General features: G+C 56.6%; 215 protein-coding genes, 5 tRNA genes and 1 pseudogene (2 of these 221 running past the window's edge). 90 read left to right on the top strand and 131 right to left on the bottom strand.

What is annotated here, in order from left to right:
• On the top strand, positions 1-768 hold the 3' portion of the coding sequence (locus H0484_RS04705) for a YicC/YloC family endoribonuclease (RefSeq protein WP_226953294.1). Its footprint begins 159 nt before the window's first position; only the last 768 of its 927 coding nucleotides appear in the window; the start codon falls outside the window, past its left edge; it ends in the stop codon at positions 766-768.
• A gap of 43 nt (positions 769-811) precedes the next feature.
• Here H0484_RS04705 and H0484_RS04700 read toward each other — a convergent pair whose 3' ends face one another.
• The 4 genes from H0484_RS04700 to H0484_RS04685 all read right to left on the bottom strand — a co-directional run bounded on the left by H0484_RS04700 (position 812) and on the right by H0484_RS04685 (position 5,488).
• On the bottom strand, positions 812-1,459 hold the full coding sequence (locus H0484_RS04700) for an RES family NAD+ phosphorylase (RefSeq protein ID WP_226953293.1): 648 nt from the start codon (positions 1,457-1,459) through the stop codon (positions 812-814).
• Positions 1,456-2,130 carry a hypothetical protein gene (locus H0484_RS04695; RefSeq protein ID WP_226953292.1) on the bottom strand — a complete coding sequence of 225 codons (675 nt, stop codon included), beginning with the start codon at positions 2,128-2,130 and terminating at the stop codon, positions 1,456-1,458. The genes H0484_RS04700 and H0484_RS04695 overlap by 4 nt, the downstream gene beginning before the upstream one ends.
• Before the next feature lie 127 nt (positions 2,131-2,257).
• The gene (locus H0484_RS04690) at positions 2,258-4,255 is read right to left on the bottom strand and encodes a BCCT family transporter (protein WP_226953291.1); all 1,998 of its coding nucleotides are present in this window, start codon (positions 4,253-4,255) and stop codon (positions 2,258-2,260) included.
• 24 nt (positions 4,256-4,279) lie between these two features.
• On the bottom strand, positions 4,280-5,488 hold the full coding sequence (locus H0484_RS04685; protein WP_226953290.1) for a thiolase family protein: 1,209 nt from the start codon (positions 5,486-5,488) through the stop codon (positions 4,280-4,282).
• A 227-nt stretch (positions 5,489-5,715) separates the two neighbouring features.
• On the opposite strand from H0484_RS04685, the gene H0484_RS04680 reads away from it, so the two are divergent.
• Genes H0484_RS04680 through H0484_RS04670 form a run of 3 tightly spaced genes read left to right on the top strand, consistent with a single transcriptional unit; the run spans position 5,716 to position 7,539 of the window.
• A complete protein-coding gene (locus H0484_RS04680) occupies positions 5,716-6,606 on the top strand; it encodes a serine hydrolase (RefSeq protein ID WP_226953289.1) in 891 nt (296 codons plus the stop codon).
• A 25-nt stretch (positions 6,607-6,631) separates the two neighbouring features.
• Positions 6,632-7,093, top strand: coding sequence for a GatB/YqeY domain-containing protein (locus H0484_RS04675; RefSeq protein ID WP_226953288.1), 462 nt, complete (start codon positions 6,632-6,634; stop codon positions 7,091-7,093).
• Positions 7,090-7,539, top strand: a complete 450-nt coding sequence (locus tag H0484_RS04670; protein WP_226953287.1) for a PaaI family thioesterase — start codon at positions 7,090-7,092, stop codon at positions 7,537-7,539. The genes H0484_RS04675 and H0484_RS04670 overlap by 4 nt, the downstream gene beginning before the upstream one ends.
• 24 nt (positions 7,540-7,563) lie before the next feature.
• Here H0484_RS04670 and H0484_RS04665 read toward each other — a convergent pair whose 3' ends face one another.
• Complete coding sequence (locus H0484_RS04665; RefSeq protein ID WP_226953286.1) at positions 7,564-8,010, bottom strand: BPTD_2524 family lipoprotein; 447 nt, start codon at positions 8,008-8,010, stop codon at positions 7,564-7,566.
• A 59-nt stretch (positions 8,011-8,069) separates the two neighbouring features.
• Positions 8,070-9,134, bottom strand: coding sequence for an alkene reductase (locus tag H0484_RS04660; RefSeq protein WP_226953285.1), 1,065 nt, complete (start codon positions 9,132-9,134; stop codon positions 8,070-8,072).
• 157 nt (positions 9,135-9,291) lie between these two features.
• Between H0484_RS04660 and H0484_RS04655 the strand changes: the two genes are divergently transcribed.
• From H0484_RS04655 to H0484_RS04630, 6 genes are all read left to right on the top strand, one after another.
• Positions 9,292-9,945, top strand: coding sequence for a potassium channel family protein (locus H0484_RS04655; protein WP_226953284.1), 654 nt, complete (start codon positions 9,292-9,294; stop codon positions 9,943-9,945).
• 10 nt (positions 9,946-9,955) lie between these two features.
• Positions 9,956-11,326: a TrkH family potassium uptake protein gene (locus H0484_RS04650; protein WP_226953283.1), complete on the top strand. Its 1,371-nt coding sequence runs from the start codon at positions 9,956-9,958 to the stop codon at positions 11,324-11,326.
• Positions 11,327-11,844: 518 nt separating this feature from the next.
• The gene (locus H0484_RS04645; RefSeq protein ID WP_226953282.1) at positions 11,845-19,446 is read left to right on the top strand and encodes a type I polyketide synthase; all 7,602 of its coding nucleotides are present in this window, start codon (positions 11,845-11,847) and stop codon (positions 19,444-19,446) included.
• 9 nt (positions 19,447-19,455) lie between these two features.
• Positions 19,456-20,784 (top strand): aminotransferase class I/II-fold pyridoxal phosphate-dependent enzyme, encoded by a 1,329-nt coding sequence (locus tag H0484_RS04640; RefSeq protein WP_226953281.1) that lies wholly within the window; start codon positions 19,456-19,458, stop codon positions 20,782-20,784.
• 94 nt (positions 20,785-20,878) lie between these two features.
• A complete protein-coding gene (locus H0484_RS04635) occupies positions 20,879-22,879 on the top strand; it encodes a capsular polysaccharide biosynthesis protein (RefSeq protein WP_226953280.1) in 2,001 nt (666 codons plus the stop codon).
• Positions 22,876-24,084: a capsule biosynthesis protein gene (locus tag H0484_RS04630; protein ID WP_226953279.1), complete on the top strand. Its 1,209-nt coding sequence runs from the start codon at positions 22,876-22,878 to the stop codon at positions 24,082-24,084. The genes H0484_RS04635 and H0484_RS04630 overlap by 4 nt, the downstream gene beginning before the upstream one ends.
• Positions 24,085-24,416: 332 nt before the next feature.
• On the opposite strand, the gene H0484_RS04625 is transcribed toward H0484_RS04630, so the two are convergent.
• The 14 genes from H0484_RS04625 to H0484_RS04560 all read right to left on the bottom strand — a co-directional run bounded on the left by H0484_RS04625 (position 24,417) and on the right by H0484_RS04560 (position 40,113).
• Positions 24,417-25,130, bottom strand: a complete 714-nt coding sequence (locus tag H0484_RS04625) for a glycosyltransferase family protein (protein ID WP_226953278.1) — start codon at positions 25,128-25,130, stop codon at positions 24,417-24,419.
• Positions 25,130-25,786 carry a glycosyltransferase family 2 protein gene (locus H0484_RS04620; RefSeq protein ID WP_226953277.1) on the bottom strand — a complete coding sequence of 219 codons (657 nt, stop codon included), beginning with the start codon at positions 25,784-25,786 and terminating at the stop codon, positions 25,130-25,132. The genes H0484_RS04625 and H0484_RS04620 overlap by 1 nt, the downstream gene beginning before the upstream one ends.
• The gene (locus tag H0484_RS04615; RefSeq protein WP_226953276.1) at positions 25,768-26,844 is read right to left on the bottom strand and encodes an N-acetylneuraminate synthase family protein; all 1,077 of its coding nucleotides are present in this window, start codon (positions 26,842-26,844) and stop codon (positions 25,768-25,770) included. The genes H0484_RS04620 and H0484_RS04615 overlap by 19 nt, the downstream gene beginning before the upstream one ends.
• 1 nt (position 26,845) lies before the next feature.
• A complete protein-coding gene (locus H0484_RS04610; protein WP_226953275.1) occupies positions 26,846-27,721 on the bottom strand; it encodes an SDR family oxidoreductase in 876 nt (291 codons plus the stop codon).
• Positions 27,721-28,731, bottom strand: coding sequence for a UDP-N-acetylglucosamine 4,6-dehydratase (inverting) (gene pseB, locus H0484_RS04605; RefSeq protein ID WP_226953274.1), 1,011 nt, complete (start codon positions 28,729-28,731; stop codon positions 27,721-27,723). The genes H0484_RS04610 and pseB overlap by 1 nt, the downstream gene beginning before the upstream one ends.
• Positions 28,732-28,740: 9 nt before the next feature.
• Positions 28,741-32,220 (bottom strand): capsular polysaccharide export protein, LipB/KpsS family, encoded by a 3,480-nt coding sequence (locus tag H0484_RS04600; RefSeq protein ID WP_226953273.1) that lies wholly within the window; start codon positions 32,218-32,220, stop codon positions 28,741-28,743.
• A gap of 71 nt (positions 32,221-32,291) precedes the next feature.
• On the bottom strand, positions 32,292-32,948 hold the full coding sequence (locus H0484_RS04595) for an ABC transporter ATP-binding protein (protein WP_226953272.1): 657 nt from the start codon (positions 32,946-32,948) through the stop codon (positions 32,292-32,294).
• The gene (locus tag H0484_RS04590) at positions 32,945-33,730 is read right to left on the bottom strand and encodes an ABC transporter permease (protein WP_226953271.1); all 786 of its coding nucleotides are present in this window, start codon (positions 33,728-33,730) and stop codon (positions 32,945-32,947) included. The genes H0484_RS04595 and H0484_RS04590 overlap by 4 nt, the downstream gene beginning before the upstream one ends.
• Before the next feature lie 17 nt (positions 33,731-33,747).
• The gene (locus H0484_RS04585; protein WP_226953270.1) at positions 33,748-34,857 is read right to left on the bottom strand and encodes a polysaccharide biosynthesis/export family protein; all 1,110 of its coding nucleotides are present in this window, start codon (positions 34,855-34,857) and stop codon (positions 33,748-33,750) included.
• 27 nt (positions 34,858-34,884) lie between these two features.
• The gene (locus H0484_RS04580) at positions 34,885-35,991 is read right to left on the bottom strand and encodes an ABC transporter permease (RefSeq protein WP_226953269.1); all 1,107 of its coding nucleotides are present in this window, start codon (positions 35,989-35,991) and stop codon (positions 34,885-34,887) included.
• Positions 35,992-36,231: 240 nt separating this feature from the next.
• Positions 36,232-37,656 (bottom strand): LTA synthase family protein, encoded by a 1,425-nt coding sequence (locus H0484_RS04575; RefSeq protein WP_226953268.1) that lies wholly within the window; start codon positions 37,654-37,656, stop codon positions 36,232-36,234.
• A 112-nt stretch (positions 37,657-37,768) separates the two neighbouring features.
• Positions 37,769-38,563, bottom strand: a complete 795-nt coding sequence (locus tag H0484_RS04570; RefSeq protein ID WP_226953267.1) for an SDR family NAD(P)-dependent oxidoreductase — start codon at positions 38,561-38,563, stop codon at positions 37,769-37,771.
• Between the two features lie 115 nt (positions 38,564-38,678).
• Positions 38,679-39,845, bottom strand: a complete 1,167-nt coding sequence (locus H0484_RS04565) for a nucleotide sugar dehydrogenase (RefSeq protein ID WP_226953266.1) — start codon at positions 39,843-39,845, stop codon at positions 38,679-38,681.
• A gap of 191 nt (positions 39,846-40,036) precedes the next feature.
• A tRNA-Pro gene (locus H0484_RS04560) sits at positions 40,037-40,113 on the bottom strand.
• A gap of 181 nt (positions 40,114-40,294) precedes the next feature.
• Between H0484_RS04560 and H0484_RS04555 the strand changes: the two genes are divergently transcribed.
• Genes H0484_RS04555 through lon form a run of 3 tightly spaced genes read left to right on the top strand, consistent with a single transcriptional unit; the run spans position 40,295 to position 44,886 of the window.
• The gene (locus H0484_RS04555; protein ID WP_226953265.1) at positions 40,295-41,971 is read left to right on the top strand and encodes an anti-sigma factor domain-containing protein; all 1,677 of its coding nucleotides are present in this window, start codon (positions 40,295-40,297) and stop codon (positions 41,969-41,971) included.
• A 51-nt stretch (positions 41,972-42,022) separates the two neighbouring features.
• Positions 42,023-42,424 carry an Hsp20/alpha crystallin family protein gene (locus H0484_RS04550; protein WP_226953264.1) on the top strand — a complete coding sequence of 134 codons (402 nt, stop codon included), beginning with the start codon at positions 42,023-42,025 and terminating at the stop codon, positions 42,422-42,424.
• Between the two features lie 44 nt (positions 42,425-42,468).
• Positions 42,469-44,886, top strand: a complete 2,418-nt coding sequence (gene lon / locus H0484_RS04545; RefSeq protein ID WP_226953263.1) for an endopeptidase La — start codon at positions 42,469-42,471, stop codon at positions 44,884-44,886.
• A 233-nt stretch (positions 44,887-45,119) separates the two neighbouring features.
• Here the strand turns inward: lon and H0484_RS04540 are convergent, their stop codons facing one another.
• The 10 genes from H0484_RS04540 to H0484_RS04495 all read right to left on the bottom strand — a co-directional run bounded on the left by H0484_RS04540 (position 45,120) and on the right by H0484_RS04495 (position 56,133).
• Positions 45,120-45,887, bottom strand: coding sequence for a ferritin-like domain-containing protein (locus H0484_RS04540; protein WP_226953262.1), 768 nt, complete (start codon positions 45,885-45,887; stop codon positions 45,120-45,122).
• Positions 45,887-46,288 (bottom strand): MerR family transcriptional regulator, encoded by a 402-nt coding sequence (locus H0484_RS04535; protein ID WP_226953261.1) that lies wholly within the window; start codon positions 46,286-46,288, stop codon positions 45,887-45,889. The genes H0484_RS04540 and H0484_RS04535 overlap by 1 nt, the downstream gene beginning before the upstream one ends.
• Positions 46,289-46,312: 24 nt before the next feature.
• Entirely contained in the window at positions 46,313-46,639 is a 327-nt protein-coding gene (locus tag H0484_RS04530; protein ID WP_226953260.1) for an integration host factor subunit alpha, read from the bottom strand.
• A gap of 19 nt (positions 46,640-46,658) precedes the next feature.
• Complete coding sequence (gene pheT, locus H0484_RS04525; protein ID WP_226953259.1) at positions 46,659-49,067, bottom strand: phenylalanine--tRNA ligase subunit beta; 2,409 nt, start codon at positions 49,065-49,067, stop codon at positions 46,659-46,661.
• A gap of 61 nt (positions 49,068-49,128) precedes the next feature.
• Entirely contained in the window at positions 49,129-50,151 is a 1,023-nt protein-coding gene (pheS, locus tag H0484_RS04520) for a phenylalanine--tRNA ligase subunit alpha (RefSeq protein ID WP_226953258.1), read from the bottom strand.
• A gap of 84 nt (positions 50,152-50,235) precedes the next feature.
• The gene (rplT, locus tag H0484_RS04515) at positions 50,236-50,595 is read right to left on the bottom strand and encodes a 50S ribosomal protein L20 (protein WP_226953257.1); all 360 of its coding nucleotides are present in this window, start codon (positions 50,593-50,595) and stop codon (positions 50,236-50,238) included.
• 19 nt (positions 50,596-50,614) lie between these two features.
• Entirely contained in the window at positions 50,615-50,812 is a 198-nt protein-coding gene (rpmI, locus tag H0484_RS04510) for a 50S ribosomal protein L35 (RefSeq protein ID WP_226953256.1), read from the bottom strand.
• Between the two features lie 213 nt (positions 50,813-51,025).
• Complete coding sequence (gene xdhB, locus H0484_RS04505) at positions 51,026-53,371, bottom strand: xanthine dehydrogenase molybdopterin binding subunit (protein WP_226953255.1); 2,346 nt, start codon at positions 53,369-53,371, stop codon at positions 51,026-51,028.
• 15 nt (positions 53,372-53,386) lie between these two features.
• The gene (xdhA, locus tag H0484_RS04500; protein WP_226953254.1) at positions 53,387-54,832 is read right to left on the bottom strand and encodes a xanthine dehydrogenase small subunit; all 1,446 of its coding nucleotides are present in this window, start codon (positions 54,830-54,832) and stop codon (positions 53,387-53,389) included.
• 20 nt (positions 54,833-54,852) lie between these two features.
• Complete coding sequence (locus H0484_RS04495) at positions 54,853-56,133, bottom strand: MFS transporter (protein ID WP_226953253.1); 1,281 nt, start codon at positions 56,131-56,133, stop codon at positions 54,853-54,855.
• 349 nt (positions 56,134-56,482) lie between these two features.
• Here H0484_RS04495 and H0484_RS04490 point away from each other — a divergent pair, with 349 nt between their 5' ends.
• The 5 genes from H0484_RS04490 to H0484_RS04470 all read left to right on the top strand — a co-directional run bounded on the left by H0484_RS04490 (position 56,483) and on the right by H0484_RS04470 (position 61,202).
• Positions 56,483-57,652 (top strand): M20 family metallopeptidase, encoded by a 1,170-nt coding sequence (locus H0484_RS04490; RefSeq protein WP_226953252.1) that lies wholly within the window; start codon positions 56,483-56,485, stop codon positions 57,650-57,652.
• Positions 57,649-58,359, top strand: a complete 711-nt coding sequence (locus H0484_RS04485) for a GntR family transcriptional regulator (RefSeq protein ID WP_226953251.1) — start codon at positions 57,649-57,651, stop codon at positions 58,357-58,359. The genes H0484_RS04490 and H0484_RS04485 overlap by 4 nt, the downstream gene beginning before the upstream one ends.
• Positions 58,356-59,384: an asparaginase gene (locus tag H0484_RS04480; protein ID WP_226953250.1), complete on the top strand. Its 1,029-nt coding sequence runs from the start codon at positions 58,356-58,358 to the stop codon at positions 59,382-59,384. Before H0484_RS04485 ends, H0484_RS04480 begins: the two co-directional genes overlap by 4 nt.
• Positions 59,385-59,449: 65 nt before the next feature.
• Positions 59,450-60,241 carry a dihydroorotate dehydrogenase electron transfer subunit gene (locus H0484_RS04475; protein ID WP_226953249.1) on the top strand — a complete coding sequence of 264 codons (792 nt, stop codon included), beginning with the start codon at positions 59,450-59,452 and terminating at the stop codon, positions 60,239-60,241.
• Positions 60,234-61,202: a dihydroorotate dehydrogenase gene (locus H0484_RS04470; RefSeq protein ID WP_226953248.1), complete on the top strand. Its 969-nt coding sequence runs from the start codon at positions 60,234-60,236 to the stop codon at positions 61,200-61,202. The genes H0484_RS04475 and H0484_RS04470 overlap by 8 nt, the downstream gene beginning before the upstream one ends.
• Before the next feature lie 21 nt (positions 61,203-61,223).
• On the opposite strand, the gene H0484_RS04465 is transcribed toward H0484_RS04470, so the two are convergent.
• From H0484_RS04465 to H0484_RS04415, 11 genes are all read right to left on the bottom strand, one after another.
• Entirely contained in the window at positions 61,224-61,883 is a 660-nt protein-coding gene (locus H0484_RS04465) for a phosphoribosylanthranilate isomerase (protein WP_226953247.1), read from the bottom strand.
• 39 nt (positions 61,884-61,922) lie between these two features.
• Complete coding sequence (gene truA, locus H0484_RS04460) at positions 61,923-62,726, bottom strand: tRNA pseudouridine(38-40) synthase TruA (RefSeq protein ID WP_226953246.1); 804 nt, start codon at positions 62,724-62,726, stop codon at positions 61,923-61,925.
• Positions 62,727-62,731: 5 nt separating this feature from the next.
• On the bottom strand, positions 62,732-64,309 hold the full coding sequence (locus H0484_RS04455) for a type IV pilus assembly protein FimV (RefSeq protein ID WP_226953245.1): 1,578 nt from the start codon (positions 64,307-64,309) through the stop codon (positions 62,732-62,734).
• A gap of 18 nt (positions 64,310-64,327) precedes the next feature.
• Positions 64,328-65,458 carry an aspartate-semialdehyde dehydrogenase gene (gene asd, locus H0484_RS04450; RefSeq protein WP_226953244.1) on the bottom strand — a complete coding sequence of 377 codons (1,131 nt, stop codon included), beginning with the start codon at positions 65,456-65,458 and terminating at the stop codon, positions 64,328-64,330.
• A 40-nt stretch (positions 65,459-65,498) separates the two neighbouring features.
• Entirely contained in the window at positions 65,499-66,572 is a 1,074-nt protein-coding gene (gene leuB / locus H0484_RS04445; protein ID WP_226953243.1) for a 3-isopropylmalate dehydrogenase, read from the bottom strand.
• A 462-nt stretch (positions 66,573-67,034) separates the two neighbouring features.
• Positions 67,035-67,682 (bottom strand): 3-isopropylmalate dehydratase small subunit, encoded by a 648-nt coding sequence (leuD, locus tag H0484_RS04440; protein ID WP_226953242.1) that lies wholly within the window; start codon positions 67,680-67,682, stop codon positions 67,035-67,037.
• A gap of 9 nt (positions 67,683-67,691) precedes the next feature.
• Positions 67,692-69,092 (bottom strand): 3-isopropylmalate dehydratase large subunit, encoded by a 1,401-nt coding sequence (gene leuC, locus H0484_RS04435; protein ID WP_226953241.1) that lies wholly within the window; start codon positions 69,090-69,092, stop codon positions 67,692-67,694.
• A 165-nt stretch (positions 69,093-69,257) separates the two neighbouring features.
• The gene (locus H0484_RS04430) at positions 69,258-70,124 is read right to left on the bottom strand and encodes a M48 family metallopeptidase (protein WP_226953240.1); all 867 of its coding nucleotides are present in this window, start codon (positions 70,122-70,124) and stop codon (positions 69,258-69,260) included.
• A gap of 19 nt (positions 70,125-70,143) precedes the next feature.
• Positions 70,144-71,205, bottom strand: a complete 1,062-nt coding sequence (aroC, locus tag H0484_RS04425; protein ID WP_226953239.1) for a chorismate synthase — start codon at positions 71,203-71,205, stop codon at positions 70,144-70,146.
• Positions 71,206-71,274: 69 nt separating this feature from the next.
• A complete protein-coding gene (locus H0484_RS04420; protein WP_226953238.1) occupies positions 71,275-72,753 on the bottom strand; it encodes a protein adenylyltransferase SelO in 1,479 nt (492 codons plus the stop codon).
• The gene (locus tag H0484_RS04415) at positions 72,750-73,139 is read right to left on the bottom strand and encodes a DUF2069 domain-containing protein (protein WP_226953237.1); all 390 of its coding nucleotides are present in this window, start codon (positions 73,137-73,139) and stop codon (positions 72,750-72,752) included. Before H0484_RS04415 ends, H0484_RS04420 begins: the two co-directional genes overlap by 4 nt.
• 94 nt (positions 73,140-73,233) lie before the next feature.
• Between H0484_RS04415 and dapF the strand changes: the two genes are divergently transcribed.
• The 4 genes from dapF to H0484_RS04395 all read left to right on the top strand — a co-directional run bounded on the left by dapF (position 73,234) and on the right by H0484_RS04395 (position 77,377).
• A complete protein-coding gene (dapF, locus tag H0484_RS04410; protein WP_226953236.1) occupies positions 73,234-74,148 on the top strand; it encodes a diaminopimelate epimerase in 915 nt (304 codons plus the stop codon).
• A 30-nt stretch (positions 74,149-74,178) separates the two neighbouring features.
• Positions 74,179-75,405, top strand: coding sequence for an LL-diaminopimelate aminotransferase (locus H0484_RS04405; protein ID WP_226953235.1), 1,227 nt, complete (start codon positions 74,179-74,181; stop codon positions 75,403-75,405).
• A gap of 138 nt (positions 75,406-75,543) precedes the next feature.
• Positions 75,544-76,860, top strand: a complete 1,317-nt coding sequence (locus tag H0484_RS04400; RefSeq protein ID WP_226953234.1) for a YihY family inner membrane protein — start codon at positions 75,544-75,546, stop codon at positions 76,858-76,860.
• A 34-nt stretch (positions 76,861-76,894) separates the two neighbouring features.
• Complete coding sequence (locus H0484_RS04395; RefSeq protein ID WP_226953233.1) at positions 76,895-77,377, top strand: CBS domain-containing protein; 483 nt, start codon at positions 76,895-76,897, stop codon at positions 77,375-77,377.
• Here the strand turns inward: H0484_RS04395 and dusA are convergent.
• Positions 77,301-78,275 carry a tRNA dihydrouridine(20/20a) synthase DusA gene (gene dusA, locus H0484_RS04390; protein ID WP_255644558.1) on the bottom strand — a complete coding sequence of 325 codons (975 nt, stop codon included), beginning with the start codon at positions 78,273-78,275 and terminating at the stop codon, positions 77,301-77,303. The genes H0484_RS04395 and dusA overlap by 77 nt on opposite strands.
• 150 nt (positions 78,276-78,425) lie before the next feature.
• On the opposite strand from dusA, the gene H0484_RS04385 reads away from it, so the two are divergent.
• Positions 78,426-79,394: a homoserine kinase gene (locus tag H0484_RS04385; RefSeq protein WP_226953231.1), complete on the top strand. Its 969-nt coding sequence runs from the start codon at positions 78,426-78,428 to the stop codon at positions 79,392-79,394.
• A 34-nt stretch (positions 79,395-79,428) separates the two neighbouring features.
• Here the strand turns inward: H0484_RS04385 and H0484_RS04380 are convergent, their stop codons facing one another.
• The 7 genes from H0484_RS04380 to H0484_RS04350 all read right to left on the bottom strand — a co-directional run bounded on the left by H0484_RS04380 (position 79,429) and on the right by H0484_RS04350 (position 87,369).
• Positions 79,429-80,259 carry a PHP domain-containing protein gene (locus H0484_RS04380; protein ID WP_226953709.1) on the bottom strand — a complete coding sequence of 277 codons (831 nt, stop codon included), beginning with the start codon at positions 80,257-80,259 and terminating at the stop codon, positions 79,429-79,431.
• Between the two features lie 23 nt (positions 80,260-80,282).
• A complete protein-coding gene (locus H0484_RS04375; protein WP_226953230.1) occupies positions 80,283-81,218 on the bottom strand; it encodes an alpha/beta fold hydrolase in 936 nt (311 codons plus the stop codon).
• Between the two features lie 114 nt (positions 81,219-81,332).
• Positions 81,333-83,837 (bottom strand): DNA internalization-related competence protein ComEC/Rec2, encoded by a 2,505-nt coding sequence (locus tag H0484_RS04370; RefSeq protein WP_226953229.1) that lies wholly within the window; start codon positions 83,835-83,837, stop codon positions 81,333-81,335.
• Positions 83,838-83,982: 145 nt separating this feature from the next.
• Positions 83,983-84,285 (bottom strand): helix-turn-helix domain-containing protein, encoded by a 303-nt coding sequence (locus H0484_RS04365; RefSeq protein ID WP_226953228.1) that lies wholly within the window; start codon positions 84,283-84,285, stop codon positions 83,983-83,985.
• Between the two features lie 300 nt (positions 84,286-84,585).
• Entirely contained in the window at positions 84,586-85,392 is an 807-nt protein-coding gene (locus tag H0484_RS04360) for a TatD family hydrolase (RefSeq protein WP_226953227.1), read from the bottom strand.
• A gap of 8 nt (positions 85,393-85,400) precedes the next feature.
• On the bottom strand, positions 85,401-86,105 hold the full coding sequence (locus H0484_RS04355) for an ABC transporter ATP-binding protein (RefSeq protein ID WP_226953226.1): 705 nt from the start codon (positions 86,103-86,105) through the stop codon (positions 85,401-85,403).
• Positions 86,095-87,369 (bottom strand): lipoprotein-releasing ABC transporter permease subunit, encoded by a 1,275-nt coding sequence (locus H0484_RS04350; RefSeq protein ID WP_226953225.1) that lies wholly within the window; start codon positions 87,367-87,369, stop codon positions 86,095-86,097. The genes H0484_RS04355 and H0484_RS04350 overlap by 11 nt, the downstream gene beginning before the upstream one ends.
• A gap of 102 nt (positions 87,370-87,471) precedes the next feature.
• Between H0484_RS04350 and H0484_RS04345 the strand changes: the two genes are divergently transcribed.
• On the top strand, positions 87,472-88,461 hold the full coding sequence (locus H0484_RS04345; RefSeq protein WP_226953224.1) for a hypothetical protein: 990 nt from the start codon (positions 87,472-87,474) through the stop codon (positions 88,459-88,461).
• Complete coding sequence (recJ, locus tag H0484_RS04340) at positions 88,443-90,149, top strand: single-stranded-DNA-specific exonuclease RecJ (protein ID WP_390624817.1); 1,707 nt, start codon at positions 88,443-88,445, stop codon at positions 90,147-90,149. Before H0484_RS04345 ends, recJ begins: the two co-directional genes overlap by 19 nt.
• Here the strand turns inward: recJ and H0484_RS04335 are convergent.
• The 3 genes from H0484_RS04335 to H0484_RS04325 form a co-directional block, all read right to left on the bottom strand.
• Positions 90,146-91,069 (bottom strand): shikimate kinase, encoded by a 924-nt coding sequence (locus tag H0484_RS04335; RefSeq protein WP_226953223.1) that lies wholly within the window; start codon positions 91,067-91,069, stop codon positions 90,146-90,148. The two genes, recJ and H0484_RS04335, sit on opposite strands and share 4 nt — an antisense overlap.
• 21 nt (positions 91,070-91,090) lie before the next feature.
• The gene (locus tag H0484_RS04330; protein ID WP_226953222.1) at positions 91,091-92,938 is read right to left on the bottom strand and encodes a feruloyl-CoA synthase; all 1,848 of its coding nucleotides are present in this window, start codon (positions 92,936-92,938) and stop codon (positions 91,091-91,093) included.
• Positions 92,939-93,111: 173 nt separating this feature from the next.
• The gene (locus H0484_RS04325; protein WP_226953221.1) at positions 93,112-93,930 is read right to left on the bottom strand and encodes a ferritin-like domain-containing protein; all 819 of its coding nucleotides are present in this window, start codon (positions 93,928-93,930) and stop codon (positions 93,112-93,114) included.
• Positions 93,931-94,129: 199 nt separating this feature from the next.
• Here H0484_RS04325 and H0484_RS04320 point away from each other — a divergent pair, with 199 nt between their 5' ends.
• The gene (locus H0484_RS04320; protein ID WP_226953220.1) at positions 94,130-94,666 is read left to right on the top strand and encodes a cytochrome b; all 537 of its coding nucleotides are present in this window, start codon (positions 94,130-94,132) and stop codon (positions 94,664-94,666) included.
• Positions 94,667-94,677: 11 nt separating this feature from the next.
• Here H0484_RS04320 and H0484_RS04315 read toward each other — a convergent pair whose 3' ends face one another.
• The 9 genes from H0484_RS04315 to H0484_RS04275 all read right to left on the bottom strand — a co-directional run bounded on the left by H0484_RS04315 (position 94,678) and on the right by H0484_RS04275 (position 103,132).
• Positions 94,678-95,193, bottom strand: coding sequence for a SixA phosphatase family protein (locus H0484_RS04315; protein ID WP_226953219.1), 516 nt, complete (start codon positions 95,191-95,193; stop codon positions 94,678-94,680).
• A gap of 18 nt (positions 95,194-95,211) precedes the next feature.
• A complete protein-coding gene (locus H0484_RS04310; RefSeq protein WP_226953218.1) occupies positions 95,212-96,399 on the bottom strand; it encodes a benzoate/H(+) symporter BenE family transporter in 1,188 nt (395 codons plus the stop codon).
• A 73-nt stretch (positions 96,400-96,472) separates the two neighbouring features.
• Positions 96,473-97,210 carry an ABC transporter ATP-binding protein gene (locus H0484_RS04305; RefSeq protein WP_226953217.1) on the bottom strand — a complete coding sequence of 246 codons (738 nt, stop codon included), beginning with the start codon at positions 97,208-97,210 and terminating at the stop codon, positions 96,473-96,475.
• The gene (locus H0484_RS04300) at positions 97,194-97,934 is read right to left on the bottom strand and encodes an ABC transporter ATP-binding protein (protein WP_226953216.1); all 741 of its coding nucleotides are present in this window, start codon (positions 97,932-97,934) and stop codon (positions 97,194-97,196) included. The genes H0484_RS04305 and H0484_RS04300 overlap by 17 nt, the downstream gene beginning before the upstream one ends.
• The gene (locus tag H0484_RS04295) at positions 97,934-98,857 is read right to left on the bottom strand and encodes a branched-chain amino acid ABC transporter permease (protein ID WP_226953215.1); all 924 of its coding nucleotides are present in this window, start codon (positions 98,855-98,857) and stop codon (positions 97,934-97,936) included. The genes H0484_RS04300 and H0484_RS04295 overlap by 1 nt, the downstream gene beginning before the upstream one ends.
• Positions 98,854-99,738 (bottom strand): branched-chain amino acid ABC transporter permease, encoded by an 885-nt coding sequence (locus H0484_RS04290; RefSeq protein WP_226953214.1) that lies wholly within the window; start codon positions 99,736-99,738, stop codon positions 98,854-98,856. The genes H0484_RS04295 and H0484_RS04290 overlap by 4 nt, the downstream gene beginning before the upstream one ends.
• Positions 99,739-99,744: 6 nt before the next feature.
• Positions 99,745-100,932: an amino acid ABC transporter substrate-binding protein gene (locus tag H0484_RS04285; protein ID WP_226953213.1), complete on the bottom strand. Its 1,188-nt coding sequence runs from the start codon at positions 100,930-100,932 to the stop codon at positions 99,745-99,747.
• Between the two features lie 53 nt (positions 100,933-100,985).
• Positions 100,986-102,128 carry an FAD-dependent oxidoreductase gene (locus H0484_RS04280; RefSeq protein WP_226953212.1) on the bottom strand — a complete coding sequence of 381 codons (1,143 nt, stop codon included), beginning with the start codon at positions 102,126-102,128 and terminating at the stop codon, positions 100,986-100,988.
• A gap of 11 nt (positions 102,129-102,139) precedes the next feature.
• Positions 102,140-103,132: a VOC family protein gene (locus tag H0484_RS04275; protein WP_226953211.1), complete on the bottom strand. Its 993-nt coding sequence runs from the start codon at positions 103,130-103,132 to the stop codon at positions 102,140-102,142.
• 190 nt (positions 103,133-103,322) lie between these two features.
• On the opposite strand from H0484_RS04275, the gene H0484_RS04270 reads away from it, so the two are divergent.
• Complete coding sequence (locus H0484_RS04270) at positions 103,323-103,823, top strand: MarR family winged helix-turn-helix transcriptional regulator (protein WP_226953210.1); 501 nt, start codon at positions 103,323-103,325, stop codon at positions 103,821-103,823.
• 82 nt (positions 103,824-103,905) lie between these two features.
• On the opposite strand, the gene H0484_RS04265 is transcribed toward H0484_RS04270, so the two are convergent.
• Positions 103,906-105,930 carry a choice-of-anchor I family protein gene (locus H0484_RS04265; RefSeq protein ID WP_226953209.1) on the bottom strand — a complete coding sequence of 675 codons (2,025 nt, stop codon included), beginning with the start codon at positions 105,928-105,930 and terminating at the stop codon, positions 103,906-103,908.
• Between the two features lie 91 nt (positions 105,931-106,021).
• Positions 106,022-106,597 carry a TMEM165/GDT1 family protein gene (locus H0484_RS04260; RefSeq protein ID WP_226953208.1) on the bottom strand — a complete coding sequence of 192 codons (576 nt, stop codon included), beginning with the start codon at positions 106,595-106,597 and terminating at the stop codon, positions 106,022-106,024.
• 234 nt (positions 106,598-106,831) lie between these two features.
• On the opposite strand from H0484_RS04260, the gene H0484_RS04255 reads away from it, so the two are divergent.
• Positions 106,832-108,358, top strand: coding sequence for a phospholipase D-like domain-containing protein (locus tag H0484_RS04255; protein WP_226953207.1), 1,527 nt, complete (start codon positions 106,832-106,834; stop codon positions 108,356-108,358).
• Positions 108,359-108,385: 27 nt separating this feature from the next.
• Here the strand turns inward: H0484_RS04255 and H0484_RS04250 are convergent, their stop codons facing one another.
• Complete coding sequence (locus tag H0484_RS04250; RefSeq protein ID WP_226953206.1) at positions 108,386-108,574, bottom strand: hypothetical protein; 189 nt, start codon at positions 108,572-108,574, stop codon at positions 108,386-108,388.
• On the bottom strand, positions 108,571-109,416 hold the full coding sequence (locus H0484_RS04245) for an META and DUF4377 domain-containing protein (protein WP_226953205.1): 846 nt from the start codon (positions 109,414-109,416) through the stop codon (positions 108,571-108,573). Before H0484_RS04245 ends, H0484_RS04250 begins: the two co-directional genes overlap by 4 nt.
• Positions 109,417-109,544: 128 nt before the next feature.
• On the opposite strand from H0484_RS04245, the gene H0484_RS04240 reads away from it, so the two are divergent.
• The 5 genes and pseudogenes from H0484_RS04240 (at position 109,545) to H0484_RS04220 (ending at position 111,995) form a co-directional block, all read left to right on the top strand.
• Positions 109,545-109,623, top strand: a tRNA-Ile gene (locus tag H0484_RS04240).
• A gap of 283 nt (positions 109,624-109,906) precedes the next feature.
• A pseudogene (locus tag H0484_RS04235) lies at positions 109,907-110,008 on the top strand (type II toxin-antitoxin system HigB family toxin); the annotation flags it as partial.
• Between the two features lie 96 nt (positions 110,009-110,104).
• Positions 110,105-110,181 (top strand) — tRNA-Met (locus H0484_RS04230).
• A gap of 126 nt (positions 110,182-110,307) precedes the next feature.
• On the top strand, positions 110,308-110,616 hold the full coding sequence (locus H0484_RS04225) for a helix-turn-helix domain-containing protein (RefSeq protein WP_226953204.1): 309 nt from the start codon (positions 110,308-110,310) through the stop codon (positions 110,614-110,616).
• Positions 110,613-111,995, top strand: coding sequence for a type II toxin-antitoxin system HipA family toxin (locus H0484_RS04220; RefSeq protein WP_226953203.1), 1,383 nt, complete (start codon positions 110,613-110,615; stop codon positions 111,993-111,995). Before H0484_RS04225 ends, H0484_RS04220 begins: the two co-directional genes overlap by 4 nt.
• A 123-nt stretch (positions 111,996-112,118) precedes the next feature.
• On the opposite strand, the gene H0484_RS04215 is transcribed toward H0484_RS04220, so the two are convergent.
• On the bottom strand, positions 112,119-113,372 hold the full coding sequence (locus H0484_RS04215) for an ArsB/NhaD family transporter (RefSeq protein WP_226953202.1): 1,254 nt from the start codon (positions 113,370-113,372) through the stop codon (positions 112,119-112,121).
• Positions 113,373-113,740: 368 nt separating this feature from the next.
• Between H0484_RS04215 and H0484_RS04210 the strand changes: the two genes are divergently transcribed.
• On the top strand, positions 113,741-115,453 hold the full coding sequence (locus H0484_RS04210; RefSeq protein WP_226953707.1) for a lipocalin family protein: 1,713 nt from the start codon (positions 113,741-113,743) through the stop codon (positions 115,451-115,453).
• A 684-nt stretch (positions 115,454-116,137) separates the two neighbouring features.
• On the opposite strand, the gene H0484_RS04205 is transcribed toward H0484_RS04210, so the two are convergent.
• Entirely contained in the window at positions 116,138-116,407 is a 270-nt protein-coding gene (locus tag H0484_RS04205; protein ID WP_226953201.1) for an I78 family peptidase inhibitor, read from the bottom strand.
• A gap of 107 nt (positions 116,408-116,514) precedes the next feature.
• Here H0484_RS04205 and H0484_RS04200 point away from each other — a divergent pair, with 107 nt between their 5' ends.
• Positions 116,515-116,931, top strand: coding sequence for a hypothetical protein (locus tag H0484_RS04200; protein WP_226953200.1), 417 nt, complete (start codon positions 116,515-116,517; stop codon positions 116,929-116,931).
• Positions 116,932-116,960: 29 nt separating this feature from the next.
• On the opposite strand, the gene H0484_RS04195 is transcribed toward H0484_RS04200, so the two are convergent.
• The 20 genes from H0484_RS04195 to ndk all read right to left on the bottom strand — a co-directional run bounded on the left by H0484_RS04195 (position 116,961) and on the right by ndk (position 138,387).
• Positions 116,961-117,161 carry a hypothetical protein gene (locus tag H0484_RS04195; protein ID WP_226953199.1) on the bottom strand — a complete coding sequence of 67 codons (201 nt, stop codon included), beginning with the start codon at positions 117,159-117,161 and terminating at the stop codon, positions 116,961-116,963.
• Positions 117,162-117,507: 346 nt separating this feature from the next.
• Complete coding sequence (gene rpoD, locus H0484_RS04190) at positions 117,508-119,742, bottom strand: RNA polymerase sigma factor RpoD (protein WP_226953198.1); 2,235 nt, start codon at positions 119,740-119,742, stop codon at positions 117,508-117,510.
• Between the two features lie 109 nt (positions 119,743-119,851).
• Positions 119,852-121,804, bottom strand: a complete 1,953-nt coding sequence (gene dnaG / locus H0484_RS04185; RefSeq protein ID WP_226953197.1) for a DNA primase — start codon at positions 121,802-121,804, stop codon at positions 119,852-119,854.
• Positions 121,805-121,807: 3 nt separating this feature from the next.
• The gene (gene rpsU, locus H0484_RS04180) at positions 121,808-122,020 is read right to left on the bottom strand and encodes a 30S ribosomal protein S21 (RefSeq protein WP_226953196.1); all 213 of its coding nucleotides are present in this window, start codon (positions 122,018-122,020) and stop codon (positions 121,808-121,810) included.
• Positions 122,021-122,194: 174 nt separating this feature from the next.
• Complete coding sequence (locus H0484_RS04175) at positions 122,195-122,737, bottom strand: phosphoribosyltransferase (protein WP_226953195.1); 543 nt, start codon at positions 122,735-122,737, stop codon at positions 122,195-122,197.
• Positions 122,738-122,793: 56 nt separating this feature from the next.
• A complete protein-coding gene (locus H0484_RS04170; protein WP_226953194.1) occupies positions 122,794-124,089 on the bottom strand; it encodes an adenylosuccinate synthase in 1,296 nt (431 codons plus the stop codon).
• Positions 124,090-124,186: 97 nt separating this feature from the next.
• Complete coding sequence (locus H0484_RS04165) at positions 124,187-125,353, bottom strand: ATP phosphoribosyltransferase regulatory subunit (protein WP_226953193.1); 1,167 nt, start codon at positions 125,351-125,353, stop codon at positions 124,187-124,189.
• Positions 125,354-125,497: 144 nt separating this feature from the next.
• Positions 125,498-126,376 carry a protease modulator HflC gene (gene hflC / locus H0484_RS04160; protein ID WP_226953192.1) on the bottom strand — a complete coding sequence of 293 codons (879 nt, stop codon included), beginning with the start codon at positions 126,374-126,376 and terminating at the stop codon, positions 125,498-125,500.
• 14 nt (positions 126,377-126,390) lie between these two features.
• A complete protein-coding gene (gene hflK / locus H0484_RS04155) occupies positions 126,391-127,704 on the bottom strand; it encodes an FtsH protease activity modulator HflK (RefSeq protein WP_226953191.1) in 1,314 nt (437 codons plus the stop codon).
• Positions 127,670-128,776 (bottom strand): GTPase HflX, encoded by a 1,107-nt coding sequence (gene hflX / locus H0484_RS04150; protein ID WP_226953190.1) that lies wholly within the window; start codon positions 128,774-128,776, stop codon positions 127,670-127,672. The genes hflK and hflX overlap by 35 nt, the downstream gene beginning before the upstream one ends.
• Before the next feature lie 120 nt (positions 128,777-128,896).
• Positions 128,897-129,130 (bottom strand): RNA chaperone Hfq, encoded by a 234-nt coding sequence (gene hfq / locus H0484_RS04145; protein ID WP_226953189.1) that lies wholly within the window; start codon positions 129,128-129,130, stop codon positions 128,897-128,899.
• A 217-nt stretch (positions 129,131-129,347) separates the two neighbouring features.
• The gene (hisC, locus tag H0484_RS04140) at positions 129,348-130,424 is read right to left on the bottom strand and encodes a histidinol-phosphate transaminase (RefSeq protein WP_226953188.1); all 1,077 of its coding nucleotides are present in this window, start codon (positions 130,422-130,424) and stop codon (positions 129,348-129,350) included.
• Complete coding sequence (gene der / locus H0484_RS04135; RefSeq protein ID WP_226953187.1) at positions 130,425-131,858, bottom strand: ribosome biogenesis GTPase Der; 1,434 nt, start codon at positions 131,856-131,858, stop codon at positions 130,425-130,427.
• Positions 131,855-133,018, bottom strand: coding sequence for an outer membrane protein assembly factor BamB (gene bamB, locus H0484_RS04130; RefSeq protein ID WP_226953186.1), 1,164 nt, complete (start codon positions 133,016-133,018; stop codon positions 131,855-131,857). Before bamB ends, der begins: the two co-directional genes overlap by 4 nt.
• 4 nt (positions 133,019-133,022) lie before the next feature.
• On the bottom strand, positions 133,023-133,658 hold the full coding sequence (locus tag H0484_RS04125) for a tetratricopeptide repeat protein (RefSeq protein WP_226953185.1): 636 nt from the start codon (positions 133,656-133,658) through the stop codon (positions 133,023-133,025).
• Between the two features lie 8 nt (positions 133,659-133,666).
• Complete coding sequence (gene hisS / locus H0484_RS04120; RefSeq protein ID WP_226953184.1) at positions 133,667-134,974, bottom strand: histidine--tRNA ligase; 1,308 nt, start codon at positions 134,972-134,974, stop codon at positions 133,667-133,669.
• On the bottom strand, positions 134,971-136,284 hold the full coding sequence (gene ispG / locus H0484_RS04115; RefSeq protein ID WP_226953183.1) for a flavodoxin-dependent (E)-4-hydroxy-3-methylbut-2-enyl-diphosphate synthase: 1,314 nt from the start codon (positions 136,282-136,284) through the stop codon (positions 134,971-134,973). Before ispG ends, hisS begins: the two co-directional genes overlap by 4 nt.
• A complete protein-coding gene (locus H0484_RS04110) occupies positions 136,281-136,769 on the bottom strand; it encodes a helix-turn-helix domain-containing protein (RefSeq protein ID WP_226953182.1) in 489 nt (162 codons plus the stop codon). The genes ispG and H0484_RS04110 overlap by 4 nt, the downstream gene beginning before the upstream one ends.
• Positions 136,766-137,920, bottom strand: a complete 1,155-nt coding sequence (gene rlmN, locus H0484_RS04105) for a 23S rRNA (adenine(2503)-C(2))-methyltransferase RlmN (protein WP_226953181.1) — start codon at positions 137,918-137,920, stop codon at positions 136,766-136,768. The genes H0484_RS04110 and rlmN overlap by 4 nt, the downstream gene beginning before the upstream one ends.
• A 41-nt stretch (positions 137,921-137,961) precedes the next feature.
• On the bottom strand, positions 137,962-138,387 hold the full coding sequence (ndk, locus tag H0484_RS04100; protein ID WP_226953180.1) for a nucleoside-diphosphate kinase: 426 nt from the start codon (positions 138,385-138,387) through the stop codon (positions 137,962-137,964).
• A 287-nt stretch (positions 138,388-138,674) separates the two neighbouring features.
• Between ndk and H0484_RS04095 the strand changes: the two genes are divergently transcribed.
• Positions 138,675-141,533 carry a valine--tRNA ligase gene (locus H0484_RS04095; RefSeq protein ID WP_226953179.1) on the top strand — a complete coding sequence of 953 codons (2,859 nt, stop codon included), beginning with the start codon at positions 138,675-138,677 and terminating at the stop codon, positions 141,531-141,533.
• A 52-nt stretch (positions 141,534-141,585) separates the two neighbouring features.
• Here the strand turns inward: H0484_RS04095 and trmD are convergent, their stop codons facing one another.
• The 5 genes from trmD to alaS form a co-directional block, all read right to left on the bottom strand.
• Positions 141,586-142,344 carry a tRNA (guanosine(37)-N1)-methyltransferase TrmD gene (gene trmD, locus H0484_RS04090; RefSeq protein WP_226953178.1) on the bottom strand — a complete coding sequence of 253 codons (759 nt, stop codon included), beginning with the start codon at positions 142,342-142,344 and terminating at the stop codon, positions 141,586-141,588.
• 69 nt (positions 142,345-142,413) lie between these two features.
• Entirely contained in the window at positions 142,414-143,013 is a 600-nt protein-coding gene (rimM, locus tag H0484_RS04085) for a ribosome maturation factor RimM (protein WP_226953177.1), read from the bottom strand.
• A 24-nt stretch (positions 143,014-143,037) separates the two neighbouring features.
• Positions 143,038-143,292 carry a 30S ribosomal protein S16 gene (gene rpsP / locus H0484_RS04080; RefSeq protein WP_226953176.1) on the bottom strand — a complete coding sequence of 85 codons (255 nt, stop codon included), beginning with the start codon at positions 143,290-143,292 and terminating at the stop codon, positions 143,038-143,040.
• Between the two features lie 133 nt (positions 143,293-143,425).
• Positions 143,426-143,683 (bottom strand): sulfurtransferase TusA family protein, encoded by a 258-nt coding sequence (locus H0484_RS04075; RefSeq protein ID WP_226953175.1) that lies wholly within the window; start codon positions 143,681-143,683, stop codon positions 143,426-143,428.
• Positions 143,684-143,689: 6 nt separating this feature from the next.
• Positions 143,690-146,314, bottom strand: a complete 2,625-nt coding sequence (gene alaS / locus H0484_RS04070) for an alanine--tRNA ligase (RefSeq protein ID WP_226953174.1) — start codon at positions 146,312-146,314, stop codon at positions 143,690-143,692.
• A gap of 172 nt (positions 146,315-146,486) precedes the next feature.
• On the opposite strand from alaS, the gene H0484_RS04065 reads away from it, so the two are divergent.
• From H0484_RS04065 to H0484_RS04030, 8 genes are read left to right on the top strand one after another with little or no spacing between them, the layout of a single operon-like run.
• The gene (locus tag H0484_RS04065) at positions 146,487-147,449 is read left to right on the top strand and encodes a CAP domain-containing protein (RefSeq protein WP_226953173.1); all 963 of its coding nucleotides are present in this window, start codon (positions 146,487-146,489) and stop codon (positions 147,447-147,449) included.
• Between the two features lie 38 nt (positions 147,450-147,487).
• The gene (locus H0484_RS04060; RefSeq protein ID WP_226953172.1) at positions 147,488-148,231 is read left to right on the top strand and encodes a hypothetical protein; all 744 of its coding nucleotides are present in this window, start codon (positions 147,488-147,490) and stop codon (positions 148,229-148,231) included.
• A gap of 14 nt (positions 148,232-148,245) precedes the next feature.
• On the top strand, positions 148,246-149,571 hold the full coding sequence (locus H0484_RS04055; protein WP_226953171.1) for a hypothetical protein: 1,326 nt from the start codon (positions 148,246-148,248) through the stop codon (positions 149,569-149,571).
• Positions 149,561-150,037 carry a hypothetical protein gene (locus H0484_RS04050; RefSeq protein WP_226953170.1) on the top strand — a complete coding sequence of 159 codons (477 nt, stop codon included), beginning with the start codon at positions 149,561-149,563 and terminating at the stop codon, positions 150,035-150,037. Before H0484_RS04055 ends, H0484_RS04050 begins: the two co-directional genes overlap by 11 nt.
• Positions 150,034-151,758 (top strand): ATPase, T2SS/T4P/T4SS family, encoded by a 1,725-nt coding sequence (locus H0484_RS04045; protein ID WP_226953169.1) that lies wholly within the window; start codon positions 150,034-150,036, stop codon positions 151,756-151,758. The genes H0484_RS04050 and H0484_RS04045 overlap by 4 nt, the downstream gene beginning before the upstream one ends.
• Positions 151,755-152,858 carry a general secretion pathway protein gene (locus H0484_RS04040; protein WP_226953168.1) on the top strand — a complete coding sequence of 368 codons (1,104 nt, stop codon included), beginning with the start codon at positions 151,755-151,757 and terminating at the stop codon, positions 152,856-152,858. Before H0484_RS04045 ends, H0484_RS04040 begins: the two co-directional genes overlap by 4 nt.
• A 24-nt stretch (positions 152,859-152,882) precedes the next feature.
• The gene (locus tag H0484_RS04035) at positions 152,883-153,518 is read left to right on the top strand and encodes a type 4 pilus major pilin (protein WP_226953167.1); all 636 of its coding nucleotides are present in this window, start codon (positions 152,883-152,885) and stop codon (positions 153,516-153,518) included.
• Between the two features lie 14 nt (positions 153,519-153,532).
• Positions 153,533-154,807 carry a hypothetical protein gene (locus H0484_RS04030; RefSeq protein ID WP_226953166.1) on the top strand — a complete coding sequence of 425 codons (1,275 nt, stop codon included), beginning with the start codon at positions 153,533-153,535 and terminating at the stop codon, positions 154,805-154,807.
• A gap of 32 nt (positions 154,808-154,839) precedes the next feature.
• Here H0484_RS04030 and xdhC read toward each other — a convergent pair whose 3' ends face one another.
• From xdhC to H0484_RS03990, 8 genes are all read right to left on the bottom strand, one after another.
• On the bottom strand, positions 154,840-155,838 hold the full coding sequence (xdhC, locus tag H0484_RS04025; RefSeq protein WP_226953165.1) for a xanthine dehydrogenase accessory protein XdhC: 999 nt from the start codon (positions 155,836-155,838) through the stop codon (positions 154,840-154,842).
• A gap of 6 nt (positions 155,839-155,844) precedes the next feature.
• Positions 155,845-158,211 carry a xanthine dehydrogenase molybdopterin binding subunit gene (gene xdhB, locus H0484_RS04020; RefSeq protein ID WP_226953164.1) on the bottom strand — a complete coding sequence of 789 codons (2,367 nt, stop codon included), beginning with the start codon at positions 158,209-158,211 and terminating at the stop codon, positions 155,845-155,847.
• Between the two features lie 10 nt (positions 158,212-158,221).
• On the bottom strand, positions 158,222-159,667 hold the full coding sequence (gene xdhA, locus H0484_RS04015) for a xanthine dehydrogenase small subunit (RefSeq protein ID WP_226953163.1): 1,446 nt from the start codon (positions 159,665-159,667) through the stop codon (positions 158,222-158,224).
• On the bottom strand, positions 159,664-160,212 hold the full coding sequence (locus H0484_RS04010; protein WP_226953162.1) for an ureidoglycolate lyase: 549 nt from the start codon (positions 160,210-160,212) through the stop codon (positions 159,664-159,666). The genes xdhA (H0484_RS04015) and H0484_RS04010 overlap by 4 nt, the downstream gene beginning before the upstream one ends.
• 89 nt (positions 160,213-160,301) lie before the next feature.
• On the bottom strand, positions 160,302-161,345 hold the full coding sequence (gene alc, locus H0484_RS04005) for an allantoicase (RefSeq protein ID WP_226953161.1): 1,044 nt from the start codon (positions 161,343-161,345) through the stop codon (positions 160,302-160,304).
• A gap of 78 nt (positions 161,346-161,423) precedes the next feature.
• Positions 161,424-161,942, bottom strand: a complete 519-nt coding sequence (gene uraD / locus H0484_RS04000; RefSeq protein ID WP_226953160.1) for a 2-oxo-4-hydroxy-4-carboxy-5-ureidoimidazoline decarboxylase — start codon at positions 161,940-161,942, stop codon at positions 161,424-161,426.
• A gap of 20 nt (positions 161,943-161,962) precedes the next feature.
• The gene (puuE, locus tag H0484_RS03995) at positions 161,963-162,925 is read right to left on the bottom strand and encodes an allantoinase PuuE (RefSeq protein ID WP_226953159.1); all 963 of its coding nucleotides are present in this window, start codon (positions 162,923-162,925) and stop codon (positions 161,963-161,965) included.
• Positions 162,915-163,691 (bottom strand): GntR family transcriptional regulator, encoded by a 777-nt coding sequence (locus H0484_RS03990; protein WP_226953158.1) that lies wholly within the window; start codon positions 163,689-163,691, stop codon positions 162,915-162,917. Before H0484_RS03990 ends, puuE begins: the two co-directional genes overlap by 11 nt.
• 154 nt (positions 163,692-163,845) lie before the next feature.
• On the opposite strand from H0484_RS03990, the gene uraH reads away from it, so the two are divergent.
• Both uraH and H0484_RS03980 read left to right on the top strand, forming a co-directional pair.
• Positions 163,846-164,199 carry a hydroxyisourate hydrolase gene (gene uraH, locus H0484_RS03985; protein ID WP_226953157.1) on the top strand — a complete coding sequence of 118 codons (354 nt, stop codon included), beginning with the start codon at positions 163,846-163,848 and terminating at the stop codon, positions 164,197-164,199.
• The gene (locus tag H0484_RS03980; RefSeq protein ID WP_226953706.1) at positions 164,199-165,446 is read left to right on the top strand and encodes a urate hydroxylase PuuD; all 1,248 of its coding nucleotides are present in this window, start codon (positions 164,199-164,201) and stop codon (positions 165,444-165,446) included. Before uraH ends, H0484_RS03980 begins: the two co-directional genes overlap by 1 nt.
• 12 nt (positions 165,447-165,458) lie before the next feature.
• On the opposite strand, the gene H0484_RS03975 is transcribed toward H0484_RS03980, so the two are convergent.
• Both H0484_RS03975 and H0484_RS03970 read right to left on the bottom strand, forming a co-directional pair.
• Positions 165,459-167,048 (bottom strand): hypothetical protein, encoded by a 1,590-nt coding sequence (locus tag H0484_RS03975; RefSeq protein ID WP_226953156.1) that lies wholly within the window; start codon positions 167,046-167,048, stop codon positions 165,459-165,461.
• Positions 167,045-167,839 (bottom strand): TcpQ domain-containing protein, encoded by a 795-nt coding sequence (locus H0484_RS03970; RefSeq protein ID WP_226953155.1) that lies wholly within the window; start codon positions 167,837-167,839, stop codon positions 167,045-167,047. The genes H0484_RS03975 and H0484_RS03970 overlap by 4 nt, the downstream gene beginning before the upstream one ends.
• Positions 167,840-168,108: 269 nt before the next feature.
• Here H0484_RS03970 and H0484_RS03965 point away from each other — a divergent pair, with 269 nt between their 5' ends.
• Positions 168,109-168,717, top strand: coding sequence for a hypothetical protein (locus tag H0484_RS03965; RefSeq protein WP_226953154.1), 609 nt, complete (start codon positions 168,109-168,111; stop codon positions 168,715-168,717).
• Positions 168,718-168,725: 8 nt separating this feature from the next.
• On the opposite strand, the gene H0484_RS03960 is transcribed toward H0484_RS03965, so the two are convergent.
• Complete coding sequence (locus H0484_RS03960; protein WP_226953153.1) at positions 168,726-169,205, bottom strand: anti-virulence regulator CigR family protein; 480 nt, start codon at positions 169,203-169,205, stop codon at positions 168,726-168,728.
• Between the two features lie 176 nt (positions 169,206-169,381).
• Here H0484_RS03960 and H0484_RS03955 point away from each other — a divergent pair, with 176 nt between their 5' ends.
• Both H0484_RS03955 and H0484_RS03950 read left to right on the top strand, forming a co-directional pair.
• A complete protein-coding gene (locus H0484_RS03955) occupies positions 169,382-169,813 on the top strand; it encodes an Ivy family c-type lysozyme inhibitor (protein WP_226953152.1) in 432 nt (143 codons plus the stop codon).
• Positions 169,814-169,923: 110 nt separating this feature from the next.
• A complete protein-coding gene (locus tag H0484_RS03950) occupies positions 169,924-170,133 on the top strand; it encodes a hypothetical protein (RefSeq protein ID WP_226953151.1) in 210 nt (69 codons plus the stop codon).
• Between the two features lie 605 nt (positions 170,134-170,738).
• Here the strand turns inward: H0484_RS03950 and H0484_RS03945 are convergent.
• A complete protein-coding gene (locus H0484_RS03945; RefSeq protein ID WP_226953150.1) occupies positions 170,739-170,951 on the bottom strand; it encodes a hypothetical protein in 213 nt (70 codons plus the stop codon).
• A 67-nt stretch (positions 170,952-171,018) separates the two neighbouring features.
• Here H0484_RS03945 and H0484_RS03940 point away from each other — a divergent pair, with 67 nt between their 5' ends.
• From H0484_RS03940 to H0484_RS03925, 4 genes are all read left to right on the top strand, one after another.
• Positions 171,019-171,177, top strand: coding sequence for a hypothetical protein (locus H0484_RS03940; RefSeq protein ID WP_226953149.1), 159 nt, complete (start codon positions 171,019-171,021; stop codon positions 171,175-171,177).
• A 113-nt stretch (positions 171,178-171,290) separates the two neighbouring features.
• Positions 171,291-171,545: a type II toxin-antitoxin system RelE family toxin gene (locus tag H0484_RS03935; RefSeq protein WP_226953148.1), complete on the top strand. Its 255-nt coding sequence runs from the start codon at positions 171,291-171,293 to the stop codon at positions 171,543-171,545.
• A 13-nt stretch (positions 171,546-171,558) separates the two neighbouring features.
• Positions 171,559-171,906, top strand: coding sequence for a helix-turn-helix domain-containing protein (locus tag H0484_RS03930; protein ID WP_226953147.1), 348 nt, complete (start codon positions 171,559-171,561; stop codon positions 171,904-171,906).
• A gap of 4 nt (positions 171,907-171,910) precedes the next feature.
• On the top strand, positions 171,911-172,162 hold the full coding sequence (locus tag H0484_RS03925; RefSeq protein ID WP_226953146.1) for a hypothetical protein: 252 nt from the start codon (positions 171,911-171,913) through the stop codon (positions 172,160-172,162).
• 470 nt (positions 172,163-172,632) lie between these two features.
• On the opposite strand, the gene H0484_RS03920 is transcribed toward H0484_RS03925, so the two are convergent.
• A tRNA-Lys gene (locus H0484_RS03920) sits at positions 172,633-172,708 on the bottom strand.
• A 72-nt stretch (positions 172,709-172,780) separates the two neighbouring features.
• Positions 172,781-174,157, bottom strand: coding sequence for an adenylosuccinate lyase (gene purB / locus H0484_RS03915; RefSeq protein ID WP_226953145.1), 1,377 nt, complete (start codon positions 174,155-174,157; stop codon positions 172,781-172,783).
• 114 nt (positions 174,158-174,271) lie between these two features.
• Here purB and H0484_RS03910 point away from each other — a divergent pair, with 114 nt between their 5' ends.
• Both H0484_RS03910 and H0484_RS03905 read left to right on the top strand, forming a co-directional pair.
• Positions 174,272-174,880 (top strand): glutathione S-transferase N-terminal domain-containing protein, encoded by a 609-nt coding sequence (locus H0484_RS03910; RefSeq protein ID WP_226953144.1) that lies wholly within the window; start codon positions 174,272-174,274, stop codon positions 174,878-174,880.
• Positions 174,881-174,961: 81 nt separating this feature from the next.
• On the top strand, positions 174,962-175,408 hold the full coding sequence (locus H0484_RS03905) for a YkgJ family cysteine cluster protein (protein WP_226953143.1): 447 nt from the start codon (positions 174,962-174,964) through the stop codon (positions 175,406-175,408).
• An 11-nt stretch (positions 175,409-175,419) separates the two neighbouring features.
• Here the strand turns inward: H0484_RS03905 and mnmA are convergent, their stop codons facing one another.
• The 4 genes from mnmA to H0484_RS03885 form a co-directional block, all read right to left on the bottom strand.
• Complete coding sequence (mnmA, locus tag H0484_RS03900) at positions 175,420-176,529, bottom strand: tRNA 2-thiouridine(34) synthase MnmA (protein WP_226953142.1); 1,110 nt, start codon at positions 176,527-176,529, stop codon at positions 175,420-175,422.
• A 26-nt stretch (positions 176,530-176,555) separates the two neighbouring features.
• On the bottom strand, positions 176,556-177,962 hold the full coding sequence (locus H0484_RS03895) for an FAD-binding oxidoreductase (protein ID WP_226953705.1): 1,407 nt from the start codon (positions 177,960-177,962) through the stop codon (positions 176,556-176,558).
• Between the two features lie 37 nt (positions 177,963-177,999).
• The gene (gene aroG, locus H0484_RS03890; protein WP_226953141.1) at positions 178,000-179,076 is read right to left on the bottom strand and encodes a 3-deoxy-7-phosphoheptulonate synthase AroG; all 1,077 of its coding nucleotides are present in this window, start codon (positions 179,074-179,076) and stop codon (positions 178,000-178,002) included.
• Positions 179,077-179,406: 330 nt separating this feature from the next.
• Positions 179,407-179,991 (bottom strand): DUF3617 family protein, encoded by a 585-nt coding sequence (locus H0484_RS03885; RefSeq protein ID WP_226953140.1) that lies wholly within the window; start codon positions 179,989-179,991, stop codon positions 179,407-179,409.
• A gap of 273 nt (positions 179,992-180,264) precedes the next feature.
• On the opposite strand from H0484_RS03885, the gene H0484_RS03880 reads away from it, so the two are divergent.
• Together H0484_RS03880 and H0484_RS03875 are read left to right on the top strand one after the other, a co-directional pair.
• Positions 180,265-182,178: a S8 family serine peptidase gene (locus tag H0484_RS03880; protein ID WP_226953139.1), complete on the top strand. Its 1,914-nt coding sequence runs from the start codon at positions 180,265-180,267 to the stop codon at positions 182,176-182,178.
• A gap of 17 nt (positions 182,179-182,195) precedes the next feature.
• Positions 182,196-182,804: a hypothetical protein gene (locus H0484_RS03875; RefSeq protein WP_226953138.1), complete on the top strand. Its 609-nt coding sequence runs from the start codon at positions 182,196-182,198 to the stop codon at positions 182,802-182,804.
• Positions 182,805-182,907: 103 nt separating this feature from the next.
• Here H0484_RS03875 and clpA read toward each other — a convergent pair whose 3' ends face one another.
• Positions 182,908-185,226 (bottom strand): ATP-dependent Clp protease ATP-binding subunit ClpA, encoded by a 2,319-nt coding sequence (gene clpA, locus H0484_RS03870; RefSeq protein WP_226953137.1) that lies wholly within the window; start codon positions 185,224-185,226, stop codon positions 182,908-182,910.
• Positions 185,227-185,412: 186 nt separating this feature from the next.
• Entirely contained in the window at positions 185,413-185,736 is a 324-nt protein-coding gene (gene clpS, locus H0484_RS03865) for an ATP-dependent Clp protease adapter ClpS (RefSeq protein ID WP_226953136.1), read from the bottom strand.
• A gap of 187 nt (positions 185,737-185,923) precedes the next feature.
• On the opposite strand from clpS, the gene H0484_RS03860 reads away from it, so the two are divergent.
• Together H0484_RS03860 and H0484_RS03855 are read left to right on the top strand one after the other, a co-directional pair.
• Positions 185,924-186,169 carry a cold-shock protein gene (locus H0484_RS03860; RefSeq protein ID WP_226953135.1) on the top strand — a complete coding sequence of 82 codons (246 nt, stop codon included), beginning with the start codon at positions 185,924-185,926 and terminating at the stop codon, positions 186,167-186,169.
• A 190-nt stretch (positions 186,170-186,359) separates the two neighbouring features.
• Positions 186,360-186,743, top strand: coding sequence for a DUF192 domain-containing protein (locus tag H0484_RS03855; protein ID WP_226953134.1), 384 nt, complete (start codon positions 186,360-186,362; stop codon positions 186,741-186,743).
• A 28-nt stretch (positions 186,744-186,771) separates the two neighbouring features.
• Here the strand turns inward: H0484_RS03855 and pcaF are convergent, their stop codons facing one another.
• The 3 genes from pcaF to xseA form a co-directional block, all read right to left on the bottom strand.
• Positions 186,772-187,980 carry a 3-oxoadipyl-CoA thiolase gene (pcaF, locus tag H0484_RS03850; protein WP_226953133.1) on the bottom strand — a complete coding sequence of 403 codons (1,209 nt, stop codon included), beginning with the start codon at positions 187,978-187,980 and terminating at the stop codon, positions 186,772-186,774.
• A 167-nt stretch (positions 187,981-188,147) separates the two neighbouring features.
• Positions 188,148-188,726 (bottom strand): superoxide dismutase, encoded by a 579-nt coding sequence (sodB, locus tag H0484_RS03845; protein ID WP_226953132.1) that lies wholly within the window; start codon positions 188,724-188,726, stop codon positions 188,148-188,150.
• A gap of 115 nt (positions 188,727-188,841) precedes the next feature.
• A complete protein-coding gene (gene xseA, locus H0484_RS03840) occupies positions 188,842-190,194 on the bottom strand; it encodes an exodeoxyribonuclease VII large subunit (protein ID WP_226953131.1) in 1,353 nt (450 codons plus the stop codon).
• Positions 190,195-190,660: 466 nt separating this feature from the next.
• On the opposite strand from xseA, the gene H0484_RS03835 reads away from it, so the two are divergent.
• From H0484_RS03835 to H0484_RS03790, 10 genes are all read left to right on the top strand, one after another.
• Positions 190,661-191,299: a MotA/TolQ/ExbB proton channel family protein gene (locus H0484_RS03835; protein ID WP_226953130.1), complete on the top strand. Its 639-nt coding sequence runs from the start codon at positions 190,661-190,663 to the stop codon at positions 191,297-191,299.
• Positions 191,296-191,703 (top strand): ExbD/TolR family protein, encoded by a 408-nt coding sequence (locus tag H0484_RS03830; protein ID WP_226953129.1) that lies wholly within the window; start codon positions 191,296-191,298, stop codon positions 191,701-191,703. Before H0484_RS03835 ends, H0484_RS03830 begins: the two co-directional genes overlap by 4 nt.
• A complete protein-coding gene (gene lpxK, locus H0484_RS03825) occupies positions 191,700-192,794 on the top strand; it encodes a tetraacyldisaccharide 4'-kinase (protein WP_226953128.1) in 1,095 nt (364 codons plus the stop codon). The genes H0484_RS03830 and lpxK overlap by 4 nt, the downstream gene beginning before the upstream one ends.
• A 21-nt stretch (positions 192,795-192,815) precedes the next feature.
• Positions 192,816-192,998 (top strand): Trm112 family protein, encoded by a 183-nt coding sequence (locus H0484_RS03820; RefSeq protein ID WP_226953127.1) that lies wholly within the window; start codon positions 192,816-192,818, stop codon positions 192,996-192,998.
• Positions 192,995-193,762: a 3-deoxy-manno-octulosonate cytidylyltransferase gene (kdsB, locus tag H0484_RS03815; RefSeq protein WP_226953126.1), complete on the top strand. Its 768-nt coding sequence runs from the start codon at positions 192,995-192,997 to the stop codon at positions 193,760-193,762. The genes H0484_RS03820 and kdsB overlap by 4 nt, the downstream gene beginning before the upstream one ends.
• A 71-nt stretch (positions 193,763-193,833) precedes the next feature.
• Entirely contained in the window at positions 193,834-194,487 is a 654-nt protein-coding gene (gene adk / locus H0484_RS03810) for an adenylate kinase (protein WP_226953125.1), read from the top strand.
• A 100-nt stretch (positions 194,488-194,587) separates the two neighbouring features.
• Entirely contained in the window at positions 194,588-195,346 is a 759-nt protein-coding gene (locus H0484_RS03805; protein WP_226953124.1) for a 3-hydroxyacyl-CoA dehydrogenase, read from the top strand.
• Positions 195,347-195,370: 24 nt separating this feature from the next.
• Positions 195,371-196,930, top strand: coding sequence for a murein biosynthesis integral membrane protein MurJ (murJ, locus tag H0484_RS03800; protein WP_226953123.1), 1,560 nt, complete (start codon positions 195,371-195,373; stop codon positions 196,928-196,930).
• An 18-nt stretch (positions 196,931-196,948) separates the two neighbouring features.
• Positions 196,949-197,314 carry a YgiW/YdeI family stress tolerance OB fold protein gene (locus tag H0484_RS03795; protein ID WP_226953122.1) on the top strand — a complete coding sequence of 122 codons (366 nt, stop codon included), beginning with the start codon at positions 196,949-196,951 and terminating at the stop codon, positions 197,312-197,314.
• A 27-nt stretch (positions 197,315-197,341) separates the two neighbouring features.
• Complete coding sequence (locus H0484_RS03790) at positions 197,342-197,896, top strand: DNA-3-methyladenine glycosylase (protein ID WP_226953121.1); 555 nt, start codon at positions 197,342-197,344, stop codon at positions 197,894-197,896.
• Positions 197,897-197,959: 63 nt separating this feature from the next.
• On the opposite strand, the gene H0484_RS03785 is transcribed toward H0484_RS03790, so the two are convergent.
• Both H0484_RS03785 and H0484_RS03780 read right to left on the bottom strand, forming a co-directional pair.
• Entirely contained in the window at positions 197,960-199,558 is a 1,599-nt protein-coding gene (locus tag H0484_RS03785; RefSeq protein WP_226953120.1) for a VWA domain-containing protein, read from the bottom strand.
• Between the two features lie 586 nt (positions 199,559-200,144).
• Positions 200,145-200,221: transfer RNA gene (locus H0484_RS03780), tRNA-Arg, on the bottom strand.
• Positions 200,222-200,339: 118 nt separating this feature from the next.
• Between H0484_RS03780 and H0484_RS03775 the strand changes: the two genes are divergently transcribed.
• The 4 genes from H0484_RS03775 (at position 200,340) to ehuD (ending at position 203,805) form a co-directional block, all read left to right on the top strand.
• Complete coding sequence (locus tag H0484_RS03775; RefSeq protein ID WP_226953119.1) at positions 200,340-201,305, top strand: hypothetical protein; 966 nt, start codon at positions 200,340-200,342, stop codon at positions 201,303-201,305.
• 279 nt (positions 201,306-201,584) lie between these two features.
• Positions 201,585-202,391 carry an ectoine/hydroxyectoine ABC transporter substrate-binding protein EhuB gene (ehuB, locus tag H0484_RS03770; protein WP_226953118.1) on the top strand — a complete coding sequence of 269 codons (807 nt, stop codon included), beginning with the start codon at positions 201,585-201,587 and terminating at the stop codon, positions 202,389-202,391.
• Positions 202,392-202,399: 8 nt separating this feature from the next.
• A complete protein-coding gene (gene ehuC, locus H0484_RS03765) occupies positions 202,400-203,074 on the top strand; it encodes an ectoine/hydroxyectoine ABC transporter permease subunit EhuC (protein ID WP_226953117.1) in 675 nt (224 codons plus the stop codon).
• Between the two features lie 44 nt (positions 203,075-203,118).
• Positions 203,119-203,805, top strand: a complete 687-nt coding sequence (ehuD, locus tag H0484_RS03760) for an ectoine/hydroxyectoine ABC transporter permease subunit EhuD (protein WP_226953116.1) — start codon at positions 203,119-203,121, stop codon at positions 203,803-203,805.
• A 9-nt stretch (positions 203,806-203,814) separates the two neighbouring features.
• On the opposite strand, the gene thpD is transcribed toward ehuD, so the two are convergent.
• The 8 genes from thpD to H0484_RS03720 form a co-directional block, all read right to left on the bottom strand.
• Complete coding sequence (gene thpD, locus H0484_RS03755; RefSeq protein ID WP_226953115.1) at positions 203,815-204,729, bottom strand: ectoine hydroxylase; 915 nt, start codon at positions 204,727-204,729, stop codon at positions 203,815-203,817.
• Between the two features lie 9 nt (positions 204,730-204,738).
• Entirely contained in the window at positions 204,739-205,134 is a 396-nt protein-coding gene (locus tag H0484_RS03750) for an ectoine synthase (RefSeq protein ID WP_226953114.1), read from the bottom strand.
• The gene (ectB, locus tag H0484_RS03745) at positions 205,131-206,444 is read right to left on the bottom strand and encodes a diaminobutyrate--2-oxoglutarate transaminase (protein WP_226953113.1); all 1,314 of its coding nucleotides are present in this window, start codon (positions 206,442-206,444) and stop codon (positions 205,131-205,133) included. The genes H0484_RS03750 and ectB overlap by 4 nt, the downstream gene beginning before the upstream one ends.
• Before the next feature lie 197 nt (positions 206,445-206,641).
• Positions 206,642-207,244: a diaminobutyrate acetyltransferase gene (gene ectA / locus H0484_RS03740; RefSeq protein ID WP_226953112.1), complete on the bottom strand. Its 603-nt coding sequence runs from the start codon at positions 207,242-207,244 to the stop codon at positions 206,642-206,644.
• Positions 207,241-207,780, bottom strand: coding sequence for a MarR family winged helix-turn-helix transcriptional regulator (locus tag H0484_RS03735; RefSeq protein ID WP_226953111.1), 540 nt, complete (start codon positions 207,778-207,780; stop codon positions 207,241-207,243). The genes ectA and H0484_RS03735 overlap by 4 nt, the downstream gene beginning before the upstream one ends.
• 186 nt (positions 207,781-207,966) lie before the next feature.
• On the bottom strand, positions 207,967-209,421 hold the full coding sequence (gene tldD / locus H0484_RS03730) for a metalloprotease TldD (RefSeq protein ID WP_226953110.1): 1,455 nt from the start codon (positions 209,419-209,421) through the stop codon (positions 207,967-207,969).
• A 74-nt stretch (positions 209,422-209,495) separates the two neighbouring features.
• Positions 209,496-210,320 carry a carbon-nitrogen hydrolase family protein gene (locus tag H0484_RS03725; protein WP_226953704.1) on the bottom strand — a complete coding sequence of 275 codons (825 nt, stop codon included), beginning with the start codon at positions 210,318-210,320 and terminating at the stop codon, positions 209,496-209,498.
• Positions 210,321-210,340: 20 nt separating this feature from the next.
• Positions 210,341-210,982 carry a DUF4136 domain-containing protein gene (locus tag H0484_RS03720; protein ID WP_226953109.1) on the bottom strand — a complete coding sequence of 214 codons (642 nt, stop codon included), beginning with the start codon at positions 210,980-210,982 and terminating at the stop codon, positions 210,341-210,343.
• A gap of 156 nt (positions 210,983-211,138) precedes the next feature.
• Here H0484_RS03720 and pepN point away from each other — a divergent pair, with 156 nt between their 5' ends.
• Both pepN and H0484_RS03710 read left to right on the top strand, forming a co-directional pair.
• Positions 211,139-213,832, top strand: a complete 2,694-nt coding sequence (pepN, locus tag H0484_RS03715) for an aminopeptidase N (RefSeq protein ID WP_226953108.1) — start codon at positions 211,139-211,141, stop codon at positions 213,830-213,832.
• A gap of 13 nt (positions 213,833-213,845) precedes the next feature.
• Positions 213,846-214,835 carry a class 1 fructose-bisphosphatase gene (locus H0484_RS03710; RefSeq protein WP_226953107.1) on the top strand — a complete coding sequence of 330 codons (990 nt, stop codon included), beginning with the start codon at positions 213,846-213,848 and terminating at the stop codon, positions 214,833-214,835.
• Between the two features lie 31 nt (positions 214,836-214,866).
• On the opposite strand, the gene H0484_RS03705 is transcribed toward H0484_RS03710, so the two are convergent.
• A complete protein-coding gene (locus tag H0484_RS03705) occupies positions 214,867-216,405 on the bottom strand; it encodes a helicase HerA-like C-terminal domain-containing protein (RefSeq protein WP_226953106.1) in 1,539 nt (512 codons plus the stop codon).
• Between the two features lie 214 nt (positions 216,406-216,619).
• Here H0484_RS03705 and H0484_RS03700 point away from each other — a divergent pair, with 214 nt between their 5' ends.
• The 7 genes from H0484_RS03700 (at position 216,620) to H0484_RS03670 (ending at position 221,849) form a co-directional block, all read left to right on the top strand.
• Entirely contained in the window at positions 216,620-217,351 is a 732-nt protein-coding gene (locus H0484_RS03700; protein ID WP_226953105.1) for a YebC/PmpR family DNA-binding transcriptional regulator, read from the top strand.
• Between the two features lie 113 nt (positions 217,352-217,464).
• Positions 217,465-218,754, top strand: coding sequence for a phosphoribosylamine--glycine ligase (gene purD / locus H0484_RS03695; RefSeq protein ID WP_226953104.1), 1,290 nt, complete (start codon positions 217,465-217,467; stop codon positions 218,752-218,754).
• 28 nt (positions 218,755-218,782) lie between these two features.
• Positions 218,783-219,691, top strand: a complete 909-nt coding sequence (gene hemF / locus H0484_RS03690) for an oxygen-dependent coproporphyrinogen oxidase (protein ID WP_226953103.1) — start codon at positions 218,783-218,785, stop codon at positions 219,689-219,691.
• A complete protein-coding gene (gene nadD / locus H0484_RS03685) occupies positions 219,682-220,296 on the top strand; it encodes a nicotinate (nicotinamide) nucleotide adenylyltransferase (RefSeq protein WP_226953102.1) in 615 nt (204 codons plus the stop codon). Before hemF ends, nadD begins: the two co-directional genes overlap by 10 nt.
• Positions 220,297-220,324: 28 nt before the next feature.
• The gene (gene rsfS, locus H0484_RS03680; RefSeq protein WP_226953101.1) at positions 220,325-220,738 is read left to right on the top strand and encodes a ribosome silencing factor; all 414 of its coding nucleotides are present in this window, start codon (positions 220,325-220,327) and stop codon (positions 220,736-220,738) included.
• Positions 220,738-221,208, top strand: coding sequence for a 23S rRNA (pseudouridine(1915)-N(3))-methyltransferase RlmH (gene rlmH / locus H0484_RS03675; protein WP_226953100.1), 471 nt, complete (start codon positions 220,738-220,740; stop codon positions 221,206-221,208). The genes rsfS and rlmH overlap by 1 nt, the downstream gene beginning before the upstream one ends.
• Positions 221,208-221,849 (top strand): Maf family protein, encoded by a 642-nt coding sequence (locus H0484_RS03670; protein ID WP_226953099.1) that lies wholly within the window; start codon positions 221,208-221,210, stop codon positions 221,847-221,849. The genes rlmH and H0484_RS03670 overlap by 1 nt, the downstream gene beginning before the upstream one ends.
• Positions 221,850-221,854: 5 nt before the next feature.
• Here the strand turns inward: H0484_RS03670 and H0484_RS03665 are convergent, their stop codons facing one another.
• The 4 genes from H0484_RS03665 to H0484_RS03650 all read right to left on the bottom strand — a co-directional run bounded on the left by H0484_RS03665 (position 221,855) and on the right by H0484_RS03650 (position 224,158).
• Positions 221,855-222,256: an EAL domain-containing protein gene (locus H0484_RS03665; protein ID WP_226953098.1), complete on the bottom strand. Its 402-nt coding sequence runs from the start codon at positions 222,254-222,256 to the stop codon at positions 221,855-221,857.
• Positions 222,232-222,411: a hypothetical protein gene (locus H0484_RS03660; RefSeq protein WP_226953097.1), complete on the bottom strand. Its 180-nt coding sequence runs from the start codon at positions 222,409-222,411 to the stop codon at positions 222,232-222,234. Before H0484_RS03660 ends, H0484_RS03665 begins: the two co-directional genes overlap by 25 nt.
• A gap of 88 nt (positions 222,412-222,499) precedes the next feature.
• Positions 222,500-223,348, bottom strand: coding sequence for a KPN_02809 family neutral zinc metallopeptidase (ypfJ, locus tag H0484_RS03655; protein ID WP_226953096.1), 849 nt, complete (start codon positions 223,346-223,348; stop codon positions 222,500-222,502).
• Positions 223,349-223,417: 69 nt separating this feature from the next.
• Positions 223,418-224,158, bottom strand: coding sequence for an RNA polymerase sigma factor FliA (locus tag H0484_RS03650; protein ID WP_226953095.1), 741 nt, complete (start codon positions 224,156-224,158; stop codon positions 223,418-223,420).
• Positions 224,159-224,400: 242 nt separating this feature from the next.
• Between H0484_RS03650 and H0484_RS03645 the strand changes: the two genes are divergently transcribed.
• From H0484_RS03645 to H0484_RS03620, 6 genes are read left to right on the top strand one after another with little or no spacing between them, the layout of a single operon-like run.
• Positions 224,401-224,784 (top strand): flagellar protein FlaG, encoded by a 384-nt coding sequence (locus H0484_RS03645; RefSeq protein WP_226953094.1) that lies wholly within the window; start codon positions 224,401-224,403, stop codon positions 224,782-224,784.
• A gap of 23 nt (positions 224,785-224,807) precedes the next feature.
• The gene (gene fliD, locus H0484_RS03640; RefSeq protein WP_226953093.1) at positions 224,808-226,208 is read left to right on the top strand and encodes a flagellar filament capping protein FliD; all 1,401 of its coding nucleotides are present in this window, start codon (positions 224,808-224,810) and stop codon (positions 226,206-226,208) included.
• 4 nt (positions 226,209-226,212) lie between these two features.
• Positions 226,213-226,638: a flagellar export chaperone FliS gene (gene fliS, locus H0484_RS03635; protein WP_226953092.1), complete on the top strand. Its 426-nt coding sequence runs from the start codon at positions 226,213-226,215 to the stop codon at positions 226,636-226,638.
• A 27-nt stretch (positions 226,639-226,665) separates the two neighbouring features.
• The gene (locus H0484_RS03630) at positions 226,666-227,010 is read left to right on the top strand and encodes a flagellar protein FliT (RefSeq protein ID WP_226953091.1); all 345 of its coding nucleotides are present in this window, start codon (positions 226,666-226,668) and stop codon (positions 227,008-227,010) included.
• Positions 227,007-228,134 (top strand): flagellar hook-length control protein FliK, encoded by a 1,128-nt coding sequence (locus H0484_RS03625; protein ID WP_226953090.1) that lies wholly within the window; start codon positions 227,007-227,009, stop codon positions 228,132-228,134. Before H0484_RS03630 ends, H0484_RS03625 begins: the two co-directional genes overlap by 4 nt.
• Positions 228,127-228,432: an EscU/YscU/HrcU family type III secretion system export apparatus switch protein gene (locus H0484_RS03620; protein ID WP_226953089.1), complete on the top strand. Its 306-nt coding sequence runs from the start codon at positions 228,127-228,129 to the stop codon at positions 228,430-228,432. Before H0484_RS03625 ends, H0484_RS03620 begins: the two co-directional genes overlap by 8 nt.
• 21 nt (positions 228,433-228,453) lie before the next feature.
• Here the strand turns inward: H0484_RS03620 and fliE are convergent, their stop codons facing one another.
• A complete protein-coding gene (gene fliE, locus H0484_RS03615) occupies positions 228,454-228,783 on the bottom strand; it encodes a flagellar hook-basal body complex protein FliE (protein ID WP_226953088.1) in 330 nt (109 codons plus the stop codon).
• A 264-nt stretch (positions 228,784-229,047) separates the two neighbouring features.
• Here fliE and fliF point away from each other — a divergent pair, with 264 nt between their 5' ends.
• Together fliF and fliG are read left to right on the top strand one after the other, a co-directional pair.
• The gene (gene fliF, locus H0484_RS03610; protein ID WP_226953086.1) at positions 229,048-230,679 is read left to right on the top strand and encodes a flagellar basal-body MS-ring/collar protein FliF; all 1,632 of its coding nucleotides are present in this window, start codon (positions 229,048-229,050) and stop codon (positions 230,677-230,679) included.
• A protein-coding gene (gene fliG / locus H0484_RS03605) for a flagellar motor switch protein FliG (protein WP_226953084.1) crosses the window boundary here: on the top strand, positions 230,666-230,686 show its 5' portion. 990 nt of this gene lie beyond the right edge of the window; 21 of the gene's 1,011 nt are visible here — the first part of the coding sequence; it begins with the start codon at positions 230,666-230,668; its stop codon lies beyond the right edge, outside the window. Before fliF ends, fliG begins: the two co-directional genes overlap by 14 nt.

Genomic DNA, 230,686 nt, shown 5'->3' with positions numbered 1-230,686 from the left:
GCCAAGGCGGTGAAACGCGGCAAGGTCGAAGTGCGCGTCAGTTATCAGCGTGCTGTACAGGCTTCCAGTTCAACACTGAATGCGGTCTATTTGCAAACCTTGGCAGAGCAGTTAGAAACCGCAAGGCAGGTTTTGCCCGATTTGCGTGCGCCCACTTTGCTGGAAGTGATGCGTGCCAGCGATAACAATGCCAGTGAAGACGACAGCGCAGCTTGGCAAACCGTGTGCTTACAAGCCATAGACGCCGCCCTGGAAGACTTTCAAACCCAGCGCATGCGCGAGGGTGAGCAGTTGGCCCAGGCCATGTTGGGCTATACCCGCGACATTCTCGCCATTGTCGAGCAAACCGAAACCGCCTTGCCGCAAATTCAGGCCGCCTACCGCGAGCGCCTGGCCAACAAATTGCGCGATGCCTTGGAAGCCGTCAGCCCCGGCGGCTTCGATCAAATCAGCGGCGCTGAACTTTCGGCTCGTATCAGCCAAGAAAGCATGTTGTTCTCGCTGCGCGTAGACGTGGCAGAAGAACTCACCCGCCTGCGCGCCCATTTATCAGAGCTGCAGCGTCTGCTCAGCCCGCAGGCCGCCAGCGATAAGCCCTCGGGCAAAGTCGGCAGCACCGGCAAACGGCTGGACTTCCTCTTTCAAGAAATGAACCGCGAAGCCAACACCTTGGGTTCAAAAGCGGCTTCCATAGAGTTCACCAACGCCGCCATAGACTTGAAACTACTCATAGAACAGTTGCGCGAACAGGCGCAGAATATTGAATAGCGCTTCAGGGCGGTTCATGCAATTTGGCTAACGCAGCGCTATATCAATCGGCATCAATGCCGGCGCGAAGCGCTGCCCTCACCACGGCTTCACGCAACGTCGGGTTCCTCTCCAGTGGGCCGCCCACGCACGTGCCGCCCAGCACGCCGGCAAGCCGGTCGCCGAAAAGCACCAGCGCCTGGTCACGATCACGCTGACGCGACATCCACAGCAAGCCATCGGCATCCTCGCATTGGCGATGCAGCGCCTCGGCCCAACGAGCAGTGAGCGGATAGTCCCGGGCGGTACTGGCAATCAGCTCCTCTTTTAGCACCTTAAGACGGTGCAGGCCTTCGCTGGTCAGATCGACCAGTTTCAGATCGCGGTTGGGTATGACCTGGCCATAGCCGTGCTGTGCGAAACTGTCCAAATCCACGAACTTGTCAGCCGCATCGATGGGCACTTCGTGAAATACTGTTTCGAAGATGGCGCAATCGAGGGCCGAGCCACCGTATAAATAAGGTACGACCTTGCCCTTGGCATCCCGAATCGGGGCGAAACGAGTCGGTTTGCGCAGCTTTCCTGCCTGATCGACGCCGGGATTGAAGCTCTCGGGTGGAAAGGCTGTGTCGTGGATAACGTGAATCACCTGCCCGGCCGGCCACGTATCAAAAAGCGGATCCAGCGGCGGCACTGGGGCACGGCAGCTCATGCCGCACTGCCCTCAGCCTCACGGTGCGCAGCCTCAATGACGGCCTGCGGATTCTGTGTCAACAGATCAACGGGACGCGCACTGCCCGGCAACCAGCCGTTATTCGAAGTAAACCACAGTGCCAGCTTCCACGGCGTCTTGCGCCCACCGAACGCTTCAAGCACGGCGTGGACAGCCTTGATCGGTTTACCGTCCTCGAACTGAAAAGCGGGAAACACATCCTGCTCGTGCAGCATCTTGTTCGGATGCGGCACGGCAAAGACCTGATTGCGTTTACGCCAGTTATCCGTGAGGGCCGAACGGTTGTGAGCCCGGGAATGGTTCATATCCGCAAGGCGCTCGGCTGTGAAATAGCCAAACTCATTGAGTACGCGTGCATGCCGGCTCGCCAGGCGCTGCGCCATCTCCGTTTCCGATTGGGTAGGTGCCACCATGTGCGCCGCCAAGAAGTCGACCATCTCCTCCATGCGCTGCTTTCGAACAGAAGTGATTTTTTCGGATAACAATCGATCCAGTATCGGCAGTGAGGCCAGCAAAGTGTTTGACGCCGCCTCGGACGCCACTTCGAGCACGAACGTTCGAACACCGGGAGGCCTGCACTCGCCGTCGTCACGACCGGGCTGCAGGGTGAGGACATCGCCCTGCAGCGTTGGGGTTGCTGTCTTGCCCATGATGCGAACTCCTTCCGCCTATATTGATTAGAATTTACATCAACAGGTCAAACAGATCAAATCCGCCAGAAAACCCCAACTAAAAAAAAAGGGCTCAGTTCAACTGAGCCCCTGTTTACTTCTACGCCTAGCGCAGCAAATGCAAGAAATGCAGGTGGCGTTCGTATTGGTCGAGAATATCGTTGATCACATCTTGGCGACGCCAGCCCATGATGTCGTAGTTTTGGCCACCTTCTTTCAGGTAGACCTCGGCACGAAAATACTTACGGGCTTCATTGTCTTCGCTATCTTCAGCCGTGTTGGTGGGCGAACCTATGAAGGAAGGCTGCAAGTAAGCGCGCGGGTGCACTTCGTAAATAAAGTCTACCTCTTTGTCGTGCATGACCTGAAAGCCCACCATGCCGTCTTTGCCTGAACGGAACTCGGCCTGCACACCCTGCTTGGCCAACTCTTCCACCACCTCTTGGCAAGCAGGTTGAACGACTTCTTCGATAAAACGCTGTACATGGGCGCGGCGCGGGAAGCTCATCATGCCGCGCAGGCGTGCATGCCAATCGCCGCCATCGCCCGACGAAGGCCGCGACAAAGGCACGACATCGTTGGTAGTGTACTTGGTTACGTCGGCCTGCAGGGCTTTAAGCAAGCCCCACACCGCCGCCACCAGCACCAAGCTAAAAGGTAAGGCACTGGCTAAGGTGGCAGTTTGCAAGGCTTGCAAGCCGTCGGCCAATAGCAGTGCAATGGCCATGGCCCCAATACCAATAGACCAGAACAGGCGCTGCCAAGCAAAGGTGTTTTCGCGGCCACCCGAGGCCAGCATGTCGACCACCAGTGCACCGGAGTCAGCCGAGGTAACAAAAAAGACCAGCACCATGGTAATGGCCAGCCCCGACATCACTTCTGAAAATGGAAACTGCTGCAAGAATACGAACAAGGCCAGCGAGCTGTCTTTCTGGGTAATCTCGGCCAGTTCGGTGACGCCCTCACCCAAGACCAGGTCGATGGCGCTATCGCCAAATACGGTCATCCACAAGAAGGTAAAGCCTACCGGCACGAACAGCATGCCCCCCAGGAACTCACGGATAGAGCGACCGCGCGAAATGCGCGCAATGAACATTCCGACAAATGGCGACCACGACAGCCACCAGCCCCAATAAAAGAGCGTCCAGCCGCCCAGCCAGTCGCTGTGGTTGTAGGCATAAAGGTTGAAGGTTTTTTGCACCAACTGCGACAAATAGGCGCCGGTATTTTGCACATAGGCCTGCAGCAAAAACACCGTGGGGCCCATGACCAGCACGAACAGCAAAAGCAGCACGGCCAGAATCATGTTGAATTCGGACAAGCGCCGTATGCCTTTATCCAAGCCCACCATCACTGACATGGTGGCCAATGCCGTAGCGATGATGATCAGAATGACCTGTACACCTATGGAGATTTCGATGCCGAACAAAAACTGAAGGCCGGCGTTCATCTGCAACACGCCGAAACCCAGCGAGGTAGCCACCCCTAGCACGGTGCTGACCACGGCAAACACATCTACCATGTGGCCAATGGGCCCATAGATGCGCTCGCCGATAAGCGGGTATAAGGCCGAGCGCAAGGTAAGCGGCAGGCCATGTCGATAGGCGAACAAAGCCAGTATCAACGCCACAATGGCGTAGATGGCCCAGGCGTGCAGGCCCCAATGGAAAAAGGTAATTTTGATGGCTTCGCGGGCCGCCGCCGCGGTGCCACCCTCGCCCACGGGCGGTGACAGCATGTGCATCAGCGGCTCGGCCACCCCGAAGAACATCAGGCCTATGCCCATGCCCGCACAAAACAGCATGGCAAACCAAGTACTGTTGGTGTAATCGGGCTTACTGTGGTCGGGCCCCAGCTTGATGTTACCTATGCGGCTGACCATACAGTAAATGGTGACCAGCAAAATAAGGGCCACCACCAAGATATAGACCCAGCCTACATTGGTAACGATCCAGCCCTGTACTGCGGCAAAGACAGTCTGCGCCTCGTCGCGAAACACAGAGGCTAAAAGGGCCAGGGCAAGCAGAATTCCGGTTGCCGGATAAAACACCGGCGGATGAACCCGGCTAAGAAAATGAGGACGTTTACTTGAGTCTTCAGTCATGCTGCCCAGGCTCCTTCTTTAAAATTATTTAGCTTCCTTGACGTTGATGACCAGTGCCATGGCTGTGTCACCCGCGGCGCAGCCAGTATACAGCCCGTTACCACCACCACGCATCACCAGGATCTCGATAAGTTCGATGACCGAGCGCAAGCCCGTAGGCCCTTGCGGATGCCCCCAGACCAGCGAGCAACCAAAGTTATTGAATTGCTGTGCGGTAAGGCCCATTTCGCGGCCCATGACGATATCGTTGACGATAAAGGGGTTGTGCGTTTTGATGGCGTCGATCTGGGCTATTTCCAGGCCGGCGGCCTTAAGCGCCTTTTGAGCGGCGGGCACCGGGGCCTTGGGCATGAAGCCGGGCTCTACACGCGATTGTGCAATGGCCGTTACCGTGATCAGCAGTTCGGGACGGCTGGTGAATTCGGCCAGGCGCTCGCGCGAAGTAAAGATCATGCCGGCATTGCCGTCGGCAGGATGGGTTTGGCCGCCAAACGTGACCGTGCCATCGGGTAATACGGGCTTTAAACGAGCCAAACCTTCTTGTGTAGTGGCGGTAATGCCTTCATCACCCGTCAGGGTGGTAACCGTTTTACGCAGGCGGGCATCGGGCACCTCGAAGGGCAAGCTCATGAAGCGCTTCAAGAATGCCGAATCGTTAGCCAGCGCGTCTTGATATTGCTCGTAGCGGCACAGCACCCAGTCGTGCTGTTCTTGCGTGGCTATGCCGTATTCCTTGGCGACGTTCTCGGCGGTTTGCACCATGGCCAAGCCGGTAAGCGGGTCGCAGTTGAAGCTGTCGAGTACCCAGTTTTCGCTGTCGCCGGTGCCGCCCGGTTGCGAGGGAGCGGGGTAAAACACATGAGGGCCGTTGGAAATGCGGTCGGCCATCAAGGCCAGCACCACATCGGACTGCCCGGTTTGCACTTCGGATTGGGCCACTTGCATGCCGCGCACGCTGGTGGCGCAGGCCTGGTTAACGATGGTGCCCGGAATATGCGTGGCGCCCATGCGCCCCGTTACCCATGGCACGCCGTAAAACGCGCCTTTTTGCGGCACAGTAGTGCCTAATATGCCGCTGTCTATGGCTTTGAGGTCTATACCGCGGCGCCCGAGCTCGGCCTGGGCCACATGCGCAGCCAGGTGCAAGCTATGCAAGTGTGACAGGCTGCCCTGCCAACGCACGAAGGGCGTAGACCAATAGGCGCCGTAGGGAATAACCACTTCTTTGTTCATGACTGCTCCTCTGTTTTCGTATCCGGTCTGGCCCAATAGGTTGCCAGGCAACCTATTACACCACATAGCGGCCCTAAGAGCCTTGATTTTGTGCGTAACTTCGGGTTTCCGCTTAAGTCAGTATTTCTACTTAAAAATACCTTACAACTCAATATCTTATGTTGTTTACTTGACGTGCTTTCGATATAATTGCGCAACTCTCGAACCCTCCTGCGCAAAAACCGGTCATGACGCCCTCTTCCTGCCCGTCTCAAAAGTCTCTTACCCCCCTGCGCCAGGCATTTGGCCTTCTTAAAGCCGCTTGGCGCAAAAGCGCAGCCGCGCTGGGTATGGCACTGCTTATCAGCGGCACGGCCCAAGCCGCGCCGGCATTGCGTTCCGAAGCCGTTTTGGTGCTCGACCTGCAAAGCGCCCAGGTGCTGTACGAAAAAGGCGGCAACCAGGCCCGCCCTATTGCCTCTATTACCAAACTCATGACAGCCCTGGTGGTGGTTGAATCCGGCCTACCTATGGACGGCCAGATCAAAATCGCCGATCACGACATAGACCGCCTGCGCCATTCGCGCTCGCGGCTTAGCGTAGGCACGCAGTTGTCGCGCAACGACATGCTGCACCTAGCTCTCATGTCTTCTGAAAACCGCGCCGCCCATGCTTTGGGCCGCTACCACCCGGGCGGCATGCAGGCTTTTGTACGCGCCATGAACGACAAAGCGCGGGCGTTAGGCATGCGCGACACCCATTTTGTCGACCCAACCGGTCTTTCCGAAGACAACGTTTCCACACCTAAAGATTTGGTCAAACTGCTGCGGGCCGTCTCTCAGCAGGCGCCGCTGCGCAGCCTCAGCGTCAGCGACACCTACAAGGTTTCTTTGCCCAATGGGCGGCAACTCAACTACAACAACACCAACCGCCTTATCAAAAGCGACAGCTGGCGCATCAAGGTTTCTAAAACCGGGTTCATCAACGAAGCCGGCCAATGTTTGGTCATGGTGGCCAATATCGATGGCCGTGATTTAGCCTTCGTACTGCTTAATGCCGACGGCTACGCATCACGCTTTGGCGACGCCTCTCGTCTGCGTCAATTCTTCGAAAAATCCGACCTCATCGCCAGCTTGTAAAATAAAGGTTTTGAGGAATCCAGCCATGAGCACTCAGCTCGCCGCCCAAATCAGCGACGCCGTTAAATCCGCCATGCGCGCCAAAGACAGCGCGCGCCTGGGTACTTTGCGTTTGGTGCAAGCCGCCATCAAGCAAAAAGAAATCGACGAACGCACCACGCTGGACGACGCCCAGATCCTTGCCATTGTTGAAAAGCAAGTCAAGCAACGCCGCGAATCCATTGCCGCGTTTCAGCAAGCCGGGCGTACCGAATCGGCCCAGCAAGAACAAGCCGAACTCGATATTTTGCAAGAGTTCCTGCCTGCGCAAGCCTCCGAAGCTGAAGTCGACGCCGCCGTTCAAGCCGCACTAGACGAAGTCAGTGCTCAAGGGGTTAGCGGCCCTGCGGCCATGGGCAAGGTCATGGGTCTGGTTAAGCAGGCTTTGGCCGGTAAGGCCGATATGTCTTTGGTGTCGGCACGCGTCAAAGCCAAACTTAGCGCATGAGCCCGCAGCAAAAACAGCAAACCCAGCAGGCGCAACAAGAACAGGCCATTGATTACTTTGGCCTGCATATTCCCTTTATGCAGTTTCTGGGTTTGGTGCCCGACACCTTTACCCCCGAAGTCGTGCGCACCCGCCTGACGGCCCGGCCAGAGCTGCTGAACAGCCGTGGCGCCGTGCATGGTGGCGCCTTGATGAGTGCGCTGGACTTTACCCTTAGCGCTGCGGCACGTGCCCATGCGCCCGATTGCGGCATGGCCACCATAGACATGAGCACGCATTTTTTGTCGCCAGCCATGGGCGACGTCATCATCGAAGCACGCTGTTTGCGTTTGGGTGGCTCTTTGTCGTTCTGCGATGGCCAGGCCCTGGACGAACAAGGCAATGTCTTGGCCACCGCTACGGCCACCTTCAAAATCGTGCGGCCGCGCCCAGGGCGGCCCTGCTAAAAGCAGCAGCCGTCAGGCCCAGCTTTATTCAGCAATCTTGTACACGGTGCAAACCGAGGCATCCATCAAGATGGATTGCTCCATGGCGTGCAAGGTTTTGCCGTCCCACGTGCCCCTACCCCACACCGCCTGAGTGACTGCGGTGCGGTCGGGGCCCAGGGCGCGCCATTGCGTGCGTGCCACCACTACGCCGGTCAGCGGGTCGCTAACCAAGACTTCGCCTTGCCTGGCGTCGGCACTGACGTTTTCGCTGATGCGAAACTCGCTGCGGCGCGGCTCGCGAATATTCGAAAGCCGGTCTTCGAAGTTGCGCACGCCCTGCATGCATTCTTCAGCCTGGTGAACTGCGCGATCGTGCACAACCTGATATGGCCGATCGACTTCGTAGTTAAGATGCGGTGAGCTATCGGTGATACCCATTGCACACCCCGCCAAGGCGGCAAGCGCCATTGCCGCTGCTATTTTTTTCATGCTGATCTCCTGTGGATCTGCGATTTTATGGCAAAGCCTTAAGCAAGCGGCAAACCCGCCTAGATATTGCTTTCGGGCAAGGCGGGGTAGTCGGTATAACCCTGAGGGCCATCGCCATAAAAGGTGCTGGAGTCACCTTTGTTCAACTCGGCCCCTGTGCGCAAGCGCTCAACCAGGTCGGGGTTGGAAATAAACGCACGACCAAACGAAATGGCGTCGGCCACGCCTTGCTGCAGCAATTGCTCGCCGGTGCCGGCGTCGATATCTTGGTTGGCGATGACGGGCCCGCCAAACAGACGCTTGATTTCAGGCAGCAGGCTTTCGGGGCCAAAAGCTTCGCGCACAAACAAGAAAGCCAGCTGACGGCGGCCAAGTTCGCTGGCCACATACGAGAACAGCTCGGCTGGGTTGCTGTCGGACATGCTATGTACCGTGCCACGAGGCGACAAATGCACCGCCACCCTATCCGCACCCCACACCGCCACGCAGCCGTCTACCACTTCCATCAGCAAGCGGGCGCGATTGGCAACAGAGCCGCCATAGGCATCGGTACGCTGATTCGAGCCATCGTGCAGGAACTGGTCGATAAGATAGCCATTGGCAGCGTGGATTTCCACACCATCAAAACCGGCTTCGCGGGCATTACGCGCAGCCTGCACATAGTCGTTGACGATGCCGGGCAGTTCTTCGGTGCGCAAGGCGCGTGGCACCACGTAGTTGCGCATGGGGCGCATTTGGCTGACGTGGCCTTCACAAGCAATCGCGCTGGGCGCCACGGGAATTTCACCGTTCAGGTGCTCGGGGTCGGAAACCCGGCCCACGTGCCAAAGCTGCAAAAAGATTTTGCCGCCACGCTCGTGTACGGCGTCGGTGATTTGGCGCCACCCCAGCACTTGGTTATGGCACCAAATGCCCGGAGTGTTGTAGTAACCCACACCTTGCGGCGTAATAGACGTGGCTTCGGTAAGAATCAGGCCTGCCGAGGCGCGCTGGCTGTAATACTGGCGCATCAGCTGATTCGGCACACGCCCAGGCGCCGCGCGCGTGCGTGTTAACGGAGCCATGACGATGCGATTTTGCAACTCTATGGCCCCAAGCTGGACCGGATCAAACAATGTAACCATGAAAAATGCGGTACCCCGAAAAGAGTAGGAAAAACCAAGGTAAACCCTAGGTTAACGAAATTAACATAAATTGCGCACGCTAGGTTCCCATTTACCAAGTCTGCCGCGCCTTCTATACTCGCGTGCTCTAGCATCGCTACTCTACGAGGGTCGACACATGGGGCAATTTGCGGTTTTGGGCCTGGGTCGTTTCGGTGCGGCTGCCGCCCACGAACTCATTCGGCTGGGGCATTCTGTTTTAGGGGTAGATTCCGACTCCAAACTGGTCAACCATTACGCCGACGACCTCACCCGTGCGGTGATTGCCGACGCCACCGACAAACAGGCGCTGGAAGAACTGGGCCTGCAAAACATGGACGCGGTGCTGGTGGCCATGGGAAGCGACCTGCAAGCCAATCTGCTGTCGGTTGTACACCTGAAAAGCCTGGGCATTGCCCCCTTGTGGGTGAAAGCCTCGTCGCATGCTCACCACCTGATTCTGCACAAGCTGGGGGTCGAACGCATTATCCACCCCGAAGAGGAAATGGGTCTGCGCGTGGCTCAGGCGCTTAGCTACCCCATGGTCGAAGACTATATCTCGCTGGGTAACGGTGACTTCATCGTCGAAGTTCATGTGGCAGAAAGGTTGGAAGGTGAGTCGCTGGAAAAACTCTTGCAGAGCAGCCCGACTCCGGTTCACGTGGTGGCGCTCAAGCGGCGTGCCGAGCTTATGGTGGCCCCTAGCCCAGACCTGGCCTTACAAAAAAAAGACGTGCTGGTGCTGCTTAGCCAGCTCAGTACGCTAAAAGCCATAGCGCCTAAATTGGTGTGAAGCCACCGTCATGAGACTGCGCCATGTTGCACGCCCCTACCACAGCTACCAACGGCTGCGCCGCACCGGCCGCTTCAGCGCCGGCCCGCCCACGGTCTTGGCAGGCGGTTTTGCCCTTCTGATTCTGGCCGGTACCCTGTCGCTATGGCTGCCCTGGTCCAATCAGCAGCCCATTACCCTGTTCCAGGCCCTGTTCACGGCCACCGCTGCCGTCACTGTTACGGGTATGAGCATCGTAGACATCAGCACGCAATTTACCCCCTTGGGTCAGGGCATCATTGCCCTGCTGGTGCAACTGGGGGGGCTGGGCTTTGTCACCTTTGCCCTGGTGGCGGTAGCCAAGCTAGGCAAGAAAATCAGCCTGCAGCATCAAACCGTGGCCATGGAGGCCTTCAATCAAACCAGCGTCACGCGCCTGAACGATACGGCGCTGTTCGTGTTCAAAATGGCCTTGGCCATAGAACTGCTGGCCTTTGCTGTGCTGACCGCCTACTGGGCGATAGACCTTGGCCCCCTGGAGGCCATGGGCCATGCGGCTTTTCATACCATCATGGCGTTCAACAACGCCGGGATGAGCCTGACAGGCACCCATCTTGATCATCACCTAGACGCAACCCTGGTCATCTTGCTGACCACCGGATTGATCATTTTGGGCGGGCTGGGGTTTTCCGTGCTGGACGACTGTTGGCGCAAGCGCAGTTGGCGTAAGTTAAGCGCCTATTCAAAGCTTATTATTTTTGCGACTGTGCTGCTTAATTTATTGGCCTTTGCCGCGCTGTGGCTGCTAGAGCACCGCAACCCGCTTACCCTGGCCAATTTATCGGTGCATGATCAAGCCATGGCAGCCTGGCTGCAAACCATTGCTGCCCGTACCGCGGGTTTTCAGGCCATAGAGCCGGCCCACCTTACCCATGGCAGCACCATGATACTGATGGGCCTGATGTTTATAGGCGGGGGCTCGCTTAGCACCGCCAGCGGCATCAAAATCGGCACCTTCATCATTTTGCTGGCCGCCGCCTACAGCTACTTGCGTGGGCGGTCCGACGTTGTGCTGCTCAAACGCACCGTACCCAGCGAACTGGTCTACAAAGCGCTGGCCCTGCTGCTGTTAACCACCGCGCTGGCCTTTGGGGCAACACTGCTCATGACGCTGCTTGAGCCCAAGGGCGATTTTCTGAATCTGGCCTTCGAAGTGGTGTCGGCGCTTAGCACCACGGGCCTAAGCCGCACCCACACCGGCGAGCTGAATGCTTTCAGTCAAACCCTGGTGATGGCCCTGATGTTCATAGGGCGTATTGGGCCGCTAACCTTGGTATATAGCTTAAGCATGCGTGCACGCAACCGCGTCAGCTACCCAGAGGCGCAATTCCAAGTGGGCTAAAACCCACAAAACCTGTATTTAATAAGGTCGTAATAAGATTTGATTATTGGCAACGTTAATTTTGTTTACCCGGCAATCAATTAGATGCAATCTCCCATTTAAGATAATTCAATTTGTATCTTTTGTGTTTTGATATTTCTAAAGTTTTATTCGCTCACCAATTTGTCAAGCATCTGTCCCCCTATTTCTGGGGAGTTGTAACCTTGTAATCTTGGATTCGATATAATCCATCAGCCCTGAGCCGGCGGTTCCGAATGTCAAGGAATGTCGGGTCCACCAAAAGGCGTATTTTTCTATACGGCAAAGCGCGTATTATGGTGATATCACAGGTTAATCCACCTAGTGGCCTCTGTTGCTGGTAAGCCCATTCGGTAAGCCAAGATATCAATTGTTCTATTTGATGGTTCTTATAAAAACTTATTCGCGTCCCGAGGGCGGGCGGGCATTAGCTGCTATTGCACCAATACAAAAACGTTGCAATCAAGTTCGCTCAATGGGCAGTAAAAAAAGGGGTTTGCATGGCTAAGCGAGTTGCCGTTATTGGGCTGGCTTTCCGGTTTCCCAGCACCACCACTGAACAATACTGGCCCGACCTTCTGGGCGGCCGTAACCTGATTACTCAGGTTGATCCAAACCGCTGGTCGGTGGATGCCTACGTGCACCCGGCCAAAGATCACCCCGGCACCACCTATACCAAAGCCGCTGGCACGCTGGGCGACATCTCCGGTTTTGATGCCGATTTTTTTGGCATTTCCCCCCGCGAAGCCGGCCTGATGGACCCTCAACAGCGCGTCCTGATGGAATTGTGCTGGGAAGCCATAGAAAACGCCGGTATCAAGCCTTCGTCGCTGCGTGGCAGTTCCTGTGGCGTATACGTGGGTTTTGCCAGTACCGACTATGCCTACCGCATTGCCGAAGACCTGGCTTCCGTGGATTCCTCCATGGCCACCGGCAATACGGCCAGCATTGCGGCTAACCGCCTCTCGTATTTCTACGACTTGCGCGGCCCCAGCATTGCGCTGGATACCGCTTGCTCGTCTTCCATGGTGGCTTTTCATCAGGCCTGCCGCGCCATAGAAACCGGGGAATGCGACCAAGCCATTGCCGGCGGCATCAGCTTGCACCTGCACCCCTATGGTTTCATTGGTTTTTCCAAAGCGACCATGCTGTCGCGGCGCGGCCAGTGCAGCGTTTTCGACGCCGATGCCGATGGCTATGTGCGCTCGGAAGGCGGCGGCCTGTTCATGCTTAAAGACTACGATCAGGCCGTTGCCGATGGCAACCCCATACTGGCCGTCGTAGCAGGCACCGTCGTCAATACCGATGGCCGTAAATCCGGCCTGACCGTACCCTCGATAGACGCCCAAGTGGCGCTTATGCGCCAGGCCTACGAGCGCGCTGGGCTGACACCTGCCGATATCGATTACCTGGAAGCACACGGCACCGGTACGCCCGTAGGCGACCCCATCGAAACCCACGCCATTGGTAGGGCCCTGGGCCAAGCACGCGGCAAGGGCGAGCCCTTGCCCATAGGCTCGGTCAAGACCAATATGGGTCACCTGGAAACCGCCTCCGGCGTGGCCGGCCTGGTCAAGGCCATTTACGCCCTGCGCTATCGCACGGTGCCGGCCACCATAGGCGTCAAACAGCTTAACCCCCGTATCAAGCTCGATGACTGGAACATCGAGATCGTTACCGAGAACCGTCCGCTGCGCCCCACCGGCAAGCTGATCATAGGCGTGAACTCTTTTGGTTTCGGTGGCGCCAACGCCCACGTCATACTGGAAAGCGCGCCCGAACAAAGCGCAGCACCCGTACCAGCCCCCACGCAAGCGCCCTTGCCTGTTTTTGTATCAGGCAAAACAGAAGCCGCCATGCGTGCCATGGCAGGCCGCCTTAGCGAAGCCTTGCGTGGTGAAACCGCCCAAGGCTTGTACGATGCCGCTTACCATTTGGCCATGCGCCGCGAATGGCATGCCCAACGGGCGGTATTGTTTGCCGACAGCGCCGAGCAAGCCAGCGAACAATTGCGGCAATTAGCCGACGGCGTGGAATCCAAGCTGCACGTAGCCACAGGCACCGCCGTAGCCGGCAGCGCCGGCCCGGTCTTTGTGTATTCAGGCAACGGTTCCCAATGGGCCGGCATGGGCAAGCGCCTGCTGGAAGACCCCGTGTTTGCTGAAGCGATAGCCGAAGTTGACGATATTTTCCATCAATATGCCAACTTCTCTTTGGCTGAAGAGTTTGCCAGCGCCGCCGACCGCTACGAATTTACCGAGATCGCCCAGCCCACTTTGTTTGCCATTCAGGTAGGTATTACGCGCATGCTGGCTCACCACGGTGTCAAACCAGCCGCCACCATGGGCCATAGCGTAGGCGAAGTAGCGGCTGCTTGGGCCTGCGGGGCACTGACGCTGCCCGATGCTGTAAAAGTGATTTTTCACCGTAGCCGCCTGCAAGGCTTAACCAAGGGTAGCGGCCGCATGAGCGCCGTGGGCCTAAGCGGTACGGAAACCCAAACGCTTATAGACGAACTGGGCCTTAGCGCACAGTTAACGGTTGCCGGTATGAACAGTGCCCGTGGCGCGACCGTGGCGGGTAGCGTCGAAGGCCTGGACGCGCTGGAAGCCGAGTTGGCTGCCCGCAGCGTTTTTCACCGCCGCCTAGACCTGGACTATGCCTTCCATAGTTCATCAATGGACCCGGTCGAAAAAGACATACAAACCGCACTGGCCGACATTGCACCGCGTACTGGCCTGATCCCCTTTTATTCCACCGTAACCGGCGCCATTTTGGCCGGTACAGAACTGAATGCCAATTACTGGTGGCGTAATGTTCGCGCCCCAGTGCAGTTCGAAGACGCCGGCCTGGCCAGCATCAAAGACGGTTATTTTGTCTTTGTGGAAGTCGGGCCTCATGCCGTGCTGCGCTCGTATTTGGCCGACATTCTTAAAACCGCCGATGAAGTTGGCCGCGTGATTGTCACCGCCAGCCGCAACGGCGACGAGCCCGAGCGCATAAGCGTAGCCGCCGGCCAAGTGATCCTGAGCGGCGCGCAGGTGCAATGGGATACTCTCTTCCCCCACGTCGGCGCCCACGTAGAGCTTCCCACCTATACTTGGCAGCGCGAACGCTACTGGCATCAGGTTTCTCCCGAAACCCAGGGCATGTTGATGCGCGAACTGACGCACCCGCTACTGGGTTATGCCCTGCGCCAACACGAAAACACCTGGGAAAGTCATCTAGACACACTGAGCCACCCGGTTTTGGCCGACCACGTGGTCGGTGAAGCCACAGTGTTTCCCGGCACGGGGTATGCCGAACTGGCCATCGCCGCCGCCCTGCGATGGCAGACCGGCAACTACGCCGAAGTCGAAGAGCTAGAGATTCGCGCACCCTTGCTGTTGGCGCCCACGCCGGCAAAAATCGTACGCTTGGTGCTAGATGCCAGCGACGGGCGTTTTCGTATCAATGCCAAAGAACAAGGCAGCGACACCCCCTGGAACCTGCAGGCGACCGGGCGCCTGGTGCAAGAAGCCGGCCCGGCCCTGCTGAATCAGCCCAAGCTGTCGCTTCCCGCCACGCAACCCGATTTCACCGAAGCCGACCACAACGCCCTGACGCGCATGGTGGGCCTAGACTACGGCCCGGCGTTTCGTGCCATTGAGCATGGCTGGCAAGAAACACCCGAAAGTGTATTGGCCGCCTTCCGGCCCGATGAATGCCTGACTGAAGAACTTGCCACCACGCATTTACACCCTGCGTTGCTGGATTGCGCCTTTCAGCTGATTATTCACCTGCTGAAAGACGACCCCGCCATGGGATTAGGCATGGCTTTTGTGCCCGCCAAAATGGGCCGCCTGGTGCTGCATGCCGGCCAAGGCCAGCCCCGCTATGCCCGAGCCCGTCTGCGCCGGCGCGCGCCGCATTCCTTAACCGCCGATTTCGAGCTGTATGACGAACATGGCGTGCAAATCGCCGCCGTACAAGAAGCGCGTTTCCGCAGCATACGGCTGCGCAAGATGGCCGACGATCACCTGAGTTTCCTGGATTTTGTCGCCCAGCCCCAACCTTTAGGCCACCTTGCTCAGCCTAGCGCGCTAGACGCGCCAGCCCTGCTAAAAGACCTGCAAGCGCTGGTGAAGGACGCTGCCAACTGCGCAGACCAAGCCCGCTTCAGCCACGAGGTTGACCCCTTGCTGGAAAGCCTGTGCGACCGCTTTGCCTTTGAAGCCCTGAGCGCAATGGCTGATGAAGACGGCCTGGTCAGCGCCCAAGCGCTGCACCCTGACGAAGCCGAATCCCAGGGTATCAGCGCCTTACAGCAGCAAATTGTGGCACGCGCTGTAGCGGCGGGTTATGCCGAATCCGTAGAGCAAGGCTGGAAGCTGAACCCCGCCGATGCCTCAGAGCCCTCGGCAACCGACATCTGGAACAGCCTGCTGCGCGAATACCCCGATTACTTCCCTGCGGTACACGCCGCCGGGCGCATAGGCATGCATTTGCCTGCCATACTGGCGGGCCAGCTATCGGGCGAAGAAATACGCCCGGCTGCCGTGACACCTGCCGTCATCAACCGCTTGATGCGCGGCGCGGCCATCAGCCAGCGCCTAAGCAAAACATTGGCAGACGTATTGGCTGCCAATCAAAACAGTCTGCCCCCAGGCCGACGCCTGGCCGTACTGGAAGTGGGCAACGAGTTACCGCTGTTTGGCGCTGACTGCCTAGACACGCTGGATTTCAATCTGGCCGACTATCGCTATGCCTCTTGCTCGACAGCCATTACCGAACAAGTGCAAAAGCAGTTTGCCGAAAATAAATCGCCCGCCGACGCCCAATTGATTGAGGGGGCGACGCCCACCGACGCGCAACGCTTTGACCTCGCCCTCTTCCATTGCGAGTTCGACACACTGCAAAACGCCCAGCAGGCTCTGGCTTATACCCTGGCCAGCCTGAAGCCCGGCGGCGTCTTACTGCTGTTCGGGGCTTACCCCTCGCAGTGGGCCGATTTTGTCTTTGGGGCGCAAACCTCTTGGTGGCAAGAGGCCGACGGCCAACTGCTTTCCAACCAGCAGTCTGCCGAATTCTGGCAAACGCAGCTGCAAACACTGGGCCTGCATTGCGATGCCCTGATCGACTTCAATGCGCAGGCCGGTGCCGGGGCCTATGCGCTGCTAGCCCATCAGTCGGCTCAGGCAGACGAAGCGTCAGCCCCCGCCCCACGCGCCATATTGCTGCTGGGTGATGCCGAAGGCGCTTCGGCGGAGTTTGCCGAAGTGCTGCAACGCCACCTGCTGGAAGCCGGCCACCGTTGCCGCCTTGCGCAGAATATCGAAACCACGGGCCTGGACACCCTGCTCAAGGCCACTCGCCAACAGTTGGGCGGCCTGGACGACGTGGTGCATCTGTCAGGCTGGGGCACGCCCGACGCGCAGCTTAGCGCCGAAGCCCTGATGCAAGCCCAGGTAAAACGCTGCGCCATGGCCGCCGCCTTGGTGCAATCGTGCGAACGCGTAGGCGCCGACGCCACGCTGTGGCTGCTGACAGCCGACGCCACGCAAGCCCTGCGCCATACTGCGCAAGCGGGCACGGCTTTGGCAGCCCTTAACGACGCCGCCCTGTGGGGCTATGGCCGCACCTTAGCCAACGAAGCCTCTAATTACCGCGTGCGCCTGGTCGACCTGCCCGCCCAACAGGCGGTGCAATTGGCTCCCGCCTTAACGCAAGAATTCAACCACCCCGACGCCGAAGACGAAGTCATCCTGGAAGCAGAAGGCGCCCGCTATGTGCCGCGCATGCTTCAAGTGCCGCGCCCCGCTACCCAAGACCATACCGAAACGCAAGAACACCAGGCCGTGCGTCTGGGCTTTGAGTTCCCCGGGCAGCTACGCAATTTGCGTTGGGAAAGCTATACCGCCGCGGCTCCTGGCGACGACGAAATCGAAGTCAGCATTCAGGCAACCGGCCTGAACTTCCGCGATGTGATGTATACGCTGGGCCTACTGTCGGACGAAGCCATAGAAAACGGTTTTGCCGGCCCCACCTTGGGCCTGGAGTTCTCGGGCGTGGTCACGCGCACGGGCAAGAACATCAGCGACTATCAGCCCGGCGACCCTGTCGTGGGTTTTGGCCCGGCCAGCTTTGGCGATCGCGCTATTACGCAGCCCAGCGCTATTTCGCATATTCCTCAAGGGTTTTCCTTCGAGGCGGCAGCCACCATACCCAGCACTTTCTTTACGGTTTACTACGCCCTGCATTACCTGGCCCGCCTGGAAGAAGGTGAAAAAATCCTGATTCACGGCGCCGCCGGCGGCGTGGGCATTGCCGCCATACAGTACGCGCAATCTTGCGGGGCCGAGATCTATGCCACTGCCGGTTCAGACGAAAAACGCGACTTCCTGCGTTTAATGGGTGTGCAGCATATCTACGATTCGCGCTCGCTTTCGTATGCCGACGAAATTCTGGCGGCGACCGATGGCAAAGGCATAGACGTAGTGTTGAATTCCTTAGCGGGCGAAGCCATTAACCGCAACCTGCGCGTGTTGAAGCCCTTTGGCCGCTTTCTTGAGCTAGGCAAACGCGACTTCTACGAAAACACCCGCATAGGCCTGCGCCCATTCCGTAACAACATCAGCTACTTCGGCATAGACGCCGACCAGCTGATGTGCGAACGCCCCGAACTGACGCAACGCCTGTTTGCCGAAATGATGGCATTGTTCAAGCAAGGCCTGCTACACCCCTTGCCCTATTCTGCCTTTGAAGCCAACGACGTGGTCGATGCCTTCCGCTACATGCAGCAAGCACGGCAGATTGGCAAGGTAGTGGTCACCTATCGTAGTGGTATAAAGCATACGCAGGCAGCGCCCAGCCGCCAAGCCCATACCTTGAGCCTGCCAGCGCAAGCCTCGTATTTGGTAACAGGCGGTCTAGGTGGTTTTGGCTTGCGTACCGCCCAATGGCTGGCCGAAAAAGGTGCCCGCAACCTTATTCTGATTAGCCGTAGTGGCCCCAATACAGACGCCGCAAAACAGGCCATTGCCGAGCTAGAAGCGCGCGGCGTGCGCGTGCATGCGGCGGCGTGCGACGTCACCGACCGCGCAGCGCTGGCCAAATTGCTGCAAGACACCACCGCCACCTTACCCCCGCTAAAAGGGATCGTGCATGCCGCCGTGGTCATCGCCGACGGCTTGGCCCGCAACGCCACCCCTGCCCTTATCGAGCAAGGTTTGGCTGCCAAAGTACTGGGCGCACACCATTTGCACGACCTGACACGCGAAGCCGAACTGGATTTTTGCATCTATTATTCGTCGGCTACCACGCTGTTCGGCAACCCTGGGCAAAGCAGTTATGTTGCAGCCAACACCTGGCTGGAAAGCCTGGCCGCACAACGCCGCGCCGAAGGCCTGCCCGCCACCTGCGTACGCTGGGGCGCCATCGACGACGTGGGCTTCCTGGCCCGCAACGAAAAAATCAAAGACGCCCTGCAAGGCCGTATGGGCGGTGGCGCTTTGCCTTCGGCCGTAGCCCTGCAAGCGCTGGAAGACATGCTGTTGGCAGATGCCAACGGCCTGGGCGTGCTGGAACTGGATTGGCGTGCCTTAAGCCGCTTTTTGCCCAGCGCCGATGCACCCAAGTTTTCAGAAGTGGCTCGCCATGCCGACGCGGGGGGCGACGACGATGCACAATCTAACGATGTGGCGCACCTGCTGGCCACGCTTAACGACGAAGAGCTGCAGCCGCGCTTTGCCGATATGCTGAAGGCTGAAATCAGCGAAATTCTGCGAGTGCCCACCGACAAGATCGACCCTACACGTTCTGTTTACGATATGGGCCTGGATTCGCTGATGGGTGTAGAACTGGTAGTGGCGCTGGAAAACCGCTTTGGCATACGGCTGCCCGTGATGGCGCTGAACGAAAGCCCCACGGTAGAAAAACTGGCGCAACGCTTGGTAGTGCTGCTGCGGGGTGATGACAGCCCGAAACCGGTGGCAGCCGTTACCGCAGCGGTAGAACAAGTGGTCGCCAGCCACGACGTGCAAGTGTCTGCGGCCAGCGTGTCGGCATTCGTCGAAGAAATCCAAAACGGCGAAGCGGGCCAACCGCAACGTATGATTCATTAAGCGTCTATTGTGCATAGAACCAAAGGTAAGTTACCCGGCCTGACCGCCGGTTTAAAAGACAAACTGATACAACGGGCCCTGGAGCGCAAGCTGCAGCAGCCCGCGCCTGCCCCGGTAGCGCGTAATGCTTCCAGCGAAACGCCAGAAGAGCACTACCGCTTTCATTTGCACCCCGGCTACCAGCAGCTGCGCATTATTAACGACGGCGCCGCCAAGCTAGGGGTAAGCAGTCCGTTCTTCAAGCTGCACGAAGGCACGGCCGGCAGCACCACGCAAATTGGCGGCAAGCCCTACATTAACTATGCCAGCTATAACTACCTGGATATGTCGGGCGACCCCCAGGTAAACCAGGCTGCCAAAGACGCCATAGACCGCTACGGCACATCGGTTTCGGCCAGCCGTTTAGTTTCGGGCGAGCGCCCCATACACCGAGAGTTAGAGCGTGCCCTGGCCGAACTTTACGAAGTAGACGACGCCATTGCCCTGGTAAGCGGGCACGCCACCAACGTAACCACCATAGGCCACCTGTTTGGCCCGCGCGATTTGGTGCTGCATGACGAGCTCATCCACAATAGCGTGCTGCAAGGCATACAGCTTTCCGGGGCGCGGCGCCTGCCCTTCCCCCATAACGACTGGCAAGCGCTAGACGGTATTCTGGAAGAGCAACGCCATCAGTTCGAACGCGTGCTGATCGTGCTGGAAGGCATTTACAGCATGGACGGCGACTACCCCGATTTGCCCCATTTTGTAGAGGTCAAACGCCGCCACCGCGCCTTTTTGATGGTAGACGAAGCCCATTCCTTTGGCGTAATGGGTGCCAAAGGCTACGGCATACGAGAGCATTTTGGCCTTGCCGGCGGCGATGTCGACATCTGGATGGGCACCTTAAGCAAAACCTTGGCTGGTTGCGGCGGCTATATTGCCGGCGAAACCGCCCTGATAGAACACCTGAAGTTTCTAGCTCCTGGTTTTTTATACAGTGTAGGCATGCCCCCCAGCGTGGCGGCGGCTTCGCTAGCGGCCTTGCAGCGCATGCAGCAAATGCCCCAACGCGTGGCCGACCTGCAAGCGCGTGGCCGCTACTTCCTGGAACAAGCCAAGGCTGCCAGACTAGACACCGGTAGCAGCACGGGTTTGGCCGTGGTGCCGGTAATAACGGGTAGTTCGCTTAAGGCCACCCGGCTGTCTAGCGCTTTGTTCGAACACGGCATTAATGTGCAGCCCATTTTGTACCCCGCCGTACCCGAAAAGTCGGCGCGTTTGCGGTTTTTTATTTCCTGTCGCCACACCGAGGAACAGATTCAGGAAACGATACGCACAGTATCGGCGCTGTTGTAAACGGTAAAGGTAGCACGATTTGATAGGCACATTTTCCGACAAGCTCTCTAGAATTCCAGGGCTCAGCGCTCTTCTAGGTGAGGAGGTTGTTCGCTTGCACTTACCCCAACAAGCTAAGCGCAAGAATGTGCGGGCAATTGTTGGATGGGGTCGACGCCGCCTATGGCTTATAGAGCCCAAAAAAGCTGCCGCCAAGTTACAGCTACCTTTTGTGGCGCTAGAGGACGGCTTCCTACGTTCTTATGGTACTGGTGCTACCCACCCCCCACTTTCATTAATTGTTGATACCGAAGGCATTTATTACGATGCCACGCAGCCCTCAGCTTTAGAAATTTTGCTGGCCTCAGAAGCCGACGTGTTTACCGGGCCGGGCGCCGACCACGCTCAAGCCTCTGCACTGATACTGCAAGAGCGCCTAAGCAAATACAATATGGCGCCCGATCTGGCCCAGCTGCCCGGCGCCGATGCCGAGCGGCGCCGCATACTGCTGGTAGACCAAACACGGGGCGACGCCGCCATACGCTACGGCCTGGCCGGCGAAGACACCTTTGCCGAAATGCTGCAGGCCGCCCGCATCGAAAACCCCAATGCCATCCTGTATATCAAAACCCACCCCGAGGTTAGCCGGGGCGATAAGCAAGGCTATTATTCAAACTTAAAGGGCGACGAAAACACCATTATTTTGCGTGATGCCGTTAACCCCTTAAGCTTGCTGCCCCATATGCACAGGGTGTACACAGTAACCTCGCAGCTGGGGTTTGAAGCCTTGCTGGCAGGCGTACCCGTAAGCTGCTTTGGCCTGCCTTGGTATGCCGGCTGGGGCGCCACAGACGACCGCATCACCAGCACTCGCCGTAACAGAAGGCGCAGCGTAGCCGAGTTATTTGCCGCCGCCTACCTGCACTACACGCGCTACTTAAACCCAGAAACCTTTGAACCCGGTACTATTTTCGACGTGATTCAATGGCTGGTACGCCAACGCAAAATGGCCGGCCTGATGGGTGGGCGTAGCATAGGTGTAGGATACCGGCGCTGGAAAGCTGAGATTACAGGTCCGTTTATGGCAATGAGCCAAAAACAGGTGCACTTCAGCAAAAATGCCCATAAAGCCGCCCAACTGCAGCCTTGCACCCAAGACCGATTGATCAGCTGGGGAGGCGATCCTAAGCCGGATCTGGTGGAATTAGCCGCACAAAGCGGCGCCACACTGCTACGCATGGAAGACGGTTTCATACGTTCAATAGGTCTAGGGTCAGACTTCGTACCCCCCCTTTCTTTGGTGTTGGATAGCAGCGGCATTTACTTCGACCCGCGCCAGCCTAGCGACTTGGAAAACCTGCTGAATACGCAGCCCTTTCAACCCCAAGACTACAAACGCGCCGCACGCGTTCGAGGGTTGATCGTAGAGCACGACATCACCAAATACAATACAGAGCCCAATGCACGGCCCGACTGGCTGCAAGCGGATCAACACGTGGTGCTGGTGCCTGGCCAGGTAGAAGACGATGCTTCTATACGCCATGGCTGCGAAGACATACGCAGCAACCTGGCCTTGCTGCGCGAAGCCCGGCAGGCCTGCCCCGACGCCTTTATTGTTTACAAGCCCCACCCCGACGTGATGGTGCGCAACCGCGCCGGCAAAGTACACCGCCAAGCCGCCCTGCAATACGCCAACGCCATAGAAACACAGCTTTCCATCGTAAGCTGTGTTAGCGCTTGCGACGAAGTACACACCATGACCTCGCTTTCGGGTTTTGACGCCTTGCTACGGGGAAAAACAGTGGTGGTGTACGGCCGGCCCTTTTACGCCGGCTGGGGGCTCACCCAAGACCGCCTAAGCTTTGCCCCTACACGCCGCGGGCGTACGCTGACACTAGACGAATTGGTGGCCGGCACCTTGCTGCACTACCCCTTGTATTGGGACTGGACCTTAAAAGGCTTTACCACCTGTGAAGCCGCCATCATGCAAATTGTGAAGCGGCGCCAAGCCCTATTGGCCCAAGGCGGCCTGAACGCCGTACGCATGAATTACGCCCAGCGCCAATGGCACACAATCAAGCTATGGGCGCGCGCCGGCTTCGTGGTGCGCGGATGAGCCAACAACGCTTTCTTTTTCTGCAGGGTGTGTGCTCACCCTTCTTTCGGCAGTTGGGCTTGGCCCTGCGCAATGTGGGCCAAGTGGTGCGCAAGGTTAACTTTAACGTGGGCGACAGCGTATATTGGCGCCTCGGCCAAGCAGCAACGTTTAGGGGCCCCATGGACACCCTGCCGGAGTTCTACGCCAAACAATATGAACAACATGGCATTAGCGACATTGTGCTATTTGGCGACTGCCGGCCGGTACACAGCCCTGGCATAGAACTCGCCAAACAGCTAGGCATACGCGTACATGTGTTTGAAGAGGGTTACTTCCGACCCTTTTGGATTACCCTAGAGAGGGACGGCGTTAACGGCAACTCCACCCTCCCCAAAGACCCAGATTGGTATCGGCAGCAAGCGCTACAGGTGACACACTTCGCCAGCGTTCAATCTTTTGAGTCCCCCTTCTGGAAACGGGCTGCTTACGACATAGGCTATAACTTTTGGTTCGGTGCAAATGCCCTTTTACATAGCCGGGTAAAAAGCCATGTGCCCTATCACCCTGTTAGAGAGTATATAAACTACGTGGGTAGGGGCGTTCGTACTTTATGGTACAGCACCGAGTCACAGCGCACTCAGGCACAAGTGATTGAAGAAGCGCGAAAACACCCTTTTTACTTATTGCCTTTGCAGCTAGCTAGCGATGCTCAAATTGTGCACCACTCTCCTTTTAGCAGCATGCTAGCAGCCATGCTGCATGTACTAGAATCTTTTGCACGCTCAGCTCCTAAACACAGTCGCTTAGTAGTTAAGATACATCCTTTAGACCCAGGCATGGTCAACTATCGCCGCCAACTGAGGATATCCGCACGACAATTAGACATAGAAGGCAGGGTTTTTTTTCTTGAAAGCGGCAATACTCCGGCCTTGCTAAATGTAACTAAAGGAGTCGTCACTGTTAACAGTACGGTCGGCGGCTCAGCCCTGGTACATAATTGCCCTACTATTACGTTAGGAGAGGCCATTTACTCTATCCCCGGCCTAACCTTCCAAGGGGAGCTTGAGCAATTCTGGCATACCGAGGCAAAACCCGATGTGAAACTATTCCGAAAGTTTCGCGACGTAGTAATATCACAGACACAGATCAACGGCGGTTTTTACACCGATGTCGCTATTCAGCATGCAATAATTAATTCGATAGATAAACTGCTAGAAAAGTAAAAACACCTGTACTAGGCAAGCAATTAAAAATTTCTAATCATAATGTTGCCTACAGACTTTCTAGGTTGTCATACATCGCCAGAAAATCCTCCTCAGCCAAATGGGTAGGGCTGATAAAAATTTGAATTTCACAGAATACCCCGATGAAACTTCGCTCATGTAATTTATGCGAGCATCACAGGATCAAAATATCGTCGGGGCATTACAGCCAAACCAATTCCGTATTCTCGACAAAAGAAATTTAGCGTATTGCGAACTTGGTTCTCGAAGAAAACCTTCAGCTTTTATCTAAGTCCAGTCAGTCACATTCAGAGAGGTGTTTTTACATACGCTTAGCCTCTGGAACGGCTGTTTCTATTTAAGTCATGCAGTTCTGGATTGGCCTCAAGTACTGCCACTATTTCTTTCCAGCCGGGTGCATGATCAAAATGCTTAGCTACAGCCTCAAAAAATTCCAAATCATCTGGAGTGTCTACAGTCCACCGCCATGAAACCATCTCACCACCCGGACCATGCAAATGAACTTTCTTTAAATGTACATTTTTTTTCATCCATGGGGTGACGTGCTCACGCTCGTAAGGATCCTTGGCTTCATCCGCCGCACGCTCTAGAACACTACGAGTGAAAACTTCACAGTCCAAGCCGTGGGGAAACGAAAATGGGTCATTATTGCTACCGTAATCAGCTTGATCTTCTTTGAAAATCCTAAGTAAATCTGAAGCAATGGCAGGGTCCGCTAGAGGGCAGTCTGTAGTTATCCGCATGACGATATCAGCATTGGTCTGTCTCGCTGCTATTAAAAAGCGCGCCAGAACATCATATTCAGGCCCATACGCTACGCTTGCCCCCAAACGCCTCGCCTCAGCTGCAACCCCTTCATGAACAGCACCTTCAGGTACTGCCACGCACACTTCATCAACACCATCAATCAGCTTACATAACCTAATCATCCAACCAAGAATAGATTGATCACGAACCACTTTCAACACTTTACCTGGCAGTCGAGTGGACGAGAAACGAGCTTGAAGAATAACGACGGTTTTCATTATTTACCAGCACTAGTAGTGTTAAAAATAATATTAAAAAAAACCTTGAATATCTTTATATTCCCTCTTATCCTATTGCCGAATCGAGGTGAGTCAACTCTAGGTTTCCCCCAAACGTCAATCTGCTGAAATGCCTCTCCCTTACGTAATGCATGAACGGCGGCTGCAGTGCCTATGCCCGCACCGCCAGGCAATTCAGAGTTTCTTAGTGCGACTATACTGTATCCTTTCATACCGCAAAGTATATCTTTAGCACCAAAAATAAAATTAAAATAATAACCCATCACTACCTCAGCAAGTCTTTGCTTTCGAGGACGTATACCTAAAACCAAATGACAGTGAGTTGTTTCTAACACATGAAAAAAGTCATTAAGCAAAGATGGCTCATGTTCTCCATCCGCATCTATAGTTACAACATTTTGATAGCCTTTTTCTAGTGCGTAGGTGAAACCTCTATTTAACGTATTCTCGTACCCTCCATTACTAGAAGGCACGAGAACTTCAGCTCCAGAAGCACGAGCAATCTCTACAGTTTTATCTGAAGAAAAATCATCAACTACAAGTACAGTTCCATAAACCTTAGCCTTACAAACTATCTCGCCAATAGTTTTCTCTTCATTGTAAGCAGGAATAATAATTAGCCTAGATCGGTCCACGCCAACACCATTCCTTTCTTTTTATCTTGCAGAATTTTACGGCCAATCACCTTTAAATCATCCATAGGTGTTATCGCCCCTTCTGGGCAGGGACGCAATGCTTCAAGGTCATTAGAGCAAAGTACTTCACCAGCTTGAATATCTCTTGTAAGCCTCAAAGCCCTTCTTTGAATTACCACTGTCTCGAGCTCATTCGATTCAATGCGTTTGATACCATCACCAAGTGCAGCTTCTAACTCGCGGACGGAGTCAACCATATCTCGCCAAGTCTTAGGATTAAGGGCGAAGCTATGATCCGGTCCTTCACGATCATTGTCATCTGTGAAATGCTTCTCAACAACCCTAGCTCCCAATGTTACTGCTCCTAAAACCGCAGAATGTCCCGGTGTGTGATCAGAAAATCCCAGTATCATCCCTGGCCAGCGCTCAGCAAAAGTTGGTAAAACTTGCAAATTCACATATTTAAAGTTCTCTACGCTGCCAGTATAATTTGTATTGCATTGCATCAAGCATATATTTGGATTAGCATTAACTATCATCTCCACGGCAGCTATTACATCTTCCATATCAGAAGCACCAGTAGCAAGCAAAACTGGTTTTCCGGTCTCGGCCATGCGAACAACAGCTTCACGAAAGGTTATGTCTCCTGATCCAACTTTAAATGCAGGAACGATAGTAGAGAACATATCTATAGCTTCAATATCGTAGGGAGTTGTCATAAAATCAATGCCAACTTCACGTGCTGTCTCCACTAACACAGAAGTCCACTCTCTGCGGGTATGATATTGATCATATACTTCCGTGACGGATTTCTTCCATTTCGCTTGATGAGAGAGTTGGTTTCCCATCGCCTCAAACCCCTCTGCGCTCACAATACCAGATGCCTTAAAATGCTGAAATTTTGCGCAATCGGCCCCCGCCTCTTTAGCCAAATGAATCAGCATTTTGGCTCTTTCTAAATCACCATCATGGTTTGCAGCAATATCCGCAATAAAATAAGTTGGATCAGAAAATGAAATTTTACGACCATTTATAAAAAAAACCGAATTATAATTCATATTAAATTCTCCCTGAATATTGCTTTAAAACATTAGCCACCACTTCCTCAAGGGAGGGGGGTGTCTTTCCAGTAGACAACATTACTTTACTTGCATCCAGCCCTAAGGAATCTGCTCGCCGAGAACTCATCTCTCTAACACTCCCAACTTGAGCCTGGCTAAGATGCCTACCTAACTGTTTAGCCAACTCAAAAACAAACTCGGCCTTTGAGTAAACTTGTGAAGACGCCACATTAAACAATCCTACTTCATCTTTACACAATAGCACATGAACAAACTTTACGAAGGAATTAACGTCAATTGCAGAAGTGAATGCGTCCTCAAATAGCCTAACAGCTCTATCGTTCAAAACAGCATCCAGAGCCCATTCAGCGAACGTCAGTTTCTCCCATCCACGTATACCAATAATAGCAGTACGAAGAACTAGGGCATTACCACTTGATAAAGCTATTTGTTCGCTCACATACTTCGATTTTGCATAATTATTAAGCAAAGTAACTGGACACTCTTCAGAGTGGGCCAACCGCCCCTCTCCCGTGAAAAACTGATCGGTAGATATGTGTACAAAACGGCGTTTGGTAGACTGAGCCCAACGTGACAGCTCCAATACAGGAGATACATTTATGGCCCAAGCTTGTTCAAAATTTTTTTCACATTGCTCAATATCAATTAGCGCTGCACAATTAAATACAAGATCAGGACCCAGATCATTAAGCAAGTTCGCTAGAGCTGCTCGATTGGAAATATCTACAGGTACGGTAGGACTGTTTCTGGAGGCCCCGACCACATGGTAGCCACACGAAGCAAAATATTGTTCCACCGCCTGACCAAGTAAGCCGGTATTTCCCAGTATCAAAACCACCGCACCTTTTTCCATTATATTTGTCCTAACAAAGCCTTCGTATTAAAGTCCTTAACTTCTTCCACAGAGAAGAAGTGAGGATTGCTCCCAGAGTTATACTCAAACCCCTGCTCCACTGCCACACCTTTTTCGTTCAATAAATTGGTGTCATAACTTGATACCCGTTCCTGGAAACTAATGGTCGGCGTGATCACGTAATGATCATCAAACTCTAATGTCAGATGGGAGTCATCAGCGGGGCACATAATTTCATGCAACTTCTCTCCCGGTCGGATACCTATAATATCCATTTCCGCTTCTGGGGCCATAGCCGAAACAAGGTCAGTAATACGGACTGAAGGTATTTTCGGAATGAAAATTTCGCCACCCTGCATCCGTTGGAAATTTTTTAAAACAAAGTCAACACCTTGCTGTAAGGAAATCCAGAAGCGAGTCATCCTTACATCAGTTACTGGCAGTGTCCGCTTACCCTGAGCCAATAAACTCTCAAAAAATGGAACTACGGACCCGCGCGACCCTACAACGTTGCCATAACGTACAACAGCAAAACGTGTGCCATCCCGGCCTGCAATATTATTTGCAGCCACGAAAAGTTTATCAGAAGCTAACTTAGTAGCGCCATACAAGTTAATTGGGTTGGCTGCTTTATCTGTGGATAGAGCAATGACATGCTCCACTCCTGCTTCCAACGCACAATTAATTACATTTTGAGCACCGTGAATATTAGTCTTGATGCACTCCATCGGATTATATTCTGCAGCCGGCACTTGCTTTAGCGCGGCAGCGTGAATAACAAAATCAACCCCTTTCATGGCAGTCTTCAAGCGCTCGCCGTCTCGAACATCACCAATAAAGTAGCGCATACTTTCATGATTATAGTTTTTTTGCATGTCGTATTGTTTTAACTCGTCACGCGAGTAAACGATTAACCTAGCGGGCTTGTATCGTTTTAAAATCGTTTCCACATAGCGCATACCAAATGAACCAGTACCACCAGTAATTAAAATGCTTTTATTGTTAAACATAATATCTTCCTAGTTAAAATTATTACGCCACTCCATTAGGGCGATCTTCAGTTGTTTTACAAGAGAGTCTTTGTTACCTAGCACTTCTCCTTCAATATGGCGTATGGAACTGTGCCACACATCTAAACCATCAATTGGTCTCTTCCTCCAATGCAACTCAGACGAGTTGGATAATAACCACGTTGGTTTACCCAAACTTCCGGCGAGCTCTGTTACCGTAGTCACAGGAGAAATTATTAAATCCATGCTGCACATACATGCGGCAACCGATTCGAAATCATTGTATTGATCAACCCCTGTCAGATCAATAAGACGGCCTGGAAAGCGTGCTTCTATCTTAGCCAACTCTTCTTGACAGTTATCATATTGTAAATTAACAAACTGTATGCCTTCCAATTCAAAAATAGGCATGAGCTGCTCAATTTCTAAATAATGCTCGTTTCGACTATGTGTAGTCAAACTGCTCCGCCAACTAATGCCGACGATAGGCTTGCTAATTTTACTAAAACGTGGCCGATAGTAATTTACCTTATCAGGATCGGCTAATAAGTAAGCCTTACCATTAAACGATGAGTAATCAGAAATGACGTCACCTAGAAGATCGGTATCAAGAGCCACAGCAGCGGCATCCTTTATTGCATGCCAACCAACATTATCAGTAAATACATGCAAATCCGACCCAGGTAAATCCGTATAATTTGATAATGGGGTTTTTCTAGAGAGAGAGCGAGTTCGTGCAGTCGGTAAAAAATTCAGTTCAGGTAAGGCACGCTTCAATAGCGTTAACAACCTGGGATCACAAGTGAAACATACACTCCGGTTCTCCAATAGACTGACTATTGACCTATACATACTAGCAAAACGTATCTCGTCACCAGGACCAGAAGATGATATAACTATCACATTATCAGCCCCGCTTTCATTAATTGCTGTGGCGCACTGAAGATAGCTACTTGGCAAGTATTTTCGAAGCCTTATGCTGGCCTTACCACGTCGAAAACTCCTATAAGACTCGCCAATTTGTCCTAAGCCCAATAAAATTTTACGTTGGTTGACCTCAGCAACTTCCAAGTCCATAGACTCCGCACGCTGAAGCAAGTCTGAAGCCCAGATATAATCACCTTTCATAATTGAAACACGTAGTGCCTCAGAGAAAAGCTGAGGGGAAGGTGACTCATCCAGATGACGAGAAAGTAACTTTTTAGCCTCTTCCAGCTTACCTTGAAAGCTCAAAGACTGTGACAGTAAAAACGTAAACCTTCTTTGATCTACATTTCTATCATAGGATTTACGTAGCAGTTTTTCTGCTTCTACATGTTGCTCACTCAAAATAAGGCCTCGGGCCCGTCTTAGACTTTGAGCTCCTCTGCTTGCTGTTGTATCTTCAGCCGCTATAAAAGCGCCTGACAAAGGTAGAGGCCCGTAATCTTCGTAAAGATCACCTTCCACAGCCATAGCGGCTCCTAGCCTCTCGCTATTAATCCGAGATAATACAGCAATAGCGTGTAAAGTATCCACTCTATTGCCTGCTAAATTACTCGCTATTGCAAGCTGAGCAAATGCGGTCCCTTTCCTCCATTCGAAGTCCGAACGAGTGAGCAACTTCAAAAGATATGCTGCTGAAAGGAAGTCAAACCTCAGACGCATAACCTCAGCGTAATGCCATAATATCTCTTTCGTAAAGATTCCCATTAAAGCACAATCTTTGAGTATTCTCTCAGCCTCTGTGATTTTTCTATCTTCTATGTATTGAACAGCAAGCGAGAAATAAACCTCGGGTTCTTCCACTTCAGAGTGGCTTCTCTCAGGTATTTTCTTAAAAGAAACCTCTTCAAGCAGTTCGTGTAAATGATCTTTATCATCTACATTATTGACGTACCAAGTCCATTGCTCCATGAGTAAAGGATGTGGCCTGATTTTCCATAAATCAGCGATAAGGGCACCAAAGTCATCGGAATGCATCAAAGGTCTTATGTTCTTCAGGAAAACATCTAGTGTTGCATCCTCTTTAATTAGACCTGCAAAAATATACGCCATCATTGTCCGGGCTGCTCTTCCCGCACCAAGCACCAAATGGTACCCTCCTACAGACTGTATGATTTTCCGGAAACTTGGTTCATTAATTTTCGTGCGATGACGTTCACTTAAGAGAACAGGCCAATTTCGCGACCCGAACAATTTAGCAACCTCAGAGTCTTCTAAGTCATTGTTCATTCGTTTCGCGAGCGATGCTTCCGAAGCACCTGTTACGGAAAAAATGGCACTTAGAAGACCAACTAATTTATCTGGTGTTGTCGAATTACCTCTATAACGAGGGTACAGCAAATAGACGCAGCAAAAAAGCTCTTCTAAAGTTAATTTTTTTTGCCGCCTGGGATGTTGCTGACGATCATCTGTGAGACCCCAGCCCGCATAAAACGGCGCTCCTACCACTGTCACTTTGACGCCATGTAAAAGTGCTTCAAAACCGCTTAAGGAGGTTATGGTGTATACATGATCCACTAAGTCAAATATTTCTCTTAAAGACACTTCTGCCTTATCTAGAATATAAACATTTGAAGGAAGAGTGTTCGGACGTATACGTCTAATGAATCGCGCTAACCCTTTAGCAACGTCCGGATGGGGACGGTAGATTATTTCAGCCCCTGGGTTCTCCGCGATAGCCAGTTTCAAAAGTAGGGCGTTAGTCCAGCCCTCAGCTTTCCCGTAACCTATCGAAGCATCAACTTCCACTTGCCCCAGAACTAATATGCGCTTTTTCAGCGGCGGCCCCAATAAACGTGTCGCAGCCTCATAAGTTCGGAGATTATATTTAGTAACCCCCAAATCTTTTACAATTTTTATGAGCCCTTGCGCCTTATCTAATAGCTTCCTTCCATCTTCAGCATCAAAATCAAAGTCGTTAATTATCTGTTCGATGTCTGAGACATGATGCGCATCAAAATACATACCTTTCTTTTCCAGCACCAATGACTCTGGTAAGGCATGCTCAACGCCCAGGTCACCTGAGCGAATAAAACCATCCTCCATCCGAAGAAATTTCAAGCCCATTAGCCGAGCAATAATTTTAGCCTTCAGTGGTTCATTATAAGACCACACCACAAAAACAACACCTTCACCTCTAACTTTCCAACAAGAATAGAGGTTAAGAAAAAAGGGGTATTTCTGACGCGGTATTGCCACTCGGTACTCAGGCAAAAAATTCGAAATTATTTCCCGTTTCCAAGCAGAAAAACTCCACAGAATGGCAATAGGTTTTTTACTGTCATGATCCAACCAATTATCGCCTAGCAGAATAAAATGCCTACGCCTTATCCACTGCAAGCGCTCCGGGAGATCCTCGTCCGTTCTTTCATTTGCATATTGCGGTTTCGAATATATTCGATCAGCAAAAACACGCCAAGAGAAATGCTTTCTAAAAAAAGGATACTTAACCAAGTCCTCTTTATTGGGACGGAAAAAAACCCTTACTATCTCTGTTATTCTCATTTCAAATCTCTTAGCGCTTCTTTCCGACTGAAGTTAAATAAAAACGATGCCACAAAAATCATGGTGAAAATTTATTCGGCTTGATAAGCTAAAATTCCTTCTTCCACATCATCATACTGAATGACTTCCCCCTTCTTCACTAGCAATACAACATCACAAAATTCTCGCACTTGCCCCATCCCATGCGTCACAAGAATAATATTGGCTTCATCTACCTTTTCCCTCAACGCACTCTTGGCTTTACGTCTAAAGTTTGTATCGCCAACCGAAAGCGCCTCATCCACCAGATAGTAATCAAAGTCAAAAGCAAGACTCAATCCAAATGCAACACGAGCCCGCATCCCGGAAGAGTAGGTGCGCATCGGACGATCAAAATATTTGCCTATTTCAGCAAATTCCTCTACAAAAGCAACCTTCTTCTTAATGCCTTCATTTTCCGTACCGTATACTCGGCACACAAATTTAGCATTTTGCCGTCCGGACAAAGCCCCTTGAAAACCACCAGACAATCCCACAGGCCAAGATATACTTTTTGAAGTTAAAACTTTTCCACTATCTGGTATATCAACCCCACCCAACAATCTCATTAGAGTTGACTTTCCAGATCCATTTTTACCTATTAGAGCCACATTTTTGTTTTCAGGAATTTTAAAAGATAAGTTTTTAAAAACATAATCTCTACCCACTTCACTTCTGTATGACTTAGTAAGATTGTCAACTAAAATCATAGTGCAACCAGCCTTAAATGCCTTGCCCTATACAAACCCATAGCCAGGAATAAACAGCAAACAGTTAATTTAACAGGGTATTCCATTCCCATACTTGGTACATCTGGGTAATGTATAAATATCGATCTTCTGAGATTATCTATTATGTATAAAAACGGGTTCCACTCTATCCACTTGAGGAGATAGTTGGGTATCAACCAAATAGGAAATAACACGCCAGAAATGAAATAAAGTGGCAAAAACATCATTCTCAAGAAACCTTTTAGCTCTGGGACAATCTCAACTATCACACAGAGTATTACACCAACACTAAAAGAAAATATAATACCCACTAACAAAACCCATACCCACTCCAAAGGATGAGCTATACCAATGTCATAATTTAGGAATACGGCCATGCCGAATAGTATTAATGCATACACACAACCAGCCAACGCAACCTCAACTAACAGTCGCGCTAACATTGTGTCCAGTGGTTTTATTTGTCGATAGGCGAACAAAGCCTGATTAGCTGATACCGCTTCCATCATCCTCAAGCAAATGTTTCTCATCATCAAGAATGGCGCTATACCGACAAAGAAAAATATTGGCGCATCGAAGCCAGGCACTGTCCTGCCTCTAATAACTGTCACAAAGGCTAATATGCCGGCTATATGGACGATGGGTTCGAGAATGAGCCACAAGGCGCCAAATCGTCGGGCGTACAAACGTGCTCTCACCTCCCGAATTACAAGAGCAAGTAACACCGCTTGAGTTACTTTAAGTGAGCTTCTTTTTTTCATTATAAGAGTCACTCCATTCAGAAACCATCAACGACACGTCCCAAAACTAAAACTTGAACTATGGGTGATATTATTTTTTGCCACTCATACACAGCGGCATTGGTAACATAAATTGCGTCTTCAGGTTGAACTAAAAACTGCCTCGCTAAAAACATAGCTGCTGGATTTTTTAGATTCAATCTGAATACTTCAGCACTTCTTGGCGTTACTGGCCTATCGGAAGTTTCTACTGCCCCATCGTGAAGACGAAATATAAAAACCCCACTAGCATCTGACTTCGCTTCATTTAACCCCCCAACCACACCAAGCACTTCTAGTAAGCTAGGATTATTAGAGGGAAGATCGTGTAAACCTGACTGCACGACCGCCCCCATAGCCACGAATCGCTTACGTGCTCGTTCAAGCACAATTTCAGAGTTCGGCGGAACTAATTGGTTTTTGCCGGAGAGAAGTTCGTCGTAATTGAAGTGATAAGCCTTTTTACCTGTCCGCACTACTACGTTGATCAAATGAGGCTCTAAAACCGGACCGCCAGCTTGATTAATAGCATCCAACAAAGTCAATGGTCCTTGCAAAGCGGAGAAGCGACCTGGAGTCTTTACGGCACCTGCAACCAAAACCGAGCCTGATAAATCACCAGTGATGGATACATGCACCTGGGGATCACTTGCCAATCCTTTTAAAGCCTTACGCAGTTGCGTCTCAACTGCAGCTAAAGTCTTTCCGCGCACATTTTGACTGCCAATATAAGGTAAAGAAATATGGCCTTTACTATCTAAACGCACGCCCTCAAATACCGTGCCACCGGCAGCTAAGGGAGCGAATAGAGCTCCGTCCACTGAGCTATCAGTCACCATGATCTGCAGCACATCGCCTGGCATAAGCTTAATTTCCGGCATATCCGGCAGGGCTACATCGGGACCGTAAACTCGTTGAGGAGCTCGCATGTAAGGTCCGATTGTGTCCGCACTTAAGTCTATGACAGTGTATTGATTGCCTTCATTTTCATTTATGGCACTTATCGAAGGTCCTGCGCCAGACAAGAAACTACTTGCGCACCCCGCAAGAGTAAAAGGTAAAGCCAGCAAGGTAGCACGGAGGATAATAATAGAAAGTGAATTAGACATTGTTGATAGCCGGTTCAACGTTAGGATTCAATCGCGATGATCTTCCACCGTAGCAATAACAAAACGTGCTATGCCATAAAACAGAAGAAGGCCAACCAAGAGTGTGAATAGGTTATATATGCGCTGTGGATAAAGAGCCGTATCAGGAGTGTTCGGACTCACCACCGTCACTAAACTACGTAGTTTTTTACTTGCTTCAATACGTGCTGTTTCTACAGAACTTACCGCAAACTTATAAGCCTCTTCTGCAATCGTTGCATCTATGGTTAAGCTACGATAACGCGAAGCCACCACGTTTAGTTTTTCGCCACCCGTCTGCTGCGCCACCAAACGGCGGTTCTCAGACTCAAGTTGCTGCTCCAATGCCCGGATTTTGTTGCGCTGCTGGCGTACTTGCGGCGTATCTGCCGACAAAGTAGCCGTCAGGCCTTTCAGTGCTGCTCGTTCTTTAGTCAGCTGTGCTTCAAGGTCTGAAATGACCATAGCTCTGGCTTTGGCTGCAGCTTCGGCATCTAGTAGGTTACTAGCCCCCTGAAACTCCAGTAATGCGTCCCGCCGCAGTTCGTATTCTTCCCGGGCTTTTGCTAATTCTTGCTGCGCAAAAGTCATTTCTTCTCTGGCCATACGGTGCGAAAGCTCGTTCACGAAGCGTTCGCTCTCGGCCAAGATCACTTTCAACGTGGCTTCGGCAAACTCGGGGGTGAAGGCTTGAACCTCTACTGCCAACAACCCCGTCTGCTCATCGAAGTGCGGCTTGACCATACGCTGATAGTATTTAAGTATATCTTCTTGCGGGGCGTTTTTATTTAGCCAAAAAAGCGGGTCGCGCCAAAACTTTGCGTAGTGCTCTGGCCACTGCAGTTCTTTTTGCAGCACCTTAAGCATGTCGTTAGACAATATAAATTCACGCAAATACAGGGTTTCTTCACGCGAAGCAGGGTTCAAGCCGCCCATCATTACCGCTAGGCCGGGAATTTGCGGGGCGTCGTTGCTACCGGTTTGCCGCACAGCTACCTGTGCCACACTGACATATCTATCCAAAGCAAAAAAGCTGTAATAAATAACGGCCAGAAGCATTGGTATCCCAACCAGAAGGATAGCTAGCCGTCTGGTTTTGAGTTTTTCTAAATCCATCTTATATTGTCAGTTAATTTACTTTTTGAAAGAAAATTGCACGGCTGGAATAATTTCACAATTGCCGAACCGCAACCATGGCAGTATGCCCGCAGTATTTAATCATCAAACCATGTCCGCCGTGTGTCAGCCACTAGGTTAAACATGTATGCACATACAACACGGGTGCATAACCCCTTTTGCCTCTTGCCCTCGAATATTTATTGTTTTATACGGCAGCGCGGCAAATTGTAACCCCAACTAGCTGCGCAGGCCTATCCCCAATTCTAGGGAAACGCTTGCTAGTTTCGTGATACTTAATGTTACATTGTTGTGAACCGCCTGTTCGCGGGCATCGCTTTTCCACAATAAATAGTCGGTGTCACCCGGTGCCTTACCCAATTGCTTGTAAACCTTGGCCATTATGGGTACGTGGTCGCCAAATATGCAAAGCGTGCCGGGCCGTTTTTGGCTTAGCAAGCTGGCGCGCAGGCGGCCAAACATGGTGTCGGCGTTACATAAATGGCGGGTGTAGGCCACCAAGTCTTCGCACCCTTTTGGCAAAGGGGCCCTCATAAGCGCCTCTATATCTTGTGCGCTAACCTGCTCAAAATGCAAGGGGCCATGGTTTTCCATGGTGATAACGTGCACGTATAGAGGCTGTTCTCGCTCTTTTTCTAGAAACGTTTTGACATAATCTGCCAAGGCAATGTCGCCCACATAGGGGCCGTCTCGCTTGGCGTCGTGGAAGGCTGCTATGTCTATAAACTCATCGAACCCTAGTTTGGGCAGGATGACATCGCGGTCGTAAAACTGGCCGTGGTAGGGGTGCACGCAAATGGTGCGGTAGCCCAGGCTGCGCAGGTAGCTTGCCAAGGTGGCTACGCCCTGCCCTGCCAGTTTGCGGTAGGGGTGAAAGCGGTGCACGCCCAGTTGCTTGGCACTTAGCCCACTTAAGAAACCAAATTCCGTGCGTATGGTGTTGGCGCCCCAGGCTTCTACTTGTACCTGCCCATGTTGCAGGGATTCCGAACGTAGCAAATCAAAGTTGGCTAGCACTTCGGGGCGAATCTGGGGGTAAAGCCGGCGGGCATCGAAGAAGGATTCACTTTGCACTACCACTATGTCGGGTAGATCTTCAAGGTCTGGTCTGGCTTGAGTGCTGGCCTGCGCGAAGGGTGCGGCGTCTCGTATGCTTTGAGTATCGGCGCGCTCGGCGATGGCGTATTGCCATAAGGAAGCCGCCAAGCCTAACTGGCGAATATCTTGTACCGCATCGAACGCTGATGACGGGGGCAAACCCCGCGCACCGGCTTTGGCTAAGGCCCAGCCTAATAATGCCAGCACCGCCGCATGTGCCATTAGCGCCCATGTTGAAAGCTGGGCATCTACTGCGGGTTCGTACTTTAGGCCGGCCCATAAGGCTAAGCCGTAGCCCGCTGCCGCCGCCAAAGGCGCCATCCAACCTAAAAATGGCAGGTACAGGCGCGGGTGCTTGATGGCATCGCTAAAGAAGGTGAAGTCAGGGTATACAAAGGGTTCGTGCAGGGAATGGTATTTGGCATTGTTGACAATAATGAACACGCATTGCAGGGCCAGTACATTACCCGCCGCAAAGTAGGGCCGCCGAAACAAGGCGATTTCCAAGGCGAAGGCCAGTGTCCAGATGCCAGTATGCACGGCCACGGCAGATGCGGGGCGGCGCCAGGGGGCTTGCGGCCTGGGCGTTAGCAGCAGCTCTAAGGCCCACGAAAGCATCAGCCCAGCAAAAAAGGCGGGCACTAGCGGCCAGATCATCTCAGGCACCGTAACCCATCCACTTTAGTATGCGGCTGGAAACAGCCGGGTGTATCACCGCCAGCAGAAAGCAGCCTAAATTTAACGGGAAGGGAAAGCTGATGCGCGCACGGTTGGCGCTAAGCCCTTTGCGTATGACACGTGCCGCTTTGTCTGCCTTCCAGAGAAAGGGTTTGGGGCCGGGCATATCGAAGCACATTTGCGATTCCACATAACCTGGCATGACTACGTTGAAACGTATGCCTTCGTGGGCCAATGAGTCTCGCATGGCTTCGCCATACACTTTAACGGCTGCTTTGCTGGCGCTATAGCTGGGGGTTTCGGGCAAGCCACGCCAGGCTGCTAAGGAACTGATCAGGGCAACTTGCCCACTACCCCGCGCACGCATGGCAGGCAGCACGCCGTGCGCGGTGGCAAATACGGCTTTAATGTTGACGTCTAGCAGGCGGTGAACATCTGCCCAGTCTTCGCCCTGCCCTTGAGGGCCGGTATTGATATTGACGCCGGCATTGGCAATGACCAAGTCTGGTGACTCTGTTTGGCTGATTTGCTCTAGCCATGCCTTTAGGGTGTCGTGATCGCGTACGTCTTGGACATGGGTAATCACCTTAGCCCCGTGTGCACTGCACGCTTGGGCCAGTTCCTGCAGGCGGTTTTCCTGACGCCCTTGAAGAATCAGGGTGGAGGCGCCGGCCTGGGCGTACTCTAAAGCCAGCGCACTACCTATGCCACCTGTGGCACCGGTGATCAGTACACAGCGCACAGCACCGGACGATGTGGATCGATAAGAGCTCAAGGAGTTTTTGCCAATGAGGGTGGAAGCCAACATATTACAGTGATGGGGCTGCTCCTTGCTTAAGCAAGCATAGCTTCAGCAGCTTTTCCCACTGGGCAAGAAGAGGAAAAACCGTTTAATTCAGACCGAATAAGTCTCGCGTGTACACTTTTCCCTCTACGTCGTGTAGCTCAGTGCTATATCGGTTCGCCACAATAATATCGCTTACACGCTTGAACTTCGCTAGTTCGGCTATAACTGGGTAGCCTGAAAACTCAGCCAAATTTAAAGCTGGCTCGTAAATAACAATTTCAACGTTTTCAGCCTCTAGGCGCCTTATCACCCCCTGAATAGCCGAGTCTCTAAAATTATCCGAATCTGCCTTGGTTGTAAGACGATATATACCCACAACACTAGGCTGATGCTTCAGTATGGCTTGCGCTATAAAATCTTTACGTGTGCTGTTGGCTTCTACAACCGCGCGAATCAAGGTGCTAGGTATCTGGTCGTAATTGGCGAGTAGCTGCTTGGTATCCTTGGGCAAACAGTAGCCACCGTAACCGAAAGACGGGTTGTTGTAGTGCTGCCCTATACGAGGGTCTAAACCGACTCCCCGGATCAGCTGCCGAGCGTCTAAGGCATTAGACTCAGCAAAACTGTCTAACTCGTTAAAGAAGGCTACGCGCATAGCGAGGTAGGTGTTAGAAAACAGCTTTATCGCTTCTGCCTCTGCAGAGCCCGTCAAAAGCACTTCCACGTTCTCGCGTAGCGCGCACTCGGACAATAGTTGGGCAAACACCCGCCCCTTCGTCGACGTATCCCCCACAACAATTCTAGAGGGGTAAAGGTTGTCGTGCAGAGCCATTCCCTCTCGCAGGAACTCGGGCGAGAAAATGAGTCGGTCAGTACCCAGTTTTTCACTTAACCGACGCGTATAGCCAACCGGCACCGTTGATTTGATCACGATGGCCGCTGAAGGATTTATGCCCAAAACAGCTTGCACGACCTCTTCTATGCTTTGCGTATCGAAGCGCCCCGTCTCGGGGTTGTAATCTGTGGGCGTGGCAATAATGACGTACGCAGCGTCGCTATAGGCCTCGGCTGGACTTAAGGTAGCGTGAAAACACAGATCTGCCTGCTGCAGCGCTTCTTTTACGTCTTCGTCTTCTAATGGCGACTGCCTATCGTTCAGCAACCGAACCCGTTCCGCCACAATATCTAGCGCTATCACTTGATGTTTGCGTGCCAGCAGCAGTGCGTTGGACAAACCAACGTAGCCGGTTCCTACTACCGCAATTTTCATAAATTTTTGTACCGTATCCTGCTCTTATCCACGGAAATTTAACACGCCGCCTGCGTTGGCCCTTAGGGGTTTGTATAGAGCGTGTGGGATTATAGAGCTCGAGCAGGTGACCGCCTCTACCCGCTTTGACGCCAGCAAACGCAAAAATGGCCTTACAGTTTTAAGCTGTAAGGCCATTTTTGGAGGTATTTTGGTCGGGACGGAGTGATTCGAACACTCGACCCCTTGCACCCCATGCAAGTGCGCTACCAGGCTGCGCTACGCCCCGAGAAAGAACGTAATTCTAGCACGCTTTTTGCAAGGTGTGCAAATCGGGGTTGGCTGGGTGTTTGCTTGCGTTTCTAGGCGACAAAAATCTGGTCGTCCCGGCGCTTTGGGCTTGCGCCGCTGCGCTCAGCTCGGTGCAAGCTTTCAGGCTCTACAATGTTGGGCTGTTCAACGGAGCCAGCATGTCCCACGCCCACGCGTTCGATCATCACTCTTATATTTTGGCTTGCGCCCAAGGCCGGGCTCAAGCTTTGCATGCCCTGTTCAATCACGAAGCGCCGTCTATGCTGGCGCTGGCCCAGGTGTGGTTGGGCGACGAGGCGCGGGCGCGCCAGGTGCTTAGCGACACTTTTATTTTGGTATGGCGCCATGCCAGCCATTACCCGGCTCAGGCCGAGCAGGCTCGTGCCTGGCTTTACAGCATTTTGCGTCACCGCCTGAAATACGAAGCGCGTGAAGGCCAGGTGCCCGACCGCGCCCGTTGGCACAATCTGCCTCAGCTTAGCGCGCATGTGCTGGCCGCCCTTCCCGACGCCGATAAACGTCTGTTGCAGGCCGCCTATAGCCTGGGCTTGAATCGACAGTCGCTGACACTGCTGGCACCGCATGCGGATTTGAATGAGTTACGCCCCACGCTGGCTGCCTTGGTGCACGACCACGGCTTGGAATCCCCAACTTTGCCCGCGCTGGATCAAGAAGCTTTAGCGGCCTATGTACTAGGCGTGGCCGACGAAGTTACAGACCGCCGTGCAACGGATTTACTGCAGTCGCAAGCCGCTGCGGCCCAGCATGTGCTGCATTGGGAAGGCGTCTGCCTAGTTTTTGTGGATGCCCTGCCCCCAGCCACGGCATCGCAAGAGTTGTTGATTGCCATTTGCCGCCAGCTGAAGCTGCCTTTACCTGTGCCTATGCCGGTTCGGGCCTCTGTGGTGCAGACCAGGGCGCAGGCAAGCCAAGCTAAGGCGCCGGCGGCTCAAGCCGCTGCTCGCCCTGCGGCTTACCCCCAAAGCGAAACGCCCAAGCCTTTGCTGCGTGTACCTTCTGGCAACACCGCTGAAAGGGCCAAAGTAGAAGGTGCAGTCCCCGCTCAAGCCCAACCGCAAGCACCGCAGCCCGGCGCAACGACGCCGCCTGCGGCAGTGAAAACGCCAGAGATAAAACCCGCCCCAGCGCCCGCGCCAAAAAGTGTGGCGGCTGAGAAGCCAGCTGCAGTCACTCCTACTGCAGCTACCCCTGCCCCAGAAACCCAGCCAACTGACACGCCACCATCGGCAACCACACCAGCACCGATTCATGCCGAACGCCGCTCTGCACAGCCTAAACCTGAACGCAGCCGGCCCAGGCCTTCGTTTTTACCTTGGCTGGGTGGCTTGGCCATGATGTTGGCTCTGGGGGTAGCGGGCTATCAGTGGCTTAGCGGCTTAAGCCAGGCCGCAGTGCCGCCTCCCCCACCCACTTTGCAGCACTTGGCGGTGCTTCAGGCGCCGGGCTCTAGTTCTACGCCGGGTTGGTTGTTGACCCAAACTTCTGATTTGCAACTGAACCTAAGGCCGCTGGTGAACGTCGAACTGGCCCCTAACGAAGCGGTGTATTTATGGACGCAAGCCCAGGCTGACCCGTCTCCGCGTTTGTTGAGCCGGGTGGTGCCCAATATGCCGCTGAGGCTGGCACCCGAACTGATAGGCCCGGTGCAAGCCGGCCAAGTATTCGAGATGACCTTGGAACCCATGCGCCAAACCTTACCCGCCGAACCCGAAGGGCCGGTTTTGTTCATAGGCCGCACGGTGGGCCTGGAAAGCGCCGCCCCACCTGCCACGCCCGGCGGCGCCGCCCACCCACCGGCCTTGCGCAACCCCTAAGGCTGTCAGGCGGAGTATAGTTACCCTGAGTGGTTAACAGGAATATCCGCCATGACTTATCGCAAATCGCCCGGCCTGGTCTGGGCGCAGGCTGTGGGCATGCTGGAGCAAGCCGACCGCCTGCACCGCCAGTTCTTTCAGCTTGGTCAAAGCCCCGCGCGCGGCCCCACTTGGGAGCCCCCCGCCGACGTATTCGAGACGCCCACGCACCTCTCGGTGCTGGTGGCCCTGCCCGGTGTGGCTTCAGACCGGGTAGACATTCTTGTCGAAGGCAGCACCTTGCGCGTGGTGGGCGAACGCCCCATGCCCGCCCCTGCCTCGGCCCATATACGACGCCTGGAGATTCCCTACGGCCGCTTCGAGCGCCGCATCGAGCTGCCCGCCGGGCAATTTGAAATTCAGGAATCCTCTTTGGTAAACGGTTGCCTGGTGCTTACCCTGCGCAAACTTTAAGCCAGATCCCAACCGTTTGTGTGGTTACGACTCAAGAGGCAGCCATGGACACCAAGACTTCCGAACAGCTTCCCGTCGAAAGCGCTCAGGCCCCAGGAACCGGCGCCCCTGCTCAAACCGAATTGAGCCTGCCCGAAGATGCTGTCATCATTATTCCGGTACGCAATTTGGTGGTGTTTCCCCAAATGGTGGCACCGATTAGCATAGGCCGGGAAAGCTCCATCAAAGCCGCCCAAGACGCCGCTCGCGCCGGTCGCCAAGTGGGCATACTGCTGCAGCGCGACGCCCAGGCCGAAGAGCCCCAAGAAACCGACTTACATGGCGTGGGCACCCTGGCCAGCATATTGCGCTACGTGACCACGCCCGATGGCCACCACCACCTGATCTGCCAGGGCGAACAACGCTTTACCGTTAAAGAATTTTTGCCTGACTACCCGTATTTGGTGGCGCGCATAGAACGCATAGACGAGCCCGACACCCACAACACCGAGATCGACGCCCGCATGCTGCAGCTAAAGGCACGCACGGCCGAGATCCTTCGCCTGCTGCCCCAAGCCCCGGCAGAGCTGGCCAGTACGGCGGCAGCCATTAGCTCTCCGGCAGTATTGGCCGACTTTGTCGCCGGCCTGATGGACTTGAAACCCGAAGAAAAGCAAGAAATTCTGGAAACCTTCGACCTGCTGCCCCGCCTGGACAAAGTATTGGGCTTTTTGGTGCACTTTGCCGAAGTGCTGCGCATTAGCCACGACATCGACAAGCAAACCAAAGAACGTTTTGAAGACCGCCAGCGCGAAGTACTGCTGCGCGAGCAGTTAAAGACGATTCAGCAAGAACTGGGCGAGACCGAAGGCAATGCGGCGGAAGTGGCCGAGATAGAAGCGGCCATAGTAAAAGCCCAGATGCCCGAAGAGGTAGAGCAAGTGGCGCGCAAAGAGCTGCGCCGCCTGGCCAATATGCCCGACGCCTCGGCTGAATACTCTTCGCTGCGCACCTACCTGGACTGGTTAACCGAATTGCCCTGGAGCATTGCCACTGAAGAACGCATAGATATTGCCGAAGCCCGCGAAACGCTGGATGCCGACCATTACGGTCTGGAGAAAATCAAGCGCCGCATTCTTGAGTTTTTAGCCGTGCGCAAGCTGAACCCCGAAGGCCGCAGCCCTATTCTGTGCTTTGTGGGGCCGCCCGGCGTGGGCAAAACCTCGTTAGGGCAAAGCATTGCCAAAGCCACAGGCCGCAAATTTGCGCGCCTGGGCCTGGGCGGTGTGCATGACGAAGCCGAGATACGCGGCCACCGCCGCACCTATATAGGCGCCCTGCCCGGCAATATCATTCAAGCCGTGCACAAGGCCGGTGCGCGCAATTGCGTGCTCATGCTGGATGAAGTCGACAAATTAGGCGCAGGCGGCGTACACGGCGACCCCGCCGCCGCCCTGCTAGAAGTGCTAGACCCCGAGCAAAACGGCAGTTTTCGCGATAACTACCTGGCGGTCCCCTTCGACCTTTCCCGGGTCATGTTCATTACCACCGCCAACGTACTAGACGCCATACCCGGCCCCCTGCGCGACCGCATGGAGGTCATACACCTTCTGGGCTACACCGAAGCCGAAAAAATGCAAATCGCCCAGCGCTACCTGGTACAGCGACAGCTTAAAGCCAACGGCCTAAGCGAACAGCAATGCCAACTGAGCGACGACGCCTTGCGCGCCATTATTCACTTCTACACCCGTGAAGCCGGCGTACGCAACCTGGAACGCGAAATCGGCAGCGTGTTTCGCCACATTGCCATGCGCGTTGCCGAAGGCAGCGACCAGCACATACGCATAGACGAAGCCGACCTGCACCCCATACTTGGCCCGCACAAATACGAAAGCGAACTTGCCATGCGCACCAGCCTGGCCGGCGTCGCCACCGGCTTGGCCTGGACACCCGTAGGCGGCGACATCCTCTTCATAGAGGCCAGCCGCTCGCCTGGCAATGGCCGCTTGATACTGACCGGCCAATTGGGCGACGTGATGAAAGAAAGCGCCCAAGCCGCCCTGACCCTGCTAAAAAGCAAAGCCGCCGCCCTGGGCCTGGAACCCGAGCGTTTCGAAAAGCAAGACATCCACGTGCATGTGCCCGCAGGCGCCATCCCCAAAGACGGCCCCAGCGCCGGCGTTGCCATGTTTGTGGCCCTGGCCTCGCTGATGACCGACCGCGCCGTACGCTACGACCACGCCATGACAGGCGAAATCAGCCTGCGCGGCCTGGTCTTGCCGGTAGGCGGTATCAAGGAAAAAGTCTTGGCCGCCCTGCAAGCCGGCATACGCACCGTACTTTTACCCGCCCGCAACGAAAAAGACCTGGAAGACATCCCCCAAGAAGCCCGCGAGCAACTTAGGTTTGTGTTTTTGGAAAACGTAGAGCAGGCCTTGAATGTGGTGCTGGAAGCACCTGCGCTTAAAACGCCTGAGGATTAAAAGGCCTTAGCGCGCTGGCCCAATGCAGTCTCTGTACATGGGAATGGGGCTGGGGCGGGCATTGGCGGGCGAGCCAGGCGCCGCTGAAGGGAGCGCGAAGGCGCGGACGAAGCGGACCGGCGTGTCCGAAGGACCGACTGCCGCTGACCGCCCCAGCCCTGTTCCCACGCACAGAGACGTCAAAAGAACACCCAGCCCAAAAGCACACAAACAAAAAAGGGAGCCAAAAAACCTCAGCCCCCCAACAACCTCAACTCCGCCTCAGTAAACCCCGCCAACCGACGCGCCTCGACATTAAACGGCCCCCGCGGCAAAGGCGCCCTATACTCCCGCGCCAACTCTAAGTAAAGCGACTCGGCATCCTTCCCCTGCTGCGCGCACACAAACCGATACCAATGATTCCCAATTGCCACATGCCCAATCTCATCGGCCAGAATAATATCCAGAATCCCAGCCGCTGCCATATCCCCCGCCTGCGCCAACTTCGCCCGAATCGGCGGCGAAGCATCCAGCCCTCGAGCCTCTAGCGTACGCGGCACCAAAGCCAAACGCGCCAGCAAATCGCCACGCGTACGCAAAGCCATCTCCCACAAACCATCATGTGCGGGAAAATCGCCATAGGCATAGCCCAGCGTATGCAAATGATCGGCCAACAACTGAAAATGCTTGGCCTCTTCCTGTGCCACCTTCAACCAATCGGCATAGAACGCCTCAGGCAAATCGGCAAAGCGCCAAATAATATCCAAAGCCAGATTAATGGCATTGAACTCAATATGCGCCAAGGCATGCAACAGCGTCGCCCGCCCCTCCAGCGTATGCACCGGACGCGGCTTAAGCAATTTAGGGGAAACCAGCTCAGGACGTAGTGGCCGCCCAGGCAAACCCGAAGGCTCGCTTAAACGAGCGCCAGTCTCTAAACCCTGTAAAGACAGCGCCAGAACGGCAGCCGCCTTCTCTTGTGGATGGGTGCAGCACAGCGCCTGCAGCGCCAAAGCGCGCATCAGGCCGTATGCGTGCCCGACGGCAGACCCAAGGCACGGGCCAATTCGTCGCGGGCCACCTGCAACTCGGTGCGCAAAGTTTGCAACTCGGTACCGCTAAGACGCACACCGGCCTCTTCATCGAACGGCACCTGCGAATCGCCCAAACGATTACGCGCGCCGCTAATGGTAAAACCCTGCTCGTACAGCAACTCGCGAATACGACGAATCAACAGCACTTCGTGATGCTGGTAATAACGCCGATTACCGCGCCTTTTAACCGGCTTAAGCTGAGTGAATTCTTGTTCCCAATAACGCAACACATGCGGCTTGACGCAGCATAAATCGCTGACTTCGCCTATGGTGAAATAGCGCTTGGCGGGAATGGGCGGCAAGGTGACGGAGGTTTCGCTGGAACTCATGTACGGAATGCTTTTCAGTAAATGTTATTCGGCGTCTTCTGATTCGAATGTGTGCGCCTGTTCTACCACGCTTTTCAGCTTTTGACTGGCATGAAACGTAACAACACGGCGCGCTTCGATGGGAATGACCTCGCCCGTTTTGGGATTGCGCCCAGGGCGCGGCGGTTTGTCGCGCACCTGAAAGCTACCGAACCCCGATAGCTTGACCTCTTCGCCGCGAGCCAAAGACTCGCGGATTTCTTCGAAGAAAGTATCTACCAAGTCTTTGGCTTCACGCTTGTTGAGCCCAACGCGCTCGAACAGAAGTTCGGCCAGTTCGGCCTTGGTTAGCGTGCGGGGCTCAAGATTCATGACTCCGTTTCCTTATGCATTAAGCGCGCAGGCTGACCCCATGGGCCTGAACCAACGCATCCAGCAAGCGTTGCATGCACTGCTCGACCGTGGCGTCGTCAAGCGTGGCACTGGCGTTTTGCAGCCAGAAACGCAAACCCAAGCTCTTGCGGCCATCGGCACGTTCGGCGTCGCGCCAAACGTCGAACAACGCAATTTCTTGGACGATGGAAAGATTAGCATCTGCAGCAATCGTTTGCGTCAGTGTATCGCGCAAACTTTGGTAGGGTACCTGATCCGCCACCCATATGGCCAGGTCTCGCTGCACGATGGGCTGGCGCGACAAAGCTTCGGGCTTGGGCAAAGGCTGATTCAACACCGCAGCCACGTCCAGTTCGAACACTACCGGCGCGCTGCCCAGCTCGGCTTCTTGAACCAAGCGCGGGTGCAACTCACCCAGCCAACCTATGGCGGTTTCGCCCAACAACACCCTGGCGCTACGCCCCGGATGCAAAGCCGGATGCACGGCTACTTCGCAGCGCAACTGGCGCGCTTGCTTGCCCAACAGGCATTCCAAATCGTTCTTCAGGTCGAAGAAATCCACCAGGCGGCGCGGCACGGCCCATTGCTCGGACACCGACGGCCCCCAGGCTGCGGCAGCCAGATGCAAGGGCTGCGAAACACCCGCCACAGACAAATCACTATTGGCCACCGAGTCATCGCGCGCGAACACGCGGCCCAGTTCGAACACCCGCACACGAGCTTGCTGGCGCTGAGCGTTATGGCGAATATTGGCCACCAGGCCGGCGATCAGGCCGGAACGCATCACCGACAAATGGCTGGCAATGGGGTTAAGCAAACGTATGGGCTGCTCGTTACCGGCGTAGTCTTTTTCCCAATATTCGTCTACGAACGAAAAATTGATGACTTCCTGGTAGTCCAGCGCGGCCATGGCCGTACGCAAGCCGTGCACGCCCCGATCCGTCTCGGGTTTAACACGCATCAACGCAGGCGCTACTGGCGGCGCATCAGGAATGTTCTCAAACCCGTAAACGCGGGCGATTTCTTCGATGAGGTCTTCTTCGATATTGATGTCGAAGCGGAAGGAAGGCGACTGCACGGTGACCGTGTCGCCCTGCCATTCGTGTGCCAGCCCCAAACGGGTAAAGATGTCGTCGGCTTGTTCGCGGCTAATGGGCAGGCCCAGTACGCGCTGGCAACGCGCTAAACGCATCGCCACAGCCTTGCGTTCGGGCAGGCGGATGACTTGGTCGTCCATGGGGCCGGCTTGGCCACCGCAGACTTCCAGAATCAGCGCCGTCATACGCTCGAGGTCTTCTGTCAGCCCTTGGAAGTCGACACCGCGCTCGAAGCGATGGCTGGCTTCGGAACTAAATTTGAATTTGCGGGCACGGCCCATGATGGCCTCGGGCCACCAGAACGCGGCCTCGACGAAGACATCGGTGGTGTCCAGGGTAACGGCGCTATGCTCGCCACCCATAATGCCGGCCAGGCTGGTGGGCTGATCTTGCGTGGTGATCAAGCCTACATCGGGCGTCAGCGTAACGGTTTGGCCATTCAGTAGCTCAAGTTGTTCGCCTTCGTTCGCCCAGCGCACTTCCAGGCCGCCGGCAATCTTGGCCAGATCGTACACGTGTGTGGGACGACCGAGTTCCAACATGATGTAGTTGGAAATATCGACCAAGGCCGAGATAGAACGCTGCCCTGCTCTTTCCAGGCGCTCGACCATCCAGGCAGGCGTGGCCGCACGGGCGTTCACGCCCTTGATCACGCGACCGGCAAAACGACCGCACAGATCGGCTGCCTTGACTTCTACCGGCAAGCGATCGTGAATAGCGGGCACCACAGGCTGGCTTTGCGGGCGCTGCAAGGGTACACCGGTGAGTGCAGAAACCTCGCGCGCCACGCCCAGTAGCGACAAGCAATCGGCGCGGTTGGGGGTCAGTTTGAGTGTAAACAGCACGTCGTCAAGCTTGAGTGCCTGGCGTATGTCTTGGCCAACAGACAGATCTGCCGATAATTCCAGCAAACCGCCATGGTCTTCAGAAAGCCCCAACTCGCGTGCCGAGCACAGCATGCCGAAAGAGTCTACGCCGCGCATGCGGGCTTTTTTGATCTTGAAGTCGCCAGGCAGTTGCGCACCAATGCGCGCCAACGGCACCAGCAGACCCGGCGCAGCGTTGGGGGCACCGCAAACGATTTGTAGCAGCTCGCCCGAGCCGTCATCGACCTTGCACACGCGCAGACGGTCGGCATCGGGATGAGGTTCGGCTTCGACGATGCGCGCCACAACGATGCCGCTGAACGGCGGCGCCACGGGATTGGTTTCCTCGACTTCCAGCCCAGCCATGGTTAGGCAGTGGGCAAGCTGCTCGGTATCGAGCTCGGGATTGGCCAAGGTTCGTAGCCAGGATTCCGGAAATTGCATGATTCGCTCTACAGTGGGAGGTGCCAGGAGGAAAAGGCGCGGCTCACCGCGCCTGGGCGCGTCAGCGGTTGAACTGCTTCAGGAAGCGCAGATCGCCTTCGAAAAACAGACGAAGATCGTCGACGCCGTAACGCAGCATGGTAAGCCGCTCTAGGCCGGAGCCGAAGGCAAAACCGATATAGCGTTCTGGGTCTAGCCCGAAGTTACGCACCACCTGGGGGTGCACCTGCCCCGAACCGGAGATCTCCAGCCAGCGCCCGCGATTGGGGCCGGAGGTGAACATCATGTCGATCTCGGCGGATGGCTCGGTGAAGGGGAAGAAAGACGGCCGGAAACGGACGGTAAGGTCGTCGGTTTCGAAGAAGGCTTTCAGGAAATTGGTATAGACGCCTTTCAGGTCGGCGAAGGAAATGTCTTCGGCTATCCACAGGCCTTCGACCTGATGGAACATGGGCGAGTGCGTGGCGTCGCTGTCTACCCGGTAGGTGCGCCCAGGGGCAATGACCTTGATGGGTGGCTTGTTCATGCGCGCATAACGAACCTGCATAGGGCTGGTGTGCGTGCGCAGCAGCAGCGGCAGGCCGTGCTCGTCCTGCATGTCGACGTAGAAGGTGTCTTGCATGGAACGCGCCGGATGGTTCTCCGGGTTGTTCAAGGCAGTGAAGTTGGTCCAGTCGTTCTCGATCTCGGGGCCGTCGGCCACTTCGAAACCGATGGACGCAAAAATGGCTTCGACACGCTGCCAGGTTTGAATCACCGGGTGAATGCCGCCTACGCTGCGGCCACGGCCGGGCAAGGTGACATCTATGGTTTCTTGAGCCAGGCGGCGGTCGAGCTCGGCCTTGGCCAAGCCTTGGCGACGCGCGTTGAGCAAAGCTTCGATTTGCTGTTTGGCCTGATTGATGCGGCCACCCTGCTCGCGCTTTTCCTCGGGCGTCATTTGACCCAGGCCTTTAAGCAGGGCCGTCAGTGCACCCTGCTTGCCCAGGAACTTGGCCTTGGCGTCTTCCAGCGCAGCCGGGCCGTCGGCCTGGCTAAATGCGGCTTCGGCCTGGACGACCAGATCTTCAACCGTAGAGCTCATTTTTGCGTTTCCCAAAAAACAAACGGAGCCCTAGCGGAGCCCCGTTTGCAGCATTACCGAATGCGAACGACTAGTGCGACAGGATTAGGCTGCCAGGGCATTGCGCGCTTGCGCAACCACTGCTGCAAAACCAGCCTTGTCGTTGACGGCCATGTCGGCCAACACTTTGCGGTCGAGCTCGATGGCAGCTTTTTTGGTGCCGGCGATGAACGCGCTGTAAGTGATACCGAGTTCACGGCAACCCGCGTTGATACGGGTGATCCAGAGTGCGCGGAAAGTACGCTTTTTGTTGCGGCGGTCGCGGTATGCATATTGACCAGCCTTCATGACAGCCTGTTTGGCTATCCGGAATACGTTGCCGCGGCGACCGCGGTAGCCTTTGGCAGCGTTAATGACTTTTTTGTGACGGGCGCGGGCGGTTACGCCGCGTTTGACGCGTGGCATAGTGGTTCTCCGTTATCTATCAAGCGAAAGGCAACATGGCCTTGACCGAGGCGACGTCGGAAGCATGAACTTCGACGGAGCCGCGCAGTTGGCGCTTGTTCTTGGTGGTTTTCTTGGTCAGAATGTGGCGCTTGAACGCCTGACCACGCTTGATGGAACCGCTGCCGCGGACAACGAAGCGCTTTGCGGCGCCGCGTTTGGTTTTCATCTTGGGCATGACAAACTCTTTTTGAATTGACAATGGCAGGTGACCCCAACCTAAGGGCGCTTGCTAAACCTGGGCATTGCTTGTGGGTACTGCTTTGTATTACTGCTTTGTGCTTACTACTGCTTTTTTCGCCGCGCTTAAATACTGAAAACGCTGCAAAGCCTTGCATTATAGGGGGATTTTTCCGTTTTTGTCCAATTTACCCTGCGCCTGATACACGTTTTACAACAGGGTGGCGGCCTCTTCCCGCCCTAGCCCTTTGGCGCACGCTTGCTTAGCGCCTGCCATAGGTTTGGCCAGCAATACTCTTTCAGGCGTAATCGGTGCATCCATGGCTGGGCGCGGCACCACTTCCGAAGCCGCTTCCAACAAGGCCTGATACACCGACACGGCCAGCATAAGAGGCGGCTCGCCCACTGCCTTGGAGTGATAAGGGGTAGCCGAACGGAAAGCAGGATTTTCCATCAGCTTGACGTTCATCACGTCGGGCCGGTTGCCCACCGAAGGGATTTTATAGGTAGAAGGCGCATGCGTGCGTAGCCTGCCTTTGTCGTCCCAGTGCAGCTCTTCGCTGGTCAGCCAACCCATGCCCTGGATAAAGCCGCCTTCTATCTGGCCTATGTCTATGGCAGGGTTCAGCGAGCGCCCCACGTCGTGCAAAATATCCACACGCTCTACCCGGTACTCGCCGGTCAAAGTGTCGACCAGCACCTCGGAAACTGCCGCACCATAGGCAAAATACAAAAAGGGGTGGCCATGAAAAGTGTCGTTATCAAAGTGAATATCGGGCGTTTTGAAAAAGCCGGTGGCCGAAAGCGAGGTGCGCTCCAGATAGGCCAGCCCCACCAGTTTTTCAAAGCTGATGCGCTGCTCGCCCGCTTGCACATGGCCGTCTTGAAAGACGATGGCCTCAGCTTCGGCACCGAAATGTCGGCAGGCTACTTCGCTTAAGCGCCCTTTTAGCTTCAGCGCCGCGTCGCGGGCTGCCATGCCGTTCAGATCGGAACCCGCCGACGAGGCGGTGGCCGAGGTATTGGGGACTTTTTCGGTGGTGGTGGCGGTAATGCGCACTTTTTCTACGCCCACACCCAGTTCGTGCGCCACGATCTGCGCCACTTTAATAAATAAGCCTTGGCCCATTTCCGTGCCGCCGTGGTTCAGGGCGATACTGCCGTCTTTATAGATATTGATGAACGCCCCGCCCTGATTCAAGTGCAAGCGCGTGAAGCTGATGCCCATCATCACGGGCGTCAGTGCAATACCCTTTTTAAGATAGCGATGCGTTTGGTTAAAGGCTTGCACGGCCTGACGGCGCTCGTCATAGCGCGATTCCTCCACCAGCTGGTCTATGATTTCCGGCAAAATCATATTGCTTAAGGTTTGGCCGTAATGCGTTTGGTCACGGCCCGGGCCGTAAAGGTTGCGGCGCCTAACTTCCAGCGGGTCTAGGCCCAGATGCTGGGCAATATCCAGCATGGCGCGCTCTATACCCATCACTCCTTGCGGAATACCAAAGCCGCGAAAGGCGGTGTCGGAAACGGTGTTGGTGCGGCAGCGATAAGACTCTACCGCCACATTGGCCAGGTAATAGCTGTTGTCGCAATGCAAGACGCCTCGGTCCGCCACCGCGCCCGATAAATCAGCCGTGTAGCCACAGCGCACTTTCTGCACAAAGCGCACACCTTCTATAAGGCCTTGGTCGTCAAAGCCTATGTCGTAGTCAATAACGAAGGCGTGACGCTTGCCCGTCATGCGCATATCGTCGTCCCGATCTAAGCGCACTTTGGCCGGGCGCCCGGTTTTGCACGCCACCAACGCGGCAATAATCGCAAGCTGCGCGGGTTGGGTCTCTTTACCGCCAAAAGCGCCGCCCATACGCCGCACCTGCACCTTCACGGCAGCGTCGGGTAAATCTAATACGCGCGCGCACAGGCTTTGCACTTCGCTGGGGTTCTGGGTAGAGCAGTAAATCAACATGCCGCCATCGTCTTCGGGCACGGCCAACGAAATATGGCTTTCCAGGTAAAAGTGGTCTTGCCCGCCGGTACGCAAGCTGCCCTGCAATCTATGCTTGGCCCCTTGCAGCGCAGTATCTGGGTCGCCACGTTTGATTTTGCGTGGGGGCAGCACAAAGCTTTGCTGCGCCATGGCTTGTTCTACCGTCAAAACGGCCGGCAAGGGTTCGTATTCAATACGTGCGTGTTGGGTGGCAAGCCGTGCGGCGTCTAGGGTTTCGGCAGCCACCGCATAAATAGGCTGACCCAGAAACTGCACGGTGCCTTGGGCGAAAACGGGTTCGTCTCCGGCATGAATGCAACTGACATCCACCACACCGGGAATGTCTTCAAGGGTAACGACAGCCGCCACGCCGGGCTGATGCGCCACATCGTCAAGCTCACATTGCAGAATGCGCGCATGCGCATGAGGGCTTTGCGCCACGTATACCTGCAGCGTGCCACGCGGCTCGGGGATGTCGTCTATATACAAAGCCGCGCCGGCCACTTGCTGGCAAGCGCTGTCGTGCGCTTGCGAGACGCGAACTTGGGTGTAGGGGGTTTCGTTGCTCATAGTTTTTCCCTTGAATCAACAGGCAATGGCGCAGTCTTCCTGGCCCACCGTTTGCGCATACAGACGCCGCAACAAATTGGCTGCCACCAGGCTTCTGTACTCGGCACTGGCGCGAAAATCGCTTAGCGGGGTGTATTCGCGGCCCAATATGGCCGCCGCCTGTTCTATGGTTTCGGCATTCCAGGGCCTACCCACCAGCCAGCGTTCGCAGCCCGTGGCGCGCAAGGGGGTGCCGGCCATGCCGCCAAAGCAAATCCGCGCAGATTCCACCGTGGGTATGTCGCCGTGGTACAGCAGGCCGATATTGAAAGCGCCGCATACCGAAGAGATGTCTTGCTCGAAGCGCTTGGTAATCTTGTACACGCGATATACCGCATTGGCTGGCGGTTCGGGCACCCAGATAGACTCTATCCATTCGCCCACTTGCCTATTCTGTTTGCCGTAGGCAATGAAGTAGTCTTCCAGCGGCAAGCTGCGTACCTCTGAGCCGCAGCGCAGCGTTAACTGGGCGCCAGCGGCTATCAGGGCCGGGGGCATGTCGCCTATGGGCGAACCATTGCCGATATTGCCCCCTACCGTGCCCATGCTGCGCACTTGTACCGCCCCGACTCGCGACACCAGGGCGTCCAAGGCGGGATATAAGCGCGACAGAGCGCTACGGGCACGCTGGTAGCTGACCGCGGCGCCTATGCGCACACCCCCGCCCTCTTGCCGTATCTGTGAAAGCTCGGGGATTTTTTCCAAATGCACGACGGTAGCCAGGCTGCGGTGCTGCTTGGTAACGAACAAGCCCACATCGGTACCACCCGCTAACAAGGTTGCGTCGGGATGGCGCTGCAAGACTTGCGCCAGTTCTTCGCTGTTGGCGGGGGCAATGAAACGCCGCCCTTGGTATTCCAGCTCGAAGCCTTCATGTTTGGGCAAGGCTTCGAGCTGCTGTTGCAAGGCGGCGGGCGCACAGGCGGGTTGCGGTGCCTGGCTAAGCACACGGGTGGCGGCTTCGATAATGGGCGTATAGCCCGTGCACCGGCACAGATTACCCGCCAGCATTTCATTAATGGCCTGGCGCTGCGGCTTGACGCCATTCAGGCTGCCCGCATACATAGACATGACAAAGCCCGGCGTGCAAAACCCGCATTGGGAACCATGGCAATCCACCATCGCTTGTTGCACAGGGTGCAGGCCGGCCTGGCTTTGCAAGGCTTCTACGGTAAATAGCGCCTTGCCGTCTAGCTGGGCGACAAACTGTATGCAGCTATTGACCGCCCGATAGCGCAACTGCCCTTCGTGCAGGTCGGCCACCACCGCCGTGCACGCCCCACAGTCGCCCTCGGCACAGCCTTCTTTGGTGCCAAGCAAGGCTTCGGTTTCGCGCAGGTAACGCAGCACGGTAAGGGTGGGGTCGAATGCCTCCAGGCGGCGCAGCTGGCCATTCAAGAGAAAGTGAACTGCTTGTCTCATGTGTGCTCCTGAAAGGAATCTTAAGCTCGCAACTCGGTGCCGTTGGTTTCACCTATGAATAAGGCCGTGACCAGCAACAAACCATACGATATCAATGCGAACAGGCAGATGGCGCTGGAAAGCGGCATGGTGGCAGTAAAGGCACCCACCAAGAAGGGGAACAAACCGCCCACTGCGCGACCGGCGTTATAGGTAAAGCCCACCCCCGAACCCCGCACCGAGGTGGGAAAAAGCTCGTTCAGGCAAGGCAGCACCGCCGAATAATAAGAACTGGCCACAAAACCCAGTGGAAAGCCGATGAGCAACATAATGTTGTCGGACAACTGAGGAATATGGGTATAAACATAGGCCAGCGAGGCAGCCAAAATAGACGAGCCTATGAAGACAAAACGCCTGCCCATGCGGTCGGAAAGCCAACCCCCTGTGACATAACCGAGAAAGGCGCCGAAGATGACCACCAATAAATAAGGCGTAGAACCTATGACCGAGATATTGCGTTCGGCGCGCAGAAACTGCGGCATCCAGATCATGAGCGAGTAAAAACCACCCTGCGCCCCTATGGAAAGCAAGGAGCCTAGTATGGTGCTGCGCAGATTGCCGTTGGTAAAAATACCCATTAACGATGGCCGGCCCTGTTCGCGCTTGGCGCGCGCAGCAATGGCAGGCTCTTCGACGTGACGACGGATGTAGAAAATCAAGATGGCAGGCAGTGCACCGATGAAAAACATGACGCGCCAGGCGATTTCGGGCTCGAACAGATAAAAAGTGAGCAATTGCGCCAACACGGCAATGGCCCAACCGACTGCATAGCTGGAAGCATAAAAACCCATGACCCGGCCACGGTACTTGGCGCTGACCGCTTCGGACAAGGTGACGGCAGCTACTGCGGCTTCACCGCCAAAACCGATACCCAGCAAGGCTCGGTAAATAGCCAGTTGCTCGGGGCTTTGCGCGAAACCCGAAAGCAAGCTGCCCACCGAAAACAGCAACACCGTGATTTGCATGGTGCGTACGCGCCCCACGCGATCCGACAAGAAGCCTCCCAACCAACCGCCGACGGCGCTAGACCACAGAGAGATAGTGGCAATACCGCCCGCTGTGGCGCCATCCATGCCCCACAGCGCAATCAGCGTGCCTATGAGCAGCGGAAACATCATGAAGTCCATGGCGTCTAGCGCAAACCCCGCCGAACACGCCCAGAACGCCTTGCGTGTTTTGGGCGTCATGTCGCCATAGAAATCCAGTACCCCCACCCTTTCGTCCGAAGCTGTCGGCAGCTTGGTTTGATTCACCGTTCCCATTCACGATCTCCGAAGGTTCATATCCAGCCGCAAAATAACGGCAGAACGGGAAAAATAGTATCATCGTATCCAATATGATGGATCATGGATTAGGGTAATCGATAGGAAATTATTTGATAGCAGGCGCTTTCCTATTTTTATTTCACACCCTGAAAACTCTTTCCATCTCTATGTTTTATGTTGTTTATCAATGGTATTTGTGTTTTTACCTTGTCTTTTCATCTCATTTTAAGCGTTGATAAAGAACTCAGGCACTGGATTTTCACCTGGGTAACGGAAAATCACCTTTGACGCTAGAATAGGTTTTGCTGTATCTTTGTATCCAATTCAATAAACATCAGGAGACATCATGCCGAATATCAGCCCCACAGAAGCCGCCTCCCTGGTTCCGCTGCTGCAAACTTTTGTGCGCTTTCCCAGTCAGCAAACCGACCTGCAAGAAAGCGACCCTGAAGTCCAGGCTTTTATCCGGGAATGCGCAGCCCCCAAGCTGAAAGCTTTGGGCTTGGAAATCGAATTCGACGAGATGGGCAACGTGATCGCAGCCATCGGGCCTGCCGACACCGGGCGCTCTTTGATGTTTGTGGGCTATGCCATGACGCATCCGGCCGCCCGTATGCAAAATCCCTTTACCGCCGAACTTATCGACACGCCACGCGGCCAAGCGGTGCGTGGGCGTGGCGTGGCCGAACAGAAAACCGCCCTGACCGCGGCCATAGGCGCTATCGAACAAGCTTTGGCGCATGGTCAATTGCAAGGGCGCTTGATATTTACCTTGCTGACGGCAGGCGAAACCGGTCGCCACGACGCCCTTGCCAGCGTCATGAAACGCTTGCCTGCCCCACCCCAGTACGCCGTGGTATGCATAGGCACCGACAGCAAAGTGGCCATAGGCAACAAGGGCCGCATAGATTTTGACGTCATCGTGGCTGGTAAAACCTCGCATAGCTCGGTTCCCTGGGAGGGCATCAACGCCATTGCCGGGGCCTGCCGGGTGATCACACAGTTTGAGTCCCTGGATTTAGGCGTGCCCGAACACCCCGCTTTCGGCCCGGCTACGCTAACGCCCACTGCTGTTTCCAGCAGCCCACGCGCCACGCACACCGTGCCCGATACTGTGCGCGTCACCTACGATAGGCGCCTCTTGCCCGGCGAAGAGCCGCAAGAAGCCTTGTCTGCCATTCAAGAAGCGCTGCACATACCCGAACCCTGGAAGGCTGCTTTCGAATTAGGGCCGGTCATGTATCCCAACGAGTTGTCTACCGACAGCCCCTTCTTTAAGCACCTGGATCAAGCCTATCGCCAGGTGACCGGCCAAGAGGCCCCCAGTTTTTATTGCAATTTTGCGCTGGATGCCGGTTACTTCAGCCGCGACGGCATACCCGCAGTGATGCTGGGGCCGGGCGAAGTGCATCAGTTTCATTCCAGCGAAGAACACGTGCTGGTCGAAGATTTGGTAAAAATCTCTAAGGTATATTACGCTTTGATAGAAGAATGCCTATCGGGCCCCAGCGCATGAATTCAATAGCTACTCCATCTCAGCCTACCCTTCGCCCCACCGGGCGGCCTGCGCCGAGCACTGTTCCGACGCCTATTGATCGCACCCTTTCACCGGTCGAACAGGCGTATCAGTATATTTTGAACGGTATTTTGTCCGGCGAACTGACGCCGGGCATGCGCGTGCCTTCTGAAACCATTGCCGATGCATTGGGTATCAGCCGCATGCCGGTGCGCGACGCCCTGCGCAGTCTTGAAGGCGCAGGTGTCGTGACCATTTTTGCCAACCGCGGTGCAGCGGTGGCCAAGTACTCGCAATCCGAGGTCACCCAACTGATAGAGATGCGGGCCGTGCTGGAAGGCTTGGCCGCGCGCCTGGCCTTACCCAATATCGGCCCCAACGAACTCGAAGAGCTAGACCACCTGCGCCGCAAAATGCTTAAAGCGGTGGATTCCTTGGGCACCTGGATGGCCTTGCACGACGAATTCCACAACTATTTAACGTCTTTAAGCCAGCGTGCTTTGCTGCTGCAACAGACCGAGCGTATGCGCCTGATGCTGCTGCCGTATTACCGGCGCTATTACGCGCAAAGCCGCGAGATGGAAATCAACGGTTCAGAGCATCAAAAAATTCTTAGCGCCATCGAGCACAAAGACCCTACCCTGCTCGAACAAATCGTACGCGGCCACGCACTGATCAACGTAGCCAAAGTGGCAGAACTGGCATGAATACGCCGCGCCGCATCCTCGTGCTTTATGCAGGCGGCACCATAGGCATGGTGCCCAGCAGCCGGGGGTATGTGCCGGGCGCCGCCCTGCCCGATTACGTGGCCGAACAAACCGCCCAGTACGACGATCTGCGGCCGCACCGTTGGCATGTGGAAAGCATGGCGCCTTTGCTTGACAGCGCCAATGCGCAAGCCGGCGACTGGTACGCCCAGGCGCAAATTTTGTGGCGCTGGCAAGATCGCATCGATGGCGCCGTTATTTTGCATGGCACCGACACGCTGGCTTACGCCGCCAGCTTCTTGTCTTTTCTGATGCAGGGGTTTGGCCGCCCGGTGGTGATCACCGCTTCGCAACTGCCGCTTGGGGTGCAATATAGCGATGCCCCCGCCAATTTGCTGGCGGCCTTGCGCTGCGCGCTGTTAAGCGATTTGCACGAGGTGGCTCTTTGTTTTGGCGGCCAACTGCTGCGCGGCAATCGTGTGGTCAAACTGGGGCCGTCACCCGATGAAGGCTTTGCCTCACCGCATTGGCCGGTTTTAGGCGACACACGCCGCCACGCAACACTGCATGGGCAGTATTTGCTGCCCAAACAGGCGATTAGCGCCGCACCCAAATTAAACGGCATCAGTGCCAGCGTGGGCCTGCTGCGCCTTTACCCCGGTATTCCCGCTTCGGTCGTACAGGCCGTGGGCCAGGCCCACCCGCAAGGCCTGGTGCTTGAAATGTATGGCATAGGGGCAGGCCCCAGCATCAACCGCCAGCTCTGCACGGCTTTGGGTCAATTGCACCATGCCGGCACGCCGGTGGTGGCGGTATCGCAATGCCCCTACGCCGCCGTTAAAGATCTGGGTGTTTATGAGTCCGGCCAAGCCTTTGCACAACAAGGTGTTATTGCCGGCCTAGACCTCACACCCGCCGCAGCTTTTGCCAAGCTGCATTATCTAAGCACGCAAGGCTTGCTGGCTGAAAGCGCACAATGGCAAGCCAGCATACAGACCCCTTTAGTGGGAGAAGTGACGCCCTAAGCGCCTTGAGCCTCTTTTTTTAAGCTGTACTGGATACAAAAATCCAATTTATTCTTGGAGAGAGCATGGAACAACTTACCGCACCTATCGTCTTCAATAGACATCTCACCGGAGACTACTGGCTGCTAGAGGTGGAGTGCCCCAGCATGGCGAGCGCTCTCAAGCCGGGGCAGTTCGTCAATATCCGTATCGGCGACAACCTGACGCCTTATCTGCGCCGTCCCTTTAGCGTGTACCGCATCAGCGAAGACCGCCGTCGCCTGCAAGTGGCCTACAAAGTCATAGGTGAAGGCACCCGTTTGATGAAGGAAACCTTGCATGCCGGAGGCTTGTGCGACCTGATCGGGCCATTGGGCCAGGGCTTCAGCCTGCCCGAACATGCCAAACGTATTGCCGTGGTGGGCCGTGGCATCGGCATCGCCGCCCTGCCTACTTTGGTAGACGAAGCCGCTCGCCGTGGTGTTCAGGTGTACGCCTACCTTAGTGCCCGCACACGCGACAACCTGGTAGCTGAAGACATCTTCGCCGAATATGGTTTTGCGGTTCATACCCATACCGACGAAGAAAACAGCCAAGCCAAGGTCACCGACCCGCTGGTGGCGCTCAGCCAAGAACTGGACTTCGACGCTTTTTATGTATGCGGTTCGAACCGACTGGCCAAGGCCATAAACGAAGTGGCCAGCCGCCAGGGCGTACCTGCCGAAATTGCCATGGAACAACACATGGCCTGTGGTTTTGGTGATTGCCACGGCTGCGTGATTCCCGTCACTATCGAGCGCGGCAAACCCGAAACCGCGCTGCGCGAAGTGTGCCATTACGGCCCTGTCTTCAACACTTGGGAGGTTATTCATGCTTGACACCACTTTGACACCCGCCCCTGAAGCCCAAGAGCAAGTGGGCCATGACCAGCCTTCTTTGGCTGTGCAGATAGCCGGCATCACCATGAAGAACCCCCTTACCGTGGGTTCGGGCACCTACGGCCATCATGGTAACTTTAGCCAGTTTTTTCCGGTGGAAACCATGGGCGCCTTGGTGCCCAAGACCATACGCAACTATCGTTGGCCGGGAAACCCCGCGCCTAGGGTGTATGAAGTAACGGCAGGCCTGCATAGCTCGGTGGGCATTCCCAGCAATGACTGGGAAACCTTTGCCGCCAAAGACGCCCAGATATTGCGCGATTTGAAGCTGCCGGTGATTCAAAGCGTGATTGGCCGCACCGAAGACGAATACGTGGAAATCGTAGAAAAATGCGATGCCCTGGGTTTTCTAGCCGGGCTGGAGCTTAACCTTTCCTGCCCCAATCTGAAGCAAGGCGGCCTGGATTTTGGTTATGACCCGGCAGCCGCCAGCCGACTGGTGGCGCGCGTGCGCAAGGCGACTCGCTTACCTGTCATCGCCAAGCTGGCGCCAGATTATTCTTCTCTGGTGAATGTGGCCAAAGCGGTGGAAGCCGCCGGTGCCGACGCGATTGCCCTGGTGAACGCGCCCCGCGCCATGTGCATAGACTACCAAACCCGCAAGCCCATCATCGGCAACAAAATTGGCGCCTTGTCGGGCGCGGCAATTAAGCCCATGGCGGTTTATATGGTGTGGCAGCTTTATCGCAGCGTACAGATTCCCCTGTTTGGAATGGGCGGGGTCAGCGATTATCGCGATGTGGTGGAATTTATGGCCGCCGGTGCACGCGCTGTGGCTTTTGGCACCATCAACTACGTTGACCCCATGGCGCTGCCTCGCGCCATAGCGGATCTGCGTCAGTATTTGCTAGACCAGGGAATCAACGATGTGAACGAGTTGGTGGGCAGCGCCCACGATTAAAGCTTAGACGCAGATGGCGCGCTAGCCCATGCGCGCGCCGTCGGCCTCGCGCACGGCGCGTAAAAAGGCCGCGATTTTTTCTACCGATTTAATGCCTTTGCTCTCTTCCACGCCACTGGAAACATCAACGGCGTAAGGATGCAGATGGCGGATCACCCCGCCTACCGTAACAGTTTGCAGACCGCCGCTCATGATAAGGGGCGGTGTGTCTTTCAAGGCCAGCACCTCGTCTAGCAGGGCTGGGTCAAAACTGAGGCCGCTGCCGCCGTAACCGGTGCTATAGCTATCGAACAGCCAGGCGGCTGCCGAGGCAAAGCCTTGGCAGGCCTGTGCCAGCGCCTGCGCGGTTTCCATGCCAGGCCCGCCCGCACGAAATGCCTTGAAGTAAGGCAAGCCGAATTGCTCGCAAAACTCTACGGTTTCTTCACCGTGAAACTGCAACACGTTGGGGTGCAGCTGCTGGATGACTTCGCGCACTTCGGCTTCGCTGGGGTTGACGAACAAAGCCACCATAGAAACCAACACCGGCACTTCACGGCGCAAACGGGCGGCGCGTTCTATCGTCAGGTGACGCGGGCTGGGCGGGTAAAACACCATGCCTATGGCGTCTGCGCCCAAGGTGCAAGCGGCACGAATATCGTCCTCGCGGGTCAGGCCGCAGATTTTGACTCGGGTACGCATGTAAGACTCCTAAACCTATGGGGTGCCGCACTGGGCGGCTCAAGAAAACCAGGGCAGATGCTGAGCCCAGGTTGCCTCGATATTGCCGGTGGGCAGGCCATGTACCGGGTCGTAATCAACACCGGCCAGATACAGGCCCGAAGGTGAAAACGTAGGCGCGGCCAAACGACGGTCACGCTGCAATAGCAATTCTGCCATCCACTGGGCGGCTTGTCTGCCCATGCCTATGTACAGCAAGGCCCCCACCAAGTTGCGCACCATGTGGTGCAGAAAAGCATTGGCGGTGAAACGAAAAACGTAGAACACCCCCTGCTGCGTCACGCTGGCCGCCGTCATGGTACGCACCGGGCTGGCCGCCTGGCATTGCGACGAACGGAAACTGCTGAAATCGTGCTGGCCCGGCAAAGCCAGCACGGCTTGCTGCATGGCTTCCAGATTCAAAGGCTGAAACACCCACCCCGTCCGTTCACGCAACAAGGGTGAGCGCACGGCAGCCTGACGCACGACATACAGATAGGTGCGCGAGCGCGCACCATAACGGGCATGAAAATCCGCGGAAACCGGCTGCGCCCATTGCACGGCCACGCTGTCGGGAAGCAGGGCATTCAAGCCACGCACCCAAGATTGCAGCTCGCGATGTTTGGGGGTTTCCAGATGCACCACTTGCGACAAGGCATGCACACCGGTGTCGGTGCGACCCGCGCAAATCGTGGGGCACTCATGCCCCAGAAACTGCTGCAGCGCGGCTTCCAGGGCGTCTTGCACACCGGTGCCACCCGGCTGGGTCTGCCAGCCACGCCAGCCCGAGCCGTCGTAGGCCAGGCCCAGGGCAATGCGTTGCATAAGATTTAAACGGACTTATTGCCGCCGTTGCGGCGGGAAGCGTCAGCAGCGGGCGTATCGTCGTTAAGGTCCAGATCGATTTGCTCGAGCTTTTGCCTGACCATGTCTTCGGTGATGGGCGCGCCGCGATCGGCATCGCCACGATTAACGCCGGCACGGCGCAACCACCACACCAACAACAACACCAGCAAGGCCAACAGGCCCGTTACGATACCCAGCATATGCCTTTGCCACCACGATTCTGTTGCTTCGGCGTCTTGCGCCGTGGGTGAACCCGTTTGGGCCACCTTGGAATTATTGCTTGCAGCCCCTGCTGCATGAGCGTCGGCTGCTGCCTGCCCTATGGGCAAGCCAGGGGCGTCGTTAGCCCCGGTACCGGCGGTGCCGTCCTGCGCAGAGCCAGCGCTGGCAGCCGGAGTGCTGTTTTCACCGGCTTGCCCTGCTTGCTGGCCTGCGGCCTGATCGCCCTGGCCCGCAGCCCCTGGTGCGCCTGCTCCATTGCCTTGAGCCGCCGCCCCGCCCTGGCCTTGATTGACTGCCTGGCTTAATGCCTGAACGTTGCCTTCAAGCTCGGCGATGCGATCGCGGCTGTCAGCAATGTTTTTATCCGAGGCCAAACGGTTGTCGGCCCGGGCATCGGCAGCAGACTGATTGCCCGAAAGCACCAGTTGGTCGGTGGCAGCGGAAGCCACCGGCGCAGACGCCGCCGCGCCTTCTGCCGCTACCTGCCCTTGCGTGGCGTCACCGCTGGCAGCTTGGCCACGCATACCCGCGATGCGATCGCGATACGCGGCAAAGGCTTCGCCTTGCTCTTGGAACAAGCGGCGAGCCTGCGCGTCGGAAAGCACGGCCAGTTCGTCGGCGGTGGGCAAACGCAGGGTGGCGCCCGCTTTAAGCCGATTGACGTTGCCATCTATAAAGGCCTCGGGGTTGATTGCTTGCAGCGCCATCATCATTTGGTGCACAGACACGCCCGGCACCGCGTTGCTGCGAGCAATGCTGTACAAGGTATTGCCGCGTTTGACGCGTATGCTGTCTTGGCCCGATGCGCCAAGCCCCGCCTTTTGCGTGCCGGCTGCCATATTTGCAGCCCGGCTTGCGCTGCCACTACCCTGCCCGGCGCTGGTGGCAGCCAATGCCACCTTGGGCGAGCGGGCATCGGGCGCCATCACGCTGACCTGATGCAAAAATTGCCCGCCTGCGGTGCGGATGTCTAGCAGCAGATCGGCGATATCGCCGTGAAAAGTTTCGTTGGAACGCACCTGAACCACTTGCGTACCCGCCACCGAGCCGGGCAGCACCTGGAAGGACAAGCTTTCTAGGGCCACAGGAGGCGTCAGCCCCGCATCGCGCCAGGCTTGCGCGGGGGCGGCACGGGCTGACGTGGCGTCGGCCTGGCCAGCTTGGACTTCGCGCAAAGCAAGTTCGACCGCCAAGGGTTGCCCCGACGTGGAGACCATGCGCGCATGGCCTACACGAGCTGCGTTAGCCGTTGTACCAACTGCCAATGCGGCAAGCAGCGCACCCGCCAGCAAAGTATGACGAACAAGGCGCACACGAGGCGTCTGGCGGGTGACTTGCATGGGTGCTTCCTTTGCTTGTTACAGTTCGCCCAACGCGATGCGCAGCATACGGCGTAGCGGCTCAGCCGCACCCCACAACAGTTGATCGCCTACAGTGAAGGCGCTAAGGTAGTCGTCACCCATGGCCAACTTGCGCATACGGCCCACGGGGATATCCAGCGTACCCGTAACCGCTACCGGCGTAAGTTGCTGCATGGTGGCCTCGCGCTCGTTGGGAACGACCTTGGCCCACTGCGAACCTTCGCTGATGATGCTGTTGATTTCGTCCAGCGGCACGTCGCGCCTGAGCTTGATGGTTAAGGCCTGGCTGTGGCAGCGCATGGCGCCGATACGCACGCACAGACCGTCTACCGGTACGGGCGCGGTATTGAAACCTTCGCCACGGCCCAGGATCTTGTTGGTTTCAGCGCCGCCTTTCCATTCTTCGCGCGACATGCCATTACCCAAGTCGCTGTCTATCCAGGGGATGAGGCTACCGGCCAGCGGTACGCCGAAGTGATCACGCGGCAAGGCAGGGTCTTGCTGCTTGGCCAACACGCCACGGTCGATTTCAAGAATGGCCGAGGCCGGGTCTTCGAGCAAGCCCGCAACCGATTGGTTGAGCAGACCGAACTGGGTAAGGAGTTCGCGCATGTGTTGCGCACCGCCGCCCGACGCCGCTTGGTAGGTCATGCTGGTCATCCACTCGACCAGATCTTGCTTGAACAAGCCGGCCAAGCCGATCAGCATGCAGCTGACCGTGCAGTTACCACCGACGAAGTTCTTCACGCCCTTGGCCAGCGCAGCGTCGATGACGTTACGATTGACTGGATCGAGAACAATGACTGCGTCTTCTTTCATGCGCAGCGTGCTGGCCGCGTCTATCCAGAGACCATTCCAACCTTCTTGACGCAGGGTGTCGTACACACGCTTGGTGTAATCGCCACCCTGAGCCGTAACGATAATAGGCAGCTTTTTAAGGGCTTGAATATCGTAGGCGTCTTGCAAAGGGCCAGCGCCCGAAGCCCACGAGGGCGCAGCGCCACCGGCGTTGCTGGTGGAAAAGAAGACGGGTTCGAATAAGGAGAAATCGCCTTCGTCGCGCATGCGTTGCATGAGGACGGAACCCACCATGCCACGCCAGCCGACTAGGCCCACTGCTTGCGTCATAATTGAAAGTCTCTGTATAAGGTCGGATTAAGGAATCGCTTTATTTTAACGCCTTCAAGACAGCGTCGCCCATTTCCGAGGTAGATACCCGCAACATGCCCGGCTCGTAGATGTCAGCGGTGCGCAAGCCTTGCTCTAACACGCTTTGAACAGCGGCTTCGATGCGGTCGGCTTGAGCGGCTTCATCCAGCGAATAACGCAGCAGCATGGCGGCTGACAGTATCGTGGCCAAGGGGTTGGCGATGTTCTGACCGGCGATATCGGGGGCCGAACCATGGCTGGGCTCGTACAGACCTTGGCCCGCAGCGTTCAGCGAGGCCGAAGGCAGCATGCCTATGGAACCCGTCAGCATGGCGGCTTCGTCAGACAGAATGTCGCCAAACAGGTTGCCGGTCACCACCACGTCGAATTCTTTGGGTGCGCGCACCAATTGCATGGCGGCGTTGTCGACATACATGTGCGACAGTTCGACCTCGGGGTATTCAGCCGACACCGCAATCATCACGTCGCGCCAGAATTGCGAGGTTTCCAGCACATTGGCTTTGTCTACGCTGCACAGCTTTTTGTTGCGTTTGAGTGCTGCCTGGAAGGCAATGTGAGCAATACGGCGGATTTCGCTTTCGGCGTAGTGCATGGTGTCGAAACCCTGACGCTCGCCTTTGAAAGGGCCGTCTTCCAGAGTACGCACACCGCGCGGCTGACCGAAATAGATGTCGCCCGTCAGTTCGCGCACGATCAGGATATCCAGGCCGGCCACCACTTCGGGCTTAAGCGTGGAAGCATTGGCCAGTTGTGGGTACAGAATGGCCGGGCGAAGATTGGCGAACAAGCCCAGCGCTTTGCGCAGGCCCAGAATGGCTTGCTCGGGGCGCAGGTGGCGTTCCAGATTGTCGTATTTCCAGTCGCCTACGGCGCCAAACAAAATGGCACGCGCCGATTGCGCTAGTTTGAGGGTGGCTTCGGGCAGGGGGTGACCATGAGCGGCATAGGCCGCGCCGCCTACCGGCTGGGTTTGCAGCTCAAGCGGCAGGCCCAGGGCGGTCAATACGCGTACGGCTTGTTCGGTAATTTCGGGGCCGATGCCATCACCGGGTAAAACTGCGATTTGATGCATGTCTGTGCTCTGTTCTATTGCTTAATTCGGTTGATGAGAAGATTTTTTACTTTTTACTAACCCGCGCTGTGCCGTAGCAGCCGTTTCCGGCCCGGTCGTTCGGCTCGGGCGCGCCAGCAGGCGCCCTCGGCCCCTTCGGGGCTACCCTCGCTCCAACGTGCCGAAAACGGCTGCTACGGCACAGTGCTAGGCGGTGGTGTTTAGCGTAACTTAGTTTCGTCTTTGTTAGGCCCAACGTATTTCCAACAGATGCCTGAACACCGCCGTCCAGCACGCCGCTGGGGCAATGCATTCCAGGCACGTTGGAAGGCGGGAAGCCCGCGCAGCGGGCCGAGACCACATGCTGGTGTGGTCGAGCCAACTGACCGGGCCTGGAATGCATTGCCCCAGTGGCGGGCGAGTTAGCACCTAAGGGGTTAGCACGCAACCCGCAAAAACACACTAACACCCACCCACTAAGCTTTAAACCCGCTCCGCCGCCAGCCAAGGATGCCGCGCCAAACGCTGCTGCTCAAACGCACGGATCTTCTCGGCCTTCTGTAAGGTCGTTGCAATTTCGTCCAAACCATTCAGCAAACTATGCTTGCGAAACTCGTCGATCTCGAAACCATAGGTTTGCCCCGAAGGCGACACCACTTGCTGCGCCGCCAAGTCTATCGTCAGACTGTAACCCTCTTGTGCATACAGCTCTTCGAACAACTGAGCCACCGTTTGCTCGGGCAAAATAATGGGCAGCAAGCCGTTCTTGAAGCTATTGTTAAAGAAAATATCAGCGTACGACGGCGCAATAATGGCGCGAAAACCATATTGCATCAGCGCCCAAGGCGCGTGTTCGCGGCTGGAACCACAACCAAAGTTTTTGCGGGCCAGCAACACACTGGCGCCTTGATAACGCGGCTGATTCAGCGAAAAATCCGGGTTCAGCGGGCGCTTGCTGTTATCCATGCCAGGTTCGCCGTGGTCCAGATAACGCAACTCGTCGAACAGATTGGGGCCGAAACCCGTGCGTTTGATCGACTTAAGAAACTGCTTGGGAATGATCAAGTCGGTATCGACGTTTTCGCGGTCTAACGGTGCCACCAGGCCCGTGTGCTTGGTAAATGCCTGCATGATGGCTCCTTAGAATTGACGAATATCGACAAAATGACCGGCGATGGCGGCTGCGGCTGCCATCGCGGGGCTGACCAAGTGGGTGCGCCCGCCCTGCCCTTGGCGCCCTTCGAAGTTGCGGTTCGAGGTCGAGGCGCAACGCTCGCCGGGTTCCAGGCGGTCGGCGTTCATGGCCAAGCACATCGAACAGCCCGGCTCACGCCATTCGAAACCGGCTTCCAGCAAAATTTTGTCCAAACCTTCTTTTTCGGCTTGTTGCTTGACCAAGCCCGAACCTGGCACCACCATGGCCAGCTTGACGTTGGGCGCTACCTTGCGGCCCTTGGCCACTTCGGCAGCCGCGCGTATGTCTTCAATACGCGAGTTGGTACACGAACCTATGAACACTTTGTCGATCTGCACATCGGTAATCGGCATATTGGCTTGCAAGCCCATGTACTCAAGGGCGCGTTCCATGCCGCTGCGTTTGACTGGATCAGATTCGCCAGCGGGATCGGGCACTTTGTCGGTCACCGGCAACACCATTTCGGGCGATGTGCCCCAGCTTACCTGCGGCACAATGTCGGCGGCATCCAGTTCGACCACCAAGTCAAACTGCGCCCCTTCGTCGCTGTGCAAAGTCTTCCAGTATTCAACGGCCTCGTCCCAGGCGGCACCCGTAGGCGCATAGGGGCGACCACGGAAATACTCTATGGTTTTATCGTCGACGGCGACCATGCCCGAGCGCGCACCGGCTTCAATTGCCATATTGCACACGGTCATGCGGCCTTCCACCGACAATTCGCGCACGGCTGAACCGGCGAATTCTATGGCGTAGCCCGTACCGCCCGCCGTGCCGATTTTGCCGATCACATACAGCACCAAGTCTTTGGCGGTACAGCCTTCGGGCATCTTGCCTTCAACCTTGACCAGCATGTTCTTGCTCTTTTTCATGAGCAGGGTTTGCGTGGCCAAGGTGTGCTCGACTTCGGAGGTGCCGATACCAAAGGCCAAGGCGCCCACCGCACCGTGGGTGCTGGTGTGCGAGTCGCCACAGACGACGGTCATGCCGGGCAACGTGGCGCCTTGTTCAGGCCCGATCACGTGCACGATGCCTTGGCGCATGTCGTTCATGCGAAATTCGGTAATGCCGAAGTTTTCGCAGTTTTCGTCCAGGGTGTCTACCTGAAGACGCGAAATGGGGTCGTCTATGCCTTGGCTACGATCGGTGGTGGGCACGTTGTGATCAGCCACTGCCAAGTTGGCGGAAATGCGCCAGGGCTTGCGGCTGGCCAAGCTCAGGCCTTCAAAAGCCTGGGGACTGGTCACCTCGTGCAACAGGTGACGGTCGATATAGATCAAACAGGTGCCGTCGGGCTCTTGGTCGACGATATGGGCTTCCCACAGCTTGTCATAAAGGGTCTGGGCCATCTCGGTGCTCGCTTTTAAAAAGGAGGTATCAATCGGTACACGCCGGCTATGCGCCGGCCTTGCCATACCGATATTATCGATCCGCTTTTAAGCTAGTACAAGAAGACAATTTATACTGGTATAGCGACTACCTGTCTGGCCGAAACCCTAGTCAATGCCCAGCCCTTAACGCTTACCACCGGCCTGCTGATACAGCGGCATCATCTGCTCGGAAATCTTTTCGAGGTCGGCGATGCGGGTGGTAGGCGATGGGTGGGTGGAAAGGAACTCGGGCTGGCCGCCGCCCCCTGCCGAAGCCATTTTGCGCCACAGCGTGACCGCGGCGCGCGGGTCGTAACCGGCGCGTGCGGCAAGTTCTACGCCCATGCGATCGGCTTCGGTTTCGTGGGTACGGCTATTGGGCAAGGTAAACATCACTTGCGAAAGCTGGCCCCCTAAGTCAGCCGTGGCATTGCTGCCGGTAACAGCGGCCAATATGCTTAAGCCTATGCCGGTAGCCATTTGCTGCGACACCCGCTCACGTGCGTGTTCACGCAGCGCGTGGGCGATTTCGTGGCCTATCACCGCCGCGAGTTCGTCGTCGGTGGCTTTCAGCTGCTCTATCAAACCGGTGTACACCGCAATCTTGCCGCCAGGCATGCACCATGCGTTGACTTCATCTGAATCCAGCACATTGACTTCCCAGTTCCAGGCCGCCGCATCGGGCCTGAACACCCCCACCTGCTTGATCAGATTTTGGCTGATGCCGCGCACGCGTTTGGTTTGCGCCGCAGAGGGGTTCAGCGCTTTCTGGGCTTTGGCTTGTTGCACCAGTTGGTTGTACTGGCTGGCGGCTTCAGCTTGCAACTGCTGTTCGGGCACCATGCTGGACATGTATTGGGTACGGTTAATACCAACCGCCCCGCTTTGCGTGGTGTTCATGGGGGCGCAACCCGTAACGCCGATCAGCCCGGCGCAAACCGCCAGAGCCGCTGTTTTAGTGCGCCAGCCTTGTTTGGCTGCCGCCTTGTTCACTGTGCTGGTGGTGTGCATGTGTACTCCTCTTGTGGCCTTAACGTCCGGTCTGCCCCCTATGGCGCAAAGCGTGATCCATGAGAACGATAGCCAACAAGGCTTCGGCGATGGGGGTGGCGCGTATGCCTACGCAGGGATCATGGCGCCCCAAGGTTTGCACCAGTGTGGGATTGCCTTGACGATCTACCGAACGTTTTTCAACACGAATGCTGGAGGTGGGTTTGATGGCCAGCGACACCGTTACGGACTGCCCCGAGGAAATACCGCCCAGCACGCCGCCGGCGTGATTGCTTAAGAAGCCTTCGGGGGTGATTTCGTCGCCGTGTTCCGAACCTTTCTGGGCAATGCAATCGAAACCGGCACCGATAGAAACGCCTTTGACCGCGTTCAAACCCATCATGGCGTGGGCGATGTCGGCGTCGAGCCTGTCGTAAATGGGTTCGCCCCAACCGGCGGGCACGCCTTCAGCTACCACCTCGATACGCGCGCCGATGGAATCGCCATCACGGCGCAGTTGGTCCATATAGTCTTCCAACTGCTGAACCACGCCGGCATTGGGCGCGTAAAACGGGTTGTTGGGGACTTCTTCCCAGGATTCGAAGGGAATCTGTATGGGGCCCAGCTGGCTCATGTAGCCGCGAATGACGATGCCGTGTTCGTTAAGCAGCCATTTGCGTGCGATAGCGCCGGCGGCGACGGTGGGAGCCGTTAGGCGCGCCGAAGAGCGCCCCCCGCCACGTGGGTCGCGTACACCGTACTTCTTCCAATAGGCGTAATCGGCATGACCGGGCCGGAAGGTGTCGGCAATATTGGAATAGTCTTTGCTGCGCGCGTCGGTATTGCGGATAAGCAAAGCAATGGGCACACCCGTGGTCTGCCCTTCGTAGACACCAGACAAAATCTCTACCTGGTCAGCCTCTTGGCGCTGGGTGACGTGGCGCGAAGTGCCTGGGCGACGGCGGTCGAGTTCGGCCTGAATGTCGGCCTCGGACAAAGCCAGCCCGGGCGGGCAGCCGTCGACCACGGCGCCGATGGCCGGGCCATGCGATTCGCCGAAATTACTGACACAAAAAAGCTTACCCAAGGTATTGCCTGACATAGAAAATAATCAAAAATAGCTGCTAGATACGCAATTATGGCATTGGCCGGGCCGGCCCAACAAACGACCTTACGAAGAACAACTGACGGAAAGCTCTCTGGCCCAGTCTGGTGCCGCCTGCGCGTAAGCCTGCGCCCCGGTTTGCTCGGTACACGGTGTGCGCAACAAGCGCATCAGCACGTCTATCTCGGTGGGGTCGTCACGCTCGGCGCCGCGTATGGCTTGTTCGGCCAGGTAATTGCGCAATACGTACAAGGGGTTTGCTGCGTTCATGCCGGCCAAACGCTGCGGATCGGCCCAGGCCTGTTCGCCTACCCGTTCGCGATAGCGCAGCAGCCATTCGCGTGCGGGTGCGTCGTCGGCAAACAGCGCAAGAAATTCGGTGTCAGAGGCCGGCACTTGTGCCAGGCGTCGAAAGCACAGGGTAAAGTCGGCTTGTTGCGTGTGCAGCAGGCGCCACCAGTCGTCTACCAGCTGGCTGTCGCCTTCCCGCCATTGCCCCAAGCCCATTTTGGCTTGCAAGCGCCCCTGAAACTCCTGCAAAAAGGCCGCTTCAAAATGGCTGAGCACCGTCTTGGCCTGTTCGACGTCCACACCCAAGGGCAAGAGGCTTTCGGCCAAACGGCACAGATTCCAGTGCATGACCGAGGGCTGGGCATGCCAGGCATAACGGCCTTGTCTATCGGTATGGTTGCAAATGTGGTCGATGCGGAAGGCGTCCATGAAGCCATAAGGGCCGTAATCCAGCGTCAGGCCCAGAATCGACATATTGTCGGTGTTCATGACGCCATGACAAAAGCCCACGGTTTGCCAGCCCGCCACCAGCCTGGCGCTGCGCTCTACCACTTCGTGTAAAAAGCGCTGGGTCAGTGCTTGCGGGCCGCTATAGGGCCCGTTTTGTTCTTGCCGCAGGGCAGGAAAATAATTGTCGACGGTGAAATCGAACAAGCGGCGCAAAGCTTCGGGCTGGCGCGCCCAATGTTCGAAGGTGCCGAACCGGATGAAGCTGGGCGCCAATCGGGCGACCACAGCGGCCCTTTCCACGGTTTCGCGGTAGACGGGGTCGTCCGCCACCACCAGCGACAAAGCCCGCGTGGTGGGGATGCCCAGGCCATGCATGGCTTCGCTGGCCAGGTATTCACGCACAGAAGAACGAATCACGGCCTTGCCGTCGCCCATGCGCGAATAAGGGGTCAGCCCCGAGCCTTTTAACTGCACTTCCCAATTGCCATGTGGGCCTACGATTTCGCCCAGCAAATGCGCCCTGCCGTCGCCCAACTGCCCGGCCCACACGCCAAACTGATGGCCGCTGTAAACGGCAGCCAAACTGCTGCCGCCGGGTAAGGGGGCACTGCCGGCCAGCACTTGCACCCATTCCGGCTGGGCTAAGGTCTGTGCGGTAAGGCCTAGCAACTGCGCGGCCTCGTCGTTGGCATGCAATAAGCGCGGTTGCTTCAGCGGAGTGGGCGGCAGCTTGGTGTAAAACGTTTCTGGCAGGCTGGCGTAGCGATTGGCAATTTTCAGGTCTTCGGGTTTGATCAGGCTCATGCACTGCTCCCGGCCTTGATGCGTTGACGGGCTGCACGCTTGGCAGGCCGCACATAAAAGATAGCGCACAAGTAAAACACCAACGCCAGCACGACTTCTACCCCACCCAGCGCTGCAGACAGCGCAGAGGGGTCGGAATACGCACGCACCACGCCTTCCATCAAATAAAGCAGAATCAGCATGGAGGCCCATTGCATGGTGTAAAGGCTGCCCTTCAACACGCCGCGCAAAGGCAACAGCAAGGGCAGTACTTTTAGCACCAACCACGAACCGCCGGGGCGCAAGGGCGCCAGCCAAAGCTCCCACACCAAACACAACACAATCAGTAGTATCAGCGAGGCGGCGGCGCCCCAGCGCAAAGAAGAAGAAAGTCGCAATGAGTTCATACCGCTATCTTACCCGCCCGCCACGAGCGGAATTTGCATTTCTTGCATCGCCTTTCCATCTTTTTATGATATATTGTATTCAATATATTTAATCTTGAGTAAGAGCTTGAGAAACGGCTTGGTCTACCCCGCCCTTTCCCAGCAAAGGAATTTCCTCGTGGCAAGCGTTAACTTCACCAAAATGCAAGGAACCGGCAACGATTACGTTTACGTGAATGGTTTCGAAAACACTATTGCCGACCCAGCCGCCCTGGCGCGCCGCATCAGCGACCGTCACTTTGGCGTGGGTTCAGACGGCTTGGTGCTGATTCTGCCTTCGCAAGTCGCCGACGTACGCATGCGCATGTTCAATGCCGATGGCTCGGAATCTGAAATGTGCGGCAACGCCGTGCGTTGCGTAGGCAAGTACGCCCGCGATTACGGTTTGGTCGATAGCGACCTCATCCGCGTGGAAACCGGCGCGGGCATCAAGCTGGTGCGCTTGTTGTTTGACGGTGCCGGCACGGTAAGCGGCGCCACCGTCGATATGGGCGAGCCCGAGCTCACTCCCGAACGTATCCCTGCCAACCCGCCTGGTGACGAGACACGTTTGGTTTCCCACCCCATAGACGTCAGGGGCCAGGTCTACCGTATTACCGCCGTCTCTATGGGTAACCCCCATGCCGTCGTGTTTACGCATGATATCGATGCACTAGACCTTACCCGCTTAGGCCCTGGGTTCGAGCGTCATCCGCTTTTCCCCAACCGCGTCAACACCGAATTCGCCGAGGTGATTTCGCCCCGTCAGTTGCGCATGCGCGTATGGGAACGCGGGGCCGGCGAAACCTTGGCCTGCGGCACCGGCGCCTGCGCCACGGCAGTCGCTGCCGTGCTAAACGGCCATACCTGCCGCGAGGTTGACGTCGAGCTAAAAGGTGGCACTTTGCACATTCACTGGGACGAAAGCAGTAACCACGTCCACATGAGCGGCGCCGCCACTACCGTCTTTGACGGCTGCTATACCTACTAAACCCGTCCCTTACCTTTATTGAAACCCGCCATGACCACCGCCAATCCGAATTTCCTCAAGCTGCAAAATAACTACCTGTTCGCCGACATTGCGCGTAAGGTTGCAGCCTTCAAACAGGCGCATCCGGACAGGCGCGTCATCAGCCTAGGCATAGGCGACGTCACCCGCCCACTGACCCCTGCCGTGGTGCAGGCACTGCGCCTGGCAGTAGACGATATGTCGGTGGCCGACCGCTTCCATGGCTATGGGCCTGAACAAGGCTATGCTTTTTTGCGCGAAGCCATCGTGCAGAACGACTACGTGGCACGCGGTGTCAGTTTGTCCGCCGATGAGGTTTTCGTCAGCGACGGCGCCAAGCCTGATGTGGGTAATTTTCAGGAATTGTTTTCCCAAGACAGCATCGTGGCCGTTACCGACCCGGTCTACCCCGTCTATGTCGACTCCAACGTCATGGCCGGTCGCGCCGGCGAGCAACAAGGCCAGCGCTGGGATCGCATCGTGTACTTGCCTTGCGTCAAAGAAAACGATTTCGTGCCCGACTTCCCCTCGGTGCGGCCCGACATCATTTATCTTTGCTACCCCAACAACCCCACCGGCACCGTGCTCTCGCGTGCCGCCCTGCAAGGCTGGGTAGATTACGCCCGCCGCGAAGGCTGCGTCATTTTGTACGATTCGGCCTACGAGGCCTTCATTACCGACCCCGATGTGCCGCATAGCATCTACGAGCTTGAAGGCGCCCAAGAGGTAGCGGTGGAGTTTCGTAGTTTTTCCAAGACGGCGGGTTTTACCGGCCTGCGCTGCGCTTATACCGTCGTGCCCAAAGCTTTGAAGATCAGCGATGGCAAAGGCGGCCAGGTCAGTTTGCACGCCATGTGGAACCGTCGCCAAAGCACCAAGTACAACGGCTGCCCCTACATTGTGCAACGTGCCGCCGAAGCGGTATACAGCCCACAAGGTCGACGTGAATTGCAAGACGTCATTGCCAGCTATCAGCGCAATGCGGCACTGCTGCGCGGGGCGGCGGGCGGCATGGGCCTGGATGTACATGGCGGCGTCAACGCGCCTTATATTTGGGTGGGCGTACCCCGTGGGCTGGATTCTTGGGGCTTTTTCGACCGCCTGTTGCAACAAGCGGGGCTGGTTTGCACACCGGGCGCAGGCTTTGGGGCTGCAGGCGAAGGTTATGTGCGTCTAACGGCTTTCGGCACGCCCGCTGACACCGAAGAAGCCCTCAGGCGTTTGCGCAATCTGTACTAAACGCCCCAGGCGTCGTTCAAAGTCATAGATCCGGAAAGCTTTTGAAGCTTTCCGGATTTTTCTTTGCGGTATAGTTAGCCGGACTGGCAGCCACAGCGGGCCCGCCGTCCGCCGGACTGTCTTGAAGCAAAGCGCTATATGACGACACAACACGCCCCGAAAGCTAATAAACATACCCTCGCGCATGTGCTGGAGGTTCTACGCTACGGCTTTACTCTTGCCGGCGAAAAAAAACTGACTCAGGCGGCTTCCAGCCTTACCTACACCACCGTGCTTGCACTGGTGCCCTTGCTGGCGGTGATCCTTTCGTTGTTCACCGCTTTTCCGCTGTTTGCCGACTTCAAACAGGCTCTGGAAGAGTTCCTTAGCACCAGTCTCATGCCTCCCGCCGTTTCCGAAACGGTCATGGGCTATCTGAACCAGTTTGCGGCGCAGGCATCAGGGCTTACCGCCATCGGCACGCTTTTCCTTATCGTCGTGTCCGTCATGCTGATCATGACCATAGACGACGTGCTCAACGATATCTGGAGCGTCAGACGCCAGCGCCCACTGCGCCAGCGCTTGCTGGTGTATTGGGCGATTTTGTCGCTAGGGCCGGTACTGGCCGGTGCCAGCCTCTGGAGCACTGCCTACCTGGCGCGTGAATCATTGGGCCTCATCAATATGATGCCCACCTGGCTGAATCTGGTGCTCTCGCTGGTGCCCGCAGTCATTGCAGCGCTGGGCTTTGGCGCGCTTTTCATGTTCGTGCCCAACTGCCAGATACGCTGGCGCGATGCGCTGATTGGCGGCATCTGGACCGCGCTGGTGCTAACGGTGATGAAATCAGGTTTTGCGTTCTACATTACGCGCTTCCCCTCGTACACCGTCATCTACGGCACCTTTGCCACCCTGCCCATCTTCCTGTTGTGGATCTACCTCTCTTGGTTGGGTATTTTGTCAGGCGCGCTCATCGCCGCCTTGTTGCCCGCCTTGCGTTTGCGCCATTGGGAGCACCTGCGCGAGCCAGGCTCGGGCTTTTTGGCGGCTCTTAAATTACTGCGCCTGCTGCGTGATGCGCAAGGCACGCCCGAACAAGGCTATGGCCTGCGCGAGCTTTCCACTCAGTTGCAAACCGAGCCCGATGCCCTGCGCCAAGTGCTGGAATCGCTACGCGATATAGGCTGGGTGGCCCTGGCACAAGGTACGGGCTCCAGCGGCGAGATCTGGGTGCTTTCCAGTAATCTTGCCCAAGAAAAACTCAGCCGCTTGGTAGACGCCATGCTGGTTTCGGGCTTGTATCAGCCCGAAGCCCAATCGCTGCGCCATGCTTTGGCGGCGTCGTTGCGCATGCGCTACGACCCCACGGTCAGCCATGTTCTGGACGGCTACGACGAAGACGCCGAACCCTTTACCGCTGATGCCCAGCCTGCCGCCCCTCTACCTGAGGACGACGGCTTAAGGCACAATGGATAAAAATACCCAGTTGTTTCACAAGAGGAGATACGCCATGTTGAAAGTCAGCGAAATTCTACGGGTCAAGGGCAATGCCCTGTTCACCGCTACGCCCGACACGCCAGTACGCGAGGCGCTGGCCACCATGAGCGAGCAGGACATCGGTTCATTGGTCATCATGAACCACGGTGAACTGGCGGGCATGATCACCTTCCGCGAACTGCTGCGCCATATGCATGCGCACGGCGGTAACGTGGGTGATTACACCGTACGCAGCATCATGGACGACGCCCCAGTCAGCGTTACCCCCAACACCAGCGCCGACGAAGTCCAGCGTCTTATGCTGGATAAACACGCTCGCTATATCCCCGTCATGGACGGCCCCGTATTGCTGGGCGTGATTTCTTTCTACGATATGGCGCAAGCTGTCGTAGCGGCCCAGCAGTTCGAAAACGATATGCTCAAGGCGTATATTCGGGATTGGCCTGCGGGTGAACCGGCGCCTGAGGCTGAGACAGCTTCCAGGCCTGTTCAATAATAGCGGGGTCATTGGTCGCCAGCAGGCGCGCATCCGACAGCATACGCCGCCAGCGGCGCGCGCCCGGCCTTCCCCCCATCCAACCCAGCATGGGCCGGGTCAGCATTCTTAGCGGCGTGCCTTGCGCGATGTGTTCGCGCGCGTAATCCATCATCTTTTGTATGACTTGCTCCGGCGTCAGCACCGGCGCTTGGGGTTGCAGCCTATGTGCCAGTTGGCTTAACACCTCGGGGTGATGCCAGGCGGCCCGCCCCAACATCACACCGTCAAACTCGCCCAGCCACTCTTGGGCTTGCTCAGCCGTCGCAATGCCGCCGTTCAAGACAAACTGCGCATCGGGAAAATCTCGCTTCAGCTGCAGGGCCAAGTCGTAACGCAAGGGGGGAATCTCGCGGTTATCTTTGGGCGACAAACCTTCCAGTACCGCGTTACGCGCATGCACGATAAACACCTTGCAGCCGGCCTGGTAAAGTTCGCCCACGAAATCGCGCGCAAAGCCATAAGAGATGTCGTAACCCAAGCCCAGGCGGTGCTTGATGGTCACGGGGATATCCACCGCTTCTTGCATGGCGCGCCATGCCTGTGCCACCAGCTGAGGATCAGCCATTAAACAGGCGCCGAAGGCACCTTTCTGTACGCGATCAGAGGGGCAGCCGCAGTTAAGGTTGACTTCGTCGTAGCCCCATTGCTGTGCCAGTTTGGCGCTGGCAGCCAAGGCCGCAGGGTCGCTGCCGCCCAACTGCAGAGCCACCGGGTGCTGGGAATCGTCGTAATCCAGATGCCGAGCCACGTTGCCATGCAGCAGCGCACCGGTAGTGACCATTTCGGTATAGAGCCGGGCTTCGGGCGCCAGCAAGCGGTGAAAGTAGCGGCAGTGGCGGTCGGTGACGTCTATCATGGGCGCCACGCAAACGCGCCAGCCCGCGGACGGAAAATCCATGAGAACAAACACTTTTATGGGGAAACCCCTACATTTTACTGATTCCGGACTATGACTGGTCTACAATCGATGGCCCGTTTCCCATAGACCCTTTTTTCTTCTGTTCTCATGGCCGTTTTTACTCCTGTTAGCGACAAGGACGCGCAAGCGCTGCTTACACAGTACAACCTGGGTAGCCTTGTCAGCCTGCAAGGCATCAGTGCCGGCATCGAGAACACCAACTACTTTCTTGACACCACTCAGGGTCGGTACGTACTGACTATTTTCGAAGTCCTGACGCACCAGCAACTGCCTTTTTATATCGAGCTCATGCATCACCTGGCACAGCATAGTGTGCCGGTGCCTGAGCCGCAAACCCAGCGCAACGGCGAACGCCTGACCACGCTGCATGGCAAGCCCTGCGCCATCGTCAGCCGCCTGCGCGGTCGTCACGAATCCGATCCCGGCGTTACGCATTGCCGCCTGGCCGGTGCCACGCTGGCGCAAGCCCACCTGGCGGGCCGCGACTTCATGCTGCAGCAGCCCAATCTGCGCAGCTTGCCGTGGTGGCAAGAGGTCATTCCCAAGGTATTGCCGTTTTTATCGGCCCAGCAAGCCGCGCTGATTCAAGCCGAGCTGGCCACGCAAACCCGGTTTTTTGCCAGTGCTGAACACGCTGCCCTGCCCAGCGGCCCCGCGCATTGCGATCTGTTCCGCGACAACGTCTTGTTCGACGGTGATCACGAGCACCCCAGTATGGGCGGCTTTATCGATTTCTACTTTGCCGGTTGCGACGCTTGGTTGTTCGACGTGGCAGTGGCGGTTAACGACTGGTGCATACACCGCGCCGACGGCAGTTGGCAGCCCGAGTTACTGCAAGCGTGGCTGCATGCCTATGCCCAGGTTCGCCCCTTTACCCCCGAAGAAAAACAAGCCTGGCCGCTAATGTTACGCGCGGCGGCCATGCGTTTCTGGGTGTCGCGTTTGTATGATTTTTATCGCCCACGCGAAGCCGAAACCTTGCAGCCCCACGACCCCAGCCATTTCGAGCGCGTGTTGCAAGCACGCATACAAGCCGGCGCACCACAACTACCTTAAGCTTGTGACGCTTGTCGCCGGCAACGGGCCGGCATCAAACCATATCGTGCCAAACGGGCAATAGGCCGGATGGCAGTGGCGGCAGACTACCCAAATCGACCTGGCTTTCAGAGGGTGCGTGGAAATCCGCGCCACGCGAAGCCTCGAAACCGTATTGGCGCGCAATACCGGCGTAAGTCTTGTATTGATCGGGGCTATGGCTACCGGTTACCACTTCCAGGCCCACACCGCCCAGCTGTTTAAACACATCAAACAGCGCGTGCAGGGTGGTGTCGTCGTAGCCGTAACGCCCTGGGTGGGCCAACACGGCCTTACCGCCCGAGCGCAGTATCCAGCCTACGGCATCCTCCAGCCTGGCCCATTGTGTACGCACATCGGCAGGCTTGCCGTCACCCAAATAGCGCGAAAAAACCTCACGCATATTGGTGCAAAGTTTCTGGGCCACCAAGTAGCGGCCAAAATGCGTGCGGTTAAGCAAGCCTGGGTTGGTGGTTAAGGCAAGCGCGCCTTCGTAGGTGTCGGGCAAGCCCAATTGCATCAGCTTGTCGGCAATCAAGCGCCCCCTGGCAATGCGGCCATCGCGCAATAAGGCCAAGCCGGCTTGCAGGTCGGGATACTGCGGGTCGATGTTCAGACCCACCACATGTACGGTACGCCCCGCCCAGGTAACGGAAATCTCCACACCGGGCACGAAGGCCAAGCCCACCTCAGCTGCGGCATTGCCCGCTTCGCCCAGCCCTGCCACCGCATCGTGATCGGTCAGCGACCATAGCGCGACCCCTTGCGCATGAGCACGCATGGCCAGCTCTGCCGGGCTGAGCACGCCGTCTGACACCGTAGAGTGGCAATGCAGATCGGCATTCAAGGCCAGGACCGCAGCGGTCGTGCTCATGACTGTGCACCCATGCAAGCAGCGACAAAGGCTTCGGCGACGACAAGCTGATCGGCCTGCATGAGGGTAGGCGCATGCCCCACCCCGGCAAACTCGGCCAGCTGGGCGCGTGGCTGCGCAAGGCGCATGCGTTCTGCCAATTCGGCAGGGAGAATATCTGAATGCTCACCGCGCACGATCAGCACGGGCAACTGGAAATCTTGATAGGCCTGCCATAAGCCGGCTTTCATCATCTCGGCCACGGCAGGCTGCACGCTTACCCCCAAGCCTTCAGCGATGCGTAAATCGTAATGCTTAATGTAGTGATCGCCCTGTTTCACGAATACATGGCGTGTCAGCGCCTGCCATTGGGCTTCGTCATGGGGACCGAAGCCTGCCGCTACCGTACGCACATATTGCACAGCCTGCTCAAAGTCGGCAAAGCTTGTCGGTTCGGCCACATAGGTGGCAATGCGCGCCAAACCTGCGGCATCCACTTCAGGCCCCACATCGTTTAGCAGCAAGCCGTGCAGCTGTGGGCACCGATTTTCCGGCAGGCCCAGGCCCGCGTCATTATGGGCTGCGGGCAAGCGCTTCAAGCCCATCAGCAAGCTCAGGGCAATCAAGCCCCCCATAGAAGTCCCCACCCACACCAGCCTTCTTGGGTTCAGGCGAGCCAGCAGTGTCAAAATATCGCTGACATACTGCACAAAGCCATAGGGGGCACCGGCGGGCAGCCAATCGGAATGACCGCGCCCGACGATGTCGGGGCACACGACGCGGTAGCGGCCCGCCAAGTGCTGGGCCAGTACGTCGAAATCGCGGCCACTGCGCGTCAGGCCATGCACACACAGCACGACTTGGTCGTTATCGGGGGTTCCCCATTCCCAATAGGCCATGCGGTGCATGCCCATAGGGTTGGCGCAAGTTACGGATTCCAATCGAGGCTGCATGGCGCTGCTTGGCATAAAGAGAGTGTAGGCAAAAGACTAGGTATACCGCATTGTCGCCCTTGGGCTCAACTGGTGCTTGCTGCGTGTTCAGCGTGCAAGCTTAACCACCCTGCTTCAGGCACCGTGCCAGTAACGCCTGCGCAAGCTTTTCTGACCTGCCCAGCGCAGGCCCTGCGCCGTCGAATGCATGATGATGGCGCCCTGTTCACTCGTCGACACAAACTCACTGCCTTGGCGGCGCCAGCGCCCTATCGCGTCTGGGTGTGGATGCCCGTAACGATTCCAACGGCCCGCTTGTGCCACGACCAAGGCCGGGCTGCTGGCGGCCACCCAAGCCGCAGCAGAGGAATGCCGCGAGCCATGATGGCCGGCCATCATGACATCTACGGGTGGCACCAAACCCAGGGCCACCATACGCGTTTCTTGCGGCGCACCCACGTCGCCCGGCAACAAGGCCGAATGGTAAGCTCCCCGCACCCGCAACACGCAGCTGTTGGCATTGCGTGCCTTGGTATCACGCGCATCGGGCCAACCCGCAGCGCCCGCCAAAGGCCAGATAAAATCGAAATGCACACCATCTACCTGCCAACTACGGCCCTGCTCGCAGCGCTCCATGGCATGCGGAAACGTTGGCAGCGCTTGCTCACCCAACTGCCGCGCCTCTTTGCGTAAAAAAGCAGCTAAGTCAAAAGAAGTAAAAGAACGCTGTACTGGCACACTGTCTAGCAAGCTGCGCACGCCCCCCACATGATCCAGGTCGGCGTGCGACACAATCAGCTCACTCACGGCGCTTATGCCTTCGGCTCGCAAATGCGGCACCACTACGCGTGAACCCGCATCCGACGTAGCGCTATGGCGCGCACCCACATCAAACAACAAGGTGTGACGGGCCGTTTGCACCACCCAGGCGCCGCCCTGCCCTATGTCCAACGCCGTCATACGCCATTCGCCCTCGGGTAAAGGTGTTGGGCGCCAACACAGGGCTGGCAGCATGGCCAGCCAAGCCAGGGGCCGCAAAGGCCAACCACGCGGCATCAAGGCCAGAGCCAAGCCCGCAAGCGCCAATGCCATCCAGCCCCAAGGGGCCGAGGCCGCATCCACCACCGCCCAGGGCAAAGCAGCTAAAGCGTTTGTTAAAGGCATGCATAGTTCCAGCAAACCGTGCGCGGCCCATGCCAAAACCATGCACAAGCTATCTAAGCCCGGCACCAAAGCAGCAAAACCCAGCAATAAGGCCAGCGGCGTTACCCCCACCCCTATGAGGGGAATGGCGTAGGCATTGGCCAAGGGTGAAGCCAGCGACAACTGGTTGAACCACAAAGCCAGTAACGGCAATAAAGCCAGGCTGATTGCCAGCTGTAAATAAGCCGCTTGGCGCAAATAGTTCCACAGGCTTTGTCTTTTGCTTCTTTTAGGCGTGGCTGCCAAAGCCTGACCTGCGCCGCTGCCCAAGCTGAACAGCACCGCCACGGCCCCAAAAGACAACCAGAAACCACTTGCCATGAGCGCCCAAGGGTCTAATACCAGCACCAGCATGGCCGCCAGACTCAGCAGGCGCGAGGCGCTTATGGGTAGACGTACGGCGTAAGCCACCGCCAACACCGACAACATCAAGAAAGTGCGCCGCGCCGGCACCCCCCAACCAGCCAACAGGCAATACACCCATGCCACTGCCAAGGCCGCCAGGCACGCGACTATCTGTGCAGGCAAGCGCTCGGCCATGGGCCTGCCGCGCCACGATAGGCGTCGCCAGATAGCGTTCATCAGCCAGCCACCCAAGGCCGCTATCATGGTAATGTGCGATCCGCTGATGGAAACCAGGTGGGTCAAGCCGCTACGGTTAAAGACTTCCCATTGTTCGCTTGGAATACTGGCTTGATCACCTATGGTCAAGGCCAGCAGCACACCGGCATAGGCTTGATCCAGCAAATAAGGCCGCATGGCTTCGCGCACGCGATGGCGCAAGCGCTCGGCCAAAGTGCTCAAACTATTGATGTCGGCGTCTTCCAGCAGCTCGGGCGTCCCCCTGACGCTGCCTTGTGCGCGTATGCCCCGCGCAAACTGATGGCCTTCGTAATCAAAGCCATGCGGGTTGTGCGCCCCGCTTACACGGCGCAGGTTCAGCGCCATGCGCCACACCTGCCCCGGCACGATTTCAGGAAAGCTTACCGGCGCACCCCTATGCCCATAAGGGCCGGCAAACTGCGGCCCATGCCAGGCAACTTCAACTCGACCAGGCACCCCCTCTACCCGAGAAGACAAAACATCTGCCACAAAACGGCGGCTATCCGGGGATTCTTGCACCAGCTGTGCCACCCTAAGCACCACGCGTGACACCTTGTCATCGTTCTGCATCCCCAGAGCATCATCCAGACGCGCCTGCGCCCGTTCTACAGCCCACACACTCATTAGCAAGAAACAGGCGAGTACGCAAAGCGTGCGCCACGCTAAACCCATTGCCGAATACGCAGACCAGACGCCAGCGCGCCAAAAGCCGGCAGCCAATATCAGCAGCGCGACTACCCCCACCCACACACCGCCGTTTTGCGGTAGTTCAGGCAAGCGCTGCACGCAAGCCGCGGCAAGCACGGTTGCCAACATGCAGGTTCGGCCTAGCATCCCCCCTCCTTATTCGTGACTGAATACTAGGGGTGATGGGCTAACGGTAGGCTATGAATGGGGCAAAGGAGGCACTTCGGAATGTGCCCAGCATCACGTTGGCACATCAGGCATGGTCAGCAAGACCAAGGTCTCTGAGCAAGCCTCAAAGGATGGCCTGCAAGCCTTTATCCGCGATGATGTTCAGCAGTTTGAGTGCTGGGCCAGAAGGTTGAGTTTCGCCTTGTTCCCACTTGCGCACGGTCGATGCGGACGTATGCAGATGAAGCGCAAATACCGGCTGGCTGAAGTTCAAACTTTCGCGCAAGCGCTTGATGTCAGCAGCGCCAAATGCTCGCACGGATGGCGGACAAATCTCGTCAAACTCGCGCATCGTTACTTTGCTTATCGCGCCAGCCTCATGAAGCGCTGCCAAGTCACCACGCAGCGATTCAATTATCTTGCTCACAATACACTTCAACTAAAAATATGTCTCATCCCAACCCTAAAATCATACCCTTAACGGGTATATTTTCAAACACCTGATCACGCCCTCGCTTGCGTAGGGCGCAAGGCAGCTGCGCTCACCAAAGCTCGAATAGTCGAGCAAGTTCGCTGCTGGCGGTCGATGAAAGAGACAAAGAAGGCACTTCGGCAAATACTGAGGCGCTGCGAGCAATTCAACATAAGCGTTACCAGCACGCTGTCACCACGGCTTACTAGGGGCACGGGTACTTAACCCTTATGACCAAATTTGCCGCCGCCCGCCTCACCCAGCCTGCGCGGCCTCCAAGCGGGGTAACACCCGTTTCGCGTTTTGCCAGCTTTGCTGTACGACCTCTTGCTCGCTTAGTTCGCGTAATTGCGCCATTACCTTGGCAATATCCGGCAATTCGGCTGGCTCGTTGCGAGCCTGTCTTGGCAGCCATGCAGGGGCGATATCGGGAGCGTCAGTTTCCAGCACCCATGCCGTTGGTGGCAAGTTTGCGGCCAAACGCCTGATTTGCAAGGCGCGTTCGAAGGTCATGGCGCCGCCGAAACCCAGGGCGAATCCCAAGCTTAAAAACTGCTCGGCCTGTTGCACGCTGCCGTTAAAGGCGTGCGCAATGCCTTGAACCGGGCGATAGCGGCGTAACTGCTTGAGAATCTCGTCTTGCGAGCGGCGTACGTGCAGTATCACCGGCAGGCCATGCCGTTGAGCGATAGCCAGTTGTGCCGTATAAAAATGCGTCTGGCGCGCACGCATGGCTTCAGACTTTAACTCGGGCACGAAAAAATCCAGACCTATCTCGCCTATGCCGACAAAGCGCGGGTCGCTCAAGGCCTGCTCTACGCTTTGCTCCAAGGTTTGCAGATCGGCATCTTGCGCCTGCGGCACATACAAAGGGTGTATGCCCAATGCATAAGCACCACCGGAGAAGGAAGCCGCCAACTGCGCCACTTGGCCGAAATTCGCACGCATGACGGCCGGAATGACTATGCCTTTTACGCCTGCCCGCTGCGCACGCGCCACCACCTCAGTACGATCTGCGTCGAATTCAGCAGCATCCAGGTGGCAGTGCGTGTCGATCAGCATGAAGCGCCTTAAGCAGTCTGGACGGGCTGGTCAAGCAACTGGCCGCCCGTCATGTACAGCTGTCGCTCGGCACGCTGGGCCAAAGCCACGTCGTGGGTCACGATCAAAAATGCCGTGCCCGATTCCTGGTTCAGTTTGGTCAACAACTCAAACACGCTATGCGCGGTTTCGCGATCCAGATTGCCGGTGGGTTCGTCAGCCAGTACGCAAGCCGGGCGCGCCACCAAAGCGCGGGCCAGCGCCACACGCTGGCGCTCTCCGCCCGACAGCTGGCCTGGAAAATGCCGCATACGCGCCGACAGCCCCACTTGCTCAAGCAATAGCGCCGCTTGCTCGCGCGCTTGCGGGCGCGGCATGCGCCTGACAATAAGCGGCATGGCGACGTTGTCCAGTGCCGAAAATTCGGCCAGCAAATGGTGAAACTGGTAGACAAAGCCCAGGTGCTGGTTGCGCAATTGGCTGCGCTTGGCTTCCGACAGGTTGCCGGCTTCTTCGCCATTCAGCCAGATACGACCGGTGTCGGCTTCGTCCAGTAAGCCCAGCACATGCAGCAGTGTGCTTTTGCCCGAACCCGAAGCCCCCACCAAAGCCACCATTTCGCCTTCGCGCACGGCAATGTTCACATCGCGTAGCACGTGTATGGTGCCGGCGCCTTCATCGTAGGATTTGTTCAGGCCTTGCGCCTGAAGAACATGGCGAGCATCAGTGTTCATTGCGCAATACCTGTGCGGGTTGCAGGCGCGATGCGCGCCAGCTGGGATACAAGGTGGCCAACCAGGACAACACCAAGGAGGTAACCGCCACCACCAAGATATCGCCGGCCTGCGGGTTGGAAGGCAGACTGCTGATGAAATAGATTTGCTGAGGCAGGAACTGTATGCCCAGCGCCCGCTCGATGGCCGGCACGATGATGTCTATGTTGTAGGCTACCAGCACCCCTAGCCCCGTGCCCAAGGCGGTGCCCACGATGCCGATCAAAGCGCCTTGCACTAAAAAGATACGGCCAATTTCTCGGGGCGTCGCGCCTATGGTGCGCAAAATAGCGATATCGGATTGTTTATCCTTAACCGCCATCACCAGCGAAGACAGCAGATTGAAGGCCGCCACGGCTACGATCAGGGCCAGTATCAAGAACATCATGCGCTTCTCTGTTTGCACAGCGGCAAACCAGGTGCGGTTATTCTGCGTCCAATCAGAAGCGTTCACATAGCCCGGCAATGCCCGGCGCAGTTCTTGCGCTATCTTGGGTGCCTGTTGCATGTCGGCAATACGCAGCCTAACGCCTGCCGTGCCGCTGTCGCGAAACACCCTGGCCGCGTCGTCGGCGTGAATAAAGGCCAGCGATGCGTCGTATTCGTAGTGGCCCGAGTTGAATAGGCCCACCACCTTGAATTGACGCATGCGTGGGGTGAAGCCCGCCGGCGAGATCGACCCTTGCGGTGCCAGCAGCATGATGGAATCACCTGTGTTTACCCCCAGGCTCATGGCCAACTGGGCGCCTAGAATCATGCCAAACTGCCCTGGCTCAAGCGCGTCCAGCGCTATGCCTTCAAGCTGGTCGGCCAAATCTGACACCTGCGATTCATGTGCCGGGTCTATGCCACGTACCTGTACCCCGCTCATGGCATCGCCGCGTGCCAGCATGGCTTGCGCCGCCACGAAAGGCGCCGCGCCGCGCACGGCGGCGTTCCCCCTGGCTTGCTCGGCCAGGTTTTCCCAACGCTCTATGACCTCGCCAGGCTGCACACCAGGCACGTAAAGCTCGATATGAGGCAGCACCGAGAGCATGCGGTCGCGAACCTGCGTTTGAAAACCGTTCATGACAGACAAGACAATAATAAGTGCCGCCACCCCTAGGGCAATGCCCACCATGGAGCTGCCGGCGATGAATGACACAAAGCGGTCGCGCCGCCCGTTACGTCGTCGTGCTCCCGTCAGGCCCGCATAGCGCACCCCCATCCAGAACTCATATGCCATGCTGCACGCTCTGCTTGAACCTGTACCTCATGCCTTCGCGACTCCTTGATCGTTGCGAATCTTGAAACGTCTATCTGCGCATTTGCCACTACAATTCGTGGCATGCACATCGTACTACCCGGCGCCCTGCCCGATGCAGGCGCGGCACGCGCCCTGTTGCCTCATCTTGCCAAGACCGCCCCTACGCTATCACGCTGGCTGTCTCTAGGCCAGGCGCATATTCATGACACCCCTGGCACTCAGACTGGCTGCACGCCTGAAGAATACTGGCAGCTGCAGCTGCGGGGCTTTCACCCCAAGGCCGGCCAAAACCAGGCCGCTGGGCTGGGGCCCTTGCTGGCTGAACCCAACTCGGCCCAGAACCCCCAGCCGGTATGGCTGGCCGAACTGGTGCACGTATCGCCCACCCAACACGGCGCCTCAATGCTAAGCGCCGACGAACTGGCCATAGACGCTAGCCAAAGCGCTGCACTACTCGACAGCCTATCGGTACTGTGCGCTGCAGGCGCTGCGGCGCCAACTCCCAGTCAAACACCCCAGACGCTGGACTGCGGCGATTTTACCTTGCGTCAGCTGCGCCCCGGCCTGCTTCAGGTTCAAGCCCCCGCCGACTTCGCCTTGCTTACCGCCAGCCCCGCCCAAGTGGCTCGCAGCGCCGTCAACGACTGGTGGCCGCATCAAGCATCGGCAGGCCCTTGGCGGCGCCTGTTCAATGAGATCCAAATGCTGTGGTTCGACCACCCGGTCAACCATCAAAGGCAACAACTGGGTTTGCCGCCCATCAACGGTCTTTGGCTGTTCGGCGGCGCCACGCCTGCACAGTTGGACGCGGGCTCACCCGAACAAGTTCATTGGCACGCCGATTTACTTCCCTACGCACTGCAGCAAGACTGGGGGGGCTGGCTGCAAGCCTTGGGCGACTTGGACAACAAGGTGCTGCGTGCCGCCGAGCAGCAAGGCCTGCACCCTAGCCTGGCTTTAACAGGACGCGAGCGCGTCGTGGAGATCAAGCCGACCCGACAACCCGCCTGGCTGCGCAAGCTGTCCGGACGTAATAACGCATGGAGAAACTGGTGGTCGCCCCAAAACTGATGACACGGCACGTAGACCACGACGCCGTAACACGCCTGACGCAGGGCGGCACACACCCGCTGCTGGCACGCCTATGGGCCGCGCGTGGTGTCGCCCAGGTAGACGACGTTAAACGACAGTGGTCGGCGCTGATCCCTCCCTCCAACTTGACCCAAGCCGACCATGCCGCCGCCGTATTGGCAGACGCCATGGCGCAGAACCAGCGCTTCTTGATTATTGCCGACTATGATTGCGATGGCGCCACCGCTTGTGCCGTGGGTTTGCGTGCCTTGCGCGCCATGGGTGCCAATGTCGATTTTCTGGTGCCCAATCGTTTCGAAACGGGTTACGGACTTTCGCCTGAAGTCGTGCAACTGGCCCTGGCGCACCCTGCCGGCAAGCCCGATATTCTGATTACCGTTGATAACGGTATTGCCAGCGTAGACGGCGTGGCGGCAGCGCGACAAGCAGGTATGGAAGTCGTGGTGACCGATCACCACTTGCCAGGCGATACCCTGCCCGATGCTTTGGCCATTGTTAACCCCAATCACCCGCAGTGCGGCTTTCCGTCCAAGAACCTGGCGGGCGTGGGCGTTATCTTTTATCTGATGTTGGCTTTGCGTGCTGAATTGCGCCGTCGCGGGCATTTTGCCGCCGATGGCGGGCCGCGCCTGGACAGGCTCGCCGACTTGGTGGCACTGGGCACCGTCGCCGACGTCGTCAAACTGGACAGCAATAATCGCCTTTTGGTCACCCAAGGACTCAAGGCCATGCGCGCCGGCCTGATGCAACCCGGCCTGCGCGCCCTGTTTGCCGTGGCGGGCCGTGATCCGATTCAGGCCGGCGCTTTCGATCTGGGCTTTGCCCTGGGCCCACGCATCAATGCCGCTGGCCGCTTGGCCGACATGAGCCTAGGCATACGCTGCTTGATAACCGACGACGAATCGCAGGCCCTGGAATTGGCGCGCGAGTTGGACACCATGAACCAGCAACGTCGCGTTATCGAAGGCGGTATGCGCGAAGAAGCCCTGGCCAGCGTCGCCTTGGATCAGCCTGTTATCGGCGCCTCGGTTTGTGTGTATCAGCCCGACTGGCATCAAGGTGTGGTGGGCTTAGTGGCCTCACGGCTGAAAGAAACCTATTGGCGCCCCTCTCTGGCCTTCTCACGCTCCGAGCCGGGTCAACTGCGCGGTTCGGGCCGTTCCATACCCGACGTGCACCTGCGCGACGTGCTGGACCTGGTTTCCAAACGCTATCCCGGCATGATCCTGAAGTTCGGCGGCCACGCCATGGCTGCCGGCCTAACCCTGGACGAATCGCGTTACGAAGAATTCGTTCAAGGCTTTGACGAGGCGGTACGCACCCTAACGGGGCGCGACAGTTTCGAGCCACTTATCGAAACGGATGGTTCGCTGGAAAGCGGCTATGCCAATGTAGAAGTGGCACAGATGCTGGCTTCGGAAGTCTGGGGGGCGGGCTTTCCTGCTCCGGTGTTTCGCGACGTGTTCAGGGTCGCCCACCAGCGCCTGCTGAAAGACAAACATCTGAAGTTAAGCTTACAACGCGGTGAGCAGCGTTTCGATGCCATCTGGTTCAACCACGCCGACAGCCTGCCGGAGTTTGCCGAAGTCGCCTACCGACTGGACGTCAATGCCTGGAATGGCATGCTAAAGGCGCAACTGATCGTCGAACACGCGCAGCCGGCCTAAAAAGATAACGCTTCAGAGCTGGGCTGTGTCTGGGCCATTGCCTGAGTCAGGCCTTGTAAAGCCTCGGCGACCTCTTGAACCAGGTGTTCTACCGATTTGTTGGTGGTGTCGACATGCGTATGCGCCAAAGCGTAAGCCTGGCGCCGGGCATGCATGGCGCCTTCTATATTGCGCATGGCCTCGTCGCGTAATTGCGGCGTGGCAATGCGCGCATCGTGCTGCGCCATCACCCGGCGAAAATGCTCTTGCGGCGCGGCATGCAGCCAGACCGTCTGAAAGGAATGCAGCAATACCTCGTAGGTACTGGTTTCAACCACGATGCCACCGCCCGTGGCCAACACCACGGGTGCGTTGGAGGCCACAATACGGTCCAGGCAACGCCGCTCTAGGCGCCTGAAGCCAGCCTGGCCGTATAAAGAGAACACCAAGTCCAAAGACAAGCCGGCTTCACGCTCAACCTCTCGGTTCAGCTCGGTAAAAGGGATGCCCAGATGCTGAGCCAACAAGGGGCCCAAAGTAGACTTGCCGGCCCCGCGCAAACCAACCAGAGCAATGCGCCGTGGCGCGCCCGCCTGAGGGGTTTGCGCGTGTTGCAGCAGCATGCCGCGTATCTCTTTAAGCTGCTGCGGCGACTGGCGCTTGAGCAACTCGACAATCAGGGCGTAATCCGCCCCAAAACGCTCATGCTCGCTGATCAAGCTGTCTATTTCAACGCCTAAGGCCATCGCCAGTTTGCTTAGCACAGCCACCGACACATTACCGTCACCTTTCTCTACCCGCGACAGGTAAGGCAGGGAAATACCAGACTCACCCGCCAATTGCTTCATCGTCATCGCGCGCGCCGCCCGGCAGGCGCGCACACGTTGACCAATGCGCAGCGATAAGTCGGGGGCGCAGGCTTCTTGCATCGTTTCAGCCATGCCAGACCCTATTGCCATACCTTAAATGCGAATAACGCGTGCGTCGGGCGTTTCGGCATAGAGCGCCTGCACACAATCATCGCGCAAACGCAAAACCGCCGACTGATTGATATAGCCCTTGTCGGTGATTTCACCGCCGTCCACAGAGGGTGGCGTGGTCAGCAAAATAGCGCGATCGGCGTAGGTGGAGCTGCCCGTGCTTTGCGCATGCAAGGCTTTCAGACCTTGCGCGGTTTTTTCCAGCACAGCGGGATGCGCCAAGACTTGCTCTACCGAGGCTTCATCGCCCAAACCGGCAAGTCGGCGGCAGGCCGCCATATCGGGGAACACCAGGAAGCCGACGGAGTCGCGATCGTGACCGGTGACCACAATATCTTGTGCCACAGGCGCCAAGGCTTCTATTCCCTTGACCCGCAAGGTGCCTACGCTGACCCAGGTAGCCGTGGTCAGTTTGAAGTCTTCGGAAACACGGCCGTCGAACACTAAGCCAGCGGCGGGGTTCTCGGGGTCGGCAAACTTCACGGCGTCGCCGATGAGGTAGTAACCTTCCTCATCGAAGGATTTGGCCGTGACATCCGGCTGCTTGAAATAACCGGGGGTAACCACCGGGCCCTTCAAACGGATTTCCAGCTTGCCGCTGTTCGGCAACAGCTTGAGCGTCACGCCTGGCACAGGCAAACCTATGACCCCTGAACGATCAGCCTGGAAGTAGCAATCGGTCGCCAGAGGCGATGTTTCGGTAGAGCCCCAAGAAGTCACCATAGGCACGGGCTCGCCCAGCTCCTCACGGGAAAGCTCGATCAAGGCATCCCACAAATGCTGAGGCAAGGCTGCCGCCGCATAGAAAATAACCTTAAGACGCGAGAAGAACTGCTTGCGCAGCTGTGCGTCTTCACGCAGTGCCGGCACCAGCATATCGAAGCCACGCGGTACGTTCATGTACAAGGTGGGCGCAATATCGCGCAGATTCTTGATAGACGTGTCGAACAGGCCGGGAACCGGCTTGCCACCGTCTATATACAAGGTGCCGCCATTACGCAGCATCATGTTCAGGTTATGGTTGCCGCCAAAAGTATGGTTCCAGGGCAGCCAGTCGAGCAGCACGGGGGGTTCGTCTTGCAGGAAGGGCCAGAGCTGGCGCTTGGCCTGCTGGCTGGAACACATCATGCGCTGCGTATTGATCACGCCCTTGGGGTAACCAGTAGAGCCCGAGGTAAATAGAATCTTGGCCAACGTGTCGGGCGTCACAGCTTCGAAAGCGGCCTGTACGGCGGCTTCGTCATGCTCGCCCACCAAATCGGAAAAACGCAGGGCACCCGCCGGCTGTTCGTCGGCATCGCCCACTACCCACTGTGCCTGATGCAAGCCCTGCAAAGACTGCATGGCCGGTGCAAAGCGCGCAGCCACCTCGGTATAGATGATGGCGGGATCCAAGCGTTCAATCAGGTTCTTCAGCTTGGCATGGTCTTTAGAGACCAGCGAGTAAGCGGGTGAAATCGCTGCGTAGGGAATCCCCACGTGCAAACAAGCCAGCATCAACAGGCCATGAGCCACACTGTTGTCTGACAACACACACACCGGTTTCTCAACCCCCGCACCGCTGCGCAGCAACCAGGCTCCGATGCGGCGCACCTTATCCAAGGTCTGACCGTAGGTGACACCCACCCAATTGCCTTGGGCGTCACGCTCTTGCAGAAAAGCGCGTTCGGGTGCGTGGCGCCCCCAGTACTCCAAGGATTCACCTACGCAACGCTCGTAGGGTTCGAGGGGCAAGGGGTTGGTCAGGATCAGGGCGCCGTCTTCGCGACGCTGAACGTCCATGGCGGGCGCTGCAAACAGGCGCCCCTGTTCGATAATGGGAAGGCTCAAACTTGTCTCCGCTGTGTCTTATGAGTCTTGCAGGAAGCCTTGGACCACATCGGGTTGGCTTCAGGTGATAGGCAGGATAATGCCTACCGATAGCAATACTATACGCAAGCGGACTAGCCCAAACAACTTATAGTTTATAGGGATAACCCTTGGTAAAGGGTTATCCCTAGTGCTCAACGCAGCATCCAGCCGGCGGCTCGTGACAAAGGCCCTTCGACAAACTGATTGACCATATTGGGCAGCGCCAACGGCCGCAAAACCATTTTGGCCGCCATATTGACGGGGTAATAGCCTTTGATCTCTTTGCCTAATGACTTGCACAGGATTTTGAACTGCGCTTTGTCAGGGTTGGGCGACCTATGGGTGTACACATGCCATAAAGCAATGTCGGCATCGGAATTACGCGCTTCCAGTACCCGCCTTTTAATGGCCTTCCAGACGCGCCAGCGCCCCAAGCGCTCACGGTCGTTATACTCGCGAAAAAACTTGTAGAAATACTTGTAGTGGCCGACTTCGTCTGTGCGTATGCAAGCGGCTATGCCCGACAGCACGGGCTCCGGAGAAAGTTCGGCCAAGGCGGTATAAAAAGTGGCGGTGCCGGTCTCTACTACGCAACGCGCCGCCATCTCCAGGCCGCGCGTGGGCTCGAACTCGTCCACGGTACACAGCTTGGAGTATTCAGCAAAAAAATCGTTGTAGGCAGATTGCCAATCAAACTCGGGCCATACCGCCAGCACGTAATCGCGCAAAGAGTAACCATGACGCAGCTCTTCGTGCTGCCATTGACTACCTAACCATAGCACTGCTGCTTCATCACCTTCAAAGTAATCCACCAAATTGGTGGTGTAAAGATCGGAGGCGATTTCGACGAACGATGCGCCCGCCACCAAATAAAGCAAGTCTTCTCTATCTCGTACTTTCTCGTGCTCTATCTGATCAAAGGGGATGTTGTCCAGACCCCACTTAGGTAGGGTCGACTTCGATTGCTGCATGGTCACTTACCTTATCTGAAGAGCGGAATACTGGCTTTCGATATGTTTCATACCCATGAAGTTTACGCCATTCGCACTATGCAAGAAGCATCTTCCTGATACAGTCTATGCTTTAGATTTACAAGACATTGGCACCGCACTTTAGCCCTGCCATTGCACCTTATTCTTCTGTCAAACTTCTCTCACAGGATCTTGCCCAATGACCACGCCCTGTATGGACTCACCCAAGCGTTTCGGCACCGTCACGCGTGTGTTGCACTGGCTTATGGCTGTACTGTTCGTATGGCAGTTTGCTTCCGTACTGACCCATTTTTTCGCCGAAGACAGTGCGCTCGATAGCTTTCTTTGGCCTACTCATAAATCTGTGGGCACATTGCTGATGCTGTTGATTCTGGTGCGTATTCTTTGGGCCTTGGCCAACACCGGGCGGCGCCCCAAACCCGTCAGCTGGCTGGCGGGGCTAGGCCACAGTGTGCTTTACGTGCTTATGCTGGCAATACCCCTGGTCGCACTGTTGCGTCAGTTCGGCGGCGGGCGTGCTTTCTCGCCCTTTGGCATTCCGTTCATGCCGGGCTTTGAAGGCCCCAAAATCACCTGGATGGTAGACCTGGGCAGCAATTTCCATGGCTTGCTGGGCTGGGTGTTGCTTGCTGCCATTGTCGGTCACGTCGCTGCCGCCTTATGGCACTATTTCTCGGGCGAACCCGAAATTCTGGGGCGCATCATCGGCAAATAAGCCGCGCCCTGTTAGGGGGTGACAAAACGCTGCAGCACCCCGCTATGCCTGTCCAGCTGCTCCCAGGCAGGCAAAGCGGGAAAATCAATAATCACTAGCGAACCGGGGGTGAACTCTTGGTTCAAGCGCGCCAAGCTATTACTGTCGCCCTGCTCGATCAAATCCAAGGCTAACTGATGCAAGCCTGGGTTATGCCCTACCACCAACACGCAATGATGCGCTTCGGCGGTGTACTGGATGCTTTCCAGAATGTTTTCGGGTGTGGACTCATAAATACGCTTTTCAAAGACTGCGGGCACAAAAGCCGACAACCGTTTTTGCACGCCGTCCCAGGTCGCACGAGTGCGCCGTGCAGTAGAAACAATAGCTATGTCGGGCAACAACTGAGCTTCGGCCAACCAATCCCCCACTCTTAGAGCAGCCGTCTCACCTGACTCAGTGAGGGGGCGATCGTGGTCAGGCAGACCAGGAACCAGAGCGGCCTGCGCGTGGCGCAGCAAACACAGCCGATGCGATACAGACGACATAAGGCGTACTTCCTAAAACTAAGTGCTCGCCTTAGACGAGCGGTTAAACACCAGATAAGCCACGGCGCCTATGACGACGCCCCAGAATGCTGAGCCCAGCCCCAGAAAAGTCATGCCCGAGGCGGTGGCGATAAAGGTCAGAACCGAGGCTTCACGATGCGCATCGTCTTGGACGGCAATGGCAATATTGCTAAGAATGGCACCGACCAGGGCCAAGCCCGCCAGCACGGCAATGAACACCTGCGGCAAGGCGGTAAACAGCAACACGATAGAAGCCGCAAACAAGGCGCCCACTATATAGAACAAACCGTTAGCAATGCCGCCCACATAGCGCCGTTTAGGGTCTTCGTGGCATTCCGAGCCGGTACAGACCGCAGCGTTGATGGCCGCCAGCACCGAGGTAATACCACCAAAACAGGCCGTTAGCACCGAGGCTGCACTGGTTGCAATCAAAATGGGCCGTGCGGGGACATCAAAGCCCGAGGTTTTCAAGATAGCCATGCCCGGCAAAAACTGCCCTGTCAGGCTCACCAACACCAGGGGCAAGGCCAAACTCAGGGTACTGCTCCATGTCCAGTGAGGCGTGATGAATTCGGGTGTCGCCAGCTTCCACTCTAGTTCGGACAACTGCATTTGCCCGGTGACCACAGCCAGGGCAATACCAAAAAGCAGCACCAGCACCATGGTATAGCGCGGCACCCATCTTTTGAACAGTAGATAGGCGGCAATCATGCCAAAGCCCAGCAAGGGTGCTGACGCCACAGACTTAAAGGCCGCCATGCCGAACTGAAATAAAATGCCGGCCAGCATACCCGCCGCCACGCCACGCGGTATCAATCGTATCAACCGATCGAAGTAACCGCTTATACCTATGACAAACAAGATAAGCGCCGTTGTCAGATAAGCCGCTACTGCTTCGTTAAGACTCAAATCGGGAAACAAAGTCACCAGCAAAGCGGTGCCGGGTGCCGACCATGCCGTTACCACAGGCATCTTGAAATAACTGCTCAAGAATATGCTGGTAAGCGCCGCCCCAATGGAAATGGCCCAGATCCAAGAAGACAACATGCCTTCGGAAACCTGGGCCACATGAGCCGCTTGCACAAAGATGACCAGGGGCCCCGTATAAGCAATGAGCACCGCAAGAAAGCCGGCTGCTACCGCCGACAACGACCAATCTTTCATCGACACTTTGTCTTGCCTCATGATGCTCATTATTATGAGCGTCAAGTGTAATCAAAAATTCAGACTGCGCCGCGTGAAAAGACTGAGGCAGCATTTAGCTGACTGAAGCGGCCTCCTCACGAATACCCAGGTAACTGGCCTGCACTTCTGGTGAGTCCAGCAATTGAGCGCTGGGGCCACTCAGCGCGATTTGCCCGTCCTCTAGAACATAGGCGTAATCGGAAAGACTCAGTGCGGTCTGGATGTTTTGCTCGACCAGACCCAGCGTGACGCCGGTTTCGCGTATGCGGCCCAGAATGGCGAACAGTTCGTCCACCATGGCGGGCGCCAAGCCCAGCGTGGGCTCATCTAGCAAGAGCAGCTTGGGGCAAGACATCAGGCTGCGAGCCAGGGCCAGCATTTGCTGTTCGCCCCCCGACAAAAACCCAGCCTGGTTATTGCGCCGCTCTTTCAAGCGCGGAAAAAGCTCGTACATTTGCTCAGCGCGTGCGCGCCAGCCCGCCCGTGCATGCGGCGCATAGGCCCCGATGCGCAAGGTATCGGCCACAGTAAAGTCAGGGAACACCAAGCGCCCTTCCGGCACCAGAGACAGCCCCAAAGCCAGCCGCTGCGGCGGATCAAGCGCATCTACGGTGTGGCCGGCCAGCATAATGCCGCCACGCCGTGTAGGCAGCAAGCCGGCCAGCGTGCGCATCAGCGTGGTCTTGCCTGCACCGTTACTGCCCACAAAGGCGGTAACCTGGCCTTGCTCCAGCGCGATGCTGACCTGCTTCAACACCTGTACGTCGCCATAGCCGCTGCATAAGTCACGCGTTTCAAGCAGCACGGACATTTTTTTCTCCTAGGTAGGCCTTGATGACTCGCGGGTCGCTGCCCACTTGCGAGGGCGTCCCCTCCATCAGCTTCTTGCCCTCATGCAAGACAACAATACGATGACTCATGCGCATCAGCACCTTCATGACGTGTTCGATGATGATGATGCTTAAGCTGTGACGTTGCCGGATCTCTTCAATAAGCGCCAGCGCTTCATCGACCTCGCTGGCATTGAGCCCCGCCAACACTTCGTCCAGCAGCAGCAATCTGGGGTGGGTAGAAAGCGCTCTGGCGATTTCCAGACGCTTGCGCCCGGCCAAGGTAAGGGTAGCCGCCGCTTTAAACATCTGCGCGCTCAAACCGACTTCTTCCAGAATGCCTTCGCATATACGGCGCGCTTGGTTCAAATCGCGCTCACGCCCACTGCCATACAAGGCCCCCACCATACAGTTTTCCAATACGGTCATGCCCGGAAACGGCCTGACAATCTGGAAAGTGCGAGCAATGCCTAGACGACTGGCCTGGTCCGGCCTGGCTGGCACGGCTTTGCCCTCGAACAGAATTTGCCCGGAGCTAGGCGCCACATTGCCCGCAATCATGGAGAACAGTGTCGTTTTACCCGCACCGTTTGCCCCCATCAGGCCCAGTACTTCGCCTTGAAACATATCGAAGCTGACATCAGACACAGCCGTAATGCCGCCGAACCGACGCGTGACCTGGCGCACTTGTAATAAGGTCGTCATCAGAAGCCACCCCCCAGGCGATTACGCCGCGCCATCCATTTGCCCACGATGCCGTCGGGTGCAAACAAGACGAAACCCAACAAAAGCACACCCAGCAACACCATGTAGAACTCGGGCATGCGCGACCACAGCACCTCGGACAGCAGCATGATGAAAGCCGCCCCCAGCACCGGGCCGGCAGGCCTGTCGCTGCCACCGATGATGGCCATGGTGACGATTGTGAAAGACGTCATGGGACTGAACATCTGCATGGGTTCGAAGTAGGTAGAGCGCAATACGGTAAGCGCCCCCACCATGGCCGGCAAGATGGCCGACAGCACAAAGGCCAGCAACTTGACGCACGTGGTGGGTACCCCCAGCGTCGCCGCAGCCGTTTCGTCTTCACGCACAGCCCACAGCCCCACCCCCAAACGCGAATGCCGCAGGACCATGACCAGCAGCACCGCCAGTGCTGCCAGCACCAGCATGCCGTAGCTTAGCCACAGCACGTCGGGCGCCCCCAATAGCAGACGACCACTGATACCCAGGCTGGACTCTATCGCCACCACCACATACTTGAAGAACTCTGCCAGACCAAAGGTAAGGATGACAAAGTAAGGCCCCCGCACACGCAGGGAAGGCAGCCCGACAAGCGCCGCAAAAGCCGCTGCGGCCAGACCCGCCAGCAGTAGCACGGCCAATATGGGCAACTGCATCCAGGACACGGCCATCAAATAGCCGCCCATGCCGTAAAACACTGCATGACCTAAAGAAATGTAGCCTGTCATAGCCGAGAAGGCGACCCAACTTGCCGTCAGAGCGATCCAGCCATACAGCTGCATCAATACACTTTGGCCATAGCCGCCCACCAAAGCAGGCGCAATCGCAGCCGCTGCCAGCAAGCCCAGCCAGGCGGCCAGCCTTGAATGTCGTACACCGTTCATGCCACCCTCCTGCCGAACAAACCTTGGGGTCGTACGAACAGCACGAAGATGAACACGCCGTACAACAAAATAGACCGATAGGCCGGTGATGTGAGCGCACCGCCATAGACTTCCACACAGGCCAGCAACAAGGCCCCCACGACGCTGCCGCCTATGGACCCCAGGCCACCCAGGATAATGACGAAGAAAGCCGCAATGGTGAAAGGAAAGCCCGAGAAAGGCGTGATGCTCTCTACCATGCTGACCAGCGCGCCGGCCAGCGCCGCCAAGGCAAAGCCCAGACAGAAGATAATGCGATTGACCTTATCGGCACGTATGCCGACCAAGGACGCCGCATCGCGCTGCTGAATCAATGCCCGTATGGCCAAACCCGCGATGCCGAAGCGGAAGAACAACATGACAGCAGCCGTGGCCACCACGCTAACCGCAATGATGACCAGACGATTCAGCGCCACGCTGACCGACCCGATCTGCACCAGCGAATCCATATAGCTGTAGCTGCGTGCATTGGCGGTAAAGGCCCAGGCCCCCAGGTTCTGCAAAATCACCGACAGCGCAAAGAACACCAACAAAGAGTTCGCCTCTATGCGCTGCACCAACGCCGGGGTGCTAGACAGCCTTTTGATCAGTAGCTCATAGCACAACCACCCTAATATCGCGGCAGCCACCATGGCGCCAAACATGGAGATCAAAGGCGATACTTGCCAAGCCGTAAACACGCCGAAGGCAATGTAAGCGCCCAACATCATGATTTCTCCATGGGCCACGTTAAGTAGCCGCATGGACCCATAGATCAGATTCAGCCCCAGCGCGACCAAGGCATAGATGGAAGTCAGTGCCAGGGTCGCGATGAGCAGCTCAGGAGAGAACAGCGCATTCATCTTGATTTACTGTTCCCACTTTTGCTTGGGCTGGAACTTCGCCGTTGCCATTTCAGGCGGATGAACAATCTGCGCCACACCGTCCTGGAACTGCAGGAACATCGTCGGTGTCGTCACGTTCTGTACACCTTCAAAGCGCACCGGGCCATTGATGGTAGAGAAAGTTTCGCTGGAAATCGCTTTGCGCAAAGCGTCTTTGTCCAGGCCGGCTTTGGCGACAGCTTGCTCGAGAATCTCGGCGGACATATAGGCCAGAACGGCGTCCAGATAATCGGGGGCTTCACCGGTTTTACTTTGATAAGCCTCGAAGAATGCTTTGGCGTTGGGCCAGTCTGCTTTATCTGGTGACCAATGACCCATGGTCACGATGTTGTCCAGATTGGCACCGAACATTTTGCTGAAGAAGGCAGCCGTCGGCCCGACCAGCAAGAACTGGAACGGTGCCTTGATATCTTGCTCGCGTGCCCCACGCATATACAGGATGGCATCCGGCGGATAGGAGAGATTGATCACCGCATCGGGTTGCAGGCGTTTGATTTCCGTCAGCGTGCTGGTCATGTCTTTGACGCCGGGAGCGTACTGGCGGTCTAGCACCACCTCAATACCTGCCTCTTTCAGCGCGGGTAAAAGCTCTTGGCGGTTTTCCATGGGAAACCCCACCTGCACGGTATTCACCGCCACTGTCTTGACGCCTAGGTCTTTAAGCATCTTGGCCATTTCCTTGCCGTGGGCATCGGGCATGGACGAAGTGGGAAACCAGATGTTCTTGGCCTTAAGCGAACGAATCTGCAAAGAAGACGCCGTGCTGCCCACCATAGGGAAACCGTGCTTTTCAAGCACCCCCACGATGGCGAAGTGATTATGCGAACCCCATGGCGAGAGCAAGAGATCCACTTTGTCGTTGGAAATCAGTTTCTCGTAGATGGCGGCCTCTTTACCCACATCCGACTGGTCGTCATAAATAACGAACTCAACGGGGCGCTTGGTACCCGCCACATCCAGGCCGCCTTTTGCATTGACCTGATCTCGCCACAGTTCGTAAGCCGCCAGCGGCCCTGCCGAGGTCGGCGCAAATTCACCGGTGCGTGAAATGCCGAAACCTATGCGCACGGGCTCGGCTGCAAGCCCGACGCTGGATGCACACAATGCCAGGGCCGCAACGGCCAGGCGCAGAATTCCGCGTTTTTGCTTCATTTTTGTCTCCATTATGGTCATAAGGGGCCAGGGCGGCCCCCCAGGCACAACACTTACTTCGTTCCGGTAGGCGCGTGGTTGGCCGCCCGGAAAATCTGCGCGGCAATCCATGGGTCGCTCATGGCGCCGCGCACTACCCTGTTGCGTACTTCGTCTGGCAAATAGGTCACTTCGCCATACAAAATCGACCAGCGCTGGCAATGCTCGATCAGTTCGCGTTCAGTGCTTTCCCAGCGCTCCAGGGCGGCGGGAATATCGCGCTTGTCCGTCACGCCCTCCAGGTTCACAGCCAGTGCCAGGCCGTTTTGCATGGCCATGCCCCCGCCCTGCCCCAAATTAGGCGGCTGTGCGTGCGCGGCATCGCCCAAAATGGCGGTACGGCCCGACGACCAGGCGCGGCAACGTGTGATGCTGTAGGCCCCCCAGTGCACGGTCGCCTCGCCTATGCGGTCGATAAGGTGTTTCCATTGCGGAAAGGATTCCGCCCATAAGGCTTTATCTACCGGCACCGCCCTAGCGGCCTGATCTTCGTAGGGGCATGTCAGGGCCAGATAGGTTTCTTTCTCGCTGACCGGCGTGATCAGAAAGCGACGCTCGCCATTCCAGCACTCTATGTATTTGCCCTGGTCTTGCGGGCCGAAATCGTCGGGGTGCGCAGGAATCATGGTGCGTATCGCCCCTTCGCGCGTTTGCTCGTGCAACAGTTCCAGCCCCAGCGCGCTGCGCACCTTGGACCAAATGCCATCCACCCCTATGGCCAAGTCGGCCTGTACGGTTTCATTATTGGGGAACAGCAGCTCGCCACGCGAGGTCGCCCCTATGGCTTCGGCACGCGTCACCACCTTCACCCCCGCACGCAGGCAGGCGTTCTTTAGCGCTTCGAGCAAGGTGCTGCGCGGCACGGTCAGCAAGCGTTTGCTGGTATCTATAGGCGCCGATTCAATAATCTGGCCTTGGGCATCGCGCTGCTCGAAATGGGTACCGCGAAAAGCACCCGCCGTGGCCTCATCGTAAGCGCCCAAGGCTTCCAGCACGCGCAAGCCGTTTTCCCAGATATAGATGCCTGCGCCTACAGCGCGCAAGGCGTCCTGGCGTTCGTAAACGGTGACGTCCCAACCGCGCTGAGCCAACGCAGCCGCTGTGGCCAAACCACCTATCCCGCCTCCAGCAATGGCAGCCGTCAGTTTGTTTGTCATGACCATGCTCCTTATACCGCCATAGCCAAAGGCAAACCACCACGCGCGGCAAGGTCGCGCGGGGCTGTGCCCGGCACATACCATTCGCTCAGCAAACCGTCGGGATCACGCAGGAAAATACTGTGTTTCCAAGGCAAACGCGTTTCTTGTTCTATGGTGACGCCGCTGCTCGGCAACACACGCTTGGCCCGTTCAAGAGCTGCTTCGTCTTTCAGCTGAAAAGACGCATGGTGATACGCTGCGTCGTCGGCAGACACCAAGACCAGGTTGTAGTCGTAGTCATCCATGCCTGCAACCAAATACACGACACCCGCCTCACGCGCCACCACACGCAGGCCGGCGATGGTGGTGTAGAACTCGACCATTTCCTCCAGGCGCGGCGTTTGCAGCGTGGCGTGCGTCAAACGCCAAGGATGCACGGGCGCAGACTCGACGATTTCCAGCACGGGCGTTTCTTCATAACGTCCTTCTGTGAAGCCCTCGGCTTGCAGAGGGTCCCAATGGCTGGTCAGTAGCTCCATAGGGCCCGTTAGCACCTTGCGCCAGTCTTTGACGGTGTCGCAATAGAACTCGTTGTAGTTGCCGTCCGGATCAAACATGTACACGCTATGCGCCACTTGGTGGTCTACCGTGATATCGGTCTCGATATCGTCTTGTTTCAGGTGACGGTAGCCCTGCACCAGCTCGGCTTCGTTCTTCAGCTCCCATGCCAGATGGTTGAGGCCCGCCGTCAAACCTATGGTGCCCGGCAATTGCAGCAGGCCATTGCGGCCATAACGCGGCACCCCATTGGTTTTCTGCATCATGCCCAGATCGTGAGGCGTATGACCGGTACCCAGAAAAGTGGCGATAAGATCGGGTTCGGTGAATTCCACCTTCAGGCCACAGACTTCGCTGTAGAAATTTTCGGACTTCTGAATATCGTCTACCCAAAGGTTGACGTGCCCTAAACGGCGCGGACGAAAGTAGCGCGCGTTTTGCGCAGCCGGCTCGGTGATTTGCATAGTCTCCTCCAACTTGATGTGTGGGCTGGTGTTGCCTTGAGTAGAAGACTATAGAAAGCCAGCTACTCATGTCAATACATATGTAGTTTCATATAATTAGTGAAAACACCGATGCCTTAAAGCCCCACCAAGTGCTTGAATCCTGGGAAACTAGGGTATTCACCGACCCCTACGACACATCAAAATTGTTATGAATCAGCCCCCAGACACCACGGCTAAGCGCGCGCTGCGCAGTGCCCTACCCGCCCTCAGCGAAGCCGACTGGAGCTTGCAGCAAAACGTTGCATTCCGCATGGACAGCATCACTTCGCGCCTGAACCAAGAGCTGCGCGATTCGGTATTACGCGACCTCGACCTCACCTACGCGCACTTCCGGGTGTTGCAAGTCTTGTTCGAGGTAGACGGCCAGCAAATAGGCGACATCGCCCGCAGCATCGCCATGCGCCAGCCCGCGCTCAGTCGCGTCATCGATCAGATGGAAACGCGCAAACTGGTACGCCGCAAACAAGACAAGGACGACAGCCGCTACATGCGCGTTTTTCTTACGCCCGCCGGCAAACGCAGCTATGAACAGGCCTGGCCCGAGGGGCATCAAATCATCGTACGGGCGCTGGAAGCCATATCACCCGACGAGCGTGAACAGTTGCTCGAATTACTCAAGCGTATCGACCTGCACACGCAGAAGAAATAAAAAAAACGGTATGCGTTTGTTTGCATACCGTTCAAGAGAGGTACTCATTTCAAGTGGCGGGCACCAGGCCCGCTGCTTGCTTTTATTTGTCGAAGCGCTGTTCTATTTCGAATACCGACGTGGTGCCGCTGACTTCGAAACCGACAATCAGCAAAGGTTTGCCACCAGGCGCATCGGCGGCGGGTACAAACTTCAGGCCTTCCGGACCCAGGTCACCCGCTGAGGCCAGCGCGGTTTCAGGATTGTCTACCCAGTTCTCACGCGTATTCAGATAATCCTGGAACACCGGCGCGTTGGGATCGGTAATGTCGTACGCCAGTACGCCACCCATGCGCTCCAGGCCAATAAAGGCAAAGGTCTTCTCGCCTATCACGCCGATTTCCACGCCTTCCGGTTCGGGGCCCTTATCATCGCTACGGTCCTTCTTCGCATCGCCTTCATCATGTTGGCTGTTGAAAAAATCCGCGCAAGGCAGGTCGCGAGCAGCACGCAAGCGGCACTCATTGGAAGCCAGGAAGCGCTCAAACTGATCACCGGCGTCCCACACCAAAGCGCCATCTTCATCGAATATCGAGAACGAGCGCGCACCGTAGGCGTAAAGCTTGTCGTACATCAACCAACGGCCTGCGGGGTTCTCGTTACCATTCTTGTCGAAGAACTTGGGCGAACCATCATCATTGAGTTTGTAGCCTTGCGTCCAGCTGATCTTCAGACGGCCTAGTTCCTCATCGTCGCGGCAGTCACCAGGCTTGTTGCCAGGCTCAGCACCGCAATATGCGAATACGCTGGGATCAAGCAAAGCGCCTTCCGCCATAGCGATCAAGTGCGCAGGCATGTCGTCGCCCAAACGACGGGCAAAGCCATCTTTGTGCACCAGATGCTTAACGCGCAGTTCTTCTACAAAGCCTTGTGCGGGGTCGCCGATAAGCGCCGGTACGCCTTTTTTGGCATCTTCAGCTTGGCCGAAGTAGGCGGCATTGTCTTCACCCCAGGCGCGGGCGTCACCCTCGTTTGCTGTGACCAAATAGGTTTTGCCCTGCGCACTGTAAGCCGCAACAGCGTCAGGCAAATACATGCCAAATACGCCGGGACGTGGACGGATATCGATGGTCAGGGTCTTGTCTTCGTCATAGACGTCCATGCCGTTCCCTGCCAAACCATGGTCTTTGTAACCCAATGGCAAAATGTCCAGCACCTTGGCGTTCTCGATGTCTATTTTGGCCAAGGCATTGTTTTCTTGTAGCGTCGCCCAAGCCCATTTGCCATCAGCCGACACCGCTATGTATTCGGGCTCCATATCTTGCGCCACGGTGGTCGTGCGGTAAACGCCTGTCGCACCGGCAGCCAGCGCTTGAGTCTGGTCGGGGCCGAACACCCGCACGCCTTTCTGCAGCAATGCCTGTTTTTGGTCATTGAAAGCACGAAAATCCGCTGTTCTGACAACGGGTTGCTCTATCGCGGAAATGTCGATAACGCTGATGGACCCCTCGGGGTCTATTTGGTAGTCATCGCTGGGCTCGCCCTCGTTCGCCACCAACACCGTTTTGCCATCTGGCGTGAAGGTCAGCATATCTGGCAAAGCCCCTACCGATACGTGGCTGACATAGCTGGAATCAGCGGCTTGGTAGAAGGCAACGTAACCCGTATCGGTCTTGACGGCAGCCTCAATTGCCAAGGCCACAATGCCATCTTTCACCGCCACGCTGTTAACCGTAGCGCCGGCTGCGATGGGGGTGGCGTCGATAATGCCGACGTGGCGGGGATGCGCGGGGTCTTTCATGTCCAGCACATCCAGCTTACCGGACTGCGCATTGACGACGAAGGCGCGTTGGCTTTGCGCGTCGTAGGCAGTGATTTCCGCGGCACTGACGGCAAACTGCCCGGTTTCGTGACGGCCCAGATGCTTCAGGCTGATGGCGCTAGGCGTTGCCTCGACTGGCGTTTCAGGTGCCGGCGTCTCGGGGGCCTGGGGAGCCGGATCGCCGCCGTCAGAACCGCCACAGGCGGCCAGGGCCAGCGTCAGCGCCGTTACGGCAAACAGGTTCAGAGGCGACTTTGCCGCATGTGCGTCTTTTTTGTAGAACTGCATGATCAGATGACTTCCCACGATAAAGTTTTCGTGGGCGCATCATGCCCTGACAGTATGACAATTTGATGGCATAGCGCTTTGCCCCAGGCACAGCGCCCCAAGCTTTTGGCTAGAAAAAATGGCCTACGTTGAACAAGGTGAGCACACCCAGCACAAGGAAAATCAGCGCTGCCAGGCCGTGCACCCATTTCATGGACACCTTGGCGGCGATCTTGTCACCCAGAAACACCGCAGGCACATTGGCCAGCATCATGCCCAGCGTGGTGCCCAGCACGACCTGTATGACGTCTGGGTAACGCGCCGCCAATGCCACCGTGGCAATCTGTGTTTTATCGCCCATTTCGGCCAAAAAGAAGGCAATGACGGTGGTGCCAAATACCCCCCAGCGACGCATGCCCGACGCATCGTCGTCATCCAGTTTGTCTGGAATCATCACCCATACGGCCATGGCCAGGAAGGACAGGCCTATCACCCAACGCAAGACATCGGGCCCCAGCATATAGGCCACCCACCCGCCTACGGCCCCTGCCAATGCATGATTGGCCAGCGTAGCCACAAAAATACCGGCTACGATGGGCCAGGGGCGACGAAAGGTAGCGGCCAGCACGACAGCCAGCAACTGCGTTTTATCGCCCATTTCGCCTAGCGCGACAATACCGGTGGATACAAAGAAAGCTTCAAGCATAAGTGCCCAGGACAGTTCCGGTGCGGCAACTTGCCTGATGCAAGTCAGCTGCGTTTCACGGATAAAGACGCAAAAGTTTAGCGCAAGCCGCATTGCTGCGTTGGGCTCACCCCCACCAGGGCATTTAGGCTATGCTTGCGCGGTAAAGCAGCAGTGTCGCGCACGCGGTCGCAAGCTGACACGCCGGTGCGTACTAACGTTGGCCATTTTTTGCCTAGCAACATAAACCCCATCATGACGCCACCCTCCGCCGCTTCGGCTTTGCGGCCCGTCCTGCAAGTCGGGCGCAATTGTTGGCAAATCACTCAATGCGACTGTGCCACGCCCGTCGTAGACGCAGCCGACTACTTCCACTATGCCCGCCTGGCCATGAAGGCCGCCAAACAACGCATTCTGGTCATAGGCTGGGATTTCGACACTCGTATTCAACTCGAACCCAGCGCCGGCAAAGCCGGGCAGTCTCTGGGCGAGTTCTTTCTGAGGTTGGCCAAAGACGACCCGCATCGCCGCATAGATATCCTTAAATGGAGCTTTGGCATGTGGACCAGGCTCCTCAACCCCACCGTGCTTTGGATGCTGTGGCGCTGGCAAATCACCCGAGCCATAGAGTTCTGCTTTGACAGCGCGCATCCTCCTGGCTGTAGCCACCATCAAAAAATTCTGGTGCTTGATGATCGTCTGGCTTTTTGCGGTGGCATAGACATGTCTTCCGCCCGCTGGGATACCAGCGAACACCTGGACAACGAGCCCAGACGCGTCATGCCTGATGGCAAGCCCTATCAGCCGTGGCATGACGTCACTATGATGTTAAGCGGTCCGGTAGCGGCTGCCTTGGGCGATTTAGGCGAAGACCGTTGGTATCGCGCGACTTCGCGTCACTTGTCCCCCCTGGCTCCTGCAACCCACGAACTTTGGCCTGAAGAACTAGAGGTTCATTTCAAGGATGTGGAGGTCGGTATTGCACGCACACAAGCCGCCTATGGCGAGCACGAAGAAGTGCGCGAGATTGAAGCCTTATACCTGGACATGATTGCCGCCGCGCAGCGCTTCATCTACATAGAGAACCAGTACTTCACTTCGCCCAAGGTGGCCGCAGCAATAGCCAATCGCCTTCAAGCGCCCTCTCCGCCCGAGATCATTCTCGTCATGCCGCGCAGCGCCGAGGGCTGGCTGGAACAAAAAGCCATGGATGCTGCCCGCGTGCAACTGGCACGCAAAATAGGCAAACATGATCCCGACAAACGCTTTCGTATCTATGTGCCCGTCACCGAGCAAGGCCGTGACATCTACGTTCACGCCAAGGTCATGATCGTCGATGACCGCCTACTGCGCATAGGCTCATCCAACCTAAACAATCGCTCTCTAGGCCTGGACAGCGAGTGCGACGTCATCATCGATGCGGCCTTGCCTAAGAACCACCACACTCCAGCCATCATCGGCAGGCTGCGCACCCGACTGCTGGCTGAACACATGAACGTCAGCCCCGAAACCTTTGCCCAGGCATTCGAGCATGAGGGTTCATTACGAGCGGCCATCGACGCTGTGCGCCGCCCCGGCAAGACACTCGAGCTTCTAGATTTGTTGGAACCTTCAGCGCTGGAAACTTTCATCGCCGGCAACGAACTGCTGGATCCAGAAAACGCAGACGGTTTCTTTGAACCCCTGAGCGAACGCGGCTTAAGCAAACGCTGGCGTCAGATACGTAACTGGCACCCCTGGCGCCGGCGCCCTACACGCAACAAACCAGGCGCCACACCCTGAACACCTGGCTTGTTGAATAGCTAGCCCTTATTCGTCGGCGTCAAGCTCGTCGTCGTAAGGTTCCTCGGAACGCACCGTTTTCGCGTGAGACAGATTCAGGCTCATTTGGCGAGCCAGCATACGCGCACTGAGATAGTCGTCTTCAGTGGGCGACAGATAGAAATACGTCATCCGACGCTGATTCGTTTGACGAGCCTGCTGCAGCAATCGATTCAAGGCTTCCTCCTGGAGGAGTCGGACATGGTTTCGCTTTCCACGATCATGTCGAGTACATATACATACTGCGAGGCATCTGCCGGCACCTGCTGACGCGTGTAACGCTTCAAGCGCAGCACATTGCGTACGCCCGGCTGATGCTGATAGTTTTCGATCTCGCCGTAGAACAGCTGCCATTGCCCGGCCTGCTGCTTGATGCCGGAGGCATCATAAACAATTTCACGCACACGCAAGCACTGGTGCCCCGGCATGAGCGGATGACTGCAAGCCTGACGCTGCGCGTCTACCTCCAGGAACACGGTTTCGCCTGGGCCGCCGTACATGGCCTCATGCGTGGGCTCTCCTTGCAAGACCCAACGAGCGCCATCTTGGAAAACCAGCGTCAGAATAGTTTGGCTGCCGGACGTAATAGACCAGCTTCGAGCCTGAGGCAAACGCAGGCCAAACTGCTGCTCATAACGCATAAGGGTTTGGTTGGCACACATTTTCATGGTGCCGACAAGATGCGAGATCTGGATGTTTTGGCCTTGCAAGACATAACGCCCACTCATGCTGTTGCATAAACCGCTGACCAGTACGCTGCCGTCCTGAAACCGCAGACTGGCCGGCCCGCCACCGCTTTCCAGCCAACCGGGCTGCGACTGGCCTTGCGCATTTTGGGCATCCATCAATGCCCAGTGATAAGCCGTAAGCGCTTGAGCGGAGCTTTGCATGCTGGAACCTGACGCCGAATTCGAAGTTGAACTGGAAGACCCATCCGGCGCTTGGCCGGTGCCGGCACACGCCGTCAGGCCCGCAAACGCGACCAGAGCCAGCGAAAGTTGGCGTACGATTCTCTTCATTATGCATTCCCTCTCAAGGCGACTCACTGCCGCCGACTCATAGCTTTTAACCGAAGCCAGCCTTGCAAGCAAGGGAATCTAGCATTCACTGTTTTTTGTGTAATAATATAGGGCTTGGTTGTACCAGTGCCCCTCTAGCTCATGCTTGGTTAGAGCAGCGGACTCATAATCCGTTGGTGCGCAGTTCGACTCTGCGGGGGGGCACCAAGAATTTCCATTAGAATCATATAGATACGCCAGCCACACAGGGCTGGCGTTTTGCGTTGCGGGGCCGAGTATTAGACACTGTCTAATATCCAGGGCTCTACCCCGTAATCGGGGGATCTAGTCATTCACTAAACTCGGTTAATCACACCATTCCAAATGGCTTCGTTCCGCAAATCGGCGATTGACTATAGTATGCTGATCAGGCCGGCGCTATGAAGTCCACGCGCCATCTCGTGCATCTCGTCCAGAATTCGGCTGTTACGTTTTGTCGTCGCCATCACATATCTCCACAATCGCCTACAAATTAGGCATCGTCTACGTCAAATTCATTGGCACTCACGCTGAGTACGACAAGTTCGACGCCGAAACCGTAGAAATGGAGTGAGTCATGGAGATCTGCCCAATCCGCACCGAAGCAGATTACAAAGCTGCCGACCATACAAACAAACATTCGTTTTAGGGTAAACTCTCATCCCTCAGACGCGGGGTGGAGCAGTCTGGCAGCTCGTCGGGCTCATAACCCGAAGGTCGTAGGTTCAAATCCTGCCCCCGCAACCAGATTTATATACTGATTAGCGCAATAAAGTAGGATTTTTTAAATACTCCCTACTTTGTTGCGCTTTTTTATTGACCAAAGTTGAGCAATAAAATATGATTTATAAAATAAATCCTACTTTACTGCTCATGCGTACACTCTCAGAAATCGCGACCTTCCTTCGCGAGCGCCTCAAGACAACATCCATCACCCAGCGTGAACTCGGTGCGCACGCCGGCATCGCGCGGCGCACACTTACCAGCGTACTCAGTGGCCAAGCCGATTACAAGGTGACGACGCTTATGGCCGTGCTCGACCGGCTTGGGTATGAATTGACCATCGTGCCCAAAGGCGCGGCTTCCGGCTTGGTGGCATCCACCACCCCTGAGCCCACGACGCCTGCGGTCAAAACCGTAGTGCAGTTGGCGCGCGAGAAGCTCGAAAAGGATACCGAATGAACATCAAGGCCCTGGGCATTTTCATCGGCCAGGCGCAACGCGTCGGCGTGCTGTTCCAGTACAGGCTAGGCGACGTCCATGTCATCAACCGCTTCGTCGCCGATGATGCGTTTGCGAACCTCGCCCATGCACCGGTGCTGTCACTCTCCATGTTAGCGGGCGACCCAGCGGCACAGAAAGCGCTCTGGGCCGATGTGGGGTCGACGCTTTTCAACGGTTCCTACAGTCCGGCCAATGGCTGGTTGCTCCCGGCATTCTTCCAGAATCTCCTGCCAGAGGGAGTCTTCCGGGACCACGTTGCTGCTCAACGGGGCTGCGACCCCAACGATCACTTCGAGATGCTGGCGGCATGCGGGCGTGATCTGCCCGGCAACGTATATGCACTGCCGCTGGAACTCACGCGCAATGAACTGGCACACTATGTGACACAGGATGCCGATGCACTCGAAATGTCAGTCACCGCCGAACCTCTGGAAGATGGAGTTTCGCTGTCCGGTGTGCAGCCGAAAGTCGGTGTTATCAAGGAAGGCAGCCGCTATGTAGGACGCACCAAAATGCGGGACACGCACATCATTGCGAAGCTACCCGTGGTCGGTCAGCCCCTGTTGCCCGAGCTGGAGCTTCTGTCCCTGCGCCTGGCTGCCGCCGCCGGCGTGACGGTGACCGAAGCCTACCTCGAACCGCTGGAGAAGCTCGAGCTTGAGCACGGCTATGATCTAGGCAATGTAGACAACAAGACGAATTTTCTCGCCGTCACACGCTACGACCGCACACCTCAATCACAAGGTCGCGTGCATTGCGAAGACTTCGCGCAGGTGCTAGGCGTGCAGCCCGAGCAGAAGTACCTCGGCGCAAGCTACCTCGACATCGCCGGTGTCATGCTGGCCTTCCCTTCGCTCGGTGAGCCCGCTGTGCATGAGTTGCTGCGACGCGTTGTGGTCAACGAGATGCTGGGCAATCCAGACATGCATCTGAAGAACATTGGGGTCTGGTATCCGGATGGGCGCACTCCCAGGTTCCCACCGGCCTATGACATCGTGGCGTACGCCGCCTACCATAGCCGCATCGGGCACGCATTACATATTCTGCCCGCAGGTACAGCAAAGCCGAAGATGTCCGCCAAGGATGTCCTGCAGGGCAAGGCTGCAAAGCCTGGCATCGGTCCACAAGTCATCCGGCAGTTCTGCGCGCAGCTTGGCATCCCCGAGAAGCCCGCGGCGGCTGTCGTACGCAAGACCGTGGCAGACGCCGTTCAGACTTGGCCAAAGATGATCCAGGCATCCCCGCTAACAGTAGCCCAGAAAGAGCGACTGCTCGCGCACTTCAGGGCGCATCCGCTGGTCGAATCGCTGCTCCGTCGCCAGAACAGGGCTGCCTGAGAAGCTTTAAGGCCAGGGCTCAGCCGTCGCCAACGCAGGTGCACCCCCGTTTTCACTCATACGGTGGGGCACAAAACTCCCTACGGCCCACAGCAAGGTGGACCGCTTGATTTGTGCAGACGCTTAGGTGAGATACAGAATCCAGAGCACGGCCAGTAACAAGCACAACAGCGAGACAGGTAAACCTGCTCGCGTGAACTCGGCAAAGCTGATCTTGACGCCATGAGCCTGACCTTGCTCGGCCACGATGATGCCGGCAATACTGCCGAAGATGACTATGTTTGAAGAAAAACCAGAGCCAAGCGCTATCGCCGCGCCCAAAGCTTCTGCATGAGCTGCGCCATGCAGAAAAGGGGCTACCAACATTACGGCGGGATTATTACCCACCAGATCGCTCAGCACCGCCATGATGGCCAACATAGAGAGCGGATCCTGAAGATGCAAGCCGATACTGCTTAACTCGGCCAACAAGTGTTGAGGCAAGTTGGTCGCCGCCATGGCTTGATTCACGATAAATAAGCCAATCAACAACAGCAAGAGCTCGCCGTCTACGTGCTCAAGCATGTTTTTGGACGATATCCCACGATTGACCAGCAGTATCGCAGCCCCAGCCAAGGCAATCAGCATATGCGGCCAGTCGCTGAATACGAAAGCGCCCACCATAACCAGCGTGACGACTGCCGCCTTGAGTGTCTCGACACGATCAAAGGGAATGCCAGGCGTGGCTGCTTGTGCGGCACTGCCCGCCTGAGCCCCACCACCCTGAGATGGCACTTGCTGCCACTTGCCCCGGTACATGAATGCCAACACCAACCAAATCAGGGGCAGCCCAAGCAGTGCGGGAAGAGCCGACACCTTCATGAAACCCATAAAAGACAGCTCTAATGCCTCAGCGGCGATCATGTTCTGCGGGCTACCAATAATGGTCGCTGCCGCACCGACGTTGGCGGCAAAGCAGAACCCCAACAAAAAAGGGATGGGGTTCAAGCCCCGAGTCAGGGTAATGGATACCAGGACTGGTGTCATGGCCACGACGACCACGTCATTGGTCAGAATTGCGGACAGCCCTCCCCCCACAACGATCAAGATACCAAGTAATAACGGCGGCGAAACCCGCAGCCCACCAACCCATCGCGCCGCCTTGTCATAAAAGCCGGCCACCACGAAAGCCGAAGAAACCACCATAAGACCGAAAAGCAGCCCGAGAGTCTTGTAGTCGATGGCATTCCAGGCGTCTTGCGGAGAAATATAGCCCAGTGCCATTAACGCCATGGCACCTACCGCCGCTGCCCCCGTTCGATCTAGTTTGAAACCAGGTAGATGCCCCACCCCCATGGCCACATAAACCAGCAGAAAAATCACAATTGTCGTAACCATTACCAAACCCTAATTTTGTTTGCACTTGTTTTTGACCGTCGTTATGGCCTCGTGCAGCCCCAAGCAGTCACTGCGCTGGGGTTACATACGTTGAAACGAATGATATCCCCCTTCAGGACGAGTCTGATTAGCTATTCTGAGAAGCTTGATGCCTGCTCGCTAATTGGCTGAACCGCGTACTCAATTTGTATGGGCATGCGACCAAGACGTTTGTAGAACCGATCAGAGCCAACGCCAGAACAGATAAGCCAAGTGCACTTTGACTACTTTGTAGTCAGCTGGAATTTGATCACCACTAAAACTGCACTGGCTCATCCCTTGCCACCTTACTTTTAATAAAAATTAAATTTTGTGATTAATTGAAACCAATGACATACAATGCGCCAAGTCGGCTGCACGAGCGCCGTTCGCAACCAGGAATTTATACGGTCATGTTGAAACTCAAGAAAAGCAGATCTCTAGTGGGTTCAGTTTTTTGCGCTGCAATCCTATTAGCAGGGTGCAACGGCAGCTCCAATACAGATGCAACGCTCGAGGTATCCCTAAGTACCTCCCCTACTCCGGCCAATGATCTGCATCAAGCGGTACAACTCGAGTTGCAGGGCATACGCCAGTTCGAGGTAGAACTCCTAGACAGGCAAGGCGTCCCCCTAGCCTTCCAAAGAGTCAGCGTTCCATCGGGCAGCCAAATGGTTAAGACTGCCTTTACTATCGACAAAGAGGGTTCCTATCAAGTTCGAAGCTCGGCTTTCACAGCAGATGAGGCCATTCTGGGAACAACGCTCAGTGACGTCCAGATTCAAGCAGGCACAAACCAGCTTAGCGTAAAAAATTTAGGTTTAAGCAACCTTTACTACGCAAACAATGCCAACCTACCGCAAACCAAAAGCCCTAGTGCCTTAGAAAAATACCTCTCCTTTGATCAGCCCGGCATTACTCTACAAGCTTATTGCTTTTTTGGTTATCTAGAAGATGCCAATAAGCAGCAAATGGCCTACTTCAGTCTGATTCAACGCCTAGATCAGCAAATAGACCCTTCTGGCGAAACAGACCTTAGGCTGCCTCTCATCATGTCAGGCACGGGGATCAGCACGCCTACGCTAGGTGGTTTTCGTACCGGAGGCACCCTGGGGGCTGCACTTATCGGCAACTCTATTTCTCTGACCCAACCTTGGGACCTAAGCATCACATCCGAGAATCCTCCAGGATCGGTGGCCGCAAAGAATGAAACGCGAGCTCAACTTGTTGCCGGTACTTTCGGGCAAAAGGGTGCCCAATATCGCATCCTTTCCCATGGCCAAGACAACCTTGGAAAACTCATGACGACGGAAGTGCTGGTAGAAGACACCATGGGCTTTGTCAGTGAAGGTTTTGGGGTCAACTCGTTCTTGCCCAACTGGCTGCTGCCCGAGCAGCAAGCCGCTATAAGAAAAGACTATGGCGGCTCAGTCGAGAAATACCTGGCGGCCACTCAAGACCCCATGACCGGCCAAGGTTCTTACTACTACTCTGCGCCATTCCTTACTGTGCTCAACTTCACGGTAAGTTATGACCACGACGGCACGGTGATCTCCCAAGGTTCAGGGGGGCTGCTCTGGATGGACGTCGTCTACCAGACGTTTGACAATGCCGCGACTGACATCGTAAAGGACTCTAGCTGGGCATTCTTCATTATGCAGTTTCCAGAGCAGCAAAAAGCCATCATGACAACCATGGTTGGCACCGAGGTCAGCGAATACCACGTCAGTTCTTTGTTCAGCACAAAAGCGCCTAAGAACCTTAATGGCGTTCTCGAGCCAGAGTATCGCTGGAACCTGCAAGACATAAAGATGCAGCCTGTCACTGACAGCAAATGGACAAGCCCTGTGTCGGGTGAAACTTACTACACAAAATATAAAATCAATTTGTCGGGCGATCACACCGCCGATTTAACCGTCACCATGGCCTGGGACGACCAGGAGGTCAATGCAGGTACACGCTTTGTATACGAAGGTTTAGGGCACGTGACCGGTACACTAGATGGCGAAACTGTGAATGGGACGGCTTGGCTGGAAATGCAGCCCATAGGAAAACTTAATTAAGTCAGCTGCAAAACAGTAAAAAAGCATGTAGGTAGGCGAAAGCCCGCCACATGCTTTTTTGTTCAAACCATAAAAGCTGTTTCCATCGCACTAGAGACAATACCTAGCTACACACACCCAAAAACATATTTTGTTACTTTTATCACGTACTGGGCAACTTCATTCACAAAGTAATACTGGATACTTATACATCTTGCTGGCATCCTTTATAGGCAGATGTAAGCTCCCCCTTAAGCAAATCACAGCTAAAACCATTAGGACACCACTGAAAAAACTCTACGCTGAAATATCGTTCGCCCAGCTGTATACCAATTATCAAGTTAATGGATCATGAGGAGATAGTCTTGGGACAACTACTGAGAAACCTGAGTGACGTCGAATATCACTTACTCACTCGCGGCACCCCAGAGCAACGACGAGCCATCCAGCAAAAAGTCTTAGGACAAGAGGGCCAGCCAGAAAGAAATGACTTGGTCACGACCCCAAGCTTTCTTAGCTCGGGAAATTATCGAGCCCCCCACCGTAGCGTGGCGCAAGAGCTGGAAGAGTACATGCGGCAAGCCTACAGACGGTAAAACCTACCCTCCCAGGCCCTTCCTCACGAAGGGCTTTTTTGCACCTAAAGAAATAGCCGTAATGCGAGGCTGCATGCTGTTGTTCCCTCGCTGATTTTTACGTTCCGCCTTAGCCGCAGTCTACTCTCTCAATTTGCCCACTATTCCCTACATAAATATTAAGGCGCATAGGGCGGTAATCTCGGGTAACCATAGTGCCGGGGGCAATCACTCTGGAAAACTCGGGTAAAGCCGATGGGTCTAGATTGGAGGCCTGTGTGCCCACCAGATGTTGTCTGCTGCCGGCGCCACATTGATCTTGAGCGGTATCCTCCAAAGATACCGGTGCCTGGCATGCCGTTAAAAGCGCCAACGGAAAAATAGCAATGATTTTTTTCATGATACTTCCTTCATTTTTACAGCTTGGTTTATAACAAACATACCACCCCATTCAACTGCTTTCCTTATAGCCGCGAACCTATCGACCTGCCGTTCTTACATGCCCCTATGATGACTGATGAGCAACACACACTGTTAACCGAAATTCTGAAATTATCCGGCGACAAAGACGCTACCTCAGAGTCGTTACTGCAGGACTGGCATTTACGGATCAAACAAGCTTACGTCAAACACCGCCCTACTGAATTTCGCATCACAGTCGGCCACCGCGACATAGATAGGTTTGAAAGACTTCCCCTCAAAGTCGGAGACGAAATCCGCTTGGTTTCGTTCACGACTGAGCGCTACATACCCGTCAAAATCACAGAACTGCCCTCTACTCGCTTTGGCTACTATCGTGGTGTCATCACCAACCAACTAGTAAAGGACAGCCGTTTCGAGTCCGGAGACAGCGTCTACTTCTCGGAAGATCAAGTGGTCGCCCCGACCAAACCGACTCGGCGTCGGCGTCCCCCGTCAGTTTGATCATTATCCACAACACATCTGCCTAAGCTTCAACCCCTGCTCCGGACAAGATTAGGTTGATTTTCGTCACCCGGGATATTGTCCGACTCGTCGGGCAAAGGAGCTTCGCCCACCCTTCTCTGCGGGTGCACATCAGACTCGAGCTCGGGTTTGCGCTCGGGGGGTGGTACTTGCTCGGAAGTCCGCGACGCCTTGGCGCCGCCATCTTCCTGAGGCTTGTGCTCACTCATATCTGTCTCTGCAAGAGTTTTCGATTGACATCCAACGTCTATAAAAACTAGCAGATATTCAGCAGACTTCGGTCTCTAAAGTGTTCATGCCGTAAGCAGATACTGCCCTCTTGCCGTATTTATCCCCACCTTCTGTGCATAACCCTGGGGGAAACCCTAGGGCATGTCGTAAAAGCTTAATAAAACTAAGCACTTGCGGTTCATTGATCAGCAATTGCTCGAAAGGCCGGAGGCACCGTTTCAGTACCTCGGATACACGCTGTACAGGGCTGAAACAACAACGGCAGCCCTTAGGCTGCCGTTGAATGTCTACGCCGGCGTGGTGCGCGGCGGTAGCGCTGAGCGATTACTGGTTTTCCAGGAAGCTCTTGAGCTTGTCTGCGCGACTGGGGTGACGCAGCTTGCGCAAGGCCTTGGCTTCTATCTGGCGAATACGCTCACGCGTTACGTCAAATTGTTTGCCGACTTCTTCCAGCGTTTGGTCGGTACTCATCTCGATACCGAAGCGCATGCGCAATACCTTGGCCTCACGCGGCGTCAGAGAATCGAGAACCTCTTTGACCACATCGCGCATGGAACCATGCAGCGCCGACTCGGAAGGCGACAAGGTAGCCAAGTCTTCGATGAAGTCGCCCAAGTGGGAGTCATCATCATCGCCAATGGGCGTTTCCATGGAGATAGGCTCTTTGGCGATCTTGAGGATCTTACGCACCTTCTCTTCGGGCATGTCCATCTTTTGCGCCAGCGTGGCAGGATCAGGCTCGACACCGGTTTCTTGAAGGATCTGCCGGTTGATGCGATTCATCTTGTTGATGGTTTCTATCATGTGCACCGGAATACGGATGGTGCGCGCCTGGTCAGCGATAGAGCGCGTAATGGCCTGACGTATCCACCATGTGGCGTAGGTAGAGAACTTGTAACCACGACGGTATTCGAACTTATCCACGGCTTTCATCAGACCGATGTTGCCTTCCTGGATAAGGTCGAGGAACTGCAGGCCGCGGTTGGTGTATTTCTTGGCAATCGAAATAACCAGACGCAAGTTGGCCTCGGTCATCTCGCGTTTGGCCTTGCGAGCCTTGGCTTCGCCGGTGGCCATACGTTTGTTGACGCCTTTCAGGTCTTTCAGCGACAACACCACCTTGGATTGCAGCTCGATCAACTTGCCTTGCAACTCGTGCACGGCGGGAACGTGGCGCTCCAGCGTTTCGGAATAAGGATGGCCGCCGTCAACTTCTTTTTGTATCCACTCGAGATTGGTTTCATTCTCGGGGAAAGCACGGATGAAATAAGAGCGTGGCATGCCGGCGCGGTCTACACAGATGCGCAAGATTTCACGTTCAATTTGGCGTGCGTAAGCCACCTGCTCGCGCAAGGTATCGGCCAGCCTTTCGACCATCTTCGCCGTAAAGCGTATACCCATGAACTCTTCAAGAATGGCTTCCTGAGCTTGTTTGTACTCGGGTGCGCCATAGCCTTTAGTTTCGTAGGCCGCACGCATCTTGTCGAACCACTGCGATACGCTGTCGAACTTCTTGAGGGCTTTGGTGCGCAAGTATTCGATTTGCTTGGTGCTCATGCCGCCAGCTGGACGATCATCGCCCTCGCTGACATCCGCAGGCACGCCTGAACCCGCATACTCTTCGCCATCTTCGTCGATCAGACCATCAACGACTTCGTCGATCTGCATCTGGTTATCGCGAACTTTGGCGACATTATCAAGAATTTCGTTGATGGTGGTCGGGCAAGCCGCAATCGCCATCAGCATGTGCTTGAGGCCGTCTTCGATACGCTTGGCGATCTCGATTTCGCCTTCACGGGTAAGCAATTCGACCGAGCCCATTTCGCGCATGTACATACGTACTGGGTCGGTGGTGCGCCCGAAGTCGGAATCAACGGTGGTCAATGCCGCTTCGGCTTCGTCTTCGACGTCATCGTCGCTGGCAGCCACAGGCGTGGCGTCGCTAAGCAACAAGGCTTCAGCATCGGGGGCCTGGTCATAGACCGAAATGCCCATGTCGCTGAAGGTGCTGATAATGCCGTCGATAGCTTCGGCATCTACCAGATCGTCGGGCAGATGGTCGTTGATCTCGCCGTAAGTGAGATAGCCGCGGTCTTTACCCAGCTTGATCAAAATCTTAAGGCGATTGCGCCGCGCTTCTTGTTCTTCGAGCGTCAGTTGGTTGCGGCCGCCGGACTCTTTGTCGGCCTTGCCGCGCTTACCGCCACGCTTGCCCATAGGTTTGAAGTCGGGGATGACTTCGGGTTCGATGTCCATATCGTCATCGAAGCCACCGGAGTCATTGTTAGACGACTTGGCCGGGCGCCCAGGACGACGCCCCGTGCCGCCGGCTGTTTTCGCCGCACGCGGCTTTTTGACCGCCTGTGTTTCGCCAGAACCCGCCGCTTTGGCAGCCGCTGTCTTGCGTGCCGCCGTCTTACGCGCTGCCGTCTTGCGAGGGGCAGTTGCGGTGCCCGCTTCTACTTCGGCAACCGAAACATTTTCAGTATCGATGGCCTTGGCTTTTTTTGCAGCTACCTTCTTGGTTGCCACCGTGGTTTTACCAGTAGTTTGGGTCATATTCACTTCCGTAGTCGCAAGGCCCCGAACCGCACACGGGAAACCTTGCAAGCCAAAAAGAGGCACGCCGCAACCGGCATGCTCCGCTAAACTCTTAATTTTACAGCACTTAACGCGCTATTACACGCGTAAGCTGCAGCAGTCGTCGCCCCAGCGCCTGATAGCGCAAACGGTCAGCCTCTGCAGGCATACCCGACGCAATCAGTGCCGACTGCTCGGCCTTAATACCTTCAATTTCTACTTTTTGTACTGCGTCATTCCATTCGGCCAAGGGATCCGGCAAGGTATCCTCGGCCAATAGCTCTTCTCGCAGGCCCTGTAAAGCGGCTTCAAGCTCGGATTCAGGCTCTACAGCCTGCAGTAAGCCGCCCAAATGGCGCGCCTCGGTCATGCCGATCAATGCAATCATCCGCCTTACCAGGTCTAAATGAGGGCCATGCTCCAATATTTCAAGCTGTTGCTCCCCTAATTCGTCGACTAACTCGGGGTGCATGCACAACAAACGCAGCAAACGCTTGGCCATAGGCGTCACACGCCGTGATCGAACCATATCCGGACGCCCCATCTGACGACCGGAGCCCGAGGCCTCCTGCTTACTCCACTTACCACGCCCTTTACCCTGGGGCTGCGGACGCGGCTGTGGCGTCGACATTTCCTCATAGGCCCAGGGCGGGATGAGCTCTTCGTGCCCGCCGTATTCTTCGACCTGCCCTAGGTGTGGCGCTTGGTGTGCCGCCACCGCATGAGGCGCTTGCGCCAAAGCGGGACGCGCTGAAGTCATCAGCATCTGCGCCAGCTCTTCCGGCGTCAAACGCATCTGACGCGCAAACTCGCGCTCTATCTGTACGCGCAAGACCCCTTCGGGAATCTGGGAAAGCAAGGGACGCGCCTCGTGCACGCAAGCGGCCCGTCCCTCTGCCTCTTCTAGTTTGTGATGAGAAGCCAACTCTTCAAGCAGAAAGCGCGACAAAGGAATCGCAGTCTCAACTGCCTCACGAAAGGCTTCAGACCCCAACTCTCGAACAAACGAATCAGGATCGTGGCCCTCTGCCAGAAACAAGAACCTTAAACTGATATCGTCGCGCAACAAGGGCAAACAAGCTTGCAAAGCTCGCCAAGCGGCTTGGCGCCCCGCCCTGTCCCCGTCAAAACTGAACACCACCTTATCGCTGGCACGTATCAGTTTTTGCACATGTTGAGGGGTGGTCGCAGTGCCCAGCGTTGCCACAGCATTGCCCAGGCCCTGCTGCGCCAAGCTCACCACATCCATATAGCCTTCGACCACCAATACGTAGCCTTCGGCGCGAATCGCCGAGCGCGCTTCCCACAAGCCGTACAGTTCGTTGCCCTTGGAGAACAACAAGGTCTCGGGCGAGTTCAGGTATTTGGGTTCGCCTTTAGCTATCAGACGCCCGCCAAAACCTATGATCTGCCCGCGCGCATTCCGTATCGGGAACATAATGCGTTCCCGAAATCGGTCGTAGCGCCGTCCATCTTCAGACTCTATGACCAAGCCCACTTCGACGAGCAAAGCATCGTCGTAAAGGGGAAACACTTGCGCAAGCCCCCGCCTGTCATGACCCGACCAACCCAAACCATATCGGCGTGCCGTTTCACCCGTTAGCCCGCGTTGACGCAAGTAAGCGACGGCAGCAGCATCCTCCTTCAGGCTTTGCACGTAGTGCGCCTGCGCACTTTCGAGCGCCTGTTGATGGCGTGAAACCTCGGTTTTACGCCATTGATCCGCACGTTGTTGAGCCGGATTACGAGGAGCCTCGGGCACAGACATTCCCGCGGAAGCCGCAAGACTACGCACCGCTTCGGGAAAACTCGCCCCGGTGTGCTCGATCAGGAAGGAAATGGCGGTACCGTGCGCGCCGCAACCAAAGCAATGGTAAAACTGCTTGCTGGGACTGACGGTAAAAGACGGGGATTTTTCGTTGTGAAAAGGGCAAAGGCCAAGCAAGTTGGCCCCACCCTTGCGCAACTGTACGTAACGCCCGACGACATCAACAATATCGACTCGGGCGAGGAGTTCCTGTAAGAAGGACTCTGGGATCAAGGATCAATAGAGGCGCGGGGGCAGTTGCTGGCTGCGAATACGCTTGTAATGACGCTTGACGGCGGCTGCGAGCTTGCGCTTGCGCTCAGCCGTAGGCTTTTCGTAGAACTCGCGCGAACGCAGCTCGGTCAGCAGACCGGTTTTTTCTATGGTGCGCTTGAAGCGACGCAGAGCAACTTCGAAAGGCTCGTTTTCTTTCAGACGGACAGTAGGCATGTAAGCGTTAGCCTCGTTAGAGTTTCAAAAAAAGTGCAAAAAACATGGGGTTCAAGCCACATGGTTTGTTTAAGCCAAACCAGGCGTTAGCTTTAAGCGGCCATTCGCTTTTACAAGCTAGGCGCAAGCAAACCCCACGCCAAGTTAAACATAACAGAAGATTCTAGCACGAAATCAGCGACTCTGCCCTTTTCGCATCCAGGCTTCCAACTGATGGGGCCGTAAGCTGTCGTAATCTTCGAAGGGTTGATGTATCCAGGGATTGGTAGGCAGATGCTGGACATAGTAGTCTGGCGTTACCTTGGAATGCCCTTTGCACCACAACACCGCTGTGCGCAGTTCGGTAATGGCGGGAAACTGCGTCTGTAAATGCTCGTTCACACGACTGAAGGTAAGGCCCGTGTCGACCATGTCGTCTACAAGCAACACTTTGCCGTCCAGCGTGCCGCGCGTAATGGTGATGAACTGGGCAATATCCAACGCCCCCTGCTGCGTACCGGCAGCTTCGCGATAGCTGCTGGTGGCAAGAATCCCCAGAGGCACATCGAAGATACGCGACAACACGTCTCCGACGCGCATGCCACCACGCGCCAGACACACGATTTTATCGAACTGCCACCCCGACTCATGAATATCAAGCGCCAAGCGTTCGATGATGGCGTTGTAGTCGTCCCAACTGACCCAGAGGTCACGATCGGTGCTAGGTGGCAGGCTCATATGGCGCTCCGGTTCATCGTTAAGTAGATGGATAAAATAATAAACCAGCCTGGGGATTAAAGACCAAATGGATGACGCAACATGATGGTTTCGGTGCGCTCAGGGCCGGTAGAAACCATGTCTATAGGGGCGTCGCAAACTTGCGCAATGCGCTCTAAGTACTGGCGCGCGTTAAGCGGCAGTTTGTCGTACGAAGTGACGCCGGCAGTGGTATCTTGCCAACCTGGCAGCTCTTCGTAAACGGGCTCTACGCGGGCCACATCTTGAGCGCCGTAAGGCAGCAAATCAACAAACTCGCCATCAAGGCGATAGCCCACGCACAGCTTGACGGTCTCAAGCCCGTCGAGCACGTCAAGTTTGGTCATGCACAAGCCCGACACGCCATTCAAAATGATGGAGCGTTTCATGGCTGCCGCATCGAACCAACCGCAACGGCGAGCGCGGCCTGTCACCGAACCAAATTCTTTACCGACACTGGCCAAGCGCGCACCGACCTCGTCGTGAAGCTCGGTAGGGAATGGACCGGAGCCCACTCGCGTGGTGTAGGCTTTGGCGATACCCAGTACGTAATTCAGACTATCAGGGCCCACACCCGCCCCGGCGGACGCGGCACCAGCCAAACAATTGCTGCTGGTCACGAAGGGGTATGTGCCGTGGTCGATGTCCAGCAATGCGCCCTGCGCACCCTCGAACAACAGGCGCTGGCCGCCCTTTTGTGCCGCATGCAAAGCCTGGCTGACATCACCCACCATGGGTGCCAAAGCCTCGGCCCAAGCAGCTGCAGACTGCATGACGGCTTCGCGAGACACAGGTTCCGCGCCAAAATATTGGGTGAGCACAAAGTTGTGATAGTCGAGCACTTCGTCCAGCTTTTGCTCGAACTGATCAAGGCGCAGCAGATCTTGCACACGCAAGGCCCGACGAGCCACTTTGTCTTCGTAGGCAGGCCCGATGCCACGACCCGTCGTGCCGATTTTGCCCTCGCCCTTGCGACTTTCGCGGGCTTGGTCGATAGCGACGTGATACGGCAAAATCAGCGGACATGCGAAAGAAATACGCAGGCGGCTACGCACATCAAGACCCGCTTGCTCAAGCTCGGCAATTTCGTTTAGCAAGGCCTCAGGAGACAACACCACGCCGTTGCCAATGTAGCAAGTAACGTGGGGGTGCATGATGCCCGACGGTATCAGACGCAGAATCGTCTTTTGACCGTTGATCCACAAGGTGTGGCCGGCATTGTGGCCGCCTTGAAAGCGAACAACGCCCTGAGCCGATTCGGCCAGCCAATCGACGATCTTGCCCTTGCCCTCGTCACCCCATTGGGTGCCAATCACTACGATGTTCTTGCTCATTTCTGACTTGGTGAATGTCGTGCCCGACGGCACTCCGGAAGTGAAAATACCCGCTTTGATATCGTGAAAGCGACCTGTGATGCCTAATGTAATCTGATCAGTGCGCCAGTTCGCGCACCTGCCAGCCTTGCTCACCCAGAACGAGTTCACGATCAATGTGGAACTCGTCGGTGCGGACGCTTTCGTCTGCACCAAACTGAATGACAACGTGACCTTCCTGACGCAGGGCTTGCAAGGCATGCCCGAGCGCGGGATCGTCTGCCCAAGGGGCTTTGATAGCGCGCGTAAGCGGCGGCGGAGGCAAGCCCGTAGACAGCTTGCGAAGATCCAGGCTGAAACCCGTAGCGGCGCGTTCGCGCCCAAAAACCTTACCTATGCCGTCGTAGCGACCGCCGCGTACCAAGGCGTCGTGCCAACCTTCGGCATAAATGGAAAACACAACACCTGAGTGGTAACCGTAGCCGCTTCCCTTGTCGGCCAAGTCTATGCTGATGTCATAGCCAGGCAACACCCTGATAAGGGTTTGCAAATCGGCCAGCGCCGCCTGGATACGCGGCAAGGACGGAAGCACTTGCTGCGCACGGGCCAAGACGTCTGGGCCACCGTACAGAAAAGGCAAGGCTCGCAAAGCAGCCAAGGTATCGTCCCGCAAATCGGGCAGACTCGCACACAGGGATTCGATGCCCGGCGCGTCTTTGGTGCCCAACAGCAACGCAAGCTCTTCTTCTTGTCCTTGCAAGGCTGGATCGGCCTCAAACAGGGCTTGCAACACGCCCGGATGATTCAGGTCGAGGCGAGCCTGGGTCACACCCGCTTGCTTCACGCTTTCAAAGGCCATGCGTATGATTTCGATATCGGCCTCTACGCCGGGGTGCCCGTAGACTTCGGCACCTATCTGCAGCAGCTCGCGGTCGGACAACACATCGGCGGGGCGCGCATGCAACACCGCACCACAATAGCAAAGTCGCGTCACGCCTTCGCGATTAAGCAAATGGGCGTCGATACGTGAAATCTGCGGAGTGATGTCGGCACGGACACCCAAGGTGCGACCCGACAATTGATCAATCAATTTGCACGTACGAAGGCCCAGATCGCTGCCGGTTCCAGACAACAAAGAATCGAGGTACTCGACCAACGGGGGTGCCACGAGTTCGTAGCCATAGCTACGATATAAATCCAACAGCTTGCGCCGTAGCTCTTCTATGCGACGAGCCTCGGCAGGCAGGATATCGGCCAGATTTTCCGGCAATAACCAGATAGACATCAAACAGCCCCGAACAGGTCTTCAGTTACCCAAAAAGAAAGCGACTGGGGGGCGTAAGCCCGCCAATCGCTTGCGGTGTGTTTTCAACTTACGGCGTATTGTAGCGCGTTGCGCGCGCAAAACCAACCGCCGTACGCAGCCCCTTTAGGGCTTAACGGGTTCTGCCCCTTTCCAATAGCGGAAGAAATCGGACTCTGGGCTGATAACAAGCACATCGTCTTCGCCGCCGAAAGCACCATCGTAACCTTCCAGACTACGGTAAAAACGATAGAACTCGGGGTTCTTGCCGTATGCGTCAGAATAGATGGACGCCGCTTTGGCATCGCCCTCGCCTCGGATACCTTGCGACTCGGCATAAGCCTTGGCCAGCAGCTCTTGGCGCTGACGATCGGCCTGAGCACGAATTCGTTCGCTATCAGCCGAGCCCGAAGCGCGCAGCCGGTTGGCTTCTTCCTTGCGTTCGGCTTCCATGCGTCTATACACCGACTCGGAAATCTCGGGTACAAACTCGATGCGGCGCAACCGTACGTCGACGACTTCAACGCCCAAAGGCTTGGCGCGCTTGTCTACGTTTTCCAGCACTTCGGACATAATGGCCGCACGTTCGCTGGACACGACTTCTTTGACAGTACGCACGTTGACCGATGCGTTAAGGGCATCGCGAATCTGTGCGCCCAAGCGTTCTTCAGCCGCACGAGTATTGTTGCCGAAGGTGACGTAGAACTGGCGGGGATCAACAATGCGCCACTTGACGAAAGAGTCGATCAGCAAGTTCTTTTTCTCGGCCGTCTGGATACGCTCGGGATCTTTGGTTTCTATGGTTTGCAGACGCTTGTCGAGGAAGACCACGTTCTGCAAAGGAGGAGGAAGCTTGAAATACAAGCCTGGCTCGGTAATGGTTTCTTTGACCTCGCCCAGTGCAAACACCAGGGCCGCGTCTTTTTCTTTGACGACGAATACGCAAGAAGACGCCACGACCAGCAGGACGACCAGGCCGATCAAGTAAGGCAACAATCGATTCATGACAGGCTCCGGTATTAGCGTGAATAGGGATTGGTGAGATCGCCGTTGGACGATGCACCAGAACCATACAGACCACTTCCGGAAGAACGCGGCGCCGGCGTACCAGTACCGCCCTGCTGAACCTGCTTGGCACCGCCGGTGGCGGCGCGCTCGGCCTGCGCTTCTGGGCTGCTGTTTGCAGCTTCAGCCGCCACACGCCCGGCGATTTTATCGAGCGGCAAGTACAGCATATTGTTGCCCTCGGCGGTATCCAGCAATACCTTGCCCGAACGCTGCAAGACGGAGTGCATGGTGTCGAGGTACATGCGGTCACCGGTGACTTCAGGCGCCTTCACGTACTCACCTTCCACACTCAGGAAGCGCGCGGTATCACCCTGAGCGTCCCCCACCACCTTGGCGCGATAACCCTCGGCCTCTTGAAGCATACGGGCTACCTGACCTTGGGTTTCAGGCAGAACACGGCTGGCGTAAGCATTACCTTCGTTGATCAGACGCTCGCGATCTTGACCTGCCTTGACGGCATCGTCGAACGCTGCTTGAACTTGCTCGGGCGGCTGCACGTTCTGGATAGCCACGGTACTGATCTGGATGCCGGTTTTATAGCGATCGAGAATCTGTTGCGCTGAACGCAACACGCGTGCGGCAATCTCGGTACGACCGGAATACAACACGGAATCCATGGGCTGCTGGCCAACGACTTCGCGCATGGCGGTGTCTACGGCCTGGCGCACGGATTCGTCGGGATGCACCGTTTTGAAGAGATAGTCGGGCGCGCCTTCAGGATTCAGGCGATATTGCACGACGAACTGAACGTCAACGATGTTTTCGTCGGTCGTCAGCATCAGTGACTCGGGCAATACCTTATTGCGCACGCTACCCCGATAACCCACCTCGAAGGTGCGAAGCTGAGCAATATTGACGACTTGATCGGCTTCTATGGGATACGGCATACGCCATTGCAGGCCTGGCGTCAGGGTTTTGACGTACTTGCCAAAGCGCGTCACAACAGCTACCTGGCCTTCCTGCACGATGAGAAAGCCGCTAGCCAGCCACAACAGCACCAATACCAGCAGGCCTACGACGAACATTTTGGGCGAGCCTTTAGGAAGCGAGGCACCACCACCCCCACCACCTTGGCCGTTGCCGCCACGCCCACCTCGCCCGAAGACATTCCCCAGGCGATTGTTGAAATCTCTCCAGACTTCGTCTAGATCGGGCGAGCCCGGGCGGTTGCCAGCTGGGCGACGCGGCGGTTCGGAATCATTCTTCCCGCCGTTTTTACCCCAGCCCGGATCATTCAGGTTGTATATCTTCGACATCAAGCGCATCATCTCTCGCTAATTGACCGACTTCGACGATCGCCCCACGCAAACCATCCAGCCCGGCCCGCCCCAGGGCGCTAACAAATACTCGCGCAATGGTACCATGTTCATCGCGCTCGACTCGGGGCTCAAGCCCCACCATATCTATTTTGTTATAAACCGGAATCACCGGAATTTTATCGGCACCGATATCAGTCAACACTTTATTGACTTCTTGAATGTGCTCATCGCGCTGAGGACTGGAAGCGTCGATCACGTGCAAGAGCAAATCGGCATGCACCGTTTCTTCAAGGGTGGCCCTGAACGCGGCAATCAGCGTGGGCGGCAAATCGCGAATAAAACCCACGGTATCCGACACCACGACTTGGCCCGCTCCCTCTATCCATAAACGACGCGTGGTGGTGTCCAGCGTAGCAAACAACTGATCTGCCGCATAGGCGCCCGCACGCGTCAAAGCGTTGAACAAAGTAGATTTGCCCGCATTGGTGTAGCCCACCAAAGACACAGACAAAGCGCCTCCGCGTGCACGCGCACGACGCTGTGTTACACGTTGGCGTTGAGCCTTGTCCAACCTTTCTTTCAGTGCGCGCACGCGATCCCCGATCATGCGCTTGTCCATCTCAAGCTGGGATTCACCCGGCCCTCGCATGCCTATCCCGCCGCGCTGGCGCTCCAGGTGAGTCCACATACGCGTCAGACGCGTGACCAGGTGCTGCAGCTGGGCTAGCTCAACCTGCAACTTACCTTCGTGACTTTTGGCGCGCAGCGCAAAAATATCCAGAATCAGTGCGACGCGATCCACTACCCGCAGACTGAACTCACGCTCTAGGTTGCGCTGTTGTGCGGGCGACAGAGGCTGATCGAACAACACCAGATCAACGTCGTGTTCGGCAGCCAGCGCTACCGCCTCTTCAAGCTTGCCTTTACCTATGAAATACTTGGCATCCGGACGATCACGCTTGACGCGAATGCTGGCCATGACTTGAGCACCAGCCCCCTCGGCAAGCATGACAAACTCTTCTGCATGAGCGGCGTAGTCGGCGTCGCCCATGTCCACGCTGATGATCAGCACCTTCATGACTTGTTTCCGGTCATAGAACGATCGTATGTCTGCCGCATAAAGCAAAGCACCCGCCCAGCCATGAAGGCCGGCGGGTAGCTGTCATAAAACTTGAGCCCGCAGTTGCGCGCAAACGGCTTATTCGTCAACTTCTTGCTGGAAGTTGACAGGACGCGACGGCACCACGGTAGAAATGGCGTGCTTGTACACCATTTGAGTAACAGTGTTTCGCAACAGAACCACGTATTGGTCGAAGGATTCGATTTGACCTTGTAGCTTGATACCATTGACCAAGTAGATGGATACGGGCACGTGTTCCTTGCGCAAGGCGTTCAGGAACGGATCTTGTAGTATTTGCCCTTTATTGCTCATTGGTTAGACTCCAATTGCGTTGTTATTGAAAACTGCTAAGAGGGATACTTTACAGGGTTTTCCCCCACTCCGCCATGCAAGCTTGGCGGTCAGTGCCATTATTTTGTCACCGAGCCCTTCTTGAGACTGCACAAACCACAGCAGGTTCCATGTTTTGGGAAAAGAAATTCCGCAGACCAGGCAAAATGGGCTGAAATACAGGCCTGAGAAACAGCAATCAGGGCTTCAGAAGCTCGCGCAAGGCATCACCAAGACGCCGGCACTCTGCAGGCGTACCCACTGTTATGCGTAGAAAATTTTCTATGCGCGGCGCAGAGAAGCGACGCACCAAGATGTGCTTTTGGCGCAGTGCTGCGGCAAGGTCGGCGCCTGCATGCTGAGGATGACGGGCAAAAACAAAATTGGCCAAGCTGGGCAGCACCTGGAAACCCAGCTCGTTAAGGTCTTCGACCAGTGTTTCACGCGCTTGCATAATGGCTTGCCGCGTATGCTCGAAATACTCGCGATCATTAAAAGCCGCTGTCGCCCCAACCTGCGCAACTCTATCCAGCGGGTAGGAATTAAAGCTGTCTTTAACACGTACCAGGCCTTCTATAAGCTGCGGGCTGCCCAAGGCATAGCCCACGCGCAAGCCTGCCAGTGAGCGTGACTTGGAGAAGGTGTGAATCACCAGGATATTGTCGTGCTCGGCCAACAACGCCACCGCCGATTCGGCGCCGAATTCGACATAGGCTTCGTCGACGACGATAAGGGTATCGGGCCGGCCTTGTGCCAGGCGCCGAATGTCGTCCAAAGGCAAAGTGATGCCGGTGGGCGCATTCGGATTGGCGAAAATAATGGCTGCAGGCTCTACGCCGAAATCAGCCAGATAGTCGTCAACTTCAATACGAAAATCGTCTGCCAGGGGGACCAACTTCTGGGGCACATCGTACAGCTGACTGTAGGTGCGATAAAAGCTGTAGGTGATGTCCGGCATCAACACCGGGCGCCCTGCCCTCAGGAAAAACCCATGAAACACGTGCGCCAAGACCTCGTCGGAACCATTACCGATGAACACTTGCTCGGGTTTCAAGCCCCAGCCGTGTGCCAGCGAGGCCCGCAGTTCCGACGATTCGGGATCGGGATACAAGCGCAGACCATCGTTGATGCACGCTTGCATGGCTGCCACCGCCTTAGGCGATGGACCGTAGGGGTTCTCGTTGGTGTTCAGCTTGAGCAGATCAGCCACCTTAGGCTGCTCGCCCGGCACGTAGGGCAAAAGTTGCGCTACGTGATCGCTCCAGAAACGGCTCACTCAATCACCTTGGACATAAGGATTATGTGAAGACTTGAATTCGATGCGCAAGGGCGTGCCATCCAACTTGAACACCTCGCGGAATCGAGCTTCGAGATAGCGCTTGTAAGAATCCGACACCCCTTCGAGCGCATTGCCGTGCACCACGATGAGCGGCGGATTCTGCCCACCTTGGTGAGCGTAGCGCATCTTGGGCCGAAAAATGCCTTTACGCGGTGGCGGTTGCTGCGCCACAGCGTCGTGCAGCACGCGAGTTAGCCTGGGGGTGGAAAGCTTGGAAAACGCCGCCTTATGTGCGGCATTGACCGCGCGAAGCACGGCAGGGATGCCCTGCCCTTTCAGGGCGGAGATAGTGAGTATCTGGGCAAAGCTCAAGAAGCGCAGCTTGTGCTCGAGTTCCTTGCGTACGCGCTCTCGGCGCTCTGCGGAAAGACCATCCCACTTATTGATCACCACCACCACGGCACGACCGGATTCGACAACGAAGCCCGCGATATGAGCGTCCTGATCGGAAATATCAGCCTGAGCGTCAAGCAACAAAACCACTACGTTGCAAGCTTCGATGGCTTGCAAGGTTTTGATGACCGAGAATTTTTCTATGGCTTCGAATACTTTACCCCGCCGACGCAAACCTGCCGTGTCGATCAAGGTATAAGACTTGTCGCCTTTCTCGAAGGGTATCTCGATCGCATCACGCGTGGTGCCCGGCATATCGAAGGCAATGACGCGCTCTTCACCAAGCAAAGCGTTAACAAGGGTAGACTTGCCCACATTAGGGCGACCGACAATAGCCAGTTTGATACGATGGTCGGCGACCTCTTCGGTCGCTTCTTCAGACTCAGCAGGCGCTTCTTGTTCGTTGCCTTCTTGCTCGACCTCATCGTCGGCAAGCACACTTGCTTGATCGGCGTAAGCGGCGCTGACATCGGGCAGGTGCGATAAGGCGTCTGCCATGAGTTCGCCCACGCCATCGCCGTGCGAAGCTGAAATCGCGAAAGGCTCGCCCAAGCCCAGTTCGTGGAACTCCATGACTGAAGCAGCATGGCGCATGCCCTCGGCCTTATTGACGGCCAGCAGCACTGGCCGACCGATACGGCGCAACAAGGCGGCAATGTCATGGTCCTGCGCACTGATACCGGCACGCGCATCGACCAGAAAAATAATGACGTCAGCTTCGGCGATAGCCTGCTGAGTTTGGCGCGCCATCTCGACGACGACGCCCTCTTTAGCCACGGGTTCGAAGCCGCCGGTATCTACTACCAGATACGGACGGTCGCCCAAGCGCCCTTCGCCGTAGTGACGATCGCGGGTCAGGCCGGGAAAGTTGGCGACCAACGCCGCCCGCGAACGGGTGAGACGGTTGAAGAGCGTGGATTTGCCAACGTTGGCGCGCCCAACCAGCGCGACAACGGGTTTAAACGTGGTCTGTTTCAATTCACACCAATGAGTGCCAAGTTACCACTGCCGGTTTGCACCAGCACGCCACGATCAGTGGCCAAAGGTGGAGAGACGATGGCGCCACCGCCTAGCTGGGTACGGCCCAGCAGCGCGCCATCAGTACGTGCCAGCACGTGAACATAGCCTTGATAATCGCCTACCAGAATGCCGGGCGCCACGACCGCAGGAGAGGTCAGGCGTCGATTACGCAGGTCGGCCTGGCTCCAGGTGGGCTCGCCTGTTTCAATTTGGAAAGCATGAACCACGCTGGTTTGATTGGCGGCGTAAACATTGACGCGATCACTGCCCAAACCGGTCGTGCTGGAAAAAGGTTGCTCCCAAAGGGGGTAACCGCCCTGCGCAACGTTAAAGCAAGTGATGTTGCCTTGATACGCCACGCCGCAAAGTATGGGGCCTTGCGCCTGGGGTTCGCCGACGATGTCGCTGATGCGCTCAAGGTCGGTGGCGCCGCGAGAGATCGAGACGATACCCTCCCATTGTACAGAGCCATCTTGGGCGCCAATCGCAATCAGTCGGCCATTGGGCAAGCCCGATATGACCAGACCTTCGATGATGATCATGCGCATATTGGTCTTGAGCGCCAAGGCGGGCCCGGGCCGCTGGACGTTCCAGATAGCTTCGCCGGTTTCCGCGTCGAAGGCCTGGATACGATAATCGCTGCTGCGCACGACAACTACGCCCGCGCCAACCGCAGGAGGGATATCTACCCGACCGGTTGCGCGCGTACGCCATTTTTCGTTGCCATTATCGTCAAAGGCAATGATGGAACCATCGACTGCCGCCACAGCGGTTGTCTGGCCATCGCTACCCACACCCGCAGAGAGGTCGGGCGATATGTTGGCCTGCCACTGAATCGCACCGCTGCTTAAGTCTAGCTTTGTCACCGTGCCATTAGGCGTGGCAGCATAAGCCCAGCCGCCAGCCACAGCTGGCGCAAAGCTACTACCACTGCCCCGGCCTACGGAAGCCGTCCAGATGACATTTACCGATGCGCCTGGCGCATATTCGGTAAGCGGACTGGGCTCGTAGCGTGCATCTTTGGACGAAAACATGCTGCAACCCGCCAGCGCCGCCACCGTGGCGCTCAGTGCCAGGTTCCGTATGACACGCAAGGGTCGATGAATACGCTTGGACATCAGATCAGGCTCCACGGCTGGCATCGAGTTTAAGTTCGATAACGGATTGCAAGGGATCGTTTTTCAGACCAGCCATGGCAGCTTCCCAGGCCGTGCGGGCTTCTTCCATCTTACCCTGTGCGGCAAGCACGTCGCCACGACGATCATCAAAGAGCGCCACGAAGGCTGCGGGGGGGTTCTGCAGCTGGGCTAAAGCCTCATCGTACTGCGATTGCGCCATGAGCAGACCAGCCAAGCGCAGTTGCGCCACGGGCACCAAAGCGGAATCTTTGCCGTTCTTGACCAGCCATTCAAGCTGCTCGCGCGCCGCATCGGGTTCGCCCCGAGCTTGCAGAACTTGAGCCGCCACCAGCACCCCTCGGGAGGTATAACCCGAAGAAGGAAAGTCGGCACGTAAAGTAGCGCTGGCAGCCTTGAGCCTGCCTACCGCATCTTCGTCCTGCTCGGCTACGGCGGTTTCAAGCGCTTCAAAGTAGCTCATGGCTTGGGCTGCCTGGTGGTTTTGATACCACTGCCAGCCTCTCCAGCTCGCCAAAACGGCAACTGTCACACACACAATAACGACGCACAGAGTACCGTAGCGGTCCCACCATGCCTTGAGTGCGTCGAGCTTCTCCTGTTCTTCTAGATCGTATGCCATGCTTTTATTTAAACCTTTTGCTTACATCTGGATTGCAAAAATTCTACCAGTTGACCGAACGGCATCTCTTGCTGCTGCTCTTGATTGTCGGCTTGTTCTTGACGCAGCCATTTCACACTGGCGCGCCCGCTTTGCAGCTCTGCGTCCCCCAAGATAACCGCAGCTGCAGCGCCGCTGAGATCGGCACGTTTGAACTGAGCCTTGAAACCAGAGGGACCGGCATGCACCATGACCTTGAGCCCGGCGTCGCGCAGAAGCTCAGCCAAACGCATAGCCTGCCGCTGGGCCGCTTCGGACTGATGGACGAAGTAGACATCGCATTCAGCCGGCGTATCGTAGCTAGCGTCTTGCTCCCAGAGGTCAAGCAAACGCTCCATGCCGATGGCAAAGCCTACGGCAGGGGCCGGCTTGCCGCCCAACAACTCTAGCAAGCCGTCATAACGACCGCCGCCACATACCGTGCCTTGGGCGCCCAGTCTGTCGGTTGTCCACTCGAAAACGGTCAGGTTGTAGTAATCGAGCCCGCGCACCAGACGTGGGTTGAGCGTGTAGCTGATGCCGGCGTCGTGCAAGCGTTCGCAAACCCCATCGAAATGCGCGCGCGATTGTTCGCCCAGAAAGTCAAACAGACGTGGCGCGCTGTTGGCCATTTCTTGCATGGCGGGGTTCTTGGTGTCTAGCACACGCAAGGGATTGGTGTGCATGCGTCGACGCGCCTCTTCGTCAAGTACGTCGATGTGGGTTTCGAGGTGCGCCACCAGGGCTTGGCGATGGGCTGCACGCTCTTCGGGCAAGCCCAGCGAATTCAGCTCGAGGCGTACGTCTTTCAGACCCAAAAGTTTCCACAGACGCGCCAACATCAGAATCAACTCGGCATCGACGTCCGGCCCGGCAAACCCCAAGGCTTCGACGTCGATCTGGTGAAACTGCCGATAGCGCCCACGCTGGGGCCGCTCATGACGGAAAACCGGGCCCATGGCATAGACACGCTGTGGGCGCTCGTACAACAGGTTGTGCTCTATCGTGGCACGCACCATACCGGCTGTAAACTCGGGCCGCATCGTCAGCATGTCGCCGTTAAGCGCATCGGTAAACGAATACATTTCTTTTTCGACGATGTCGGTGACTTCGCCTATGCCGCGTGCAAACAGGCGCGTGTGCTCGAGTACAGGCGCACGCAAATTGCGGTAACCGTAGGCTGCCAGCCAATCGCGCACGATGGCCTCTAGGTGCTCCCAGCGCGCGCTTTCGCCCGGCAGGATATCTTTCATGCCGGTAATGGCACTGACTTTTTTGAACGACTGCTGTTGACTCATGGGGAGGGAGATAAATCCGTGGGCGCCGCCTGGCCTGAACCATAACGACGTTCGATGTAATTTTCCACGATGGTCTGGAACTCTTGTGCTATGCCGTCGCCTTTCAGCGTCAGCACACGTTTGCCATCAATGAAAACAGGTGCAGAGGGGATTTCACCGGTACCTGGCAGACTAATCCCGATATCAGCATGACGGCTTTCTCCTGGTCCGTTGACGACGCAGCCCATGACGGCCACGTTCATACTCTCGACCCCGGGATAACGCGTGCGCCAGATAGGCATTTGATCGCGCAGATAGGACTGAATACTGTCGGCCAGCTCTTGGAATACCGTGCTGCTGGTACGACCACAACCAGGACAAGCCACCACCATGGGCGTAAAGGCACGCATACCCATGGTCTGTAGAATTTCCTGGGCCACCACCACTTCTCGCGTGCGGTCGCCACCCGGCTCGGGCGTGAGGGAAATGCGTATGGTGTCGCCTATGCCCTCTTGCAGCAGAACGGCCAGCGCGGCGGTAGAGGCCACGATGCCTTTGCTACCCATGCCGGCTTCGGTAAGCCCCAAATGCACGGGGTAGTCGCAACGCCTGGAGAGTTCGCGATAGACGGTAATAAGATCTTGAACGTGGCTGACTTTGCAAGAGAGCACAATAGCATCCCCAGCCAAGCCTAGGCTTTCAGCACGCTGCGCGTTGCTGATGGCCGATACAACCAGCGCTTCGCGCATGACGGCCTGCGCCGGCCAGGGTTGGGCGCGCCGCCCGTTCTCGTCCATCATGCGGGCCATCAGCTCTTGATCCAGGCTGCCCCAGTTGACCCCTATGCGCACAGGCTTTTCGTAACGACAAGCCACTTCTATCATTTGCGCGAAATTGTCTTCGCGTTTTTTGCCGCCGCCCATATTGCCAGGGTTGATGCGGTACTTGGACAAGGCCTGGGCGCACTCTGGAAACTGCGTCAGCAGTTTATGGCCGTTGTAGTGGAAATCGCCCACCAAAGGCACATGAACACCCATACGATCCAGCTGCTCGCGTATGGCTGGCACTTCGTGCGCGGCTTCCGGCGTATTCACGGTAATCCGCACCAGCTCGGAACCCGCCAAAGCCAACTGCTTGACCTGTATGGCCGTCGCCACCGCATCGGCGGTGTCGGTGTTGGTCATGGATTGCACCGCGACAGGCGCGTCGCCGCCGATGGCAACCACCTTATCGCGCCAAACTATCTTGGCTTGACGAGTGAGTCGGCGCGGCGTAGGCCCATGGCTAACGCCGGGCAGGCAAGCACCTGCGGAAGACAATATGTCATTCATGGCTGCGAAACGTCATTGAACCATTGAGAGACCAGCCAGGACTCTGGCAGCCAACCACGGTCAAGCGCATAGAAAAGGACCACCAACACCAGCACCAAAACGATGAACATCCAGCCCCAACTGCCGCGGCTGGAGCGCGGCTTTTCCATGGAACCCATGGAGCGCGCAGCGGGACTGGAAGCCAGTGTCTGATGCGAAAGATGGCCTTGCTGGGTACTCGCATCCAGCAAGACCGCCAGAGCTTCAGCGTCGGTTTCTAGAAGGCGAGCGTAATTTTTGACCAAACCACGCAAGGGCAAGCCCTTGGGCAAGGCCTGCCAGTTCTCGGCCTCCAGGGCTTCGATCTGACGAGGCGAAAATTTCAAACGGGCTGAAACAGCCGCAACACTAAGAGATTTGCTTTCGCGCAGGCTACGCAGCGTAGGCCCCAGCCCTTGAGGTGCCGCCGGGGCTGATGATGACGCAAGGGTGTCGTCCTGCTTCATGCGTGTTCCTGACGAAGTGTGATAACCCCCAACCCCCGACGCTGCTCAACGCGGGTGCGGTCCTGGACATCGCCAGCCAACTGCCCACATGCAGCGGCGATATCATCGCCGCGCGTCTTGCGCACCGTGGTGATCACGCCACCTTCCATCAGGCGATTGGCGAACTGGCGCACTCTTTCAGAGGATGAGCGTTTGAGCCCGGACTGCGGAAAGGGATTAAATGGAATCAGATTGAACTTGCAACGCACCTGACGCGCAATCGCCAGGAGTTCGTTGATGTGCTGGTCGTGATCGTTGACACCCTCAAGCATGATGTACTCGAAAGTGACGAAATCGCGAGGCGCATGCTCTAGGTAGCGATTGCAGGCAGCGATAAGCTCGGCCAGCGGGTGCTTGCGGTTCAATGGCACCAACTTGTCGCGCAAAGCATCGTTAGGCGCATGCAGCGAAACCGCAAGCGCGACAGGACAGTCGCGCGCAAGGCGGTCCATCATGGGCACAACACCAGAAGTGGAGACCGTGACGCGCCGGCGCGACAAGCCATAGGCATCGTCGTCAAGCATGAACTTCAAGGCAATAACAAGGTTGTCGTAGTTGAGCAGGGGTTCGCCCATGCCCATCATGACCACATTGCTGATGACTCTTTCGGGGGCTTGAATAGCCCCTGTTTGATCACCAAGCCGCGCTTGCGCAGGCTCGGCTTGCAGCATGCGGCGCGCATGCCACAGTTGGGCAATGATTTCACCCGCATTGAGGTTGCGGCTGAAACCCTGATAACCCGTGGAGCAGAACGGACAGCCCACCGTACAACCCGCTTGACTGGACACGCAAAGCGTACCGCGATCGTCTTCGGGAATAAAAACGGTTTCAACGGCGTTGCCGCCGCCCACATCGAAAAGCCACTTGTGGGTGCCGTCTGTCGAACGCTGCTCAGCACTGACCGCAGGTGCCTGAATAATGCAACTTTGCGCCAGCTTCTGACGAAAATCCTTGGCCAGGTCGGTCATTTCGTCGAAGTTGTCGACCCCGCGCTGGTGCATCCAGCGCTTGAGTTGACGCGCCCGAAAAGGCTTGCCGCCCCACTGAGCCACCAGCGCCGCCAATTCGGCGTCGCTGAGGCCCAGCAGATTGATAGGGGTAGCGGTTTGCATAACGGGCTCTTCTAGAACTTCAAGACCTGGCACTACCGGCATTAGCGGCCGTAAACCTGGCTGGCGGGAAAGAAGTAAGCGATCTCAACGGCAGCCGTTTCAGCGGCGTCGGAGCCGTGCACAGCGTTAGCGTCGATGCTATCGGCAAAGTCGGCGCGAATGGTGCCGGGCTCTGCTTTCTTGGGGTCGGTTGCGCCCATCAAGTCGCGGTTCTTTTGGATGGCGCCTTCGCCTTCGAGCACTTGCACGAAAACGGGACCGGAAATCATGAACTCGACCAGATCCTTGAAGAAAGGACGCTCTTTATGCACGGCGTAGAAGCCTTCGGCTTCGGCGCGGGACAATTGCTGCAGGCGAGCAGCGATGACTTTCAGACCAGCCTGCTCGAAGCGGGCGACGATCTGACCGATAGCGTTCTTGGCGACGGCGTCGGGTTTGATGATGGAAAGCGTGCGTTCAATTGCCATGAGAAGTCCAAAAGTAAAAAAACAGCCCTTGTTTCTTGGTTTTGGCCATGACCTGGACTTTTGGTTCCGCCCTGAGGGGCCGGCACCGCCCGCCAAGCAGGCCAACTAGCTAAACCTTAAAGGATCAACCAGCCTTTACCAATAAATTTTTCAATAAAAACAAAGACTTCAACAAAGTTTTCGGTAACCCGGCATTTTAGCACGCCCATGCGACTGCGCTCCATCATAAAATGGTGGGCTTGTCTGAAAGTTTTCCGGCCTTTTTGGCTGCCCCCTACTCTTTTGCCATGACCACTGAATCCGACGCAACCGCCTCCGCCCAACTGTCCAAGAGCTTCGACCCCCAAGAAATCGAAAAACGCTGGTATGCGTATTGGGAGTCCAAAGGCTGCTTCAAAAGCGGCCAACATGTCGAACCCACCGACGGCACCGGTGGTGCGCCCTTCGCCATTCAGTTCCCCCCTCCCAATGTCACCGGCACCTTGCACATGGGCCATGCGTTCAACCAAACCGTCATGGACGGCCTGGTGCGCTACCACCGCATGCGCGGCTACGACACCGCATTCATTCCGGGCACCGATCACGCCGGCATCGCCACACAGATTGTGGTCGAGCGGCAGCTCGATGCCCAAAATATTTCGCGCCACGATTTAGGACGTGAGAAATTCCTCGAAAAGGTGTGGGCCTGGAAAGAACAATCCGGCAGCGCCATTACTCAACAATTCCGCAGGCTGGGCTCTTCCGCCGACTGGGATCGCGAGTACTTCACCATGGACGCGCAAATGTCGCGCGGCGTGGTCGAAACCTTTGTTCGTCTCTACGAGCAGGGTCTCATTTATCGCGGCAAACGCCTGGTCAACTGGGATCCCGTTCTAGGCACCGCTGTTTCCGACCTCGAAGTCGTCAGCGAGGAAGAAGACGGCCATATGTGGGAGATTCGCTACCCTTTGGCCCAGCCTCAAGGCGAACTCACTCACCTGGTCGTCGCCACCACACGCCCGGAAACCATGCTGGGCGACGTGGCCGTTATGGTCCACCCCGAAGACGAACGCTATGCCGACCTGATTGGCCAGTTCGTGGTTTTGCCTCTGTGCAACCGCCAGATCCCCATCATCGCCGACGCTTACGTTGATCCAGCCTTCGGTACCGGCGTGGTCAAGGTCACGCCCGCACACGACTTCAACGACTACGCTGTTGGCCAACGCCATCAGCTGCCCCAGATCAGCATTCTGACGCTGGATGCGCATATCAATGATGAAGCCCCCGAGGCTTATCGCGGCCTGGAACGTTTCGCCGCACGCAAGCAGATCGTGGCCGACCTCGAAGCGCAAGACCTGCTGGCGGCCATCAAACCCCACAAACTGATGGTGCCACGCGGCGACCGCACCAACACCGTCATCGAGCCCATGCTGACCGACCAGTGGTTCGTTGCCATGAGCAAACCAGCTCCCGAAGGCACTCTCAACCCCGGTAAAAGCATCACGCAGGTAGCCCTGGATGCCGTGGCCGATGGTCGCATCACCTTCCACCCCGAGAACTGGAAAACCACCTACGATCAGTGGCTCAACAACATTCAAGATTGGTGTATTTCGCGTCAGCTCTGGTGGGGCCATCAGATTCCGGCCTGGTATGCCCAAGACGGTAGAATTTTCGTCGCTCACTCGGAAGAAGAAGCTTTGCGCCAAGCTCGTGAAGCCAGTGTTGAAGGCCCTCTTACACGCGATGAAGATGTTCTTGATACCTGGTTCTCGTCCGCGCTCGTGCCCTTTACCGACCTGGGTTGGCCGCAAGTCACGCCCGACCTTAACCGCTACCTGCCTTCCAGCGTGCTGGTTACCGGCTTTGACATCATTTTCTTCTGGGTTGCGCGCATGGCGATGATGAGCCTGCACATGACAGGCCAGGTGCCCTTCCGCGACGTTTACGTGCACGGCTTGATATGCGATCAAGACGGCAAGAAGATGAGCAAGTCCAAGGGCAACACCATAGACCCCGTCGATCTGATCGACGGCATAGGCCTGGACGCCCTGCTCGAAAAGCGCACCTCGGGCTTGATGAACCCCAAGCAAGCACAAAGCATACGCAAGAAAACCTCCAAAGACTTCCCCGATGGTTTCCCTGCCTACGGCACCGATGCCTTGCGATTCACCATGGCCGCCTATGCCACGCTGGGCCGCAATATCAATTTCGACCTCAAGCGCTGCGAAGGCTACCGAAATTTCTGCAACAAGCTCTGGAATGCCACCCGCTTCGTGCTGATGAATGTCGAGGGTCACAGCATTGCCCCTGAACTGAACGAGCACACAAGCTTCGCGGATCGCTGGATTCTTAGCTTGCAGCAACAGCTGGCCGCTGATGTCGCACGAGGTTTCGCAGAATACCGCCTCGATAACGTGGCCAACGCGATTTATCGTTTTGTGTGGGACGAATACTGCGACTGGTATCTGGAGCTGGCCAAGGTACAACTGCAAACCGACACCCCCGAGCAGCAAGCCGCCACACGCCGCACACTCATTCAAGTGCTGGAAGCGGTCCTGCGCTTGGCCCACCCCATCATTCCCTTCATCACCGAAGAGCTCTGGCAGGCGGTTTCACTCGCAGCCGGTCGTCGCGAACACACGCAAGACCTTAGCATCAGCGTGCAGCCTTACCCTGTAGCCGACAGCACCCTCCTGTGCACTCAATCAGAGCAGCAAATCGCCCAGCTCAAGGCCCAGGTTGATGCCGTACGCGCCCTGCGCGGCGAAATGAACATTTCCCCCGCCCAACGCGTGCCGCTGATTGCCCGTGGCGATGCCCAGGTGCTCGGGCGCAATCAAGCTTATTTGATGGCCCTGGCCAAGCTATCCGAAGTCAAGGTGGTCGACCAACTACCCGACGAAGGCGCGCCAGTACAGGTGGTAGACACCACCGAGTTGATGCTGCATGTCGAAATCGACGTCGCGGCTGAAACTGCACGCCTTGAAAAAGAAGTCGCTCGCCTGGAGGGCGAAATCACCAAAGCGCAAGCCAAGCTGTCAAACGCCAGTTTTGTCGAGCGCGCCCCGGCTACAGTCGTCGCGCAGGAAAAAGAGCGTGTGGCACAGTTCGGCCAAACGCTGGAGAAAGTCAGAGAGCAATTGGCTCGTTTATCAAAACGAAGCTGATACGCTGAGTGCGAGGCTGGCTCATTCATGAGCCAGCCGCCCCTATACAGGCCTATCGTTCAGTTTGGCTCAAACCCGCCAAAAAAGCCTCATCGTGCTTGCTAAGCAAGCCCTGCTCGCGCGCGCGCTCCAGCAGATCAGGACGACGCCCCAGCGTCAGAGCCAAAGACTGATCACGACGCCAACGGGCAATGCGAGCATGATGCCCACTTAGCAATTCAGCCGGAACCGCTTCATTTTCATAGATTTCCGGGCGCGTGTAATGCGGGCTATCCAGCAAGCCGGTCAGCGCAGCATTAAAGGAGTCTTGGCGGGCAGATTCAGCATCATTCAAGGCACCCGGAAGCAGGCGCACGACACTATCCATCATCACCATGGCGGGCAGTTCGCCGCCAGACAAAACAAAGTCGCCCAGCGAAACCTCATGCGTCACGCAGCGTTTAATAAAACGCTGATCCACGCCTTCGTAACGACCGCAAACCAGAATGGCGCCCGACCCAGCGGCCCACTCTTGCGCCAGGCCTTGGTTGAACCCTTGCCCCGTTGGACTCAAAAGCACCACGGGCGCATCGTCACCCCTATCCTGCTGGGCAGCCCGCACTGCTTTCTCAAGCGGGCCGGCCATCATCACCATACCCGGGCCACCGCCATAAGGGCGATCGTCCACAGTTCTGTGCACGTCATGCGTGAAATCACGTGGATTCCAGCATTTCAGACGCCACAAGCCCATCTGATGCGCACGACCCGTTACGCCATGCGCACTGAGGGCGTCGAACATATCAGGAAACAAGGTAATGGCGTCATAACGCATAATCAGGTTCCCGAGGAACTGGTAAGGACGGGCGGAGATGCCCCAAAAACCTGGGTGCGAAAGCGCAGATTAGAAATCCGCAGGCCAATCGGTATCGATGCGTCGAGCGGCAAGGTCAACGCTGCGCACGTGCGCTTGCACGAACGGAACCAGCGTCAACTTAGGTTTGCTTGGCTTAACCCCCTCGCCCAAAGCCTCGCTGGAGACAACTTGCTCGACATGCAATACTGCATGCGCGCCGTTATCCGAGACTTCGCGCACCACACCCATGAGCTCGGGCTGGCCGTCTTGTTGACCGTACAGCTCGCAGCCGATAAGGTCTACCCAGTAATACTCTTCTTGATCAGCAGCGGGAAACTGCGCCCGACTGACCCACACCGAATAACCCTTGAGGGCTTCAGAGGCATCGCGCTCATCTATCCCACGAAATTGAGCAATCACGTGATCTGAATGGATGCGACTGGAGAGTACTTCTAGGGCTTGCCAAGAAGCGGGACGAGCTGAAGCTGCCGGCGCGACAGGCGGCGCCAGCCACCAACGCCGAGTTCGCAAAAGCACGTCGGGCTGAGTCGAATGCGGCTTGAGCTTAACCCAGCCGCGCACGCCAAAAGCAGAAACGATGCGGCCAAGCTCGACCAAGTCATCCGGGGTGGAATCAGGCGCGCTCATGCCGCAATCATCATATTGGAAGGTTTAAGCGGCAACTTTAGCCGAGTATTCCTTGACCAGGCGAGCAACGGAAGGCGACAGCTGGGCGCCGTTGTCTGTCCAGTACTTGATGCGATCCAGTGCGATGCGCATATTTTCTTGGCCTTCAGGCGCAACAGGATTGTAAAAACCCACGCGCTCAATGAAGCGGCCATCGCGGCGATTGCGCGAATCGGCAGCAACAAGACTATAAAACGGGCGCTTTTTCGAGCCGCCGCGGGCAAAACGAATCACCACCATAGGTAATCCCTTGAAAATGTTAGTAAAAATAAAGCATTAGATTCTAGCATTTTATGGCCCCTTTCGCAAACCAAGGCCATACCCTGCTATTGGCCCTTAAGGCCCCAGTCTTCGATGAGCAAGCGCCAACCGCTTATCGGCGCGACAAAAGATGCACGACTTGCTCACCAAGCTCGTGTTGCGCCAACAAAGCATTGCCCGTCTGGCGAGAGAAGGCTTGGAAGTCTCGAACGGCATGCGTATCTGTGGTGATCACTTTAAGCACTTGCCCGCTTTGCAGCTGAGCCAATGCTTTCTTGGCACGCAAGATAGGCAGAGGGCACTTCAGCCCGCTGGCATCCACTTCCAGATCTACATGTATCTGATCAGCCTGAGTGTTTTCCGACGTCATCCGCCCTCAACCTCCGAGTTTCTGCTCAACCCAGCCGCGTACTTGTTCGAGCGCCTGCGGTAAGGCAGCAACATCACTGCCGCCACCCATGGCCATATCAGGCCGGCCACCGCCCTTGCCACCCACTTGGCTAGCCACTTGGCCCACCAGATCACCAGCCTTGACGCGCCCCACGAGATCGGAGCTTACGCCCGCCACCAAACTGATCTTGCCTTCATCGGCAGCAGCCAAAAGTACAATAGCAGACTGCAACTTGTTCTTGAGCTGATCAACCATACCGCGCAAGGCTTTAGGATCAACACCAGACAGCTGACTGACCAGTAATTTGACGTCGCCTTGCAAAGTTTGCGCCTGGCCCGCAAGATCATTGCCGGCAGAAGCCGACAGCTTGCTCTTGGCCTGTTCAAGCTCACGCTCGAGTTGGCGTGCTTGCACTTGTAATTGCGTAAGGCGCTCAATCAGGTTGGCAGGCTGTGCTTTAAGCAAGCCGGCAGCCTGCTGTAGGGTGTCGACGTTCTGTTGCACCCATGCCAGCGCATTGTCGCCGGTAAGCGCCTCGACACGACGAACTCCGGCGGCTACCCCGCCTTCGGAAACTATCTTGAACAAACCAATATCACCCGTACGGCTAACGTGGGTTCCGCCACAGAGCTCGCGCGAAAAGCCGATGTCGAGTACGCGAACCTCGTCGCCGTATTTTTCTCCGAACAAGGCTACCGCCCCGCCTTGCACCGCCTCGTCGTAGGACATCAAACTGGAATGCACGTCTTGGTTGAGCAGCACCTGCTCATTGACGATGGCTTCAACCTGGCGGATTTGTTCAGGCGTCATGGCCGAATCATGAGCGAAGTCGAAACGCGTTTTATCGGGGTCGACCAGCGAGCCACGTTGCTGCACATGAGAGCCCAGCACCTCACGCAAAGCCTTATGCATCAGGTGGGTGGCCGAGTGATTGCGCAAAGTACGCGAACGGCGCTGCACGTCAACCTGAGCCTGCACTTTGTCGCCGACGGCCAGCGTGCCTTGCTCCAGCTTGCCGTGATGCCCAAAAACCTGCGCCTGAATTTTTTGCGTGTCAGCAACAAGAAAGCGCGCTTGAGCGTTCGCCAGCAAGCCCATGTCTCCGACTTGGCCGCCGGACTCCGCATAGAAAGGTGTGGCGTCAAGTACAACGATGGCATCCTGACCGGACTGCACGCTCTGCACCGGTGAGCCGTCGACGTACAAGGCGGTAATCGTGCCTTGACCCTCTAGGTGCTCGTAGCCGTCGAAACGGGTATCCACCCCTTGGTAAGACAAATCCTGGGCAGCCTTGAACTTGCCGGCAGCACGCGCTTGCTCGCGCTGGCGCGTCATGGCTTGTTCGAAACCTTCCATATCGACACCCACCTCGCGCTCACGACAGATGTCTGCCGTGAGATCGACAGGAAAGCCATAGGTGTCGTAAAGCGTGAAAGCCGTTTGGCCATCTAGTTGACCTTGGGCGGGCAACTCGGCCAGCGCGGCCTCGAGGATGCGAAGCCCGTTTTCCAGGGTTTCACCGAAACGCTCTTCTTCTTGACGCAATACCTGTTCGATACGCGACTGATTCGCGGCCAACTCTGGGTAGGCCTGGCCCATCTGCGCTATCAGATCGGCCACCATACGATGGAAAAACGGCTTTTTCTGACCCAGCTTATGGCCGTGGCGCAAGGCACGACGAATGATACGGCGCAACACATAGCCTCGGCCTTCGTTGCCGGGAATCACACCATCCACAATCAGGAAACTGCAAGCACGGATGTGGTCGGCAATAACCTTGAGCGAATTGTGGGAGAGATCGCTGGTACCGGTTTCACGCGCAGCCGCCGCAATGAGGGCCTGGAAAAGATCGATTTCGTAGTTGGAGTGCACATGCTGCAGAACCGCCGCAATGCGCTCAAGGCCCATGCCGGTATCGACACAGGGCTTAGGCAGTGGATGCATGACGCCTTGGGCATCGCGATCGAACTGCATGAACACCAGATTCCAGATCTCGATGTAGCGATCGCCATCTTCTTCGGGGGAGCCTGGAGGCCCGCCCCAAACATCTGGACCATGGTCGTAGAAAATTTCGGAACACGGGCCGCACGGACCTGTGTCTGCCATTTGCCAGAAGTTATCGGAGGCGTAACGCGCGCCCTTATTGTCACCGATGCGGATGATGCGCTCGACTGGCACGCCGACTTCGTCACGCCATATGCCATAGGCCTCGTCATCTTCCTGATAGACAGTGACCCAGAGTTTGTCGGCAGGCAGCTGGTAAACGCCGGTCAGCAATTCCCAGGAAAACAGGATCGCATCGCGCTTGAAATAGTCGCCAAAACTGAAGTTGCCGAGCATTTCAAAGAACGTATGGTGACGCGCCGTATAGCCCACGTTTTCAAGGTCGTTGTGCTTGCCGCCGGCACGAACGCAGCGCTGGGAGCTGGTGGCCCGGTGATAAGGCCGGTTCTCTTTGCCAGTAAAGACATCCTTGAACTGCACCATGCCGGCATTGGTGAACAGCAACGTGGGGTCGTTGCCGGGAATCAACGACGACGACGGCACGACGGTGTGCCCCTTACCCTCGAAGAAGGAAAGGAATTTCTGGCGAATCTCGGAAGTCTTCATTGCGAAAATCTACGCACGTTTGAATGGGTAACCGTTGATTATAGAGTGTAGACGACACCTAGAACATTCCCCGCCCGCATTGCGGCTTCTCACAATGCGGTTAGCCACACTACCGGGCTCGCCCGCGCTCACTCATAATCGCCTCAAACTCAATCCCCAAAAGGAACCCCAGATGAGCGATAGCCCGTACCGGTTCGCTTGCGTTGTGCTGTCCAGCCTTCTTGCTGCCTGCGGTGGCTCAGGCGAAAACAGTCGCAGCGCAGCCGATGAATTCCCCCCTCCCAATGCCAATCTTCCCGTGGATCAGCCAACGGAAATGCCGGCTTACACGGAAGAACAAGCTACGGTTCTCCAAGCCATCAACCACGCGCGTACTCGCACCGGCCTGACACCGCTTCAAAGGAATCCACAACTTGATTTGGCGGCGCAAGGTCATGCTCACTACGTTCACTTGAACGGGGACGCTGAACGGCATGAGCAGACGCCCGGCAAGCCGGGTTTTACCGGCGCACGGCTCTTGGATCGCCTCATCCATCACCCAGGGCCTGTTTTGGGCGAAGTCATGGGTTTTCACCGCGAGCCTGTTCAGGGCCTGCTCAGCACGATTTATCACAGGATAGGCTTGCTCAGCCCAGGCACGACAGAGGTAGGCATAGGCATCGCCACTTATTTCTCAGACGTGATTTCGGCACAAAGGCCGGTAACCGTCATCAATTATGCTCAGCCTGCAAACCCAAAAACCCACGAGGCCGGCTTTTGGGTGTGGCCCTACGACGGTGCCAGCAACTTGCCGGTCAGTTACGTAGAAGCGCCTAACCCAGCTCCAGACTTGCAAACTCTGGGGTATGCCATCAGCGTCGCCGTCAACCCTGGGCAAACCATCAGCACCCAGACCTTTACGCTGAATTGCGCCGGCGTCGATGTACCCTCACGGCTGATCACATCGCAGTCCGACGCACACGGAATCATTCCTGCCAACTGGGTTTTCCTGCAACCCATCGCCGCCCTACCTTACAACGCCACCTGCTCGGCCAGTTTCCAAGGCGAGAGTCCCCTAATGGGGCGTTTTCACAAAACCTGGGGTTTTGCGACCACCCAAGCATCAAACAACCATATCCAACCAGTCCTGCCTTAAACCGCAGTGACGGGGACCATCCTTTGCCAGGAGACCCTATGTTCGCTCTGTTTTTCCTGCTACCTGCAGCTCTGGGAGCCCAAGCTCTGGCTTCCAGCACCGCCCACATACAACTTAGCAGCAATCTACAGATGAACTTATCGGCCGACCAAGTCGGCGCGGCTTGTTGGCCGGGTTACGTATGGAACACTCAATATGGGGGTTGTCGTCGAACCCAAATCGAACAGGGTAAGGAAAGTCAGGCGTGTCCCGCGGGCAGCCTGGGCCAGCAAACTCGCTCAAATTTTCGGTATCAGTACGTCGCTCAAGCCAACGGCCAGATCTCCAACGGCCCCTGGAACTACGGGCCTTGGGACACCAGCGCTTGCCAGCCGCCTTGGGCACCCACCGCAGACGTCCATAGTGACATCGCGCAAAGCCTGCCGGTCACCTACGGCCATGGCACTGCGTTTGGCGGCGGCAGTACTTATTACGTCTATCTGATGTTGCACAAGGCTTCAGGAACCCTCTGGTGCTATGCCGCTTTGAGCGCCTACGAAGCCGGGCCTCACCCTATGGTCAGCGCTTACCCCGCAGAAGGCCGCGTATATAGCGATACGTATAAGCAGAGCCAGATGAATCAATGCCAGGTCTCTGGCAATACCGTGAGCTTTGGTGGCAGCGACACAGGTTACGGAACGATCACACGCACCACTATCAATAGCTGTACTCACCGCTTCTCTCGGTCAACTGGGTACGTTCCCTACCCAGCACCGCTCAACGACACTCTCTACACCTGTTAAACGGTACAGACCGCATGAAATACCTGATAGAGATGCAGCCTGGCGGTAATCGGGCATTGGCGTTCGGACTGACCTGGCATTCCACCTTGGGCAATGATCCAGAAGCCGTTGCTGCAAAAATTGCCTCCCGCGCAAAAGCTGCCGCCTATACGCGCGGCGGGGCACGAAGCACCGTGGTGGGTTTGCTGCATGTAAAAAAACGTTCGGAGCTACCCAGGCGCCGCATACAACTGTATTCCGCAGCCGCCATGTTTGCTCGTTCCTGCGCACGCGGCCCTGTGGCCCTGCGCATGAAAATGCCCAGTGGCGTCTGGGTAGCGGCCGCCTACGACGGCGTCGTCATGGTGGGTTCCGACGTCATCCACGATTCCGATCAGCAAGCGCAGGCCTACTTGGCCCACTTACAGGAAAAACATAAAGGTCTGATCGTTTATGGCGACCAGGACGGCGACCAGCAGCTTCCTCCCACAGCTTTGGCCGGCCAGCTCGACGCTTCCACCCAACTCAAGCGCACTACCCGCACCTATGCACAAATTCCTCTACCGATCTGGGGCATCTTGGCCGCAATTTTGGCATGGGCTGCCACGGACTACAGCCGCAGTTGGTATCAATCGTCTCAAAAACTCAAAAAAAGTGCCCTGGCGCAAACCACGCTCTCCGTTGACCCCAGCAACAGTTGGCAGGCTGCCATTCATACATGGGCCAGCCAAATGCCCAACCACGGGGGGCAAGTTCTACAAACGCTGCTGCACGAGGTAGAAAAGATTCCCCTGACGGCGGGCAGATGGGAGCTGGTGGAAGTCGATTGTCACCCCACACAATGGCGCTGCTCAGCGCGATACCGTCGAGGGCATTTGGGCACCAACCTTGAGTTACGCGAAGCGCTGCCTGAACCTTGGTCCTTGCATTGGCCAGACTTGCAAAATGCCGTCGCTCAACTGCCACTGAGCCAGCCCTCCCCTGCTACTGCGCTGAACTGGGAACACCTTCCCGCCAACGCGGACGTCGCCCTGTCGTGGCTATCAGGTTTGCAAAGACTTGCACCGGCGTTGACAGATCTTGCCGTGGGCCATCCCCAAGAGGTCGCGCTCGCGCCTCCCACCCAAATCAGGCCAGACGGGACTGCGGTTGCCATTCCATTTCCAGTCGACTCCGAGCTTCGGATACCGACTGCCAGAACACTGGTTTTAAACGGGCCTATGCGCTCACTCTACCTTTTGTCCCTTCCCGATGGAACGCTCCTGGACAGGCTGCAGATACGGCGCCTGCCTATTGCTGCGGCGGGCCTGGACAACAGCGCATTAACCGTAACGCTTACAGGAAAAATCCATGCGAAATAAGCTGCCATGGCTCTGGGCTGGAGCCCTGCTCAGCCTGCTCCACAGCGTGGGCTGGGCCTCCTTGCCTGCACTGCCTCCCCCACCACCCGCTCAGGCAGTGTCAGAACTCTTGATGTTGGATGCTCGCCGTGCACTGGCGGCTGAGCGTCAGAGATATCTTGAACAACAGGCCGGCGCAGGCCCGCAAGAGGCCGGTCTAGGCGCCATACCGCTCACGTCCGTTCATGACGCAGATCCACCGGCCAAGCTGCCTGTTCTTACCTCTATATATGGAGTGGGAAACCGCCTTCATGCTGAAGTGCTCATCGACGGCCACGAGACACTGTATGTCAACGGTCGCGCTCAAGCCCTTAACGACATGAGCACACCCTGGCGCCTGAAGCGGCTGGCGCCCCCTTGCATAGACCTGGAGAGCGACAGCAGCGCCATGCGGTTGTGCGCCGCCCAGGCAGGGAGTGCGCCTTGAATCATCGCACGGCCTTTTCCGAACTATTAAACGCCACTGCGCAAGCAGATGCCAACACCGTCATCGCCACCCTGGCCGAACTAAGCCTTATGCAACCCGCTTTTTTGCGTTTGCGTATCGAATGGGTGGGCCGCAGCATCGCTGCACAGGCTTGCCCGGCTGAATTGGCAGACGGCAGCATCGCCGTGTTCTGCTCTTGCGACAGAGAGGGCACCGACGTACATGCCAGCGTATGCGAGGCCGCCAAGGCGCATAACCAAGGCCGTGCAGTACCGACGCGATTGCTCTCTGGCATCTTGCTGCTCACGCTGGTGCGAGAACGCGTAGATGGCAGTCACTTGAAACTCAGCGGACGCGAACAAGGTTACGACCGTTCGGACACCAGCCGCGCCTTTCGCGACATCATCGCCTGGGCTGTGCGCAAGGGCTGCAGCGACGTGCACCTGAACATAGACTTCGATGCCGCCGAGTCCCAGGTCATGGCCCACGTAGATGGCCATTACGTCGCTCCCGCGCATCTGCGCATGCCCACCGAACGCTTGCTGGAAATCGTTCGTGTGGCTTGGCAAGACGGATACGGCGGACGAGAGTCGGTTTTCGACGCCAGAAGCGAGTCTCAATGCAGGCTGTACGACGTTGTGGATGCAAAACCTTACATGCTGCGCTGGGGCCAGTTTGTTGCAGATAAAGGGCCTTCGGTCACTTTGCGGCTGCTTAGCCTGGCTCAAGACGAGCCCAACGCAAACCTGGAGGCCCTGGGATACCTCCCAAGTCAGGTGGCCATGTTGGAACGCGCCATGCTTTCCGAAGGCGGCGCCATCGTTTTTGGCGGTGTTGTCGGTTCAGGTAAATCCACTTCGCTTGCTCGGCTACTCGGCAGCCTGCCCAACACACGCAAAATCATGACAATTGAAGATCCGGTCGAGCGTGTTATTACAAACGCACTGCAAGCCAGCATTGTGCGCAGCTTCGATGGCAGCGAAGAGGCCAGCAGCTTTCGCGCCAAGCTGATGATGCTCAAGCGCGCAGCCGTCTCCGACGTGCTGCTCGGAGAAATACGAGACACCGAGACCGGTCGCGCTTTCCTGGATATCGTGGAATCCGGCACCAATCTGTACACCACCGTGCACGTCAGCAGCGTCTGCGCCATCCCATCGCGCCTGGCTTCGCCCCAAGTGCAGGTTCCAGTCGAGGTGCTGGCTTCTCCGGGAATGCTCAAACTGCTTGCCTATCAAGCCTTGCTCCCCAAGCTTTGCACCGCCTGCTCCTTGCCGCTCAGCGTATTAATGTATGGCGCCCCAGATGCATTGGGCCGCACCCGTGATGCCACCCACTGGGCAAACTATATAGAACGACTGCGGCGCTTGTACTCAGACCTGAATAAGGTTCGTGTACGTAACTCACAGGGTTGCGCGCAATGTCGCCTCAAGGAACTCCCGGAGATCTACGGCTACGCCGGCAGAACCGCTGTCGCCGAGCTTTATGAGTTGGGGCACGATGCCGAGGCGCTGGCCCTGGTATGCAGACACGACGTTCAAGGCTTGGCGAAGCGGTATCGCAGCCGTTCGGACGGAGATCCCTTCAGCGCTGACATGGCTGGCAAAACCGCCATGCAGTGTGCCGTTCACAAGATGCTGCATGGCGAACTGGACCCACGGGACATCGAACCTCGCTTCATGGCATTTGAAACCGTTGAATCGCTGACAGCGAGGCCGATATGATGGCGCCCCCAAAACTTGGCTTGCCCCTTAGGTGGGCGGCGCTCCGCTTCCGAGGCTCCCAACGAGAGGCTTACTACGACTACCTGGCAGACATACTGGAAGCCACCCAGGGACGCAACACCATCAAGCAAATACTGGCCAATGACGCGCATCGCTATGGCGCGGGCACCGTTCGAGGGCAGTTAAGCCTGCACTGGGCTCACCAAGTAGAAGAATATGGTGAGCTGGGGATGGCATTCACGGGGACACTGCCTGAACGCGAGCTAGCGTTGATACGCATGATGCAGCGTCTGGGCGGTTCTGCTGTGATCGGAGGCTTTCGTGAGCTTGCCGCCCTGCTAAGGCTGGACTTGAAGATCAAGGGGATTTTGCTCAGCACCCTGTCCATGGCTTACTTCGCTGTTTGCGTATGCCTGGCGATGATGTTTGCCATCAGCGCATTTACCGTGCCAACGCTATTGTCGTCGTTTGCTCAAGTCGACCCTATGTATCAAGGTGCAGCCACCCGACGCTTGGTAGGCTTTGCCGATTGGCTAAGCGTATGGCTGTGGCCCCTGATTGGACTGATGGCAGGCGCCATGGCAGCGCTACGCTGGGCAATGCCTCGGTGGCACGGCAAGGCGCGGGGCTTTTTTGATCAATACGTACCCGGTTTTCAGCTCTACCGCGATACGCAGGCCATCCGCTTTCTGGTCACATTGGCAGCCATTTTAAAGCCCAGAACGGGTCTCAATCACTCCTTGGCCGAAGCTCTGAGCATGATGTGTGAGCACGCACCCCCGTGGCTAAAAGACCATGTATTGCGTATGGCGCTGCGCTTGTCTGATGCCAGGGCGGGCGCAAGCATTTTCAATACAGGTCTACTCGACAAGCAGACTTACTGGTATCTGGAAGATCTCGTGGATGCCGTCGGCATGGACGCCGCCCTGCAGAAAACAAGGCTGCGCCTGGAGCACAACGCGACCGCTGCCGTGGCGCAGCGAGCTGCAGTAACGCGTTGGGCCCTGATCGGCTGCGCGCTGATTTTCTTGCTTGGCACCATGCTGTGGCACTACGCCGCCATTCACGAAATGCGAGCTGCGCTGCTGCTCGCCTACTGAAGCCCTTTTCTCAACGGAGCTCACATGTCCCAAACCTTAAAACCCCTCGTCACCCAAGCCCGTCGCCAAGACCCACGCCGTGCGGCCCGCCCCTCTTCGAGGGGCCGCCATCGTCAGCACGGCGATGCGCTGGTCAACCTCATGCTCGCCGTCATGATCATGATTCTGCTGGCTGTCATCGGCATTCCCGCCATCAACGGCATAGTCATAGAAGGGCGCACCCCCGATGTGGCAGCCGAGTTGCAGCGTTTCATGGCACGGATGCGCGCCATGGGTACAACAGGCACTAATCTACCCTACTCCAACGTCAGCAACGCCAGCAACCTTGCTCCTGCCACACGGGAAGCCACGACTTTGCGCACCACAGGCAATATCGTGGCACATCGGCTAGGGGGCACAGGCACCGGCAATAGCGGAACCGTATCTCTGGCTGCAGCCAACCTGGCGGGCGCAGGCCTAGGCAGCGCTTATTCGTTGACGGTAACCGACGTGCACGACAAAGCCTGCCCTACCTTGGCTTCCATCATGTCTACGTCCTCCGAAGAAATGACGCTTAATGGGAATGCCATCAAAAACACCACCACTCCCTACAACGCTGCCGATGCCCAGCAACATTGCGTCGATGGCGAAAACAATGACTTTGTTTTCACGGCTCGTTGACATCAGGAGGCAAGATGGCCACCCGCATCGTGGGCAATCGCTCGCTTCAGCATGGTTTTGGACTCGCCAGCGTAATGGTGGCCATCGCTCTTTCCACCTTACTGGCAATACTGGCTTCCATAGAGCTGACGCGTCGCCTTCACGATTCGGCGGCAGAGGCCACAGCTCATTACCTACTGACTGCCCGAGACGCCTTGGTAGCCTTCCAACTACGTCACGAAGCATGGCTGCAGGGTGTGGATATACAGGCAGCCCCGCCCGGCACCTATGCCCCGCCCCCAACACTCAACTGGGTGTCAGGGGCGGGAGGCGTTCAGCTGATGCATGGCACCATGGCCGTGCTTAAGCAACAGGGCCTTCTGACTGCCGGCCAACCCGACTTCACGCCGCTGGGAGAGCGGGCTCAATGGCTGCTGGTCCGGCAAGGTGATTGCCCTGGCTCGGATTGCAATTTGCAGTCCTACGTCTATACCTGCCACCCTGTCTCCGCGCAGCCCAGCAGCCGCTCAGCAGCCTCTTGCCTCACGCCCGAGGGTTCTCGCGCCGAATACAACCCTGCTTTGCTGGGGCAAGTCATGCTGTCCACTCAAGGTTATGCGGGGCACGATGCTTTGCTGGAGGGCCAGTTCACCGGCCCTCTGTTCAATGCAAACAAGGCTTGGTTTCCGCTTTCTAACATGCCTGGCCACGCCGTTGTCGCCGCCACCCTGGGGGTCACGCCCTTCGGTCAGTTTGTGCGCATGGGCGACACCCGACATGTTCATCTACAAGACAAGCTAAGCGTTGCAGGAGTCGTACAGACCGATGCCGGTCTGCTCTTGAACACGACGGTCTCCCCCGGTGCCCCGTGCTTGACACCGCGTGTGTTCGCAGCAAGCGCTGCAAACCAGTTGGCCGTGTGCAGCGGCGGCGTATGGTCTGTCAGCAGCGGTGCGTCCGTACAAGGCGTTTTCACCAATCTGGTTGACGGCGCCCATGTTGCGCCGCCTGTCTGCCAACCACCTGCAACGCCGTTTCGATACGTATCTTTATCTGCCCATGACGTCACAGTAACGGGTGGCAATCTGGATGTACATGGAGACGTGGGGGGTAGCGTGGGCGGTAGCGGAAGTGTGAACGCTACCGGAAACGTCTCGCTGAGCGGTACATTCAGCGGCTCTTTCCAGTCTGCCGCATCCAGTACTTTGCGAGTCACGCAGAGCGTCAGCATCAACACCAATCACCGCATCGAGATCACATCTGCCGGCCCCAATGCACGGGCCTCCGTCATTCAGGGCTGTCTTAGCTAACGCGGTAGTGCCGTGCTGTAGGCTGACCGCTCTTAATCAGGCAAGTCCCCATCCAGCATAGGCAACAACTGCGCGACGACGGAGACCGCAATGACAGCAGGGAGCTTGCTACTGGTGTTAACGATGCCTATGGGGCATGTCAGGCGATCGGCCTGCTCGGCAGACAAGCGGCGGCTAAGATGAGAGCGAAATCGGGCTGCTTTGGTTTTGGAACCTATCATGCCCAAGAATACAAAAGCCTGATGCCGAAGTACTGCTTCGGCAATGGCCAGATCTAGCGCATGATCGTGGGTCATGATCAGCCACGCTGCCTCTTCGGGCATGTCGGGAACATCCTGGTCGTCGCCCTGCACGCACACCACATTGGCTGGTAAATCTACAGGCCACTCGGTATCGCGCACGTCCAGCCAATGCACGGCAACCGGCAACCTGCCCAGCAGCTTGACGATCTCCTTGCCTATATGTCCCGCACCGCAAACCACCACAGGCAAGGCTTTGGCAGAAAAGGTTTCTTGCCAATGCTGGGATTGAGCATCCCAGTGAGTGCGGGACTGCACGGAGTCTGGCTGAGTGAGTGCCTGTATCTGTGTGAGCGCCCTACCGCTTTCATCCAATCTCGTGTCGCGCCTTACCGCTACACCGCTGCGCACCAAGCTGATGGCCTCATCCAACCATGCCAAGTCTTTTCTATCCAAAGGTTCAAAGAGCAGGGTCACCGCGCCGCCACAACATTGCCCCAGGCTGGACCCAAGCGGATAGCGACGCCATTGCGCGCGCGGCAAGGACTGCGCCAAAAGCACCCTGGCCTGCTCTATGGCCACCCACTCCAGATGACCTCCGCCTATGGAGCCCCAGGTGTACTCAGCATGCACACAGAGCCTGGCCCCCGCTTCGCGGGGGGTGGAGCCTTGGGCCAAGACAACCGTCACCATGACGGGATTCTGCCCTGCCAAAATAGCGGCACGCGCGTGACGCAACCACTCAGGCATGAGGCCGTGCACCACTGACTCTGAAGCAAATACCTGACTCATACCCACCTACTCCGACATGGCACTGCTAAGGGGAGAAGTACTGGAGCGCCAGCTCCAACCCTGACCCAAACGGCGCGGAGCCACCATATCCAGCGTGTTCAGAATCCGCTCTGCTGTGGCCGGCGCATCCAATGGCACGACTTCATGTTCAGGTGCCACCGCAGCGATTGCATCACGCAAGGCTAGAAAGACGGATATGGCCAAAGGCAAGGGCGGCTCACCCATGGCTTTGGATTGATAGATGTTGTTTTCGCGGTTGCCATTGTCAAAGAAAGCCACACGCAAGTCCGCAGGGCAATCCGACACCGAAGGAATCTTGTAAGTGGAGGGCGCGTGAGTCATCAAGCGGCCTTGATCATTCCACCAAAGCTCTTCAGTGGTCAGCCACCCCACACCCTGAATGAACCCGCCCTCTATCTGCCCCAAGTCGACAGCCGGATTGATGGGTCTACCGGCGTCATACAGAATATCGGCACGTAGCAGTCTGTTTTCACCCGTCAAGGTGTCGATGACGACTTCGGCACAAGCCGCAGCATAGACGAAGTAGTAAAACGGCCTTCCGGTCAGGGTCGCCATATCGTAGTGAATTTTGGGTGTGCGGTAGAAGCCCGATGACCACAAAGGAATTCGAGCCATATAGGCTTGGCGCACGAAATCCACAAAACTCATCGGGGCAAGAGTGCCTAAACATACTTGGCCATCGTGAAACGATATCTCTTGCGCATCGCAGCCATAGTGGTCAGACGCATAGGCAATCAGCGCCTGCTTAACCTTGCGTGCCGCGTCTTGAGCCGCTTTGCCATTCAAATCGGTACCCGTCGAGGCTGCCGTCGCCGAGGTGTTTGCCACCTTGGCCGTATCGGTGGCTGAAACCCGTATGCTTGCCAAAGGCAGACCGAACTCTTCGGCAACCACCTGTGCAACCTTGGTATTCAGGCCCTGCCCCATTTCGGTACCGCCGTGATTCACCAGCACCGAGCCATCGGTATACACATGCACTAGCGCGCCGGCCTGGTTCAAATGAGTCGCGGTAAACGAAATCCCAAACTTTACAGGCACCAAGGCCAAGCCTTTTTTTAGCACCGGATTGACGTCGTTGAAGGCTTGAATCTCGCGACGGCGCTGCCGATACTGTGAAGACGCCTCCAACTGCTCGACCAGTTCGTGCACAACGTTATCCTCCAGACGCATCTGATAGGGCGTGACATTGCGCTCTTCTTTGCCATAGAAATTGCGGCGACGCACATCCAAGGGGTCTAGCCCCAGTCGGCGGGCGATGTCATCGATGACATACTCTATGCATAAAATGCCCTGTGGGCCACCGAAGCCTCGAAACGCCGTATTGGACTGAGTATGGGTTTTGATGCGCAAAGAGCGTATGTCTACAGCTTCCAGGTAGTAGGCATTGTCGCTATGAAATACCTGCCGGTCGGCGACAGCGCCGGAAAGATCAGCTGAGTAGCCACACCGCACCCACTGATCAAAAGCAACACCACGAATCAGGCCATCAGGCTCATATGCCACGTCATAGCGCATAAAAAAATCATGGCGCTTGCCGGTAATCATGAAATCATCGTCGCGGTCTGCGCGCATTTTTACCGCTTGCCCAGTCATAGACGCCAAGAGCGCGGCGGCAGTCGCAAAAGGCCATGATTGGCTTTCCTTACCCCCGAAACCGCCCCCCATGCGGCGACACTGTACCCGTACACAAGTGGCCGGTAACGCCAGCATGTGCGACACCATGGCCTGCATTTCGCTTGGGTGCTGGGTAGAGCAAAAAACTTGCATTTCCTGATTTTCGCCAGGGATGGCATAGGCAACCTGCCCCTCCAGGTAAAACTGCTCTTGGCCACCGCAAAAAAACTCGCCTTGATGACGCAGGGGTGCACTGAGCAGCGCCGCTGGCAAATCGCCACGCGACATTCGAACCGGAGGCAGGACATAGGCTTGCTGAGCCGCCCCCTGCGTGACGTCCAGAATGGGCTCAAGGTCTTCATAGATTACCTTTGCCAATCTGGCGGCATAACGTGCCTGGTCGTGAGTATGGGCGGCGACCGCAAACAAGGGTTGGCCCAGATATTGAGTGACGCCATCGGCAAAGATGGGTTCGTCGTGCAAAAAGGGGCCTAAGTATTTTTCGCCCGGCACGTCATCCAGCGTAGCGACAGCCATGACACCGGGCGCTGTGCGCACAGCCGAAAGATCTAGTGCGGCAATACGCGCATGAGCGCGCTCGGACAAACCAAATGCCGCATGAAGCGTATTACGCTGCTCGGGAATATCGTCGGTATAGGGCGCGGTACCCGTGACATGCAGATGCGCGCTTTCGTGAGGCAAGCTGCTGCCTACGGTGCTGTGAGGGCTTTTGGACATGGCGATCTCCTCAGACGCGGGTGGACGTGACGCCCGTACTTTGCAGGTAAAAGCGGTACAGCAGATTCTGGGCGGCTTTCAGGCGATAGCCGCTGCTGGCACGCATGTCGCTCATGGGCTCGTAATCTTGCGCCAAGGCCAACATGGCCTGATGAACATGAGCTTCACTCCAGTCCTTGCCCAGCAAGGCTTGCTCGGCATGGAGCGCCCGCCGCGAAGTCGCCGCCATGCCACCGTGAGCAATGCGAATCTTCACCACCTTGCCTGCTTCCAAAGTCAGGGCATATGCACTGCATACGGCTGAAATATCTTGGTCGTGACGTTTGGAGACCTTGTAAGTCGCCAGTTGCAGACCGGGCTTGCGCAAAGGCACCCGCAAGGTTTCTATCCACTCGCCCGCTTCTCTAGCTTGTTTGCGGTAGTCCAGATAAAGCGAGTCCAGTGGCAATTCGCGCCGACTGTCGCCCCGGCGCAGTATGACCGAAGCCCCTAAAGCGATAAGAAACGGTGCGCTGTCGCCGATGGGCGAGCCATTGGCCACATTACCCACCAAAGTGCCCGAGTTACGTATGGGCATTGACGCAAACCGCTTCCACAGCTCGGTAAGTTCCGGATACTCATTCACCAGGGCTTGATAGCCGTCGTTCAAGGACACACCGGCACCTATATGCAAGTGGCCTTCACGTTTTTCCACAGTTTGCAGCTCTTGAACATCTCCAAGATAAATAACGGTGCCTAGCTGTTTCAGTTGCTTGGTGACCCACAAACCAACGTCTGTCCCGCCGGCCAGCAAAATAGCGTCGGGCTGCTCTAGGTAACAAGCGGCCAGTTCAGCCGCGCTGCGCGGTGCGAAGTAGCGTTGAGCCGCCCCCTGCCACTGAACCGCGGCATCGCCCGCTTCGTCACGCAGATGCATCAGCTGCTTGCGTAGCTGTTCGATATCCAGCTGCTGCTCGGGATAATCAGCCAGGTGTTGAGCCGCATCCAGAATAGGCCGGTAACCGGTACACCGGCACAAATTTCCTGAAAGCTGATCGAGCACCTCTTCGCGCGCGGGGCGTCGATGACCGTTTTGATACATGGCATAAAGCGACATGACGAATCCCGGCGTACAGAACCCGCATTGTGATCCATGGTGGTCTATCATGGCTTGCTGCACGGGGTGCAAGCCGGTCTCTCCGGCTATGCCTTCCACCGTCCAGATTGCCTTACCGTCAAAGGTGGGCAAAAACCGTATACAAGCATTTACCGACCGCAAACTGACATTGCCTTCAGGACCCAGAGACGCCTCTAATACGGTACACGCGCCACAGTCCCCTTCAGCACACCCCTCTTTGGTGCCCGTCAGGTGCAGTTGCTCGCGCAGGTACTGCAGTAAAGTCCGCGTTGCGCCCTCAAGCTCCACTTTCTGAAGATGACCGTTCAAATAGAAGCTGATGACTTGTCTGGTGCTCATCGCTCGCCCTCCTGGAGCTCTTTTTCCAGAGTATCGAAGTTGAGATCGAGGTTTAGCCATCGCGTAATGCTCAGCGGCACCTCATCGCAATTGGGCCCAGGGCCGTCCCGGTCAACGATAAGGAACTGCCCACCCTCAACCAAGCAGAGCAAAGGGTGATGCCAGACACCCGCATAATAATTAACGCCTTGATCTGCACGAGCATAAAAAGCCCTAAGGCCCGACTCGTCGGGATACCCCTCTGAATTACCAGGCGCAACCACTACGATAAAGGGAGACAGCCCACGCGGTATCCAAGCCTGACTGCCCAGCGGATGACGCTCTAGCATACGCACTGCAATAGGTTGGGCGGCACGCTGGGCCACTGCTAAGCTGATTACGCCTTGCCCACCCTGCCCCAGCAACTGCACGCCACCCAAACGATGATAGCGGCGCGTCGTCCCTTGGTTGATGGCAAACCAGTCCGCGTTCAAATCGATCACCTCGCCAAAGGGCGCGAACTCGCTCCTTTGCAAGGGTTCCAGCGAAATACTGTGAATCGCCATGTCTTGTCTCCTTGCGGCCCTGACGCCGCTTTGCGAGCAACGCCGAGCTTCTTATACTTGTCGGTGGCCGGCGCTACTCTTTTTACCTACTATACGCCCGCAAGCCGCCCCCAGATGCGTACACGGCTGATACCACCATCGGGATACATGTTGACACGCACATGCGTGACAGGCCCCAGGGTCTGCAACTGCTCAGCCTCGAAAAAGTGTTGTTTGTGCATTTGAGTGGCTTGCGGGCGCATCAATTCTGGCCAAAACATCGCCTGGGTAATGACGGAAGCATCCGTGCTGGGGGAAACCTGGGCTGCCTGTAGCGACACTTGCGCCGGATAGTTGCCCTTGAAGTGTGCCGTATCGATTTCTATTTTTTCTACCGTCACTGCGTGACCAAGCTCGATCACGCACCAGTCGAATCCCGGTTCACGGCGTCGACGGGTCTCCCAGCCATCGCCCATATTGACACCTCTTCCTGACATCAGCAGACGAGACGGCACGCCAAAGTGGGCATCGCTATAACCCACGATACGACCACCCAAGCGCAGGGAGGACACCTCGTGCAAGGTTTGCGTGCTCATGCTTTGCCAATCGCATGCAGGTTGACCATAGACACGAAACCGCGCCACGCCGCCATCCGGGTAGATATTCAAGCGCACATGCGACCAGACCCTTGCATCGTCTAAGGGAATGAAATGATGCGCACTGGCCGACAGGGCTTGGGCCGGCAGTAAAGAGACCCATTGCGTATGCTCGTCGGGCTCACCTTCGCAAAAGCAGGCCTCCAGAGACGCCGCTTGCGGATAGTTGCCGGTGAAGTGGCTGGTGTCTATGTCTATGCCTTTAATGACGCCCGGCCAGGCTAACTGAACGACGGCATAGTCATGGCCTCCGTGACGGCGGCGCTGGGTTTCCCACCCATCCACCCATTTGCCATGATCGTCGAACTTGCCAACGATAAAAACGGAACCACCCGTAGCCAGCATACGCCGCGCTTCGCCAAAAAATTCGTCGGAGCACTTGAGCACCTTGGCCCCCAGATCGCCGGCAGCAAGATTGATATAACGGGCGGCGAACGCCGGCAGTTCAACAACAGGCGACTGCAAAACAGTGCCGTCTGGCAAATGGGGTGCAACCATGACGCTTCACTCCGTATCAAAGTGGGTTTAAGGTCAATCCGCCGCACAGCCGTCTCTGGGCTGCGCCCAGCGGTAAAGCTATGTAGTCAGTATGGCCTGCAGGCGTAGTTCACCTATGGTGTATATCTGCGTCAGGCATTCGGCGAATTCCTCGTCATAGTCTCGGCTAAGGCGACGCTCGAACGCTTGAATAATGCGGCTGCGGTCAAGACCACGCACCGCAATAATGAAAGGGAAGCCAAATTTTTCTCTGTAAGCCTGATTCAGCGCCGTAAGGTGGGCGAACTCTTGTGGCGTGCACTGATCCAAGCCCGCGCCAGTCTGTTCTGAGGCGGAGTCAGCCGTCAATTCGCCCTTGACCGCAGCCTTGCCGGCCAACTCTGGGTGCGCGCGCATCAGACTCAACTGAGCTTTATGGCCTGCGTCTGCAATGCAAGCAACCATAGCCTGATGCAAAGCTTGCACACTTTGAAAGGGCCGCAGTTCGACCACCCCCTGTGCAACCCAGGGAGAATGCTCAAAGACCCCGCCCAGTACCTCCACGAAGTCTTGTGGCGGTATTTTGTTCAAGGCATCTAAGCTAATGGGTGCCATCATGTTTGTCTCCAGCCTTATCGCTAAGCCATGCTGCCCGCAAGGTAGGGATGGGTATCGCGCCAATGACGCGCGATATCGACGCGCCGGCAAACCCACACCTTTTCATAACCTTGAACATAATCAAGAAAGCGTTGCAAAGAGGCAAAGCGCGCCGGCCGCCCTATCAAGCGCGCGTGCAAGCCCACGGACAGCATGCGCGGTATCGTTTCGCCTTCTGCGTAGAGAACATCGAAAGCATCTTTAAGATAATTAAAGAAATGCTCGCCGGTATTGAAGCCTTGAGGCGTAGCAAACCGCATATCGTTGGTATCCAAGGTATACGGCACTATCAGATGCGAGTGTTTGCCCCCATCGGAGGTTTCCACAAGTGTCCAGAAAGGAAGATCATCACCGTAGTAATCGGAGTCGTAAAGAAAGCCACCCTCCTCTACCAACAATCTGCGCGTGCGCGGGCTGTCACGACCGGTGTACCACCCCAGCGGGCGACTGCCGGTAAGGGCCTGGAAGGCTTGAATGCATTGGCGCATGTGGGCACGTTCGACCTCTTCTGAAACCGCCTGATAATGAATCCAGCGATAACCATGCGCTGCAATTTCATGCCCTTGCTCCATGCATGCATGGGCGACTTCGGCGTTACGTTCGAGTGCCATACCCACGCCGAAAAGCGTGAGCGGCAGCCTCCGGCGCTCGAACTCGCGCAAGATACGCCATACCCCTACGCGCGAGCCATACTCGTAAATAGATTCCATGGAAAGGTGTCTATCGGCATAGGCCGCCGCCCCCACGATTTCGGAGAGAAATTGTTCGGAAGTCGGGTCCCCATGCAGAACGCAGTTCTCCGCGCCTTCCTCGTAGTTGAGGACGAACTGGACAGCCAAACGCGCCTTGCCCGGCCAGTTGGCGTAAGGCGGTGTGCGGCCATAGCCTATGAGATCGCGAGGATAAGAAGGGCGAGCCTCATTGTTCGAGGGATCAACTTGCATGAGCCACCTGTTGACCGGGTTTGACACTGAAGGCAGCCCAGGGATCAAGAACAGGTTGTTCGATCTGACTTAAGCGATGCTCGCAGGACTGCAAATGATGATGCATGGCTGTACGAACCGCGTCGCTATCATGTTGGGCCAGCAGATCAAGAATATTGAGGTGTTCGCCATAGGTGCAGCTATGTGAGCCTGGCGTGTCGTAGCAAGCGATGATCAGCGTGCTGCGTGCACAAAGAAGATGCATCATTTCTGCCAATACCTCGTTGCCCGTGAGCTGAGCCAAGCGCACATGAAAAGCGTGTGACAGACGCAACCAGCTAAGCCGGTCGCCCGACTCGAAAGCCTGCTGCTCTTGCTGAACCAATTTACGCAATGGCTGTAGCAGGTCGGCAAGATTTTCGAGGCTCAGCAAACGGTCTATCAAAACGCTTTCAAGATCGCGTCGCGCCTCGAATACATCTTGCGTTTCTTTACGCGTTGGCAGCCAGACAAAAGCGCCACGGTTGGCTTGCAGCACTACCAGCCGGTCGTGAGCCAACTGGGCCAATGCCCCTCTTACGGTGGCCCTGGAGCATAGAAAAATCGAGCAGAGCGCAGATTCCGTCAGCTTGGCACCCGGCTTTAGACGACCGTCCATCATGGCATCAAAGATTTCGGCATGAACCCGATCTACCTCGGAAGCTCCGGCCCTACCCTCGAGGAAGGACGAGGGCCTGGGCGCTTCGGGGTGAGAAATAGCGGAGCCCGCAAGAGACTGGGTGGTCATGGCAAACATTCGTCATTAAGGAAATCTTCTATTGACAATTATTGGTGGCCGCAACAGAATCGTCAACATAAATTGTCAACAATTGGGGAAAGCGCTATGCCGCGCGACTTTCCCGAGTCAGGCAAAAAAAAGCGGCCGCACAGCGAGACAAACCATGGGAAAAATCTCCACCCATGTCCTGGACACCCTGAACGGCAAGCCTGCCCAGGGTGTCCATCTAAGCCTGTATCGTATTGAGGGTGACCGCATCCTACTCCTGGCGCAAACCAGTACGAATGCCGACGGTCGTTGCGATGCGCCGCTGCTTGAGGGTGACGACATGGTGGCCGGCCTGTACGAGCTGCGCTTTGCCCTGGGAGACTACTACGCTGCCTTGGGCGTACCCTTGCCTGAGCCTCGCTTTCTGAACGAAGTTGTATTGCGTTTCGGCGTCGCCCACCCAGACCAGAACTACCATGTTCCGCTGGTTGCCACGCCATGGGCCTATTCCACTTATCGGGGCAGTTGATGCATGCTTTTCTTATCGAGTACGGCAATTTGCTGCTGCGCTGGCTTCATGTCATTGCCGCCATCGCCTGGATAGGAGAGTCCATCTATTTCGTCATGCTGGACAACAGCTTGCGCCCCCCTCCGGCGGCAGCTAAGCAGCGCGGCGTCGCTGGCGAAATGTGGGCGGTACACGGCGGCGGTTTCTACCATAATCAAAAATACCTCACCAGCCCGGCCGAACTGCCCAATGACCTGCACTGGTCGTTCTGGAAAGCCTACACCACCTGGCTCTCGGGCTTTGCCCTGTTCTCGTTCATGTATTTGGCGCGCCCCGACTTTTACCTGGTCAATCGCAGCAGCGAATGGGCCTGGGCAGCCGCCTTACAGGGTTGGCAAGCTGCGGTTTTGGCGGTGCTGTTCCTGGTTGCGGGATGGGTCATTTATGACCAGCTCTGTCGCCGGCTAAGCCCTAATATGGAACGCGACGGCTTGCTCAGCCTGGCGGTTGCCTTGATGATGGTGATCACAGCCTATCTGAGTTGCCAGCTATTTCCGGGGCGTGCCGCATTCCTGCTAACCGGCGCCGTCATGGCCACGTGCATGTCAGCAAACGTTTTTTTCTGGATCATCCCCGGCCAGCGTCGTATGGTCTCGGCTTTAAAAAATGGTCAGGCTTCCAACCCGCTGGATGGCAAACGCGGTAAGCAACGCTCGGTGCACAACACCTACTTCACACTGCCGGTAGTGCTGCTGATGCTGAGCAACCACTATTCCTTTACCTATACCCATCCGCAAGCCTGGCTCATCATGAGCCTCTTTATCTTTGCTGGCGCTCTGATCCGGCAATACTTCGTGCTGTTGCACAGCGGTCGTAATGCCCTGGCTTATCCCGTAGCCGGTGTAGCGCTGCTTATTGCAGTTGGCTGGATCGCCGCTCCCGCAACTCAGCCCCACGAGGCGAGCTCTTCCCCAAGCCTATCCGCCATCGAAGCCAACGCAGCCAGCCAACAAACAACGACCGCGAACGTCATGGCCATCATGCAGGCACGTTGCGTGGAATGCCACGCAGCCAAACCCAGCTTTGCGGGCATGGCTGCCGCGCCAGCAGGCATCACCCTGGAAACCGAAGCACAGCTGCTGCTTAACCCCGCTCTTATCAAACAAGTGGTGGCTAACGGCTATATGCCCTTGGGCAATATCACCAACATGACCGATGACGAACGTGCGCTGATCGCCAATTGGTCTGCCACTACGACACCCCCCTGAGCCCACAGCCGCTCAACCCTCTTCCACCTGTGCCGTGATCACCATCAGTGTGGTCAGACGCTGCTGAGCCACCGTGTCCCCCCCGCCTAACAGCAGCGGCGCCCCAGGGTTCAAGCGCCTTTCTTCGGTGCTGGATTGAACCTTGTCGAACCCTGCAATCACCAGCGGCTGCCCAGGCTGCAAAGCCAGTTGTTGTACCGTACCGTTGCCCTCTACCGTGAGCTGTTGCAGCTGAAGCGGGTGCTCTTGATCACCAAAACGTATGGTTTTCAGAGGTTGGGCCGTTGTACTGTCGTACGCCACCGACATAAGGATACGACCATCTTCCCGCACATCGGGAACCAGGGTAATTAAAGTCCCCACTGTTTGCCGTTTCTGGCTGACGGACACAGCAGGCAAAGCCAAGGCGGCATCGTCTCGGACAGCGGTCGTCTGCACCTCGTCTATATAAGAAAAGGTGGTACGTACCGCATGGGTGACCGGCCTGCGGTTCAAGGTCAGCACAGGCACAACGTGTCGACGCACCACCTTACCTGAGCTTCCAAGCGCCTGAAGTAAAAGCTCTGAGCCTTGGAACGGCCCTTGAGCAATCAACGCAGAGACACTGCCAACGGCATTTTCGACCGGCGCACCAGAGCCCATGGCTGCCATGGCTCGCGCATGGGTGAAAACACCTTGCCAATCTATGCCTAGTTCACCCCGCTCATCCAACGCAAGCGTCAGCTCTTCAAAAAGAATACGCACCCGTCGAGTCAACACGCGATTCTCGCGTTCAAGATACTGCGCAACGCGACGCAGGACTTCTGGCGTGTCGGTGACCACCAGGCTGGCACTGGCGCCTTGTACGGCTACAACCTGCCCCGCCTGCGTCAGGAATGCTTCAACTCGCTGACGCAGACTTTCGACCAAGGGCGCCTGCCCCGAGCTAAGCGTGGTACGCGAAACGCTGCTGAAACCTCCCTCAGTCTGCCCGTCGCTGCTTCCCATGGCGGCCTCGGCCTGAGCATCAAGCAACATGGAAGGCAACTCGAAGACCCGTGTCTCTAATCTATAAAACTCTATGCGCTCATTTTCATAGCGCCACGACACGCCAAGGCGCGCCGCAAGTCTATCCAGCAGTTGTGCCAAAGGCGCCGGCCCACCTTCAAGCATCCACCCAGACAAGCTACCGCCGGCTTGATTGCTGCTGCCTTGCGCGCCTTGGGCCGCCATGCGGGGACCAAACCAAGTCAGCGGCCAGGTGGCATCAGGCTTGACCTGCACGGGGATGCCTGTGGCCTGGGTAATACGCTGTGCGATGTGCTCAAGATCGGCTGCTGGTTCAGAGAAAATCATGGTCGTTTGCACATTTGCCCGCAAGGCGGGCGGAAGAACAAGCTCGCGAGCAAGGGGCTGCGCCTTGCCCGCCAACCAAGGACGATCCACATGGCGGCTGGCGCGCCTTGCGTGCTCGTCGTTCAAAGCCGCACGAAACCCTTGCTGCCTTTGTTGGAGTTCTTGTTTTGCTTGAGCTGCCTGAGTGTCTACCTGCTGTTTCATATCCAGCAAGGCGCACCCTCCTAGCCATAACAAAGGTATCAAGGCTATCAGTCGACCGCTCATACATGCTCCCCGGGGCTGGCCGTGCGGTCGCAAGCCTGCGCAAAGGCAACGACACGAACGACTTTGTTGGAATAGAAACAAGGCTGCAAAGGCCTATCCGACAACTCCGTTGCTGCGAGCAATGCCTGTACGGCCTGCTCGAAAGGAAGTTCGAAGACCGCATCGCCTGAAACGGGAATGTCCACATCCACGCTCCAATGTTCGCCCTGAAACACCCAGCCGGCCTGCTCAGCCCAGCGCGTCAGGGTGCGACGCATATGGCCGTCCCCACGCTCTACGGAAAAAGCAATGAGTGGGGAAACATCCTGCTCTACCGGTGAGAGTGTCACTGCCGGATGCTGATCTGGCGCCAGTGCAGCCGGGGAAGCTTGTGATGCTGTCGTCTGGGGCGCCTCGGACGGTGGTTCTGCCGCCATCTGACGTTGAACCTTAGCTTGCCGACCCTGAGCTTGCACTAGCACTGTATTTTGGACAGGCTCTATTACCAGGTAGGGGCCTTGCCGCTGATAAGCAAGCGCCAACATCTTGCCTTCAGGTGCCGGCTGCCACAGAGCAGGCTCACCCTGATACGGTGAGAACTGCATCCACATACGGTGGCCATCATCGAAAACCTGCAGCGGTGCTGCTTGGCGGTCTCCCGAGAGCTCCCATGAGAAATCGAAATACGCTGTCCCAGCTGGGGTCGGACGCTGCGCCGGACCGAGACCGATGGCTGTGGGGTACCATGAACCGCAACCGGCCAAAAGCATCAATGCCATTATTCCCAAGGTGCTAGCTACTTTTTTCATCATCCCGTGAGTCTCCTGCCAAACTCGCCCATTGCCCGGCATGCAAGCCGGGAATACGCATCTTGACAGGCTGGCTAGCGACTCACCAGATCGGACAATACCAACGGATAAAAGCGCGGCGCAACGCCCTTGTGGCCTAAGCCGGCATAGTGCTTTAAGCCTTAGAGATACAAGATGGTTCGCTTAGAGCGCGGGAACAGCCAAATACAATTTTTACCCTTGAAAACATGATAATCTTGAGGAGTCAGATTTATCCGGCTCAAACAAAAAACTTGCTCATCAGCAAGCACTTGCTTTATCACGCCACTGTGCTTTCCGCCGCTACTCGCGCTCCTGCGCAGCGCTCGCCGCATCAACGCCTCGCGTCCTTGTTTCGGGCCATTTCGTATACGTTTTTACTTGGCTTGGCCGTTCTTGAACCGCGGGCCCACGCCGAGTGGCGCGATCCGCCTTCTTCGCTGTCTTTCGAAACCCCACACGGTACTTTATCCGTACAGACCAGCGAATACTTTTACGACTCCAGGCTTTACCTGGACGGCACTCCACTACAGCCCGCCGTTCAAGGGCGGCTCGATATTACCTATGCCTACCAGATAGACGATGCCCACGCCGCATTAATCGCCATCAGCGACGGCGAAACTCAATGCGCTGTTCATTACATGTGGGTGGTTCTCGATCGCACCGGTTACCGCATTTCGCCACGCATAGGGTCTTGCTCAAAGCAGATCAAGGTTGCCGCCAAGGGTTCTCAGCTAGTCTTGACTACGCCTAGTGCACAACACGCCGACAAGGTCGATGTCTACACTTACGACGGCACTGCCATTACAAAACGCACCCGCGCCGCTACCAAGGCGGAAGTCGCCGCGCTACTTAAACCCTGACCCAAACGTCAGTCAAAAACGTCGTACAGGACGTCAGCGACCACCACGCTGGTAGCTGAAATCAGCAACAAGTCTGTGCCGCTAACCCGCCACTCATAACCTGGATAGCGCGGCAGGCGACCCAACAAACGCGGGGGCAGTTTTCTTTTTGCCAGGCCAGGGGGCAAAGGCCTGCCCCGTGCCAAGTTCTTACGTATGCCAGGTGGCAATGAGGCATAACCCCGCAACCCCGCATCGCGCGCGTACCGCCGTGCCAAAGCGGCCGTAATCCCCGCATAGACAAGGTCAGCGTAGGCGTCGCGACGCCTATCGCCTCGCTCCCAGCGGCGATCACTCATAGACCGATGACGATCACGGGCTGGATCAGCATGATCATGTTTGCCTGGCCTTCCTTTTCTTTCGTGTCGTCGAGGAGGCCCCGCAAACGCGCTCAATGGCGCAGCCATACCGCCCAGCAAGAGCGCCAGCACAACAGCTCGTCTTTTCATTGTCCAATCCTTATGCCATTGGGACAAGTACAGCATATAGCGGAATCAACACCTTGCCTCACCTGTTTGCATCAGCATGAAACAGGGTGCAATCGTTATGCAATGCGGTTGTGCCCTTTCATTATGCGCGCTAGCCCCTTATGATTTAAGTCAAGCAACATCCCCGGGAAGAAACCATGTTCAAAACCATTGCCGCCCCGCTCCTGGCGCTACCCTTCACCCTCTTTGCACCCAGCACCCATGCTCAGCAAACCGGTTTGTATTTATATGAAGCCGCTCAAGCTGATCCGGCCTTGGCAGCCGAGTTCAAGCGGGTCATGGAGCCATTTCTCTCAAATGCGTCGTGGCTTGAGTCCTTCGGTACTACGGCACCACCCACTAGCGAAACGGTAGATGGCAAAACCTATACCGTTTATTGGGGTTGCAAACCCCACGATTGCATTACTGCGAGCTACGTGGTGATGTACAGCCCACAAGCCAAGCAAATTACAGGGGGCGCATTTCTGCAAAACAACTTTGATGGTCCGAATCTGATCAAGAGCGACATCACCTGGCTTGGGAAAACCGACTTCGACGCGGCAAAGGTCATTGGCAAATACTTTTTCTAATTCAGAACATTCCTAACAGTGCCGTGCCCTTTATCGGCATTAAGTAGCTCATACTCGCGCCTGCCAACGCAGGCGCTGGCAATCCACCTTCAGCACATTAGGAAAAACAAATGAAAAATAGCAAAACAGCAGAGGATTTTCTGCTTGCAATGACCCTGGCCCACGACATGGTGCTGCGAGCCCTAATGAAACGAGCCATAGCAAAAGACCCAAGCATTCGCGACGACTTGATCCAGGATATGGATTTGCGAGCTAATAATTTGGACGACAAAGAGCTGGTCAATATGGTGAGAAAGCGACTCGAACAACTGATCGCGTAGCTGCTCGGTGGCCTAACAGAAGCAGTAAAGGCCGCAGTTGAATGGGGTGAGCGTGACTCGCCCTATTTCTTGGGTGTATTAGTTCAGGGTTTAACTTTTGGGGTGCAGTTCAAACAGCGGCTTTTTTCCTGCCCCAACCCGCTCCGGCTGGCTACCGCATGCCTGGCGTGTGGGGTGCCGGCCCAGGCGCAGAACACTCCCTGCTGCGGCAAGAGAAGCGGGATATAACATTGACCAAACTGCTTGCTATCTAAGGACAATGATTATGTACGAGTCGCTAGGTTCACCTAGTCTCTCTAATCTGGAGATATTGGCAAAATCGCAAGGGTACCTGGTAAAGGAAGGCTGGTGCTAAGCTGAAATACAAAGGCCCCGAGGTATGCCCTCCAGGGCCTAGCACTACTTAATCGAACAAACGGCCCTGTCCGGGCATAGAGCGACAATGTGCGCAGACATGCTCCCATCGCTCAAAGCGATAACGAACATACGGACGCACATGGACGCCACGGGGATACATGCAGTGCATGGTAGTCTCCACAACGGCGTTAAAAACACCGGCGGCACGCGGGTTTGTCAACCCTTGCCCGTAGAGCGTAAATGCTCTATTAGATCAGGGTCAATAGCATGTTCAGCGTGGGATGCTTGACTGCAACGCGTGGGCGCCCAGGGCTGGTTACTTTTGCCTGAGCCCAGAATTGCTCAACAGCCTTTTCGGCGTTTGGGTCATACAGATCCGTTTCAGGTTCATAAGGGACAGGCTTATCAGCTTTCGCATCGGCCTTCACCCTTTCCCAATCCGTCTTATTTCGCTTGTTCATAAAGCCTCCATTCTGCCTTCGAGGCGCGACGCAGAGAAATAGCTCGCACCGAATTACCTCGAATCATATGGACAAGAACCAGAACGACATCAGCGACTTCGACCATGGCAACATCCATCAAGCGATTTTCATTGCCGCGCTCGGTACTCAATGTGATCTTGGTAAGTACTCACCTAAATCACAGACCCAGCGTGCCAGCACGGCTGTTTGCGCGAAGTCCGGCTAAGACGTTGGCCGCTACTTGTTCCATACCAACGTCGACAGCCGCCACGAAGGGTGGTTTCCCTTGTCATTAAATATAGCTAAAGCTATAATTAACCTATAAAAAGGGAGAAACCCATGTATGCGGTTAACTGGTCAAACAAGGCGAAAAAGCAACTCCGCAAGATCGACCGCAAAGAGCAGATCACGATCGTTAACGCCGTGGATGGTCTGGAGAGTTTCCCGGACACCAAGAACGTCATCGCCCTCACCAATCACGAGTACGGATACCGTATGCGTGTAGGAAATTACCGAGTCCTGTTCGACGCTGACACCGAAGTCAGGATCATCGAGATTCAGCAGGTCAAGAAGCGCGACGACCAAACCTACTGAGCAGGAGCCAGTCATGGATATCAACCACACAATTCTCGAAACCAACGGCAAGCCAGCATTCGTCGTGCTGCCCTACGATGAATACCTACGACTCACCGAAGGGGAAAAGCCTTCCGGTCGCATCCCGGCTGATGGCACCACTCCCCACGAGGTCATGCGCCTGTGCGTCAAGAACGACTGGAGCATGATTCGAGCTTGGCGCGAACACTTGGGGCTGACCCAAACCGAAATGGCCCGGCGCCTAGATATCCGGCAGCCCAGCTACGCCGCAATGGAGGCGCCTGACGCCAAGCCCAAAAAGGCGACCCGAGAACGTATTGCAGCGGCCATGGGGATATCCTTGGAGCAACTGGGCTTCTGATCCCATGAGCACCATCAAAACCGCCCCTTCGATAAATACATTGCAAGCCGCACTCAAGATGGCGACCTTATCCCCCACGCCGTCATCAGCAGCACTGTGGGTGGCGCCACGCCAGTTCGCCCCACGCCGCTCCCACATCCTTCTGCGGCTTAGGATTCTCATCCTTAGGGCGCATAAATTCTGCGTCTCACTCAAAGATGCACGTATCCAGATCTTCCCTGGGGAGCGGCGATGGGTGGACGTACAACACAGCTGAAATATTCTCTACCGATAGCGGCAAAGGAGCAGCGCCAGCCATGCCGATAGCGTATTGCCGGGAGCAGCCACTACAAAGCAAGGCTCTACCTCATAAAAGGGGGACGCTCGACATTCATTAGACTTGTTTTTGCGAAGAACACGTTTAATGGAAGCAATGCCGATGTCCCCAATCGATTTTATCTTGGGAATCCCTGGACTGGTAGTCCAGGAAGTCAAACGTGCACAAGATATTCATATCTAGGCGGGGCCGCTCAGAAACGAGTTTACGCAGCTACCTGAAGCGTCTGCCGGGCAGGGAGAATGTGCGGGTCATTGTGATGGACCTGTAATGGTGCAAAAGTACGCGCACCTGGCTCAATCTCATCTTGCTCACCACGCCGAGAACGTCACATTTACGTCACAAGGCGCAGCACAAAAGAAAAAAGCCGCGTAAGAGACGGCTTAAATCTTTGATTTACAACAGTTTTTTGGTGGGGCCTGAGGGACTCGAACCCTCGACCAAAAGATTAAGAGTCTTCTGCTCTACCAACTGAGCTAAAGCCCCGCCGGAATTCTAACACTATTTTTTGGCCGATTTTAGGGGCCAGGCATATTTTTTTACCTGTGCCCCCCGTTCTTAGGCTTTTCTAGCAAGCTCGGCCGCCAGACCGATATAAGTGCGTGGCGTCATGGCTTGCAGGCGAAGTTTGACGTCTTCGGGCAGATCCAACTGGGCAATGAACTCCCGCAGAGCTTCTTGCGTAATGCCTTTTCCGCGTGTCAGGGCCTTGAGCTGCTCGTAAGGCTGGGGTAGACCGTAGCGGCGCATAACGGTTTGCACAGGCTCGGCCAACACTTCCCAGCATGCATCGATGTCGGCATCGATGGCTGCAGCGTTAAGCTCGAGCTTGCCCAAGCCCTTCAAGCAAGCGTCCCAGGCTACCAAGCAGTAGCCGAATGCCACGCCCAAATTGCGCAATACGGTAGAGTCGGTCAGGTCGCGCTGCCAACGCGACACGGGCAGTTTTTCGGCCAGGTGGCGCAACATGGCATTGGCCAAGCCGATATTCCCTTCGGAGTTTTCAAAATCGATGGGGTTGACCTTATGTGGCATGGTGGAAGAGCCTACCTCGCCTTCTTTGAGCCTTTGCTTGAAGTAGCCCAAAGCAATATAGCCCCAGACGTCACGGTTGAAGTCCAGCAAAATGGTGTTGGCCCGTGCCACGGCGTCGAACAAGGCCGCCATCCAGTCGTGGGGTTCGATCTGTATGGTGTGAGTATTTTGAGTCAAGCCCAAACGTCCCAGCACGCCCGCACTGAAGGCGGGCCAGTCGATTTCGGGATAAGCGGACAAATGCGCGTTGTAGTTGCCGGTAGCGCCGTTCAGTTTGGCCAGCGGCTGCACTTTGCGAATGTCTTCTATGGCCAGTGCCAAACGCGCCGCAACGTTGGCGAATTCTTTGCCCATAGTGGTGGGGCTGGCTGGCTGACCGTGCGTGCGCGCTAATAGCGGCTGATCGGCATACTGCTGGGCAAGCGCCAGGATAGTCTCGTGAACTCGCGTCAGCGTGGGCAGCAGTACTTGCTCGCGCGTGCGTGTCAGCATCAAGGCGTGAGAAGTGTTGTTGATGTCTTCAGAGGTGCAAGCAAAGTGGATGAACTCGGCAGCCTGCGCCAGTTCGGCGTCATCCGCCACACGCTCTTTCATCCAGTATTCAACCGCCTTCACATCATGATTCGTCGTGCGCTCAATTTCTTTGATGCGGGCAGCATCAGCTTCCGAGAAATTGCTGACCAAGGCGTTCAGGCGCTCCAGCGCCTGGGCCGAGAAAGCTTGCAATTCGGGGAGCTTGGCATCAGCCAAGCCCGTCAGCCACGCCACCTCGACTTCGACGCGGTGCGCCATGAAGCCGGCCTCGGACAACAGGCCACGCAGGGAATGAGTGCGCGAAGCATAGCGCCCATCCAGCGGCGACAAGGCATTCAAGGAACTAAGTTCAGATGCAATCTTCATGGCAAAATCAATAGAAGTAAGGGCAAACCGTCCATTTTAACAGTGCAGGAAACGACGGCTTTGTTGGGACCTTCCCTGCTATACTTTGGCCACCTGTAACTTGCCTAGTCAGACATGAAACTTTTCGGTTCCCTGACCAGCCCTTTCGTTCGTAAAGTGCGTGTGGTCATGGCGGAAAAAAAACTGGAATACGAACTGATTCTTGACGATGTCTGGTCAGACGGCACCCAGGTACCGCAATACAACCCCTTGGGCAAAGTACCCTGTCTGGTCACGGATGACGGCGGCAGCCTGTTCGACTCGCGTGTCATCGTGGAATACCTGGACACGCTTTCACCTGTCAGTCGTCTACTGCCTCAAACCAGTCGCGACCGCACCGCTACCAAGTGCTGGGAAGCCATCGCCGACGGCTTGGCCGATGCCACCGTAGCCATCCATATTGAAAGGGCTATCCGCAAGCCCGAGCACCGTAGCGATGACTGGATTGCTCGCCAGCACGGCAAGGTTTTGGGAGCTCTCACTTTCATGAACGACGGCCTCAACAGTCACGCTTTCTGCATGGGCGTCAATTTTTCGCTGGCCGATATCGCCGTGGGGTGTGCACTGGGTTATCTCGACCTACGCTACCCTCAGCTCGACTGGCGATCCCAGTATTCCAACCTGGCCAAACTGCACGAAAAGCTGCAGGAAAGACCTTCGTTCGCCAATACGGCTCCGCCATAAAACCAAGCCTTCTTTTATCCGCCTCAGCTCTCCCGAGCTCGTTTCGGGGGACCCTCCCCCTCTTCCGCACTTTGTGCCCTCATGACCCCCATCACCCTTCGTCGCCGGGCTGCCAACGAGAGCCTGCTCGATAGCCCGTGCTTAAGTTGCGGCGCCTGCTGCGCCCATTTCAGAGTTTCTTTTTATTGCGGTGAAGTTGCAGACCTAGGTGGGACGGTACCCCCCGAACTGGTCAGCCAAGCGGGGCCTCTGCGGGCCTGTATGAAAGGCACGGAATATGGCGGACAACGCTGCGTAGCCTTACGCGGTGAATTGGGTCAGCCGGGTATACATTGCGCCATCTACGAGTTGAGACCCTCGCCCTGCCGGGATTTCCCATCTTGGGAAAGTGATGGTTCTCCGAATGCAGACTGCCAGCGCCTACGTTTGGCCTTAGGGCTTGCGCCTTTGCCGCCCTTGATCGTCGACAACGACGACGACCAAGATCCAAGCAATACGCCGCCGGGTAAGCACGATATCGCCGCCTAAGCTGGGTCAGCTTAAACGATGATACCGCCCCCCAGGCAAACTTCGCCGTCATACAGTACAGCCGATTGCCCAGGGGTGACCGCCCACTGCGCCTCTTCGAACAACAGCTCGAAGCGCTCGTTATCTTGCGACTCACACACGCAGCTTGCGTCAGCCTGGCGATAGCGCGTCTTGGCGCCGTAGCGTCCGGCGCGAGGAGGCTTTCCGGCCACCCAACTGGCATCCTGTGCCTGCAAGCGCGGTTGCAACAGCCACGGATGATCGTGACCTTGCACCGCGTAAAGCGTGTTGTCGGCCAAACTTTTGCGTGCCACGTACCAAGCGTCTGCTGTGCCGTCGTCGCGCTGACTTCCCTTTACGCCGCCGATTCCCAAGCCCTTGCGCTGGCCCAAGGTATAAAAAGCCAGGCCGTGATGCTTGCCCAACACCTTACCTTCGGGTGTTTTAATGAGGCCAGGCTGCGAAGGCAGGTAGCGGTTCAAAAACTCGCGAAATGGGCGTTCGCCGATAAAACAAATACCGGTGGAATCTTTTTTAGCGGCATTAGGCAGGCCAAGTTCATGGGCGATGCGGCGAACTTCCGTTTTTGGCAGTTCTCCCAGAGGGAACAAAGTGCGAGACAGCTGAGCTTGATTCAAGCGGTGCAGGAAGTAGCTTTGGTCTTTGCTCACATCCAGCCCCTTCAAAAGCTGGTAGCGCTGCTGCCCATCTTGGGTCACCTCACGCACACGCGCATAATGACCGGTAGCGATGCGTTCCGCCCCCAAAGACATGGCATGATCCAGAAACGCCTTGAACTTGATCTCGGCATTACATAGCACGTCGGGGTTGGGCGTACGTCCAGCCTGGTATTCCCGCAAAAACTCGGCAAACACCCGCTCTTTATACTCAGCGGCGAAATTCACTGCCTCGATTTCAACGCCCACCAAATCAGCCACACTGACTGCATCCAGCCAATCTTGACGACTAGAGCAATACTCGGAGTCGTCATCGTCTTCCCAGTTTTTCATGAACAAGCCTATGACTTCATAGCCTTGTTGCTTGAGCAACCACGCCGATACCGAGGAATCCACGCCACCTGACATGCCCACCACGACGCGACCTTTGGAATTTGCCTGCATGAACCTTCTTACCTTTTCTTAACTACTCAAGATGCCAAGGGCGGCAGCATCTTGCCAGGATTCAATATGCCACGCGGGTCCAGGGTGTGTTTGAGCGCATGCATCAGCGCCAGGCTCTCGGGGCCGTGCTCGGCCAACATGAACCGCATTTTGTGCAACCCTATGCCGTGCTCACCTGTACAGGTACCGCGCATGGACAACGCACGCTCAACCAGACGTTGGTTAAGGCGCTCGGACTCTTCCCACTCTTCGCTGCTGTCTGGATCGAGCAACATCATGACGTGAAAATTGCCGTCTCCCACGTGCCCCAGAATGGTGTAGGGAAAGCTAGCCGCATCCAGATCGTCTGCAGTCTCGGTAACACACTTTGCCAACTGGGAAACCGGCACACATACATCGGTAGTGCTCGCCCGACAGCCGGGGCGCAACTGGATACCGGCGAAGTAGGCATTATGACGCGCAGCCCATAGGCGCGAGCGCTCTTCTGGGAGGCGTGCCCACTGAAAATCCATCCCACCATTAGAGGCTGTTACCTCACGCACCGCTTCGGCCTGCTCATCAACACCACCAGCACTACCGTGGAATTCAAACAGCAGCAAAGGTGATTCGACCAAATCCATCTTGCTATAGGCGTTAGTCGCACGCACCGCCCAGGTGTCCATGAACTCTACGCGCCCCACAGGCAAACCCAACTGCATGATTTCGATGACGCTTTGAACTGCCGATTCCAGATCAGGAAAATTGCAGATAGCCGCACTGATGCTCTCGGGCTGGGGGTAGAGCTTGACCGTAGCCTCGACGATAATGCCCAGCGTACCTTCACTGCCTGTGAACAGGCTGGTCAGGTCGTAACCCGCCGACGACTTGCGAGCATGCGTGCCCGTCTTGACCACGCTGCCATCAGCCGTTACCACCTTCAGGGCACGCACGTTCTCGCGCATGGTGCCGTAGCGCACGGCATTGGTGCCAGAGGCTCGTGTGGCACACATGCCTCCCAACGACGCATCAGCCCCAGGATCTATGGGAAAGAACAAACCCGTGTCGCGTATATGCTCGTTAAGCTGTTTACGCGTCACGCCCGGCTCTACCGTCACCGTCATATCGGCAGCATTGACCTCAAGCACCCGATTCATATTGCTGAGGTCAAGACTGACACCCCCTCGCACCGCCAAAATATGGCCTTCAAGGGAAGACCCTGCGCCGTAGGGAATGAGCGGCACGGCATGGGTATGGCACAAGCGCGCAACAAGCTGCACGTCTTCGATACTGGTGGCCTGAACCACCGCATCGGGCAGCATGGGTGGGTACGGCGACTCGTCAGTGCCATGATGCTCACGCACGGCGGACGCTACGGAAAAGCGCTCGCCGAAGCGTGCCTGCATCTGCGCAAGAAACGCATCGGGTAAAGGCCGGTTTGCATGCTGGCTCGTCATGTCCATGTATGTCTCCTGAAGAGGCCCAGCCTATACCTTAGGCAGCCTGCCCCGCCAGCACTTTACGACGAGCCCGAACCGCCTGCGCCAGATTCTCGAGCACGGCCACGGAGGTTTCCCAATCTATACAGCCATCAGTAATACTTTGACCGTAAGTCAGGGGCTGGCCTTCGACGAGATCTTGACGACCGCCGACCAAATGGCTTTCAACCATGACACCGAAGATACGCTTGTCACCCTGTGCAATTTGCCCGGCGACGTCAGCCAAGACCTCGGGTTGACGCGTGTAATCCTTGTTGCTGTTGGCATGGCTGGCGTCGACCATGATGCGCGGTCGCAAGCCGGCTTTCTCAAGCGTCTGGCTAGCAGCTTCGACACTGGCCGCATCGTAGTTGGGCGCTTTGCTGCCGCCACGCAAGATGATGTGGCAGTCCTCGTTACCCACCGTGGAAACAATGGCCGAATGCCCACCCTTGGTGACCGACAAGAAATGGTGAGGCTGTGACGCCGCTTTGATGGCATCTACTGCAATGCGCACATTACCGTCAGTACCGTTTTTGAAGCCCACCGGACACGACAAACCGGAGGAAAGCTCTCTGTGTACTTGGCTTTCAGTGGTGCGAGCACCGATGGCACCCCAAGAGACCAGGTCGGCGATGTACTGGGGTGTAATCATGTCGAGGAATTCACACCCTGCCGGCAGACCCATATCGTTGATGTCCAACAGCAACTGGCGAGCGATGCGCAAACCTTGATTGATGTTGAAGCTGCCATCCAGACCTGGGTCATTGATCAGCCCCTTCCAACCCACGGTCGTGCGAGGCTTTTCGAAATAGACGCGCATGACGATTTCAAGATCGTCGGCGAAACGTTCACGTTCGCTCTTCAGACGACGGGCATACTCAAGCCCTGCTTCTACATTATGGATTGAGCAAGGGCCAATCACTACAACCAGTCTATCGTCTTGGTCGTGTAGCACGTCGTGGATGGCACGGCGAGCGCGATACACTGTTTCGGATGACTGCACAGTGCTGGAAAGCTCGCGCATCACATGTGAAGGTGGGCTGAGTTCCTTGATTTCTCGAATACGTAAGTCGTCGGTATTGTGTGTCACGATAGGCTCCGATGTTCATCTGCCATGCCAAGGCAAGGATACGACCCCGCACACGTCTTCGGCTGGCTACTGCCGTAAACGCTGCCGCTGCTTTTTCGGGGGAAATTACACCACCCATGGAAAAACGATTTGTCGGCTTTTATGGCCCGGCGACAAAAAAAGCCGCCTGGCATTTGCCGGCGGCTTTAGGGGAGTTCTATTCAGACTAGATACAACGCTTCCCTTCCTCCACCAGCGGTGTTGGAAACCCAAAAAAATAGAAGAAGTAAGCATTAAGGTTGTACATAGCGAATTCATGATAACACAAACCCGCTTACACAAGGTAAAGCCTTAGCGTTTGACCCCACTGACAGGGGGCGCCCCTGCGCAATCCTTGCCTTGCCATTGCATGTCCATAATCAGTTCGCTTTTTAAAGCACGCGATGTGGCCTGCGCTGCACCTTGAAGGATATCAGCCCACCCACCCGCACCGGGCAGCCCATTACCCTGCACTTTGGCACCAATGCTACGGCTAGAGTGATACACGAACTCGCCTTGCACATCGCCTTGGAATACCTTGCCACCGGGCGGGCATTGCGCTTCGAAAGTGACGGTATTACCTGAAACCGCGTGACCACCCATTTTGCAGCCTTTATCCGCCAGCTCTTTACCCCAGAGTGCCAAGGCCCGCTCGGGATCGGCCAACAACTTGGCATCTTTGGCCGAGACACAGACTTGCTTGGTCTCTTGTATAGCTTGTTTGGCTATAGGGGGTAAACGCTCGCGTTGTTCTGCGGGCAATTGCGCCATCAACTGCGCTTGCAAGGCCCCCATCATTTGGGTAACGTCACGCCCGTTCATACGCATTTCAGGTTTGATATGCCAGAGCCCTGGCTCGGGTTCGGGCACTTCAGCCCTCAAGTTTGTTGCAAGCATGCCTAATAAACACGCTACCCCTACTCTGCTCCAGATTTTGCTCATATCACTCCCATCAATGACCTTGCTCGTCGCTTAGAAGTGGGCTAGGCTCGAGCGGCTCCGTACCTTACGAACCACATCATAGGCATTTTAAAGAGTGCATGCGCCTGCCCTTCCTCCAAATTGCAACTCTTCTTTTAAAATTACTTATGAGCTTGCATTGCAGCATTCGCTAAAGTCCTCAAGCACATCCCTCTTCAGACTTTTTAGCCGACATTAAAGGACTCCTTCATGCCACAGCCTTTCATTATGCGCCGGACATGCCTTGCCCTCTCGTTCATGGGCCTGCTTAGCATAGCCGCGTGCAATAGCAGTTCAGGCACGGATAACGAAGAGCCCACTCCCACGCCGCCTCCTGCGCCATCCATCCCCGATCCCTTGGTAGGCTACCAGTGGTATCTCAAGAATACCGGCCAAGACGTGCTCGCCGGCGTTCGCCCAGTAGCCGGTGTAGACCTTAATGTAGAAAGTGTCTTCGAGAGCGGTATACGCGGCAAAGGCGTGGTGGTCGCAGTCCTTGATGACGGCGTAGATGGAGAGCACGAAGACATTGCCGACAATGTCGACAAGGCAGGTTCCATCAACTTGGGGGACTGCAGCAACCCAGCAGACCTTAACAGCTGCGCCAGCACCCCACTACTAAACCCCAGCGCACCAGATGACGCCCATGGCACCAGCATTGCGGGCCTGATCGGTATGCTTGCCCTGAACGGAAAAGGCGGGCGTGGTATCGCACCGGAAGCTCGCATCAAGAGTTTCAATCTGCTGGCCGATCACGGTGACGGTGATGATGATGAAGACGAATCCGACAGCAAGGCGGATGGTTTTCGCTACCACCTCTTTGTACTGGGTGATACCAATCAACGCGCTGTCGATGTAGATGTGTTCAGCATGAGTTATGGCGGGGAGGACGTCGTCATGCCCGCCAGTGATGATGTCAGCAATATGCAGGTCTACGAGCGCGTGCTGGCCTCTACACGTGGCGGTAAGGGGGGGGTGTACCTTAAGGCAGCCGGTAACGAGTTCCTTCAAAGCTACAGCCACAGCAATGTCAGTTGCCTTTTATCGCACAGCTACCAGGTAGGCTGCTTCGATGCAGCAACCGATGCCGAAGCAAGCCTCTCGGGTATCGTGCTGGTGGCCGCCGCTAATGCTGCAGGCAAACACTCTACTTACTCAAGTGAAGGCGCACCGGTCTGGATTTCGGGCTTCGGCGGTGAAGAAAACATACACCCGGCCTACGACACCGCCGCCAGCGAGGCAGATTATGAGCCCGCTTTATTTACAATCGATGTTAGCGGTTGCAGGGCTGGCTACCACCATGTGAACCAACGCCCCATTAACGCCATCGATAACGCGGGCAACTCCACCATAGATCCGGACTGCAATTACACGGCCTCCTTTAATGGCACCTCGGGAGCCACCCCCATAGTCAGCGCTGTCTCGGCACTGATACTGCAGGCACGCCCCGAACTCAAAGCCAGGGACGTTCATTACATTCTGGCAAAAAGCGCCCGCCACCCCGGCAACTGGAGCCTAAGCGGAGCGCTTGAGCAACCCACACGCCAAACGACTCAAGGCCGCATCTTCGATCAGGGCTGGCACAGCAATGCTAAAGGCATACGGTTTTCGCGCTGGTTTGGTTATGGTTTGGTGGATGCACAAGCTGCCGTGGAGATGGCCAAATCCTTTGAGCTGCTTCCCCCCAGCCGCATTGCCGATGCCCAAAGCGCCGCAGGTACAAGCGTGGCGATTCGCCAAGCCAATGACCAACAGGTGGCGAGTCATGAGTCCAGCCTGGCTCTGAACATTAACGAAGACATCGCAGTCGAACGCGTACAGATCTCCTTCACGACTACGCACACCCGGCCTTCCCGTTTGCTGGTCACCTTGCAATCCCCTAGCGGCACCCGCATCCCCGCCCTGATCCCCTATACCTCGCTGGCCAATACCGCTAACGGCTTTGAGGTGAACCTACTGAGCGTCAACGGCTTTCTTGACGAGGCAGCCCGCGGCGAGTGGCGCCTTTTCGTCGAAGACATGAGCCAGTCTTACGGCGCCGATAACGACACGCCCTCGGCCGAACTGCCACAGCTGGACGCTTTTTCCATTCGCATCATCGGCCACGAGTCGGTCGCACGCTAAGCCTAAGGACTACCAATATGAAACAGCTCACCCCCATCGCTGCGATGGTCCTCACCGTACTGACAGCCCTAACACCAGGTTTAGCAAACTCGGCCGACAACGTTCTTTACGAGCATGCCCAACAACTTCAATCCGAGCAGCAAGCACCACAGTTCAGCATAGGCAATACGGTTTACCAGTTTGTGCCCCAAGCCAGTGTCGTCGCCAGCCCACCGGCTTCCGCAAACCAACCCGCCGTACAAGCACGCAGCGCAAGCCCAAGCACGGGTGCGGTGTCACAAATAGGGCCCTACGCAATTGTGCTCAACTCTCAGGCAAACCGACTCAGCGCCCGCACCGCAACGAGTAAGCGGCAGCAATACGCTGTGGTCGTCAATATGACCAGCGGCCTGCCGTCGCTAATGCTGCCACAACTACAACTGGTGGTGCGCGAAGCCGGCCACGGTGCTGATTTGGCTCGTGCCTTAGGGGGTACTTTGCTATTTGATGGCGATGTCAGCCGGGTTGTCGTCATTGGCTTCGATAGCCATGACGCCGCGCTACAGGCCTTACCAGAAGCCCGCGCCCTTGAAAATGTCGTCAGCGCTCAGCCCCCGTTGCAACGACGCTTTCGCACGGGTAAATAAGCCGCGACTAAGGTCAGGGTAAGCAGCTAGGTCACAAAAAAACGCGACCGACTTTTGAAGAAGAGTCGGTCGCGTTTTTCTAGCTTGCGTCAGGGCTGTTGGGTCAGTCGACTAGCTCAGCCTCATCTGCAGGCGTGGCGTCGCTGGGAGCGCCAGGCGTTTTGGATTCTATGTGAAGTTGAACTTCATCATTGGAATCGACGTCAATTTCGACGTGCCCACCGTCTACCAAACGCCCAAACAAGAGCTCGTCTGCCAAAGCACGCCGTATGGTGTCTTGGATAAGACGCTGCATGGGACGCGCGCCCATCAAGGGGTCGAAACCGTTCTTGGCTAGATAATCGCGCAAGGCCTGCGTAAAGGAAACTTCGACACGCTTCTCGTGCAACTGGTCTTCGAGCTGCATGAGGAACTTGTCGACCACACGCAAGATGATTTCGTGGGTAAGCGAAGCAAAGCCTATGATGGCGTCCAGGCGGTTGCGGAACTCTGGCGTGAACATGCGCTTGATGTCTGCCATCTCGTCGCCAGACTTGGACGGCGCCGCAAAACCTATGGAGCTACGATTCAAGGCTTCTGCCCCGGCGTTGGTCGTCATGATAATGATGACGTTGCGGAAATCAGCCTTGCGCCCGTTATTATCGGTAAGCGTACCGTGATCCATGACCTGGAGCAGGATATTGTAAATATCCGGGTGCGCTTTTTCGATCTCGTCGAGCAACAACACGCAGTGCGGTTGTTTGGCGATGGCCTCGGTAAGCAAGCCGCCCTGCTCAAAACCCACATAGCCCGGAGGTGCGCCGATCAGGCGCGAGACCGCGTGGCGTTCCATGTATTCGGACATATCGAAGCGCAGCAGTTCGACGCCCAAAGTGAACGCCAACTGGCGTGCGACTTCAGTTTTACCGACACCTGTGGGGCCGGAGAACAGGAAAGAGCCTATGGGCTTATCGGGACGCCCCAAGCCCGAGCGCGACATTTTGATAGCCGCCGCCAAGGCTTCGATAGCCTTGTCTTGGCCAAACACCACGGACTTGAGGTCGCGATCGAGCGTAGCGAGCTTGCTGCGGTCGTCTTGCGAGATATGCTGAGGCGGAATCCGTGCGATCTTGGCCACGGTAGCTTCGATATCGGCCTTGCCAATCAGCTTTTTCTGGCGCGACTTAGGCAATAAACGCTGTGCCGCCCCTGCTTCGTCGATGACATCGATAGCCTTATCGGGCAAGAACCTGTCGTTGATATGACGCGCTGCCAATTCGGCGGCTGCCGTGATGGCCGCTGCCGAATAACGCACCGCGTGGTGAGATTCGAAATGAGACTTCAAGCCACGCAGTATCTGTATGGTTTGGGCAACGGTAGGCTCGGCCACGTCTATCTTCTGAAAGCGCCGCGATAATGCGTGGTCTTTTTCGAAGATGCCGCGATATTCTGTGTAAGTTGTGGCGCCCATGCATTTGAGCTGGCCAGAGGACAAGGCTGGCTTAAGCAGGTTGGACGCATCCAAGGTACCGCCCGAAGCCGAACCCGCACCGATGAGAGTGTGGATTTCATCGATGAACAAGATGGCGTTCTTGTTGTCTTTGAGTGTTTTGAGCACACCCTTTAAGCGCTGTTCGAAATCGCCGCGGTACTTGGTGCCCGCCAGCAGTGCGCCCATATCCAGCGCATAGACCTGCGCGTCGGCCAGCACATCGGGCACTTCGCCACGCGTAATGCGCCAGGCCAGCCCTTCGGCAATGGCGGTTTTACCCACCCCCGCCTCACCCACTAGCAGCGGGTTGTTTTTGCGGCGACGGCAGAGCACCTGAATGACGCGCTCGACTTCGTGCTCGCGCCCGATGAGCGGGTCGATACGACCTTGGCGGGCCTCGGCGTTCAGGTCGAGCGCGTATTGTTCCAGGGGTGACTTCTGCTGATCAGACTTGGCATCGGATTGGGACGAAGCCTGCTTGACCGGCTCGGACGGCGGCGGCTCGGCTGCCGTCTGCTTGGTAATGCCATGCGACAGATAATTGACGACATCTAATCGGGTGACCCCTTGCTGCAGCAGGTAGTACACCGCGTGAGAATCCTTTTCACCATACATGGCCACCAGCACATTGGCGCCGGTAACCGTGTTGCGCGAGGAATTTCCCGACGACACATGCATGATGGCGCGCTGAATAACGCGCTGAAAGCCCAAAGTAGGTTGGGTGTCGACCTCGTCCTCGCCAGGGAAGACGGGCGTATTGTCGTTAATGAACTTGCGCAGGTCGCGGCGCAAGGTTTCAATATCGGCGGTGCAGGCGCGTAGCACCTCGACCGCAGCAGCGTTGTCCAGCAAGGACAACAACAGGTGTTCGACAGTGATGAATTCATGCCGAGCCGCGCGGGCGTCGACAAAGGCCATATGCAGGCTAACTTCCAGTTCTTCAGAGATCACGCTTCCTCCATTACATTACGAAGCGGATGAAACACACGCCAGCTTACGTCTATTCTATGACTAAACCGCCCTGCTGCACCAGTCGCTTCACTGGCCACTGCGCAGGCGGCACCGGCTCTTGACAGTTGGCGTCTATTACTAGAATTTCAAGCCCTGCGCTTACCAGCATTGTGATCCGCATCATCCTTACTCGCCTGGCGCCGGTTCCATGACGCATTGCAAAGGATGCTGATTTGCCCGGGCCAAGCGCATCACTTTATCGACTTTCGTCGCCGCGATGTCTCGCGTATAGATGCCACAGACGCCCCTGCCTTCATGATGCACCTTGAGCATGATGTGCTCGGCCTGCTCGACGGACTTGCTAAACACCCTGCGCAACACCTCGACCACGAACTCCATGGGCGTGTAGTCATCATTGAGCATCACCACCTGGTACATGGGTGGAGGTGCCAGTTTGCTTTCGTCGCGTTGCGCCTTAACGTCGCGACCGATATCCGTTTCAATTGCCATAAATGATTGCCAATCTAAGTAATTACCATAGTTGACGATATCCCGCCTTCGTCCGCATCATCGTAATGTTCTGAAATGTTATGGGAAATTGCCCATCCATGCAGAACTCGGTGGCTAAAAGGTTGCATTCTTCAAGCCGCGCTACACACTTCGACACCCATGTTCACATAGTCAAGAGGCAGTACGTATGTCCGAGTCCAGCACGACCTCCGTCTCAACGGGGCAACAGAAGCTCAACGGAACCGTCAAATGGTTCAATGATGCCAAGGGTTTTGGGTTCATCACCCCCGATGACGGCGGAGAAGACCTTTTCGCTCACTTTTCGTCCATTCAGATGAATGGCTTCAAAACGCTCAAGGAAGGCCAAAAAGTCAGCTTCGAAATTGCCCAAGGGCCAAAAGGTAAGCAGGCACTCAACATCACCAACGCTTGATTTTTACGCGGTTTTTTCTACACCGCGCCACGATACAATAATAAAGACAAGACAACTCTTTCTCGGGTGGGGCACTCTTGCCTCACCCGTTCTTACCTACATGCTTTTGCAACGCCGCAATATACTGCGCAGTCTGGCTGCTGTGCTAGCCCTGCTTCCAGCCATCAGCTGGGCACAAACCAGATCTTTCATGCTTTTACCTACCACCACCCTTACCCTGGTTGGGCAAGCAGGAGTTAACGTAAAAGCCGAAGTCGAACTGGCCACCACCCCTCAAAGCCGGGCTCAAGGCCTGATGTACCGCGAACGTATGCCGCCCGACCATGGCATGTTGTTTGTATTCGAATCCGATGCCGGTTGCTTCTGGATGCGCAATACCTTGCTGCCCTTGTCGATCGCCTTCATTGACGCCCAAGGCGTCATCACACGGATCGCGCACATGCAGCCGCTGTCAGACGCCGAGCACTGTCCTACTCAGCCCTCGCCCTATGCCTTGGAAATGCATCAAGGATGGTTCGAGCGACAAGGTATCAGCCCAGGCGACCGCGTAACCGGCCTACCCGAACGACCGTAAAAGGCCGTTCGGTGCGGGAAAACCAAGCTTAGACGCGCTCGAGAATGACAGCTATGCCCTGGCCAACGCCTATGCACATGGTGCACAAGGCGTAACGGCCGCCGGTACGCTGCAGTTGATACGTTGCCGTGGTGGCCAAACGAGCGCCACTTGCACCCAAGGGGTGGCCCAAGGCGATAGCCCCGCCCATGGGGTTGACGCGTGGGTCATTGTCGGCAACGCCTAGTTGGCGGAGTACTGCCAGCCCTTGCGAAGCAAAAGCCTCGTTGAGCTCGATAATGTCGATCTGATCGATGGTGAGCCCAGCCAGCGCAAGCGCTTTCTGGGTGGCAGGCACAGGCCCTATACCCATAACGCGTGGCGCAACCCCGGCCGTTGCCATTGCCACGACACGAGCGCGCGGCACCAAGCCATGCTGAGCGGCAGCGGCTTCAGAGGCAACGAGCAATGCGCAAGAGCCGTCGTTTACACCCGAAGCATTGCCAGCTGTAATCGTGCCGTCAGGGCGAACGATGGGCTTGAGTTTAGCCAAGGCCTCGAGGCTGGTTTCGCGGGGGTGTTCATCTTTATCGACAATGATAGGGTCGCCCTTGCGCTGGGGAATATGCACAGGCGTGATTTCATCGGCAAAGAGGCCGGCCTTTTGCGCCGCAGCCGTCTTGGTTTGGCTGGCCAAGGCGAAAATATCCTGGTCTTCGCGGGAAACTTTGTAATCGTCTGCCACGTTTTCAGCCGTCTCGGGCATGGAATCCACACCGTACTGGGCTTTCATCAGCTTATTGACGAAACGCCAGCCTATGGTGGTGTCTTCAATGCTGGCTTGGCGCGAAAACGCTGTTTCGGCCTTGCCCAGCACAAAGGGTGCGCGGCTCATGCTTTCTACGCCGCCAGCCACCATCAACTGCGCGTCACCTGAGCGTATAGCCCGGGCTGCGGACCCCAAGGCATCCAGCCCTGAACCACACAAGCGGTTCAAGGTGCCGCCAGGCACATCTACCGGCAGCCCCGCCAGCAATACTGCCATACGGGCAACGTTACGGTTATCTTCGCCGGCCTGGTTTGCGCAGCCATACAGCACATCGTCAACGCGCGACCAATCTACACCCGTGTTGCGCTGTATGAGCGCCTTGAGCGGAATGGCGGCCAGATCATCGGCTCGCACGGAGGACAAGGAGCCGCCATAGCGGCCAAAGGGAGTGCGCACGGCATCGCAAATGAAAGCTTGATTGGTTGTCATGTTCGGAACCTGTGAAATCCGGCTGGGCCGGGAGTACTACGTGTGTTTCGAGCCAAATATTGACTACGCCCGAATGCACCCTGGATACAGCTGCGGGGTGCATTCGGGCGGCCACTACGGTTAACGAATCCAGCCCGATAACGGCAGTGGCGAGAAGAGCCTGAGGATTAACCCAGATTCTTAGCTGCGAAGTCCCAGTTCACGATGCCCCAGAAGCTTTCCAGGTATTTGGGACGAGCATTGCGGTAGTCGATGTAGTAGGCGTGTTCCCACACGTCACAGGTCAGGAGTGCAACATCGCTGGTGGTAAGAGGCGTAGCCGCATTACTGGTGTTGACGATGTCCAGGGAGCCATCGGCCTTCTTGACCAACCACGTCCAGCCCGAACCGAAGTTACCAGCAGCCGACTTGTTGAAGGCTTCTTTGAAAGCCTCAACACTGCCCCATTTGGCATTGATGGCTTCAAGCAACTTGCCAGTGGGTTCGCCGCCGCCGTTGGGCGAGAGGCTGTTCCAGTAGAAGGTGTGGTTCCAGACCTGAGCCGCGTTGTTGAATACGCCGCCCGATGACTTCTTGACCACGTCTTCGAGCGATGCCGATTCGAATTCGGTGCCGGCAACCAGATTGTTCAGGTTGGTGACGTAGGCCTGGTGATGCTTACCATAGTGGAACTCCAGTGTTTCTTTGGAGATGGTGGGCGCCAGCGCGTCAAGAGCGTAGGGAAGAGCAGGAAGCGTAAAAGCCATGATGGATTCCTTCTAGTACCGGTTAAACGAAGCCGGCGCTAAAAGCGCGCCAGCGAACTCTTCATTGTAACGACGTCTGGGCCATCCCGTATGCAATAGCCCTGCTTGCGCGGGGTTATTCTTGCGAGGGCACCTCGGGAGCGTCAGCCGTCACTTGCAAGACTTCGACCTGTGCGCTGCCGCGACTCAGCCGCAGCGACAGCGGGTCACCTGATTGCAAGTCTAGCGCATTTCTGACCAGCCCCCCTTGCGCATCCATCACTATTGCGTAGCCCCTATCTAGCACGTGCTGAGGGCTCAGCGCGCGCAAAGTCTGCTCAGCAGATATCAACCTGGCGTGGCGCTGGTCGACCTGACGCGCCCATGCCTGCTCCAGACGGCGCTGCAAGGCTTCCAAGGCCCGCTGACGCGGACCTATCTCGGGTAGCGCACGCGTCAGTTGCTGAGACAAGCGCATCAACAATTGGGCCCGCTGGCGGGTTAGCTGAGTCAGGCTACGGCGCATGCCTTGAACAACTTGGCGTAGATGGGTGCGTTGCGCCGCAAGACGTTGCGCCGGGCTGATCAATCTGCCCACCGCCCTATCCAAGCGCAGCGCCGATAAGGTCAATTGACGCTGCTGCTGGGCTCGCATGGCCTGCACCAGACTTCGCACCTGAGCCAAGCAGCTGGTACGCGCCTCGCATGCCAGCTCGGCTGCAGCCGTAGGCGTAGGCGCACGCAGATCGGCAACAAAATCCACCAAGGTGAAGTCTGTCTCATGGCCTACCCCACTGATGATGGGGATGGGGCTTGCAGCCACCATACGAGCTAAAGCCTCATCGTTGAAGCTCCATAAGTCTTCCAAACTGCCGCCCCCTCGAACCAGTAGCAGCGTCTGCACTTCATTGCGTTCGATGGCGTTGGCCAACGCGGCTCGCAATTGCCCGGCTGCCTCCGCACCCTGTACAGCGGCGGGATAAATGACCACCCGCACGTGCGGCGCGCGCCGCGACATCGCCGTGAGCACATCCCTCAGCGCTGCCGCAGCCAGCGAGGTGATGACACCCACGGTAACCGGCACTGGTGCGATGCTGCGCTTACGCGCCGCGTCGCACAAGCCGTCGGCAACCAGTTTGTCTTTCAGGGCAAGAAAAGCGGCATGCAAGTCGCCCCGACCCGCGCGGCGCATGAGCTCAACCTGCAGCTGATACTCGCCTCGCGCTTCGTAAAGCGTGACACCGGCTCGAATTTCCAGTTTTTCACCCACACGCGGGGTAAAACCCACAGCCTGGGCTCGACCACGAAACATGACAGCACGCACTGAAGCGCGGTCGTCCTTAAGCGTGAAATACCAGTGCCCTGAAGCAGCCGAAGTAAAGTTGGAGATCTCGCCGCTGACCCATAGTTGGGGGAAGCTGCTGCTCAAGTACTCGCCAACCTGGCGGTTCAACTGGCTAACGCTTAAGACTTCATTGGGAGATTTCATCACGGTCTGTCCACACCCAGAAAGAAACAGTCAAAGTACTGAAATACCAACCAAATTGCGCTTACTGTTGACACAAAACCTAATGAAATCATCACAATATATTGATAATAAAGGATTTTATGAAAAACAAAGACCTGTAGCAAAATTGACCAATGAACCGCGAAGGCAGCGTACTCATGACATCCGCCAAGCTTATACACAGAATTATCCACAGTTTTTGTGGATACTTGGCTGAGAGCATTTATGCATGCGCATCTTGCTAGCTCAAGTCAATAATGACAGGCACTACAAGCCAAGCCCATAGGCTCAGCCCACTACATCCTGGCGTTTAGGCCTTGGCGCCTGACCACGAGCAAACAGCAAAGCAATAGTGATGAACCGGCCACCGGGTATGCCTTTACCCCGCAGGGTAAAGACGCCTAAAATCCCGCCATTCAGGCCGACGTTCGCAAAGGAGTCACCCATCGTGCTGCAGATCATACATGAGGCAGGCTGGCCCATCTGGCTGCTGCTCATCACCTCCGTCTTCGGCTTGGCCATCATCATCGAAAGAACACTTTCCCTGCGTAAACGCAGAGTCCTGCCCCCAGGGCTCCTGGACGAAGTCATTGCCTTGGTGCGACGCCAGCATGATTTACCAGCCAACCTTGAACGTCTCGCAGGCAGTTCACCGCTGGGCCGGGTGTTGGCCGAAGTGGTGGCAGTCCGTGGGCAAAGTGATGCTTATCGACACACCGCCATAGAGGAAGTGGGTAAAGACGCCGCTTGGCAACTCGAACGCTACCTGCCCGGTTTAGCCACCATTGCTGTGATTGCGCCCCTGATGGGCCTTTTTGGCACAGTAGTGGGCATGATAGAGATTTTCGCTTCTTACACACCCGACGGCGGCGACCCATCGCAGTTGGCGCGAGGGATTGCCATTGCGCTGTACAACACGGGTTTCGGTATTTTGTTGGCCATCCCTGCGCTCATCATGCATCGTTTTTATCGCACTCGGGTGGACTATTTCACACATCAGCTCGAACGCCAGGCCACCACCCTGGATCGCATCCTCAGCGGCCATGCGGCGCGAGCAGGTGAGTCGTATATGGCCGAAGACGCATGAAATTCCGACGACAGCGTGATGCCGACACCCTCGATATCAATCTCATTCCCCTGATTGATGTTCTGCTCGTCATCCTGATCTTTTTGGCCGCCACGACCTCATTTACGCGCTTGCAAGCGCTGCAAGTCGAACTACCTCGTGCGGGATCTCAAACCAGCGTACCCGATGCCCTGCGGTTGGCCGTGAGCCGAGACGGTCTCTATGCACTGGGTGAACAACTGGTAGAGGCCCCTGATGCCGCCACACTGGCTCAAGCTCTTCGCCAGTCGCGAGCGCACCCCGAGCAGCCGCTGATCATCCTGGCAGATGCCGACAGCACGCATCAGTCTGTCATGCTGGCTTTGGAAGCCGCTCGCGACTCCGGCTTTGTTCAGGTCAGCTTCGCCGCCACCGGCACGCCATGAGCAAGCGCGAAGCCGCTTGGCAACATCGCGCATTGGCCATTTGGCAAGATAAAGGTTGGGTCAGCAATCTACTTTTACCTTTGTCGTGGTTGTATGGCGCAGTCATTAGCCTGCGCCGCCGCTATTACAGCCGCCTTTTGCCCGAGCCCCTAGAAAAACGTCCGCCCATCGTTGTCATCGGCAATCTGGTGGTGGGCGGCACCGGCAAGACACCAACCGTTATTGCTTTGGCGCAAGCACTGACACAAATGGGTTGGCGCCCTGGCATAGTGAGCCGCGGCTACGGCGTACGTATAGGCCCGGAGCCACGCGTTGGCCAAGGGCAGTTGTCAGCCGCCCAATTCGGTGATGAGCCGGCCTTAATCGCACAAGCTACTCAATGCCCGATTGCGGTGCATCCTCAGCGCACATTGGCTTTACAGGCCCTGCTCCAGGCCCACCCACAACTCGATGTCGTCATTGCCGACGACGGTTTGCAACACCTGCGTCTCCCGCGCGACCTCATCGTCATCGTGCAAGATGCTCGCGGTGTGGGCAACGGGCGCCTGCTACCGGCAGGCCCTTTGCGCGAACCCGCCAGCCGGCTAAAAGAAGCTCATACCATCGTGACCAACTTGACCGCGTCCCATTCGGTTTCGGCGCACGCTTCGCCTATTCAAACCATGCTGCCACACCAGACCGTCATGCGGCTGGCTCCCGTCAGCCTGACACAATTATCCAGCGGCGCGCAGTTAAGTTGGGCGCAATGGACGCGCTCCCATGCTCAAGGATCCATTACCGCCCTTGCTGCTATCGGGCAGCCCCAACGGTTTTTCAATATGCTGACCCAGTACGGGCTAACATTAAGCAGCACGCGGGCCCTGCCCGATCACGAGGCGCTAGACGAAAACAGCCTGCGCCGTCTTACGGCGGACTTTATTGTCATTACTGAAAAAGACGCCATCAAATGTCCTAACTGCCGCGACGACAGGGTGTGGTCGGTGCAGGTACGGCCAGAGTTTTCCAATTCCGGGTGGGCACAGGAAATTTCCCTGTCACTGCATCGTTTGGTCGGGCAAAAACCTTCATCTGGCATTACACTTAAAGATTGAAGAACCAAAGCCGGAGCCCAGGTGGATACGCAACTCCTAGACATCCTAGTCTGCCCTTTATGCAAGGGTCAGCTTAAGCACGACACTGCACAACACGAATTGATCTGTCAGGCTGATCAACTGGCGTTTCCCGTACGCGATGGCGTACCCGTCATGCTGATTGACGAAGCCCGTCAGCTTCAACCCGCTGCGTCTCAATCGTGAGCTTTCATGTTGTGATTCCGGCGCGGGCAGCTTCCACCCGTTTGCCCGACAAGCCCTTATTAGATATAGGTGGTGTGCCCATGGTGGTACGCACGGCTAATCAGGCTCGCTTATCGAACGCCGAGAAAATCGTTATTGCCACGGACGACGTTCGTATTGTTCAGGCTGCCCAAGCGCATGGCCACGAAGCCGTGCTCACGCGCACTGACCACGCCACAGGCACCGATCGCTTGGCTGAAGTCGTCCAACTGCTCGGCCTTCCTGATGATGCCCTCTTGGTCAATGTTCAAGGCGACGAGCCTTTGATCGAACCCGAACTCATCAATACCGTTGCCCACCTACTGCAGGGTGCGCCCGACGCTGCGATGGCCACTTGCGCCGCCCCGATTCACGACGCCGATACACTTTTCAACCCCAACGCAGTCAAGGTGGTGTGCGATTTGCAGGGCCGTGCCTTGTATTTTTCGCGCGCACCTCTGCCCTGGGCCCGAGATGCATTGGCGGGCGGCAAGCAAGTGCTGGCTTCCGGCCTGCCCGCGCTGCACCATATCGGTTTGTACGCCTACCGAGCGCATTTCCTGCGTCGGTTTACCCAATTGCAAATGGGCGTGCTCGAACACTACGAATCACTTGAGCAGCTGCGCGCCCTAGAAAACGGTCACACCATAGTGGTGGCCAAGGTGGCGGCACTACCTCATGGCGGCGTCGATACGCAAGCCGATCTGGCCAGAGTCAGGGAACTGGTGTCTCAAAAAATGATGTAAAACGCATATGCATAATTTGTTGCATTGCGGCATAATTCAACAATCTCGTAATAATCCCCAGGAGGAACTCCATGCGACTGATTCTGCTCGGTCCGCCCGGTGCTGGCAAAGGCACGCAAGCTGCATTCATTACCGAAGCCTATGGCATACCCCAGATTTCCACTGGCGACATGCTCAGAGCTGCGGTCAAAGCGCAAACGCCGCTGGGCATCGAAGCGAAAAAAGTCATGGATGCGGGCGGCTTGGTCTCCGATGACATCATCATCGGTCTGGTACGCGATCGCCTGCAACAACCCGATTGCAGCAAAGGCTATCTCTTTGACGGCTTCCCTCGCACGATTCCCCAGGCCGATGCGCTTAAACAAGCCGACGTGACCCTGGATTTCGTCGTAGAAATCGTGGTGCCTGACGAAAACATCATAGAGCGCATGAGCGGTCGGCGCGTTCACCCGGCCAGCGGTCGTAGCTACCATATCCGCTTCAATCCTCCCAAAACTCCCGATGTCGACGACGTCACGGGCGAAGCTTTGGTGCAGCGCGACGACGACCGAGAAGAAACGGTGCGCCACCGTTTGTCGGTTTACCAAGACCAGACCCGCCCTTTGGTTGACTACTACTCCAGCTGGTCCAATAGCGGCGACGCTAAAGCCCCTGCCTTCCGCCAGATTTCCGGCGTAGGCTCGCTAGACGAGATCCGTCAGCGTATCGGCCAAGCACTGGCCTAAGACTCTTCTCGTACACCGGGCCTAAGGGTCCGGTGCGGCATCCGTTTCTTACATCCGATAAAAAGTGGGCTTAGCGCCCACACCTTCAACGAGGCAAATCATGGACATCAAGAACAAGGTCTTTATCGTCACAGGCGGTGCGTCCGGTCTGGGCGCAGGTACGGCACGCATGTTGGTACGCGAAGGCGCACGCGTCGTGCTGGCTGACGTACAAGACGAAGCGGGTCAAAAGCTGGCTCAAGAACTCGGCCAGACTTATGTGCATTGTGACGTCACCCAAGAGGCCGACGCACAAAACGCCGTGGATACCGCTACCGGCCTGGGCAAACTGTTCGGTTTGATCAACTGCGCCGGCATTGCTCCCGCCGCTCGCATCGTTGGTCGCAATGGCCCCCATGCGCTCGACCTTTTTCAAAAAGTCGTCATGGTCAACCTAGTGGGCACGTTCAATATGTCGCGCCTGGCTTCTCAAGCCATGAGCCTGAACGACCCCGAGCCCACCATGGAGCGCGGCGTCCTCATTAATACTGCCTCGGTAGCAGCCTACGATGGCCAAATCGGTCAAGCGGCTTACGCTGCCTCGAAAAGCGGTGTGGTTGGCATGACCTTGCCGGTTGCACGCGACCTAGCCAAGCTTGGCATTCGCTGCGTCACCATCGCTCCGGGCATCTTCTCGACGCCCATGATGCAAAACATGCCCCAAGACGTGCAAGACTCCTTGGCGGCCAGCATCCCCTTCCCTTCGCGCCTGGGGCTGCCTGAAGACTACGCCAAACTGGTGCAAAGCATCATCACCAACGAGATGATCAACGGTGAAACCATCCGCTTGGATGGCGCCATCCGTATGGCTCCGAAGTAAGCACGTTTTTTTCTTGCCGTCGATATGGGCTTGCTGCGCTCGGCCGCGACAGTTAGTGGTTTTACGCTACTGTCGCGCATCACCGGCTTGGTGCGCGACGTGCTGGTGGCGGGCGCTTTCGGCGCCGGCCCTCTCACCGATGCCTTTTGGGTAGCCTTTCGCATACCCAATCTTCTGCGACGCCTCTTTGCAGAAGGTGCTTTTTCCCAAGCCTTCGTACCGATTCTGGGTCAGGTGCGCGCCGAAGGCGACGACGAATCTGTACGTACCCTGCTTGATCATGTCGCGCAATTTCTCACGTTTGTGCTGATGATCGTGACCGCTTTGGGTGTGATAGCCGCGCCCTGGGTGGTTGGCCTGATGGCCAGCGGCTGGCTGGTAGAAGACCATCAAAGCGCCTTTGATGCTGCCGTCTGGATGACCCGGGCGATGTTCCCCTATATTCTGTGCATGTCGCTGGTGGCCTTCGCCTCTGGCGTGTTGAATACCTGGCGCCGCTTTGCTGTACCGGCTTTTACGCCCGTCTTGCTTAATCTGGCCATGATAGGGGCCTGCCTGTTTTTGACCCCTTACTTTGAAGTGCCCATACACGCGCTGGCTGTGGGAGTGATGCTGGGTGGCGTGGCTCAATTAGCGGTACAGTGGATGGCTTTGGCCCGATTAGGCTTGGCGCCTCGGCTGCGACCAAAAGTTAAGCGAGCCTGGCAAGACCCCACGGTCAAACGCATTTTGCGGCAAATGCTCCCCGCCATTCTCGGTGTCTCAGTGGCCCAGATATCCCTGCTGATCAACACCAATATTGCTACTTGGTTAGCCAGTGGGAGCGTCTCGTGGCTAACCTTTGCTGACCGCCTCATGGAGTTCCCCACGGCCTTGCTCGGGATAGCCCTGGGCACCGTGCTGCTCCCCAGTCTCTCAGCTGCCCACGCCACAAAAGACACCTCGCGCTATAACCAATTGCTGGACGGCGGCTTACGAGTCGTCTTGCTGCTGGGGCTTCCGGCTGCCCTGGGCATGGCCTTATTGGCCGAAGGCCTAGTGGCCACTTTGTTTAACTACGGCGCCTTCACCCCCGCCGACGTACAACAGACTCAAGTAGCAGTAACTGCGTACGCGGCAGGCTTGCTCGGGCTACTGGCGGTCAAGATTCTGGCGCCGGGGTTCTACGCCCGCCAAGATATCCGCACTCCTGTTCGAATCGCCATTTTCGTTCTGGTTGCCACCCAGTTGATGAATCTTGTTTTCGTTCCCTGGCTGGCGCATGCTGGTTTGGCGCTTTCCATAGGCTTGGGCGCCACCCTGAATGCGCTTGTGTTACTGTTTCTGCTGCATCGGCGTGGCTTGTATCAGCCAGGCAAAGGCTGGGGGCGATTTCTCTTGTCTATTTTGCCCGCGCTAGCCGGCTTGGGTGCTTTGCTGTTTATGGCCGATCGCCACCTCGCCTGGACCGCCGCCCAAGCCGCTTATGCCGGTGACATGGCACGTGTCGGCCAACTAGCACTCGTGTTAGGCGCCGCTGCGGTAGTTTATTTTGGCTTGCTATGGCTATGTGGAGTACGACCGCGCCATTTCCGAGCAGCTTAATCTTTTTGGAGCCTACCCATGCCGCGTTTGCTGCTGTCGAGCATCACTCTTGCTGCTGCTCTTAGTTTTACCCTTCCCCTTGCTGCACAAGCTGCTTATGTCGGCCCCTCGGTAATGAAAGAAAAAAGCAGCGTGCGAGACGTTCTAGACAAGCCCGTAGACGGGCAACCGGTCAAGCTGCAGGGCAAGCTTTTGCGTCAAACCGCCAAAAGCCTTTACTTATTCTCAGACGGTAGTGCTGAAATAACCGTAGAAATCGATGCCGAAGACTTCCCACGTGAACCGGTGGACGAAAACACTGAAGTCTTGATTTCCGGCGAAGTCGACACCGGGCTCAAGCGCCCACCCAAGATCGAAGTCGAGCAGATCAGCATCGTCCAGTAAATAAGACATCGCTTGACAGGCCAGCCTATGCCAAGACTGCCACGCGATTTCTACAACCGCGATACCGTTACAGTTGCCCACGAACTACTGGGCAAAATTCTGGTGCATCAGATAGACGGCCTTGCGCGCATGGCACGTATCGTCGAGGTAGAAGCCTACCTGGGCCCGGGCGATCTGGCCGCCCACTCCGCACGCGGCCTCACCCCACGCACACGCGCCATGTTCGGCCCACCAGGCCACGCCTATGTATATTTAATATATGGCATGCACCACTGCTTGAACGTGGTAACCGAGCCCGAAGGCAGTGGCACGGGTGTGTTGCTACGCGCGGTAGAACCTATCGCCAATATTGAAGGGAATACCCGCGGGCCCGGCCTGCTGACTCGCGCCATGGGCATAGACAAACGCCATTACGGTCATGATCTATGCAGCGACGAGCTACATCTGCTGGCGCCATTGCACGAAACACAAGAGATAGAAATAGTCGCCAGCCCCCGCATCGGCGTGCCTTACGCCCAAGAATGGGCTGATAAGCCGCTGCGTTTCCACATCCTTGGCAATCGCTACGTCTCACGAAAATAGGGCGCGGCCCCTGAGGACCGCGCCCTAAATTGCGTGCTACTTACTTTTAGGTGCTAAGGCAATTTACTGCAGCACCACCGAACGCGAAGCGCTCAGCGAACCGAAGTTCAGGTCCACTTTCAATGTCGTATTGGCAGGCAGCGTGCTCTGTTGCAGTTCGGCAATGTACTGGAACACAATGCCTGTCTGCATCGCTGCGAACTCGGCTTGCAACTGCGACTGATCGACTGACGAAATATAGTGGCCACCCGTTTCATCCGCGATGCGCTTCAAAATATCTTCCGAAACGCCGGTACCGAAAGCCACCGTCCAAAGCGGAATATTGTCTTGCTTGAAGTTAGCGATCAGCTCGTCTGCACTCAATCGGCTGGAGTTGTCATCCCCATCGGACATCAACACAACGATCTTGCGGGCGTTGTTACGCGCCAAAACCTTTTCCCTACCCATATCGGCAGCGCCGTAGGCTGCAGTAGCGCCATACCAGGGGTAGTAAGTCCAAGACTTGAAGCGCAAGGTAGCCGGTAAGGTCGGATGCAGTTCATCCAGGATGCTGCCGCCCTTGTTCCAGAACGCCGAGTAACGATTATATTGATCGACAGTCAGGCGCAGATTATCTGCACTCGTGTTGAAACCCGAGTCATCATAAGAGATCGTGTAGTCAACAGGCACATCGTCTGAGCCGCTCACCAGGGGGCGCTCTTCCAAGAACGTACGGTCTATCCAACTGACTTTATGATCAAAAATAACGAAGCCAACCTCGTCCGTGGCGCGCTTACCATCCAGGAAGGTATGAGCGGCACGTGCCGTCATGCGTAAAGCATTCAAAGAACGCCCATTCTCATCCATAACGACATTCCCGTCACTATCGCGAACCCAACTGTCCATCGAGCTACTCCCATCCAGCGCCAGCGCAATACTGGCATTGCCGTCAACCTGCGAAGCTGCATAGGCCAGCGACTTAAGGTCATTAGGGTTAGCGCCGTTCACGGAGTAACTAACTGCCGTTTGCGGAACACCGAGCACAGCCTTGTTCGTGATGGTATCCACAATCGTGAAATACAGCTTGCTGTCGCTCCACTGAAGCGAAGCAATCTCGTAGCCCGCATCAGCCACGTCCGGCAGGATGGACAAAGCAGGAGGCGTGTTGTCAGCACTTGGATCGAAAGTGCTGGCAGGAACCGTCATGACTTTGTAGCCGGTAGCCGTTGCCGTCACATAGGCGATGTTGGCAGGCACGGTTGCCGAGAACACCCCACACTCGTCGGTTTGAGCCGTCACGCCCGAAACTTGCTCGTCTGCGGTGGTGAAAGAGATGGCGGCGTTGGCAACAGGCGCATAGCCCGTAGGCACATCAGGGCAAGTGCTATTTGCTGCAGCGACCGCTTTGGGGCGTGCCAAAGCAAGCTTGGCACGAGTGCGTGCGGCGGTATCAACCTGCGCACCATCAGGAACCACAATGGCACCACCGATGGTCACTTCTACAGGATCGGGATCGGGATCAGGAGTTGGATCGGGATTAGGGTTAGGTGTGGGATCAGGTTCAGTAGGCGTGGGCGGATTATTATCATTCCCACCGTCACCACCACTGCTGCCGCCGCAAGCAGCCAAAGACAGGGCGAGCAAAATAGCTGTAATACTGCGGGTAGTTAGTGCAGTAGACATAGCTTCTCCAATTATCGTTTTAGCAAATGTGTCATTCGATGACACCGCAATCATAACGATTCAATTGGATATATCCAGTTAAATAACAAAGACTTTCTTTTAGGATATAAATATTTTCACATAAACTCAAAAAGTAAATAATGTAACTATTAATTAACAATATAAATCCATGATTTTATTGGGAAATACAAATAAACCAGATTTATTACTGAATGAAATAATATGTTTTTATTTATAAAACGCGCAAAAAAGAGCAGTCCACCTTAAGGAGTTAGAGCGGGCATAGCTGAGCCAGCGGCGGCGCACCATGTTGCTGAACAGAAACCCATTCCGTTCAATCGTTTTCCTCTCCATCCCATATTTTCACACATTTGTTTAAATACTTTAATTGGGATGCATAGAGCATACCGCCAAATCGGGTGAGCCTATTGGGGAGTGAGAACCCCAGAGTGACAGCCCCAAATTACTTATTAATATTTTTATTAGCGACTGCCAAGCACTCAAATGACGCAGACAAAGAAAAACCGCCTAGCGCTTGTAACGCTAGGCGGTTTTTGTACCCAGAAATTAACCTGGGTAAATTAGGTGGCGCGGCTGGCAGGATTCGAACCCACGACCCCTTGGTTCGTAGCCAAGTACTCTATCCAACTGAGCTACAGCCGCGCTGAGAAAGTAAATATAACATAAAAATTTTGTTGTGCGCAAGTCAGACAAGAAAATTGTGTTGGCGCAACGTGAGAATGTCCGGTCTGTGCAAAGTAGAAGTGTCCGGTTCAATGGTGTGAATCACATCATTGAGGCGGGCCGGGATGATCACGATGACGCAGAAGGAAGTGGGTCGGCTGCGAGTGCTCGAGCAGGTGCGCTGCGGTGCGCTCACGCAGGCAGCAGCGGCGGTCGTGCTGCAGGTGTCGGTCGAGAGCGTGCCCCGCGCTGCACGCTGCTGGTGTTCATCGACGATGCGACCAGTGAGCTGATGGCGCTACGCTTCGTGCGGGCCGAGACCACCACGGGTTACCTGCTGACGCTACGCGAGCACATCCTCGAGCACGGCCTGCCCATGTGCCTGTATAGCGACCGCCACACGATCTTCCGCTCGCCCAGCGCCGAGAACCCTAAACCCACCTTTTTTGCCCAGGCGCTCGAGCGCCTGGGCATCGAGGGTATCCAGGCGAGCTCCCCGCAGGCCAAGGGGCGCGTCGAACGAGCCAACCAGACGCTACAGGATCGGCTGATCAAGGCCATGCGCCTGGCAGGCATCAACGACATGGAGGCGGCCAACGCCTGGCTGCCCACCTACCGCGAAGCTCACAACCGGCGCTTTGCCATTGCCCCGGCTGAGCCCGAGGATGCCCACGTCATCTACCAGGACCGTCTCCCGAGCCTGGAGCGCGCGTTGGCCTACCACCACACCCGGCGCCTCTCGCAGACACTATCCTGCCAGTTCCGTCAGCAGCTCTTGCAAGTTCTGGCACCAGACCAACAGCGGCGCTTGGCCGGACAGCCAGTGAGCAGCCTCAAACACCTCGACGGACAGCTACAGCTCCTGCACGCAAACGCTACGCTCGCCTTCGAGCTCAGGCAGAAAAAGGACGGGCGCAAACCCACCGAGGACGCTAAATCCCTGAACGCCCGAGTGCAGGCCAGGCTAAGCAAACGCTCCGTGCCTTCGCCTGCCAACCACCCATGGCGGCGCTGGGAGGGTCCCCGGCCAAACCCTCGTGAGCAGCCTCAAACACCCGCATGAACCGGACATTTCTACTTGGGAGAAAACCGGACATTTCTATTTAGCGTTGACATTGAGCAAAAAATTTGTGTTTTTCTTGCGTGACAGGGCGGGCGACCCCTCATGCCCCGCGCCCTGCTCACAAAGTCTAAAGCCCTGCTACACCAGCAAAATAATTATTGTTGAAATGATTATATAAGATATGATTAGAACAAGAATCTTATAGGCCGTATGATGAAATCCATCCTTAATCTCTCTTCCCTGTCGAGGCGGCTCGCAGCCACGACCCTGCTTCTCACCTTGCCATGGGGCGCTCAAGCTCAAGGCTCAACACCAGAGTCCCCTTATGCCGGGCAAACCATAGGCATTGCAGTCGCCAATGAAATTCCCTACGGCTACACCAATCTAAAAGGCGAGGCCCAGGGGGTGGGGCCCGACGTGGCGCAAGCAGTGCTAGCCACGATGGGCATCAAGGACATCAAGTGGACCAGCACCGCCTTCAGCTCACTGATACCAGGCCTGCAAGCCCGTCATTTTGATATGGTTGCAGCCGAGATGGCCATATTGCCCGCCCGCTGTGACCAAGTACTGTTCTCTGAACCCAATAGCTCTTATGGAGAAGGCTTGCTGGTTGCACAGGGTAATCCCCAGAAAATCCACTCCTATCAGCACTTTGTTGATCACGATAGCAAGGTTGCCATTATGGCGGGGGCCGACCAGCTAGACATACTGAACGCCCTGGGCGTGCCTCAAGAACGTATTGTCACGCTGGCCAACAACGCTGATGCCATTTCCACCGTAAGCACAGGCCGCGCCGATGCCTATGCGGCCACGAGCGCAACGGTGGCGCAGCTGGCAGAGCTGGGCAAGCGAACACAAGCCGCTCAGCCTTTTGAAGACCCTATGGTCAACGACCAGGCCGTCCGTAGCTGGGGCGCTTTTGCCTTCCACCCCGAAGCCCAAACCTTGGCGCAAGATTTCAATAAAGCCCTGCTGGCTTTCAAGCAAACCCAAGCCTGGCGAGACATTCTGGCGACTTATGGATTCACCGAGCAGGACATGCAGCAAGCCAGCCAAAGAACCCAGGCTCAACTGTGCGGTAAGTAAGCACGACCATGAATTGGGTCAGCTACCTCCCCCCATTGCTTGAAGGTGCAGCGGTCACTGCCCAGTTGGCGATTTACTCCACTGTGCTGGGAGCCATGCTGGCTTTTGCACTAGGCCTGGGCCGCTTTCATGGCATGCCTTACGTACGGGGCCTATGTCTATGTATCGTGGAGTTCTTTCGCGGCACCTCTTTGCTGGTACAGCTGTTCTGGTTGTTTTTTGCGCTCCCTATTGTGGGGGAAAGCCTGGGCTGGGACTGGCGCCTCAGCCCCATGGTGGCAGGTACGCTGGCCTTGAGCCTGAACATAGGGGCTTACGGCGCCGAGGTCGTTCGGGGGGCGCTACAGGCCGTGCCCGTCGGGCAACTTGAGGCCGGGCTGAGCCTGGGCCTATCACCTCGACGCGTATTGTGGAAAGTCAGGCTACCCCAGGCATTGCCAGAGATGATGCCCAGCTTAGGCAATCTTGCCGTACAAAACCTGAAAGACACCGCCTTGGTCTCTTTAATCAGCTTGGGCGACATGGCTTTCCGCGCCGAACAAATCCGCAATCTGACCCAGGACAGCACTAGCGTTTATACCCTTTTATTGCTCCTGTACTTTGGCATGGCTTTGGTGGTGGCCGGCAGTATGAAAACGCTGGAGTGGCGGCTCAGCCGCTGGCGCACTCAACAAGGCCGGTAGATGCCAATCGGGCGCTCAATTTTTTCGTCGCTGGAGGTTGACCCATGCTTTTTGGTCTAAGCTGGGACGCTGATCATGGCCATTGGCTTTTTGCATGGTCGATACTACCGATACTGCTACGCGGTTTGTTGGTGACCCTGCAAGCCACTATCGCAGGGTTCGCGATTGCCGCTGTGCTAGGTTTGCTTTTTGCCATGCTAAAGGCTGCGCCATGGCGCTTGGTGGCTTGGCCAGCGCGCCTGATAAGTGAGTTTCTACGCGATACGCCCCTGCTGGTACAGCTGTTTTTCTTGTATTACGTGCTGCCCGATTTCGGCATAGTGCTGCCCGCTTTTCTGACTGGCGCTTTAGCGTTGGGTCTACAGTACAGCGCTTATCTCTCAGAAGTGTACCGGGCAGGCCTGCAGGCGGTATCGCTAGGGCAGACACAAGCCGCCTTGGCACTGGGGCTCAAGCCTATCGCTGGATTTCGCTACGTGATTTTGCCTCAAGCGCTGAAAAGGATATTACCGGCCCTTGGCAACTACTTGATTTCGATTTCCAAAGACGTGCCCTTGCTGGGTGTCGTAGCCATATTGGAACTACTGAATGTGGCCCGCATTATTGGTGATCGTACCTATGATTACTTCACGCCTCTTACCATGGCCGGCCTGATCTATCTGATACTTAGCCTGGCGTGCGCGGCGCTGGTTCGTTGCCTGGAGCAACGCCCACAGCCGCCGCGCGCTTAAGGGGCAAGATCAGACCGATTTCGCCTTGGCTTCCTGCTCGGGCAGCAGCATTTCAAAGCCGTCACGCGTCGCAATGTACTCGGGCCTAGGCGCCAAACCGTAACGAGGCGTCTTCAGGGTGTTGTGCACACTGTTGTAAACCATAAAGACATTCGCACGCGGCCAAGGCGTGATATTACTGCTTGAGCCATGCATGACGTTGCAGTCGAAGAACACCACCGACCCGGCCGGGGCCACTGCTTGGTAAATCCCCCCCTGCTCTGCCAACAACTCCAGGCTCAAGGGGTCGGGCACCCCGTATTCTTGCTTGCGCAATGACTCTTTGTAATGCGAGTCGGGCGTTACACCTTGGCAGGCAATGAATTGCCGATGAGAGCCGGGTATCAACATCAAAGGCCCGTTGCTGGACACATTGTCAGTCAATAAAATAGAGCAGCTCAGGGCTCGCATGGCGGGCATGCCGTCTTCCACGTGCCACGTTTCAAAATCCGAGTGCCAGTAGAACTCTTTGCCATGAAAGCCAGGCTTGAAGTTAACCCGGGATTGATGCAGATAGGTTTCCGACCCAAGTATCTGGCGCGCCACATTCAGTAGCCGCGGATCACGGGCCAGCGCGCCAATTTTTTCGCTCAAGCTGTGGACTCGAAAAACGGAACGCACCTTGTTGCTGCCTGGCTCACGGATAGCCTCGTTCCAATTGCGCTTCTCGCCTTCCTGCGAGAGGTCGTGTACCTCGCCCAAGAGCGCGGCAACCTCTTCCGCAGAAAACAGATTTTCCAGCATGATAAAACCATCACGCTCGTAGTCCGCCAACTGTTCGGCCTTCAAGGCCCGGGCATATTGCCCATCTTCATAAACAATGGGTTCCCGTCGCGCCAGTATTGCCGAGCCATGCTCGGTGCGCGACTCGTACGTTTCAGTCATCGCAAGCTCCTAAGCTTCTTCGGTTACCAAGGGATAAACACCGGAGGCGTCATGCACTTCCTGTCCGGTCAGAGGCGGATTGAATACGCAGATCACACGCAAAGGCTCTTTCCCGCCCCGCAGATAATGTTCGTCATTCTGGTCAAGTGCATAGACGACCCCTGGGCCCAAGCTGTATTTTTTACCGTCGGCTATGGTTTCAATTTCACCATCGCCTTCTATGCACCAAACCGCTTCCAGATGGTTCTGGTAATGAATATGGGTTTCCGTCCCCGGAAAAATCACGGTCTCGTGAAAAGAGAAGCCCATTCCGTCTTTCTTTAGCAGAACGCGCCGGCTGACCCAGGTGTCCGTCTTGACCTCGTCCGAGGTGCCAATTACGTCCGCCACATTCCTGACTATCATCGTCCTTTACCTCCAAATTTCAGCACTTTTGCTTGTTCACGTTGCTCTTGCTCCGCCAAAGCGGCGGCCAGGCTGCGCTCGATAATTTCCAGTCCCTGACGCAATTGCGCATCGGGGATGGTTAAAGCGGGCAACAGCTTGAGCACCTCATCGTTTGCGCCCGAGGTCTCGACAACCAGACCCTGCTCAAACGCCTTGCGGGCGATACTGCCCGCCAAACCACCTCGGGCCGGCGTAACCAAGCCCTGTATCAGGCCCCGGCCACGCACACTCAGGCCAGCCATGGGATAGCTATGCACAAGGTTTTCCAGCCAGTCGCGCACCATTGCTTCCTTGCGACGGATGTCCTGCTCAAAACGCTTGTCTGACCAATAGCTATCCAATGCCTGGGCTGCGGTCACAAAGGCCAGGTTGTTTCCGCGAAACGTGCCGCTGTGCGCGCCCGGCTTCCAGATATCGAGTTCGGGTTTGAACAGCACCAAAGACATGGGCAAGCCAAAACCTGAAAGCGACTTGGACAAAGTAATGATGTCCGGGCGAATGCCGGCTTGCTCGAAGCTGAAGAACGACCCCGTACGCCCGCAGCCGACTTGAATGTCGTCAACGATGAGCAGCATGTCGTGTTGGCGGCACAGGGTTTCCAAGTCCTTCAGCCACTGCCTGTTCGCCACGTTAACGCCGCCTTCACCCTGAACTGTCTCAACAATGACCGCAGCGGGATGGTCCATGCCGCTGCTTGGGTCCTCCAACAAGCGTTCCAAGTAGGTGATGGTATTGAAGTCGGGACCCATGTATCCGTCATAAGGCATGAAAGTGGTGTTGCCCAAGGTCATACCCGCAGCTTGGCGGAACTTGCTATTGGCGGTTGCGGCTAACGAACCAGCGCTGACGCCATGGAATCCATGTGTAAACGAAATAATGTTGGAGCGCCCTTTAACCAGACGCGCCAGTTTCAATGCGGCCTCAACGGCATTGGTTCCGGTGGGGCCGGTGAACTGCAGCTTGTATTGCCAATTGCGCGGCGCCAGTAATACGCGCTCAAAGGTTTCCATGAAGTATTTCTTGGCTGTGCTGGCCATATCCAAGCCATGCACCAAGCCATCTTCTTCAAGATATTCCAGCAATTTGCCTTTAAGCTCTGCATTGTTGTGGCCGTAATTCAAGGTGCCTGCACCACTGAAGAAATCTATGTATTCACGTCCCGTTTCATCAATTAATGTCGAGCCACGTGCTTGCTGAAAAATAACGGGGAACGATCGGACATAGCCGCGTACTTCCGACTCCATGCGATCAAAAATTTTTAAGTCCATGCTTTTCTCCTTTCTTAGGGTTAGGTCAGTGTGTTCCGACCTGGGACGCACTGCGTCATCCCATCCATTTGCACGATCTACAGACGAGCCCCTCCCTCGACCGCAAGGCGTAAATAGCCTTGCCCCGATCCATGAGCATCTGTGAAATCGCATTGACTCACCGCCTCAGCGGGCGAGTGTTCTGCTGCGAGGCCGGCCTAAGGTTCTAGGTCGCAGAACGGTCGTACCCGCTTAGGTACAAAGGGGCGAGGCCCCAATCGCAGCAAACATTCTTCTTCATGGCCCTCGCCAAACAGCGAGGCCGCGAATAATGGAGATTCGTTAAGGGCTACGTCCAGGCGTTTAGCCAATGCCGAAAACATGGCACGCGATGCTTTATTGCCCGGCCCGACCGTCGCTTCCACAAACTTCAACTTTTTAAGTGGGTCGCGTTCGAATAGGGAGAGCAACATGCGTAAACCCAGCCCTTGGCCACGCCGGCGGGCGTCTACCGCTACCTGCCAGATAAACAAGGTGTCGTCTTTTTCGGGCGGAACATAAGCCGAGACAAACCCTTCTACGCCGTGGCTGCCGACAGCCACAACACTAGTGCCCTGAAAGTGCTGGCACCACAAAAGATAGGCATAGGCGGAGTTCAGATCGAGCGGGGGGCAGCGGCTAATCAACTGATGTATGGCTGGCCCATCCTCAATGGCCGGGGGCCGTAGCTCGAGGGGGAGAGTGGCGACTTCGGAGACTGTAGGGGCCGAAGTCGCCCAAGACTGTGAGATGCTAGAAATTTCTGAGGGTATCTGTTTCACACCACTAAACCCGATTCGGGAGGCACCTGGCCGTCGGGCACATCAAGCAGCGTAGACGCCTGCTCGTTGGAAACTTCGACCGGGGTGACCCCTTCGGACTCCATTAAATCGACGATGCGCTCCAAAGACAGGGTAATCGTCGCCTGCTCCAGCTCTGGCAAAGCGTTAAGTGCATCAGCCAGCTTTTTCTGCAAAGGCGACGGCGTCGCCCGAGCCAGATCCACCCCTGACTCGGTGGCGGTTAGAAACACAATGCGACGATCTTCAACGCCGCGCTCACGCTTGATAAGGCCCTTGTCTTCCAGGCGGTCGAGTATGCCCACTACGGTACTGGCACTGACATGAACCTCGCGGCTAAGCGCTGTTGCCGTCAATGGACCGTTCTGGACTATGGCTCGCAAACATACCAACTGCGGCGCGGTGATGTTACTGCACGCGGCCAACTGCCTGGAATGCAGCGCGATCGAACGCGTAATGCGGCGCAAGGCGCGCAAAACACGCAAGTCATAAGCCTGGAGGTCACGATCAGTAGTCATGCTCAACTCGAACGCATCTCGTAAAATTGATTAGAGTTGAAATTATATTGGGTAGAACGATATGACGCAAGGGTGAACGTGAGCAAGCGTATCAACCGGCCATACAAAAACTTGCCCCGCTCAGGCGGGGCAAGTTTTGCTAATCAGAGGAAGATGCGCAGGCCCCATCAGGGGGCTGTCAGCGGCTTAGGCCGTACCGCCAACGGTCAGGCCATCGATGCGGATGGTGGGCATGCCCACACCCACAGGCACACTTTGACCTTCTTTGCCACAAGTGCCTACCCCGGAATCCAGTTTCATATCGTTGCCAATCAGTTTTACGCGCTTCATGGCTTCGGGGCCGTTGCCTATAAGGGTGGCACCTTTGACAGGATAGGTAATTTTGCCGTTTTCTATCATGTAGGCTTCAGAAGCCGAAAACACGAATTTACCGCTGGTGATGTCGACTTGGCCGCCACCGAAGTTGGCAGCGTAAAGCCCTTTCTTGACCGACGAGATGATTTCCTGCGGGTCTTCTTTACCTGCAAGCATATAAGTGTTGGTCATGCGTGGCATGGGCAGATGCGCATAAGACTCACGACGACCATTGCCTGTCACTGCTGCGCCCATCAGACGGGCGTTCAGGGTGTCTTGCAGATACCCTTTAAGAATGCCGTCTTCTATCAGCACGTTGTGCTGAGTCGCATTCCCCTCGTCGTCTACATTGAGCGAACCGCGTCTATCAGGCAAAGTACCATCGTCGACTACGGTGACGCCCTTGGCTGCTACCCGCTCGCCGATGCGCCCCGAAAACACACTGGAACCCTTGCGGTTGAAATCGCCCTCTAGACCATGACCCACGGCCTCGTGCAGCAAGATACCCGGCCACCCAGAGCCCAGCACCACCGCCATTTGCCCAGCGGGCGCGGGGCGGGCTTGCAAATTGGTTTTGGCTTCATGCACAGCCTGACGCACATAACCGCGCAGCACTTCGTCGGTAAAGTAATCAAGCCCGGCACGCCCTCCCCCACCGGCATGGCCCATTTCACGCCTACCTTCGTGCTCTGCAATCACGGTAAGAGAAAGTCTGACCAAGGGGCGCACATCGGCAACCATACGCCCATCGCTGCCCGCCACTAGAATTACATCGTACTCGGCGCCCAAGCCCGCCATGACCTGAATGATGCTGGGGTCGGCAGCGCGAGCCATGGCTTCAACTTTGCCCAACAGCGCCACTTTATCGGGCGCACTAAGCGTACCCAAAGGGTCGACTGAGGGATACAGCACGCGCGCCTGTGACTCCGGCGCTGCGACTTGACGGCTACCCTCGCCCTGACGGGCAATGGTGCGTACGGCTTTGGCAGAAGACAACAAGGCATCGCTGGAGAGCGAATCAGAATAAGCGAAGGCGGTCTTTTCGCCGCTGACAGCGCGCGCGCCCACCCCCTGACTGATAGAGAAGCTTCCCGTCTTGACGATGCCCTCTTCCAGGCTCCAGCCTTCGCTGCGTGAATACTGGAAATACAGATCGGCGTAATCCACCTTGTGGGTCAGGATTTCACCCAGGGCACGCGAAATATCGGTTTCTGTCAGTCCCCAGGGATCGAGCAAAAGAGATTTGGCAGTAGATAAGGAGGAGACGGCAGGATCGCTAATTTTCATGAATAAGAACTCAAAAGCTGAAGGCTCGCCTTCCTATAGGCAGGAAGGCGGCAATGTCTAGATATTAGCGCGTTTCAAAGCACTCTATGCTGCAGCGCCGGCAACGCAGCCCGCACCTCGGCAAGACGTTCGCGCTCTATGTCGCCGACCACGATGCCCGGGCCTTCAGGCAGACAGTCGACAATGACACCCCAAGGATCTATCAACATGGAATGCCCCCAGGTGCGCCTACCGTTTTCGTGGCGCCCGCCTTGAGCCGCAGCCAAGATATAGCATTGGTTCTCGATAGCGCGAGCACGCAGCAGGACTTCCCAGTGTGCCGCCCCGGTGGTGTAGGTAAAAGCAGAAGGCACCACCATTAAGGTAGCGGGCACAAATGCCCGGTAAAGCTCGGGAAACCGCAGGTCGTAGCAAATGGAAAGGCCTACGCGTCCACAGGGAGCATCGAAGCTTTGCGGCGCAGACCCCGCCCGTATCGTGCGCGATTCATCGTAAGCCTCGGTGGCGCCGCTGAAACCAAACAAATGGATCTTGTCGTAACGCGCCAACTGGCTGCCATCGGGCCCATAAACCAGGCTTGTGTTGTAGATGCGGTCGGCTTGGCCGGAATCAAGAGGTAACGTACCGCCCACCAGCCATATACCGTGCTGGCGCGCCTGCGCACGCAAAAAATCTTGTATGGGCCCTTGGCCAACCGCTTCACGTAAAGCCAGCTTATCGGTATCCGCATGCCCCATCAGGCAGAAGTACTCGGGCAACACCACCAAATGGGCGTCCTCCTGAACGGCTTGCGCGATGCCTTGCGCTGCCTGCTCCAGGTTGTCTTCCAGGCGAGGGGTAGACACCATTTGTACGGCTGCCACCCGCAAACGCTCTGCAATCTGTAAAGCCCCCTGCATGTCGAGGTTCTCCTTGGGGTTTATTTCCACTCGAATTCCACATCCTTCACTTGGCCGTTATTACCCGGAAAACCGTCGAAAACCGCGCGCACCAAATAAGGCATCACCGCAGGCAAGCGGTCGCTACGAGTTGACGAACGCGCAGTGGTGCGAAACACCTGTTTGTCGGACGGCAAATCTTTTATGGTGACGGTTAAGGTGTTTTCGTGAACTTCGACCGGCACATTCACTACGGCAGGCGCGGAATAAAAGCCGCCACCCCAGCCCCAACCACCGCGAAAGACGCCCAAACCACCCCAAGGCCGCAGCGGCCCGTCAAAGTAAGGGTCGTACAACTGCTCTGTCCAACCCTGACGGACCGGGTTTTCGTAAACAAAAGAAACCAAGAACCGGGGTTTCGTGTCACCTTGCGCCTCGGCCAGCCCCACACGACCAATGGCGGCACGAATCATATCAGCATAAGTTTGATATTCCAGGCTGTCCTGCCCGGTCTCCGGAGGGGCAATGCGGTAGGTCTGACCCTCGACGTTCACAGGCCACTGCTGAAACGTCGTGACATTGGCCGAAAGCATGGTGGTGCAACCTGCCAGCCCCCATGCGCATGCCAACACTGCGGACTTCTTGAGGATGCCCGCCCATTTTTTGACGATATCCTGTTTCATACCTAGAGACTCCTGGAGGATTGCTGCCATCTACCGACATACTGAATACAGCTTACTATTTTGAGACCGCTGCGCGCCAAATAAATTTCATCAATGTAACCACTACAATAGCCAGGTGGCCGCAAGGCCAAGCCCTTATTGCCGGAACATATTTCCATGCGCACAGACCTCGCCCCCACTATTCACCGTCGCGATTATCAAGCCTTTCCTTACTTGTTGCCGCGCACCCAGCTGTTCTTCGACCTAGATGCCGAGCGCACTCGCGTGCACGCCATTCTGGAGTTCGAACGCGTAGGCGATGCCGCCTTGCCTTTGGTACTGAATGGTGAACAGCTTACGCTGGAATCCCTGCTGCTGAATGGCCAGGCGCTCACCACAAATGATTACCAGTTAACGACCGAAACACTTACGCTAAACCCTGACAGCGCACGTTTTACGCTAGAAATCACCGCTTTTTGCGGCCCCCAGGCCAATACTGCCTTAATGGGCCTGTATGTTTCGGGTAACAGCCTATTCACGCAGTGCGAAGCCGAAGGCTTTCGTCGCATTACCTGGTTTCCCGACCGCCCCGATGTCATGTCGCGCTATACGGTCACGCTGCGCGCCGATAAGTCTCGCTACCCCGTCTTGCTTTCCAACGGCAATCTGGCTGGCACCCGTGACTTACCCGATGGCCGCCATGAGGCCGTCTGGGAAGACCCCTTCCCCAAACCCAGTTACCTATTTGCCTTGGTAGCGGGCACCTTCGACTGCCGCGAAACCACGGTGCAAACCCGAAGCGGTCGCAGCGCCCTACTGCAAATCTACAGCGACCCCGGCACACGCCCCAAAACAGCCTGGGCCCTGGAATGCTTGAAACGCTCGGTCGCTTGGGACGAAACCCGGTTTGGGCTAGAGCTGGACCTGGATCGCTTCATGATCGTTGCGGCACGCGACTTCAATATGGGCGCCATGGAAAACAAAGGGCTGAATGTCTTTAACTCTTCCTACATATTGGCAGATCCTGACAGCGCCACCGATGCCAGCTACGAAGCCATAGAAAGCGTTATCGGCCATGAGTATTTTCATAACTGGACCGGCAATCGCGTCACCTGCCGCGATTGGTTCCAACTGTCGCTCAAAGAAGGTCTGACGGTATTCCGCGACCAGGAATTCTCTGCTGACATGATGGCACACGGCCTTGGCCCACACGAAGCCGCCAGTGCCCGCGCCGTTAAGCGCATTGACGACGTAGCCATGTTGCGGGTGGCCCAGTTCCCCGAGGACGCCGGCCCCATGGCGCATCCCATACGACCAGAAAGCTACCAAGAGATCGGCAACTTTTATACCGCCACCATTTATGAAAAAGGCGCCGAAGTCATACGCATGATGCATACGCTGCTGGGTGAGGAAACCTTCCAAGCGGGCATTCAGGAGTACTTTCGTCGTCACGACGGCCAAGCCGTTACCTGCGATGACTTTGTCAACGCCATGGAAAGCGCTTGGCAAGCACGTCAGCCCGAACGCAATCTCAAGGTGTTCAGGCATTGGTACGAACAGGCCGGCACGCCCTTAGTTCAGGTTCACCTGAATTACGATGCAGCTCAGCAGCGCTGCACGATTACGCTATCGCAATCCAACCCGCCAGTCGGTATCGAAAGGCAACAGCAAGGCTTGCACAAACCCGCCCTGCACATTCCCGTCGCCATCGGCATGCTAGATAAGCAGGGCCAAACCCTGGCCGTGCCTGGTGCCGACTCGACAACCGGCACTGTCATGCTGGAACTGACCCAGACTGAGCAAAGCTGGGTTTTCGAGCACGTGCCCACGGCGCCGGTACTTTCTTTACTGCGTGGTTTTTCCGCTCCTGTACGCATAGCCTACGAACAGGCCGACGCCGAATTGGCCTTGCTGGCCAGTCACGACACCGATCCCTTTGCCCGCTGGGAGGCCGGCCAAGCTTTGGCGGCACGACAACTGCTATTACTGGCGGCCCAGCACGACGCTGCGCAACCGGCGGCAGACATCACCTTGCTTAAGCACACTTGGCAAACCTTGATTGCAGACGCCAGCCTGACGCCAGCCTACCTGGCTCGTGTACTCAGCCTGCCCCCCGAAAAAATCGTCATGGCCGATATGTTGCCCATGAATCCTGCCGCCGTCGCGCAAGCGCGCCTGCAACTACGCCAGCAACTGGGGGAACAATTGGCGCAAGAGTGGCTGCATATCTATCACGCTCACCAACACGCGGATGCCGGCGCCTACAGCCCGGACGCGGTTTCGGCGGGCCGCCGAGCATTGAAAAACTTGGCCTTGTCTTATTTAGCTGCCGCTCAACATCCCCAAGCGCTGACGCTGGCTCAAACGCAATACGAGCAATCCGACAACCTGACCGACCGCATGGCTGGCTTGGCGGCTTTGATGCAATGGAAGGATCCGTCTCCCGGGCAAGCGGCACTGACAGGTTTCTACGATAGCTGGCAGGGCGATCCGCTTATCGTCGATCGCTGGTTTGCGCTACAAGCCAGCTCGCCCGCCACTCAGGTGCAGGATGTTCGCCGCCTGATGCAGCATCCCGCCTTTACCCTACGCACCCCCAATCGGGCACGGGCGGTCGTCTTCCAGTTCTGCCAGAACAATCTTTTAAATGTACATAACCCGCAAGGCTATGCTTTCTGGGCTGAACAAGTCGTCACCCTAGATGCCATCAACCCCGAGATCGCCGCCCGTTTGGCGCGCGCCTTCGACAACTGGGCGCAGTATGCCCCCGACTTGCGCGACGCTGTGCGCCAAGCGCTGGAAAGCATACGCGACCATGCCCCTCTTTCAAAAAATGTGGCCGAAATCGTCAACAAGGCCTTGCAGCTTTAAGGAACTCTAAACCGTGAACCGTCTGAACCTGGAAAACCACCTTGCCTCATTGGCAGACCTTGACGGCACCCTGCGCACACTGCTGCTGTCCGTAGCCCAAAGCTGCACGCGTATCAGCGCAGCCGTGGCACGCGGTGCGCTGGGCGGCGTGCTGGGCAGCCTCGAAAGCGAGAACGTGCAGGGTGAAGTACAAAAGAAGCTCGACGTGCTTTCCAACAATCTGCTGATCGAAAGCAATGAGCGCAACGGCTGCCTGGCTGCCATGGCGTCCGAAGAAATGGATACCTTGTATCCCATTCCGGATGATTGCGAACGTGGCCCCTACCTGTTGCTGTTCGACCCACTCGATGGGTCATCCAATATAGACGTCAACGTTTCTATCGGCACTATTTTTTCAATATTGCGCGCCCCCGGCAGCCAACCCGCACAAGAAAGCGATTTCCTTCAAGCCGGCACCCAGCAGGTAGCGGCCGGCTATGCCGTGTATGGGCCGCAAACCATGCTGGTACTGACCTTAGGCCAGGGCGTGGTGGGTTTCACCTTAGACCCCGACTCGCAAGAATGGGTGATGACGCATCCCCACATCACCATCCCTGCCGACACGGCTGAGTTCGCCATTAACATGTCGAATATGCGCCATTGGGAAGCCCCGGTGCGCCGCTATATCGAAGATTGCCTCACCGGGGATACCGGCCCGCTGGGCAAAAACTACAATATGCGATGGATTGCCTCGATGGTGGCGGATGTACACCGTATTTTGATGCGTGGCGGCTTGTTCATGTACCCCCGCGACGCACGCGCTTCGGGCAAAAAAGGCAAGCTGCGGCTGATGTACGAAGCCAACCCCATGAGCATGCTGGTCGAGCAAGCCGGCGGCGCAGCCATTGATGGCCATATCCGCATCCTGGAAGCCCAGCCCGACGAATTGCACCAGCGTATAGGCGTTATTCTGGGTTCACGCAACGAGGTCGAGCGCGTCAAGCGCTATCACCAAGAAGACTAAAGGGCGTGGTGGGGCCTTGCCCCACCCTTTATTAACGTTTACCACCCGTCAGCGACCCCAAGACGCCACGCATGATCTGGGTGGCCGCGCGGCGCATCATGCTTTTTGCCACCGATTGCACCGCCCCTTCGCGGCGCCCGCCACGCGGGCCCGTTGAACCAAACAGAAAGTCGCTCACCGAATCGGCAACGCCTTTAGAAGCAGGCGCGGACGCCCCACCTTCCGTAGACGGAGCAGGACGGCTGCCTGGCGCCTCGGTAGCGGCGCCGCCCGCTGCGGCATTGGCGGACTGTTCCGCCCTCTTTTGCAAGATCTCGTAGGCTGACTCGCGGTCAATAAGGCGTTCGTACTTACCTGCCACCAGCGATGAAGCCCTTAAGGCCTGTCGCTCCTCAGCTGTGGCTGGGCCGATACGACTACCGGGGGCAGCCATCCAGGCGCGCTCGGTGACACCGGGGCTGCCTTTTTCATCCAACAGAGACACCAGGGCCTCGCCCACACCGAGCTCGGTAATCGCTGCGGCAATATCCAAACCGGGATTGGGGCGCATGGTGTCAGCCGCCGTTTTGACCGCACGCTGGTCGCGCGGCGTGAACGCGCGCAAAGCATGCTGAATGCGATTCCCCAACTGCCCCAAAACGGAATCAGGAATATCGAGAGGGTTCTGGGTGACGAAATACACCCCCACCCCTTTGGATCGCACCAAGCGTACTACCTGCTCTATTTTCTCTAGCAAAGCCTTGGGCGCTTCGTTAAACAACAAATGCGCCTCATCGAAGAAGAACACGAATTTCGGGTGGTCCAGGTCTCCGACTTCGGGTAGGTTTTCGTAGAGTTCGGCCAGCAGCCACAATAAGAACACGGAGTACAGCCGCGGAAACTGCATCAGCTTGTCTGCAGCCAGAATGTTCACAACGCCTTGGCCCTTGCCGTCTACCCGCATCAAGTCGTACAGATCAAGCATGGGCTCGCCGAAAAACTTGTCAGCGCCTTGAGACTCCAGGCGCAACAAGCTGCGTTGAATGGCGCCCACCGACGAAGCCGACACGTTTCCGTAGGCGGCACGCAAATCTTTGGAGCGCTCACTGACGTACTGCAGCATGGCGCGCAGATCCTTAAGATCAAGCAGCAACATGCCTTCGTCATCTGCCAGGCGAAACACCAAATTCAGAACACCCTCTTGGGTATCGTTCAGCTCTAGCATGCGCGATAGCAGCAAAGGCCCCATGTCGGAGATCGTGGCCCGCACAGGATGCCCTTGTTCGCCAAAGACATCCCAGAACGTCACCGGACATGCGCCCGGCACAGGGGCCGGCAAACCCAGCTTATCCAACCGCTCTTGCAGTTTGGGGGACATCTTCACCGGCTGCGAGATACCGCTGAGGTCGCCCTTTACGTCTGCCAGAAAAACAGGCGTGCCCATGCGCGAAAACATTTCTGCCAACACTTGCAGAGAGACCGTTTTACCCGTGCCCGTGGCGCCGGTAATGCAGCCGTGACGATTGGCCATTCTGGGTAGCAGGCTCACCTGCACCTGATCGTTTTTAGCCACGAGTACTGGGTCTGTCATAGTGTCTCCTGGGGTATGGCCTGCTGGCAGGCCAACAGCGCGCATCAAAATTAGAAGGCTTGAACAAGTGCCGATTTTATCCGTCTTCCTCTCGAATGGGCGGTCAATAAACACCATGCGCCACCTTGACAGCGCGGTGAATCCGTCAAGCAGCTAAAATCCCTATTCAATACACGTTCATTCATTCATTTTTCACGCATCTGCACAGCAAAATATGGCCGGACACAGTAAATGGGCGAACATCCAGCACCGCAAGGGTCGTCAAGACGCAAAGCGGGGTAAGCTCTGGACCAAAATCATTCGTGAAATCACCGTTGCCGCGCGCGCCGGCGGCGCCGACCCAGACGCCAACCCGCGTCTGCGCATGGCCTGGGACAAAGCCACCGCTGCCAATATGCCCAAGGACAACATCCAGCGTGCCATTCAGCGCGGTACTGGCGGTGCCGACGGCGCCAACTACGAAGAAATCCGTTACGAAGGCTACGGCCCGGGCGGCGCGGCGGTGCTGGTCGATTGCATGACCGATAACCGCATGCGCACCGCCCCTGAGGTGCGCCACGCCTTTTCCAAAAATGGCGGCAACCTTGGGCAAGACGGATCGGTAGCCTTCATGTTCAAACATTGCGGCCAGTTTTTATTTGCACCGGGCACCTCCGAAGAGGCCGTCATGGAAGCCGCGCTTGAAGCCGGTGCCGAAGACGTCACCACCGATGAAGACGGCCTGATCGAAGTCGTTTGCGCGCCATCCGAATACAGTGCCGTCAAGGCCGCCTTCGAGAACGCCGGCCTGGTGCCTGAGGTTCAAGAGGTCGTCATGAAAGCCTTGAACGAAACCGAACTGAGCGGCAGCGATGCCGAGAAAATGCAAAAACTGCTGGATATGCTGGAAAGCCTGGACGACGTGCAGGAGGTCTATACCACCGCCGTCATGGACGAAGCGGAATAACACCTACCCCAGTAACACTGGCGTCGGCTATGTGTCACCCAGAGGCTTGATTTGTATCAAGCCTCTGAGTTGCCATACCCATTAACATTAACTTCTATTTTCCAGACTGCATCATGAAACTTCTCGTCATAGGCGGTGGCGGCCGCGAACATGCCCTGGCTTGGCGCCTGGCTCAATCTTCCCGCGTAGAGCAGGTTTACGTCGCGCCCGGTAACGGCGGTACCGCTATCGAGCCCAAGCTCGAGAACCTACCCCTGACTCAAGCCGATGAGCTGGCTGCGTTCGTGCTCAACGAAGGTATCGCCTTCACCGTCGTTGGCCCCGAGGCGCCCTTGGCTGCAGGCGTGGTTGATGTGTTCCGTGCCGCGGGCCTGAAAATATTCGGCCCCACCAAAGCCGCCGCGCAGCTAGAAAGCTCCAAGGATTACGCCAAGGCCTTCATGGTTCGCCACGGTATTTCCACCGCCCACTACCAAACCTTTACCGACGCCCAAGCTGCGCGTGCTTACGTCAGCCAGCAAGGAGCGCCTATTGTCGTCAAAGCAGACGGCTTGGCTGCAGGCAAGGGTGTGGTGGTAGCCACCTCCGTCCAAGAGGCCCATGATGCTATCGATGCCATGATAGGCGACAACGGCCCCGCGGGCGGCGGGCGCGTAGTTATCGAAGAATGCCTGCAAGGCGAAGAAGCCAGTTTCATCGTCATGTGTGACGATCAGCAAGCGCTACCTCTGGCATCCAGCCAAGACCATAAGCGTCTGCTTGATGGCGATCAAGGCCCCAACACCGGTGGCATGGGCGCCTACTCGCCGGCCCCCATCGTTACTCCAGTGCTGCACGAGCGCATCATGCGCGAAGTGATCCAACCTACGCTTAAAGGCATGGCCCAAGAGGGTCACCCTTATACCGGCTTTCTGTATGCCGGCGTCATGATAGGCCCGGGCCCTGACGAAAGCCGCGTCATCAAGGTGCTTGAATTCAACTGCCGCATGGGTGATCCAGAAACCCAGCCCATACTGCTACGCGTAGATAGTGACTTCTCTACGGTACTGGAACACGCGGTCAACGGCACATTGTCGCAAGCCCAGATCGATTGGAACCCGCGCACGGCATTAGGGGTAGTGATGGCTGCAGCCAACTATCCAGGTACCCCTCGTACCGGCGATGCCATCACCAACTTGCCCGCCCCACGTCCCGACTGCGTCGTCTTCCATGCCGGCACAACGTTGGACGGCGGTACGGTACGTACCTCCGGTGGCCGCGTGCTGTGCGTGACAGCGCTCGCCGACACTGTCGAGCAAGCTCGGGCTACTGCCTACCAGGCGATACAAACCATTCATTTCGACGGCGCACAATACCGCAAAGATATTGCTTGGCGTGCGCTTGCCCCCAACGCTACCGATTGACTCTCTATCGCTGCATCCGGAGACCACCATGAGCCAACTTCCCATCCCATCCGCCTACGAGTACTTCACCCAACTGCAGGCACGCATCGTGCAAGCCCTGGAACAGGCTGATGGCACTCCTTTCCAGTCCGATGCCTGGACGCGTGCCGAAGGGGGTGGAGGGGTGTCCAAGTTGCTCGAAGGCGGTCGACTATTTGAACGTGCAGGCGTGTTGTTTAGCCACGTGCAAGGCAAAACCTTGCCCCCTTCGGCCACCGCGCAGCGCCCCGAAATCGCAGGGCGCGCCTGGGAGGCCATGGGCGTTTCCATGGTGCTGCATCCTCGCAACCCCTATGTGCCTACCACGCACATGAACGTGCGCTTGTTCACGGCCGCCGCCACCGAGGATGGCGCCAAAGACATTTTCTGGTTTGGCGGCGGGCTCGACTTAACGCCCTACTATGTCTTTGAAGAAGACGCTCGTCACTTTCATCAAGTCTGCCGCGACGCCGTTCAGCCCTTCGGCGAAGACAAGTACCCCGCTTACAAAACTTGGTGCGATCAATATTTTTATCTGAAGCATCGCCAAGAGACTCGCGGCGTAGGCGGTTTGTTCTTCGACGACCTGAACCAGCCCGACTTCGACACCAGCTTCGCCCTGACGCAGTCGGTGGGCAACAGTTTCCTGGATGCTTACATGCCCATCGTCGAGAAGCGCCGCGATATACCTTTCGGCCAACGCGAACGCGACTTCCAGGCTTACCGGCGTGGGCGTTACGTGGAATTCAATCTTGTGTTTGACCGCGGCACTTTGTTTGGCCTGCAGTCGGGCGGGCGCACCGAATCCATTCTGCTTTCCATGCCGCCCGTGGCCAACTGGCGTTATAACTGGACACCCGAAGCCGGCAGCCCCGAAGCTGAACTGTACGATTACCTGAAACCGCGCGAATGGCTGTAAATGAAGGCAAGCCCAGCAAAATAGGTTTGCTGGGCGGCAGTTTCGACCCCGTTCACCTGGCTCACATCGCCTTGGCCGAAACGGCTTTGCACACGCTCTCGCTAGACGAAGTGCAGTTGATTCCCGCTGCGGCACCTTGGCAAAAAACCGGGCTTGCCGCCTCGGCAAGCCAGCGTTTGCACATGCTGCAACTGGCGGTACGCGATCGCCCCGGTCTATCCGTCAACCCCATAGAAATCAACAGAGGCGGTGCCAGTTACACCATAGACACCCTGTTGGCCTTGCCTGGAAATACCGAGTATTACTGGATACTGGGCTCTGATCAATTGAATAATTTTTGCACTTGGCACCGCTGGCAAGAGGTCGCATCGATGGTGCGGCTGGTCGTCGCTCAACGCCCAGGTGCCGACCCACAGACGCCTCAGGCCTTGTTAACACACCTTGAAACGCAAGGCCGTACCCTAATTTTTTTACCTTTCGCCCCGCTTAGCATTTCCGCCACAGCCATTCGCCAAAGGCTTGCCCAAGGGCAAACGGTTGATCATCTACTAGACGAATCGGTGTTGCAATACATCCACACCCAGAGGCTGTACCAAGCTGCCTAGGCCCCTTCTCCTGCGTTATAGTTGCGCCATGGAACTTACAAAACTTCAACGCTTGGTCATTGACGCTCTTGAAGACGTCAAAGCTCAAGACATAAAAATCTTCAACACCACGCATCTCACCGGCTTGTTTGACCGCGTCGTCATCGCCAGCGGTAGCTCCAATCGGCAAACCCGCGCTTTGGCCGAGAGCGTGGCGCAAAAAGTACGTGAGCACAAATTGCCCATTTTGGCCTACGAAGGCCAAGATAGCGGCGAATGGGTGTTGCTCGATTTAGGCGATATCGTCGTGCACTGCATGCAGCCCGCTATTCGCCAGTATTACAACCTGGAAGAAGTCTGGGGTGGCAAACCTGTGCGCGTCAAGCTGCTGCCGCAATCCAGCCAGCCTGTGGCAGGTTTTGCCAACATCGGCCATACAGAAACGGACGCGGCTGATTACTGATGCGTTTGTTAGTTTTTGCCGTCGGCACCCGCATGCCCAAATGGGTGGAAACCGGTTGGCATGAGTACGCACAACGCCTGCCCGCAGACTGCAGCCTAGAACTCAAAGAAATCAAGCCCGAACCGCGTACCAGCGGCAAGTCCACCCCTCAGTTGATGCAAGCCGAGGCCACTCGCCTTGAGGCTGCTTTGCCCCCACGAGCCTTGCGTATTGCACTGGACGAACATGGCAAGGACCTCACCACCATGCAGTTGTCTGCACAGCTGACGGGCTGGCGCGAACAAGGTCGTGATGTTGCCCTGATCATAGGGGGCCCCGACGGGCTGGATGCCGACTTTAAGCGTCGCTGCGACGGGCTGATGCGATTGTCTTCACTGACCCTGCCACACCCAATGGTTCGTGTCATCCTGGCCGAGCAACTCTATCGCGCCTGGGCCATTATGGTTAACCACCCTTATCATCGCAGCTGATGGGCACTTCGATTTCTCACCCCAATAAACTCTGGCTGGCGTCAGCCAGTCCGCGCCGACGCGAGCTTCTTGATCAGATGCAGGTACGTCACGAAGTGCTGCGAGTACCCTCTCCACCCGGCGAAGATGAGCCCAGGCTAGCAGGCGAATCTCCCATTGATTATGTATGCCGCACTGCTTACGATAAAGCTCAGCGTGCGCGCCAATGGTTGGAAACTCATGAGGCCCAATCAAGTGGACAGCCCATTTTGGCGGCTGACACCACCGTTGCGCTGGGTGACGAGATTTTTGGCAAGCCCAACGATGCAGAGCAAGCCGCGCTCTTCCTTCGCAGGCTTTCCGGCACCACTCATCAAGTTCTAAGCGCAGTGGTAATAGACGTAGGCGCTAAACGCTTGCATGCTTTAAGCATAAGTGAAGTCTCTTTCGCCCATCTGAAAGATGAGGAAATCGTCGATTATTGCCGCACCGGCGAGCCTATGGGCAAAGCTGGAGCCTACGCCATCCAAGGCCGTGCCGCGCTGTTTGTCAGTCATATTGCCGGGAGCCACAGTGGCATTATGGGTTTGCCCATACGTGAAACCTACGCCCTCATCGAGCAAGCCGGCCTTAGCACTTTGATGCCGTGGCGCGCATCCTAAGTGGCCTAGTGCGCACGCTCCAGCTGCAGTGAACCCACCCCTTCGCGCCTGAGCCACTCACGCTCATCGCCATCCGAGACCCGCATCGTTACCACTTCGATGCCGCCGGTGCGGGCCGTGCGCACCAGGGCTCGCAGTAGTTCGCGAGCACCTGTAGAGCCCTGAAGCAAATCGATGAAGTCTTCACCCAGTTTGACGTAAGCACATGCCAGCTCGCCTAGGCGATACATGACTTCTATTTGCTGGGTCAGGGCACGCAAGCCCACACGCATACCGAACTCACTGTGCAAGCGTCTGCACAGACTCACGATATCGTTGCCATAATCTCGTTGAGCCTGTGCAGAAAGCGCAAAGGCATCCAACTCGATGATCAGCCTGGGCGTCACGCTACGATGTCTGGCCAGCATGGTGCACGCTGCTCGGCGGTCTGATCCGAGACCTGTTCAAGCATCAGCGCCAAGGCGGCAGCGGCTTGCCGGGCGTGGCTTTCTTGTTGTTCGCTCAGATGCTGGCGCTTGGTGTCGGCTACCAATACCAAAGTACCTGCCAATACGGCAAACATGGCTATCAATACACTCGTCAACAAGCACCGCAAGACAGACATTGAGAGCCCCCTATATTTTCAGCCCCTAAGCCAGCGGGTGACATGGTCAGGATAAGGCAAAAGGGTCGCAATCGGCCAAGCGGCCAGTTTGCCATCCTTGTGCAAACCATTGCATGCGTTGCTGCGAACTCCCATGCGTGAAAGAGTCGGGTACCACCCGGCCACCCGCGCGTCGCTGCAGAGTGTCGTCGCCTACAGCACTGGCTGCCGCCAGCCCCCGCTCGATGTCTCCGTCTTCCAGGATGCCCCGCTGCGCTTGTGCGTGATGAGCCCACACCCCCGCGTAGCAGTCTGCCTGAAGTTCGGTTAGAACGGACAAGCGGTTGGCAGCCACCTCGGGTAAACGACTACGTTCGCGATTCACGCGATCCAGGGTGCCAAGCAGATTCTGAACGTGGTGACCAACCTCGTGCGCCAAGACATAGGCGCGGGCAAACTCACCCGGCGCATTCAACTGATGCTCAAGTTCGTCGAAAAAAGCAAGATCCACATAGATCTTTGCATCTGCCGGACAATAAAACGGCCCCATGGCCGATTGACCGGTGCCACACGCGGTAGGCGTGGCCCCCCTATACAACACCACGGTGGCGTCTTGATAGCTGCCATTGGTTTGAGACTGCATGACTGAGCGCCAGACATCCTCGGTATCGCCCAACACCCGAGCAACGAACTCGCCCTGAGGATCAGAGGGGGCTCCTGTCTGGACGGTCTGGTGCGCCCCTTGCTGCTGCGGCGCCTCGGCCAATTGCAACACCACTGAAGGATCAATGCCAAAGTACAGCGCTGCCAGCACCAGAACCAGCGTGCCTATACCTAGCTTACCCTTGCCCACCCGCGGGCCCGCAGCCCTACGATCTTCAATATTCTCACTTTTACGTGACCGACCAATACGCATAACCATCCCCTCGGAGACGAAAAACGCATATCATCTCTCACTTTCGTCCCCCGTTTCCAGGGAAACGGCTTAGATTAGTTTCTCGAGAATATCTTCGTCGGCGCTCTGCGTCCAGTCGTTTTCACCCAGTTCGGCCCGAATACGGGCAATGGCTTGAGAGCGTAACTGTGACACCCGCCCCTCGCTTACACCCATGGTAAGGCTGATTTCTTTCTGAGTCATATCATGTTCGAACTGCAAAGAGAGCAATAAGCGCTCGCGTTCTGGCAGTGCCCCTATCGCTTGAACCAAGGCTTCACGCAGACGTTTTATATACAACTGGTTTTGCGGCGTAGTGCTTCCCGCTTTATCCAGTTCGACCGCACTGCCGGCATCCTGGCCGCCGTGCAAGTCTTCATAATGCAGAACTTGCACGCCGTGGGCATCGTCCAACAACTCGTGATATTGGCCCACTTCCATATCCAGGGATTCGGCAATCTCGCTGTCAGTGGGTGGGCGCAGCAGTTGATGGTTCAATTTCTGGATGGCAAGCTCTATCTGCCTGGCTTTACCCCTGACAGCCCGCGGTAGCCAATCCTGGCTGCGCAGTTCATCCAACATGGCGCCCCTGACTCTGGTCTGGGCGTAGGTTTCAAACTGTGCTTGCTCCATCTGCTGATAACGGCGCGCGGCATCCAGCAAACCTATCATGCCCGCTTGCATGAGATCGTCAAGCTGCACATTGGCCGGTAAGCGCGCAATCAGTTGTAGCGCGGCACGCCGAACCAAGGGCAGATGCTGTTTGATGAGTTGTTCTTCGGAAATAGCCATGCGGTCGGAGACGGAAAGCTTGCACTATCATTTTCGCCGCTTTCTCGGCAAAAGGCGCGCTGATCTACCCGGCTTTTCCCTTACTGTTCCAGTGATTAGTGCTAGGGCCATGACTGCTAAAGTTTCTCTTATTCTGGCCGTAAGCGTGGCATAACCGCAATACGCCCGCCGCGCCGGCTTAGGCAAGGGCTCTTTGCGCCAAGCTTGCACGCACCAGCCCTCCCCGCTCAGGAGACCTCTTCATGGTACATCCTCTCGATCCTCTCTCCTCGACTGCCGCTTCGTTGCCTCTGGTCCGAGAAACCGAGCGCCCCATTCTGCCGGAAGCCATTCCACAAATCACAGCAATGGGCGACAGCCAAAACAAGGGAAACGCAACCGGCGGTCAATCCTCTCAAACCGATCAGCATGGTTTCAGCGGCTCGTTGGATGAGATCAACGACGGTTTGCAGGCCTGGGCAACTGGCATGCGCTTCGACATAGACCCAGAAGCCCAACGCTTGGTGGTTTCCATCATCGACTCCCAAAGCGGGGAAGTCTTGCGTACGGTTCCCAGCGATGCCGTTATCCGCATTGCCAAAATGATCGTTCAACTGCAAGGCCAACACGTTAATACCAAAGCCTGAACACCGTCACCGGAATCCCTATCATGGCCACTTCCATCTCTAATATCGGCGTGGGTTCGGGCTTACCGCTCGAGCAATTGCTTACCGATCTGCGCACCAGCGAGAATCAAGCGCTCTCCCTCATCAAGACACGCTACGACGCTACTCAAAATCGCATTTCCGCGTATGGCACGCTCAAGAACGCTGTCGAAAACGTCAAAACAGCTGCGGAAGCACTCAATAAAAGCAATACCTTGGGCGCCCTCAAGGCCACCACCACAGGGGATACTTTTACCGCCAGCGCCGGTGGCAAGGCCATCGCTGGCGACTATCGCATCGAAGTACAACAACTGGCGGGGTCTCAAACCCTGGTGTCTGCCGGGCAGGCCGACCGCAAAGCTTCTTTGGGCAATGGTGGTCTCATCACCTTTACCTTCGGTGATGGCAAGCAATCCACCCTCGACCTTCAAAGTCAAGCCACCTCGCTGGAAGACCTTGTTGCCGCAATCAATGCGGATACCGATCTTGGCGTGCGCGCCACGCTGGTCAACGATGGTTCGGACACGCCCCATCGCCTTCTACTCACTTCGGCCGAAACCGGTACCGACGCAGCCCTAAGCAATATCAGCGTCAGCAGCACAGACCTCGGCAACAGCCTGCAAGCGCTGTTGGGCTTCGACGCCACACAGCCGTCAGCCATGGAAGAGCGCGTCGCAGCCACCAACGCCCTGATAGACGTCAATGGCATCAGCATCACCAGCCAAAGCAACAAAATAGAGCAAGCCATAGAAGGCGTCACCCTGGAGCTTGCCAAAGCCGGTACCGCACAGTCCCTGAAGATTGCCAGAGACGACAGCGCGGGTACGGCAGCCGTGAAAGGCTTCGTCAGCGCTTACAACGCGCTGCAAAGCACACTCACTGCGCTCACCGGTTTCAACGTAGACGAAGGCACGAGCAGCCCGCTCACGGGTGACTCCATAGCCCGTCGTGTACAAAGCCTCATGCGCGACGCCTTGGGCGTCACCGCAACCGAGGGTCAAGTACGCTCTTTATCCCAAATGGGTATCAGCACAGACCCCAGCACCGGCGCTCTTAAAGTTGACGATGCCAAGCTGTCCAAAGCCCTGGCTGAAAATTTACCCGATGTACAACGCTTGCTCTCCGGAGAAGGCGGTTTAGTGCAACGTGTCACGTCTACGGTGCAGTCCATCACGGGCAGCAACGGCATGATAAAAAGTGCCACCGACGGCGCAGAACGTAGCGCCAAATTGCTCGACAACGATTACATCGCCACCTCTGAACGCATAGATCAGCGCATGGAAACCTATCGCGCGCAGTTCGTGGCACTAGACCAAACCGTCGCGCAAATGAGCTCCATCAGCAACTACCTCACGCAACAATTGGCCATGCTCAGCAACCTCAACTCTCAATCCAGCAAATCCTGACGCCATGTACGGTTCCACACTCCGCCGCCCCGGTCGCTCTGCAAAAGCCTACGCCGATATCGCCCTGGAAACCCGCGTCATGAGCGCCTCGCCAGCACAGCTGATTACCCTGCTGTTCGAAGGTGCCGACGCCGCCCTGGTAAAAGCCAAAGCCCATCTTATTCAGGGCCAGACAGCCCAACGAGGCCAGGCATTTTCCAAGGCCATAGACATCATAGATTCTGGCTTGAAAAGCAGTCTGGACATGGAAGCCGGCGGCGAGCTGTCGAAAAATCTGGCCCAGACCTACGACCTCATCATCCAGCACTTGATGATGGCCAACCTTGAGGCCGATCTCGACCGCCTGGAAATTGCCCAGAAGATGCTCGCCAACATCAGTGCAGGCTGGCAGCAGAATCTGGCCAACCTTGCTTCTACACAGCCCTCCTGAACCGCGCCTAAGGCTTTAGCACGCATTATGCCTACCATCACCCCGCGCAACGCCGATCCCGGCCTTCGCTGCTACGAACACCTTGCCGAACTATCGGGAAAAATGCTCGAGCTGGCCCAGAACCACGACTGGTCGGGGGTCATTACACTGAGCCAGCAGTATCGCGATGCTGTCGAGGCTCTGCGCGAGGTTTCTGGGCCTGACGTTGCCAACCCTCAGGCGCGTCAGATCCTGTTAACCAAAATTCTTCACGACGATGCGCTATTGCGCGAACTGGCTATGCCCGAGCTTGCTCGACTAGGGCACATGATGGGTAGCTTGAAACGCCAGCAATCACTGCATCAAGCTTACGGCCCCCATCAGGCTTCATGAGCATTTCGCGTCTCACGAGCAGCCATCTACTTGCTCAACGCCTAGATACGCTGCTGGGTACCAAACTGGCGCAACAACTGGTTTCCTCCACACGCCCCACCACACAAGATTTCATACCACAAACGCCCAAGGCTCAGGCCGTAGAAAGTCCGGCCCATTCTCCGGAACGACCACCCGGCCCCTTGCCTGAGGCACCTAGGCAACAACAGCAACAGCAACAGCCCAAGCTTTTAGGCAACAGACCGGCGTCAGCCCCTGCTCCCGGCAGCACCGAACGCTCCCTGCCCTCACTGCCCAACGCCGACCTTCCCGGCACAGCCTCGGCGCCTATTTCTTTGGGCAATGTCGCTCAAACGCTCGTGCAGTTACTCAGGCAATACCCTTCACCTTTGCCCGCCCTAACTCAGCCTCAGGCTTTGTTGCCCGAGCCCGCCGCTCCCCGCGTGATCAACAACCCACCCGCTGCAACCAGCCTGACACCGACAGCGCTTGCTTTCAGCTCACCCATGGCAGGCAACCTGTTTCAAGCACTTGAACAGGCCATAAACCGCAGCGGCCTGTTTTACGAATCCCATCTTGCGGAGTTCTCGCTAGGCCGATATTCACGTGCTCAGATTCTCTCCGAGCCGCAAGCCCGCCTGGCTGACACTCTCCCCGCTCAAGAAGGTGCAGATCCCGCCCCCCGAGTCGCGGGCATACCGCAAGAGGCTGCACTCACTGTTCGGCAACAACTGGAAACCCTGGCTTTACACACCTTGCAATGGCGTGGCGAAGTCTGGCCCCAAGCCACTATGGAATGGCGCATCGCCAGAGATGGCCGTCAAGAAGACGGCTCTTTCGATGAGCAGTCGCACCATTGGTCCAGTACGCTGACCCTCCGATTGCCCAAGCTTGGGGAAATTCACGCCCGCTTGCTTGTCGTCGACGGCATGCTCAATATCCACCTTGCCGCCCCAAAGGCACAAGAGCAGCTAAAGGCCCATGCCGACACTTTGCGCCAACAGATGCACGCCTGCGGTCTGCATTTGAATCAACTGGACATCCACGCTGAGTTCGATGACGAGCACCTGCAGCCTGCCGGCTCTGAGCAAGCCACGGCACCGTTAAAGCCGCATCATGAGTGAATCCAACCCTCCGCGCCAACGCGCCATTGCTCTACGCTATGAACCCGAGGATGGCGCGCCCCGAGTCGTGGCCAAAGGCTATGGCACCGTTGCTGAGAATATTATTCGCTGTGCCCAAGACAGCGGTTTATACGTGCACGAATCACCAGAGCTTGTGGGTTTGCTGATGCAGGTAGACCTGGACAAACACATTCCACCCGAGCTTTACCAGGCTATCGCCGAGTTGCTGACCTGGGTTTATACGCTAGAGAACCAAGCCTCAGTTGACCCATCCGGCTCGACCCCGGCGGCATCATAGGCCACACCTTGACCCTGCCGCTTATACGGGCATGCTTGCGATTTCCTGATACGCGGCCACCAAGCGATTGCGCACCTGAACCGTCGTCTGAAAAGCGATACCGGCTTTTTGCATATCTATCATGACGTCATTCAAAGCCACGCCCGGCTCTCCCATGGTAAACGCTTGGGCCTGACTTGTGGCTGCATTCTGCATGGAAGATACTTTATCCAGGGCACGCTTAAGTTCTGTGGCGAACCCTCCCGGCGGCAGGGAAGCTTCGGTCTGCGTAGGATTCGTTTGGCCGGCAGCTTGTGCCACCTGGCGCATCTGCCCCACAAGAGCAGCCATATTAGAGACGGGTGAAGTCATGCCGCAGATCTCGGTATAGGAAAGGACAGACGGACTTTACCGTACGCCGCACTGCATCAAGACAGCTATTAGCCGCCAAAAGACCCGGTTTTTCCACCCTTCCAAAAATCAGCCACTCTTTATGATTCCATCAGCGCGGCGAGATGGTCGCGCACGCCCCTGGGCGTTACGGTTCGGTTTTTGTTGTTTTTTCTAAATGCTGACTCTTTCTCCAGCCTGCCGCTGGCACCTGCCTGCGCGAGCCGCCTCGCTCCGAGCTGCCGCATGACACAAAAAGAAGCGCTGACAGCGCGCTTCCCCGCTCTTGGCCGTTTATTGGCTCTACCTCTCCCTCTGCTTCTGGGTGTGGGAGCCGCGCTCGTGGCTGCCTTGATCGTCGTGACGATGTGGGCCAGCCAGCCCAGATATCAGGTGCTATTTGCGGGCATTGAAGACCGCGACGGCGGCGCTATCGTCAACGCCCTGTCTCAAATGAACGTGCCCTATCGCTTTTCGGACAACGGCTCAGCGATTCTTGTCCCCGCCGATCGCGTCCACGAGGCACGTCTGAGCTTGGCGGGTCAAGGCCTACCCCGCAGCGGCAATATAGGCTTCGAGCTCCTGGACAACACGCGTTTTGGCGCCAGCGAGTTCTCCGAGCAACTCTCTTATCAGCGAGCGCTTGAGGGCGAACTGGGCAACTCCATACAGTCCATTCACGCGGTTCAGCGCGCGCGCGTTCATCTAGCCTTGCCTCGCGAATCCCTCTTTTTGCGCGATCGCCATCCTCCAAGCGCTTCGGTGCTGGTAACGCTCTATCCGGGGCGTACCTTGAGCGACGCCCAAGTTGCCGCTATCACCTGGCTCATTTCTTCCAGCGTGCCCAAGCTGCAAGCCGAACACGTGTCGGTGGTGGATCAGCTTGGCCGCATGCTGTCCAGTCAAAATGGTCAAGCCGAACCTCACCGCGACCAACAGGCATTGGCCCGAGATGTCGAACAGCGCACGCAAGAGCGTATTCTGACGCTGCTGGCACCATTGGTGGGCAAGACCAACGTTCGCGCCCAAGCCAGTGCCGAACTCGACTTTGCGCAGCGCGAGCAAACCGCTGAAATCTACCGCCCCAATCAAAATCCGGGGCAAGAGGCTGTGCGCAGCAAGCAATTGCGCACGGTGGAACAAGGCCAAGATAATCTTGCCAGCGGCGTTCCCGGAGCACTCTCCAACCAACCCCCGGGGCCGGTTGAAGCCCCTATTACCGTTCAGCCGCCTCCTGCTGACGCCCCGGCGGCAGACGCCCTTGCCACGCCGGGCGCTGCCTCCGACCGTGCGCAGTCTCTGCAAAATGACGCCACGTACAACTACGAGGTCGACCGCACGATCAGTCACACGAAAGATACGCCAGGCACAATCAAACGCCTGTCGGTCGCCGTAGTCGTCAACTACATCCTTGACGCCGAAGGCAATCCCCAAGCGCTGCCACCTGCCGAACTCGACAAGCTCACACGCCTGGTCAAAGACGCCATGGGTTATTCCGAAGCTCGGGGCGACTCGGTCAGTGTCATCAACAGCCCTTTCGCCACAGATGACGTTAGCGTCGCCCCGCCTTTCTGGCAAGACGAGGCCAACCAAGCGCTTGCTTTGGAACTCGGGCGCTACTTGCTTTACCTGCTGATCGCCTTGTTCCTCTGGTTCAAGTTGATCAAGCCGGTTTTACGCCAGTTGAACCAGGCTGCCCCGCAGCCGGCAGCGTTGCCGGATACAGCGGCTGAAATGGCTGCTGAAGCTCAGCGCCGGGCATCTGAGATGACTCGTTACGAAGAAAACCTGAATGTGGCGCGCACGTTGGCAGAGAAAGATCCGCGTGCAGTCGCCATGGTGATGCGCTCTTGGATGGAAAAAAATGGCAAGGACTAGCAGCGAC

This window comes from Mesopusillimonas faecipullorum (assembly GCF_020539505.1).
GTDB classification, from domain to species: domain Bacteria; phylum Pseudomonadota; class Gammaproteobacteria; order Burkholderiales; family Burkholderiaceae_B; genus Mesopusillimonas; species Mesopusillimonas faecipullorum.
Note: the sequence above shows the minus strand (reverse complement) of the source record. Positions and strands in the feature narration are given on the sequence as shown.

Bases quoted from the DNA above. Each gene is read 5' to 3' on its own strand.
- H0484_RS04175 (WP_226953195.1), bottom strand. From the start codon at position 122,737: ATGAGCCTGCCACCTAGCACCGATCGTGACCTCTGGGTCAGTTGGGAC.
- H0484_RS04195 (WP_226953199.1), bottom strand. From the start codon at position 117,161: ATGAGTGAGCACAAGCCTCAGGAAGATGGCGGCGCCAAGGCGTCGCGG.
- hflX (WP_226953190.1), bottom strand. From the start codon at position 128,776: ATGAAGGTGCTGATCATCAGCGTGGACATGGGCGACGCCGACTACGCC.
- H0484_RS04485 (WP_226953251.1), top strand. From the start codon at position 57,649: ATGAATTCAATAGCTACTCCATCTCAGCCTACCCTTCGCCCCACCGGG.
- aroC (WP_226953239.1), bottom strand. From the start codon at position 71,205: ATGTCAGGCAATACCTTGGGTAAGCTTTTTTGTGTCAGTAATTTCGGC.
- truA (WP_226953246.1), bottom strand. From the start codon at position 62,726: ATGCAACGCATTGCCCTGGGCCTGGCCTACGACGGCTCGGGCTGGCGT.
- H0484_RS04695 (WP_226953292.1), bottom strand. From the start codon at position 2,130: ATGGGCAAGACAGCAACCCCAACGCTGCAGGGCGATGTCCTCACCCTG.
- H0484_RS04320 (WP_226953220.1), top strand. From the start codon at position 94,130: ATGACCACGCCCTGTATGGACTCACCCAAGCGTTTCGGCACCGTCACG.
- H0484_RS04060 (WP_226953172.1), top strand. From the start codon at position 147,488: ATGTTCGCTCTGTTTTTCCTGCTACCTGCAGCTCTGGGAGCCCAAGCT.
- rpmI (WP_226953256.1), bottom strand. From the start codon at position 50,812: ATGCCCAAGATGAAAACCAAACGCGGCGCCGCAAAGCGCTTCGTTGTC.
- H0484_RS04220 (WP_226953203.1), top strand. From the start codon at position 110,613: ATGAACATCAAGGCCCTGGGCATTTTCATCGGCCAGGCGCAACGCGTC.
- H0484_RS04690 (WP_226953291.1), bottom strand. From the start codon at position 4,255: ATGACTGAAGACTCAAGTAAACGTCCTCATTTTCTTAGCCGGGTTCAT.
- H0484_RS04335 (WP_226953223.1), bottom strand. From the start codon at position 91,069: ATGGCTGAAACGATGCAAGAAGCCTGCGCCCCCGACTTATCGCTGCGC.
- sodB (WP_226953132.1), bottom strand. From the start codon at position 188,726: ATGGCTTTTACGCTTCCTGCTCTTCCCTACGCTCTTGACGCGCTGGCG.
- rsfS (WP_226953101.1), top strand. From the start codon at position 220,325: ATGGAACTTACAAAACTTCAACGCTTGGTCATTGACGCTCTTGAAGAC.
- H0484_RS04275 (WP_226953211.1), bottom strand. From the start codon at position 103,132: ATGCAAATCACCGAGCCGGCTGCGCAAAACGCGCGCTACTTTCGTCCG.
- lon (WP_226953263.1), top strand. From the start codon at position 42,469: ATGGACACCAAGACTTCCGAACAGCTTCCCGTCGAAAGCGCTCAGGCC.
- H0484_RS04495 (WP_226953253.1), bottom strand. From the start codon at position 56,133: ATGGGAACGGTGAATCAAACCAAGCTGCCGACAGCTTCGGACGAAAGG.
- H0484_RS04040 (WP_226953168.1), top strand. From the start codon at position 151,755: ATGATGGCGCCCCCAAAACTTGGCTTGCCCCTTAGGTGGGCGGCGCTC.
- H0484_RS04350 (WP_226953225.1), bottom strand. From the start codon at position 87,369: ATGGCATATGAGTTCTGGATGGGGGTGCGCTATGCGGGCCTGACGGGA.
- asd (WP_226953244.1), bottom strand. From the start codon at position 65,458: ATGACGCAAGCAGTGGGCCTAGTCGGCTGGCGTGGCATGGTGGGTTCC.
- leuC (WP_226953241.1), bottom strand. From the start codon at position 69,092: ATGGCCCAGACCCTTTATGACAAGCTGTGGGAAGCCCATATCGTCGAC.
- H0484_RS03905 (WP_226953143.1), top strand. From the start codon at position 174,962: ATGACCCCCATCACCCTTCGTCGCCGGGCTGCCAACGAGAGCCTGCTC.
- purB (WP_226953145.1), bottom strand. From the start codon at position 174,157: ATGAAGATTGCATCTGAACTTAGTTCCTTGAATGCCTTGTCGCCGCTG.
- H0484_RS04630 (WP_226953279.1), top strand. From the start codon at position 22,876: ATGAGCCAACAACGCTTTCTTTTTCTGCAGGGTGTGTGCTCACCCTTC.
- H0484_RS04385 (WP_226953231.1), top strand. From the start codon at position 78,426: ATGGCCGTTTTTACTCCTGTTAGCGACAAGGACGCGCAAGCGCTGCTT.
- H0484_RS03630 (WP_226953091.1), top strand. From the start codon at position 226,666: ATGCCTACCATCACCCCGCGCAACGCCGATCCCGGCCTTCGCTGCTAC.
- thpD (WP_226953115.1), bottom strand. From the start codon at position 204,729: ATGACTGAAACGTACGAGTCGCGCACCGAGCATGGCTCGGCAATACTG.
- murJ (WP_226953123.1), top strand. From the start codon at position 195,371: ATGGGCTTGCTGCGCTCGGCCGCGACAGTTAGTGGTTTTACGCTACTG.
- H0484_RS03930 (WP_226953147.1), top strand. From the start codon at position 171,559: ATGGATATCAACCACACAATTCTCGAAACCAACGGCAAGCCAGCATTC.
- fliF (WP_226953086.1), top strand. From the start codon at position 229,048: ATGACACAAAAAGAAGCGCTGACAGCGCGCTTCCCCGCTCTTGGCCGT.
- H0484_RS03960 (WP_226953153.1), bottom strand. From the start codon at position 169,205: ATGAAAAGACGAGCTGTTGTGCTGGCGCTCTTGCTGGGCGGTATGGCT.
- H0484_RS04010 (WP_226953162.1), bottom strand. From the start codon at position 160,212: ATGGCGATTCACAGTATTTCGCTGGAACCCTTGCAAAGGAGCGAGTTC.
- ndk (WP_226953180.1), bottom strand. From the start codon at position 138,387: ATGGCAATTGAACGCACGCTTTCCATCATCAAACCCGACGCCGTCGCC.
- H0484_RS03975 (WP_226953156.1), bottom strand. From the start codon at position 167,048: ATGAGCGGTCGACTGATAGCCTTGATACCTTTGTTATGGCTAGGAGGG.
- H0484_RS04255 (WP_226953207.1), top strand. From the start codon at position 106,832: ATGACGCCACCCTCCGCCGCTTCGGCTTTGCGGCCCGTCCTGCAAGTC.
- H0484_RS04680 (WP_226953289.1), top strand. From the start codon at position 5,716: ATGACGCCCTCTTCCTGCCCGTCTCAAAAGTCTCTTACCCCCCTGCGC.
- xdhC (WP_226953165.1), bottom strand. From the start codon at position 155,838: ATGAGTCAGGTATTTGCTTCAGAGTCAGTGGTGCACGGCCTCATGCCT.
- tldD (WP_226953110.1), bottom strand. From the start codon at position 209,421: ATGAAAATTAGCGATCCTGCCGTCTCCTCCTTATCTACTGCCAAATCT.
- H0484_RS04430 (WP_226953240.1), bottom strand. From the start codon at position 70,124: ATGCACACCACCAGCACAGTGAACAAGGCGGCAGCCAAACAAGGCTGG.
- H0484_RS03785 (WP_226953120.1), bottom strand. From the start codon at position 199,558: ATGTCTACTGCACTAACTACCCGCAGTATTACAGCTATTTTGCTCGCC.
- H0484_RS03935 (WP_226953148.1), top strand. From the start codon at position 171,291: ATGTATGCGGTTAACTGGTCAAACAAGGCGAAAAAGCAACTCCGCAAG.
- H0484_RS03805 (WP_226953124.1), top strand. From the start codon at position 194,588: ATGGACATCAAGAACAAGGTCTTTATCGTCACAGGCGGTGCGTCCGGT.
- H0484_RS03955 (WP_226953152.1), top strand. From the start codon at position 169,382: ATGTTCAAAACCATTGCCGCCCCGCTCCTGGCGCTACCCTTCACCCTC.
- H0484_RS04200 (WP_226953200.1), top strand. From the start codon at position 116,515: ATGATGACTGATGAGCAACACACACTGTTAACCGAAATTCTGAAATTA.
- H0484_RS04580 (WP_226953269.1), bottom strand. From the start codon at position 35,991: ATGGATTTAGAAAAACTCAAAACCAGACGGCTAGCTATCCTTCTGGTT.
- H0484_RS04165 (WP_226953193.1), bottom strand. From the start codon at position 125,353: ATGTCTATCTGGTTATTGCCGGAAAATCTGGCCGATATCCTGCCTGCC.
- H0484_RS04325 (WP_226953221.1), bottom strand. From the start codon at position 93,930: ATGCAGCAATCGAAGTCGACCCTACCTAAGTGGGGTCTGGACAACATC.
- bamB (WP_226953186.1), bottom strand. From the start codon at position 133,018: ATGTCCAAGCGTATTCATCGACCCTTGCGTGTCATACGGAACCTGGCA.
- ehuC (WP_226953117.1), top strand. From the start codon at position 202,400: ATGAATTGGGTCAGCTACCTCCCCCCATTGCTTGAAGGTGCAGCGGTC.
- H0484_RS04270 (WP_226953210.1), top strand. From the start codon at position 103,323: ATGAATCAGCCCCCAGACACCACGGCTAAGCGCGCGCTGCGCAGTGCC.
- H0484_RS03750 (WP_226953114.1), bottom strand. From the start codon at position 205,134: ATGATAGTCAGGAATGTGGCGGACGTAATTGGCACCTCGGACGAGGTC.
- rlmH (WP_226953100.1), top strand. From the start codon at position 220,738: ATGCGTTTGTTAGTTTTTGCCGTCGGCACCCGCATGCCCAAATGGGTG.
- H0484_RS04395 (WP_226953233.1), top strand. From the start codon at position 76,895: ATGTTGAAAGTCAGCGAAATTCTACGGGTCAAGGGCAATGCCCTGTTC.
- H0484_RS04170 (WP_226953194.1), bottom strand. From the start codon at position 124,089: ATGAGCAAGAACATCGTAGTGATTGGCACCCAATGGGGTGACGAGGGC.
- H0484_RS03895 (WP_226953705.1), bottom strand. From the start codon at position 177,962: ATGACGAGCCAGCATGCAAACCGGCCTTTACCCGATGCGTTTCTTGCG.
- H0484_RS04360 (WP_226953227.1), bottom strand. From the start codon at position 85,392: ATGCTGATCGACACGCACTGCCACCTGGATGCTGCTGAATTCGACGCA.
- pheT (WP_226953259.1), bottom strand. From the start codon at position 49,067: ATGCAATTTCCGGAATCCTGGCTACGAACCTTGGCCAATCCCGAGCTC.
- alaS (WP_226953174.1), bottom strand. From the start codon at position 146,314: ATGAAGACTTCCGAGATTCGCCAGAAATTCCTTTCCTTCTTCGAGGGT.
- H0484_RS04030 (WP_226953166.1), top strand. From the start codon at position 153,533: ATGGCCACCCGCATCGTGGGCAATCGCTCGCTTCAGCATGGTTTTGGA.
- H0484_RS04345 (WP_226953224.1), top strand. From the start codon at position 87,472: ATGCACATCGTACTACCCGGCGCCCTGCCCGATGCAGGCGCGGCACGC.
- H0484_RS04480 (WP_226953250.1), top strand. From the start codon at position 58,356: ATGAATACGCCGCGCCGCATCCTCGTGCTTTATGCAGGCGGCACCATA.
- H0484_RS04655 (WP_226953284.1), top strand. From the start codon at position 9,292: ATGGGGCAATTTGCGGTTTTGGGCCTGGGTCGTTTCGGTGCGGCTGCC.
- H0484_RS04465 (WP_226953247.1), bottom strand. From the start codon at position 61,883: ATGCGTACCCGAGTCAAAATCTGCGGCCTGACCCGCGAGGACGATATT.
- H0484_RS03650 (WP_226953095.1), bottom strand. From the start codon at position 224,158: ATGGCTATTTCCGAAGAACAACTCATCAAACAGCATCTGCCCTTGGTT.
- H0484_RS04615 (WP_226953276.1), bottom strand. From the start codon at position 26,844: ATGAATTATAATTCGGTTTTTTTTATAAATGGTCGTAAAATTTCATTT.
- H0484_RS03940 (WP_226953149.1), top strand. From the start codon at position 171,019: ATGGACAAGAACCAGAACGACATCAGCGACTTCGACCATGGCAACATC.
- H0484_RS04490 (WP_226953252.1), top strand. From the start codon at position 56,483: ATGCCGAATATCAGCCCCACAGAAGCCGCCTCCCTGGTTCCGCTGCTG.
- H0484_RS04530 (WP_226953260.1), bottom strand. From the start codon at position 46,639: ATGAATCTTGAGCCCCGCACGCTAACCAAGGCCGAACTGGCCGAACTT.
- H0484_RS04225 (WP_226953204.1), top strand. From the start codon at position 110,308: ATGCGTACACTCTCAGAAATCGCGACCTTCCTTCGCGAGCGCCTCAAG.
- H0484_RS03700 (WP_226953105.1), top strand. From the start codon at position 216,620: ATGGCCGGACACAGTAAATGGGCGAACATCCAGCACCGCAAGGGTCGT.
- H0484_RS03795 (WP_226953122.1), top strand. From the start codon at position 196,949: ATGCCGCGTTTGCTGCTGTCGAGCATCACTCTTGCTGCTGCTCTTAGT.
- H0484_RS03645 (WP_226953094.1), top strand. From the start codon at position 224,401: ATGGTACATCCTCTCGATCCTCTCTCCTCGACTGCCGCTTCGTTGCCT.
- rlmN (WP_226953181.1), bottom strand. From the start codon at position 137,920: ATGCAAACCGCTACCCCTATCAATCTGCTGGGCCTCAGCGACGCCGAA.
- H0484_RS04600 (WP_226953273.1), bottom strand. From the start codon at position 32,220: ATGAGAATAACAGAGATAGTAAGGGTTTTTTTCCGTCCCAATAAAGAG.
- H0484_RS03725 (WP_226953704.1), bottom strand. From the start codon at position 210,320: ATGCAGGGGGCTTTACAGATTGCAGAGCGTTTGCGGGTGGCAGCCGTA.
- H0484_RS04400 (WP_226953234.1), top strand. From the start codon at position 75,544: ATGACGACACAACACGCCCCGAAAGCTAATAAACATACCCTCGCGCAT.
- hemF (WP_226953103.1), top strand. From the start codon at position 218,783: ATGAGCCAACTTCCCATCCCATCCGCCTACGAGTACTTCACCCAACTG.
- H0484_RS03665 (WP_226953098.1), bottom strand. From the start codon at position 222,256: ATGCTGGCCAGACATCGTAGCGTGACGCCCAGGCTGATCATCGAGTTG.
- hfq (WP_226953189.1), bottom strand. From the start codon at position 129,130: ATGAGCAATAAAGGGCAAATACTACAAGATCCGTTCCTGAACGCCTTG.
- H0484_RS03830 (WP_226953129.1), top strand. From the start codon at position 191,296: ATGAAATTCCGACGACAGCGTGATGCCGACACCCTCGATATCAATCTC.
- H0484_RS04370 (WP_226953229.1), bottom strand. From the start codon at position 83,837: ATGCTAGGCCGAACCTGCATGTTGGCAACCGTGCTTGCCGCGGCTTGC.
- H0484_RS04650 (WP_226953283.1), top strand. From the start codon at position 9,956: ATGAGACTGCGCCATGTTGCACGCCCCTACCACAGCTACCAACGGCTG.
- mnmA (WP_226953142.1), bottom strand. From the start codon at position 176,529: ATGCAGGCAAATTCCAAAGGTCGCGTCGTGGTGGGCATGTCAGGTGGC.
- H0484_RS04420 (WP_226953238.1), bottom strand. From the start codon at position 72,753: ATGAGCCTGATCAAACCCGAAGACCTGAAAATTGCCAATCGCTACGCC.
- H0484_RS03945 (WP_226953150.1), bottom strand. From the start codon at position 170,951: ATGAACAAGCGAAATAAGACGGATTGGGAAAGGGTGAAGGCCGATGCG.
- hflC (WP_226953192.1), bottom strand. From the start codon at position 126,376: ATGAATCGATTGTTGCCTTACTTGATCGGCCTGGTCGTCCTGCTGGTC.
- H0484_RS04375 (WP_226953230.1), bottom strand. From the start codon at position 81,218: ATGCAGCCTCGATTGGAATCCGTAACTTGCGCCAACCCTATGGGCATG.
- xdhB (WP_226953164.1), bottom strand. From the start codon at position 158,211: ATGTCCAAAAGCCCTCACAGCACCGTAGGCAGCAGCTTGCCTCACGAA.
- H0484_RS03950 (WP_226953151.1), top strand. From the start codon at position 169,924: ATGAAAAATAGCAAAACAGCAGAGGATTTTCTGCTTGCAATGACCCTG.
- H0484_RS04595 (WP_226953272.1), bottom strand. From the start codon at position 32,948: ATGATTTTAGTTGACAATCTTACTAAGTCATACAGAAGTGAAGTGGGT.
- H0484_RS03990 (WP_226953158.1), bottom strand. From the start codon at position 163,691: ATGACCACCCAGTCTCTTGCGGGCTCCGCTATTTCTCACCCCGAAGCG.
- H0484_RS04095 (WP_226953179.1), top strand. From the start codon at position 138,675: ATGACCACTGAATCCGACGCAACCGCCTCCGCCCAACTGTCCAAGAGC.
- H0484_RS04700 (WP_226953293.1), bottom strand. From the start codon at position 1,459: ATGAGCTGCCGTGCCCCAGTGCCGCCGCTGGATCCGCTTTTTGATACG.
- H0484_RS04280 (WP_226953212.1), bottom strand. From the start codon at position 102,128: ATGACAAACAAACTGACGGCTGCCATTGCTGGAGGCGGGATAGGTGGT.
- H0484_RS04125 (WP_226953185.1), bottom strand. From the start codon at position 133,658: ATGGCATACGATCTAGAAGAACAGGAGAAGCTCGACGCACTCAAGGCA.
- leuD (WP_226953242.1), bottom strand. From the start codon at position 67,682: ATGCAGGCATTTACCAAGCACACGGGCCTGGTGGCACCGTTAGACCGC.
- trmD (WP_226953178.1), bottom strand. From the start codon at position 142,344: ATGCGTTATGACGCCATTACCTTGTTTCCTGATATGTTCGACGCCCTC.
- H0484_RS04660 (WP_226953285.1), bottom strand. From the start codon at position 9,134: ATGGTTACATTGTTTGATCCGGTCCAGCTTGGGGCCATAGAGTTGCAA.
- H0484_RS04305 (WP_226953217.1), bottom strand. From the start codon at position 97,210: ATGTCCGTGCTGCTTGAAACGCGTGACTTATGCAGCGGCTATGGCGAC.
- H0484_RS03705 (WP_226953106.1), bottom strand. From the start codon at position 216,405: ATGACAGACCCAGTACTCGTGGCTAAAAACGATCAGGTGCAGGTGAGC.
- pepN (WP_226953108.1), top strand. From the start codon at position 211,139: ATGCGCACAGACCTCGCCCCCACTATTCACCGTCGCGATTATCAAGCC.
- puuE (WP_226953159.1), bottom strand. From the start codon at position 162,925: ATGCAAGTTGATCCCTCGAACAATGAGGCTCGCCCTTCTTATCCTCGC.
- rplT (WP_226953257.1), bottom strand. From the start codon at position 50,595: ATGCCACGCGTCAAACGCGGCGTAACCGCCCGCGCCCGTCACAAAAAA.
- ehuD (WP_226953116.1), top strand. From the start codon at position 203,119: ATGCTTTTTGGTCTAAGCTGGGACGCTGATCATGGCCATTGGCTTTTT.
- H0484_RS03720 (WP_226953109.1), bottom strand. From the start codon at position 210,982: ATGAAACAGGATATCGTCAAAAAATGGGCGGGCATCCTCAAGAAGTCC.
- H0484_RS03660 (WP_226953097.1), bottom strand. From the start codon at position 222,411: ATGTTTGCCGTATTGGCAGGTACTTTGGTATTGGTAGCCGACACCAAG.
- uraH (WP_226953157.1), top strand. From the start codon at position 163,846: ATGGGAAAAATCTCCACCCATGTCCTGGACACCCTGAACGGCAAGCCT.
- H0484_RS04625 (WP_226953278.1), bottom strand. From the start codon at position 25,130: ATGAAAACCGTCGTTATTCTTCAAGCTCGTTTCTCGTCCACTCGACTG.
- H0484_RS04685 (WP_226953290.1), bottom strand. From the start codon at position 5,488: ATGAACAAAGAAGTGGTTATTCCCTACGGCGCCTATTGGTCTACGCCC.
- H0484_RS04260 (WP_226953208.1), bottom strand. From the start codon at position 106,597: ATGCTTGAAGCTTTCTTTGTATCCACCGGTATTGTCGCGCTAGGCGAA.
- H0484_RS03880 (WP_226953139.1), top strand. From the start codon at position 180,265: ATGCCACAGCCTTTCATTATGCGCCGGACATGCCTTGCCCTCTCGTTC.
- H0484_RS04645 (WP_226953282.1), top strand. From the start codon at position 11,845: ATGGCTAAGCGAGTTGCCGTTATTGGGCTGGCTTTCCGGTTTCCCAGC.
- H0484_RS04075 (WP_226953175.1), bottom strand. From the start codon at position 143,683: ATGACGTCGGAAAACACTCAGGCTGATCAGATACATGTAGATCTGGAA.
- H0484_RS04310 (WP_226953218.1), bottom strand. From the start codon at position 96,399: ATGAGGCAAGACAAAGTGTCGATGAAAGATTGGTCGTTGTCGGCGGTA.
- H0484_RS04295 (WP_226953215.1), bottom strand. From the start codon at position 98,857: ATGAACGGTGTACGACATTCAAGGCTGGCCGCCTGGCTGGGCTTGCTG.
- pseB (WP_226953274.1), bottom strand. From the start codon at position 28,731: ATGTTTAACAATAAAAGCATTTTAATTACTGGTGGTACTGGTTCATTT.
- H0484_RS04055 (WP_226953171.1), top strand. From the start codon at position 148,246: ATGAAATACCTGATAGAGATGCAGCCTGGCGGTAATCGGGCATTGGCG.
- uraD (WP_226953160.1), bottom strand. From the start codon at position 161,942: ATGATGGCACCCATTAGCTTAGATGCCTTGAACAAAATACCGCCACAA.
- H0484_RS04550 (WP_226953264.1), top strand. From the start codon at position 42,023: ATGACTTATCGCAAATCGCCCGGCCTGGTCTGGGCGCAGGCTGTGGGC.
- H0484_RS03980 (WP_226953706.1), top strand. From the start codon at position 164,199: ATGCATGCTTTTCTTATCGAGTACGGCAATTTGCTGCTGCGCTGGCTT.
- H0484_RS03620 (WP_226953089.1), top strand. From the start codon at position 228,127: ATGAGTGAATCCAACCCTCCGCGCCAACGCGCCATTGCTCTACGCTAT.
- nadD (WP_226953102.1), top strand. From the start codon at position 219,682: ATGGCTGTAAATGAAGGCAAGCCCAGCAAAATAGGTTTGCTGGGCGGC.
- H0484_RS04565 (WP_226953266.1), bottom strand. From the start codon at position 39,845: ATGAAAATTGCGGTAGTAGGAACCGGCTACGTTGGTTTGTCCAACGCA.
- fliE (WP_226953088.1), bottom strand. From the start codon at position 228,783: ATGACTTCACCCGTCTCTAATATGGCTGCTCTTGTGGGGCAGATGCGC.
- xdhA (WP_226953254.1), bottom strand. From the start codon at position 54,832: ATGAGACAAGCAGTTCACTTTCTCTTGAATGGCCAGCTGCGCCGCCTG.
- xdhB (WP_226953255.1), bottom strand. From the start codon at position 53,371: ATGAGCAACGAAACCCCCTACACCCAAGTTCGCGTCTCGCAAGCGCAC.
- lpxK (WP_226953128.1), top strand. From the start codon at position 191,700: ATGAGCAAGCGCGAAGCCGCTTGGCAACATCGCGCATTGGCCATTTGG.
- H0484_RS03910 (WP_226953144.1), top strand. From the start codon at position 174,272: ATGAAACTTTTCGGTTCCCTGACCAGCCCTTTCGTTCGTAAAGTGCGT.
- H0484_RS04035 (WP_226953167.1), top strand. From the start codon at position 152,883: ATGTCCCAAACCTTAAAACCCCTCGTCACCCAAGCCCGTCGCCAAGAC.
- H0484_RS04065 (WP_226953173.1), top strand. From the start codon at position 146,487: ATGAGCGATAGCCCGTACCGGTTCGCTTGCGTTGTGCTGTCCAGCCTT.
- H0484_RS04555 (WP_226953265.1), top strand. From the start codon at position 40,295: ATGTCCCACGCCCACGCGTTCGATCATCACTCTTATATTTTGGCTTGC.
- H0484_RS03625 (WP_226953090.1), top strand. From the start codon at position 227,007: ATGAGCATTTCGCGTCTCACGAGCAGCCATCTACTTGCTCAACGCCTA.
- H0484_RS04050 (WP_226953170.1), top strand. From the start codon at position 149,561: ATGCGAAATAAGCTGCCATGGCTCTGGGCTGGAGCCCTGCTCAGCCTG.
- H0484_RS04285 (WP_226953213.1), bottom strand. From the start codon at position 100,932: ATGAAGCAAAAACGCGGAATTCTGCGCCTGGCCGTTGCGGCCCTGGCA.
- rpoD (WP_226953198.1), bottom strand. From the start codon at position 119,742: ATGACCCAAACTACTGGTAAAACCACGGTGGCAACCAAGAAGGTAGCT.
- H0484_RS04245 (WP_226953205.1), bottom strand. From the start codon at position 109,416: ATGAAGAGAATCGTACGCCAACTTTCGCTGGCTCTGGTCGCGTTTGCG.
- H0484_RS04585 (WP_226953270.1), bottom strand. From the start codon at position 34,857: ATGTCTAATTCACTTTCTATTATTATCCTCCGTGCTACCTTGCTGGCT.
- ectB (WP_226953113.1), bottom strand. From the start codon at position 206,444: ATGGACTTAAAAATTTTTGATCGCATGGAGTCGGAAGTACGCGGCTAT.
- xdhA (WP_226953163.1), bottom strand. From the start codon at position 159,667: ATGAGCACCAGACAAGTCATCAGCTTCTATTTGAACGGTCATCTTCAG.
- H0484_RS04535 (WP_226953261.1), bottom strand. From the start codon at position 46,288: ATGAGTTCCAGCGAAACCTCCGTCACCTTGCCGCCCATTCCCGCCAAG.
- adk (WP_226953125.1), top strand. From the start codon at position 193,834: ATGCGACTGATTCTGCTCGGTCCGCCCGGTGCTGGCAAAGGCACGCAA.
- H0484_RS03735 (WP_226953111.1), bottom strand. From the start codon at position 207,780: ATGACTACTGATCGTGACCTCCAGGCTTATGACTTGCGTGTTTTGCGC.
- H0484_RS04670 (WP_226953287.1), top strand. From the start codon at position 7,090: ATGAGCCCGCAGCAAAAACAGCAAACCCAGCAGGCGCAACAAGAACAG.
- dusA (WP_255644558.1), bottom strand. From the start codon at position 78,275: ATGATAGACGTCACCGACCGCCACTGCCGCTACTTTCACCGCTTGCTG.
- hisS (WP_226953184.1), bottom strand. From the start codon at position 134,974: ATGAGTCAACAGCAGTCGTTCAAAAAAGTCAGTGCCATTACCGGCATG.
- H0484_RS04415 (WP_226953237.1), bottom strand. From the start codon at position 73,139: ATGAACTCATTGCGACTTTCTTCTTCTTTGCGCTGGGGCGCCGCCGCC.
- ypfJ (WP_226953096.1), bottom strand. From the start codon at position 223,348: ATGCGTATTGGTCGGTCACGTAAAAGTGAGAATATTGAAGATCGTAGG.
- rpsP (WP_226953176.1), bottom strand. From the start codon at position 143,292: ATGGTGGTGATTCGTTTTGCCCGCGGCGGCTCGAAAAAGCGCCCGTTT.
- pcaF (WP_226953133.1), bottom strand. From the start codon at position 187,980: ATGACAACCAATCAAGCTTTCATTTGCGATGCCGTGCGCACTCCCTTT.
- H0484_RS03860 (WP_226953135.1), top strand. From the start codon at position 185,924: ATGTCCGAGTCCAGCACGACCTCCGTCTCAACGGGGCAACAGAAGCTC.
- H0484_RS04315 (WP_226953219.1), bottom strand. From the start codon at position 95,193: ATGTCGTCTGTATCGCATCGGCTGTGTTTGCTGCGCCACGCGCAGGCC.
- H0484_RS03855 (WP_226953134.1), top strand. From the start codon at position 186,360: ATGCTTTTACCTACCACCACCCTTACCCTGGTTGGGCAAGCAGGAGTT.
- alc (WP_226953161.1), bottom strand. From the start codon at position 161,345: ATGGTTGCACCCCATTTGCCAGACGGCACTGTTTTGCAGTCGCCTGTT.
- rpsU (WP_226953196.1), bottom strand. From the start codon at position 122,020: ATGCCTACTGTCCGTCTGAAAGAAAACGAGCCTTTCGAAGTTGCTCTG.
- H0484_RS04590 (WP_226953271.1), bottom strand. From the start codon at position 33,730: ATGAAAAAAAGAAGCTCACTTAAAGTAACTCAAGCGGTGTTACTTGCT.
- H0484_RS04405 (WP_226953235.1), top strand. From the start codon at position 74,179: ATGACCACCGCCAATCCGAATTTCCTCAAGCTGCAAAATAACTACCTG.
- H0484_RS04455 (WP_226953245.1), bottom strand. From the start codon at position 64,309: ATGCAAGTCACCCGCCAGACGCCTCGTGTGCGCCTTGTTCGTCATACT.
- H0484_RS04475 (WP_226953249.1), top strand. From the start codon at position 59,450: ATGGAACAACTTACCGCACCTATCGTCTTCAATAGACATCTCACCGGA.
- H0484_RS04540 (WP_226953262.1), bottom strand. From the start codon at position 45,887: ATGCGCGCTTTGGCGCTGCAGGCGCTGTGCTGCACCCATCCACAAGAG.
- H0484_RS03885 (WP_226953140.1), bottom strand. From the start codon at position 179,991: ATGCTTGCAACAAACTTGAGGGCTGAAGTGCCCGAACCCGAGCCAGGG.
- H0484_RS04290 (WP_226953214.1), bottom strand. From the start codon at position 99,738: ATGAATGCGCTGTTCTCTCCTGAGCTGCTCATCGCGACCCTGGCACTG.
- H0484_RS04675 (WP_226953288.1), top strand. From the start codon at position 6,632: ATGAGCACTCAGCTCGCCGCCCAAATCAGCGACGCCGTTAAATCCGCC.
- clpS (WP_226953136.1), bottom strand. From the start codon at position 185,736: ATGGCAATTGAAACGGATATCGGTCGCGACGTTAAGGCGCAACGCGAC.
- H0484_RS04355 (WP_226953226.1), bottom strand. From the start codon at position 86,105: ATGAACACTGATGCTCGCCATGTTCTTCAGGCGCAAGGCCTGAACAAA.
- H0484_RS04470 (WP_226953248.1), top strand. From the start codon at position 60,234: ATGCTTGACACCACTTTGACACCCGCCCCTGAAGCCCAAGAGCAAGTG.
- H0484_RS03925 (WP_226953146.1), top strand. From the start codon at position 171,911: ATGAGCACCATCAAAACCGCCCCTTCGATAAATACATTGCAAGCCGCA.
- H0484_RS03875 (WP_226953138.1), top strand. From the start codon at position 182,196: ATGAAACAGCTCACCCCCATCGCTGCGATGGTCCTCACCGTACTGACA.
- H0484_RS03790 (WP_226953121.1), top strand. From the start codon at position 197,342: ATGCCAAGACTGCCACGCGATTTCTACAACCGCGATACCGTTACAGTT.
- xseA (WP_226953131.1), bottom strand. From the start codon at position 190,194: ATGAAATCTCCCAATGAAGTCTTAAGCGTTAGCCAGTTGAACCGCCAG.
- H0484_RS04210 (WP_226953707.1), top strand. From the start codon at position 113,741: ATGACATACAATGCGCCAAGTCGGCTGCACGAGCGCCGTTCGCAACCA.
- H0484_RS03670 (WP_226953099.1), top strand. From the start codon at position 221,208: ATGGGCACTTCGATTTCTCACCCCAATAAACTCTGGCTGGCGTCAGCC.
- H0484_RS04610 (WP_226953275.1), bottom strand. From the start codon at position 27,721: ATGGAAAAAGGTGCGGTGGTTTTGATACTGGGAAATACCGGCTTACTT.
- hflK (WP_226953191.1), bottom strand. From the start codon at position 127,704: ATGCGCTTGATGTCGAAGATATACAACCTGAATGATCCGGGCTGGGGT.
- leuB (WP_226953243.1), bottom strand. From the start codon at position 66,572: ATGCATCAAATCGCAGTTTTACCCGGTGATGGCATCGGCCCCGAAATT.
- purD (WP_226953104.1), top strand. From the start codon at position 217,465: ATGAAACTTCTCGTCATAGGCGGTGGCGGCCGCGAACATGCCCTGGCT.
- H0484_RS04215 (WP_226953202.1), bottom strand. From the start codon at position 113,372: ATGGTTACGACAATTGTGATTTTTCTGCTGGTTTATGTGGCCATGGGG.
- rimM (WP_226953177.1), bottom strand. From the start codon at position 143,013: ATGAGCGCGCCTGATTCCACCCCGGATGACTTGGTCGAGCTTGGCCGC.
- H0484_RS04205 (WP_226953201.1), bottom strand. From the start codon at position 116,407: ATGAAAAAAATCATTGCTATTTTTCCGTTGGCGCTTTTAACGGCATGC.
- H0484_RS04110 (WP_226953182.1), bottom strand. From the start codon at position 136,769: ATGAAGCAGGACGACACCCTTGCGTCATCATCAGCCCCGGCGGCACCT.
- H0484_RS04665 (WP_226953286.1), bottom strand. From the start codon at position 8,010: ATGAAAAAAATAGCAGCGGCAATGGCGCTTGCCGCCTTGGCGGGGTGT.
- fliS (WP_226953092.1), top strand. From the start codon at position 226,213: ATGTACGGTTCCACACTCCGCCGCCCCGGTCGCTCTGCAAAAGCCTAC.
- pheS (WP_226953258.1), bottom strand. From the start codon at position 50,151: ATGAGCTCTACGGTTGAAGATCTGGTCGTCCAGGCCGAAGCCGCATTT.
- fliD (WP_226953093.1), top strand. From the start codon at position 224,808: ATGGCCACTTCCATCTCTAATATCGGCGTGGGTTCGGGCTTACCGCTC.
- H0484_RS03970 (WP_226953155.1), bottom strand. From the start codon at position 167,839: ATGATGAAAAAAGTAGCTAGCACCTTGGGAATAATGGCATTGATGCTT.
- H0484_RS04300 (WP_226953216.1), bottom strand. From the start codon at position 97,934: ATGACGACCTTATTACAAGTGCGCCAGGTCACGCGTCGGTTCGGCGGC.
- ispG (WP_226953183.1), bottom strand. From the start codon at position 136,284: ATGAATGACATATTGTCTTCCGCAGGTGCTTGCCTGCCCGGCGTTAGC.